A 185,324-nucleotide genomic window follows, 5' to 3' on the forward strand; every position below is an offset into this window, starting at 1 on the left:
TCTACACCGGCCGTGTGCCGCGCAACTGGACGCGATGCATCAGGCGCCGCTGGCCGGGATAATCGTCGAGCGCGAGATGCTGGCAACAGCGGTTGTCCCAGAACGCAATCGAACCGGGAGCCCAGCGGAAGCGGCAGGTGAATTCGGGTCGCGTCGAGTGTTCGAACAGGAAGCGCAGCAACGGTGCGCTTTCGGCCACCGTCATATCCTCAAAACGTTCCGTATGCAGCGAATTGACAAACAGCGCTTTCTTGCCGGTCTCTGGGTGCGTCCTGATGACCGGATGCACCGCGGACAGCGTCGTATGGCTGCCGTAACCCTGGCCCTGCGCGAGTACGTCTTCGGCTTCGAGCGACGCGAGAATGTGGCCGTTCGCATGCACGGCGCGCAGACCGGCCAGCATAGTCTTCATGCCGTCGGAGAGGGTGTCGTACGCCATGTACTGATTCGCGAACAACGTGTCGCCGCCAACTGGCGGCAGGATCCGCGCGGCAAGCACCGAACCGAGCGGCGGAATCTCCAGGTGCGTGGTGTCGGAATGCCATTCCCAGCCGAACACGAGCGCGTCTTCCGGCTTCTTGTCGATGATCAGCAGTTCCGGCAGCGAGCCCGGATGCTGCCGGTGTGGCGGCAACACCGCAAGCTCACCGAAATAGCGGGCAAAGTGAGCAAGATCGTTATCCGATGCATCTTGCTCGCGGAAAAAGATCACGAGGTACTCATGAAACGCGCGCCGGATCTGTGCGACCGTTGAAGGATCCAGTTCGCCGGACAGATTGACGCCGAACACTTCGGCGCCCAGAGAACCGGCCAGCGGTCTGACGATGATGCTCGATGCCATGCGAGTCTCCTCCGCGATACACGTGACGAGCGCCTGTCAGCATGGCCGAGGCGCAGTCTCCCACGCTCGGCGCCGCCCGTTCAGAAAATTCCTTGCGTTCATGTATGTGAACGTCTATGCTTATTCATGAACTCAGAATAGGCGATGTGCAAACGCTGCGCAAGCGCGTTTGCCTTCCGTCCATGCGTGAATTCGGGTTTTCCTTAGGCTTTTTCGGGGGCGCAATGACGGTCGCGAACGATTCGGATGTCAAAAGCGCACGGCGCGTAGTCGAGATTTTTCAATTGTTCGCGGAACTCAAGCAGGCGGTGCCGCTCGCGTTGATCAGCAAGCGTCTCGAGTTCCCCAAGTCGAGCTGCCTCGCGTTGCTCAAGACGCTCGAATCGAACGGCTATCTGTATCGCGTGCACGATTCGGCGGACTACTATCCCACGCGCCGTATCTTCGACGAGGCGCGCGTCATCATCGACAACGATCCGCTGCTATCGCACGTGCGGCCGGTGTTGCAGGAGCTCTGCAACGAAACCGGCGAGACAGTGTTCCTCGCCACGCGCACCGGCCATCAGTCGCACTACCTCGAAGTCGTGCAGTCGGGTCAAACGCTGCGCTACGCGGCAACGGTCGGAGAAAAGCGGCCGCTGCATATCGGCGCCGCCGGGCAGGCGCTGCTCGGCGCGATGACCGACGACGCGCGCAACGCGTTGATCGAGGAACTCGAGTTCGAGCAATACGCGCCGAATACCGTGACCAGCAAGACGCGCTACAAGCGTCTGATCGAGCAGGGCAAGGAGCGCGGCTGGTTCGTGTCGATCGGCGGATATCAGTCGGAGATCGCCTCGATCGGGCATTACGTGTGGATCAATGGCGAGGCGTATGCGATCGTCGTCGGCGCGCCGACGCAGCGGGTCAAGGGCAACGAGATATCCATCGGCCGGGCGGTCGCCAAGTACTGCAAGAAGATTTCGAGCCGGACGTAGCGGACCGCGAGATCCGTCGAGCGCGCGATAGGAGCACTTGCGGCACCGGGTTCAGCCGCCGCGAAGCACGGCCCATACCTCGCTGCTCTGCAATTCATCGAGTGCGAGCACCGCATCGCGAACCTGTTCGGCGCGTGCGTGACTGACGGCCCAACACGCGTTCTCGAAGTACTTTGCGACGATCGCCTCATTGGAGAGCGCGCGCTCGCCGGCGCCTTTGTTGATGCGGTAATAGCGGCGATGTTGCCGGCCGTCGTCCGTATCGACGATCATGCCGCCCGAGTAGTAGGCGGGGAACGCGCTATCGGGGTCCGCGACGCATTCCACTCGCGCGGACAGCGCGAGGATGCGCTCATCGGCAAGCGCATCGGGTTCCAGTTCGGCCAGTCCGAAGCGTCCACGCACGAGCGAAGCCGCCGCCACATACTGCGCGCTGAACTTCGCTTCATAGTTCGTGGTGGGCCGCCTTTTCGCCTCGAGCGGCTCGGTAACGATCGGCATGACCCGTTCGGGCAGCAGTGCGCGAATGCGGCTGATCCGGTTCAGATCGATCTCGCCGCTGTGCGCCAGATCGGCGCCGGCCTCCGCGATCGAATGCAGAAAATGGCATACAGGGTAGGGTTTGATCGCCATTTGCTCCGTTTCCCAGATTTCGCCGAGACCCGTGCTCGCCATGACGTAATCGACTTCGCCCGCGTGTTGCTGCAGGTGCGAATCGAATAGCCCGTAACGCCCTTCATACGGGCGCGACGGCGCAACAAAACCGGCCTGCGCAAGTCGCGCGGCTGTGATGCCGCCAACGCAGCCCCAGCCCGGATGCAAGCGCTTGGACCACGTGCCTTCTTCGAGAAACACTTGCACGCCCGAAGCGGTGCTCGCGGCAATGCCTTGCGCCGCGGCCAGTTGCGCGGTATCCAGTCCATAGAGGCGGCCGGCGATCAACGCGGCCGAGAAGTGCGACAGCACACCGGTCGGGTGATAGCCGGCATGATGAAAGCCGCCTTTCGCCGCCGCGCCCAGACGCGTGGCGACTTCCATACCCACCAGATACGCGGCGAGCGCAGCGCGCCCGCTGGCGCCGGTTTCGTTGCCGACGGATAGCGCCGCCGGCGCGCAGAAGGCGGTTGCATGCACGATGCCTTTCATATGCGTGTCGTCGTAATCGAGTCCATGCATCAGCGCCGCGTTGAGCAGCACCGCATTGCGCACGGTATGCGTTTCGCTGCTGCCGATCACCGGACTGACTCCGCTTTCGCCGAGCGCCCTGATGCCGCGCAAGATCACGTCGGCGAATTCGTTGCGATGGGACGCGAACGCAATGCCGAGCGCGTCGAGGATCAGATGCTTGGCGCGCGTGCGTACGTGGCGCGGCACTTCGTCGAGGTTCAGCGAGTGAGCAAACGCGGCGAACGTTTGCGAAAGCGTGCGGTTGCTGGCCGGTGTGCTTGCCATCGTGAGCTCCATCGCATGTCGAAATTCGAGGCCTGAAATCGCGGGCCAACAGGATTCACGTTATAGATCGACCTGCGTGACAAGCAAGCTGTTTCGCGAAAAACACCGTGCACATCCGCGATAACCCGGATCTTCGTCCACGCTTAAATCGACGTTCAGCATATCGAAATTCCGTATGCGGCGATTATCGGCGATGCTCGGTAAAGCCCGCGACGCAGCGCGTCCGTGAGCGGCACGGGAAATACCATAAGACGATTGGAGACACACATGCTACGAGCCCCGCTGCGAACCTGGATCGGCGTCTTGGCGGTGCTGCTTGCACTCTTGGCAATGGTCTCGCGCACGGCCTTCGCGAGCGATCCCGCGCTGATCGAGCAGGCGAAGAAAGAGGGCGGCCTCGTGGTCTACGGATGCGACCCGCCGCAAACGCCGGTGTATCTCGACGCATTCAAGAAGCGCTATCCGGAGATCAAGGTCAGTTCTTACGTCGCGGGCTGCTGGCAGATTTACAACCGCCATATCGCCGAGCGCAATGCAGGCAAGCAGGCCGCGGACGCGTTTTTCTCGCTGGAAGACGTCTTCACGCGGATGCAGAACGAGCAACTGCTCGACCCGTATCACTCGCCGGAGTTGAAGAACTTTCCCGCCGATGCCGCGCCCGCCGGAAAGGACTTCGAACGTGTGAAGACGTTGATTCTCGGCGTCGGTGCAAACAAACAGTATCTGAACGGCATGCAACCGCCGCAAGACTGGATGGATTTCGCCAACCCGAAGAAGGAGTGGCAAAACCAGATCACGTTTTACGACCCGCGTACGTCGTCGGCGGCTTTCTCGTTGCTTGCGACGCTGTACCAGAACTTCGGCGAACAGCGCACGGTGGCGATCTACCAGGGGCTCATCAAGTCTGGGGCTGAATTGACACCGACCACGCCGGCCGGCTTGTCGAAGATGCTGTCCGGCGAAAAGCCGCTGATGTTCTACGTGGTCAACAACCACTATAGCGGTGCGGTCGCCAAGGGCGCGCCGCTCGAATTCATCGTGCCGAAATCCGGCACCGTGTCGACTCCGTTTTCGGTCGCGGCGCTCAAGGGCGCGCCGCATCCCGCGGCGGCGAAGCTGTTCGTCGACTTCATGATGAGCGACGCGCAGACGATCATCCAGAAAGCGAACGAGTACGCATTGCGCAACGGCTCGGCGCCGCCGCAGGGCATGCCGAAGCTCGCGACGGTGAAGGTGCTGCCGCTCGACATCGACGCCGCGCTCAGGCAGCAGGCGCAGTTGATCGAGCTCTGGCAGAAAGCAACCGGAATCAGGTGAGGCCACGCATGTCGATCATCATTCGCCGCCTGCAAAAATCCTATGGCGCGCAACCGGTGCTGAAGTCGGTCAGCGAGAGTTTCGCCGAGGCGCAGATTTCGGTGCTGCTCGGCGCGAGCGGTTGCGGCAAGACCACGACGTTGCGCTGTATCGCGGGACTGGAGCGGCCTTCGGATGGCGAGATCGTGATCGCCGGACGTACCGTGTATCAGGCTACGCCCGCGCTGTGGGTGCCGCCCGAACGCCGTCATGTGTCGATGGTGTTCCAGTCGTACGCAATCTGGCCGCATATGAGCGTATTCGAAAACGTCGGCCTGCCGCTGCGGGCGGCAGGAGTGAGCGGCGCCAAGGCACGCGACGCGGTGATGGCGACGCTGCGGCTCGTCGGGCTCGATACGTTCGCCGAGCGCAGCGCGACGCAGTTATCAGGCGGTCAGCAGCAGCGCGTGGCGCTCGCGCGCGCCATCGTATCCGAGGCGCCCGTCATTCTGATGGACGAGCCGCTCAGCAATCTCGACGCGAAACTGCGCGTGGAGATGCGCATCGAAATTCGTGAATTGCAGCGGCGTCTCGGCCGCACCATTCTGTTCGTCACGCATGATCAGGAAGAAGCGATGTCGATAGCGGACACCGTCTACCTGTATCACGCCGGCACGGTGATCCAGAAAGGCGCGCCGAAGGATCTCTACGATCGTCCCGCCACGCGTCACGCAGCGGAGTTTCTGGGGCGGGCGAACATCATCGCGGACTACGAATGGCAAATGGGCGCGAACGGCGCGGTGTTCGCGATGCCGGGCGGCCTGACGTTGCCCGCCGCGCTCGCGCAACCGCCGCGGCCCGGCGAGCTGTTGTGCATTCGTCCGGAGAAGTGGCGCGTGCGTCAGGCGGGTACACCCGGCTCGATCGCCGGGCGCGTCGCCGAGGCGAGTTTCGTCGGCAATCGCACCGAGTACCGGATCGACACCGCGTTCGGCCAGATGAGCGTCGTGCAGCTCGACGCCGGTCCGCGCCGGCCGGGCGACGCGGTCAGTATCGAAGTGGCGGCGGACGATATACGCGTGATAGGAGCGTGACCTTGGCCGATCTGCCTCTTTCGGAGCGTCACGCCGTGCAGCGCCACCGGTTCATGCAGCAGTTGCCGGCGATCATGGCGGTCGTGCTGATCTGCTGCGCCGTCGCCGTCCTCGTGATCGCGCCGCTATGCGCCGTGCTATATCGCGCCGTATTCGACGCGGACGCGGGCACGCCGTCGGTGACGGGCCGTTACTTTGCCGAAGTGCTGGGCAAGCGGATTTACTGGGACGCGTTGGGCAACACGCTGTTCGTGTCGGGCGGCGCTGCGATGATCGCCACGCTGCTCGGCGTGTCGTTCGCGTGGATTTTCGAGCGCACCGACACGTGGATGCGTGGCGTATTGCAATGGATCACCCAGTTGCCGATCTTCATTCCGCCGTTCGTCGGCGCGGTCGCGTGGGCGCTGCTCGCCGCGCCCCGCAGCGGCATCATGAACCGGCTCCTCGCGATGCTCGGTTTGCCAGGCGTGCTGGACGTCTACAGCCGCTGGGGCATGCTGATCGTGATCGGCCTGTATCTCGCGCCGTACGTGATGATGATCGTCGCGGCGGCGCTGCGCAGCATGGACCCGAGCCTCGAGGAAGCGGCGCAGGTGTGCGGCCTCACGCCTTTGCAGACCATGCGCCGCATCACCATTCCGCTACTCACGCCGGCCGTGCTGTCCGGCGCTGTCCTTGCATTCACGATAGCGATCGGCCTGTTCGGCACGCCGGTGGTACTCGGCTGGTCGCGACAGATTCTCATGCTGACCTCGCGCATCTGGATCGGCTCGCAGGAAGTGCCGCCCAACTATGGCGTGATGGCCGTCCTGTCGATCTATCTGCTTGCGTTGTCGAGCTTCACGACGTGGCTGCAACGCGTGCTGATCGGCAAGCGGGTTTATACGACCATCAGCGGCAAGGGGTTCCGGCCGCGGCTCGTCGAACTCGGCGCATGGCGCTGGGCCACCGGCGCGCTTGCGGCGCTCTATGTCGTGTCCACGATCCTCGCGCCGATCGCAATCCTGATCGCCGCGGCGCTGTCGCGCTACACCTGGTCCGGCGAGTACTCGTTCACCACGGCGATCGGCTATCTGCAATCGGACGACGTGTGGTTCACGCTGCAAAACAGCGTGCTCATCTCGGTGGTTTCCGCGACCACGGCGACGCTCGCGGGCATCGTGATCGCGTGGATCGTCGTGCGCACCCGGCTGCGCGGCAAGGGCCTGCTCGAATACGTGATCCTGCTGCCCATTTCGATGCCGGGCATCGCGTTCGGCGTCGGCATGCTGCTGTTCTGGATCAACGTGCCGCTCTCTGTCTACGGCACTACGTGGATCATCGTCTTTGCGTTCGTCGGCCGGTTTACCGCCTATGCGGTGCGGTCGGTGTCGGCCAGCCTGATCCAGGTGCATCCCGAGCTCGAAGAGAGCGCGCGCGTGTGCGGCTATGGACCGTTGCGCACGTTCACGCACATCACGTTGCCGCTCATTCGCGCCAGCGTGATCGCAGCGTGGCTGCTGCTCTTCAGCTTCTTCATGACCGAGCTCTCGATGGTCGTGATTCTCTACACCGCGGCGGACCGCACGTTCTCCGTGCTCGCATTCGAAGCGTGGAATGTCGGCGATTTCTCGCGGCTCGCGAGTTACTCGCTGTTGCAGATGGCGGTCGGCATCGTCTTCATGGCGATTTTGAAGACCTGCTTTCGCAGCTGGAGCGCGCCGCGTTCCATGCAACCGGTCACACCGAACTGAAGCAGACGGCCGTCTGCGTAATCTGCCCGTTGCCGGGCGTCTGGAGGAGCAGGGTATGAAACCGAAGAACATGCTGATGGACACGATGAAGTCGGGCCGCACCGCACTCGGCGTGTGGGCGAACGATCCCGAAACCGCGGAACTGTGCGCGCATCTCGGCTTCGACTGGATCATGATCGACATGATGTTTACCGGCATGGACTTCCATGACGTGCAGAACATGATCCGCACCTGCGAGGCGGCCGGCATTACGCCGGTCGTGCGCATGCAGACCAATCCGTGGCATGGCTACGATGCGCGCATTGGCGTCGATCTGTCGCGCTTGCAAGGCCTCGGCGCGGAATACGTGCTGATCTCGCATTCGGGCCTGCAGGAAATCGACGAAGCGCTCGAAATTGCGCGCGACTGGCACCGGCGCGCGCTCTGGATTCATCCGTTCAATAATCGCGAATGGGAGCAGCGCACCGACGAGATGGCGCAGGCCACGTACATCATTCCGCACGTGGAGAGCCAGGGCGGCATCGACGACTTCGACAAGGTACTCGATCATCCCGATCTGAAGATGTTCTTCTTCGCGATGACCGATCTGTCGAAAGTGCTGGGCGGCAATGCGAAGAAACCGGACTTCAATAGCCCGGATCTGTGGAAGCTGGTGGACCGTGGTGTGAAGAAAGCGCAACAGCGCGGCATCATGGTCGGCGCTAATACGAGCTACGCCTATACGTTGGAGGAAATGCGCCAGCGGGTCAAACGGCTGCACGACGCCGGTATGAACTTCATCATGATTCAGGGCGCGCAGTTCCTGTTTCAGGTCGCGATGATGGAGTTTTTGCCGAACGTGCGCAAAGACCTGGGCCTGGTCTGAATGCGCGGTTGCGAACATCGCCATGATGATGCGGCACGCCGGAGGAGGTAACATAAGCCACGCGCGAGGTCACGGGCAAAGCGTGACACCCGTGCCCCGGTTTGCCGCTGAGGAGACAATCCACGTTATGGCGACGCATTTCGATCTGACCGACATGCAGTTGATGGTGAACATCGGCGAATCATTGAGTCTCACGCGGGCGGCCGAGAAATCGCACCTGTCGGCGCCCGCGGCCAGCATGCGGATCAAGAACCTCGAAGACTATTTCCGCACACCTTTGCTGTACCGCACCAATCAGGGCGTGACGCTCACGCGTTCCGGCGAGGAACTGATGCGGCATGCGCGCATTCTGATCGCGCAGGTCGAGCAGTTGCACGGCGATATGCAGGAATTCGCGCGAGGCGTCAAAGGGCGGCTGCGCGTGCTCGGCAATACCACGGCGATGATGGAGGTGATGCCGAACATCCTGAGCCGTTTTCTCGCCTCGCATCCGGATGTCGACCTCGAACTGCGCGAGAGCGGCAGTCAGGCGATTGCAAGGGCGGTAGCCGACGGTGCCGCCGATCTCGGCATTGTCGCGGGCTGTCCGCCTGCGGAAAACCTGCACTATCTGCCTTGCCGCGACGACCGTCTGGTGCTGATCGTGCCGAGCGGCCACGTGCTAGAGGGACGTGAAGCGGTCGCGTTCGCCGAGACGCTCGCGTTCGATTACGTCGGCTTGTCGGAATGGAGTGCGATTCACGCGTTCCTCGTGCGGGCGGCTGCCGAGGCCGGGCGGCCGTTCCGCTTTCGCGCGGAGATGGGCAATTTCGATGCGGTGTGCCGGATGATCGAGGCAACGGTCGGCATTGGCGTGATTCCCGACTCCGTGGCGCGCAGGCTCGTGCCGACCATGCGCATCACCGCGATCGCGTTGACCGATAGTTGGGCGTTGCGCCGGCTGCATGTCTGCGTGCGCGACTTCGACGCGCTGCCGCTGTTCGCCCGTGAACTGGTCGATATGTTCGCGGCCGAGGCGCATACCGGAAAAGATCACGCGCTGACGGCCGGCACGGCGACGCCTTAGCGAACCTCGAAGATAGCCTCCACCTCCACGGACGCGGCGGCGGGCAGGGTGGCGACGCCGACCGCCGTCCGTGCATGCCGGCCGCGCTCGCCGAACACCTCGAAGAAAAGATCGGACGCCCCGTTGATCACTTTCGGCACGTCCGGATAACCCGGCGTCGCGTACACGAAGCCACCGACGCGGTGGCAACTGAGCACGCGGTCCAGGTCGCCGTCCAGCGCGAGGTGCAACGCCGCCAACAGGTTCAGCGCGCAGATCTGCGCGGCTTGCTGTCCGGCTTGAAGGTCATGGACCTCGCCGACCGGACCACTGAATCGCACTTCGCCTTCCCATTCACAGATTTGTCCGGAGAGGAAGATCAACTGGCCCGAGCGTGAAAACGGTTTGAACGCGCCGCGCGGTGCGGGCACGTTCGGCAAGGCGAGGCCAAGGGCGTTCAGACGGGCGAGGGCCGTACCAGGGGAAGCATTCGATGTGGGCGTGGTCATGGCGGTGTTGAAGGTTTCCATTGAGGTGAAAGCCGGCGGGCGATCGGAGCTGGTCAGGCGTTGGTCGATGCGAAGCGATCCGGTAGGCAAATCATGACACGACCGGGCGCTGGTGAGAAACGTGTGAGCATGCTCGACGCTTCCATGCGAGCTAACGGCAACGATATACACCCGCGCGGGCGTATGATTTCGCAACCTCTGCCAAACAGGAGCCGCCCCATGCAACCGCGTGTCCATCTTCTCTTCATTACCGTATTGGCCGGTGCATTGAGTGCCTGCGCGCAGACCGGCCCCGTCGAATTCTCCGCCTCGGGCGCCGACGCGCCGATGCTCAATCAGGCAAGCGATATGGACTTCGGTCCGATGGACAGGACGATCGCGCAATGCAAAACGGTGTCGCGCAACGCGGGGCCGGGCCAATGCACGAAAGTTCGCGCCTACGAATCGTGCATGAAGAGCAAAGGCTACATTACCGTGCTCGGGCCGGAAAACCCGCAAGGCTGCGGCGACCCGGAATGGGAGAAGGATGTGCGGAAGTGGCTTCAGTGAGGGGTTCATTGCGCAAGCCCTGTCAGCACGCATGAGATCCCGGCTGCTAACATGACGCTCCCCCTGCTTGCGCGAGAGAACGACATGCGACTGAAAGACCGGGTTGCCTTGATTACGGGTGCTCAACGGGGCATCGGACACGCGATAGCGGCAAGATTCGTCGCCGAGGGAGCAAAGGTGGTGCTCGCCGATGTAACGGACGCGACCGCGGAAGCAGATGCGCTTTGCGCCTCAGGTGGCGAAGCCTGCTACGTCCGCGCGGACGTGTCGCTCGAATCCGACGTCAGCGAGATGTTTCGCCAGGCTGAAGCCCGTTTCGGACAGGTAGACATTCTGGTCAATAACGCAGGCATCGAATTCGCGAAGACCGTTCTCGACACGACCGTTGCGGAATGGGACCGTCTGATGGCGGTCAACCTGAAAGGCGTTTTCCTATGTTCGAGAGCGGTCATCCCGTCGATGCAAATGCGCGGTGAGGGCGTCATCATTAACATTGCGTCCGAGTTGGGACTGGTGGGCGAGGCCAATGTCGCCGCCTACTGTGCGTCGAAAGGCGGAGTCGTCATGTTGACCAAGGCGATGGCGGTCGATCATGGCCGCAGCGGTATTCGTGTGAATTGCCTGTGTCCCGGCCCCGTCGCGACGCAATTGCTGGAGGATGTGTTTACCAGCAGCGTCGATCCGGCCGGTTTGCGACGCTCATTCGAAGCCGCGACGGTGTTGGGCCGAATCGGTACGCCTGGCGAAGTCGCCAGCGCCGCCGCTTTTCTGGCGAGCGACGACTCGGCCTTCATGTCGGGCGCGAATCTGGTCGTTGACGGAGGATGGACGGCGCGTTGAATCACACTGGTGATCGAAGTGGCGCGACCGGCCAACCGGAGCGTGTGCGGATCAGCAACGAGCTGGGCGCGCCCGAAGCAGATGCCGAAGCGCACACGCGCCAAGGCTAACTAACTCGCGCAAAGCGCCACGATCTCCGCCGCTGACGCCTCTTCACGCGCCAAGGTTCGTCGGTCCATCCACTCGAAGCGGCCCGACGCGAGTGCTTTGCCGCTGACCACCACGCGTTGCCGGCATGCGATCAACTCGGCGTCGGCGAGCTTTTTTCCGGCTTGCGCCAGACGATCGTCGACCAGCACGCTCAATCCTTTTGCTTGCAGTTCGCGTTGCAGCGCCTGGGCGGCCTCCTGCCGTTCCTGACGCTCCCAGTCGATGACGGTGAGCACGACGTCGAAGGTGTTCAACGACTCGCTGCCCCAAAAGCCGCGCTCGTCGCGCTGCCGGCTGAGCAGCAGCATGGCGAGGCGCGAAACGCCCACGCCGAAGCAGCCCATTCTGACGAATTCGCCTTTGGTGTTCACCAGGCCCATAGCCTTGGAGTAACGATCGCCCAGGTCGAAAATGTGCGCACATTCGAGTGATTTCTGACCTTCCGTCTCGTCCTCGCCGAGTTCGCTGAGAACATGAAACTCCTCCGAGCTTTGGCCGCCGATTTCCCCGTTGTCGCTGGACTTGACGATGGCGGCGAGCCCCAGTCGCCTGAAGATGCGCTGATAGGCTTCGCGAACGGCCTCATACGCTGCGCGCGCACCGTCCTCCGTGGCATTGAAGGCGTAGCCGTCTTTCATGATGAACTCCTTGGCACGCGCGAGGCCGCCGCGTGTCCTCAGTTCGTCGCGGTATTTGTTGCCGAACTGATAGAGGCCCAGACTCATGTCCGTCCTGTCGTAGTGCGTCTTGACCATGTTGGTGGCCAGTTCCTCGCACGTGGCGCCGAGGCAAAAGAGCCGGCCGGAGCGGCTCGTGAGCCGCATCAGCTCGTCGCCATACACGTCCAGCCGCCCGGTTTGCCGCCACAGATCGGCGTCCTGCAGCAGGCTCATCTGGATTTCGCAAAAGCCGGCGCGCTCCATCTCCTCGCGCACGACGCTCTCGACGCGCCGCTGCGCTCTCAGGCCGAGCGACATCCAGGAGTAAAGTCCCGCGGCGTCCTGATGGACGAGGCATGCCTTGCGGGCGAGGTCGGTCAGTTCCAGCCGGGTGTTGTCCTGCTCGAAGAAACTGTTGGCGAAAAATTGCTGTGAGAATTTCATGATGTGCTCCGGATTCAGAATTCAGCGTAAAAACAGGCCTGAAATGAAAAAACGCCCGCAGGGGGCGTCCGGATCATCGATTCTCACGCGAGGCGCAGGCGCTTAGCCTCCCTGTCGCGCATATTGAGTTCTCGAGCAGACTCCGGCCGCCATAGCGGGCACCGGAGGTCGTTGCGGGAGAATGCTCAAAAAGTCCATGATGTTCTGCTGCTCGTGCCGTACTCGTTTCTATTCAATAGCGGGGGATGCTGCGCCGACATGATCGAGCGGATCGCGGGTTGGCTTCGCTTCCTCGTCTTTCATTAGTTGCTACTCTGCACGAAACATGGCGCGGCTGCAACCCCGCCTCGCCAATGTCCGGGGCATAGGGGCACTGTCTGTGCTATTACCCAGGTTCGCCCAGCGTGCGTCTCAATGCCGTGAAGAACAGTTCCGACTGCGCGCGCTCGCTTTGCACCTGATTTGCCACGCGAGCCGCAAGGGCAGGGTCCACCGGCTTCAGGGCCCGCCCCGTGGAAAGCGCCAACACTTGGCTTTGGCAAGCCCGCTCCAAATAGTAAAGATCATCGTACGCGTAGTCGATGCGCTCGCCGCACACCACCACGCCGTGGTTGCCGAGGAATACGATGTCGCTGCCATTCATCGCATGCGCGATCCGTTCGCCTTCTCCGGCGTCCAGTGCCAGGCCGTTGTACTCGCGGTCCAGCGCGATGCGGCCGTGAAAGCGCATTGCGTTTTGCGACAGCGTGGTATCGAGGCCGCAGTCTTCGGTCAGCGTCAACGCCGTCGCGTAGGGCATATGCGTGTGCAGCACGCAATGCTTGCCCGCGATGTTATGGACCGCCGCGTGGATGAACATGGCGGTGGGCTCGACCTCGTGCCGACCGGCGACGCGATTGCCGAGACCATCCACGATGAGGATGTCGTCCGCCGTAATTTCGCTCCACATCAGGCCGCGCGGATTCAGCAGGAAGAGCCCGCGGTTGCCGGGCAGTGCGATGCTGAAGTGATTGCATACCCCTTCGCCGAGACCGTGATGCGCGGCCGCACGCAGTGCCAACGCAAGATTCTGCCGCAGGGCGACGACTTCCGGGGCGTGAAAAATGGCGTCTTCAACAACCGGGGTAGCTTTCATGGCGGTGTCCGCGTTCGTAATGATGTGGAGGAGGCGGCCCTTATCGCCCGACTCTCGACAAACATTGACGAGCTTATCAGCGGCTTCAGGCGAGAGGTAGTGCGAGCCTCGCTATTTCCGCGAAGTATCGCGCACCGGTTAGCAAAATATCATCATTGAAGTCATAGGTTGAATTATGCAACGGCACGCCGCCCGTCTTGCCCGTATCCCCGTTGCCGATGAAAGCAAAGTTGCCCGGCACGACCTGCAGGAAGGCGCCGAAGTCCTCGGAGATCATCATGGGCTGCACGTTGGCTTCGACGTTTTCAGCGCCGACGATATGACGGGCCGCCGAGACGGCAAGCTCCACATAATCCCCCGAGTTCACGGTCGGTGCAAATTCGTGCGTGTATTCGAACGAGCACTGCGCCCCGTGCGCGTGGCAGATCCCTTCGCTGATTTCTCGCATGCGGGTGGCGAGCATGTGCTGCACCTCCGGCGCGTAGCTGCGCGTGTCGCCTTTGATCGTCACATTCGAGGGGATGACGTTGCGAATGCCGTCCGTGATGAACTCGGTGCAGGAAATCACCGCCTGTAAGCCCGGATCCAGGTTGCGCGAAACGATGGTCTGAAGCGCCAGCACGATTTGCGACGCGATCACGATGGGATCCACGCCCATGTGCGGCCGCGCCGCGTGCGTGCCGCGCGCCTTGATATGGATGACGAAGTTATCCTCGCTCGCCATGATTCCGCCGGCTCGGGTCGCGAATGTGCCGGCCCGCTGGCCCGGCATATTGTGCGCACCGAAAATTGCGTCGACAGGGAAGCGCTCGAAGAGTCCGTCGCTCATCATCGCTTTTGCGCCGCGGCCGTGTTCCTCCGCCGGCTGGAAGATAAACCGCACCGTACCGTTGAAGTCTCGCCGCTCGCAAAGCAGGCGCGCCGCGCCGAGGATCATGGACACATGGCCGTCGTGACCACACGCGTGCATCTTGCCGTGCGTACCCGACGCGTGCGAACGGTCAGGCGCGTTTTCGAGGATATTGAGCGCATCCATATCGGCACGCAGTCCGATCACGCCTTTTCCCGACCCAACGGTGAGATTGGCGACGAGTCCGGTACCGCCGATTCCACGGTGTACCTCGAGGCCGAGCGTTTGCAGAATGTTCGCCACGTAATCGGCGGTCGCGACTTCCTCGAAGCCGGTTTCCGGATGCTGGTGCAGATGTTGACGCCAGCTTTTCAACTGCGATTGCAGGGACGTTTCCATGGTTTCAGATCCTGTTCGAATTCAATGCATGTCGACGAGTCATGCCATATCCGCCGATGAGTGAGCGAGATGGCCGAGCCAATCGGCCTGGCGCTCCAGCACCGACGCAGCGGTTTCGCCCACGCATTGCGCGTAGACGGAGGGCGCGGTCGCACCTTCCGTGCTGATGACGAGCACGCGCGAATCCGCATTCAGGCCGACTGCTCGCGCCAGGTTCGCGTCGCTCATTAAAGCGGTCAGGCCTGCGAAACCCGCAGCGCCCGACTCGCCAACCACCAGCGGCACATCGCGCGCGGAGCCGGCGGCCAATGCGCGCATGGCAGTGATCGCGTCGTCGTCCTGGATGGTCATGAAGTGATCGATGCAAGGCTGCAGGATTTTCCACGCGAGCGGCGATGTCTCGCCGCAAGCCAGCCCGGCCATAAGAGAATCGATCGCTCCGCTAGCTCTCGTCGCGCGGCCCTCGAGCGCGCTTTGATACAGGCAATCGGCCTGCTGCGGCTCGACCACCACGAAGTGCGGCCGATCCGCGCCATAGGTCTCCCACAGAAAGCTCGCGATACCCGCGGCAAGGCCGCCCACGCCGCCTTGCAGAAAGACGTGAGTGAATGCCGGGACGTGCTGATCGCTGGCGCTTTGCTCGATGATTTCGGCGACCACGGTTCCGTAGCCCTGCATCACGTCGCGAGGAATGTCCTCGTAGCCTTCGTACGAGGTATCCGACACGACATGCCAGCCGTTTGCAGCAGCAAGGCGGGCTGCCTCTTCGACCGACTCGTCGTAGTTGCCCGCGATGCGGATGATCTTCGCGCCGTATGCAGCAATCGCCTGCTCGCGTTCGACGCTCACATTGGCATGCAACACGATCACGCATTCACAGCCGACCGTTTGCGCGGCTGCCGCCAACGCCTTGCCGTGGTTACCGTCCGTCGCGCTGATCACCGTCAGATGGGTGAGCATGTCCTTGCAGCGTCCCTCGATCACGGCAACCGCGTCGAGGTCGTGCATCGGCCAAAGGCGCAGGATCAGCCGGACCAGTGCGATGGGCGCGCCCAGCGCCTTGAAGCTGCCGAGTGGGGAACGCACGGACTCGTCTTTCACGCATAGCTTCGTGACGCCGAGTCGCGCCGCGGCATCGGGTAAATCCCGGAGCGGCGTTGCCTTTGGATTGAGGTGATCCCAATGTGACAGCCATGCACGGCTTTGCTGGGCCGCCGCAACGTTCAGGATCTGCGTCAGGTCATTGGGGTAGCAGGTACGCGACGCATGCTTGTTGGAGATGAGCATTGCAATTCGACTCCGGAAAGGCGGTTGGACTAAGTGATTTCAGTCGGGAAAAGGGCGGGACGCCGTCCTCGACATGTCACTTTCCACCAAAATAATATTGCTTGATCCGCGCCGATATGACGCAAAATGCAGGCTCTTTATGAAAAAAAATCTCATTTAACCGGGTTGAAGCACGACTATGGCCACGACTCTCGATACCTTCGACAGAAAGCTGCTGCGCGAAGTACAGGAAGACGCGCAGATCCCGCAGAACGAGCTTGGGTCACGCGTCAGTCTGTCCACTGCCGCCGTGAACCGGCGCCTGCGCCGTCTTGCCGACGAGGGCGTGATCGAACGGTATGCCGCAATCGTCTCGCCGGAGAAGGTGGGTTCGCCTCTCACGATTATCACGTCCATCGAGGTCGAGAGCGAACAGATCGACCTGTTGGACGCGATGAAGCGGACATTCTCACTGTGTCCGCAAGTTCAGCAGTGCTATTACGTCGCCGGCGAGTGGGACTTCGTGCTCGTCATGACGGTGCGGCATATGGAGCAGTACAACGAGTTGACCCGGCAACTCTTCTTCGCGAATAACAACGTCAAGCGCTTCAAAACGCTGGTCAGCATGAGCCGCGTCAAGGTCGGCTTGACGGTGCCGGTCGATCTCGACGAATAGCCCGCTCGCTACCTGACGACGCTGCGATCGTGCCAGTCGCCTTGCCCGAACTGGCGAACGGTGATCGCGCCATTGCGGATGTCGCCATTGGCATCGAACTGGATGGGGCCGGTCACGCCATCTATTTTCAAAGTCTGGAGCTTGGCGAGGTAGACCTTCGGGTCGGTGGAGTCGGCTGCCTGCATCGCGCCCGCCATGGCCATCACGGCGTCGTATGCATACGGCGCGTAGAGCTGCACAGGCGTGCCGAAGCGCTGCTGGAAGCGTTTGAAGAAGGCGTCGCCCTGCGGCATCTTCGCAGGCGGCACGCCTGCGAGCGTGCAGTACATGTTGTCCGTCATGGCCGATCCGGCCAGCTTGATGAACTGCGGCGTGCACGCTTCATCGCCTGCAATCAGTTTCGCCTTCAGGCCGAGTTTCTGCGCCTGTTGCGCGAACGAGGCTGCCTGCGTATCGCCACCCGTGAACACGATGCCGGTCGGAACATGACTCTTGATCGTGGTCAGCACGGCCATCCAGTTGGTCGTTTTGTCCGTTCCGTATTCTCGAACCACGACGGTGCCACCCGCCGCCTTGACGGCCTTCTCGACCTCGTCGGCGAGGCCCTGGCCGTATGCCGTGCGGTCATCGACGATGGCGACCCTTGACGCCTTCAGATCCTTGACGAGGTAGGTGCCGATAACCGTTCCCTGTCTGACGTCATTGGCAACCATGCGAAACACTGACTTGTAGCCTTGCGCCGTCAGCTTCGGGTTGGTCGCGGACTCCGTGATCATCGGAATACCGGCGTCGGAATAGATCTTGGATGCGGGAATGGACGTGCCGGAATTCGCATGTCCCACGACGCCCGCCACCTTGTCATCGATGAGTTTTTGCGCCACGGTCACTGCCGTCTTGGGATCGGCGGCGTCATCCTGGGAGTCGAGCGCGAACGTCACGGTCTGTCCGCCGATCCGCAGTTTCTTGCTGTTCAGATCCTCGATTGCGAGCCTGACGCCGTTCTCGTCATCTTTGCCGATGTGCGAGAGTTCGCCGGTTAGCGGCGACACCTGGCCGATTTTCACGGTGACGTCCGCGCGAGCCGACAACGGCGACGTCGCTAATGCCAGAGCAAACATGGCGGTGGTGCACTTCAGTGTTTTCACGATCGGGTACTCGCAGAAATGGAGACGGGGCTGATGCATCGGAGGCACGACTCGGGGCCTTTTGCTTGTCGCGAAGGCTGATGGAAATCGTACGGTGCCCGCGTGGTAGCCAAAATCGCGTGAGGTGTCGCTCGTGAAATTGCTGATCGAAAACAGCCTGCGGATCGATAATTTTTCTCGGCGGTGTTGGCGCACCGGCGAGGCGTCGGGTCGACGTGACAACGGCCGTTCGCTATTTCCGACAAAAGGAGCGCTTCCGCTTAAGCCACTCAATAGGTGTAAGAGGCGATCACGCGTTTAATCTTTTCCAACGACTCCCGGAGCGTGGTCAATTCGACGGATCCAAGCGCCACGCGAATCGCATGCGGTACATGTTCCGAAGTCGAGAAAGGCTCGGCAGTCGAGACTGAAATTCCCTCGCGCACGAGCGCCATCGCAACCACGTCCGCGCGAACCTCCTCTGCGAGAGGAAGCCAGAGGAAGTAGGACACGGGATGACAAATGCGTCGCAGTCCGGCGAGGACCTCGGCGGCCATCGATTGCCGGACCCTCGCATCCTCGCGCTTCTCTATCTCCAGACGTGTGACGGTGCCATCGTCGAGCCAGCCGCAGGCAATGGCGGTCATCACCGCGGCCGTGTTCCAGGTGGTGGCCCGGATCGCACGCTCGATCGGCGCGACCCAGCGATCGGGGGCGGCAACGAAACCGACTCGCAAGCCGGTGGCGATGCTTTTCGACAACCCCGAGACGTACACCGTCGTCTCAGGTGCGAGCGCTGCCAACGGGGGCGGCGGGTCTTCCGCGAGGAAGGCATACGCGGCGTCCTCGATGATGAGCAATCCGTGCTTTCGGGCAAGCGCCACCAACTCGTGCCGACAATGCGCGTTCATGACCCCGCCTAGCGGGTTATGGAGTGTCGGCATCGTGTAGATGGCACGCACTTTTCTGCTTCGGCACAAGCGTTCGAGCGCGTTCAGGTCGGGGCCCTGGTCGGAAACCGGAATCGGCGCCAGTTCGAGCCGGATCGTTTCGGCTAGCACCTTGAACCCCGGATAGGTCAACGCGTCGACCGCGACCACATCGCCGGGCTTCAGGAGCGCTAGAACGGTTGCTGTCAAACCATGCTGCGCGCCGTTCACGATCACGACGTGATCGCCTTGGACAGCCAGCCCCCGACACGCCAGATGACGCGCGACGATCTCCCGTTCATGCGTCCGGCCGCCGTGCGGCTGATAGCGCAATAGCGCATCCAGGTCGCCGGAGGACGCGAGCTGGCGCAGGGCGCTTCTGAGAAGTTCGGCCTGACCGGGGAGGGACGGATTGTTGAAATTGAGGTCCGTCAAACCCGCGTCGCCGGCATGCTGGTCGACGCCCAGGCGCGGAGGCAGGGATATTTCTCTGACGAAGGTGCCGCGGCCGGTTTCGCCGCTGACCAATCCCATCGCCCCAAGTTCGGCATAAACCCGCGACGCGGTGACCAGCGCAAGCCCCTCCTTGGCGGCGAGCTGCCGGTGAGTCGGCAAGCGCGTGCCGGGCGCGAGGCGTCCCGTCCGAATCTCGGTCGCCATTCTGTCGACCAGCAATTTGTACCGCGAGGTGGGCATGCGCAAATGTATCCATGACAATTATTTGATTGTATTAATTCTCGGCCATACGATGTCACATCGCAACTCTGTTTGCGCAGTCGTGGGACTCGCCGGCTTTGGTTGGCGTGGCCTGTTGAATCGGCGGCCAACAGTCAGCGCCCCTTGGGCTCATGGACGACAACATCATGCACATCGCCATCCTTACCTTCGAAGGCTTCAACGAACTCGACTCGCTTATCGCGCTCGGCGTCCTCAATCGCGTCAAGAAGCCAGGCTGGCGGGTGTCGATCGCTTGTCCCACTGCGCGGGTCAAGTCGATGAATGGCGTGGTCATCGAAGCCCAGGCTTCACTGCAAGAGGCCTGTACTGCCGATGCGGTGATCGTGGGCAGCGGCAGACAGACGCGTGAAGTCGTCGCCGATAGTGCGTTGATGGCGCAGTTGCAACTCGACCCGTCAAAACAGCTGCTGGCCGCGCAGTGTTCCGGCACGCTTGTTCTCGCCAGGTTGGGCCTGCTCGATGGCGTGCCGGCATGTACCGATCTCACCACCAGGCCGTGGGTTCAGGAAGCGGGTATCGACGTGTTGAATCAGCCCATTTTCGCCAGCGGCAACGTGGCGACCGCCGGGGGCTGTCTGGCTTCGGCTTACCTCGCCGCCTGGATCATCGCCCGTCTGGAGGGGATCGACGCGGCGCAGAGCGCACTGCATTACGTCGCTCCCGTCGGAGAGAAAGAGGCCTACGTGTCCCGCGCGATGGCCAATATCATGCCGTTCCTGGAAGCGAACCTGACGACGGTGTAAGCGAACAAACTAAAACGCCAGCGCGGCCTATTGACTATTCCTCTTAGAAAATCGGTCATTTGAGTGAGGTCGCCTGGCACATCGCGGCGGTCCGATCCGCCGCAATACGACCGGCTTCGATCGGTCGAAACCGCAGTCGCTACCACGGCAAAAACTGAAGGCATCGCCGATGCCTTCAACCCACGCTAAACGTCATTCCCAGTCAAGCGCTTTCTGCGTTCTCTCCTTTTCCCCGCCGCTTCAACTGCGCAAAAACCAACACTTACCCGGCGACAACGTTTGCGCCGATTCAATCCGTCGGGGTCGGTGAGTTTGGCTATTTACAAAATGGGAGGCTAGCCAAATACTCCCGCCACAACTTGAAAGTCGAGTGTCAACGAGAAGTCATGCCAGTCCGTTTAACACGGACGTCAGCCGTCATCGGCTGACGCAACTTCACATTCGCTTCCCCCCATGAACACTGCGTTTGCCCTAAGGTCGCAGCGGTCCGGGGTAAATATTACCAACGATTACAAACCGGGTCGTCGTACACAGGAAGGGTCCGGGGAGACTGTCAGCGCATGAAAGCATTAAGTGTTCTCCATAGTGAGTCGTCACGGGGATGGGGAGGCCAGGAGGTTCGCACGCTCAAGGAAATGATCGCGTTGCGAGCGCTGGGTCATAACGTCGAACTGGTTTGTCCGGAAGACGCGCGCCTTGGGATTCGCGCGCACGCTGAAGGCTTTCAGGTGCATTACGCGCGCATGCGGGCGGGCGCGGATCTGCGCTCCATGCTCACGATCCGGTCGCTGCTCGAGCGTCGTCGCTTCAATGTGCTGAATACGCACAGCGGCCATGACAGCCTCGTCGCCGGCATGGCGGGGCGGCTCGCGCGGACGCCGTTCATCGTGCGCACGCGGCATCTGGCGTTGCCGATCACATCGCTTGCCACGTACAACTGGATTCCTCATCGCGTCGTCGCGGTCAGCCATCATGTGCGGAAGTACCTGATCTCCGCGGGCGTGCAGGAACACCGCGTCGAGACGATTTACGACGGCATCCTGAAGCCGGAAGCGGGGACCTGCTCCACGTTGCGCGATGAACTCGGACTGGACGCCGACACGGTTGTCGCCGGCATGGTGGCGATCGTCCGCGAGAAGAAAGGCCACGAAGACCTGATCGCGGCGGTCAGGCCGATGCTGGCCGAGCGTCCCAATCTGCATGTCGTGATGGCGGGCGACGGCGTGTGGTTCGAGAAGATCAAGACGATTGTCGATAACATGGGCTTGTCCCAGCGTATCCATCTGCTCGGCTTTCGCACGGACATTACCAACGTGCTGCGCGGCTGCGATCTGTTCGTTTTGCCGACGCATCAGGAAGCGCTCGGACAATCGTTTATCGAAGCGATGGCGGTGGGTTTGCCGGTGATCGGCACGCGCGTCGACGGCGTGCCCGAGTTGATCGACGACGGCGTGAATGGCCTGCTCGTGCCGGCGCACGACATCGATGCATTGAGGAGCGCGCTGGCGCGTCTGATCGACGATGCGCCGCTGCGCGAGCGCCTGGGGCTTGCCGCGCGTCTGAAGACCGATAACCGCTTCACGGTGGACGCCATGGCGAACGAGACCATCGACTGTTATATGCGTGGCATCTATGCCCGGCGGGCTTACTACGGCGAACGGCGGGCGGCGGCATGACGAAGTTCGCACGCGCGGTGCCCGTGCTGATGTATCACCACATCAGCACCTCGCCAGGCATGATCACGGTGTCGCCGGAACACTTTGCCGCGCAAATGGCGTATCTGGCCGAGGCGGGGTACACGACCGTCGGCAGCGCGCAACTGTCGACCTATCTGGCGGGCGAGCCATTGCCGAAGAAGTCCGTCGTGCTGACTTTCGACGACGGCTACCTCGACAACTGGGTGCATGCGCACCCGGTCCTACAGGCACATGGATTGACCGCGTTGTGCTTTCTGGTGACGAGCTGGATCGGCGAAGGACCGGTGCGTGCGCACGCGCGTTCGGGCGACGCGCTGCCTGCATTGCTCAATCACCGCGATGGCGAGGTGGCGATCGAAAACGGTGAAGCCGATCGCGCCATTCTTCGATGGTCGGAGATCGACGCGATGCGTGAAGCCGGCACGTTCGAATTTCACAGTCATACGCATAGCCATGTGCGGTGGGATCGAGTCTCCGCCAACGCAGAGGAGAAGTGCGCCGGGCTGACACGCGATCTCGCCAGCGCGCGCGCCATGCTGGAGCAAAGACTGGGCGCCGTATCGGATCATCTGTGCTGGCCACAGGGATACCACGACGACGACTATCGGCGCATTGCGGCTCAGGCCGGCTTCCGTCACTTTTACACGTGCGAGACGGGTTCGAACTATGCTGGACGTCATGACGGCGCGGCTCGCTCGATCACTCGCCTGGAAGTGCGTGACCGGCCGGCCTCGTGGCTCGCCTCGCGGTTATGGGTGCATACGCGGCCCGCGATCAGCCGGGCGTATTTGAGGATCAAACGGTAGTACGGCGGCCCCTGATTTTTCGCGGGCGCAACCTTCCCACCTCTGCGCCGTTGCTATGGCGCCCACAGCCGGGCCGCTTCATCACAACTGCGACTCGATCGGCAACAAACCGAGGAACCAGATGCCGACACGCTTCATGCTGGACACGCCGGGTTCGTCGAGTTCGCTGACCTTGCCATCCGGCGCGGTGTCGATCCATACGATCCGGCTCGTGCCATTCGCATCCGTGCGGGTTTCGAGCCGCCACGCGATCTGATCGAGCTTCGGCTCGACTCCATCCGCGACTTGTGCGGCGAGTGGGGCACTTTCGCAGTACACGCCGATTTCCGTATTGAGCGTGATCGAACGAGGATCGAGATTCATCGAGCCGATGAAGATGCTGGTTCTGTCGAACACATAGGTCTTCGCATGCAGCGAGGCCTTTGAAGAGCCCAGGATCGATTTCTTTTTCTGGCCGGCGTCTTCGCCGGCGTTCTTGTCGACAACGGGCTTCAATTCATACAGATGCACGCCGGCGTCGAGCAGATCCTTGCGATAGCGTTGATATCCCGCGTGAACCGCCGCGACGTCGGTCGCGGCGAGCGAGTTCGTCAGCACGGTCACGCGCACGCCGCGCCGCGTTTGCGCGCGCATCCATTCCACGCCCTTTTTGCCGGGGACGAAGTACGGCGAGATGATCAGCACTTCTTTCGCGGGCTCGATACTCAACGCATTGAACTGCGACAGCAGATGTCCCTGTGGATCGTCGGGCGAGCGTGTGATTTTGGCGGGATCGTCGTACAGGAGGGTCGCCTTGCCCCAGGAGAAGTCGGTGTCGCGCGCGTTCAGCGTTTCGCCAAGGCGTGCCTTGACCTGCGTGACGTACGGCGAATCGCGCTCGGAGGCAATGAACGCCGTGAGCTTGGCACGATAAGCCGGCAGCGAGTCCGGCTCGGCTGGATGTCCGGTCAGGCTGGCGATCGGATAGGCGGCATCCGAGTTCCAGAATTCGTCGAAAGCATTGGAGACCTTGTGGACGACGGGCCCGAAAGTCAGCACGTCGAGGTCGCCAAAGTCGACCTCGCTGGATGCGCCGAAGTACTCGTCGCCGATATTGCGGCCGCCGAGAATGGCGGCCTGATTGTCCGCGATCAATGCCTTGTTGTGCATGCGCCGATTGATCCGTCTGAACTCGAGCGCCATGCCCAGCTTCTTGAAGGACCGATTGGCGATCGGATTGAAGAGCCGTATTTCGATGTTGGGGTGCGAGCTGAGCGCGAGCAGAACCTTGTCGTCGCCGGCCGTGCCCAGATCGTCCAGCAGAACGCGAACCCTGACGCCGCGATCGGCGGCTTTGAGCACCGCGCCGGCCAAATGACGGCCCGTCAGATCGTCGTGCCAGATGTAGTACTGCAGGTCGAGCGTGCGCTCGGCGGCCTCAGTCAGCACAATGCGGGCGAGCAGGGCATCGACGCCGTTGGACAGCAGATGGAACGCGCTGTTGTCGGGATGCTTGCGCTCCTGCGGGATGAAGGCGACGGCGAGGCGCGTGCTGTCCGTGTCCGTCAATGCGTGCGTCGCGGTACGGCCGGTCTGCGGCGGCAGGCTCGCGCAGGCGGACAGCAGCGTGATCAGCAAGACTGCAACGAGACCGCGGAACGTCGCCATGGTTGTACCCTTCGAACGTGCGTGTCCGTAAGATAGCGGCAAGCGTGGGGCGCGTCGAGTGCGGCGTCGTTTGCGCCGCCATCCGGAACGCGTCCATCCCGGGTTGCATCCGGCTTCGCGCCGTTCAGACGGGGCGCCGCGACAAATGAACGCCCCCCAGCATGCAGCGGACCGAGCCCCCGGCCATTTCGATGGTGGGCACGCGCAGTGGCAGCAGTCGGGCAGAGCGTTCGATCAGCGCCTTCTGCCTGGCCGTCAGGCATGACGCGGCCCGCTCCGAAAGCGCGAGCACGCGTCCGCCGCTGCCGGATAGTTCAAGCGCGTTCGCGGCAAAGTTGCCGATCTGCGAGGCGTCGAGATCGATCACGACGCGTCCGCTTTCCATCAGACGCGCCCTCACTTCGGCGCGCCGACGTTCATCGGCGATCAGGTCGAGCCCGATCAACGCGAACTCTGTTGCGACGCTCATCATGACGTTGGTGTGATACACCGCAAGACCTGCTGAGTCGACGGCGTCGAAGCATACCGGCTCGAAGTTGAAGTTCGTGCAGAACCGTTCGAGCGCCACCGGATCCGCGCGGCGCGAGCGCACGGCATACGCGATGCGCGCGATGTGGTCCAGCACCATGGCTCCCGTGCCTTCGAGAAACACGTCGTCGTATTCGAGTCCTGAATAGTCGATGACGTCCTGCACGCGATACTGTGCCTTGAACATCTCGATCACATCGCTTCTGCGCTCACGCCGGCGGTTGACGCAGTGCATCGGATACAACGCGATGTGCCCGCCAGGATGCGTCGAGAACCAGTTGTTCGGGAACACGGAATCGGGCGTGCCCCGTGTTCCGTGGTCCTCGAAGAGATGAACGCGCACGCCCGCGGCTTCCAACGCCGCCGCAGCGGCCGTCACTTCGTCATAGGCGGCGGCCGCTAGCGATCCCGCTTCATTGGGATCTGTGAAGCCGCCGGTGCGCTGAAACGCGTTGTCGCTTGCCGTCTCGGGGTTGGGATAAAAACAGTGCGGGCGGATCACGACGACAGCGGACGGCGCCTGAATCGACAGAAGGCTCATGGATAGGGATCGCGGGAGTAAGAGAACGTGCGCGTCGATAGCGGGCTGCGCGTCAGACCGGCGCCAATACCTGGTCGGCACCTGCCCGCTCGATGGCGGCCAGTGCGAGTTCGCCGAACAGATCCTTCGGATCCGCGGCAGGCGGAATCAGCGCGACTTCGATTCCGACTTTGTGTGTCCGCGCGAGCTCATGCAAAAAGCGCAGTGCCGAATAGTCTTCGAGCGCGAAGCCGACGGAGTCGAATACGGTGACCTGCTCTGCATTTTCGCGTCCGGCGATTTCGCCACGCAACACGCGCCACAGTTCGATCACGGGCGAGTCGGCGGCCAATTGCTGAATCTCGCCTTCAATACGGGTCTGCGGTTCGTACTCCACGATCACGCGGCTCATGTTCAGCACATCCGCATGCAGTTCGGTCTTGCCCGGACAGTCGCCGCCCACGGCGTTCAGATGCATGCCCGGTTCGATCATGTCCGGCGTGATGATCGTCGCGTAGGCCTTGTCGGCGGTCACGGTTGTGACGATATCGGCGCCGCGCACGGCCTGCGCAACCGACGTCGCGCGGACGATGCGCAATTGCGGCCACGCCGCGAGATTGCGAATGAGTTTGTCCGTGGCGCGGTTGTCGACGTCGAACACGCGAAGCTCGTCGATGCCCACAAGTGTATGGAACGCAATGGCCTGAAACTCGCTTTGCGCGCCATTGCCGATCAAAGCCATGCGTCGCGAATCGGGCCGAGCCAGTGCTTTCGCCGCCAGCGCGGAAGTCGCCGCGGTACGCAGCGCCGTGGTCAAGGTGAGTTCGGAAAGAAACAGCGGGTAACCGGTATCCACCGAGGCCAGTGCGCCAAACGCCATGACGGTTTGCATGCCGCGCTCGGCATTGATGGGATGACCGTTCACGTATTTGAAGGCAAACAGCTCCGCGTCGGCCACAGGCATCAACTCGATGACGCCGAGTCGCGAATGGCAGGCGACGCGCGGCGACTTGTCGAACTCGCTCCAGCGCAGATAGTCGGCACGGATGATCTGGGCAAGTTCGTCGAGAAAGCGCGGTACGCCGATATCGGCGACGAGCCGGTACGTTGCGGGTACGTCGAGGAAGCGGGTCATGGTGATGTCTCCGTTGTTGTTGCAGGCTCCGAAGCGGAGCGATAGCGAAATTATTCCGTGCCTCCGCGCCAACAAAAAGACAACAAACATTGCAGTTTGGTGCTCGGAAGTGTCAAGATGCGCACTCCGAATGCGCGTTTTGTACTGTCCGCGCTTCTATCTGACCCAGGTTTGCTCGACGCAGCCTGAACGGAACCCGGCCGGAAACCGGTGTAGGCACAAAAAATGATCGATCTCGACGACATCGACAGGCAGTTGATTGCCTTACTGCGCGATGACGCGCGCATGTCCGTTGTGACACTGGCGAAGCACTTGCGGGTTGCTCGCGCCACGGTGCAGAACCGGCTGACGCGGCTGGAAAAGAGCGGCGTGATCGTGGGCTATACCGTGCGCCTGAAACCCGCGGCAGAGGCGCACCGGATCCGGGCGTTGATGTCGATTGCGGTTGAAGGCAACCGCGCGGCCGATGTGCTCAAAGTGCTTCGTGGCCACCCCAACGTCGCGACGATCCACAGTACCAACGGGCGTTGGGACCTGATCGCGGAGCTGCGGGCGGATTCACTGGAAAACTTCGATCGGGTGCTTGGCGCGATCCGTCTGATCGACGGCATCGCGAGCACTGAAACGAGTATTCTGCTGTCGACTCACAAGATATAAGGGCGTTTTATTGCGGCCACTCAATTCCATGAGCCCGCACGTCCGCCAAGGGAAAGCCGCTCACATCCGCACCATGACCGACCTCTTTGCCACTCAACCTCGCGCGCCGCTCGCCGAGCAGCTCCGGCCCGAATCGCTCGACGATGTCGTCGGGCAGTCTCATCTGCTGGGCCCGGGTAAGCCGCTGCGGCTCGCACTCGACTCCCAACGACTGCACTCGTTCATTCTGTGGGGGCCGCCCGGCGTCGGCAAGACGACGATTGCGCGGCTTGCCGCGCGGGCTTTCGACTACGAGTTCATCGCCGAGTCGGCCGTCGCCGCCGGCGTCAAGGAACTGAGGGAGGCCGCCGCGCGTGCCCAGCAGATGCTCGACCACCGGGGCCGCTCGACCGTCCTGTTCCTCGATGAAATTCACCGGCTCAACAAGAGTCAGCAAGACGCCTTGCTGCCGCACGTGGAAACGGGCCGGCTGACGCTCATCGGCGCGACCACGGAGAATCCCAGCTTCGAGGTCAACAGCGCGCTGCTGTCGCGGGCGCAGGTGTACGTGCTTAAGCCGCTATCCGACGAGGAATTGCGGCAGCTCTTCCGGCGAGCGCAGGCGGTGTTGGGCGAACTCGAGTTCGAGCCATCCGCGCTCGATGCCGTCATCGGCTTTGCCGACGGCGACGGCCGCAAGTTTCTGAACCTCGTCGAGCAGCTCGCCAATGCCGCTACCGCAGCCGGGCTCACACGCATCGACGCGAGCTTCGTCAGCACCGCGTCCGCGACAACGACGCGGCGTTTCGACAAAGGGGGCGAGGAGTTCTACGACCAGATTTCCGCGCTGATCAAATCCGCCCGCGGCTCCGATCCGGATGCGGCGTTGTACTGGATGGCGCGAATGATCGACGGCGGTGTCGACGTGCGTTATCTCGCGCGCCGCATCATCATCCTGGCGAGCGAGGAGGTGGGTAATGCGGATCCGCGAGCGTTGCAGGTCGCAGTGAACGCGGCCGAGGCCTATGAACGGCTCGGTTCGCCCGAAGGCGAACTGGCGCTCGCCCAGGCCCTCGTGTATATCGCCGTCGCGCCGAAGTCGAATGCGCTCAGCATGGCGTGGCATCAGGCGCTGTCATTCGTGCGCGGTGACCGCACGCGGGCGGTGCCGCTGCATCTTCGGAATGCGCCGACGCAACTCATGAAGGATCTCGGCTACAAAAAGGACTACCGCTACGCGCATGACGAACCGGATGCGTACGCGGCGGGCGAACACTACTTTCCAGAAGACGTCGCCGAACAACGCTGGTATCAGCCGGTGCCGCGCGGACTGGAATCAAAAATCGGCGACAAGCTCGCTCATCTGCGCGAACTCGACGCGCAGGCACGCGGGAAACTGAAGCGGTAGGCGCTGTCGATCTGATCGACAGCGCGGGTCAGGGTGGCGATATCTTTTTGCTGCGCCCGCTGCCGGTTTTCCGCTCGCGGAGCCTTCGTCCTCAGTTCAACGCAACCGCCGCCGCGGCGCTCACCGGCGAGCCTTCTATCGCCACCGACTGCGTGCCGTCCGGGCCAACGGGCACGTCGCCGACGAGTGTCGTGCGATACAGTTGGCGGTCGAAGTCGAGATCGAAAATGTCCGTGGGCGCGAGGTGGGCCGTCGCCCGGTTGTCCCAGAACGCGATGCTGCCGGCCTCCCATTTGAAGCGCACGGTGAACTCCGGCCGCGTCACATGTTCCCAGAGCAGTTCGAGCAACACCTGGCTTTCACGCGGGCCCACGCCGACGATCGACTTCAGGAAGCTCGGGCTGACATAGAGCGCCCGCTCGCCCGTTTCCGGATGAACTCTGACAAGCGGATGTTCGGTGACGAGCGTGCGTTGCTCGACGGCTTTGTTGAACGCCTCCGTGCCGCTCGCGCCGGCCGGCGGCGTGAATCGGTGCAGCCCGCGCAGACCATCGACGAACGCACGCAGCGGTGCGGACAGCTTCTGATAGGCGGCCACCAGGTTGGTCCACTGCGTGTCGCCGCCGTAAGGCGGAATCGTCACCCCACGCAGGATCGACGCCCAGGGCGGATTGAGCGCGGCCGTCACGTCCGTATGCCAGCCGGTCCACGGGCGTTGCAGCGTTTGCCCCTCGAAACGCGTCGCTTTGCGGTACTTCGAAATCGAGTAGATCTCCGGATGACCGTCCACGTGGCCGAACACCGGATGCCCCAAGGTCAGTTCGCCGAACTGCGCCGAGAACGCGACGTGCTGCTCGTGCGTGAGAAACTGCTCGCGAAAGAAGACGACCCGCCACTTCAGAAGCGCGGCGCGAATCTCCGCGATCTGGCGCGTATCCAGCTTTTGCGTGAGATCGACACCATGAATTTCCGCGCCGATATGCGCGGAAAGCGGCGTGACCTGAATCGACTGTACGTCCTGCACTGCGGCTGCACTCATGAAAAGCTCCTGATGTCCTGATGAAGAGAACGTGTCCGGCGGCGCGAAAGCCGCCGCTTGATCAGCTTGCCAGGGCGGCGACTTGCTGCGTCGCTGACGCATGGCGATTCACGGGGCGCGGCAGCCCGAGGTTGTCGCGCAGCGTGCTGCCCTCGTATTCCGTGCGGAACAGTCCACGCCGTTGCAACTCCGGCACGACCTGGTCGGCGAATTCCGTCAAGCCGCCCGGCAACCACGGCGACATGATGTTGAACCCATCCGCGCCTTCTTCTTCGAACCACTGTTGCAACTGGTCCGCAATGCTCGTCGGCGTGCCGACCACCTGCTGATGGCCGCGCGCGCCCGCGATGCGCAGATACAGATCGCGGATCGTCAGGTTCTCGCGCCGCGCGAGATCGAACAGCAGCCGTTGACGGCTCTTGCCGCCATTGGTTTCCGGCAATTCGGGTAGCGGCCCGTCGACGGGATACTGGGAGAGGTCCACGCCGCCCGACATGTTCGACAGCAGCGAGAGGCCGACGGTCGGATGAATCAGGTCCTGCAGCGTGGCGAATTTCTCCTCGGCTTCCTCCTGCGTGCGGCCGACAATCGGGAAAATGCCCGGCATGATCTTCAGATGATCCGGCGCGCGCCCGTATTTCGCCAGACGCCCTTTGACGTCGCGATAGAACGACTGCGCTTCGTCGAGCGTCTGATGCGCGACGAAGATCACCTCCGCGGTCTGCGCGGCGAGCTCGCGCCCGGCCTCGGACGCGCCGGCCTGCACGACGACCGGCCAGCCTTGCGGCGAACGCGCGACGTTCAGCGGCCCGCGTACCTTGAAATGCTTGCCCGCATGGCCGAGCACGTGCAGCTTGTCCGGGTCGAAGTAGACGCCGCTCTCCTTGTCGCGGATAAACGCATCGTCTTCCCAGCTATCCCACAGCCCTGCCACCACGTCGTAGAACTCGCGAGCGCGCTCGTAGCGGACCGCGTGATCCGGATGCCGATCGAAACTGAAATTGAGCGCCTCGGATTCCGTGCTCGACGTGACGAGATTCCAACCCGAGCGGCCGCCGCTCAGATGATCGAGCGATGCGAATTTGCGCGCTAGGTTATATGGTTCGTTGAATGTCGTGGAGACCGTCGCGATCAGGCCGACGTGTTTCGTGACAACCGAGAGTGCCGAAAGCAAGGTCAGCGGTTCGAAATGATCCGCGCGCGCGGTGCGGGATAGGGAAGGCAGATTCGTGTCGCGCACGCTCACGCTGTCGGCGAAAAAAATCGCGTCGAATTTGGCGCGCTCGGCGATCTGCGCGAGTTCCGCGTAGTGCGCGAAGTCGAGTCCACCCGTCGCATGCGCATCGGGGTGTCGCCATGCGGCAATGTGATGGCCCGTCTCCATCAGGAAGGCCCCCAGTTTGATCTGCCGCTTCCGCTGTGTTTCGCCGCTCATCGTCTGCTCCATGAAGGTTTGTTGTTTGGGGAGAACGCGTGCGTCACCATGCAAGCCGCCATTCCGTGATCGGCGGGCTTGCTACTGGAACGCGCGTGCCTCCGTTCGGCCTGTCATCATCGCGGTCCTCTTGCGGTTCGCGTCGCGTACCATCCTGCTCGGCGAAGTCGGCCAGCACTTCGTCGCGCAAACGGGTGAAGCGTGGATCGTTGCGCTCGCGTGGCCGCGGCAATGCGACGTCGACGATCCGCTTGATGCGGCCCGGCCGCGGCGCCATCGTGACGACGCGCTCGCCGAGGTAAAGCGCTTCGTCGACATCGTGCGTGACGAGGATCATCGTGATGCGCTCGTGTTCCCAGATGCGCTGCAACTCGTTCTGCAAACGGCCGCGCGTGAGCGCGTCGAGTGCGCCGAACGGCTCGTCGAGCAGCAGCACGCGCGGACGATTGACGAGGCCGCGCGCGATCGCCACGCGCTGCGCCATGCCGCCCGACAATTGATGCGGGTAAGCATTTTCAAAACCCTTGAGTCCGACCAGCGCGATATGTTCGGCCACGGCTTCGCGTTTCTCGCGTGCGGAAAGCGGCGCGTTACGCAGCGCGGCGAGAATGTTTTGCGACGCCGTGAGCCACGGAAAGAGCCGGTGGTCCTGGAACACGATGCCGCGTTCGAGCGACGTATCGCGGACCTTGTCGCCGGCGACGACGATGTCGCCGCTATAGTCGGTGTCGAGTCCCGCGATCAGCCGCAGCAACGTTGATTTGCCGCAGCCGCTCGAGCCGAGCACGCTGACGAACTCGCCCGCGCGCACGCGCAGGCTGATGTCGTCGAGCACCGCGAGCGGCGCGCCGCCTTGCTGCGCGTAGCGCTTGCTGACGTGAAGAATGTCGATGCTGTCGGAGAGCGTGGAAACAGTCATGGGCGGTCCAGTGTGTGAGAGTTCAGGTGCGGGGTCAGCGCGTGGCCGACTGGAACCGGCGCGCAAAGATCGCCCGCTCGACGGCCCGCGCCAGCGCATTCAACGCCCAGCCCGTCACCCCGACCACGATCACGCCGAACAGCACCAGGTCCATACGGAATTGCTCGCTGCCGTCGATCAAGGTGTTGCCGATGCCGCTGCCGGCCACCAGCAGATACTCGGCGCCGAGCGTGGCGAGCGACGAATAGATCAGCGCGAGGTAGATGCCGGTAAAGATCGACGGCAGCGCGGCCGGCAGAATCACCGCGCGGATGAGTTGCCATCGCGAGTAGCGGAACGCGCGCGCGACTTCGATATAGGCGCGCGGCACGGCGTGGATGCCGTCGCAGGTATGCGCGGTGACGGGCAGGAGCGCGGCGAGCGAGAGGAACACGACTTTCGCGGCATCGCCGAGACCGAACCACACGGAGATCAACGGGATCCATGCAAACAGCGAGATCTGTTTGAAGGTGTCGAAGCTCGGTCCGACCATGCGTGTGGCGAGCCGCGAAAAGCCGAGCGCGCTGCCGAGCAGCAAACCGCCCAGCGTGCCGATCACGAAGCCGCTCGCTTCGCGCGCGAGCGATGCCGAGAGCGCCTTCAGCAGCGCGCCGCTCTCGATCTGCTGCCATGCGGTCGCGAGGACTTGCGCGGGACTCACGAGCAATCCGCTTTTGACCACGTGCGCTTCCGAGACGGCCCACCAGATCACGATTGCGATGACGGGCAAGACGGCGCCGCGCCAGTCGACGCGTGTCAGCAGCGGGCGGCGCGGTTGGGCGGCGCGCCGGAAGGAAGCGGGCGCGCCGCAATCGCAGGACGCGTCGGCGGACTGTTGCGACTGACTGGAACGCTTGAAGAGGGCGAGACTCATCGTAGTTACCTCACGTGTAGCGCCATGGGTGCGATTGATGCGATCACTCGCGAAACGCCGACGGCTGTCCGCGCCGCAAACGCGCTTCGAGCGCACGGTTCACCGCATAGCCAATCGCGCCGACCACGACCACCGACGCCATCACCAGATCGAGCTGAAAAAGTTGCCGCCCGTAGACGATCAGATAGCCGAGCCCTTCGGAAGACGCCACCAGTTCGACGACCACCAGCGCGAGCCAGGCTTTGGTGAACGCGAGCCGCACGCCCGTGGCGAGCGTCGGTACAGCCGCGGGCAGTATGAGATAGACAATCCGCTGCCAGCCGCTGTATTCGAATACGCGCGCGACTTCATCGAGCGCGGCGGGTGTCTGGCGGAATCCCTGCAGCGTGCTCAACGTGACAGGCACGAGCGCCGCATGCGCGATCAGGATGTATTTGAGCGGCTCGCCCACGCCCACGAGCAACAGCAGGAACGGCAGCCAGCCGAGCACCGGAATCTGCACCAGCGCATTGAAGCTCGGCAGCACGTAAGCCTCGAGCGTGCGCGACAACCCCAGCGCCGCGCCGAGCGCGAAGCCGAGCAGCGTGCCCGCGCCGAAACCGAGCAGCACGCGTTGCAGGCTGACCAGCGTATTGCGCGCGAGGTCGCCGCTCTTTGCCAGTTCGAGCAGCGTCCCGAACACGCGCTCGGGTGGCGGCAGAATCTGCGGCGCGATCCAGCCGCGTTCGCAACCCACGGCCCACAGCGCGAACAGCAGCGCGGGCAAGACCCACGGCGCGAGCCGCCACGCGAGCGCGCGCAGGCGCGGCTCGCGAAACAGCGGAACGTGAGGCGCGTGCGGCGTGGTGGACGACGCGAGCCGTTCGCGTTCGACCTGGATTGCGGTGTCGCTCATCGTGATCGCTCCGGTGGATTAGCTGAGCGGTTTGCCCGCAGCGTCGTAACGCGTCCAGTAGTGGTCGAGCTTTTGCGTGCGCAGCGCATTGTCGAGATATTTCGTTTCGAACCAGCCATCGACCTCGACCGGCTGGCGGATCAGTTTGAGGTTCAGCGCATCCGTCGCGACGGCTTTGTAGCGACCCACGATGAACGGATCGATCAACGGTGAGTTGCGATCCTTCAGCTTCTGATTGGCGAACTCGGCCTGCCACGACGAATAGGGCACGCCGCTTTTGGCCCATAGCTTGAAGAGGGCATCGCGGTTCGCTTCGTCGGAGGACCATTGCGCGCCTTGCACGAACACGTTGACGACACGCTGCACGATGTCCGGATGCGCATGATCGAAGTCATCGACCACAAGCAGGTGCGACTGCCGCGTGAATTGCGGACCGTCGTTCTGCGATTCGTAGACCACCTTCGCAAGGCCCTGATCGCGCAGCTTGTAGACGTGGTAATCGTTGACCGACGCGTCGATGCCCTTGGAGGCGAGCGCCGCGAGCGAACTGGCGGTGTCGAGATTGATCACGCGCAGGTCGCGCTCGTTTAGCTGATTCGCGGCGAGCGCGTTGTCGGCGACGAGCTGCAGATTGGTGCCGCGAAAGATCGACACGCGCCGGCCCTTCAGGTCCTTGATCGAACGCACATCCGAATCGGCAGGCACCGCGACCTTGATGCCGGTGCGCACGCCCGAGGCGAGCAGCAAGTGCGTTTTCAGGCCATTGGCGCGGGCGAGCACCGCCGGGAGATCGCCCTGGAAAGCGAAGTCGAGCGATTTGTCGGCGATCGCTTCATTGACCGCCGGGCCCGCGCCCTTGAAGAACAGCCACTCGACCTTGATGCCGTCGGCGGCGAATTCCTTTTCGAGTGACTGCTGCAATTGCACGGTCGCCGCCGGCGAGCCGCCGAAGGAGGGCGGATCGCCCGTGCCTTGCTGCGCGACGCCGATGCGGATCACCGCGGGCTTGTCGGCATAGGCGTGAGCCGCGGCAAGCGAGAGGGTCGCCACGGCGACGAAAGACTTCAGCAGACGGAAATAGCGCATGCGCAAATACCAATCGAGGAGTGGGAGCGGGTGTAAAAGCTCGGGTTGGCGGATAACCGGCGCGCCGGTCGCCGGAACTACACGTTAGATTCGCGTGCGCTCGAATCCAACCAATCATTGCAGATAAGAAAATCTGCAGAAGTGCGAACCGTGCGACGGGCAGCGCCACTGCGTGGCGCGCCATGAAGCCAGCGCGGAAATCCCGATTTGCATAGTTGAATTCGTCGTTTTGCCGGCGTGAATCGCATGGCTACCATGCAACGCTTCAGCCATTCATGTGAAGCCCGGATCATGTCCACTGTTGCTTTTCCGTCGACCGCCGTCGACGCTCAAACGCCCGCCGACAGCGCGGCGCGGCCCGCTATCATCCGTAGCGCGCAAGACGTTTCGCGCATCGTCAATGCCGGCGCCGCGAAGGGCAGCAATGCGCGCATCGTGATTGCGATCGCGCTCGGCGGTGTCTTTCTGGATGCTTACGATCTGACCTCGCTTGCTTATGGCATCAAGGACATCGCGCGTCAGTTCTCGCTGTCGCCGGTGCAGATGGGTTTCGTTTCATCGGCCATTACCTTCGGCGCGATTCTCGGCGCGCTGTTCGGCGGTTATCTGACGGATCGCATCGGCCGCTATCGTGTGTTCATGGCCGACATGCTGTTCTTCGTGGTCGCCGCGATCGCGGCCGGTCTCGCGCCGAATGCGTGGGTGCTCGGCGGCGCGCGGTTTCTGATGGGTTTCGGCGTCGGTCTCGATCTGCCGGTGGCGATGGCGTTTCTCGCGGAGTTCTCGCGCGTGGCGGGCAAGGGCAACAAGGCGGCCAGCGTCGCCGCGTGGTGCCCGGCGTGGTATGCGGCCACGAGTACCTGCTATCTGCTGATCCTCGGCCTCTACGCGATTTTGCCCGAGCATCAGCTTGGCTGGCTGTGGCGTCTGACGCTGGCCTTTGGCGCCGTGCCCGCCATCGCGATCATTCTCGTGCGCAGCCGTTATATCAGCGAATCGCCGGTGTGGGCCGCGAATCAGGGCAATCTCGACGAAGCCGCCCGCATCCTGAAACGCTCGTATGGCGTGGATGCTGTGGTCGAGAAAAGCGACACGCCGGTTAAAACGCCGCGTGCCGCTTCATGGCGCAACTACGGTGTGCTCTTCAACGCAACGTATCGCCGCCGCACGATTCTCGCCGCGGTGATCGGCAGCGCTTCCTCGTTCGGCTACAACGCGATTATCTTCGGCTTGCCGGTGATCATCACCAGCTTCTTCCAGCAGGGGCCGCTCACGACGATCATCGCCGCGCTGGCGCTGAACCTCGCATTTGCATTCGTCGGCGGACTGATCGGCGTGCGCACCGCGCCGACGGTCGGCGCATGGAAAATGACGGTGCTCGGACACGCGCTGCAGTTCGCCTCGCTGATCGGCCTCGCGCTGATCGGCCTCGCGCTGATCGGCAAACCGGGCAGTGGTGCGCTCGTCGTGGTGGCGATCCTGCTGCTCGGCGGCTATCTGTTCGGGCAAGGTTTCGGACCGGGCTCTCATTCGATGACGTATGCGTCGCTGAGCTATCCCACCTCATTGCGCGGGATCGGCGTGGGTTTCAACCAGACGCTGGTGCGTTCCGCCTCGACGGTCTCGCTGTTTCTCTTTCCGGTCCTGGCCGCCGCGCTCGGCACGAAGGTGTTCTGGCTGATCGCGATCGCGCCGCTGAGTTCGCTGCTCACGTTGCTGGTAATTCGGTGGGAGCCGTCGGGCTATGACATCGACGGCGAGGATTACGCGGAGCCAGCCGTGACGGGAACGCGATAATGCCTGCGCGTATCGCTCAGCCGGATACGCCGCCGTCGCACGGTCGCCGTCGCGTGCTTGGCCGTTTGGCACTCGGCAGCCTCGTTGCTTCGCAAGCCGCGGCAGCGAGCGAATTGCTCAAGCCGCTCGAGGTCGCGCCGTCGAGCCGCGTGCCCGGCGCGCCCATACTCGAGCATCCGTACGGCGTGCCGTCGCCGCATGAGGCGGATGTCGTGCGGCGCAGCGCACGCGCATGGCCGCTGCCCGGCGCGGCTTCGTCGATGACCCCGCTCGCGGATTTGCACGGCACGCTCACGCCCAACGGTCTCGTCTACGAACGTCATCACGGCGGCGTGCCCGATATCGATCCCGATCAGCACAGGCTCGCGATTCACGGACTCGTGCGGACGCCGAAACTGTTCACGATGGACGACCTGCTGCGCATGCCATCCGAATCGCGGATTCATTTTCTCGAATGTTCCGGGAATACCGGCAATGAATGGAACGGGCCTAGCGGCATGCCCGTGCAACTCACACATGGTCTGCTGTCGTGTTGCGAATGGACCGGCGTGCGCCTTTCCACCTTGCTGGAAGAGGTCGGCGGTGTATCGGTGTCCGGCAACGGAACACAGGGCGGCTGGTTACTGGCGGAAGGCGCCGACGCCTCTGCAATGACCCGCAGTTTGCCGCTCGAACGGATACTCGATCGCGCGCTCGTGGTGTACGCGCAAAACGGCGAACGCTTGCGTCCGGAGAATGGTTATCCGTTGCGTCTGATCGTCCCCGGCTTCGAGGGCAATACCAACGTCAAGTGGCTGCGTCGGCTGAAGGTGGTCGACGCGCCGCTGCAAACGCGCGAGGAAACCTCGAAGTACACCAGCCTGCTCGCGAACGGCACCGCGCGTCAGTTCGCCTTCGAGATGGACGCGAAGTCGGTGATCACGCGGCCGTCACCGGGGCATCGGCTCAGCACGCACGGTTATTACCCGATCACCGGTCTGGCTTGGTCCGGGCGCGGCACGGTCCGCAAGGTCGAGGTCTCGACCGATGGCGGGACGACGTGGCGCGCCGCGCGTCTCGTCGGCGCGATCCATGATCGCGCGTTGACGCGCTTCGAGGCGGACTGGCGGTGGGACGGCGGCGCCGCCGCGATTCTGTCGCGCGCCACGGATTCGACCGGTTATGTGCAGCCGACGCGCGCCGAACTCGTCGCCGCGCGCGGGCTGAATTCGCAGTACCACTACAACGCGATTCAGCAGTGGCGCGTGGACGCAAGCGGCGAGGTGCGTAATGCGTGAGAAGCTTTCGCGATACACGCTTGCGCGTGCGGCGCTGGCCGTGCTGCTGGCCCTGACGGCGCTGACGTCGTGTTCATCGGTGACGCCGGGCGCGCGCAGGGCTGATGCGAGTCACGACATCGGCACGCCGCTTACCGAGCGAGACCTCGCCGCATGGAACATCGACATCGCGCCGAATGGCCGCGGCCTGCCGGCGGGCAGCGGCGACGTCGCCACGGGCGCGCACATCTTTGCCGCGAAATGCGCGGCCTGTCACGGCGCGCAGGGCCAAGGCAGTCTCGGCGATCAGCTCATAGGCGGGCAGGGCACGTTGACGAGCGCAAAGCCGAAGCGCACGGTGGGCAGCTATTGGCCGTACGCGACCACGCTGTTCGACTATATCCGCCGCGCGATGCCCTACAACGCGCCCGAATCGCTTTCCGCCGACGAGGTGTACGCGGTGAGCGCATTCCTGCTCAACCAGAACGGCATCGTGCCGGCAAATACGCGGCTCGACGCGGCGTCGCTGCCGCGCGTGGTCATGCCTAATCGCGATGGTTTCGTTGCCGATCCACGTCCTGGGCGACTTTAAAGGCTCCATGCATGGATGCATCCAGAGGCGATCAACTGCCCGGAACGCGTTAAAGCATCGGGTTTATCACTCCAGCAGATAACAGTATCGGATTTGCTTCGTTGTCGGCGCGCGCCCGCGCCGGTAAATTCGTCTGACTGCGCCCTAGCCGGCGTTTCCGAACAGATTCGACGAAGAGTTTCCTGTGACGACTGCCTTTGCACCTACCGCCGCCAGCGAGACTGGCCGCGTTCATCAAGCCCAGCCCATCGAAATTCGCGCTTTCGACGTCCCCGTCGGCGCGGAAGTGCTGGGCCTCGATCTCGGCCAGCCGCTGAGCGACGACGATTTCCGCCGCATTCACCGCGCGCATCTGGATCATCACGTGCTGGTGTTTCGCGATCAACGCATCACGCCGGATCAGCAGATCGCCTTCAGCCGCCGCTTCGGTCCGCTGCAGATTCATGTGCTGCATCAGTTCCAGTTGATTGGCTATCCGGAGGTGCTGGTCGTCTCGAACATCGTCGAGAACGGCCAGCCGATCGGTCTCGGCGATGCCGGTCACTACTGGCATTCCGATCTGTCGTACAAGGAGAAGCCGAGCCTCGGCTCGCTGCTGCACGCGCAGGAACTGCCGGCAGAAGGCGGCGACACGCTGTTCGCCAACATGCACCTGGCGTACGACACGTTGCCCGCGCATTTGCGCGCCGCGGTGGAAGGGCGTTCGGCGGAGCACACGTATCTCGCGAAATACGCCGAGCTGCAAAAGCGCAGCCCGTGGCGCCCGAATCTCTCCGCCGAGCAGATCGCGCAGGTGAAGCCGGTCGTGCATCCGATCGTGCGCACGCATCCGGAGACCGGACGCAAGGCGCTCTTTGTCGGCGAGCATTTCACGACCCGCGTGATCGGCTTGCCCGAAGACGAGAGCAAGCAGTTGCTCGACGAAGTATTCGCGCATAGCGTGCGCCCCGAACATCTGTACCGCCATCAGTGGGCCGAACACGACATGGTGTTCTGGGACAACCGCTCATTGATGCATCTCGCGGCCGGCACGCCGGATCATCTGCGCCGCAAACTGTATCGCACGACGATTGAAGGCGACGTGCCGTTCTGACGGCAACGTGGCCCGCTTTGACCACTGCTTTTACCAAAACTACACGCTCACACGCTGACCGGAGTTCCGATGCTCGCCATGTTTCGCCCGACCGCCGCGCGGTCGTCTTTCGCTCGCCGTTTGACCGCGACGCTGCTGACTCTGTCGACGGCTGCGGCCGGTCTCGGCGCAGCCACGCCCGCGCATGCCGAAGGGCAGATTCGCGTGGCCGAGCAGTTCGGCATCGTCTATCTGCTGCTGAACGTGGCGCGAGATCAGCAGTTCGTCGAGAAGGAAGGGCGTAAGCAGGGGCTCGATATCAAGGTCGACTGGGTGAAGCTCTCGGGCGGCGCCGCCGTCAACGACGCGCTGCTCTCCGGCGCGGTGGATATCGCCGGCGCGGGCGTGGGCCCGTTGCTCACGATCTGGGATCGTACGCATGGCAAGCAGAACGTGAAGGGCGTGGCGTCGCTCGGCAATCTGCCGTATTACCTCATCAGCAACAATCCCGACGTCAAGACGATTGCCGACTTCAGCGAGAAGGACCGCATCGCGGTGCCGGCCGTCAACGTGTCGGTGCAATCGCGCGTGCTGCAATATGCGGCGGCGAAACGTTGGGGCGACAAGGATTACAACCGCCTCGACAAGTTCACGCAGGCTTTGCCGCATCCCGACGCGGCCGCGGCGATCATCGCGGGCGGCACGGAAATCACCGGACACTTCGGCAATCCGCCGTTTCAGGAGCAGGAACTGGCGGGCAATCCGAAGGCGCACATCGTGCTGAATTCATACGACGTGCTGGGCGGCCCGAGTTCGGCGACCGTCCTGTACGCAACGGAAAAATTCCGCGACAACAATCCGAAGACGTACCGCGCATTCGTCGACGCGCTCGCCGACGCGGCGCGCTTCATCACGGCGAATCCCGATGCCGCGGCCGATATCTATATCCGCACGAATCAGTCGAAGATCGACCGCAATCTGCTGCTGAAAGTCATCAAGGATCCGGCAGTGCAGTTCAAGGTCGCACCGCAGAACACGTTCGGACTCGCGCAGTTCATGCATCGCGTCGGCGTGATCAGGAACGAACCGAAGTCCTGGAAGGATTACTTCTTCGACGACCCGGCGACCGCCACCGGAAGCTGAACATGAGTGCATACGCGAGCATCGCTGGATATCTATCGGCCCGAGTGGTCGGCTTACAGGGAGCGATCTGATGGTGGCCAATCCTACTGTGCTGTTTCCGAACCGCGCTGAAGCAACCGCGCCGGCGACCAGCGAAAAATTGCTTGCGGTCGAAAACGTCAACCTCGAATACCGCACGCGAGAGCGGACCGTGCGCGCGACCCATGACCTGAGTTTCGACGTCTACGGCGGCGACCGTTTCGTGCTGCTGGGACCGTCCGGTTGCGGCAAATCGACTCTGCTCAAGGCGGTGGCCGGCTTTATCGAGCCGACATCCGGCAGCATCTCGCTCGACGGTCAGACTATCCGAGGCCCCGGCGCCGATCGCATTGTCGTGTTTCAGGAATTCGACCAGTTGCCGCCGTGGAAGACCGTATTGCAGAACGTGGCCTTTCCGCTGCGTGTCGCGAAGAAGCTCTCGCGCGCGGAGGCCAACGAGCGGGCGCTGCATTATCTGGAGAAGGTGGGGCTTGCGTCGTTTGCCAATGCTTATCCGCATACGTTGTCGGGCGGCATGAAGCAGCGCGTTGCGATTGCCCGCGCGTTGGCGATGCAGCCGCGCGTGCTGCTGATGGACGAGCCCTTCGCCGCGCTCGACGCGCTGACTCGCCGCAAGATGCAGGAAGAGCTATTGCGTCTGTGGGAAGAGGTGAACTTCACACTGCTGTTCGTCACGCATTCGATCGAAGAAGCGCTGGTGGTGGGCAACCGCATTCTGCTGTTGTCGCCCCATCCGGGCCGCGTGCGTGCGGAGCTCAACAGCCATCAATTTTCGCAGGACAGTTTTGGGCGCAGCGATTTTCAGCGCAGCGTCGCGCGTATTCATCACCTGTTGTTCGAAGAGGCGGAGGCCGTGCAATGAGTTCTCCCGCCACCTTGCTGCCGCCGGTTCGCGAGGAGTACGAGCGTCCGCTCGAACCGCTCGGCGAGCTCGTGCTCGAAGCCCCGCTGCCGCTCGGCAAGCGCCTCTTCGCGCAGAGCTGGTTGCGCAAGACGCTGATTGCGCTGGTGTTGATCGGTATCTGGGAAATCGCCGCGCGCGCGATCGACAACGATCTGCTGTTGCCGACGTTCGGCGCGACGTTCAGTGCGTTCGTACAAGGCGTGTGGTCGGGCGAACTGCTGCAAAAAACGGCGGTGTCGATGTCCGTGCTGCTGCGCGGCTATCTGCTGGGCGCGGCGCTCGCCTTCGTGCTGACGTCGCTCGCCGTGTCGACGCGTCTGGGCCGCGATGTCCTGTCGATGCTGACCGCGATGTTCAACCCGCTGCCGTCTATCGCGCTGTTGCCGCTCGCGTTGCTCTGGTTCGGCCTCGGTACCGGGAGCCTGTTGTTCGTGCTGGTCCATTCGGTGCTTTGGCCGCTGGCGCTGAACACCTATTCCGGTTTTCAGTCGGTGCCGGCGACGCTGCGCATGACCGGCCGCAACTACGGGCTCACCGGCATGCGCCATGTGCTGTTGATTCTGGTGCCGGCGGCGTTGCCGGCGATTCTGGCGGGCTTGCGGGTAGGTTGGGCGTTTGCCTGGCGTACGCTGATTGCGGCCGAACTCGTGTTCGGCGCGAGTTCCGGCAGCGGCGGTCTCGGCTGGTACATCTTCCAGAATCGCAACGAACTGTACACCGACCGCGTTTTCGCGGGCCTCGCCGCGGTAATCGTAATCGGCCTGCTGATCGAGCATCTGGTGTTCGATACGCTCGAACGCGTGACCGTACGGCGCTGGGGCGTGCAGCACTGACGGCCGCAATCATGGCGCCACCTGCGCGCGCCGCAAGAACTGAACGGTTGCGCAACGATCCTGTCGAACTATCTGGTGCTGGCGACTACTCTAGTGTAGAAGGCGCCTAAGTATGACGAAAGGTGCGCTGCACAAAACCTGACGAAACTCCCGGTTGCTGTCGCTGCCGCCGTGAACTACAAATCTAAGGGTGCGCCACGGTTCGCCACCATCGGGCCGTGCTTCTCATTGACACACGATGTTTCGTAACAAGGCAAGCGGGCCGTCCGTGACGGTGAATACGCAAAAGCCCTGGCCCCGAATCAGATAGACAAGGAGACTCCCGCCATGGGTATGCGCCCAGATCCCACGTTCCATGCATCACCGAAACTCGCGATGGATGCGCCCGCGGAGGAGTACGCCTACACCGTGCTTCTCAGCCCCGATTTCTCGCAGCCCGACGCGCTCGCCGTCATCGACGTGAAGCCCGGTTCGCCCACTTACAGCCAGGTGGTTCACACCGTGCCGGTGCCGTACAAGGGGGACGAATTCCATCATTTCGGCTGGAATGCCTGTTCGTCGTCGCTCTCGCCGCTGACCGGCCACGCATTCCTCGAGCGACGCTATCTGATCATTCCGGGCATGCGTTCTTCACGCATTTACATCGTCGACACCCATCCGCATCCGACCCAGGCGAAGATTCACAAGATCATCGAGCCCGAGGAGATTTTCCGCAAAACGGGCTACTCGCGCCCGCACACGGTTCACTGCGGGCCGGAAGGGATTTACGTCAGCACGCTCGGCGGCGCAGGGAAAGATGGCACCGACGGGCCGCCGGGCATCTTCATCATGGACTGCGAAACGTTCGAGGTCCTGGGCCGCTGGGAGATCGACCGCGGGATGCAGGAGAAGCACTACGATTTCTGGTGGAACCTGCCGCGCGACTATATGGTGTCGAGCGAATGGGCGTTGCCGCCGCAATTCGAGAACGGCATCGTCCCCGAGGATCTGCTGTCGAACAAATACGGGCACCGCATCCACTTCTGGGACTTGCGGGGCCGGCGCAACGTGCAGACGCTTGACCTCGGCGCGAACCATCAGATGGCGCTAGAAGTGCGGCCCGCGCACGATCCAAGCCGGGAGTACGGCTTCATCGGCGTCGTGGTCGATACGACGAACCTGGAAGGGTCGATCTGGACGTGGTGGCGCGAAGGGGGCGAGTTTCACATCGAGAAGACCGCCACCATTCCGCCCGAACCCGCGGCCACCGAACAGTTGCCGCCGCTGCTGCAGGGTTTCGGCGCGGTGCCGCCGCTCGTCACCGACATCGATCTCTCCATCGACGACAAATTCCTCTATGTCGCCTGTTGGGGCACCGGTGAGATGCGCCAGTACGACGTGACGGAACCGCGCAAGCCGAAGCTCACGGGATCGGTTCACATCGGCGGGATCGTGCGGCGCACGCCGCATCCGAACGGCAAGACCTTCGCGGGTGGTCCGCAGATGGTCGAGATCAGCCGCGACGGCAAGCGGGTCTACTGGACCAACTCGCTCTATTCGACGTGGGACAACCAGTTCTATCCGGACGGCGTGCCGGGTGCGCAGGTCATGGCGCGGGCCGAGCCCGGTGGGGGGCTCGCGTTGGCCGATGACTATTGGGTGTCGTTTCCAGACGGATACCGGGCCCACCAGATCCGGCTCGAAGGCGGAGACTGCTCGACCGATTCGTTCTGTTACCCGTCGGTGGGCGTTTGATCGGGGGAGGCTGGTCGCAGACCGGCCTGTGGTTGGCCATTCTGGCGAGCGGTCTCTATCACGGGATCAACCCGGCGATGGGATGGCCGCTCGCCGTGTCGAGCGGCTTGATGGAGCGGCGCGCGCGGGCGCTGTTCAGCGCGCTCATCTATCTTGCGGTTGGACACGTGCTGGCGGTGTTATTGGTGATGCTGCCGTTCGCCATGCTGGCCATCCTGCTTGCCTGGCAGCGCGAGATCCAGATCGGCGCCAGCGTGCTCGTGATCGGCTTTGGCGTTGTCCTGCTGATCCGGCGACGTCATCCGCGTGTCCTCGTGCGGATTCCGCCGTCACGGCTCGCGCTGTGGTCGTTCGCCGTTGCCATTGCGCACGGTGCGGGACTGATGCTCGTACCGATCTACCTCGGACTGTGCAGCGCTTACGACATGGATCGAGGACATCGGGCCGCGCAGACCCTGATCGAAGCGAATCTGGGGATGGCGCTGCTTGTCTCGGGTGTGCATGCGTGCGCGATGATGGTTGCCGGTGGGCTTCTGGCCTGGCTGGTCTACCGCTACCTGGGGTTGAAGTTCGTGTCGCGGAGCTGGTTCAATCTGGATGCGGTCTGGGCGTTGAGTCTTGTCCTGGTTGGCGCGCTCTCGTTGGCGCTTAATGCCGCGGTGGTCAGCGGCGAGGTGTGATCGGGCGCGTGTGCGTTTCGCCAGGCCGGCTCTTGCCGCCGGTTGCCGCCGTGCATTCGCGTGCGGCGGCAACCGGCGGGACATCATTGATATTGCCGCAGCGGTCTGAACGCCGCGCGAAGCTCCTCGGTGAAGAGTTGCGGCTGTTCCCATGCAGCGAAGTGACCGCCCTTGTTCACCTCATGGAAATAAGTGAGCTTGGGATAGGCGCGCTCGGTCCAGCTTCGCGGCGCCCGATAGATCTCGCCGGGAAAAACCGTGACGGCAACCGGAACCGATATCTCAGCGGTACGCTGTTCCAGCGCGTTGAAGTTGTTATTGTTGTTCTCCCAGTAAAGCCGCGCCGATGAGGTCGACGTGTTCGTGACCCAGTACAGCGTGATGTCGTCGAGCATCTCGTCCTTGGTGAGCGAGCGCTCGGGATCGCCGCCGCTATAGGTCCACGCCGCGAATTTGTCGTACATCCAGGCGGCCTGGCCCGCGGGCGAATCAGCCAGGCCGTAGCCCTCGGTTTGCGGGCGCGTGACCATCATGGCGGCATACCCGCCACCCTTTTTGTACAAGTTGGCGAGCGATTGGTACGCCGCCTTCTCCCCATTCGACAGCCCGGCCGGCGCCAGCTCGCCGCTGTTGAGCGCCTTCGCGACATCCGGCGGCACCGTCGCGGGCATGTTGACGTGAATGCCGAGCAGGCCCGCGGGAGCCTGACGCCCCATCGCATCCGCGATCACGGAACCCCAGTCGCCGCCTTGAGACACGTACTGCTTGTAGCCGAGGCGCTTCATCAGGACGTCCCACGCCCGCGCGATGTGATCCGGACCCCAGCCGACGCCCGTGGGTTTGCCGGAAAAGCCGTAGCCCGGCATTGAGGGAATGACGACATCGAAGGCGTCCTCCGCACGGCCGCCGTGAGCGGTTGGATCGGTCAGCGGACCGATGGCCTTTTCGATCTCTAGCGGCGAGCCTGGCCAGCCGTGGGTGATGATCAACGGCAGCGCGTGCGGATTGCGCGATTTCACGTGGATGAACTGGATATCCACGCCGTCGATCGTGGTCACGAACATCGGCAAGGCATTCAGCCTGGCCTCCGCCTTGCGCCAGTCGTAGTTCGTCCCCCAGTGCTGCACCAGCGCCTGAATTCTGGCTTCCTGCACGCCTTGCGATTGATCGACAACCGTCTCCTTGTCGGGCCACCGCGTCGCCGCAATGCGGTGGCGGAGGTCGACGAGCGTGTCGTCCGGGACATGGATGTGGAACGGGCGGATCGAGTCGTCTTCAGCCGCGACGCGCGGGCTCGCGGAAGGCTGATCCGCGGCCGAAGCCGGCTCGGTGAAGCTGAAGGCTGCGGCCACGGAAAGCGCGAGGGCGGCGGCTGAAGTGGCGAACGAGCCGCGCCGGATTGGCGCCGTCGAAACCATGGGCATGGGGATGTCTCCTTGAATAAAAGTGCGCAATTTGCAACTGTGCACAATGTGCGTAAGACCATTGTGGTACGGATTGACGGTGGCTCAAATGACGGATAGGGTCATGATTAAGGACATCGAATTCATCGGATGTTTGACTTGACGAAGCGCGGAGGCCGCCATGCACCGGATCGGATATTTGCTGGGCGATCGTTTTCAGGTGATGGCGCTCGCATCGCAGTCGGTTTTCGAGTACGCGAACATTGCGGCGGGCGAAACCTTCTACAGCATCGAGAACTTTTCGGTAGCGGGTGGCGAGGTGCGTTCGTCGCTCGGCATGGCGGTGGGCACGCGGCCGCTTGGCGGGCGCATGGCGATCGACACGTGGATCGCCGCGGGCGTCAACAACCCGCTCACCGCGCCGCCGTCTGCCGAAGTGCTCAAGTTCCTGCGCAAGGCGGCGATGCGCGCGCGGCGCATCGCGGGCATCTGCACAGGTGGTTTCGTACTGGCCGAAGCAGGGCTGCTCGCGAACCGGCGCGCGACCACGCATTGGGCGTATGCCCGCGAGATGATGGGCCGGTTTCCGGACATCCAGCTCGACGAAGATCGCATCTACGTGGTCGATGGCCCGATCTGGACCTCGGCCGGCATGACTGCTGGACTCGATCTCGCACTCGGGATGGTCGAGAAGGACCTCGGCGCCGATATCGCGCGTTCAGTCGCGCACAAGCTGGTGATGCATCAGCGGCGCTCGGGTGGCCAGTCGCAGCATTCGGAAATGCTCGATCTCGCACCCAGGTCCGACCGCATCCAGGACGCGCTCAACTATGCGCGCAAGCATCTCAGCCGGCCGCTCACCGTCGAGGAACTCGCGAGTCAGGCGCACCTAAGCCCGCGGCAGTTCAGCCGGGTGTTCACCCTGGAGACGGGACAGTCGCCTGCCAAGGCGATCGAGGGGCTGCGGCTCGAAGCCGCGCGGTTGATGATCGAAAAGAGCCGGCACTCGCTGGAGGTGATCGCGAAAGAGACGGGGTTTCGCGATCGCCGGCATATGCGCGAAGTGTTCATGCGCGGGTTTGGCGTGCCGCCGCGAGAGATGCGGCGTGAGGCCCGGCCGGGTGAGCGATAAGACGACCACTCTGTAGACGGTGCCGAGCATGTCGGCTTACTGCGACGCTTCCAGCTGCACCCGTTCAAGCTCCGCATGCGCCTCATCGACCTTGCGTTGCCGCTCGGCGATTTTCTTCGCGCTCTTGCCGTTGGCCTTCGCTTCCTGCAGGTCGTGCTCGCGTTCAGCCAGTTTCTTTTGCGACGCGGCCACCTTGCGTTGCGCCTCGCTGCGCAGCACGGCATCCGTGCAGTTCGCATTCATTTGGGCGAGGGCGGTTTCCAGACCATCGACGCGCTTCGCATTGCCGTGCGTTTGCGCGTAGGCGATTTCTTTTTCGATCGAACTGCGCTTCGCATCGCAGCCGTTTGCTTGAGCAGAACAGACCATCGGATAGACAACCATGCCGAGCAGGAATACCTTGACCGCCGTTTTCATGAGAGACCTCACAATCGTGGTTTGTTGTTCTTCCATCGTGCGTTTTGCAGCGATGCTGGAGCCGACGTTTCAGCCTGAGCAGTGACTTTTCGGCCGACCAGTTTATCCTTCTTGCACGGCTCATGGGTTTGCTTGTTGCCGGTGGCAGACTTTAGCTGGTTGATCGGACTTTGATTGCATTATGGCGCAGTCAATCGAAGCAAAGGTCAACGTCGTCGCGTTGAATGACTGCGCCGCAAACTCAAGGTTGACATTCACGGTCGACGCCCGTTATCGGCACACGGCGACGTCGAGAGATACCGGCAGCGCCGCGTCTTCGATCACACTGGCTTGATGAGTCCGAGTTGCTGCAGGGCGGTGACGCCATCGTCCAGGCCGATTTCTTCGACGATCATGCCGTCCTTGAGCCGCAACACGGTCGTGCCGGTGAAGCGCATGGTCCGGCCGGTCGCCGCAGGCAACGAGCCGACGAGGAAATCGCGGAATGCCGGACCGGTATGCGTGCCGCCACCCTCCCAACGGCCCACGACATAGTCCCCTTCGGCAATGAGATCGGCCGCGCCCCAGAAGTTGAGGTCCGGGAACGCTTCGCGGAACCCGGTCATGAAGGCCTTGATGTCTTCGCGGCCACGGCGCGGCTCGTGCAGCGAGTATTGAAGAAGCATGTCAGGAGCGGCGAGTTCGTCGACGATGCCGAGGTTGCAGGTCTTGCCCCAGAAATCGGTAAACCAGCGGCCTACGACGGCCTTGTTGTCATCTTCTTTGGACATGGTGAATTCCTCATTGACTGTGGTTGAACGAGGAAAACGCAATCGCTTCCCTCTGCCTGAACAATATGGGCGCAAGCAGTCGGCCGCCTTCCGTTTCTTGCTGCAATACTCGCGTTGCGCGCAATTCCAGTTGAGCATTGGACAGGGGATAACGGATGCGCCCATCCATCGACACGCGTGCCGGCCGCAGTCGAAACGGGCGCCCTCCGACCGTCGTAATTTTTTCGTAGGGAATCGACCATTTTTCAATGGTCATTCTCGCTTTCATCGCATCTCCGGCTGGCGGTTTCTTCACGTGCAAGGAATAGTCAGGTAACGACTGTTATCCCGCCGGCAGCCGCGCGCGGAGATTTCAAAGCGGCGTGGAATAGATCGCAATGACGAGGTGTTGTGTCAGCAGACCGGGTGAACTGGTCGCCCACACAACAACAGGCTCAAACATGCTCAACTCCTTCATTTCCCGGCGGCGTCTGATGGCGGCGGGGTCCATGGCCTCATTCGGCGTGCTGTTCTCGAAGCTTGCGTCCGGCGCGACCACTCCCGACGCCGAGCCCGCCGCAAGCATGGCGACGAGTGTCGTTCCGGCATTTCTCGGCTCGTCGCCGCAAACGCTGCCGGCCCTGCCATGGGCCGACAATGCGCTCGAACCGACCATTTCGGCGCGCACCATCGGCATTCATCACGGCAAGCACCACCGGGCGTATTTCGACAATCTGCACAAGCTCCTTGCCGGCACGCCGCTCGAACAGGCATCGCTCGAGCAGGTCATCATGCAGTCGCATGACCAGCCCGCGCTCGCCGACGTCTTCAACAACGCCGCGCAAGCATGGAACCACAACTTCTACTGGAACTCGCTGAGCCCGGCGCCGAGCGCGCCGAGCGCGAAGCTTCAGGCGGCGATCGTGCGCAAGTTCGGTTCCGTCGATGCGCTCGGCAAGACGCTCGTTGCGACTTCGGCCTCGCAGTTCGGCAGTGGCTGGGGATGGCTCGTGCTCGATCGCGGAGAACTCGCGGTCGTCAAGACGAGCAACGCGGAGACGCCGTTCACGCGCGGACTCGTGCCGCTGCTCACCGTCGATGTATGGGAGCACGCGTACTACCTGGACTACCAGAACCGCCGGCCGGACTATCTCGTTGCAACGGTCTCGCGCCACCTGAACTGGGCGTTCGCCTCGGCCAATCTCGACCGCGTCTGACGAGGGGCGGTTGCAGGCTTTCATCATATCGGGTCAACAAGGAGCATCGCCATGATTCGCTTGTCACGCAGAACGCGCCATTCGATCAGCGCCGTATGGTTGTTGGCGGTAGTCGGCACGTCAGCCGGCGCCGCGCCGATCGACCCACCCGATGCGCGAGCGCTCCTGAGCGCGACCGCATCCGGCGTGCAGATTTACTCGTGTGAATACGATGCGAAGCACACGCTCGGCTGGGTGTTCCGCAGTCCGCGCGCCACGTTGTTTGACTCCAGCGGGGCCGCGGTGATCGAGCATTCGGCGGGACCGTCCTGGGAAGCCCGCGACGGCAGCCGGATCGTGGGCCATGTTCTCGCGCAGATGCCGAGCGACACGCCGAATGGCGTGCCGCAGCTCCTGCTGGAAACACGTTCGACGGGCGCGAAGGGCATGTTGAGCGAGGTGCGCTACGTGCAACGCACGATGACCGCAGGCGGCGCGGCGCCAACAGCGCCTTGCACCGTCGAACACGCGGCGGGCAACTCGCCGTACATCGCCACTTATACTTTTTTCAAGTAGCAAGCGGCGGAAGACGTTGGCCCCTCGCGCATGGTGACCGGTCAAATTAATTCGGATTACTACAGTTTAAAAGTCGATGGAATAGAGGGGCCGTTCGCGTGTTTTCTGAAGCAAGAGGCAAATGAACGGACCGCCTGGGTTCAACGCACAACGCAGACCATGAAAACTGAATTCATCGCTCATCAGGATTGGACGGAATGGCTGGACAGGCTGTCGGATGAAGCGCCGTGCGGCCCTGATCTCGAATACGACCCGCGATTCCGCGAACTCGAGGAAGCCGTCGGCGGACGTCCTGAAGCGGAATATGGCGCCACGCTCGTCGCCGCCGTACCGCCCGACTGGGTGGCGGCGGACGCCTTGTGCGTCGAGTTGATGGCGCGCACGCGAGACCTGCGCGTGGTCGCGTGGCTTGCGCGAGCGCGGCTTGCTCACGAGGGTATTGCCGGGCTCGCGGATGGCCTCACGCTTGCCGCGGCGCTTCTCGATCGCAACTGGGATCACGTCCATCCGCAACTCGACGCGAGCGACGGCAACGATCCCACCGTGCGGATCAACGCACTCGCCGCATTCGTGGATGCAGCCGGTCTGCTCGCCGAGCTCATGGATTGCCGGCTCGTGCCGCATGACGTGCCTGTCACCTTGCGCGAGTGGTCGTATGCGAATGGCGAGACCGTTGCCCCCGACGGCCGTGGGGTCATGAGCCTTGCGGAGATCGAAGCCGCCACGGCCTCGTCGCCGGAAGCGGCGCTGCGCGCGAAGACCGCATCCGACATGGCGCTCGCCAACGCCGAGGCGCTCGAACGCGTGTTGACGGAGCGCGTGGGCGTGACGCAGGCGCTCGAACTGCACGCGCTCAAGACCTTGCTTCGCCGGGCGGGAGCACTGCTGGGCGGATGCCTGAAGGAGCAGGGCATTGCGGCGGAGCCAGCCGCGCCGGCGGACGATCGCGCAACCGAAACGAGGTCCGCGGCGGTCGGTGACGTTATCTCGAGCCGCGCCGACGTCGCGGCGACGCTGGATCGCCTGTGCACGTATTACGCCAGGCACGAGCCCGCGAGCCCGGTGCCGCTCCTGCTCGCACGTGCGCGCGGCCTGATCGACAAGTCGTTCGTCGATCTGCTCAAGGAACTCGCGCCGGAAGGGCTCGCGCAATTGACTCAGGTGATTGGAACGGCGGCCGCCGATTTGCCGGCCACCTGATTCGAATCGCGTCGCATCACATTGTTTTCACTGAGGAGGATCACAGGATGGCCAAGGAAAGCAGTCAGAAGTTCATTGCGCGCAATCGTGCGCCGCGCGTGCAGATCGAATACGACGTCGAAGTCTATGGCTCGGAGAAGAAGGTCAATCTGCCTTTCGTGATGGGCGTGCTGTCGGACCTGTCGGGTCAGACGCAAGAGCCGCTGCCGCCGGTTACCGAGCGCAAGTTCGTCGAGATCGATATCGATAACTTCGACGAGCGACTGCGCTCGATGAAGCCGCGCGTCGCGATGCACGTCGACAACACGCTGACGGGCGAAGGAAAGATCGGCGTGGACATGACCTTCGAGAGCATGGACGACTTCTCGCCGGCTGCGATCGCCCGCAAGGTCGAGCCGCTCGCGAAGCTGCTCGAGGCGCGCAGCCAGCTGCAGAACCTGCTCACCTACATGGATGGCAAGACCGACGCCGAAAAACTCGTCGGCCAGTTGCTCGAAGACCCGGCGCTGTTGAGCGCGCTCGCCGCCGCGCCCAAGCCGCAAACGAGCCAAACCGACGATTCGGAATAAAGGAGCCACCATGGCAGATACCAACCTGGAGCAATCCACGAGCACGCAGCAGCCGGCCGAGCAGCAGGTCGACGACACCAGTTCATCCGGCGAGTTTCAGAAGCTGCTGCAAAAGGCGTTTCGCCCGCGCACCGACAAGGCCCGCGAGGCCGTCGAGAACGCGGTGCGCACGCTGGCGGAACAGGCATTGCTCGACACCCAGCGCGTGTCGGACGATGCGCTTGCGAGCATCGAATCGTTGATTGCGAAAATCGATGAAAAGCTCAGCGCGCAGATCAACGTGATCCTGCACACCGATCAATTCCAGAAGCTGGAGAGCGCATGGCGCGGTCTGCACTATCTGGTCACGAATACGGAAAGCGACGAAAGCCTGAAGCTGCGGGTAATGAACATCTCGAAGTCCGATCTGCATCGCTCGTTGCGCAAATACAAAGGCGTCGCGTGGGATCAGAGCCCGCTCTTCAAGAAGCTCTACGAAGAGGAGTACGGCCAGTTCGGCGGCGAGCCATACGGCGCGCTGGTGGCGGACTACTACTTCGACAATAGCAGCCCCGATGTCGATTTTCTGACCCAGATGGGCAAGATTTCCGCGGCGGCGCATGCACCGTTCATCGCGGGCGCTGACCCTGCGGTGATGCTGATGGATTCCTGGCAGGAGCTGGCGAATCCGCGCGATCTGACGAAGATATTCCAGACGCCCGAGCACGCCGCATGGCGCTCGCTGCGCGACTCCGAAGATTCGCGCTATATCGGCCTCGCCATGCCGCGCTTTCTTGCGCGCCTGCCGTATGGGGCCAAGACGAGCCCGGTCGAGGAATTCGACTTCGAGGAAGACACCGCCGGCACCGATGCGTCCCGGTACGCGTGGTCGAACGCCGCGTATGCAATGGCGGTCAACATCAATCGCTCTTTCAAGACCTATGGCTGGTGCTCGCGCATTCGCGGCATCGAGTCGGGCGGCGCGGTGGAGAACTTGCCGGTGCATGCGTTCCCCACCGATGACGGCGGCGTCGACATGAAATGCCCGACCGAAATAGCGATCAGCGACCGGCGCGAAGCGGAGTTGGCGAAGAACGGCTTCATGCCGCTGGTTCACAAGAAGAACTCGGATTTTGCGGCCTTTATCGGCGCGCAGTCGCTGAACAAACCGATCGAATATGAAGATCCGGATGCGACCGCCAACGCGAATCTGGCCGCGCGGCTGCCTTACCTGTTCGCATGCAGCCGTTTCGCGCATTACCTCAAGTGCATCGCGCGCGACAAGGTCGGCAGCTTCAAGGAAAAGGACGATATGCAGCGCTGGCTGCAGGACTGGATTCTTCAGTACGTCGATGGCGACCCCGCGAACTCGTCCGAAGAGACCAAGGCCCGTCGTCCGCTCGCGGCGGCGGAAGTCGTGGTCGAGGAAGTCGAGGGCAATCCGGGTTATTACACGTCGAAATTCTTTCTGCGTCCGCACTATCAGCTCGAAGGGCTGACCGTGTCGCTGCGGCTCGTCTCGAAGCTGCCGTCGGCCAAGGCCGCGTGACGCACACGAGCACACGATTCTTTTCACCGCAGTCATCTACATAGGGATACACCATGGCAGTCGATATTTTTCTGGATCTGGGCACCGTCAAGGGCGAATCGCTCGATTCCACGCATAAGGACGAAATCGATGTGCTCTCGTGGAGCTGGGGTCTCTCCCAGTCCGGCACGATGCACCTCGGCACGGGCGGCGGAGGCGGCAAGGTGGCGGTCCACGATCTGTCGGTCACCAAGTACACCGACCGGGCCACGCCGTCGATCATCACGGCCTGTTCGACCGGCAAGCATTTCCCCACCGGCAAGCTCACCGTGCGCAAGGCCGGCGGCACGAAGCCGCTCGAGTACTACACGATCGAAATGGAGAAGGTGCTGGTGACGAACTACTCGACCGGCGGCTCGGATGGCGAGGACCGCTTCACCGAAACCGTGACGCTCAACTTCGAGAAGTTCCACGTGACCTATCAGCAGCAGGACCCGACCTCGGGCTCGGCGCTCGGCGGGGTCGTCGAGAGCAAGTGGAACATCCCGGCGAACGCGACGGCGTAAGCGGCTATGCGCCTGAAAAACGCCGAACGTGTGCAGCCTTCGCTGCTGGAGAGGCTGACCGATCACGAGCCCGATGCGACGCGCGAAGTGCGTGAGCATCGGTCGAGTTCGGCGCGCTCGCTGCGCCGCAGCGTCATGCGCGACCTCGGTTGGCTGCTCAATGCGCAGGGTATCGCGTCGTCGCAGGACGTCGCCCGCTATCCGGGCGTCGCGGAGTCGGTGCTGAATTTCGGCTTTTCCGACCTCGCGGGCAAGAGCGCGTCGAATGTCGATGTCGCGCGGATCGAACGCCTGATGGCCGATGCGATCCGCGCATTCGAGCCACGCATTCTGCCGGGCACGCTGCGCGTTCGCGCGATCCAGACGGGCGAAACGAGTGGCCAGCACAACGCGATTGCGTTCATCGTCGAAGGCGATCTTCACGCGCATCCCGTGCCGGAGCGCCTCTATCTGCGCACGGAACTCGACCTCGAAGCGGGCAAGGTCGACGTCTCGGAAGGGACGCGCGCGTGACCCCGCCGGCGCGTCGTTGCATCGAAGCCATACCAGGAAATCCCACGCCATGAACCCGGACCTGATTCAGTACTACAGCGAGGAGCTTCAGCACGTCCGCGAGATGGGCGGCGAGTTCGCGAAGGCGTTTCCGAAGATCGCGAGCCGGCTCGGGCTGGAAGGCTTCGAGTGCGCCGATCCCTACGTGGAGCGGCTGCTGGAAGGCTTCGGCTTTCTCGCCGCGCGCGTGCAGATGAAGATCGCCGCCGAGTTCCCGCGTTTCACGGAGCATCTGGCCGAGCTGGTCTACCCGCATTACCTCGCGCCCACGCCGGCAATGACGATCGTCGAAATGCAGCCCGACATGACGCATCCCGCGCTTGCCGACGGCGTGGTGATTCCGCGCGGCACGGCGCTGTTCGGCAGGCTCGACGGCGAGCGCTCCACGCGTTGCGAATTCCGCACCGCGCACGCGCTCACGCTGTCTCCAATCCAACTCGTCGAGGCGCGTCTCTTTACGCACAGCGGCACGCTGCCCGGTGTCGACGCAAGGCTGCCGCAGGGCGTGAAGGCCGGCCTGCGCCTCAAGCTGCGCGCGCTGAACAAGCTGAAATTCAGCGACCTTGCATTCGATCATCTGCCGATCCATCTGCGCGGCGGCGACGGTCTGGCCGCGCGGCTATATGAATTGCTGCTGGGCTCGGCGCTCGGCGTGGCGCTGCCCGATGCGGTATTGCCGCCCTCGGCCCTGCGCCCCCTCGGATTCTCCGACGACGAAGCCTTGTTGCCCGTGAGCGAGCAGTCGTTTCCCGGCTATCGCTTGCTGCAGGAGTATTTTGCGTTCGCGCAACGCTTCATGTTCATCGGCATCGACGGCTTGCGCCTGCATTTCCAGCGCTGCGAGCGTGATGAAATCGAGTTGATCGTGCTGCTGTCGAAGATCGACCCGGCGCTCGAACAGATCGTCGACGAGGCCAATTTCGCGCTGCATTGCACGCCCGCGATCAATCTGTTCGCGCGTCGCACCGATCGCATTCCGGTCACGGGTGAACAATTCGAGCACCACGTCGTGGTGGATCGCACGCGCCCGCGGGACTTCGAGGTGTACCGGGTGGAAAGCGTCACCGGCTATCGGTCGGGCGGCGGCGGGCCGATCGAGTTTCAGCCGTTCTATCGTGCACGCGATCTGGGAAGCGACGAGCCGGGACACGCCTTCTATCAGGTACGGCGCGAAAAGCGGCTGCTTCCCGCGCAGCGGGACGAGCGTGGCGCCCGCTCGTCCTATACCGGCAGCGAAACCTGGCTCGCGCTGGTCGATACGCGCGGGGCGCCGTATCCGGCGGACCTTCAGCAACTGGGTTTGAGCGTGCTGTGCACGAATCGCGACCTGACGCTGAGCATGCCGCGCGGGCAGGGCGAGACGGACTTCACGCTCGAACTCGAGGCGCCCGTGTCGAGCGTGCGATGCATCGGCGGTCCCAGCCGTCCGCTGCCGTCGTATGCGGAAGGGCCGGTTGCCTGGCGTCTGCTGAGCCATCTGTCGCTCAACTATGCGTCGCTCGTGGACGATGCCGACGGCAGCGGCGCGCGCGCCATGCGCGATCTCCTCGGGCTGTACGCGCCCACCGGCGACAGCGCCGCGGCGCGGCAGATCGACGGCTTGCGCTCCATCCGTTCGGCGCCGGTCACGCGGCGCTTGCCTTCGCGAGGGCCGATCGTGTTCGGCCGCGGCCTCGCGATCGAGGTGCTGCTCGACGAAAGCGGCTTTGAAGGCGCGGGCGCATTCCTGTTCGGCGCGGTGCTCGCGCAGTTTTTCACGCAGTACGTGTCGATGAACTCGTTCACCGAAACGATCGTGTCCAGTGTGACGCGCGGTGAACTCATGCGCTGGGCGCCAGGGAGCGGGCAATGCCGGACGCTCTGACCTTGCTCGATCGTTTCTCAGCCGATGCGAACCGCTTCGACTTCTTTCAGGCGGTACGTCTCGTCGAATGTGCGTATCCGGGCTTGCCGCGCGTCGGTTCGTCGCTGCGTCCGCGCGAAGATGCCGTGCGCTTCGGACAGGAGCCCGAACTGATATTCTTCCCGACTACGCTGCGCCATTTCGCGACCGCGGGCGAGGCTGCGCCGAAACTCGTCGTGAATTTCCTGGGCTTGCTTGGACCGAATGGCCCGATGCCGACGCACCTGACCGAATACGTGCGTGACCGTGCGCGCAATGCCGGCGATCCTACGTTCGCGCGCTTTCTCGACGTGTTTCATCATCGGATGGCGTCGTTGTTCTATCGCGCGTGGGCGGTGGCGCAGCCGGTCGTGAGCCTCGATCGCGACAACGGCGACCGTTTTTCCGCTTATGTGGGCACGACCTTCGGTCTCGGCGAGCCCGCGCTGCGCAAGCGCGACAGCGTGCCCGATTTCGCCAAGCTGCACTTCGCGGGACTGCTTGCCGGCGGCACGCGGCACGCCGCGGGTTTGCGGCTCGTCCTGGCGCGTTTCTTCGGTCTGCCGGTCGACGTGCTCGAAAACGTCGGCCACTGGATGAATTTGCCCGCGCATTCGATGAGCCGTCTGGGCACGCGCGACGAAAGCGCACGACTGGGTGTCGGCACGATGCTCGGCGCGCGCATCTTCGACCGGCAACACAAGTTTCGCGTGGTGCTCGGGCCGCTCTCCATGCGCGACTATCAGCGCTTCCTTCCGGGTGGCGCGAGCCTCGTGCGCCTGACCGACTGGTTGCGTCTCTACGTGCGCGATCCGCTCGACTGGGACGTCAATCTCCAGTTGCGTCAATCCGAAGTGCCGCGCCTCGCGCTCGGCCGCCGTCAGCGTCTGGGCTACACCACCTGGCTGCATGCTCGCGCGGCGACCGCCGACGCAAGGCAGCTGATGCTCAAACCACCCACCTCACACTCCACTTCACATCGCGCAAAGGACTAGTTCAATGGCAGACATCAGCCGCGCCGTCATGTTCGGCAAACTCGACACGCTCAGCTTTCGCGCGATGGAAAGCGCGACCACGTTCTGCCGGCTGCGCGGCAATCCGTATGTGGAGTTCGTGCATTGGCTGCATCAGTTGTTGCAGTTGCCGGATTCGGACCTGCATCGCGTGATCCGGCATTTCGACGTCGAGACCGCCGTGCTCGCGCGCGATTTGACCGATGCGCTCGATCGTCTGCCGCGCGGCTCGACGTCGATCACGGATATCTCGTCGCAGATGGAGGAGGCCGTCGAGCGCGGCTGGGTCTACGGCTCGCTGCTGTTCGATGCGCAAAAGGTCCGCAGCGCGCATGTGCTGATCGGGGCCTTGCAGACGCCCGCATTGCGTAATGCGCTGCGCGGCATCTCGCGCGAATTCGATCGTGTGAAGGTCGACGAACTCGCCGACGATTTCGCCAGCGTGCTCGACGGTTCGCCCGAAGCGGCACTGGAGGAGCCCGCCGTGACGCGCACGTTGGACACGCCACCCGGCACGCAGGACGCCTTGCGGCGCTTCACACTCGACCTGACGGAACAGGCGCGCGCGGGCAAGCTCGATCCGATCGTCGGCCGCGACGACGAGATTCGTCAGGTGATCGACATTCTCATGCGCCGCCGGCAGAACAATCCGCTGCTGGCGGGCGAGGCCGGTGTGGGCAAGACGGCGGTGGTGGAAGGTCTCGCGCATCGCATCGTGGCGGGCGACGTGCCGCCCGCGCTGCGCGACGTGACGCTGCGCACGCTCGATGTCGCGCTGCTCCAGGCCGGCGCGGGCATGAAGGGCGAGTTCGAGGCGCGCTTGCGCCAGGTGCTGGAGGAAGTGCAATCGGCCGAGCGAGCGGTGATTCTCTTCATCGACGAAGCCCACACGTTGATCGGCGCGGGCGGCGCGGCCGGCACGGGCGACGCCGCGAACCTGCTGAAGCCGGCGCTCGCGCGCGGCAGCGTGCGCACGATCGCGGCGACGACATGGTCGGAGTATCGGCGGCACATCGAAAAGGATCCGGCGCTCACGCGGCGCTTCCAGGTCGTGCAGGTCCGCGAGCCCGACGAGGCGCGCGCGGTCACGATGATGCGCGGCATCGCGCTTGCGCTGGAGGCGCATCACGGCGTGCAGATTCTCGACGAGGCCGTCGAGGCGGCCGTGCGGCTTTCGCATCGGTATCTTCCGGCGCGGCAGTTGCCCGACAAGTCCGTGAGCCTGCTCGATACAGCATGCGCCCGCGTCGCGGTCAGCCAGCACGCCACGCCGCCGGAAGTGGACGACGCCCGCAAGCGCATCGACGCGCTGAACACGGAACTCGAAGTGATCGCGCGCGAAAGTGCGATTGGTATCGACACGACGGCGCGTCATGAGGCGGCATCGGCTGCGTTGCAGCGCGAAACGGAGCGCCTCGCCGAACTTGACGCGCGCTGGCGCATCGAGCGCGAGATGGTGAAGGACATTCTCGCGCGCCGCGCCCAGCTTCGCGATGGCGCGCCCGAGGCCGATCTCGCCGCGCTGCGGGAGCAGCAGGCGCGCCTCGCGCAGCATCAAGGCGACGCGCCGCTGATTCTGCCGGGCGTCGATCGTCACGCGGTCGCGGCGGTCGTGCAGGACTGGACGGGCGTGCCCGTGCTGAACATGCTGAAGAACGAAATAGGCAACGTGTTGCGGCTGAACGAACTGCTCGACGGCCGCATCATCGGCCAGCAGCATGCGACGCAGATGATCGCCCGGCGCGTGCAGACCTCCCGCGCGGGGTTGGACAATCCGGACAAGCCCGTGGGCGTATTCCTGCTCGCCGGCACGTCCGGCGTCGGCAAGACCGAGACCGCGCTGGCGCTGGCCGAGGTGTTGTACGGCGGCGAGCAGAATCTGATCACGATCAACATGAGCGAGTACCAGGAGGCGCACACGGTCTCGCTGTTGAAGGGCGCGCCGCCCGGCTATGTCGGTTTCGGCGAGGGCGGCGTGCTCACCGAAGCCGTGCGCCGCCGCCCGCATAGCGTCGTGTTGCTCGATGAAGTCGAGAAGGCGCATCCCGACGTCCACGAACTGTTCTTTCAGGTCTTCGACAAAGGCCGGATGGAGGACAGCGAAGGCCGTTCCATCGACTTTCGCAACACGCTGATCCTGTTGACCACGAATGCGGGCACCGACTGCATTGCCGAACTGTGCCGTGATCCGAACGATTGGCCGCCGCTGGACGTCATCGAACAGGAACTGCACGCGCAATTGCTGCGCACGTTCCCGCCCGCGTTGCTCGGGCGCATGGTGACGATCCCGTATTACCCGCTCTCCGACGACATGCTGCGCGCGATCATCCGCCTGCAACTCGGGCGCGTGGCCGACCGCGTAACGCGCACGCACCACGTGCCGTTCACCTACGACGAAGCGGTCGTCGCCCAGATTGCGCTGCGGTGCACGCGCCTCGAAAGCGGCGGCCGCATGATCGACGCGATTCTCACCAACAGTGTGCTGCCGCGCATCAGCACAGAGTTCCTGACACGCGTGATGGACGGCCGCACGCTCGCGCGCGTGCACGTCGGCGTCGAGCAAGAGGAGTTCACCTATGCCTTCGACTAGCACGCGCCACGTGCGCATGCAGTGCGCGCCGCTCGGCGACGAGGCCATCTTCCTGCGGATGTCCGCGAGCGAAGCCCTGGGCCGCCTGAGCCGTTTCGAGCTGGTGTTCCTGAGCACGCGCAACGATATCGACCCCGGCACGGTGCTGGGCGAGAACCTGTCCGTCACGCTCGACTATCCGGCCGGCGGCGAGCGCCAGTTCAACGGCATCGTGACGACGCTGCGTCTGATCGCGCCAGGCGACACCACCCGCAACCGCATGGCGCGCTACGACGCCGTCGTGCACCCGCGGCTCTGGCTGCTCACGCAGGCGTCGCACCGGCGGTTCTTCTATCAGCGCACGGTCCCGCAGATCGTCACGCAGGTGCTGGAGTCGTTCGACATCGACTTTCGCAATGCCTGCACGGCGAGCTATCCGGCGCTCGAGCATTGCGTGCAGCACCGGGAGACCGATTTCGATTTCGTCAGCCGGCTTCTGGAGCGCGAAGGCATCCACTATTTCTTCGAGCATGCGGGCGGCAAGCACACACTCGTACTCACGGATTCGAGCGCCGAGCATCGGCCGATCGCGCACTACGAGTCGATTCCGTTTCAGGCCTGGGATACGCCCGAGCAGGATGAAGAATGCGTGTACCGCTGGATGTCGGGCGCGACGCTGCAGACCGGCCGCTACGAAGTGAACGACTACGACTTCGAGAAGGCCTCGGTCAGCAACAGCGAAGGGATGGTCGCGCGCGCAACGCGCAGCGCGCCCTTCGATCCGCCGCGCTATCTGATGCAGGAGCACCTGACGGGGCACGTCAAGGCGGGCGACGGAGAACGGCTTGCCCGCGTCAACGTCGAGATTCATCAGGCGCAGAACGATGCCATCGAAGGGCGCTCCACGTCGCGCGGCATGGCGGCGGGCGGACTGTTCCGGCTGCGGGATCATCCGGGCGGCGCGCAGAACCGGCAGTACCTCGTGATCGAGAATCGCGCGGAAATCGTCTCCGACGCGTATGTGTCGACAAGCGATTCCACGCTGCCCATTTTCGATTGCAGCTTCCGCGCGATTCGCAGCGACAACACGTTCCGCACGGCGAAGACCACGACGGTTCCGCGCGTGGGCGGCCCGCAGACGGCTGTCGTGATCGGTCCGCCGGGCGAGGAGATTCTCACCGACCAGTACGGCCGTGTGAAGGTGCAGTTTCACTGGGAGCAGCTCACGCAGCCGGACGGCGCGAACCGGCTCGACCGGTGCTGGGTGCGCGTCGCGCAAAGCTGGGCGAACCGGCGCTGGGGCGCGATGTTCCTGCCGCGCGTCGGGCAGGAGGTGCTGGTCGAGTTTATCGAGGGCGATCCGGACCGGCCGGTCATCACGGGCGCGGTTTACAACTCGACGAACATGCCGCCCTACGAGTTGCCGGCCGGGAGCGCGGTATCGACGATGAAGAGCCAGTCCACCAAGGGCGGCAATGGCTACAACGAGGTGCGCTTCGACGACCGCAAGGGCGACGAACAGTTGTTCTTCCACGCCGAGCGCGATCACGAGACCTGGGTCCGGCACGACGCGCTGATGAATGTATCCGGCGAGCGCCACGTGCGCATCGATGGCAACGAATTCCGCGAGACGCGCGGCACGCGCAACGACACGGTGCGCGGCAGCAGCAAGTCCAGCGTGCTCGGCAGCGTGTCGGCCGCGACCATGACCACGCACAACCAGTTCGTCGGCGAAGCCTATGCGCTCAACGCGGGCGTGGCGGTGCAGATCAAGGCGGGCGTGGCGGTCGAGATCGAGTCGAGCGCGACCATCGCGCTGCGAGCCGGGGCGTCGTACATCCTCATCGGTCCCGAAACGATCGAGATGTCGAGCTTCCCGATTCCGCTCGGCCCCGGCGTGCCCCCCGTGCCGTTGACGACACCGCCGCCGCCGCCCACGCCGCCGCGCGACGCTGACGACGGCACGCGCAAGGTCCGCAAATAGGAGAACCCAATGAGAATGACATTGACGGTGCAAAGCGGCGAAGGCGCGTCGCCACGCGCGATCGAGATCGAAGGCGAGGGCGCCACGATCGGCCGCGCGCCGGATTGCACGATGGTGCTGAGCGACGGGCAACGCGGCATCTCGCGCATCCAGGCGCGCATCGAGCGGCGTGAGAACGCGTATGTGCTCATCGATGCGGGCAGCAATCCGACGCTGCTCAACGATCGCGCGCTGGACGGCACGCACGAGGCGCCGCTGAAGGAGGGCGATTGCCTGAGGATCGGCGCGTACACGCTCGTTGTCTCGGCAACCGGCGACACAACCGGCGAAGCAGGCAGCGGCTTCGTGGTCGACCAGACCATCATGACGCAGTCGTGGCCCGACGCACTGCCGTCGTCGAGCGTGCAGGGCATGCCGGGTACGCCGGAGTTCGAAGCGCCGCCGCCCGCCCCCCTGATCCCCGACGACTGGAACGGGCCGCACGATGCGGCACCGGTTGATGGCGCGCACGCGCTGTTCCTGCCCGACCCGCTGGCCGCGACGCCGCTTCTGCGCGAGCCCGGCCACTTCCGCGGCGACGCCGATCAGGCGCTGATCGACGCGCTCAGTCCCGGCGATCCGCTGCGCGATATCGGCGCGCGTGCGGTGGCGAAGCCCGTGCCGTTGTCGCGCAGCTTCGAGCATGTGTCGCCGGAACAGGCTTTCTCGGTGATGCCCGCGGTGCCGGAGCCGCCTTCGCTGGCGCGAGATGACGATATGCCCGGCCTGCCTCTGCCGAATCCCGAATTCACGTCGATGCCAACGCGCTTGCCGGTTCATGAAGCGCGCGAGCGCCGCGAGCCGCATGTCAACCAGCACGCCAACCCGCACGCCAACCCGCACGCCAAACCGCACGCCGACCCGCGCGCCGATCACGCCTCGTTGCTCGATGCGCTGATCGAAGGACTCGGCATCGAGCCCGCCGCCGTGAGCCACGTCGAGGCCGCGGAGCTTGCGCGCCTCGCGGGCACGATGCTGCGCGAAGCGACGCAAGGCGCCATGACGGCCTTGCGCTCGCGCGCCATGACCAAGCGCGAGACACGCATGGCGATGACGATGATCGAAGAGCGCGACAACAACCCGCTCAAGTTCTTCCCCGATGCGGACCGGGCCCTCGCGCAAATGCTCGGCGCGCGCGGCAACGGCTATCTGCCGCCGCAGGAAGCCATGCGTGCGGCGTTCCGCGATATCCAGGCGCACGAGCTCGCGATGGTCGCGGGCATGCGCGCCGCGCTCGCTCACGCGATGGAGCGCATCGATCCGAGCGCCATCGAACGTTCGCTCGACGCGCCGAGCGGTCTCGACGCGCTCATCGGCAACCGCCGCGCGCGGCTTTGGCAACGCTTCGTCGAGACCTGGGAGCACGTGGCGCGCGACGCGGGCGACGACCTCCAGCGCAGCTTCGGCGAACCGTTCGGCCGTGCCTATCAGGCGCAGCTCGACGCACTGAAATCCTCAAAAAACTGACGCCATGTACTGGAACAACAAGGTTATCTGGTCGGAAGGCATGTTCCTTCAGCCGCAGCATCTGCAGCAGCACGACCGGCACATCGAGACGCAACTCGAAGGCCGCGCGGGCGGTCTGCGCGCGTATGGTTGGGGCTTCACGAAGCTGGAGCTCGACGAGGCGCTCCTGAAGCTCGGCAAGCTCGCGCTGCGCTCGGCTGCCGGCGTGTTGCCCGACGGCACGCCGTTCAACCTGCCTGCCGACGGCGATCTGCCGGTGCCGCTCGATATTCCGGAAGGCACCTCGAACCAGCTGGTCGTGCTGGCGTTGCCGGTGCGCCAGCCGGGCGCGCCGGAGTCCGGCGGCGCCGACAGCGCGGAGAATCTGGCCCGCTACGGCGCCGGCGATTTCGAGGTTCACGACAGCAACGACCCGGACGCGCTCGCCACGCTGTTGCAGATCGGCAAGCTGCGCCTGCGTCTCGCGCTCGAACCCGACGTGGCGCACGCGCACGCATATGCGGGCGTCGCGCGGGTGACCGAACGCCTGAGCGACTCGCGCATTCTCCTCGACGGCGACTATTGCCCGCCGTGCCTCGACTATCGCGTCGCGGACGGGCTCGGGCGCTTCGCGGCGGAACTGAGCGGGCTTTTGCAGCAACGCGGCGAAGCGCTCGCGGGCAGGCTTGCGCAGCCCGACGGCGCGGGCATGGCGGAGATTTCGGATTTTCTGCTGCTGCAGATCGTCAACCGCGCGCAACCGCTCGTCGCGCATTTCGGCGCGATGACCGGCTTGCATCCCGAAACGCTGTATCAGGCGTGCGTGGCGCTCGCCGGCGAGCTCGCGACCTTCAGCCAGCGCGAGCGGCGGCCGCCGCTGTTTCCGGCGTATCGTCACGAGCGCCTGAAGGAGACCTTCGCGCCGGTGATCGACGCGTTGCGGCTTGCGTTGAGCCGCGTGGCGGACCCCCAGGTCGTGTCGATCCCGCTCGAGGAGCGCAAATACGGTTTGCGGGTGGCACAGGTCGCGGATCGGTCGCTCTTCACGAGCGCGACGTTCGTGCTCGCCGTGCGCGCGCAAGTGCCCACCGAGACGCTGCTCTCGGCGTTCGGCAGCCAGGTGAAGATCGGCAGCATCGAGAAGATCCGCGATCTCGTCAACCTGCAGTTGCCCGGCATTGGCTTGCGCGCGCTGCCTGTAGCGCCGCGTCAGTTGCCGTTTCACGCGGGCTACACCTATTTCGAGCTCGACGACAAGAGCGATGCGTGGGCTTCGCTCGGCTCATCGGCCGGCATGGCGCTGCACGTGGCGGGGGAATTCCCCGGACTCGCAATGGAATGCTGGGCCATCCGCCGCTGACCATGCCGACGACGCCACGCCCATGACGCCACGCCAATCGAAGGCGCCGAAACAAGGACTCTTCCATGACCGACAACACCGATCCGACGCTTGACGACGCGGAGTTTCTCGACGCCGCGCGCACCATCAGAATGCCGACGCCGGGCCGCGGGCGCGAGTCCGCCAGGCCAGAGGCGCAACCTCAGGGAAGGCCGGACGCGCTCGCACCGCTCGATGCCTCGCTCGCCGGGCGCAATCCGCTCTTGCGGGCGGCCAATCCGCTCCTTGAACTGGCGCTGCCGCTGCGGAGGCTCGCGAGTCATCCGGACCTCGACGCCTTGCGCACGCAACTGATTCAGATGATGCGCCGCTTCGAAGCCGACGGCCGTTCCTTCGGCGTGCCGGATGCGCAACTCGGTCCCGCGCGCTATTGCCTGTGCACGTTCATCGACGAGGCGATCGCGGCGACGCCCTGGGGTGCGGGCGTGTGGGGCCGGCGCAGCCTGCTCGTGACGTTTCATAACGAAGCGTCGGGCGGCGAACGGCTCTTCGTGATCTTGCAGCGCCTCGTGCAGACCCCGGCGGTCGACATCGACATGCTCGAGCTGATCTACGTGATGCTCGCGCTCGGCTTCGACGGACGCTACCGGCTGATCGAAGGCGGCAAGACGCAACTCGACGTGATCCGCGAACGGCTCGAGCAGATGATTCGCACGCAGCGCGGCACGATCGAACGGGCGCTCTCGCCGCACTGGCAGCCCGCCGCGCGCGAGCGCAAGCGGCTGCTGCAGTTTGTGCCGCTGTGGGTCGCGCTGGCGCTCGCCGGGCTGGTTCTGATGGCGACGAGCCTCGTGCTCGCCATTCGCATCAACGACTTCTCCGACCCGGTGTTCGCCTCCATGCGCGCGATCCGCGTCGCGCCGGCGCCGGTGCTGGCGGCGAAGACGAGTGCCGCGCCGAGGCTCTCGGCGGCGCTCGCCGGATTCCTCGCGCCGGAGATCGCGCAAGGCCTCGTCTCGGTCGGCGAGTCCGCCGACCGGACCACCGTGACGATCAACAACGCCGCCGAAGGCACGCAGCTGTTCGCCTCGGGCAGCGCGGAGCTCGACGCGCATTTCGCGCCGTTGATGCTGCGCATCGCGCTGGCCTTGCGGGACAAGCCCGGCAACATCGTCGTGATCGGGCACACGGACAAGCAGCGCATCGTGTCGGCGCAGTTCCCCTCCAACGTCGCGCTGTCGCAGGCGCGTGCGGACACGGTGCGGGCCATCATCGCCGCGAAGCTCGACACGCCTTCGCGCGTCACCGCCGAAGGCCGCGGCGACACCGAGCCGGTCGCATCGAACGACACGCCGGCCGGACGCGCGCGGAACCGGCGCGTGACCATCGACATTCTTTCGCCAGGAGCGGCGCCATGAAGTGGTTGAACGGATTGAGGAGACCGGCAGCCGTATCGTTTGCCGGCGTGCTGGCGCTGTCGGCGCTCGTGTGGTTCGAAGGCCCGTTGTTCGCATTCGACGGCCACGCGCCGCTCGAAAGCGAGTCGCGCCGCTGGCTGGCCGTCGCGTTCATCTTCGCGTGCTGGGCGCTCTGGTGGGGAGTCCGCTTCGTGAAGACGCGCATCGCGAGCTCGAATTTCGTGCGCGGGATCGTCGCGGATGCGCTCGATCCGGCGAATCGCGAACCGAGTCCGGCGCGCAAGGCCGCGGCTGCCGACCTCGCGGTCTTGCGCACACGTTTCGAAGAGGCCATCAAAACGCTGCGGCATGTGCAGGGCCCGTCGGAAGGCAAGGGCCCAGACCAGGGCAAAACGCGCGGCGTTCTTGCATGGCTGAACCTGCGCCGCCGCACGCTCTACGACTTGCCCTGGTACATGTTCGTCGGCGCGCCGGGCGCGGGCAAGACGACCGCGCTCGTGCACTCGGGGCTGCGCTTTCCGCTCGCGGACCGGCTCGGCGCGCAGGCGATCGGCGGCGTGGGCGGCACGCGCCACTGCGACTGGTGGTTCGCCGACGACGCCGTGCTGCTCGACACCGCGGGCCGCTTCACGACCCAGGACAGTCACGAGGAGGCCGATCGCGGCGCATGGCTCGGCTTTCTCGCCTTGCTGCGCAAGTACCGGCCGCGCCGTCCGCTGAACGGTGTGATGGCCGTCGTGTCGGCCACCGATCTGCTGCAGCAGACCGATGCGGCGCGCGCGAAGCATGCCGCGTCCGTGCGCGAACGCCTCGCCGAATTGAACCGGCAACTGGGCGTGCAATTGCCGGTCTATGTCGTCGTCACGAAAAGCGATCTGCTCGCCGGCTTCGCCGAATTCTTCGACGACTTGGGCCGCGACGAGCGCGAGCAGGTCTGGGGCGTGACGTTCCCGCTCGCGGAGCGCGACGACGCGGCAAACGCTGACTCTCCGCTGCAGCGTTTTCCCGATGAATTCCATTTGCTGCACCGGCAGTTGCAGGATCGCGTGCTGCAGCGCATGCAGCAGGAGACCGACGTTCGGCGGCGCGCGCTGATCTATGCCTTTCCGCAGCAGTTCGCGGGCATCGAAGGCGCGTTGCAGCGCTTCCTCGACGACGCGTTCGGCGAGTCGCGTTTCGCTCGTGCCGCGATGCTCCGCGGCGTCTACTTCACGAGCGGGACGCAGACCGGCAGGCCGCTCGACCGGATGATGAGTTCAATGGCGGCGTCGCTCGGACTTCAGCGCGAGGTGTTGCTGACGGATTCATCGAGCGGGCGCGCTTACTTCGTCAAGCGCCTGCTTCGTGATGTGATCTTCGAGGAAGCGGGCATTGCCGGCAGCAATCCGCGTGTGGAGCGCCGCCGTGCGCGTTTTCAGCGGGTCGCAATCGGTGTGATAGGCGTGTTGCTGGCGGCGGGGCTGATCGGCCTTTTCGCGGCCGACCGGGCGAACCGCCGCTTCGTCGACGAAAGCCGCCAGCAGATCGCCGCGCTGACCCAGCGCGCGCAGCAGACGACGGCCGGCGACGATCCGCTGGCGGTATTGCCGCTGCTCGACGCCGCGCGCAATCTGCCCGGCGGCGAGGCCGAGCGCGCGGCGGGCCATGACGCGTGGTGGGAGAAACTCGGCCTCGACCAGCGGCAGAAGCTCGGGCTGGAAGCGCAGCGCGTGTATCAGCGCCTGTTGCGCCAGACGTTGCTGCCGATCGTCGTGCAGCGCATGGAGGAGCAACTGCGCCGCGGCGACGCCGACAACGCCGCCACGCAATACGAAGCGCTGCGGGCGTATCTGATGCTCGGCGATCCGACGCACTTCGATCCGGCCGCGCTGCGCGTCTGGGCGATGCACGCCTGGCAGCGCGGCGCGCTCCAGAACGCGACGGATGCGCAACGCGCCAGCATCGACGGACATCTGGAAGCCTTGTTCCGCCGTGGGCAATTCGATGCGAACCTGCCGCTCGACCAGAACCTGATCGCGCAGGCGCGGGCCACGCTGAATCGCGTGCCGCTCGCGCAGCGTCTGGATGGACGCATCGAGCAACAACTGGCGCAGCTTCGCCTGCCGGACTTCACGATCGCGAAAGCGGCCGGACCGAGCGGTCTGTTGGTGTTCGTGAGGAAGAGCGGAGCGCCGCTCACGCAAGGCATCGATGGAGCGTACACGCGCGCAGGCTTCGATGCGTTCGTGCGTCTGCGTGAAGCCGCGCTCGCCGACTTGTCGAAGGACGACTGGGTGCTCGGCCGCGGGGAGGCGCGTCCCGATCCCGCCGGCACGGATGCGCTGCGCGCCGCGCTGACGCGGCTCTACTGCGAGGCGACGATTCGCCAATGGGACGGCCTGCTCGCCGATGTGGGCGTCGTGCCGTTTGCCGCGCCGGATCAGGGCGCGCGCATCGCGAATCTGCTGGGGTCGCCCGCCTCGCCGTTGCGTGGCCTGATTCAGGCCGCCGCGCGCGAAACGACGTTTACCCCGGCGCCCGCGCCGCCGGGCAAGCTGGACGCGCTCAAGCAGAACCTCGGCAAGGCGTTGGTGACGGGAGCGGGAGCAGGGGAAGCGCCGGCGCCCACGCTCGTCGATACGCATTTTCAGCCGCTGCACGACCTGGCCGGTCCGGCGCTCGATGAATCCATTGGCGCGTTCAAGGATGCCGCCGCCACGCTGCAGGCCGACGACACCGCGCGCAAGCAGTCGTTGCCGCTGCCCGCGACCGGCCCGCTCGATCGCCTGAAGCTGCTTTCACAGAACGCGCCCGCGCCGCTCGCGGCGGTGCTGCAAGGCGTGGCCGGCAATGCCGACACCGTGCAGCTGCAGAGCCAGCGCGCGCAACTGAGTGCGCTGTGGGCGGCGAGCGTGGCTCCCGCTTGCAGGCAGGCGCTCGACGGGCGCTATCCGCTCGTGAAGACATCGACGCGCGACGCCGCGCCGGACGACTTCGCGCGCATCCTGGCGCCGGGCGGTCTCATCGACGACTTCTTCCAGAAGAATTTGCAGAATCGCGTGGATACCTCGGGCGCCGTGTGGAAATGGCGGCCGGAAGCAAAATCGCTTGGCATTCCGGACGATGTGCCGGTTCAATTCCAGAACGCGGCCATGCTGCGCGACGCATTGTTCCGCGACGGCGGCCGGGATGTCTCGGTGCGTTTCACGGTGAAAGTCGCGTCGCTCGATCCGTCGCTCAAGCGTTTCGTGCTCGATATCGACGGACAGCAACTCACCGCGACCAGCGACGCGCCGAACGCCACCGCCGCGTTCCAGTGGCCGAGCGGAAAAGGCACGGCGCAGGCGCATGTCGAACTCGACCCGGCGCAAGGCACGCCGCCGCACGCGGACGGACCGTGGGCGCTGTTTCATCTCTTCGATGCCGCGCGCGTCCAGCAGTCCGGTCAGGCCGATCACTTCAACGTGTCCTTCGATGGAGGCCGCGTGTCGCTCGCACTCGTTGCGAACAGCGCGGACAATCCGTTTCGCGCGGGCGTGCTCGACCGCTTTCGTTGCCCCGCCTCGCTATGAAACCTGACGATCGGATGAACGCGGGCTTCTACGGCAAAGTCCGCACGCACGGCGATTTCGTCAGGCGGGGCTTGTCGGCCGGATTCGTCGCGCAATGGGATGCATGGCTGCAGCGCGGCCTCGTGGCCGCGCGCGCGCGCTATGCCGACAACTGGCTGTGCCGGTATCTCGCCATGCCCGTGTGGTGCTTCGCGGTGCGGCGCGGCGTGATCGCCGAGGACGCGCACACCGGCGTGCTGATGCCGGGCATCGATGCGGTGGGACGCTACTTCCCGTTCGTGATCGCGCGGCCGGTCGACGGCGACGCATGCGTGTCGGCTTCATCGTGGCATACCGATGCCGCGGCACTCGCGCTCTCCACCCTCAAGCCGGCCTTTTCGCTGACCGAGTTGGAGGCGTCATTGACCGGATTGCGGGCGCAGTTATCCGGCACCGCGTCGCGCGCGGCAGACAGCGTCTGGTGGTCGGATGTGGGTGAGGTCGTGCATCATGACGGGCCGTTCGATGCCGCTTTGTTCCTGCGCCTGCTCGATGCCGATTAATCGCGTACCGTATCCCACTCGCGACGTAGCGCGTCGCGGTCTTTCTGTTGCGGCACGGCGTCGAGCAGACGCGCATGGAACGTTTGCAGATCGGGCGCGCTCGCAGCCGCACGGCGCGCGATGACGCGTGCGATCGGGCCCAGATAGGTCGTGAGATGACGCGCGGCGTCGCTCACCTGCTCGACACTGATTTTTTGCGCCGGTAGCGCGCGTGATGAGCCGGCCTCCAGTTGCGACAAAAGCGAGTCGAACTCGCGGCGCGCGGCGCCGTCGGGCAGGTACGTGACGAGCCGCTCGCGTAGCGCGTCGACGTCGGCGGCCCTCGCCGACGCACGCCGCAGCAGCAACGTCGCCACCGGGCCCACGTGACTGGCGAGCCGTTCCTCCAGTTGCGCGATCAATTCGGGCGGCCAATTCCTCGCTGCCTTCGACGCCTTCGACGTCTCTGACGCGGGCGCCATATCGAGCGTGGCGGCGGGACTCGCGTAGGCGAGCACGGTACGCTCTGGGTCCTCGGCGTTCTCGTTATAGGTGGCGAGTTCGGCAAGCAGCGTGTCGCGCCATTCGCGCGCGGAAGCGAAACGGTCTTGCGGACGCTTCGACAATGCTTTCATCAGCATGGCGTCGATATAGCCGGGCAATTCCGGCGCGATGGTGCTCGGAGCAGGCGGCGTGTCGTTGAGGACCTTTTGCATGACCACGCTCGGCGTTCCTGTGAACGGGCACACGCAGGTCAGCATTTCGTACAGCACGACGGCGGCGGAATACAGGTCGGCGCGCGCGTCGATGGGTTCCCCGGTGAATTGCTCCGGCGACATATAGCTCGGCGTGCCGAGCATCGTGCCGGATTGCGTCAGGTACGAGGTGTCGAGATGCGCAATGCCGAAGTCCGCGATCTTGCATTCGCCACGTTGCGCGATGAGCAGATTGGCCGGCTTGATGTCGCGATGAACGATGCCCGCGCCGTGCGCGTAGTCGAGCGCATCGAGCAGTTGCACGAACCATCGCAACGCACGCGGCGCCCCCATGCGCGAACCGGCGCGCACGTGCTGCGCGAGACGCGCCGCGAGGCTCTCGCCGCGCACGTATTCCATCGTGATGAAGGCGGTGTCGTCGGCTTCGCCGTAGTCGTACACCGCCACGATGTTCGGATGAACGAGACGGCCCGCCGCCCGCGCTTCGTTCAGGAAACGGGCGGTGAGATCGTGGGTGGAGTCGTCGTCCGGCGTTTCACCCGGCGTCAGCTCCCGCCGGATGGTTTTCAGCGCCACCTCGCGCTCGATATGCGGATCGAAGGCCAGATACACCACGCCCATCGCACCGCGTCCGAGTATCCGTTCGATGACGTAGCGGCCAAGCCGGGCGGGGAAGTCGGCCGGGGAGGGCATGGCTTAGGCCTCTTCTTCGTCGAGGATCCTGAACGCCTCGACGAGACTCGTCTGCATGCGTCCGAACGATACGGCAAGCGAGGCGATCTCGTCCGATCCGCTCGTCGTCAAGGGCGTCGCGCCGAGTTTGCCGAGGCTCATTTCATCGGCGGCGCGCGAGAGCGACTGGATCGGCCGCGTGATCAGCAGATGCATCATCACGTTCATCACGATCAGGACGACTGCGAACACGCCACCGAGCGACAGCATGAACGCGCGCCAGATCGCGCGGCCGCGTTCGATCGGCTGCGCCATCGGAACCGACACGAATTCCGCGCCGATCACTTCGTTCATCGGCCAGTTGAAGCCGTTCGCGGAACCGTACTTGTCCAGCATGGTGGCGGGCGCCGCGCTCGGGGTGCTGTGGCATTGCATGCAGGCGGAATCCGTGATGCGGCTCGGGCGCGCGAGAAAGAGGGTGCGGCCGCCGGGCGAATCGCGCTGGCCGGTAAGCTCCTTGAGTTCGGGCCGGTCATGCAGATGGCTGATCACATCGGCTTCCCAATCGGTGGGCCGGTCGCGCGGATTGGTCGGATTGACCATCGTCGACCTGTACGAGAAGTTCGGGAAATCCTTCTGCAGCAGATTGAGCATTTCGATCGCCGAGAAGGCGGGGATGGATTCCGGCACGAAGCGATATTTGATCTGCGTGGCGAGGAGCGGCGTGATGTGCGCGGCCGTATAGTTCTGCATCGACCCCGCCGCGCTGATGAGTACGTTGGCGTCGTGGACGGTTTCTTCGAGCGCCTGCTTTTGCAGAAGGCGATCCGCCACGATACCGGCCGCGACGAGCCCGATCGAAAAGATGAGCAGGAACACGAGGTTGAATTTGACGCTGAGCGAAAGCTTGAGTTTCATGGCGTGCTGTAAGCGGTTTTGGCGCGACGTTTCATGGATAGCGGACTTTGCAGCGAGCGGCGTGCGCGGGCGGGTAGAGGAACACGCGCCAGTCGGGTAGCGCGTTCAGATGACTCTCGATCGATGCGCGAAACGCGCTGTCGGCGAGCCGCGTATGAAAGCGCGCGGCGAAGCGTTTGCGCGCGGGCAGCGTGCTCGTGAGCCACGGCGCTAGGTCGTCGTAGGTCGCCGTGCGCAACGGCTTCGGGGCGGCGTCGCTGGCAGGCGTGGCGTTGATGGCGAGCGGCTGCAACGCGTCGCGAAACGCGACCGGCATGGCTGCAAGGAACGCGCTCGATGGACGCGGCAAAACGTGGGCGGGCGCGTTCCCGGAAATCTCGGCGAAGCTCCCGGCGTCGATCGTCAGTGGCGGTTTGAGGGCGAGCGTTTGCACGCCGCTTTCGCTGAACACGGCGATCTCGCCTGCGTCGCCGGGCGTGGCGACGATTGCCGCCGCGCTCGCACTCGTGCTCAGGCGAATGGCACCGCGCTCCGTCTCCACGATCCGCTGGGGACACGGTGCAGCCTTGCAGGCAGGGGCGATCTTCATCCAGCCGCCCAGCATGTCGATGCGTTCATCTGACTGCAGCATCACGCGCGACTGCGCACCGAGTGCGACGAGCGTGCCGTTGTCGTCCTGAATCTGCACGACGCCTTGTCGCGGCGACAGAATCAGATCGTCGGCACGCAAGGACTCGCCCGCGCCCAATTCGAACACGTTGGCCGCGCGCACCACGGTGACGGGAGAATCCGCGCTGACAAGCGTCCAGGCCGCGCGTGCCGGCGAGGACAGCGCGGCCAGCAAGACGATACCCAGGGTCCATGCCCGCAGTCGATAAACCATGTGCTTTGCTCACAAGTTGACGAGGCCGGACAGACAACGCCGGTCTCTTCAACACAACAGCGAAGCGGGCGAATTATTCCGTGGCGGGAAGAAGCGGCGTGTCGAGGGCGGCCAGCGGAATGGGCACGGGCAGCGAACCGAACAGCGGCGCGGCGCGGTGGCTGGAAATGCTATTGCTCAGCGCATTCATATCGATGCCTTCGCGCGGGCCGATCAATGCGTAACCGAGTTCGGACTGACGCCACGTGACGACCGTCATCGACGCAACCTGTTGCGTTGCCGTGCGCGCGTCGGGCTTGGCCTCCTTCATCACGCACAACGCGACAGGCGCACCCCGTTCGGGCAGATAGACGATCTGAACCAGCGGCTTGTTGTTGAAGCGCAGGCGCTGCACGCGCTTGAAGGTGAGGCCGTAGGCGCTCAGATCCGGAATGCGAACGGCGAGGCCATCGTCGTCGTGAATCTGCGCGGTGGTTTTCTCCACCAGCGCGGGATCGGCTTCGATGTTGGCGAGCGTGTCGCGAGAATAGAGCTGCTGATAGCTGGCGGCGGCCGCGACCCAGGGCGACACCCCCGTTCCCACCGACGCCAACGATGCGCCTGCCGTCGACGCGGGCCCCACGCCGCTGCCGAGGCGCAGCACGAAGCCGCAGGCGAACGCCCCCGCGACGAATGCGACGGCAAGCCACGCGGGCGCGATACGCAAGCGCGAGCGGATCGGCGCTGACGCCGCGGCGCCGTCAGGATGCGGCATGACGGCGTCGTTGGCACTCGCATCGCGCCCGACCGGCGCGGCCGCGCCTTGCGGGCTCGGCGGCTCGCGCCACGCGAAATCCTGCGCAGGCTTTTTCGCCGCGCGCGCCATGTCGCCGATCCGCACGCTAAGGCTTTCGGGCACCGGCGGCAGAGTCTGCTGCGCGAACGCTTGCGCGTACGGCAGGCGCGACCTCATGAGCCACGCGACGCGTCGCGTGGCCTCGGGAGAGCCACTCAGCGCGCGCTCCACGGCTACGCACTCGCGGGCCGGCAGTGTGCCGTCCACGTAGCCCATCAATTCGATGTCGTCCAGATTCATAAGGCCTGTCTTCGCTCTTGGCGGGAATGGGACGCCCCTCCCAAACCTGCATGACGCCATAAGGGCTAATGACATAACACCCGTGGCTCGACATTATTCCGTCGCGTCCTGAAGATTTTTTCGGGCCGACGCGAGCGCGTTCGCCGTTGAGCGGCGGGGTGCGCGGCTGTGTATTGGCGGCGCTTGAGGATGCCGTCTAACGCGTGGCGATGCGCGGTAAAGGCTTACCGCGAATCGCCACGCCACGGCCCGATGCGTCACTGTCGCGTGACGCGCTCGGGCATGCCGTTATCCGGACACGGGACGCGCGATCGGCGAGGCATCGCTGAAAAGCGGCGCCATGTCGAGATTGGAGATGCGCTTGCCGAGCGCGGCGAGATTGACGTTGCCCGACTGCCCGATGAGTGCATAGCTCAACTCCGCTTGCCGCCACGTTGCGACGTCCATGGCATCGACCGTCTTCGTCGCGACCGGCTGGTCCGGCTTCGAGTCTTTCATCACGCACAGCGCAATCGGCGGGCCATTTTGCGGCAGATAGACGATCTGCACGAGCGGCTTGTTGTTAAAGCGCAGCCGTTGCACCGACTTGAACGTCAGCCCGGCGCTCGTCAGGTCCGGCACGCGCAGGGCGAGCTTGTCGTCGCTGCGGATGTCCCTGACGATCTTCGCCGCGGCCGCCGGATCTTCCTCCGTGTACGCGAGGGTGTCGCGCGTGTACAGCTTCTGATACCCGACCGCCGCCGCCACCCACGGCGATACGTCGGCGTTGGCGGCCATCTGCATGCCGCCGCCCGCAAGCGGGCCGACCCGCACGAACAGGCCGCAGGCGAAAGCGCCGGCGACGCAGGCCGCCGCAAGCCAGACCGGCATGCCGCGCAGGCGCGAGCGCACGGGTTCGGAGGGTGCTTTTTCGCTGGCGGGCAGGACCGGGTCGTTCGATTCCCGGGCGCGCTGCGCGCGGACCATCTCGTCGATCTTGAGCTTCAATGAATCGGGCACTGGCGGGAGGCTCTGTTGCGCGAAGGCGTCCGCGAAATCGAGCCGCGAAGCGCGCAACAGTGCGACCTTTTGCCTTGCTTCGGCGGACTCGCGCAGTCGCGCTTCGACCGCGCTGCGATCCTCGGGCGACAGGCCGCCATCCACGTAAGCGAGCAGTTGAGCGTCGTCAGCCATCATGCGATTGAATCCTTTTGTGTCTTCGCGGGCCGGGCTTTCGGCGTCTCGCCGCCAAGCAGCGCGCCGACCGCCTGGCGGGCGCGCGACAGGCGGCTCATGACCGTGCCGATGGGCACCTCGAGCACGTCGGCGGCCTGCTGATAGCTCAGGCCTTCCACGGCGACGAGCAGCATCACGACGCGCTGCGCCTCCGGCAAGCGTTCGACTGCGTCGATGATCTGCCCGTGCATCAATTGCGTTTCGGGACCCCGGTCGACGGGGTCGGGAAGATTTTCGAGGAAGTCGTCATCCCAATCGAAACTGGACCGTCTTCGCACGCTGCGGGCGCGCAGCTCGTTGATCCAGGTCGAATGGACAATCGAGAACATCCAGCTCAAAGGAGCCGTGTCGGGCTGAAGCTGATGGGCGCGTTCGAGCCCGCGCAGGCAGGCGCGTTGCACAAGATCCTCGGCGTCATGCTGGTCCCCCGACAGGCGAAGCGCGAACGCCCACAGGCGCGGCAGCATTTCGGGAAGCATGCCAGGTAAATCTACACCGTTCATTGAACGAAAATCTCCCATGTTCCCCGAGACGGGTTCGACAGCATTGCGAACCCGTCGACCTCGCACAAAAAATTGCACTGTCGTTCGCCACCGTTTTTTTTTCGCTACGAAGTTCGAACGGTGTAGTTTAACTTGAGACCGCACAACGTGTGAAAGCCGTCTTTATTCCATCGAGGAGATCTCGATGCCGCCCTTTCTAGCGGCGGTGCGTGCCAATTCCCGCCTCTTCGCGCGTGCGCCGGTTGAACGAAACCGCGTAGACCGCCGAGCGCGCGGCGAGTAGCGGATCGTCCGAGGGCGCGATGCCATAGGGAAGGATCAACGGATCGAAATTGATGTCCCGGCAGGCGCCGTCGATCTGGCTTTCGGCGCGCTCGATCACGATCGTGCCGGCGTCCACCCGATGCAATTCGCGCTCGGGCGGCCATGCGCGCGTCGCGTCGTCGACCGGATCCCCCGGGCCTGCCGGCGTGAGCATGAGGTGCCAGGAGACGGGGCCGCCCTGCAAGCGCAGATAGAGATCGTGTGCCAGAAAGTCGGGATCGCGCGCCGGGTTCGTGCGTTCGTTCGACGGCGCATAGGGCGTGTCGGGAACCACGCTCCAGCGGACGAAACGTGTGTTGCCATCGGCATCGACGAAACGGAACGCGTCGATGCTGAAGTAGCTCGCGTTATAGAAAGCCGTGGAAGGCGGATGGGTGTCGACCCACTGGTGAAAGGCCATTGTTTCGGGGTGCTGCGCAAGAAACGCGTTCAGTTTCGCGGGATCCGGCCGGCCGGTCCGCGCATCCGGGCGCAGCGCCACCAGTTGTTCGTACAACGCCTGTGGCGTGGCGACCTGGAAGATCGGCACGGAGTTCATTGCGGTGCGCCATTGCTCTGCGTTGCGCACCGAGAACAGCAATGCAAAGCTGCGCACGGATGCGTCGGCGTCGTCCTGGGCGGGATTGCCGCCCGGTGCGGAGAGGCGGCCGATCACAGGGGTGCGGCCGCGCTCGAACACGCTCGCGCGCGAAAGCGCGGCGCCGTTTCCGTTGCTGTCGAAATAGCCGCGCACGCACACGCCCTTGGCATGATTGCGGCGAAAGCCGGGATGCCTGCCCATGCTGTTCTCGAAGGCGTCGATCATCCGGGCGGGCGTCAGTGCGGGCTCGCTGCCCGGCCAGCGAATCCAGCCGGCGACCCACGCGAACGCTCCCGCGACAGCCGCAATGACGATCACGATGAAGGCGTAGCGAAGCAGAAGCGCTGATGGCTGGGGTCGGGACATGATGCAGCGTGAAAGCGAACGCGCCGATCCAAAAAGCTGACGAGTATAGAGCAGGGTACGTTTCGGTGCAGGGCCGCGCAATGAAATCCATTCGCGGCGAAACGCGTGTTTCGCTATCTCGCGGCGGAATAAAAAGGCTTATGGGGTGTTATGCGAAGACGCACAGACGGACGTTCTTGCCGTGCAACTGACCGGGCAACGGCAACAGGCGCTGGACTATGAGGCGGGAAAAACGCCGGCGCACTCGACTACCACCCGCACCAGAATTTGCTTCAGCCCGATCGCGCGGCCGACGCGCGGACTCTCGCGTCGTTCGTAGTGGAGGGGCTGTTCATCGGGCATGGGTGGCACCGGGTTTGGCTTGCGTGGTCAGAGTCGGCGTCCGCGGCGCATGCGGATCCTGAGAGCGTCCTGGGTAGGCGCCGCTCGCGCCGCGTCCGCCGGCTCGTTACTGGGCGACGTCGAGCCGGCCGTAGACGCCGGTCGTCGGTGTCGGGCCGGCGGCGAAGAACAGGGTATTGAGCGGTTGATTGGCAGCGTTGTTGCCGAACGAGATGCCCCAGATACCCGGCTGTTTGAAAGTCGATCCGTCGGCTTGTGTCACTGCACCGATGAACGCCCCGGAATTGGGATCGAACGCGTCGAGCGTGCCGTCGCCGAAATTTCCGACCAGCAGATCATTGCTAAGTGCACCGAAATTCGCCGGCGCCACCGCAAGACCCCAAGGCGAATTCAGCGATCCGCCCACGGCAATGCGCTTCGTGAGGTGCCCCGCTGTATCGAACGCGTCGACCGCGCCGTTGCCCGGGCCGTTCACCTGTGTGTGTCCATCGGGACCGAGCTTCGCAAACGTCACATAGACGGTCGTACCGACTACACGGATGCCGAAAGGGGACAAGCCGGCAGGCAAGTTGGGATCCTTGAATTGCCCGTCGAGTTGGACCTTGTTAAACGATTTGTCGAACACATCGACCTTGCCGTTATGAAAGTCCGCCGCGTAGAGCAGGTTCTGACCGGCGTTCGTGCCGATGGCAAGGCCCTTGTAAACGGCGCCGCCGGTGCCGTCGTCGTGCGCGTTGACCGCTTGCGTCGGCAGTACTTTCGGTGACCAGCCGGCGATCGTGCCGGCGTCGGTGGCCCAGAGGAAGACCGCGTTGCTCGTGAGGCCGTTTGCGCTAATGCCGAAGTCGGTGCTGGTATTGAACACGATGCCCGTCGGCCCGGCAGCCTGTCCACTCGCCGCGGGCGGGATCGTCACGACGAGCGACTGCACCACGCCATTGCCGTCATAAAGCGTCGACTTTTTCGTATTGTTGTCGGACACCCACATGACGCCGGTCGGGTTGAAGGCGATACCCCAGCCGTTCTTGAGATTGGCGTCCGTGTTCGGTGCGCTTACGCTGCCATCGGAAACCAGCACGGTGGCTTTGAAAGGACCGGTGGCCGGGGCCGGTGGTGTGGAATTGTCGCTGCCGCCGCCACACGCGGTGAGCGTTGCCGTGCAAGCGGCGAATGACCAGGCAAGCACTGCCTTTTGACGCAGTTTCATTTCGCGATTCCTTTTATGTTCGGAGTAGCGCCCGCCGCAATCGTCTTGTATCTGCGATGCACGCGAACGAACGATCCCTGAGTGCGCAAAGGAATGGGCATGCAATCAGCGAACAGTGAGTCCGCGGATTGAACTGCCCGATCTCTTTGGCGCTGAATCGTCCTCCTCCGAACGCCTGGTGTTTCGGTTTTATTCCGTGACGGCAAAGAGCCGCGAGCGAAAAGAAGCGTTGCGCTTTTCTGGAATACCTCGTCGGCCACGGGTGTTATGGGGATGACGCAACCGCCGCCACTCCCTTCGTCGCACGATTCGAGGATCCCATGCCTGACCACTACAACCTGCTCGTCTACTACGATGGATCGCCTGAATCCAGATCGGCATTACTGCGCGCGACCCGTTTGGGATATGCGTTGACCGCTACTGTTCATGTACTGTCGGTAGTGGATATCGGCTCGGCTGTGGGCAGCAGTCTTGGATACTTATCGGACGTCGCGTGTTCACAGATGGAAGGCACGGCGAAGCAGACCTTGAAGGAAGCGCTGGATCATTTGAGAGAGAGCGGAACGGTTGCACGCGGCTATGTCGCAGTGGGGAACGTGGTCGATAGCATGGCTAACTATGCAGGCTTGCTCAACGCGGATCTGCTCGTGCTGGGTCACCGGAATCCGCGTGGACTGGCCAGATGGTTAGGCCAGCCATCCAATCACGCGGAGCTGGTGAAACGCGCGGCAGGGCGTGCTGTTATTACCGTGCCGCTGGACTAGATGACGGCGCCATGGATCGACTTGTCGTTGTCATTGACACGGGAAGAGGAGTTGGTTCAACACAGGTGCCGGAATAATCTGCGAGCGTTGTCTGTTGTGAGGGCAGACCTGTCATTGACAGCCAATCGACCCTTGGAGCAACCGCCATGTCTTGTCCCGGAACACGCCCGCAACCCATACGAGAACCGCAACTCATTACGCTGCACGAACGCCTGTTCGGCTCTGCGGCAGCCCGCCCGCATGCCATTGCGCTGATCGCCGGAGATGACACATGGACCTACGATCGCCTGACACGGTATATCAGAAGGCTTTCGCAAGGCCTGCTCGCTCACGGTCTGAGACCTGGCGATCGCGTTGCGCTGCACATGACGAACAAACCAGAAGCCGTCGCCGCGTATTACGCGTGCATGCTGACAGGCATGATTGCGGTGCCGCTGAACAACCGGCTCACACGCGCGGAACTCGGGCCGCAACTGCGACGGTTGCAGGTTTCGTTGTATCTGGGCCAGCTGGATCTATACGGTGCGATTGCCGGCATGGATGCTTCGATTCTCGTTGCGGACAAGCGCTTTCTTGTCGACGGCTCGGCGCAACGCGCGGGCGGCAGAGCATGGAGTGAGTTGATCGAGCACGAGGCAGACGAGATGCGGCTCGAGCCGGTGCGCGTCGATGAACCGGCGCTTCTGCTGTCGACGTCCGGCACCACGGGAGAACCGAAGTTCGTCACGCACACCCCGCGCACTGCGTTCGCGATGATGCAAGCTTGCCAGGCCATTGCGTCGAGGCCATACGACGTCACGCTGATTGCCACGCCCATGATGCATGCTGCAGGGCTCTTCACTGCGCTCGCGACGCTCGCCACAGACGGCACCTGCGTCCTGATGGACCGATTCGAACCCGCGGCCGCGCTTGACCTGATAGAACGGCACCGTTGCACGATGATGATGTGGTTGCCGTTCATGTATTCGGCGGCGATCGTCGAGCAGATCGCGCAGCCACGCAACGTCGCGTCACTGGGCACCTGCCTCGTCGGAGGCGACGCGACGCCGCCGAGTCTGCAGGAGGAGTTTTTGCGGGTGTTCGGCGTCAGGATGCGCAATTTCCTCGGCATGAGCGAAAGCGCGGGCACCTTCACCTATGGATTCGATAGCGGGCCCGTGTGCCGCGCGGTTGACGTGGACCGCGTTCGTCTCGCCGACACAGAAGGCAACACGGTCAGGCGCGGCGAAGCGGGCGAACTGATGCTGCGCGGACCGAACCTGTTCGTCGGCTATTGGCTCGGCCCCGGGCGCATCGACGACGCACGCAAGGATGGTTGGTGGGCCACCGGCGACGTGATGCGCCAGGACGAGGCCGGCGACTTCTGGTACGTCGCCAGAAAGAAAAACCTGATCATTCGCGGCGGGTCGAACATCTCGCCGACCGAAATCGAGCATGCGCTCACGGTCCATCGCGGCGTGCGCGAGGCGGCGATAGTCGGCGTGCGGGACGCCGTCCTCGGTCAGCGCGTGATCGGTTTCGTTGAACTGACCGAAACCGCGACGCAGGTCGAGGACGTGTTGCGTGATCTGTCCACCAGGGTTGCGAACTACAAGATGCCGGAGCGGCTCATCGTGGTTGACCAGTTGCCGCGCAATTCGTTAGGCAAACTGGACCGGGCCAAGCTGGAAGCAATCGGCGAGCGACTGGACGATTGGCGCGCGGCGTGAGCGGGCAATATACGTGCGCCGGCTGTAGAACACATATCTGCGCGATACGGGTCGTGGACATTCAGATGGCCATCGCACCGGTTGCTCGTCTTTGGTGTGTCCAGCGCGTTACCTCTGACTCACGAGCGCATTGCTTTCGAACGACGTGCCCTCTCAGGAGGGATCAGCCGCCAGGTCAGCAACACCACCAGACCGAAAGCGACGTACAGAAGCGTGAAGACCCAGCCCGGCAAATCGTAGTAGAGCAGGCGGCTCACCCAGCGCTGGATGAAGCCTTGCGTGAATCCTTGCGTATCCAGCGAACCCGTACGCAGCCAGTCCTCCAGCGTCGTCAACGGGCACGCGATACCCAGCAGCGACAACGTGGCCACGATAACGATCGCTGACAGATGAACGAGCCGGAAGAAACGCTGGCGTATCCACTTCCAGCGGAGGCCGGCGCCCACCCAGATCGCGACGAATCCGCACACGATGAACAACGCAAGCAGCGCGTGCGCGACAAGCACCGCATTGGCTAGCCAGTTCATGATCGGCTTTCTCGTGACCTGCTCGCTGCGGGTCCGATTGAATCAAACAGGTCCGAAAGACTGCGCGCGAAATGCGCATAAGCCACTTGATGCCGTGACTATCGACGCATCCGGCAGCGCGCCTTCAGCGCCTGTGGCGCATCACTTCCCAGCAATCGTGATGGTTCATTCGTCTGAGCTGCCGACGCCTGATCATCTCGAGCCAATAATGTCCGGCGACCAACAGCATGGCGACACTCAGACCACACAGACCCACGACGATTCCCGCCCCCGATTCGGCCATGCAACACTCCTTGACTGTGCAACTGATCAAGCGATACGTGTCATTCGTCGTTCAGGATACGAGCGGCGGCCTTCAGAAAAATCTGTCCGTCCTCGGTAATGAGAGGGCGTTGTTGCCCGGAAGCGAGCTCTTCCAGCGTGACGAGTTGGCGCTCCAGAAGCGCTTCCAGATCGGCACCGTCCAGACTCGGTAGATCCGGTGCATCCTTGAGCAACATGAGGGTCGCAAATTCGTGTGGACTGAGCATCGTCGTCTCCTGGCTGAGCTTGCTGCCTGGCTGGGAACCTGATCCATTGGCCTCGCTTCGCGAGCAGGATCAATTCGGTGTGGTGGCCGCTGCGGGATGTCACCTTGCGTTTGGGTGGCATGTCGCGCGCCGAGGTGCCCATCTTAATGCGGACAGCTGCAATAGATCAACATGTGGGAAAAGCTTTTTTTGGATCCGCTTTGCGGCATGTGTTGGTCAGCGCCATACTTGATACATGCGGGATTTATCCTGATGAATATCCTGGCAGCGCTTCCATACGCCAGCCTCCATACTCGAAGCGAGGCCCGTATGCCCGGCGCTGCGGTCGAAACCTGAAGGAGATAACACTTGACCAGCTTTCTCTTACGTAACGGCGCGCTTCTCGATCCCACCCGTCCTGATCTGCTGGAAGGCTTCGAAATTCTCATCGAGGACGGCTTCGTCCGCGAAGTGTCCGATAAGCCGATCAAGAGCAGCAACGCGCACGTGATCGACGTCAAAGGCAAAACGATCATGCCGGGGCTGATCGATCTGCATGTGCATGTCGTTGCAATCGAGTTCAATCTGCCGCGCGTGGCGACGCTCCCCAACGTGCTCGTCACGCTGCGCGCCGTGCCGATCATGCGCGCGATGCTGCGCCGCGGCTTCACCACCGTGCGCGACGCGGGCGGGGCAGGGTATCCATTCAAGCAGGCGGTCGAATCGGGACTCATCGAAGGTCCGCGCCTCTTTGTATCCGGCCGCGCGTTGAGCCAGACGGGCGGTCATGCCGATCCGCGCGCCCGCTCCGACTACATGCCGCCCGATTCACCGTGCGGATGCTGCGTGCGCGTGGGCGCGCTCGGCCGCGTGGCGGACGGCGTCGATGAAGTGCGCCGGGCCGTGCGCGAGGAACTGCAAATGGGCGCCGACCAGATCAAGATCATGGCTTCGGGCGGCGTCGCTTCGCCCACCGATCCGGTCGGCGCATTCGGTTACTCCGAAGACGAGATCCGCGCCATCGTCGCCGAAGCTCAGGGGCGTGGCACGTATGTACTGGCGCATGCCTATACGCCCGCGGCGATCGCGCGCGCCGTGCGTTGCGGCGTGCGCACGATCGAGCACGGCAATCTGATCGACGAGGAGACCGCACGTCTCGTGGCGGAACACGGCGCGTATGTCGTGCCGACCCTCGTCACTTACGACGCCCTTGCAAGCGAAGGCGAGAAATATGGACTGCCGCCGGCCAGCATCGCCAAGGTCGCGGACGTGCATGGCGCGGGGCTGCACTCGATTGAAATCATGAAGCGCGCCGGCGTGAAGATGGGCTTCGGCACGGACCTGCTCGGCGAGGCACAGCGGCTGCAAAGCGATGAGTTCCGGATTCTGGCCGACGTCATGTCGCCGGCCGAGGTGATCGCGAGCGCGACCATCGTTGGCGCGGAAGTGCTCGGTATGCAGGACAAGCTCGGCAGAATCATGGCGGGCGCGCATGCCGATGTACTGGTGGTCGATGGCAATCCGTTGAAGTCCGTCGATTGCCTGTTAGGCCAGGGCGAGCATATTCCGCTCGTAATGAAGGATGGCCGGATCTTCGTCAACGAACTCGAAAGCGCTTGACCTTATGAGCCCGCCCGCGTTCGCGGCGCCCCAATGTCCCAATCGGAGCTTGTCCATGTCGATGATTGCCGCTCGCATCGAGCGATTGCCGTTTTCAGGTTTTCACCGCCGTCTGTTGTTGATGGGCGGCCTCGGCTACACCTTCGATGCGATGGACGCCGCCGTGCTCGCATTCCTGCTGCCGGTGCTGCGCACGCAATGGGGTTTGACGAGCGTGCAGACCGGCGTGCTGGGAAGCGGTACGTTCATGGGCTATTTCGTCGGCGCGATGCTCGCGGGCATGCTCGGCGACATCATCGGCCGACGCAAGGTCATGATGTATGCGCTCGTGATTTACTGCGTCGCCTCCCTTGCCAGCGCGCTCGCGAACGACTGGGGATTTTTTCTGGCGACGCGCATTGTCGCCGGCCTGGGGACGGGTGCGGAAAGCGCCATCGTCGCGCCGTTTCTCTCCGAGTTCGTGGCACGGCGATATCGCGGCAGTTTCACCGGCAGCCTCGCGGGATTTTTCTCCTTTGGATTCGTGGCGGCCGCACTGCTGGGCTATCTGGTGATTCCGCTCGCCCCCAATGCATGGCGTGCGGTCATGGTGATCACGGCGCTGCCCATTGTGATGCTGCTCTGGTGGCGCCGCGCGTTGCCCGAGTCGCCGCGCTGGCTCGAGGCACGCAACCGGCACGCGGAAGCCGATGTGATCGTGTCGCGAATGGAAGCGGAGGTGATGAAAGCCGGCGTACAGTTGGAGCCGCTGTCTCCCGCGCGCGAGGGATCCGTTCCGCTCGCGGCCGGGCGGGCCTCGATCATCGCCAACGTCAAGGCGCTGTGGGCGGCGAAGCTCGCGCGCATCACGGCCATGACGTGGCTGATGTGGCTATCCATCACGTTCAGCTACTACGCGTTTTTCACGTGGATTCCCGGCTTGCTGGTTCAGAACGGGATGACGATCACGCGGAGCTTTTCGTATTCGCTCGTGATTTACATCGCGCAGATTCCCGGATACTTTTCGGGCGCGTGGCTCAACGAGAAGATCGGCCGCCAGGCGACGATTGCGTCGTACATGATATTGGGCGGCATCTCGGCGCTCGGGCTTGCGTTGACGGGTACGGATACCGGCATCATGGTGTCGGGCATCCTGCTTTCGTTCTTCATGAACGGCACCTATGCCGGCGTTTATGCCTACACCCCGGAGGTTTTTCCCACCGACGTGCGCGCGACGGGCACCGGGCTCGCTTCGTCGATTGGCCGGCTGGGCGCGATTGCCGCGCCTATCCTCGTCGGGTACGTCTATCCGCTGCTGGGCTTTGCCGGCGTGTTCGGGGCGACGACGCTTGTGCTGCTGATCGGCGCGTTGGCGGTGTTGCTCATGGGCGTGCCGACGCGCGGAAGATCGCTAGAGGACATTGCGGCAGGGCAGATCAACCAGTGAGAAAGGCAAACCCGGCTATCGCGACGAACCGTCCGCCTGCGGGATGCAGCGCGCGCTAATGCTTGACTCTGCCTCAAGGAGCTGGACGCGGGTCACCGCATCCATCTCCTTAACGAAGCCTTAAGCGCGGGTCGTCGCAATGGCCGTACGTGGCCGCAGCGTCGCCATGATCAGATAGGTGCCGCCACCGATCAGCACGCCAAAGAACCAGCCATAGGTGTTCCACCAGACCGGAAGCAGGTTGGTGAAGTTCGGTAGAAAGGTCGAAAACACGCTGCCGATCGCCGCCGCGATCAACGCGTTGACGTTCCAGCCGCCTTCGTAACGGTACTCGCCATGCTCCTGATAGAGCGCCGCGACGTTGATGTTGCCCTTGGCCACCAGATAGTAGTCCACCAGAATGATCCCCAACAACGGGCCCATCGTCGCGCCGATGGCGTTGACGAAGTGCGCGGCGTTGCCTTCCCACGGCGCGAACGGGTAGAGCACCAGCGCGATGGCCGCGGCAATATAGCCGCCTTTCTTGAAGCTGATCTGCTTGGGGAACACATTGGAGATGTCGAACGCCGCCGAGACGAAATTGGCGACCACGTTGATGCCGAGCGTGGCGACCGCGAAGGTCAGCGCAGCGATGAGCGCCAGTACCCAGCTGTCGAACTTGGCTGAGATCTGCTCGGGGTGCAGCAGGACTTCGCCATACACCTTGAAGGCGGCGATGGTGGTGATGCCCGCGACCAGCGAGAACGCGATCAGGTTGACCGGCAGGCCCCACAGATTGCCTTTCTTCACGGCTTCGCGATTCTTTGCGTAGCGCGAGAAGTCGCAAAAGTTCAGGTACAGCGCCGCGAAGTAGGTGATCCAGGTCGCGCCCACTGCCATCAGCGCCCAGAATGATCCCGGCTCGCCGCTGACACCGGCGTCTTTGGTTTTGTCGAGCAGCACGTCCATCGGAATGCCGTGCGAGAACGAGAAGCCGCCGGCCTTCACGCACAGGCCGATCGCGAGTATCAGCATCGCGACCCACACCGCCGGGCCGGCCCAGTCCTGAAACTTGCGCACCGTCTCCATGCCCTTCTGGATGATGAGCAACTGCAGCGCCCAGATCACCACGTAGCAGATCACCTCCAACCCCGAGTGGCCGAGGAAGTGCGTGCCCTTGTAGAACGTCATCATGCTGTCGTTGCGGATAAGCAGAGCGACCAGCGCGCCCGCTGCCGCGGCCGTCTGCGCGCCGTACCAGAAGCAGGCCACCACGGCGCGCACCAGCGCCGCGAGGTTGGCGCCCCACACGCCGAAGGAGGCGCGCGCCAGCACCGGGTAGGGCACGCCGGTCTTCTCGCCGGCGTAGCCGATCAGGTTCATCAGCGCGAAGATCACCAGCGAGCCGATTCCGATCGCCAGCACGAAGTTCGTAAACGTGCCGCACAGCAGGAACAGGCTGGCTGCGAGGTAGTAGCCCCAGAGGCTGTGCACGTCCGAAGTCCAGACATTGAAGATGCTGAAGGCACCCCAGTTGCGTACCCTTGAAGGGGCGAGATCTTCGTTGTAGAGGCCGGGGGAAGGGTTGCGGATTTCCATCTGTCTTCTCCTTTGAGTTCGTGGAACTGAGGAAACACCGCCGGAAGTCCTGGGCGGCAATCCCCCCGCGTCTGAAGCAAGCTCGTATGCAAGAACTGTATGCACTTTGATGCGCAGTTCTGAATGGGTTAACCCTTAATCGAACGGCGCGGCGACACAAACAGGCTGCCAATCAAGTGTCTCGTGGCGATATGCGCGGAAGCGCACAGAGTCACCCAGGGGCGCGGCGCTAGTCTGATCGATGCCGTAGAAAAGTCTCCCCGGCTTCCCAGGAGCCGTATTTCTGCAAGTCTTTCGCAAGCCCCAGCTCTGCGAGCGGTCAGGCAATGATTGCTCACACACCAGGTCGACATCAGGGAGCCGCGCTGTCCCGCGGAATGCAGCGTTTACGCCATCAGGTGACACCGATGCGTCTCCAAGCCGCCCAATATGCGTTGCTTCTAGCCTGCGGATGCATGGCTGTCACGGATGCACTTGCCGACGATGCTGCCGGCGTCGTCAAGACCGTCAAGGGCACGGTGCAGATCGAGCGGTCCGGAGCAAGTTCGGGCGCGGCCATCGGCAGCGAGGTGTATGGCAAGGATCGTATCGTGACCGGCCCGCAGTCCTCCGTCGGCATCACGCTGCGTGACACCACCCAGCTCTCGGCCGGCGCCGATACCATCCTCGACCTCAACAAATTCGCATTCAATACCACGACCCATGACGGCGTGCTCGACGCCTCCGTCAAACGCGGCTCACTGGCCGTGATTTCTGGAAAACTGGCGAAGGCGAATCCGGATGCCGTCCGTTTCAGCACACCGACTACCACGCTCGGCGTGCGCGGCACTGAGTTCATCATCGAAGTCGGGGATAAAGGGGAGGGCGCACATTGAAGGCTGCAATCCGACGTCGCGGGCTGGCATGGGCAGCGGCATTCGTCGTGCTGGCCTTGCTGGCCGCGTGCAGCACTCCGGACAAAATCATTCTATTGCCGGATCCCGACGGCAAGGTCGGCGCGGTCGTTGTCCACAGTGCGACCGGAGAGCAGACCATAGACAAGGCCTATGCCGGAGTCGACGTCACGAAGAGCGGCGCCATCGAAAAAACGCTGGATAGCCAGTCCACTGTGCAGGCACGATATGGTGAACTGCTCGCGGCCCGGCCGCCGCGCCCCATGACCTTCACGATCTTTTTTCTCTTCGACTCCGCCACCGAATTGGCCCCGGAGTCGGCCGCCACGGTTAAGAAACTGAAGGCCGTCCTCGCGACCTGGCCTGCGCCCCAACTCGTAGTGGTGGGTCACACTGATCTCGCCGGCTCGCAGGACTTCAATGACAAACTGTCCATGCAGCGGGCGCAGACGGTGGCGACGTTCCTGATCAAGCAAGGCATTCCTGCCCAACAGATTGAGATCGCCGCCCGGGGCAAGCGCGAACCACTGATCCCCACGGCGGATGGCGTTCCCCATCGCATGAACCGGCGCGCGGTCATCACCGTCCAATGACCCGCGCCAGTCATCGGCGCTGAGTGGCCTTCCGTCGATGAAACGCTATTTCGACCCATGGATTACCCGGACCAGGCATCTGCTGAAGGCGGCCCAGGGGCGTCCGGTGGCGCTGGCGTTGTTGTTCGGCCTGAGCCTGCTCAATCTGACCAGCGAATGGCCGAGCGACATACCGCGTCCGGCTTTCGTCGACGCGCTCGACGCGGCGCTGCCTGATTCCTTCAAAACCGCCCGGCAAATTCTGTTCGATCAGTATCAACGTCACTTTCCGCGGGTTCCGACCGCGCAGCCCGTGACCATCGTGGAGATCGACGAGGAGACGCTGGCGACCGTCGGTCAATGGCCGTGGCCGCGAAATCGACTCGCGAGCCTGGTGGATGCCATCGACGCACTGAAACCGCTGGCCATCGGTCTCGACATCTACATGCCCGAACCGGATCAGACCTCGCCCGACAAGGTGGCCGCCAATCTGCCGAAATCGGCTGCGGCTCTGGCGGCCGGCTTGCGGGCGCTGCCCAGTCACGAGGCCATTCTCGAGCGATCGTTGCGCGCCGCGCCGACCATCCTGGGGGCCGCGCCGCTCGATCACGCAACCTCCGCCGCGAGCACCGATCTGCGCAGTGCGCCGATCCTCGTGCATGGCGCCGACCCACTCGACTCTGTGCAACGGTTCGACTATGTGCTCGCCAGCTTGCCCGAATTGCAGGCGGCGGCTCACGGTCAGGCGATGCTGAGCGTGGCACTCGAACAAGGCGTGGTCCGGCATATTCCGTTGATCATGGGTTTGCGGGAGAAGCTGGTCCCCAGTCTGCCGATGGAAATGCTCCGCCTCGCCACCGGATCTTCGGCGATCGACGTGTTTGCCGACACATCGGGCGTGCAGGCGGTGGGCGTCGCGGATGTGCAGGTGCCCACGCAACCCGGCGGCGACATCTGGTTGCATTTCGCATCCATTCGCTCGACGCTGAGCCGCTACGTGTCGGCGCGCGACGTTCTGCAGGGCACAGTCGACCCCGACCGGATCCGCAACAAACTGGTGCTGGTCGGCCTGACCGGCGCGGGCGTCACCGACATGCGCACGACCGCGCTGGGGGAACTGGTGCCAGGTATCGAGATTCAGGCGCAAGTGATCGAGACGATCGTCGAAGGGCGTTTCCTGCGTCGGCCAACCTGGCTGAAATGGGCGGAAAGCGCCTTCATCATGACGTTCGGGCTGCTGATCATCTGGTATGTGCCGCGCCGGCAATCGCGGCTTGCGGTCTTCATACGCGCCGTCCCAAAGGGTTCCACCGTTCTGGGCTTACTCCTGCATCTACTGAATGTTTTGTGCTGCTTCCTGATTTTTATTCGTTTCGGGCTGCTGGTCGATGCGGCCTCGATTTTTATTATCCTGTCCGCCGTGATGGGCTGCTTTCTTACGCCCGCATTGCTTCATGCCGACGAATCAGGCAGAACAGAAACCACGCACGCGCAGGGGCGTGAAGAAGCCGACGGTCGCACCGGCAAGGCGCGAGGACCCTGAGGGAAACGCTGATCATGGGTGCGTCGGTCACCGACGAAAGCTCGATGCAGGTGAAGCGCGCCCGCCTGAATGATGTCGGCTTGCAGCGCATCCGGCTGCAATTCTACGAGTCATCCAGGCGAGCACGAAACGTCATTATTCCATCGAATCATGGCGCCTGGGTGACCGCGCACGTTAAAGAGCTGCGGATGAATTTCACACTGAGGGCGCATGGCAAACGCGGCTGTTACTAGTTGCCGGGACGACTCGAACTGCAGATTTGCTGCGCTGCGTAAACGCCGGTAATCGGCACATCCTCCAGGTCCGCGACTCATGCCGCCAAATAACCGTATATACTGTTTATACCGTTAATTTTTGCATGGAGATCCTGATGAGTGAGCCGAGCCTCAAGAAAGCAACGAAGAAGACTTTTCATTTCCCGAAGGGTGCCGGCGCCGCCCCCGAAACTGAGAGCGACGTTGCCGAGCCAACCGCGAGCGTCGCGGTAAAAAAGAAGAGCGCAAGCGCGAAGAAAGTGCCGAAGGAAAAGACGGTTGCCGCTGACAAGGCCGCGCCTGTCAAAGCAACTGTGGCGGTCAAAGACAAGCGCGCGAAGAAAGAGAAAGTCGTGCGTGACAGCTTCACAATGCCGAAGTCCGACTACGACAAAATTGCTGCGCTGAAACAGAAATGCCTGGAGGCTGGCGTGTCCGTCAAGAAGAGCGAAATTCTGCGCGCTGGATTGGTTCTGCTCGAATCCGCGGCGCTGAAGCGTCTCCTTGCAGCCGTGTCCGCTGTGGAGCAGGTCAAGACGGGGCGCCCGGCAAAGTCGTAGGCTTCGACGAGCTTTGATTCGCTGTAGATGCCGCCCATTCAGGTCGTGATGGCTATGCTGGCCGGGGCGGTTTCATCAGCGAGAGAACTGGGCTCCGATATCGGCTGCCTGGTCATAGTCGCTGGGCAGTCTTGACGCGCCGTTGGAGGCCATGGCCAGCACTTCAACGATTCCCTTCGTAGAAGTACTGACCGGCAGATTGGCAACCTCCGTGACCTTCGCCCAGGTACAACGCGTAATTTCGTTGCTGGGCACGGGCTGCTCGCCATCGGCAATCGTCGCAACGAATACATGATGACAGGTGTGGATGCCGGTGAAGCCGAACATGTACCGCATGTCCATTGCATGAAGACGCGTTTCCTCCATCAATTCGCGCATCGCGGTTTCACGAAGATCTTCCCCTGTCACGGGCTTGCCGCCAGGTAGCGACCAACGGGTGCCTTCCCGGCTGACCAGGAGGATTCGCCTGCCAAGCTGGCAGACAACAGTCGCTCGTTGCTTCACGGTGTCTCTCATGTTTTTCGCCGCGTTGTGTAGAGCACGTCGCATGCCTGGGATCTGGCGAAGCGGTGCGACACTGCGGTCACTATCGTCGGGACAGCGACAGAATTTCTGCGCCGTGCCGCCCGTCCGGGCCAAGGACGGTGCAACCACCGATCGTCGTTTCAAAGTGTGACAATAGTGTGGCGACGGCGCAGCGGCGAATTTCATATGCGGCGTGGCGCGGGCGATCGAGGCTCGTCCGATGCTCGTCTTTTCCCCGCAAGCCTTCCTGGTCGCCGACGCGACCATCGATCTCAAGGTGATTCAAGGAAGTGCCGCGCGGCGCGGCTCAGGCTCGATCGTCGCCGCGGGCGATTGAACTCACGCGACGTCGGTAGTGAGCCGGTCGCGCGCACCGCTATCTGCCAGGCTTTCTAACGCCTGGCTTCCGTCCGTGCGAGCGGCGTCCTCGACCGCGAACGTTCTTTCGCTGAAGGCGATCAGTTTGAATCCGCTTCCCTTCGCGCGCGGGACCGTGATGCCCCAATGCCAGCCTCCGGCTTGCTCGAAGACATGCAATACAGGGACGGTTGGAGTGTGTGAAGACTGAGAAGTCGTCATGGCGCATTCTCCCGTCATATTGCGACCGTGGGTGCCCAATTGCAGTTGCCCCGTCCTCAGTCTACAGGTATTTGCTGCGCTGCAATATGGCGACCGTGGTAAAAATGTCAAATGACGACCCGTCACAATTTTGAAAAGATTCACCGCCCGCTGAGATGTGCGACCATGAATTGACGAATTTTCGATCGACATGATCTACGGGGGCTCCATGGGTAGCCATTCGCTCATTTGGGCAGCGGTGCCGCACAACAGTGACGGCGTCGTCTTTCAGATTCGCATCGTCCACGGACTTCAACGTTTCTACGTCTCGCGACGCGTGCTCGAAGATGTGTTCGACCTCGAAGCACGAGCTTCGGACGCGAAACAACTGCAGCACTTCTATTCGCATCTCACGCGGATCCTGGCCCGAGCCAGCGCGAAGCGGTCGTTCTCCGGTCCCGATACGGTTCCACTTCAGGCCGCCGATTTCATCTCGACGAGCAGAGAGCAGTTCACATCGAGTCGGCATGCAGTGGCATGAAGCGCGGCTTGAGCGACGGCATTGACGAGGCTGCGTCTACAACCAGCGCCAGATGCCCGCCGCCCAGCCGGTGAGCGGGATATGAGCCCAGGTCGCCGCAAGCCAGACGACCAGCCCGCCCAGCAGCGCGTGCATGCCGAACCCGCTCAGCCGCGCGCGGCCGGCGGCGATCGCCGCGAACGGCAGGTAGCTGGTCTTCGCTTCCCATGCGGGCCAGAGATCGGGTTGGAGTTGCTGCTTCTTGCGGTCCTGCAGCGCGGCGCCGACGAGTGCGAGGATCACCATGGCCGCTGCAAGAATAATGTTCTTGGCCACGGGGAACACGGCGATGTGGCACAGCCCCCAAAGCGCGAACGACCACATCATCGGGTGACGCGTGATCGCGAATACGCCGCGGGCCGCGTCGGGAAACGAGCCGGGCCGGCCGCCGGTGGGCAGCGCCGGATTGCGGATCAGGGAACCCATCAGCAGGATCGACGCAATCAGCATGATCACGGTCGCAATCGCCCAGAGCCCGTCGCCTACCGGCCATAGCGGTGCGGAGAGGGGCGCCTTTCCGTAAGCCACGATCAGCCAGCCGAGCGTCAGGAACGCAACCAGCGAATAGACGCCCTGGAACGCCGTTTCGCCAATTGCGCGAACCAACGGTCCGCGCAGTGGATGGGATAAGAGAAAGTGGCTGCCCAGGAAGGCGACTGCCGCTGCCGCAACTGCACTGGTGCTTCCCATTGATCCGGCTCCTCATGTCGTTGACCGTATCGCCCTCATTGTCGATGACGCGGTGCGCGGGCTCTTGACCTTGAAACAGGGTTTCGCCCATCCGCCACTCTCGCACACTCCCACATCGTTTCGCGCAAAAACAAACGGTGCGGCTCCGATACAGCGGGGCTCGCACCGTTGGTTTAACCTGGCAGTTTATCTTTCGCCCGGCGGGGCAACGTTCCGTCAGGGCGGCAACCCTGACGGAACCGCGGCGCCCCGCTCAGGCGAGATCGAACCGGTCGAGGTTCATCACCTTGACCCACGCGGCAACGAAGTCGCTGATGAATTTCTCCTTCCCGTCCTCGCTTGCATAGACTTCGGACAGCGCCCGCAACTGCGCGTGCGAACCGAACACCAGATCGACGCGGCTGCCGGTCCACTTCAACTCGCCGGTTTTGCGGTCACGTCCCTCGAACACGTCCTGGGCCGACGAGGCCGGCTTCCATTCCGTGCCCATGTCGAGCAGGTTGCGGAAGAAGTCGTTGGTCAGGGTTTCCGGCTTGCTGGTAAAGGTGCCTTGCGGATTCTGCCCGGTCCCTACCTTCAGGGCGCGCAAGCCGCCGATCAGCACCGTCATTTCCGGTGCGGTCAACGTCAGCAATTGCGCCTTGTCGATCAGTAGAGCCTCAGCCGGAACGCCGACTTTGCCCTTCAGATAGTTGCGGAAACCATCGGCGAATGGTTCGAGCGCGCCGACGGACTCGACGTCGGTCTGCTCCTGCGAGGCGTCCATGCGTCCCGGTGCGAACGGCACCGTCACCTGATGGCCGGCGCTCTTTGCCGCCTGTTCGATGCCGGCGTTACCCGCCAGCACGATCAGGTCCGCCAGCGAGATTTTCTTGCCGCCGGACTGCGCGCCGTTGAACTCGCTCTGGATGCCTTCGAGGACCTTCAGTACCTTAGCCAGTTGCTCGGGCTGGTTGACGGCCCAGTCTTTCTGCGGCGCGAGGCGAATGCGCGCGCCGTTGGCGCCGCCACGCTTGTCCGAGCCGCGGAAGGTCGACGCCGACGCCCACGCCGTCGACACCAGTTGCGAGACGGGCAGCCCCGACGCCAGGATCTTCTGCTTGAGCGAGGCGACGTCCTGCTCATTGACGAGCGGGTGGTCGACTGCCGGAATGGGGTCCTGCCAGATCAGTTCTTCAGCAGGCACTTCCGGCCCGAGGTAGCGGGCACGCGGTCCCATGTCGCGGTGAGTCAGCTTGAACCATGCACGGGCGAAGGCATCGGCGAGCTGGTCGGGATTGTCCAGAAAGCGTCGCGAAATCTTCTCGTAGACGGGGTCCATGCGCAGCGAGATGTCGGTGGTGAGCATCGTCGGCCGGCGCTTTTTCGACGGATCGTAAGCGTGCGGGATCGTCTCGTCGGCGCCCTTGGCGACCCATTGGTTGGCGCCGGCCGGGCTCTTGGTCAGTTCCCATTCGTACTTGAACAGGTTCTCGAAGAAACCGTTGCCCCATTTCGTCGGCGTGGTGGTCCAGGTGACTTCCAGACCGCTGGTGATGGCGTCGGCGCCCTTGCCGGTGCCGAAGCTGTTCTTCCAGCCGAGTCCCTGGTTCGCGAGATCGGCGGACTCGGGTTCGGGACCGACGTTGTCGGCCGGACCTGCGCCATGCGTCTTGCCGAAGGTGTGGCCGCCGGCGATCAGCGCGACCGTTTCCTCGTCGTTCATGGCCATGCGAGCAAAAGTTTCGCGGATGTCGTGTGCGGCGGCGATTGGGTCCGGATTACCGTCGGGACCTTCCGGGTTGACATAGATCAGGCCCATCTGCACGGCGCCCAGCGGATTTTCCAGGTTGCGTCCGTTGTCGTCGCGGCTGACCTCTTCGCCGTGCTTCTGTTCGTCCGCGACGATCACGCCGCCGTCGTCGTTATCGCCCGCGGCTCCCTTGCCATAACGGACGTCGCCGCCCAGCCACGTCTTTTCGTTGCCCCAGTAGACGTCCAGATCCGGCTCCCAGGTGTCGGGGCGACCACCGCCGAAGCCGAAGGTCTTGAAGCCCATGGTTTCGAGCGCGACGTTGCCGGTGAGGATCAGCAGATCGGCCCAGGAAATTTTCTGGCCGTACTTTTGCTTGATCGGCCAGAGCAGGCGGCGCGCCTTGTCGAGGCTGACGTTGTCCGGCCAGCTGTTGAGCGGCGCGAAACGCTGCTGGCCGCGCCCGGCGCCGCCGCGGCCGTCGCCGATGCGGTACGTGCCGGCACTGTGCCAGGCCATGCGGATGAAGAGCGGACCGTAGTGGCCGAAGTCCGCCGGCCACCAATCCTGCGAATCGGTCATCAGCGCGGCGAGGTCCTTTTTCACCGCCGCCAGATCGAGGCTCTTGAAAGCCTCTGCATAATTGAAGCCGCCGTCCAGCGGGTCCGACCTGCTGGAGTGCTGGCTTAGCAGGTCCAGCCGCAGCTGCTTCGGCCACCAGTCACGGTTCGTCGTGCCGCCGCCGGCAGTATGGTTGAACGGGCACTTTGCTTCGGTTGACATGCGCTATCTCCTTGAGAGGACGTACCCACTATTTGTTCTGTTACGGTGTTTGTCTTCTGTGGCGCATTGCACGATCCCGCGCCGAGGGGGCTGCCGGAACATTACCTGGTGGGCTCTTGTGGGGGTACTGGGTGTACCACTGCGATTACCCGACGCACATGCTCTCCATCCGATACGGATTTCGTGGCATGCATTGGACGAGCATAGCTCGCGTCGGCAGGCCTGCTGCTGCAACTCAAAATATAGGTGAGAGTCACCATCAATAGAATGAGATTAAGGCAATGCCGTCGATAGTACACGCCTATGAAATGCCGCGGGTTTTCGGTGTCATAGGCGGCAATGGCCGGCGCCATTGCCGGGGCGGCCGAAGGCGGCGATGTTGCGGCAAGTGCCTAAACCAGTGCCGGCGTTCGGGCGAACACCGGCGGAAGAAGGGGATACAACCGGCGGAACCCAGCCGATTCGTTTGACTGAAAGCGTTGTGTTTGCTCGTTGCCGGGCGGTCCGCCAAACAAGGCCAACCGGCTACCGACGCGTGTCGGCTAACCGTTCAGTTCGGCAACGAGCCGGGACAGACGGGCAATGCGATAGCCGAACAGAGGCGCGTGTGGACAATTTTTCAGATGCTCGACGCGGTCGCGCCAATAGGTGGGCGGAAAGGGCTCTCGCGACGCGCAGGCGATTACGCGTTCCAGATGAACGAGTTCTCTCTCGAAAATGTGGTGATGCATTGTTTGAAACCCCGTAAATGGCCAGTGTGGTCGACTCGCGAGGTCTAACAGTCTGACGCCGCGTAGGGTTGCCAGTAGCAGATTCTGTTCCACGCCTGGTGCCGCGTTTTCACCGCGGTCGGCGCAGACTGATTAGAAAGAACGAGCCGCCGCTGCTTGTCTCCGGAAGGGAGGGCAACGACGGCCGAACCCCGTAGCAGCTCGCCTGGTGCATAGCCAGACGGTTTCCGCCATTTCGCAGTCGCGCATCGCAACGAACTTCTCTATGGAAGCATTCGGTCGCGATGCGCTGACACACGACAGTCACAACTACAACAACTGCACAGCCCTCTCTCGGTCTGTTGCCAACGACTCGACATCGTTGGACTCGATCGGCGCGTCAACTATTGTTCGGATCACTAACCGAATGGCCTCGCTGAATAGCGGCGTCCCGGGTGTCGGCGGCGCCGGCGATTCGGCAGCAATCTGCACGTCGCCGGACGTCGGTGTGTCGAACGCTTTGCAGCGCGTGATCTTGTTGGTCTCTCAGGTTCCCCCGGCTTGTCGGACGGATTTGCTGCGTGTTCCGGAAACCGCCTGTCCAGGGTGTTTTTAAGGCGGCATCTCGTCTCACTATTTAAGCAATGACTGTGCCAGGCATCGAAACTGCGTCGGAGCGGGCGTGCCGGAAAATTTCACGCGCGAAATTGGTCAGTCTCGTCCATGCATACCCAAAATATTGGACGATTTCGTCCAATTGACCGTATCCGGCAGGGCGAGAGGGCGCTTTCGTCCACATGGGGACGAAAGGCGATTGCGAGGCAGGCGAAAAAGGCGGAACTGGAAGGCGAGAGCATCCGGCGCGGCAAGCGCGCCGCGCCGGACGAGCACGGAGAGAAGTGTCCCGCTTACGACTGGAGACTGACCTTGCTGTAAGTCAACCGGCTCGGGCGTACCTTCATCCGCACCAGCGAGACAAGGAAGCTGAAGCCGGCCTGATTCGGATCGATCACCGGCACATACGCGCCGAGCGCCTCGCCGAGCAGCGTGGAGACGCGGCTCGCGACGTCGACGAAACCCGTGCAGCCGAGCAGAATGGCTTGCGCGCCGTCGTCCTTGATGGCCTTCAGCGCCGCCTCGAAGGTGCGAACGACCACCACGTCGACGTTATCGAGCTGCGCGACCGGGCAATCGATCGCGCGGATCGACGCGAACGTGTCCTGGATGCCATACGTCTGCGGATGACCGCGCTGCATCGCCAGCGTGCTTTGCAGGATCGTGATGATCGAGAACCGCTGGCTGAGCATCAAAGCCGCGAAGGCCGAAGCGGGAAAACCGCCGATGATCGGAATGTCGATGACTTCGCGCGCGGCCTCGACGCCGCACATATCGAAGTCGGTCAGCCAGATGCCGTCGAAACCGTCGTTGGCAATGGACTGCGCGAGTTCGACCACCGGCATGCCGTTCTGCAGCCAGTTCGTGCGGCTCTCGATATCCGGATGCCCCTCGGTGATATTGCGAATTTCGACCTGCACGTCCGGCGGCACGACCGGCGCGATGGCTTTCATGATGCGGTCGTTGTAGGCCGATGTGGCGACGGGCACGAGCACGCAGATGCGCAGAGGTGAGTTCGAAGGCGAGGTCATGATGCGTCTGCCTTGCGCGCGGACTGCAGCGACTCAAGCGGCATATACGGCCCGAGATAGCCGAGCGAGTTCAGCAACTGCATGAAGCTGTCGAGAATCAGGCCGGGCTTGCGCAATTCGGCTTCGGCACGCCAGGCGATCAGCGTCACGGGGCGCTTGCCGATCACCGGGTTCAACGAACCGTCATCCTTGAGCAGGTCGCCGTTGCTGAAGATCGCCTGACCTTCGCCGCCAACGAAATACGCGACGCTGTCCGGCGCCAGCACGATCGGCTGCGGACATGCGCTGTCCCACGCGAGCAGCGACTCGTTCTGGTACATCACCGTATAGGTGCGCTGTCCGGCCTGAATATGAACCTTGCCGACGTCGAAACCGCCGCTCGTATCGACTTCGGCGGAGACCAACTCGCCGGGCTCCGAAATGGCGCGCGCGGCGAGCCCGCAATGTTCGGCGAGATAGCCGATCATCTGCTGGGCGCTGCCGATTCGCCCGGCCTGCACCGCGCGCCCGAGCTCCAGCGCGCGCGTCAAGGTGCCATGAATCGGCGTCGCGCGACGGATATCGGCCGGCTTCATCACCCACATCGCGAGGCCGCCGAACTGGCCGAACTCGGGATCGGCGACGACCGGACGCATCATCTGCTCGACGATCGCCGACACATCGCGTTGATGGGTCGGACCGCCCTGGTTGCTGGCGCGCGGCGTCACGTCGAGTTCGACACACAGGCCGCCCTGACTCACGAGGAACGCCGGGCGCGGATCGATCTCGGCGGCCGCGAAGGTGAGCATCGGCAGCGAGGGCACGGCGCGGCCGGCGCCGTCGGCGTCGATCACCGCGAGGCCGAGTTTCGCCGCCACGAGCGCCGCCACCGTGAAGCCCAGCGCGCCGCTTTCCGGCGGCATCACGTAGGCGAGCTTCGTCGCTTGCGAGGCGAGCCGGGCCTGGACATTCTGCACGGCGGTCACGGGTCCGATCGGATAGATGGCGGAATTGATCGCTTCAGGCGCGCCGAGATAGGCGACCATGACGGCCGCGCCTTCGGTGGCCTCGTCGACCGACACCACCTTGACCGTGTCGGACGGGTAATAGTCGCCGGTGACGAAATGCTCGGCGAGATGCCGCGCGGATTCGATCGTGCCACCGCCGCCGCTTCCGAAGAACGCTGCTCCCAATAGCAGCGGTTCCAGATCTTCCCGGCGTAATTCATATGCCATTTGCGATTCCTTTACTGTCGAGGTTGAAAGAAGCGTCCTGCTGAAGTTCGGCAAGCAAATTCGCGGCACTGGTGACGCGCGTGGTCGGATCCGTCGTCAGCGAGCGCAGACCGCGCTCGAGTGTGTCGATGGCTTCGGCGCCGCGGCCGATGGAGCGCAGCAGATCGGCGAGGTAGCGCGCGGCGTCCACGCGCGCCGGCACCGAACCGAAGGCGAGCGCGGTGGACAGCGCGGTGCGCAGACCGAGTTCGGCGGCGTTCACATCGCCGAGGGCCCACTGCGCGCGCGCCCGGGTGACCAGCAGTTCGCCCAGGTAGACACGTTCCTGACGGGCGAGGGTCTCGTCGATCGCGGTGGCGAGAATCGCCTCGCAGGTCTTCGCACGGCCGGCGCGCAGCAGCAGTTCGCCGTGCTGCCACGTCTTGAAGGAATAGAACAGCGCGCCGCCATTGCAAACGACGTGGTTGTCGTAGCCGTCGAGCATCACGGTTTCCGCTTCGTCGGAATGGCCGAGCGCGCTGAGGTGGCAGGCGCGGAGCACCTGGCCGACGCCGCGATAGAACGCGAAGCCGTTCGCGATCGACACCGATTCGAGTTCGCTCGCGAGACTGCCGAGCCGGTCGACGTCATCGAACAGGCAGGCGAGCCAGGCGGCGCCCTGCAGGTTGACGGCGTGAGCGAGCGCGTGCGCGCCCGGTTCGGACGCGCGCAGGATCAACATTTCCATGGCGCGCCGCGCCTGCCCGAATGCGCCGATCTGATAGGCGGCCAGCCCTTCGAAAGTCAACGCGAGGCTGGCCAGATCGATCCCTTGCGAGCCGGTACGGGTGTCGTTGCGCCCCACGCTGAGCAGGTTGCCGCGCGCGAGACAGGCCAGCGCTTCCTCGCTGTCGCCAAGCCAGAAAAGCGTGTTGGTCATCGCGACGTGAGCTTCGTCGAGTGATACCCGGTCGCCACCATTCTGTGCGCGCTCCAGCATGTTCTGCGCGGTCGCGCGCGCCTGCTTGAGCTGAAGCGTCGTCAACTGCGTGGTCCAGATGCCGAACTGGATCGCGGCGATTTCGGCGGGCTCGCAAACGCCTTCGCCGATCGTCAGCGCGGCGGCGTAGCAGGCGGTGGCCTCCGCATACAGCCAGCCGTGCACGCTGCGCAAGCTCATGCCGAGCAGCCGGTACGCGTCGAACTGCAGACGGCGCACCGCCTCCTGTTCGTGGGGCGTCTGCAACAAGTCGAGGCAGCGGCGCAACAGCGGAATGGCTTCGGCGAACTTCGACTCCTCGATCAGCGCGCTCGCATGTTCGAGACACTTGCGCGCTTCCCGGTGATGTTCCTCGCGTGACTTCAGACGCCGCTCGATGGTCTTGCGGCCCACGCCGAGCATGGTTGCGGCCGCGCTCTTGTTGCCGCTGGTCCGTTCGAGCGCGCGGTCGATCAACAGATCCTCGGCGGCGGCAAGCTTGTCGCGGCCTTCGAGTTGCAGCAGCATGTCGGCGAGGCTCGCGCGCGACACCGGTCCGCTGGTTTCGTTGGCGAGAAACGGTTCGAGCGAGTCGACATCGATGAGCGTGTTTTCGGCGAGCACGCTCAACTGGCTGATCAGATTGCGCAATTGCCGGATATGCCCCGGCCACGAATGCTGGCAAAGCCGCCGGATGGCAGCCGGCGAGAACTCGAGACGGCGCGCGTGCTGTGATGCGAAATGGGTAACCAGCGCCGGGATATCTTCGATGCGCTGCTCGAGTCCAGGTACTGCCAGCACGAAAACCGCGAGCCGATAGAACAGGTCCTCGCGGAATAACCCTTCACGCGCGAGTTCACGCAGGTCGCGGTGGGTCGCGGCGACGACGCGCCCGGCGAAATGCAGACTGGTAGACGAACCGATCGGACGGAAGGTGCGCGTTTCAAGCACGCGCAACAGTTTGGGTTGCAACGCAAGCGGCAGTTCGCCGATTTCGTCGAGCAGCAGCGTACCCTTGCCGACCTGCTGGAAAAGTCCCTGGCGGTTTTCGCCCGCGCCGGTGAACGCGCCTTTGACATGCCCGAATAGTTCGGCTTCGACGAGGTTTTCTGGAATCGCGCCGCAGTTGACGTCGACGAACGGTTGGTCTTGGCGCTGGCTGTGGGCATGCACGCGGCGAGCGACCAGTTCCTTACCCGAACCGGTCGGGCCGAAGATGAGCAAAGGATGTTCGGTCGGGGCGACCCGATCGATCATGCGGACCAGTTGGCGAAATGCCGGGGCGCCGCCCACGAAGGCGCCCGAATCTGCCTTGTCGTGGGCGAACGGAACGACAGGGGTGTAACTCATTGCAAAGCACGCTCCACTTGAACCGCGCGTGGCGCTACGCGGAAATTGCCGTCGAAAGGACGGGACGGACGGTCATGCATCGAGCGCGTTTCCGGCGAAATCTTCCGGTTACGTTGTCGGGACCGTCCGCCGCAAGAAGAGACAGAGTATGACGGCTTGTTGCCGATCTTGTCCTTGTCGAAATTAATCCTGGCCGGAGGTTGATGAAAGCTTGCGGCGCTGCCGCCGATTCGGCGACAGGCATGGTATAGGGCGTGTAAGGGCAAGGCACGAATGGGTATTGGCCGCGACGGCGAAAGCGCGCCTGGCCGATTGACGATGCGTTACCCTGATAACGGCGTTTCAGCGATGATTCTTTAATGGAAGTCGGACTTCCTATTAAGCCCTATCAGGCTGCCGCGCCTCGCAGATCCCTGATATGTTGATAGACCGTGGCACGGCCCATCCCGAGTACGTTCGCCACATAATTCGCCGCGCTTTTCCCCTTGAATGCGCCCTCGGCCCACAGCGCTTCGACCAGTTCGCGGCGGTGGTCGCGAGTCAGGGAGTTCAATGCCAATTGGCGCTCCTGAAGCCATGTGTGGAGAAACGTGTTGATGCGCTCCTGCCAGTCGTCCTTGAACAGTTCCTCGGGCTGCTTTACCAGGCCGGCGCCGGAGATCACGCGGTCGATGACATGCTTCACGTCCTCGAATACCGCAATGTTGTAGTTCACGCACATCACGCCGATGGCGGCCTCGGCGTCGTCGAAGAGCACGGTGCTGACGCAGCGCATGCGCCTGCCATCCCAGTTGATCTTTTCATACGGGCCGATGGTGCCGGACTCGGCTGAATGGTCCATTTCTTCCAGCGCCGACTCGTCGCCCAGCTCGCGCTTGGACAGGTTGTTGGCTATGTAGGCCACGGTCTGGCTTTGCAAGTCATGGATGACAATTTCGACGTACGGGAAGAACAGCAGCGCGATGCCGTCGGCGACCCGGCTGTAGCGATCCAGAAGAAGCCGGCGTGCGGCTGTGGTCTTGGTCTTGCGCATAGGGATGGGTGAAGTTCCAGTTTTCGGAAAGTCCGCAGCGTGTTGCGTCATGGTGCTGCAAGTCCGTGTGTTGTCCGCCATTTTGCCATGAGCGGGATCTCGATCCAGTTGCTCTCCCGGCGCTCGTCGCGCCGTGCTGGACCTGCTCATCGCACGCCCTGTGTCACCGCAATGTCACGCATCCCGCTGCGTCAAATACCTGAAGAGTTCGAACGCGATGGCCACGTCTTCCAGGCCAAGTCCGATCGAGCGAAAAAACGCGTGTTTGTGATAGGACGGCTTTTGCGCGACGCCCGAAACGAGTTCGGGCAAATCAGCCACGACCTTGTCGGCGGACCATCCGTGTCGCTGCGCGGCCAACTTCATTTCGCCCGCGCTGGCCGGCGTGGTTTGCCGGTAGTCGCAATAGACATCCATGGTGGGAATCCATGAGGGCGGAATTTCGTGGGCGTTCACGGCGTTGGTGCTGATCGACGTAATGAGCGCCGGTTTGCCGAGCATGCCTTCGTGCAGCACGGGCGTACCCGATGAGGTGCACAAGACCACCACATCGGCTTCGCGCACGCAATCTTCAATCGTGTTGGACACGACGACGCGCTCGTCGAGGGCCGCGACCGCCGCGCGCTTCGCCGCGTTGTCCTTGAGATCGGGCGAGAACACCTGAATCGAGCGCCACTGACGCACCGACGCCAGGTGGCGCAGATGCGCCTGGCCCACCGCGCCCGAGCCGATGATCGCGAGTTTTCCCGCATCGGGCGCGGCGAGGTGCTCGACGGCAAGCGCCGTTGCACCGGCGGTGCGCTCGATCGTGAGCAAGCCGGCATCGCACCACATCAACGGCTGTCCCGTTTCCATCGACATCAGCGCGGTCCACGCGGTAATGACCGGCTTCGTTGGCGTGACGATGTACGGCGACAGTTTCGCGCCGAATACCTTGGCGCTCGCCATCACGCCGAGGTACGTAATGAAGTCTCCCGCGCCGCCTGGGAACAGCGTCAGCGTTTGGGGCGGCTGCACCGCGGCGTCGTTGCCGAGCGAGCGAAACATCTGCGTCAACGCATCGCGCACGTCGAGATGAGGTAGGGCTTCGCGAACGGTTTCCTGATCGACGATCAACGGAACGGCTTTTTCTATCTTGCTCATTGGATTGCTCTCCACAACGTTGCCGGCCTCCGGCGTGGAAGCAATTCTAAAGTCAAAAAGTCCAGTCTGGACTTTTATTTTGAAAATTGCTTGCTTTTACCGGAGTCCAGAATAGACTGTTGATCCAGAGAGAGTGTGAGGCCGGCTTCGCGCAGCGCCCCATGCGCCGTCTCGAGGCTTTGCGGTCAGCCGTTGTCCGTGCCCTCAATTCGCGATGCCCAACTACCCAGGGAGCCACCATGCTTCAGAAGCTGTCACTTTCAATTTTCGTCGCTGCTGCGTTGCTCGGTTCGGTCGGCACCGTCAGCGCGGAGACTCAAAACACCTTGCGCTTCGGCATCGAGGCAGCGTATCCGCCGTTCGAAAGCAAATCGCCGACGGGGCAACTGGAGGGCTTCGACGTCGACGTCGGCAACGCTGTTTGCGCCAAGATGGGCGTGAAATGCGAGTGGGTGGAGAATGCATTCGACGGGCTGATTCCCGCCTTGCAGGCCCGCAAATTCGATGTGATCAATTCGGCCATGAACATCACCGCAAAGCGCAAGCAGACGATCGATTTCACGCGGCCGATCTATGTCGTGCCGATCGTGATGGTGGCCAAGCGCGGTTCGGGCTTGATGCCTGACGTGAAGAGTTTGCAAGGCAAACGCGTGGGCGTGCTGCAGGCGTCGTCGCAGGAAGATTTCCTGAAACGCCACTGGGCGAATGCGGGCGTGTCGATCGTCTCTTACGCCGACCAGGATCAGGTGTACACCGACCTCGTGGCGGGGCGGCTCGATGCGGCCGTTCAGGAAGCGCAGACTGTTCAGGACGGTTTCCTGAACAAGCCCGCAGGCCATGACTATGCGATTGCCGGCCAACCGCTCAGCGATCCGGCGACGCTCGGCGAAGGGACCGGTTTCGGTTTGCGCAAGGGCGACAAGGCGCTGGCTGGGAAGATCGATGCCGCGCTCGACGCGCTGAAAAAAGACGGCACGCTCAGCGCGCTTTCGCAGAAGTACTTCAAACGCGACATCATTGCGAAGTAAGGCGTTGTCGAACCGGTGCGAACCGGTGCGAACGGATTCGCGCCGGACCCGCGTGCGAGTTGTCGCATGCGCGCTTCCGGTCCCGTCAGTGAAAGCAGAGCGAGCGTATGGATTTCGATGTAATCGTGCTGGGCGCCGGGATCGTCGGCGTGTCGTCCGCGCTGCACTTGCAGGATCGCGGCCAACGGGTGGCGCTGGTCGATCGGCGCGGTCCGGGTGAAGAAACCAGTTTCGGCAACGCCGGCCTGATCGAGAGTTCGTCGGTCGTTCCGTACGCTTTTCCGCGCAATCTCGGCACACTGCTGCGCTATGCGCGCAATCGCTCGACCGATCTTTACTGGGACTATCGTGCGCTGCCGTCTTTTGCCGGCTGGCTCGCCCGTTTCTGGTGGGAGTCGTCCCCCGAGCGGCTGATGGCCGCGGCGCACGACATGCTGCCGCTGATCCGGCAAAGCGTTGCGGAGCACGATGCGCTGATCGAGCGTGCCGGCCTCGAGCAACTATCGAGTGACAAAGGCTGGATCGAGGCGTTTCGCACGCCGGCGGAATTCTCGCGGCAGGCGGCCGCCGCCGAAGTAACGGCAAGTACCTATGGACTGCATGTAGCGGCGCTCGATGCCGCGGCGTTGGCCGCGCGCGAACCCGGCGTCGCGACGGGATTCTGCGGAGCGCTGCATTGGCAGGATCCGAAAAGCATCGTCAACCCCGGCGCGTTGACGAAGGGCTACGCACGTCTGTTCGAGCAGGGCGGCGGCGCGCTGTTGATCGGCGAAGCGACGACGTTGAAGGCGGAAGGCGGCGCGTGGACCGTTGAAACCTCATCGGGCAGGATCAGCGCGCGGGACGTCGTCGTGGCGCTGGGCCCGTGGTCGGATCAGGTGTTCGCGCCGCTCGGATATCGCATTCCACTGCGGGCGAAACGCGGCTATCACATGCACTACCAACCCACGAAGCCGATCCTCTCGATGCCGCTCGTCGACTCGCAGCAGGGTTACGTGGTGGCGCCGATGGAAGGGCGTCTTCGGCTGACCACGGGCGTCGAAATAGCCCGGCGCGATGCAAAGCCGACAGGGATCCAGCTGGAGCGCGCCGAGCGCACTGCCAGACCGACATTCGGTCTCGGTGCGCGGCTCGACGAGCGTCCGTGGCTCGGCTTGCGTCCGTGCACGCCCGACATGCGGCCGGTCATTGGGCCTGCGGCTCGCCATAAAGGGCTCTGGTTTGCGTTCGGCCACAACCACCACGGATTGACGCTCGGCCCCGTGACAGGCCGTTTGCTGGCGGAGATGATGACCGGCGCTCAGCCATTTATCGATGCGCGTCCATTCCGTCCCGAGCGGTTCGGCTAGCTGTTCATCAACGGATCGCCTGATTGAATAACAAAGGAGAGTGACATGAAGATCAAGGACTTCGGCGTCGAGCGGTGGATGGATCTGTACGAAACCAGGTGTACGTACAACCTGGCGGAAACCTGCGTGGAATCGCTGACCGTCGATCAGTTGCTGACGCTCGCCAACAAACAGGACAGCATTCTCGACGAGCTACGCGCGCTCAAGCTCACATACGGTGCAATCGAAGGTTCGACCCGGCTGCGGGAAGCGATCTCGGCAATGTACGCGCGCCAGTCGCCGGAGAATCTGATCGTCACGCACGGCGCTATCGGCGGCAACGCGCTGGTGTATGAAACCCTGGTCGAGCCTGGCGACACGGTGATTTCCGTTCTGCCGACCTACCAGCAGCACTATTCGATTCCCGAGAGCTACGGCGCCGACGTGCGAATCCTGAAGCTGCGCGAGGAGAACCGGTTTCTTCCCGATCTCGCCGAACTGCGCAGTCTCGTCAACGATAAAACCCGACTCATCGCGATCAATAACCCGAACAATCCGACCGGCTCGCTGATGGACGAGGCGTTTCTCGCCGAGATCAGCGAGATTGCGCGTTCGTGCGGTGCGTATGTGCTATGCGACGAGGTATATCGCGGCACCGATCAGGAGGGCAGCGGCTATACCGCTTCGATTGCGGACGTGTACGAGCGCGGCATCGGTACCGGCAGCATGTCCAAAACATACTCGCTCGCGGGACTTCGGCTCGGCTGGATCGCCGGTCCGAAGGATCTGATCCGCGCCGTCGCGATTCATCGCGACTACAACACGATCAGCGTTGGCATGATCGACGATCATTTCGCCTCCATCGCGCTGGAGAACCGCAAGGCGATTCTAGCCCGCAATCACGACATCGTGCGGACCAACCTGGCGATCGTGGACGCGTGGATTGCCAAAGAACCGGCTATGTCTTATATCAAGCCGAAGTCGGGAACCACAGCATTGTTGAAATTCGACCTGCCGATGTCGTCGCTTGAATTCTGCGTGGAGCTGATCGAACAGACCGGCGCGATGCTGACGCCGGGCAGTGCGCTCGACATGGAAGGTTACGTGCGCCTTGGGTACGCCAACAACCGCGACGTACTCGAAACAGGGCTTGCGAAAGTTTCAGAATTTCTCGCGAAGCATCGAGCCTGATTCATCGTCGACCGGGACGTGAGGGCATTCACTCCTCGCACTTCACGTCCTGTCTTCGCACGACGATGATCACCGGATAGGTCCCGTGTTCGAGTTCCACGCGCGCGACGACGGACATCGTCTCATTGTCGACATCGTCGTACACGCTGACCTTTTCATTCCGCAAGCTCGTGAGGCCGGTACAACCGGACGCGCGGCCCTCGTCGGAAACCTTGCATTGAATCGGGTTGTCCGCAAGGAAGCGATATCGGTCCCGGTTGGGGGTCGCCAGGTATTCACGAAAACTCTGCGCCGATCCGCCGATGCCGGTGACATACCCAATCGCGCACTGCAGCTTGGGTGTGTCGCTGCTTCCGGCTGTCTGGGCTGTCGCGGCCGTGCTTGCGGCCGCGATGAGCGCCGCGAATGTCGATGCAAGAAGGTATTTCATGGCGCGAATCACGATGGTCGGACGAAGTGCTGGATTGTAATGGCATCTTCGCAAGCATGCTCCGCTAGACGTTGAACAGCTCGCTACGCGCCGCGTCCAGAATCATCGCGACAGCCGGATGACTGATGCGGCGCTCGATCGAGATCGCAAAGAATTCTTCGACGATGGAATTGATCTGGCCGACCGTCGTCAGCTTGTGTTCGGCCTGTAGCTGGCTTTCCAGCACGGTGGGCGCGAACAGCAAGCCGCGGCCTTCACGGGCGAACGCCATGGTCATGGCCCCGTCGTCGAACTCGCCGACGATGCGCGGCGAAATGGCATGGGACGCCAGCCAATGATCCAGCTTGCGGCGCACCGCCGATTCCGTACCGGGCAGCAACACCGGCAACTGACCGAGCGACAACGGGAAGCGCTTTCTGCCGCTCTGGATCAGCGCTTCCGCGCCGAAGCAACTGAGCGTCGAGCGGCCGAGCCGGTGATTGAACGCCTTGATGTTGACGTCGGCGGGAATGGGGGCGTCCGCGATGATCAGGTCGAGGCGGTGGAGGGCCAGTTGCGCGAGCAGCGCATGCAGCTTGCCCTCGTGGCAGATCATGCGCAGCGACACGGACGCGCTCAGCGCGGGTTCCAGCAGCCGGTACGCGATCGCCTTCGGCACCGAATCCGCGATTCCGACGCGAAACCGCGTTTGCGGGCCCGCTTCGTTCTCGCGCCGCACGGCGCTTTCGAGCTCAGAGCCTAGCGAGAATATTTCGTCGGCGTAATCGAGCGCCAGGCGGCCCGCGTCGGTGAGTTCGAGGGTGCGGCCGCTTTTCCTGAACAGCTTTTTATCCAGCGCCTCTTCGAGCAGCTTGATCTGCCCGCTGAGCGTTTGCGGCGAGATGTGCAACTGCTCGCCCGCCCGAACGATGCCGCCCGCGTGCGCCGCGACCCAGAAGTAATGCAGATGCTTGAAGTTCACGATCTCTCCGTCGATTACGCAATGCTACGGTTTTATCGAAGTGTCAGCATTGAAAATACGCATTTTACGTTATCTCGCGTTCAGGTAGATTGAGGTCTCGCCCATGAGTTCATGCGGGGCGGTTAACGGTACCTGACGGAGGTGGCAGATGGCATCGGTTGCGCAATTCCTGCGTTCAAAGGCATCCCAGACAGTATGGTCGACCCAGGCATCCGCCGCGGTTTACGACGCGATCGCGATCATGGCTCACCGGCAGGTGGGCGCGCTCATCGTCGTCCATGAAGGGCGCGTGGCCGGCATCGTCACGGAGCGCGATTACGCGCGAAAAATCGTGCTGATGGACCGCTCGTCAAGGAATACGCCGGTGCGCGACATCATGTCGACGGCCGTGCGCTATGTCACCCCGGAGCAGACCACCGAGGAATGCATGGCGCTCATGACGGAGCACCGGATCCGCTATCTGCCTGTGATTACCGCGGGGCAGGTGGTCGGCATGGTGTCAATCGGCGACCTGATCAAGAATCAGATTGCCGAGCAGGAAGACACGATCCGGCAGTTGGAGCACTACATTCACGGCAACAGTCTTCAGGTTGCTCAACATGGCTTTCAGGCGCAATCACCAGCAAGTTTGACCACTCAATAATATTACTGTTCGTAATGTTTTCCGCGCGATGAAGAAAGGCGCGCGAAGCGGGCAGTCCCCTGACTCACCAAAGAGGTTTTTATGTACACGCAGATCATCAATCAAGTTCGACGGGTTGCCGGCTCGGTGACGCGCGGGACGGCGGCGCTCGGACTGGCGGGGCTCCTTGCTCTCGGCGCCGTGGCTTCGAACGATGCCGAAGCGAAGCGCGTGGGCGGGAGCCAAAGCATCGGGCGTCAGTCGCAAACGGCGTCGCCGTCCGGGCAAACACAACGGAGCCAGCAAGCTCAACCGGCGCAGGCCGCGCAGACGCCGGCCGCCGCCGCGGGTAACCGCTGGATGGGTCCGCTCGCGGGGCTCGCCGCCGGGCTTGGCATTGCAGCGCTGCTGTCGTCGTTTGGTCTTGGCGAGGGGCTCGCGCAAATGCTGTCGAATGCGCTGCTGATCGGAGCGGTGATTCTCGCGGGCGTGCTGCTGTTCCGCTTTATCGCCAACCGGCGCCGTCCGGATCTTGCTTATGGACACGGTGCCGCGAACCGGCAGCAAACGGGCGGTTCAACATTCCTGAACCAGATGGGGCAATCGCGGCCTGAGGCGACTTTTCGGGGCTGGCCGCGCGCAGCGATGGGTTCGACCGGAGCAGCGAACGGCATGAAGGCGCCTGAGCTGTCGCTCGGGCCAGATCAGGCGGCATTTCTCGTATCGGCGAAGGCGATGTTCATGCGTCTCCAGGGTGCGTGGGACAGGAACGAACAGGGCGACCTGTTCGAGTTGACGACGCCGGAGATGTTCGCGCGGCTCAAGCAGGATCTGGAAGCGCGGGGTCGCGAGCCGAGCCATACGGACGTGCCGCAACTCGATGCCGAGGTACTGGGCACCGAAAGCAATGCGGATGAAACGCTCGTCAGCGTTCGCTTTTACGGTCAGATCCGGGAAGACGATGCACAGACCGCGCAGCCGTTCCAGGAAATCTGGAACCTGGTCAAACAGACGCAGGGTGACCAGGCGTGGCGGCTGGCCGGTATCCAGCAGATCGACTGATAGACCGACCGATAGCGGCACGGTTGAGGCCGGCGCGAAGCAGCGCCGGCCTTCGGCCGCTCATGCATTTGATGTCAAAGAACGGCAACGAGTCGCCCTGCGACCGTCATCATCTGGACACTGAGATGCGGCTGCTGTCGATCGCCGCGACGCAATCGATCTCGATGTCGAAGTGTCCTGGCCACGCCGGCACATTGATGAAAATCCTCGCCGGCGGGTTCGGTCCAAAGAAGCGCGCATAGATCGCGTTGACGGCCGGAAACGCTTCAACCGATGTGCAATACACGTTGCACTTGAGCACCTGATCGAGCGATGAACCCGCCGTCTCGACGCACAGTTTCAGTTGTTCCAATACCCGTTCCGTCTGTAGCTCGATCGGTGCGTCCATTACTTCGCCGGTGCTCGGATCGAACGGCGGAAACCCGGACACATAGATCGTGTCGCCGTGGCGGGTGACAGCGGAAGTCGGCGCTTTCCAGCGCTCGAGCCAGCTCGAAAGCGGTTCGACACGAATGATTTCACGGCTCATGGTTCGCTCCATGTAGAAGGGGTTATTCGATGAAGAAGACGCTACGCCACATCCTGAAACATATTGTTCAACCACGCGCCCGACGGCTCCTTCGGCAAGCGATCGAAGCGGCCGTCCGCAAGCGACTGAACGCTAGTCACCAGCCCGCCCCATGCCGCGCGTGCGAGTGCGCCGCCCACGCTCACGCGCCGCACGCCGAGCCTCGCCAGTTCGTTGAGCGTAAACGCGGAAGGTCCGCCGATCAACAGATTGACGGGCTTCGGGCTGACCGCGGCGAGCACCGCTTCGATCTGCTCGCGCGTCTGGATGCCCGGCGCGTACAGACAGTCGGCGCCGGCTTGCGCATAGGCTCGTAAGCGCGCAACCACGTCGTCGAGATCGGCCACACCGACAAAGAAATTCTCCGCACGGCCGACGAGCAACGTGTCACCGCCTGTCTCGTCGATCGCGCGTCTTGCCGCGGCAAGGCGTTTGACGGCGACATCGAGCGGAAACAGCGGCGACTTCGGATCACCCGTCGAGTCTTCGATCGACAGCCCGGCGATGCCGGTATCGACCGCCATCCGGACGCTATGCGCCACCTCGGTGGGATCGTCACCGAAGCCGTTCTCGAAGTCGGCGTTGACCGGCAGATCTGTCGCGCCGACCATCTCGCGAAGGTGCGCGAGGATCGCATCGCGTGACACGCCGTTGTCCGGCCGGCCAGTCGACCACGCGAAGCCGGAGCTGGTCGTGGCAATCGCCTTGAAGCCGGCCGACGCCAGATAACGCGCGCTGCCCACGTCCCACGGATTCGGCAACACGAAGCATCCGTCTTTGTGCAACGCGCGAAACGCCGAGCGTTTTTCAGCAGTATGGCGAGACATGATCGATCTCCTTGTTTGAGGACGTGGCAGCGCGCAGTCGTTACACGACTTCGGTTTCGACGACCGGAAAATCGACCTCGGTATCGAAGGCGTTGTTGACGAAATTCGTCAGCATGAATTGCGCGGCGAGCGCGATGATTTCGACGATGTTCGCTTCGCTGAAGCCGGCTTCGCGCACGGCGTGCAGATCGTCTTCTGTGATTTTGCCGCGGGTTTCCATCAGCGCCTTCGCGAACGCGACGGCCGCGGCGGTTTTGGGCGTATGCGATTTGCCGAGCCGGTTCAGGCGAATCTCTTCGTCGTCGATATGCGCCATGTTGCTCGCGACATAGCTATGCGCAGACAGACAGTACTGGCAGCCGTTGACCTGGGACACGGCGAGCGCGATGCCGTCGCGCAGTTTCGCATCGAGCGTCTTTGCAAGCGCGCCTTGCAGGGCGGCCCAACCGTTCAGCGCATTGGGGCTGAGCGCCATGATGCGAAAGAGGTTGGGCGTCATCTTCAGTTGCTTCGTCATTGCATCGATGACCGGCTGCGAAGCGGCCGGGATAGCGTCGTTGGCAGGGAGGGCGATGCGGGTCATGGTCGTGCTCCTGTTTCGGATGATCGGGAGAAGGATGCGTCTGCATCGAAATATCGGCGTGCGTTCTCGGCTGCATTGATGAAAATTCTAGGCGTGCAGGTCAAACAAAAAATCCTGAGAACAGACGCAAAAGTCCGTGGATGCACGTGAAGGCGCGATCGCTTTAAAAACGAAACCGGCGCCTTGCCTCGGCGTTGACATGCCGGTGCAAGGCGCCGGTCAGGGCGCAAGAGCGTGCGAGTCAGGAATGCCGGGTCCGGCAAACAACGCAAGAAATCCTGGCGATCAACCCTTTACGGATCCCTCACGGTATTCGGCGGGGCCCGTATCGAACACCTCGCGAAACGCGCGCACGAACGCGCCGCGGCTCGCATACCCGGCGTGCCGTGCCACCTGATCCAGCGACAGGTCGCCGGCGCGCAACTGGGCGGCCGCCTGGCGCATGCGGATGTCGCGCAGCACCTGCATCGGTGACTGGCCGAGCGCGGCCGAAAAGCGCGCCATGAACGCCGAGCGGCTGAGGATCGCTGCATCCGCAAGACTGGCGACGGTGTGCTGCGCACCGGGGCGGGCCACCATGTCGGCGAAGGCGCGCGCGATTTGCGGATCGCCGAGCAGCGCGAATCGCTCCATCCACAGTGCGTTGGATTTCAGCGACCGGCGCACGAGCGCGACGATCACCTGTTTGAGCAACGCGCCCGACATCGCGCCGGCGCCGATCTCCTGCGCGACGAGCTCATCGAACGCCGTGCGCAGATAAACGTCGAGCCGGTCGGAAGCTTCGAACTGCTCGACGATCGGCGTCGACAACGTCCCGAACAGATTGATCGACGCGCCGAAAGACGCCTTGAAATAGCCGCAGATCATGACGGTCATCGGTTCGGCATTCCCCGCGCGGAAGCGACTGATCGAATCGACGACCTGTTTGTGCTCGCGTCCAGGCACCACGGTCGGCGCGATACCCGCCTGGTTTGCCGGGACCTCGAGCTTCAGTGAATGACGCGGCGGCACGATCAGCAGCGTGTGAGGTTTGAGCGGCACGGTCTCGGCGCCTGCGATGTGCAGGCGCCCCACGCCCGACAGGATGTAGTGGATGCCGGGCGCGTCGTGGCCATCCAGTTCCAGCATGAATCCCTGGCTGACCAGGCATTCGGAAAGCCCCAATACCTGAATGTCGAGCAGGGTGATCAGCTCGTTCAGATTGCTGGGTGATAGACGTGGCGACGAAATTGCTTGTGAAACAGGCATGGGTCATCCGCGGGAAGTGAGGCAATCAACAGATGTTTGAGCGTGGACGATGATTGTCGCAGGTTTCCGCTGAACGCAATCGTGTGCAGCAGGCGGCAGAGCCGCGCCTGGACTCGCCAGACGGCGCGTGTAGTGAACGCACGGACGTCGGATTGAACCATACGGACACCCTCCAAGCGTGGCGTGAGAGGCTTTTCTAGAAGCCTGACTACACCCTGATTTACGTGTCTTTCTTGCTGAAGTGGGTGCCCGCTGCCTTCACACGGTGAAGAGGAGCGCAAATGGAAAACAAACTTCATACCACAGAGAGCCGGTTATCCGGCCCACGTCTCGAAGCTGAACTGATGCGTGCGAAAACGCGGCGGATGCCTCGCGCGTCGCTATGCAAGGCTCGAGCGTTTCTGTTCGTGGTCTTGTCGTGCTTCCTGAGCACGGCGCTTCCAGCGCAAAAGTCGGTATCCGCCGATGCCAGTCCAGCGAGCACGCCGAGCGCCAAGGCAGCTCAACACAGCCATCTCGATCGCTCCGGCAAGTCCCGCAAGGGCAAGGCCTCGTATTACGGGCGGGAGTTCTATAAGAAGGAGATGGCCGACGGTACGCCGATGAATCCGCAATCCAATGCTGCCGCAAGCAAGACGCTACCGCTTGGCACCAAGGCCCGGGTCACGAATCTGAAAAACGGTAACAGCGAGGTGGTCGAAATCAGGGATCGCGGTCCCTATGTCAAGGGTCGAATCGTCGACCTGTCGCCCAAGACTGCGGATAAGCTCGGGTTGAAAAAAGATGGCGTCGCCCCGGTCGAGGTCAAGCCGGTGGAAGTTCCGCAGGCCGACGGTAGCGTGAAGCCGGGCGCAGGTGTACAGGAAAGCGAACGCGGCAGGGCGTCGGCAGAGTTGCAGGATAGCCATTCCTTGCGTTGAATGGATAGCGCGATGACAACGGACGCTTCCCATCGTTCGGCTTGTCAGAAGGCTTCGTGAGCGGACGTTTGCCCGCATCGACGGAATGCCGGGAGATGGCGCGCGGTTGGTGCCGCCTTATGCGGGTGGGCAACTCATCGACTTAACATGCAAGCTTTGGCAGGGATACGATTGAGGCAGCTGCGGGCTCCCCGCTGCACTCAGATTCGAATCGCCACCAGTCGCGGCGCAGCCGGCAAGCATCATCGCCAGACTCGATATGACCGCGACGTGACTCCACACAGTAGATCGCATAGGTGCTCGACACAACAGGAACGGGTTGCGGTAGGGGATTTGCTTCGCGAACGCTACAGGCCTGCTGTCGATCTTCAAGGTCTGGTCACCGAAAGGTAAGCCGCGGCCTCTTCGATCTGCGAGTCGTTCAACGTCGCCGCGACGGCTGTCATTGTTCCCGGCGCCGGCGGCTTCCCCTTCGCGCGGGCCTGAAATTCGTGGAGCCGCGCAACGACAAATGCCGCCGGTTCACCCGCGATGCCCGGAAAGCGCGCGCCATTACCTTTACCGCCGGCCCCGTGACAGCTGAAACAGGCGGGAACGTTGGATCCCGCACCCATCTCGGCGAGCTGCTTTCCGGCGATTACCAGACTCTGCTGCGGCGGCGTGCCTTCGGCAAGGGGCGGGTTCTGCCTGGAAAAAAAGTTGGCGAGTTCGTGTATTTCGCTATCGGAAAGATTGAGTGCGACCGTCTGCATGACAGAACTTGCACGGGTGCCCGCCTTGAACATTGACAACGCATGCGCGAGATAATCCGCATCCTTGCCGGCAAGCCGCGGCCCACCGGTGACGGTGCCGGCGCCCAAGGCGCCGTGGCACGCCACACACGTTGCGATGGAGGGCGCCGTCGCCCCCGCGGCCATACCTTGCGCATTCACTGCGGACTGTGCATGACAGGTGCCGGCGAAACCGAAGAGCGCGGCAATCGAAAGCGAACGCAAGCCGTCGCGCAGCATGTTGGTAGAACGTGAACTGATCATCATGGTCTTCCCGATATCCTCCGGACAAGCGTCCGGTGAACGACGCTGTGAGGCGATTCTGCGGGAATGATTCTGACCAGCGAGCGACGAAAGAATTACGGATTTGTTATCTAAGGCGACGGGCCTGTCTGCCGCCCTCACGCGTCGCTCGACTGCCCATAAAGCCAAACAGCCAGTGGCGCGCGATTCCATTGCATAGAATCAGGTTACGCGCAGAACGCTTTCGGGCAACACGATCGCAGTCGCGTTCGCGGTCGAGCTTGCGCGTGTACAACGCGATTCGTACTAATCGTAAGGAGAATCGTCATGGCGACCTATGTGGTTCTTGCGCAATTCACCGATCAGGGCATACGCAACATCAAAAACAGCCCGCAACGGGCCGGTCAGGCGGCGGAGTTGGCCAAGACCTTTGGCTGTGAAATGAAAGAGATCTACTGGACGGTAGGCAAATACGACATCGTCACGGTCATCGACGCACCGGATGAGCAAAGCTTCGCGGCATTCGGCTACGCGTTGGGGTCGGCAGGCAATGTCCGCACGCAAACGCTGCGTGCGTTCACGAAGGACGAATGCAGCGCGATTATCGGCAAACTTCCATAAAACAAGCAGTCATCTGATACGTGAGCCGTTCTCTTTCCGCGACTCTTTCTCAGGAGATCACAATGAACGCAAAAGCAAACGACAGCGAAGACGTCCGTGCATTCGTTCAAACGGCCGAGCAGGCCGGCGAGTTTGTCTGGGTCATTACGCTGGTCGACTTCGGGGCACAAAAGGTCAAACGGTCGATGGTTTCGGACGACACATTCGCCATGCGCGCTGCGGCTCAGGACGCCGGCGAAGCCTATCTGAAGGGGCTGACGGAAGACCGGTAGCGAGGCGGGCAGGCGCCTTGTCTTCGCTCGCGGACAGACTAAAGTTGGACCAAAGGCAGAGGGCCGCGAGAGGAGGAAGCCAATGTCCACCACGCCACAAGCTGCGGCATCGCCTCCCACGGTGTCTGTCGAAGCAGGTCGCTTCCACGTCGATCGGCCAGCAAGCGCGAACGATGTGATCGACCTGGTGCGGCAAAAGAATATCCAGATCGTCGATCTGAAGTTCACCGACTTACCCGGACTCTGGCAGCACTTCTCGATCACGCTGCCTGAGGTTCACCCGGACCTGTTCGACGCCGGCATCGGCTTTGACGGCTCGTCGATCCGCGGCTTTCAGGAGATCCACGAATCGGACATGCTGCTCAGACCCGATCCGGCGACCGCTTTTGTCGATCCGGTTTATGACACGCCGACTCTGTCGATCATCTGCGACGTCGTCGACCCGATTTTGCAGCAGCCCTATTCACGCGATCCGCGCTTTGTGGCGAAAAAGGCGGAAAACTATCTACGCCAAACCGGCATTGCGACCACTTGCTATGTCGGACCCGAACTCGAGTTCTTCATCTTCGACTCGATCCGCTTCGGTCAGGACCAGCATTGCGGCTTTTACTATGTCGAGTCGTCCGAGGGCGACTGGAATACAGGTTGTGACGAGGGTGCGTATGGTGGCGGCAATCTCGGCTATAAACAGCGCTACAAGGAGGGCTATTTCCCGGTTCCGCCTCACGACACGCTGCAGGAAATCCGCTCGGAGATCGCGTTGACACTGCAGCAGGTCGGCGTGCAGATCGAAGTGCACCACCATGAGGTAGCCACCGCCGGCCAGAACGAAATCGACATGCGGTTTGCCACGCTCACGCGCATGGCCGACAACGTGATGATCTACAAGTACGTTTGCAAGAACGTCGCGCGCCGGCACGGAAAAGTGGCAACTTTCATGCCGAAGCCGCTGTTTGCCGACAACGCGAGCGGTATGCATTGCCACCAAAGCCTGTGGAAAGACGACGAGAATCTCTTTTACGACGCGAACGGCTGGGCGCTGACTTCCGACCTGTGCCGCTGGTACATTGGCGGCTTGCTGCAACATGCACCTGCGCTGATGGCTTTTTGCGCCCCGACCACCAATTCATACAAGCGTCTGGTGCCGGGCTACGAGGCGCCGGTCAATCTCGCGATGTCGCAGCGCAACCGTTCGGCAGCGGCGCGCATCCCGATGTATTCGGATTCGCCGAATGCGCGGCGCGTCGAGTTTCGCTGTCCGGACCCGTCGGCCAATGCGTACCTTGCCTTCGCGGCGATGCTGATGGCCGGTCTCGACGGGATTGAGAACAAGACTGATCCGGGCGACCCGCTCGACCGCAACATCTACGACCTTTCGCCCGAAGAAGCCCGCAACATACGCCAGGTTCCGGGCTCGCTCGACGCGGCGCTCGCAGCGCTGGAGGACGACACTGCGTTCCTGCGCAAAGGCGATGTTTTCACCGACGACGTGCTGCAGACCTGGATCGACTACAAGCGCAGACACGAGATCGAGCCGATCAAATTGCGTCCGCATCCCTGGGAGTTTTACCTCTATTTCGATATTTAAACTGAACATTCGGACCGGACATAACGAGGCGGGCAGGCTTCGTTTTGACGATACGCAGTGCCTGTGAGGCGAGGGTGACTATACTCAAAGAGGCCGCCTCTGATTCAGGTTCACCGGGTTCAGGTGGTAGAGGCGCCGCGCAGGATTTCAACGCGAGCCGGCCGGGTCGCGCGGGAGAAACGTATGTTCAAGCATCTGCTGGTGCCGACCGACGGCTCGACGCTTTCCGAGGCCGCCATTCAGATGACGGTCACGCTCGCCGTGGAAAGCGGAGCCAAAGTCACGGGCCTCCATGTCATTCCGGAGTTTCATGTCCTCGCTTATGGCACGGAGATGATCGCGGACAACGAGGATCGAATCATTCAGGCCGCGCGACAGCGTGCGGACGACTACCTGGAAGTTATCAAAAAAGCCGCTGCGCAAGCTGGTGTCGAGTGCAATATAGTTGCCACGAGCCGCGCCCATCCTTATGAGGCGATTATCAGCGTTGCAGCAGAGCAGAACTGCGATCTCATTGTCATGGCGTCGCACGGTCGAAGTGGCATGCGGGCATTTTTGCTCGGCAGCGAGACCCAGAAGGTCCTGACGCACAGTCAGATCCCGGTTCTCGTCGTCCGGCAGTCGACGCCAGCCGGCGCGCATCCAGGGCGGTAGTCCGGCTCGTAGCCGAACGGGTGCGTCGGCCCGGAAGTGTACGAATGAATTGAATCGGAATCCTTTTATAGGATCCGGCATTCGCGCCACGGGGGCGGTTCTTAACTCGTGTGGCACCGTACCGTCACCCCTTGCGGGCGGCGACTCGTTGTTGCCGCAAAATCCTCACAAAGTTCAGTACAGTCGGGGACTTTTCGCGTTGCCGATGAATCAACGCGATACCCGTCGACAGCGGATTGCCCCGCAGCGCGTGATACGACACGCTTTCGACCTGGATCTGCCGGATCGATGCGGGAACCACCGCAACGCCGAATCCAGCCGCCACGAGATTGGCCGCCGATGAGATCTGCGGCGACTCCATGCCAATCGAAGGCGCGAAGCCGGCTTCGCGGCAGGCGCCGATGATCGAGTCATACAAATCCGGGCCAATGGGACGTGGAAAAAGGATGAACGGATCGTTTGCAAGATCCGCCAGATCGATGCGCCGTCGCCGGTTCAAGCGATGATTCGCCGGCAACACCGCCAACATGTCTTCGTCGACGAGCGGTTCGACAATCAGCTCCCGGCAGTTCAGCGGCATGCGCACCAGGGCGGCATCGATCTGCCGCTCGGCGACTTTATCCAGCAGCAGCGAACTGTTGCTCTCCTCGCAACTGATCGACACGCGCTCATACGCATGCCGGTAGCGCTGCATGGTCATCGCGACCGCTGGATGAAACACCGTCGAACCCGCGAAACCGAGCGAAAGCCGCCCGGTCTCTCCGCGTCCGGCGTTCTGCACCTCGACGAACGCCTGCTGCGCGTCCTCGACGATGCGTCGCGCGCGTTCGCGAAAGAGTCGTCCTGCCTCAGTCAATTCGACGCGACGCGGATGACGGATAAACAGCGGCGTGCCGATTTCCCGTTCGAGCTTCAGGATCTGCTGGCTCAACGGTGGCTGGGCGATGCCCAGATGAGTCGCGGCATCGGTGAAATGCAGGTGTTCGGCGACCGCGAGGAAGTAACGCAATTGGCGAAATTCCATATGTTTTTCGTCTCCAAATAGCGACTTCAAGATATTGGACTAATGACTGGACTGATTTTAACCTTCGTGTCAATCCGATGCGCTCAAAGGTCGCAGCCGAATTCGCTGGACCCAGGCGACGCGCATCGCGCCCAACGCCTCACGAGGAGAAATCGATGTCAGCAGCGCACACACCATGGGTAGCCGCCCGGCCCGACGTGGCTCACACGTTGATCGCGGAGTTACGCAGCATCGTCGGCAAGAAACATACGTTGACCGATGACGCCGCAACCCGCCGCTTCCGGACCGGCTTTCGTTTTGGCAGGGGCACGGCGCTCGCGGTGGTCCGGCCAGGCACGATCGTCGAGCAATGGAAAGTACTGCAGGCATGTGTAGCGGCGAACATGATCGTGATCACGCAGGCGTCGAATACGGGCCTCACTGGCGGCTCGACGCCCGATGGCGACGACTATGATCGCGACATCGTGATCGTTAGCACGAGCCGTATGAAAAAGGTGTTTGTGATCGACGGTGGCAAGCAGGTCGTCTGCCTGCCCGGCGCTACGCTCGACCAGCTGGAAAAAACGCTGAAGCCTCTTGGCCGGGAGCCGCACTCGGTGATTGGCTCGAGTTGCATCGGAGCGTCCGTATTTGGTGGTGTCTGCAACAACTCGGGCGGTGCACTGGTGCAGCGTGGCCCGGCGTATACGGAAATGGCGGCATTTGCGCAGGTCGATGAAACGGGCAAGCTGCACTTCGTCAACCATCTCGGGATTCAGCTCGGTGAGACGCCCGAGGATATGCTTGGCCGGCTCGAGCACGGCGAGTTCTCGGATTCCGATGTCCGGCACAACGTGGGCGCCGGGTCGGATCACGGTTACGCGAGCCATGTGCGTGAGGTCGATGCCGACACGCCGGCGCGCTTCAATGCCGACCCGCAGCGTCTTTATGAAGCGTCAGGCTCGGCTGGCAAGCTGATGGTGTTCGCAGTGAGGCTCGACACGTTTCCGATCGAACAGAACGCCAAGGTGTTCTATATCGGCACGAACCATCCCGACGAACTCACCGAGATCCGCCGCCACGCGCTGCACGACTTCAAATTCTTGCCGATCTCGGGCGAATATCTCCATCGCGACGCTTTCGACGTCGCTGAAGAATACGGTAAGGATACTTTTCTGGCGATCAACTATCTCGGCACGTCGCGGCTCCCCGCGCTGTTCGGACTAAAGAGCCGTTTCGACGCGCTGTTCGATCGTCTCGGCTTTCTCCCTTCGCATTTCACCGATCGCGTCATGCAGGCCGCGAGCCGGCTGTTCCCGAGCCATTTGCCGCCGCGAATGAAACAGTACCGCGACAAGTACGAGCATCACCTGATGCTGAAGGTCGCCGCTGAGAGCGTCGACGAAACCCGCGCGTTCCTCTCCGGCTACTTTGCGAAGGCGACGGGTGGTTATTTCGAATGCACCGATGAGGAGGGCAGGAAAGCGTTCCTGCATCGCTTCGCCGCCGCCGGCGCCGCGGTTCGCTATCGTGCCGTGCACACCCGCGAGGTGGAAGACATCGTTGCGCTCGATATCGCACTGCGCCGCAACGATCGCGACTGGATCGAGACGCTGCCGCCCGACATCGAGGAATCGATCTCCATCAAGTTGTACTACGGCCACTTTCTGTGCCACGTGTTCCATCAGGATTACATCGTCAAGAAGGGCAACGACTGCGTCGACGTCGAACACAAGATGTGGACGCTGCTGGACCGCCGCGGCGCCGAATATCCGGCGGAACATAACGTCGGCCATCTTTACCGCGCGAAGCCCCAGCTTGCGGCGTTCTATCAGCAACTCGATCCTTGCAACTGCTTTAACCCAGGAATCGGACAGATGTCGAAGTTCCGGAACTATCGGGAAGCGGCGGTCTAGCGGAACACTGCCATTGCGGAGTGCCCGCGCGCTTCATTGCACGGCACGCTGATTTCGCAGTAGATCGTGGAAAGGCTGAAATTCTCGACGGAGCGCGCCATAGAGCGCGCGCCTCGCCGCGCCATATCAAACGTGGTAATAGCCGTCGCCAACGGAATTCTGCAGCACGCCGTCGACGTAAACGCCCACGGGATCCCCGTCGGCCGATGTCAATATTGCGCCGTTGGCATGTTGGCCGATGAGCTTCATGCGGCCTCCGTGAATTTCGGCCATCGCCTCGCGGTCCAGGTCAATGGACGTGGAAAGGTCCATGATCGTTAGTGCTTTCATGATGCGCTCCTTAGGTGAGTAGAGGATGAGGACTGGACGAGCGGCCGGACGCTTGCAAGAACAATGCATATGTCGTGCCATCGCGCGGGTTTGCGCTGGCTTGTCCATCCAACGGCATCGGAGTGAGGCGCGGTGGGCTAACGGCCGCCACCTGAAGTGATTTCAGTTGCCCGCACGCCAACACTGCAGTAGCGACGAGAGTCGAAACGTCGCGTGCGAGCGTTGGCAGGGGCGGCCCGCGGCCAGTACAACAGCGCGAGCAGGATGTAATGAACCTTTGGGTGTCTACTTCTTGACCGCCGGCTCCACGGATATCGCGAGGGCCTCGGTGTACAGGGCCTCCACCTGATCACCCTTTTTGATGTTGGCGAACTGTTCGGGGTCTTGCACTATCAGGTCTAGTGTGTTGCCCTTTGGACCTTTCAACGTGACGGTCTTGTTCTTTGGATTGACGGCGACGACATTAGCCACGATTTTCACTTCCCGGCCTACGGTGCCGCCGGGCTTGCCGCCAGCGGGTGCGCGCTCCATCGACGGGCGCTCTTCGACCGAACTAATGCCGTCGCCTCCTTTCTTCAGGTTCAGGCTAAGTGCTTCACGGTAAACGACTGTGACGATGTCGCCAACCTTGAGCTGGTCAAAGTTGCGTGCCTCGTCCCCGACTTCCACCTCGACGACCTTGCCGTTTTTGCCCTTTAGCAGGACAGTTCTTGTCTCGCGATCAATGTCCTGCACAGTGGCCGTCACGCTCCTCGTTCCCTTGATGGTGACCGAGCCAGGCGCTCTCGTCACTTGCGTGTCGGCTTCCTGCTGTGCCCATGCCGCGGGCGCCACGGCCACCAAGGCGGCGATGACGAGAAATTTTGCGTTCGTCATGAACTGCTCCTTTGAGACGCTAAGGCTTCGTTGGTAGCGGACCGGCCGTGCGCGGATCGCGTTGCGTGTGTGGATTACGCGCCCCCCGGGGAAGGCGCTCGCCTACACACGTGAATCGTCCTTGCGGCACAAATCATGTCCTGTGAGCTGGCATTGCATGTTGCGCGGCCTGTAGGATCGCTCATTCATCAACTATCGTCGCGAGGCAGGCGCCTGGCAATAGGACCTTAGGCCAATGGTTTCTGCCCGGAAGATCTCGGCGGGACATCTCTCACGCGGCTCATGGTTGCTTTGAGCGATGGCCGGCAAGGCCTCAAAAGCGCAAGCCTACTCCGGCTTCGATCAGATCCGTGTCGCGGTCGTAGCGCGTGACGATGCGGTTCCATGTGATACGTGTGAGCCAGTGCTGGCCGAGCCGGTAACTCGCTGATACGGCTACGAGCGCCGAGACGCGGCCGTCGCCGGTGCGGTTTTGCGGAAGGTCATCGTTCTGTGTGATGGAGACATAGGGCCCAACGCCGATCGACAGCGCGAGTTCATCGTCGAAGAAAGCGCGGGTCGCCCAAAATTGCGCGGCAATACCGTCGCGGCGCGACTGGATTTTCCCTCCTTCGTGGATGTATGAGGCCGTCACATCCACATAGCGCCACAACCCGCGCCGGTATTCGAGACTTCCGGCATTGGCCGACTCGGAGTTGTCGCTGTTCAGGATCGTCTTGCCGAACATCGCGGTGACTTCGTTATTCGTCACCTTCGTTGTCCGTGGTATCGGGCGCTGTCGTGGACCGGGCTCGCCCTTGGCTTCGAGTTGATAGCCGATGCCGAACAGCAGCGCGGTCGTGTCTGGACCGCCAAACACCTGGACGTGATTCAACTGCGCCTGCGCAATCCACCGGCGATCGAAATAATATGCGGCGCGTACGCTCCACAAGAGACCCCAGCCGTGCGTGTTCGAATAGTCACCGCCGGATTGAGCCGCGGTTGTGTCGAAGTATCGGTACGGCCCGGTGCCGGCCGATAGCTCGAACCGGTCGTTCCACAACGGCAGACGCCCCCAGGCTTGCACGGTCTGGCCGTCACGATGGTGCTGCGGAATGTGACCTTCGTTGATCCAGGAAAAGCTCCACGCGGCGTAGCGGCCGAGGCCTTCGCGATAAGTGGCGTCCCACGAATAGGTGTTTGCACTGTCACTCACGAGAGGGCCGGCCAGCAGCGAGAATTCCTGTGCACTTACGGGTGAAGACAAGATGAGGAGGGTGCCGATCAGAAGCGTCGACAGGGCAGTAATGCGGTCCTTATCGCTTTGGATTGTGGACACTATCCTGCCCTTGGCAGACTGGGTATAGGAAAGATAGCTTCTCGGGACGGGTTACGCTACCCGAAGCGATATCCGCAGAAAGGAATGCAGTGAACAAGACGCACGACACGCGGAAATTACCGCACCGACATGCTCCAGTATGTGTGTTAGCGAACGTACCTGATCTACGTTGTGGCGCAGACGCGTTGCGTGCAAATGTATCCGTTATGCCTTGTAGCGAAACACCGTCACGTTGCCGCGAGGTCGGATTCAACCGGTGGATACAATAGTTTGCTGGAATCGACGGTTGTACATGTTCATCAACCCTATCGCGATAGTGAGCGCTGACGCAACTTGGGTGTAGTCGAGACGTTGCATGTCACTGTCCATGTTGTTTAACAGGTGTGGTCAAGACGTGATCTTCGGTATCGACGACGATCGCGGCGAATCAGACGGTCTCGGTCTCGCGACGATGGGTCGTCGCGCGGTGCTGTATGCACGGCGGTTTCATGCAACGATGCGCGGCTTCGGCGAACAGGAAAGCGATCGCAATCAGCGCGGCCGCAACCAGACTCAGGTACTGCCCGCCGATCGACTCGAGCACTGCACCGCCAAGCACGCCGGAGCAGGCAAGCCCGATGTATGTCGCGGTATTGTTGAGGGCCAGCAGCAGGGGTGCCACGCCCGGCGAGAGCTGAACGAGCCGATGTTGTTGCGGGACGATGAGCCCCCAGCCGCATATGCCCCAGATCGTGAGCGCAACTGCAGTGCTGAATGCATGCGCGGATGTCCACGGCAACGCACAAAAATTGATGATGGCAAGCCACAGCATCACATTGATGATGTTGCGGCTCTTGAATCGGTCCACAAGGCGGCCGGATAAGAGGTTCCCGGCCGTCGCCGCCACGCCCCAGAGCAAAAACATCCCGGCGAGAATGCGTCCGTCGCCGTGCGTGACACGCTGCAGCACCACGCCCGCATACGTGTACACCATGAGGAACCCGCCAAAGGCGAATAGCGAAGTGAGCAAGGTGAGCGCGATCCGCACATCGCGGACCGGCGCAAGCCGTTCTCGCAACCTGACAGATGCAGGCCGGGGAACGGATGGCAGCATCGTCCAGACGCCGATCATCGCCACGACCCCGAGCAGGGTGACGAACCAGAGAGTCGTTCTCCAGCTTCCGAAACCGCCGATAAACGTGCCGATCGGCGAGCCGAGAGCTGTCGCTCCCGTCAAGCCGGCTGTGACCGCAGCCAACGCTCGGCCGCGTTTTTCGGGCGGGGCAAGCGCAGAAGCAACGCCCAATGCAGTAGGCGAGAACAAAGCTGCGCCGAATCCCGACAGAGCCCGGCTAAATAAAACCCAGTGCAAGTCCGTAGCGACCGCGCTGAGCATGTTGCCGGCGACGAAGATACCGAGCGCGGAAACCAGCAGAAGCTTGCGCGGCCAGCCGCCCGCCAAAGCCGCCATGACCGGGGCAGCCAACGCGTAAGTCAAGGCGTAAAAGGTGACCATCAGCCCGGCGAGGCTGACGGATGTATTCAGCGATGCAGCGACGCCTGGAAGAATACCGGCGACCACGAAGTTGTCGGTACCCATTGCGAACATGCCCACGGCCAGTATCAGTAGTCGACGGTCCATACGAAAGCTCTTGCAATAAGCGGTTTGAGGTTGAGTTGGAAGACGCGCGTCGCGCTTGGACTGGCACGCGATCACGGGGTCCATCCGGCCGGCTTTTTGCGCCGGAGCGGTATGGGTAGAGAATAAGCGTCGTTGACCATGTCTCAAATGTCATATATACAAGCGATTCAGGACATGACCTCGGCACGCTATGCACACGATCGGCTTCGTTGTATTCCCGAATTTCTATCTAATGGGCTTCGCGGCGGTCACCGCCTTTGAACTGGCGAACGTCGTGCTCGCAGAGCAGGCATACCAGGTGACGGTTCTGTCTGAAGAGGGCGGCCTTGTATTGTCCTCGGCAGGTATCCGTGTAGAAACGCAGCCATTCAGCGACGCCGCGTTCGACACCGTCATGTTTGGCTCCGGCGTCGAGATCGACATCGTCTCTGCCGCATTGACAGCCTTCGTCAGGCGCGCGCTGAGTACGTCGCGGCGCATCGCGGCACCCTGCACGGGCGCTTTTATCCTGGCTGAAGCAGGGGTGCTGGACGGTCGACGAGCGACGACACATTGGCGCTTCGCGCACGATCTGCAGTGCCGTTTTCCCGAGATAGCCGTCGAAGAGGACCAGATTTTCATCGTCGACGGACCGATCTGGACGTCGGCAGGCATGACAGCCACGATCGACATGGCGCTCGCCATGATCGAGAAGGATCATGGTCAGGACGTATCACGCGCCGTCGCCCGCAAGCTCGTCGTTTATCATCGCCGCGCCGGCGGGCAATCGCAGTTCTCCACGTTGCTCGACCTGGAGCCTAAATCCGACCGGATCCAGAAAGCGATCGACCATGCGAACGCCAATCTGCGCAATGCCTTGACCGTCGAGGAATTAGCCGACGTCGCAGGCCTCAGCCCACGCCAGTTCAGTCGGGCGTTCAGTGCTGAAACGGGCCAATCTCCCGCCAAAGCCGTTGAACATTTGCGAGTGGAAGCCGCGAGGCTATTGCTGGAAAAAGGGCGTTTATCACTGGATGTGATCGCAGACGAAGTCGGCTTCTCGGATCGGGAGCGAATGAGGCGCGCGTTCCTGCGGACCATTGGGCAACCGCCCCAAGCGGTCCGTCGCTCCGGCAGGGACACCCGTGGGCCGACTGCGCGCGACCACCAATAACCGTGCGCTCGTTGCCGTCAACCTCGCGTTTGGTCGAGGCCGCACGGTATCCGGTCGCAGCTTCTTGCGAAACGGCAAGCGATGCCTGTCCACGACGCTCTGATCTGTTTGCGCGTCGCAGCGATTATTTACAGCAAGTTAACGGCGATTTGGTTAACCTGATGACAGACAATGCACAGGAGCCGCCATGAGTCGCGCGCTGGTTGGTCTACGGACTCTTCTTGGACTCGGCAAAACTCAGCCCCATGACCGCTCGCGGTCCGCGCCAGGCCGCAATGTGATGATGCGGGTCACCCTGGACGCCCAGCACGCCACGCCATTGCGCCAGGCGCTGATCCGAGACTGCGGCGATCAGCAATGGACCATTCGTGTCGCGCCGCTGCACGGAACGGGCCGCGTGCGGTTATCGCTCTATCTACCCAAGGACGCAGTCAACGGAGCGATTCAACGGCTCGCGCATCTGGCGCCGGCCGCCGAGGTGGGGCGGCTGCTTGAAATCCCCGAGGCGCCGACGGACGCCTGGCGGGATTTGATGGATGGCGAGCCGCGCGCCGACTCGCCATCCAACGGCATCGAAGCGGTTGAAAAAGGGGACACCCTTGCGCAACTGCTTACACCGCATCATGTTCTGCTCGGCCTGGACGTGGCTGACCGGGAGACACTTTTCGCGCAGTTCGGCCGTTTCTTCGAACGGCACTATGGGTTACCGGCAACGGGCGTGGCTGCAGGGCTCACGGCACGTGAGGCGCTAGGCTCGACAGGCCTCGGCCAGGGCGTAGCCGTGCCGCACGGTCAAATACGATTGCTGCGCCAGGCCATGGCTTTTTACGTTCGTCCCGCGACGCCGATTCCGTTCGATGCCCCCGATGGCAAACCGGTGAGCGACGTGGTCGTCCTGCTCGTCCCGGAATGGGCAAACAGCACGCACCTGCGGCTGCTGGCCGATGTCGCGCAGCGCTTCTGTGACCATCGGTTCCGCGAACTGCTGCATGGCTGTCTCGATGCGGGAGCCGTGTGCCAGTTGTTCGCAAGCTACGAGGAGGCGGATCGTGCGGAGCGCGGCATTTCGCACGGCGATCCCGCCCGTCACGACGGTGCGGCGGGCAAACGGGTCCGCGCGCACGGCTAGCATCGTTCCCGGGTCTCTTCCGGGTTGCCGAACACCCGGTTGATTCCGGCGCGGTTTATGCCGTCGCCGTGTCCTGAACCGCGCCTTCGTCCTCGGACTGCAATCCATCAGATCAGGCCGGCGTATTGCGCCAGGCGATCCTCGTCTCGAAGGTCCTTTCCGGCTTGTCATGCGGTAGCGCGCCGACGCGATGTCTCTGATCACGCGAGCGGCGTCGATCTCCTTGTATTCGTTCACCAGCCGATAACACAGCGAATCTGATTGAGGTTGCAACGACCTCGGGGCATCGGACGCTAAAATAAAACGTAGCGCCGGTCTTTTGCGTGAAACCGATTGTCCGATCCCGATCTATCAATGGCAGGCAACCATGAACACTCACTATGCGTGTTTCGTTCGCCCGGCAGTGGCTGCAATTTGCGTGGCTTCGCTTGCAACGCTCGTCGCGTGCGGCGGAAATACCTGCATTAGCCTCGGCGGGTGTGTCAGCGGAAATAGCGTGCCCGACGTCACGCTATCCGGGACGGCCGCCACCGGCAAGGCGCTCGCCAGCGCGGCGGTCAGCGTCAGTTGTGCTCAGGGTTCGGGCTCCGCCCTGTCGGACGGCGGTGGGCACTACACCCTCACGTTCAACGCCGCGCTGCCCTGCATCCTTACCGTGACCTCCGGCGGCACGAGCCTGCATTCGCTCGCATTTGCCGGCGGCACCTTCAATACGACGCCAGAGACCGAGTTGATGCTGGTCTATCTCGCTTCTCAACTTGGCACCACCGAGAGCGCTCTGATTGCGGGCTTCCCGAGTAACGCACAGTTCCAGCAAGTGCTGGCGAATCAGGCCGATGTGCTTGCCGCGCAATCGGCGGTCGTCACCAATCTGCAACAGCGCTACGCGCTCACGCTGACGGCGCCGGCGTTTCTGACGACGCCGTTTAATGTTGGGCAAGCCGGCGTCGACAGCGATCTCGACGCGCTGGCGGCAGCGGGCGCGATCGACACCAACGGCATGCCCGATCAGGCCGCCGTCGCGCTCCTATCAGCGGCGGGGCTCGCCCATCCGCTCACAGCGGCGTCCTCATCTTCGTCCGGCGCCGGCAGCACAAGTACTGCCGCCGGCGGCATGATGTGACGTTTGGCAAGCCGCAGGCCATGGAATCAGCCTCAGTAAGAGCCATGCTTTCCACGATCCGTAGATAGCGGACAGGGAAGGTATCGAAGCCAAACCGGGTAAATTGTGCAGCCCGTTGCTGCACATGGATTCGACAGATGAAAGATGAAAGATTGCTCGAGATGCGCGTCTTCAAGGCGGTCGTGGAGGCCGGCGGCTTCACCGCGGCGGCGAATCTTCTGGGGGTCAGCCAGCCCTTTGTCAGTCAAAGCGTCAACAGTCTCGAGCGCAGGCTCGGCGTGCAACTGCTGCATCGTTCGACGCGCACGCAGCGGCTGACCCATGAGGGCGAGCGTTTTCTTTCGTCCTGCAACGACATTCTCGATAGCCTGGAGGAAGCGGAAGCGCAGGTCCGCTCCAGCGAGCCGACCGGCAACTTGCGCATCAGCGTGCCTCAAGCGTTTGGCATGGATCAACTGGTGCCCGCGTTGCCCGGTTTCCTGTCGTCCTACCCGAAGTTGTGCGTGCATTTTTCCCTGTCGGACTCCAACGTCAACCTGATCGAGGACAACTTCGATGTCGCGGTCCGCATGGGCCGGCTGCAGGATTCCTCTTTGCGCAGTCGAAAGCTCTGCGACCTGCAACGAATCGTCGTCGCTTCGCCGGACTATCTCGCCGCGCACGGCACGCCCGTGACGCCGCTCGGCCTGTCCAGGCACGCCTGCCTGACCTGGGAGTCGCCACGCGAGCATCTGAACCAGTGGCCGTTCATGATCAACGGCAGGCTCGAACGCGTCGTGGTGCAGGGTAGTTTCCGCAGCACCGACGGCACGACCCTGTTCCAGCTGTGCGTGGCCGGCGTGGGCATCATGCGACTCGCCGCCCACCTTGCCTTGCCCGCGATCCGCCGAGGCGATCTGGTGCCGCTCCTCTCGGAGTACCAGGCCAAGGACGACACCGCGATCCATGTCGTCTATCTGCCCGAGCGCCAACTGGTGCCGCGCATCCGCGCCTTCATCGACTACTTCGTCGAAGTCTTCCGCGAGCCGCCCTGGCAGAAGCCCTAGGCGCCCGGCATTTATATATCGGCGTAATAAATCCTATTGTCCGGCGCGCCTAGATCGGCGCCGGGTGTTTCCTTATCGTTAGCGGCATGTGATCACCGTCAACACAGGAGACACCATGAGCACCGGCACTGGAAAAATCGATAGCAGCGCGCAGCAGGCCGAACTGCGCCGCACGATTTCGCATCCTTCGAACAATTCCATCTATCGGCCGAAGCAGGCAGGGCTGAAGTTCCCCGAGCTGCCCGACTTTTCGTCCTTCGCGCAGGAGCGCCAGCACCGCAAGGAACGCCTCGTAGCCGCATGCCGCGCCTTTGCGCTGCACCATCTCGATTACGGTTTCGCCGGCCACCTGACCGTGCGTGATCCCGAGTTCCCGGAGCTGTACTGGACCAATCCGATGGCCGTGCATTTCTCCCAGGTGAAGCTCTCCAACCTGATCCTGGCCGACCATACCGGCAAAGTCGTCGAAGGCAAGTACGCGCTCAACCGCGCCGGCTTCGTCCTGCATGCCGCGGTGCATGAAGCCAATCCCGACATCGTGGCGATGTGCCATGCGCACTCCGTCTACGGCACCGCGTTCGCGGCGCTCGGACGTCCGCTGGACCCGATCACCCAGGATGCCGCGGCCTTCTATGAAGACCATATCGTGATCAAGGACGAGGCCGGCGCAGTCGCGGTCGAGGAAGAGGCCGGGCTGTCGGTTGCCGACTACTTCAAAAACGTCAAGGCGGCGATTCACCAGAATCACGGGCTGCTGACGGTGAGCCGCCACAGCATCGAAGCCGCCGCGTTCTGGTTCATCGCGCTGGAGCGCTGCTGCCAGCAGCAGTTGCTGGTCGAGGCCACCGGCATCAAACCCGTCATGGTGCCGGAGCACAGCTCGCGCTATAGCCGCGAACATGTCGGCAGCGAATACATCGGCTGGCTGCATTTCCAGCCCATCTATGACCAGCTCGTGCAGACCAGCCCGGACATGTTCGACTGAACGGCCAGCATAGGCCGTCGCATACACAACAAGCTGCACTGGCGCGACAGTCAAGCGCGCCGGCGGCGATTCAAGGAGACAACGATGTTGAAATCCGCTTACGGCGATGTCGTCACGCCAGCCAACGCCGAGGACCGGACCTACGCCAAGGTGACGTGGCGGCTGATTCCTTTCCTCTTTATCTGTTACGTCTTCGCTTATCTGGACCGGGTCAACGTAGGCTTTGCCAAGCTGCAGATGCTGACCGACCTCAAGTTCAGCGAAACCATCTACGGCCTGGGCGCGGGTATTTTCTTTATCGGCTATTTCATCTTTGAAGTGCCGAGCAACATCGCGCTGCATCGTTTCGGCGCGCGCAAATGGATCGCCCGAATCATGCTCAGCTGGGGCGTGATTTCCGCCGCGATGATTTTCGTGAAGACGCCTACCGCCTTCTACGTGCTGCGCTTCCTGCTCGGCGTCGCTGAGGCCGGATTCTTTCCGGGCATCATCCTCTATCTGACCTACTGGTTTCCGTCCTCCCGCCGCGCAAAGATCACCGCGATGTTCATGACGGGGATTCCAATTGCCGGCGTCATTGGCGGTCCGCTGTCGGGCTGGATACTGAACACCTTCAACGGCACGGGCGGCATGGTGGGCTGGCGCTGGCTGTTCCTGCTCGAAGCGCTGCCTTCCATTATCGGCGGCATTGCCGTGCTGTTTTACCTCGACGACAAGATCAGCGCGGCGAAATGGCTGAGCGCTGAAGAAAAGTCGCAGCTCGAGAAGGGGCTCGCGAACGAGTCAGGGCACATCGAGGTGCATAGCGCAAGCGGCGCATTCACCAACAGGCGAGTGTGGGTGCTGTGCCTGTGCTACTTCGGCATCATCATGGGCCTGTACGGCATCAGCTTCTGGCTGCCCACGCTCATCAAGGCCTCGGGCGTGAACGACGCTTTCAATGTCGGCCTGCTGACGATGATCCCCTACGGCGCCGCGGCCATCGCGATGGTGCTGCTGGGACGCAGTTCGGACCGGAGCAAGGAGCGGCGCTGGCATGTGGCGCTGCCCGCCGTGATCGGCGCAATCGGCCTGGTGGCGAGCACGCTGGTGCCCCACAGCGTCGCGCTGGCTGTCGTGTCCCTCACGTTCGCCACGATCGGCATCCTTGGTGCACTGTGCCAGTTCTGGGCGATCCCGCCTGCATTCATGGGTGGCGTGGCGGCGGCCGCGGGCATTGCGCTGATCAATTCGGTCGGCAATCTGGCGGGCTTTGTCAGTCCCTATCTGGTCGGCTGGATCAAGGATATGACGCACAGCACCGACATGGGTCTGTATTGCGTGGCAGCCTCGTTGCTCGTGGCGGCGGCCATTGTGCTGACGATGCCGAGGAGCGTGGTCAACCGTTAAGGACAAGTTTGCGCGGCAGCAATGCCCGAGATGTCGAATGCAGCGGCGGCCACCAGCTTTCGTTCCGGCTGGTGGCCGCCGATTCCAGCGGCCCAAACGCTACCGGCCCATGGCCGGTGCGGTGTCTTCCACCACTGGCGCCTCCACCGACGCAACATCAGCCGCAACATGGGACAGCTTCATCATGCGCGGCTGCAAGAGCAGCGCCACGAGCCCGCTCCAGCCGGTCTGATGCGAAGCGCCGACGCCGCGTCCGTTGTCGCCGTGAAAGTACTCATGGAACAGGATGAGATCCTGCGACCGCGGGTCGGCTTGCAGCATCGGATAGGCCGCCATCGCCGGCCGCACGCCTTGTGCATCTTTGAGAAAGAGCGTGGTGACGCGCCGTGCGAGGTCGTCGGCAATCTCACTCAGCGAAAAACGCTTGCCCGATCCGGTCGGGTACTCGACGCGAAACTCATTGCCGTAGTAGCGATGGAACTCATATAGCGATTCGATCAGCAGGTAGTTGACCGGTATCCAGACCGGCCCACGCCAGTTCGAATTGCCGCCGAATACGCGCGAGTCCGATTCGGCCGGCTGGTATTGAATGCAGACGTTCACGCCATCATGGTCGAAGACATAAGGTGCGTCGCGATGCACACGGGACAGCGCCCGCACGCCGTGCCCGGAGAGAAACTCGGCTTCATCGAGTGCGCGGCGCAGCAGCGCGGTCATCCGCTGTCCGCGCAACAACGACAGCAGCGTGGTGTTACCCGTGCCGGGTTCGGTCCAGCGCGACACCAGCCTGGCGAGATTCGGCCGATGATCGAGAAACCACGCCAGCCGTTCGCGCAATCCCGGCAGATGGCCGTACACGCGATCCTCGAGCACGTGTACGGCGAATAGCGGAATCAGCCCGACGATCGAACGAATGCGCATCGGCACACGGGTGCCGTCCGGCAGGTGGAGTACGTCGTAGAAGAATTCGTCTTGTGCGTCCCATAACCCTGTTCTGCACCCTTCGCCGCAACTGACCGCTTCCGCGATGTACAGAAAGTGCTCGAAGAACTTCACCGCGATTTCGACGTACGCGCTGTTCGTCATCGCCAGTTCGAGTCCGATCTGCATCAGGTCGAGCGCGTAGGAGGCCATCCATGCCGTGCCATCGGCCTGATCGATGCGGCCGCCGGTGGGCAGCGGCGAAGACCGGTCGAAGATGCCCACGTTGTCGAGCCCGAGAAAGCCGCCCTGAAAGATGTTGTGGTCCTCGGCGTCCTTGCGGTTGACCCACCACGAGAAGTTGAGCAGCAACTTGTGGAACATGACTTCGAGAAATTCGTGATCGCCGACGCCGGTCACCTCGCGGTCGAGTTCGTACACACGCCATGTGGCCCATGCATGAACTGGCGGATTCGCATCGCCGAACGCCCACTCGTAGGCCGGCAATTGCCCGTTCGGATGCATATAGCGTTCCTTCACGAGCAGCAGCAATTGCTTCTTCGCGAAGTCGGGATCGATCACGGCGAACGCGACCGCATGAAATGCAAGATCCCACGATGCGTACCACGGGTATTCCCACTTGTCGGGCATCGACACGATGTCGCCATTGCACATGTGCCGCCAGTCCGCGTTGCGGCCGTGCCTGCGTGCTCCCGGTGGATTCGGTTGCCCGGGGTCGCCGTCGTGCCAGCGCGTCACGTCGAACTGGTAGTACTGCTTCGTCCACAGCATGCCGGCGAGCGCCTGGCGCTGCACGAGCCGCGCATCCGCGTCGGGGATGTCGTGCTGAAGCGCAGCATAGAATTCGTCGGCTTCCGCCTGCCGGCGCGCGAAGAGCGCTTCCATGTCGAGCGGCACGGCATCCGCAGCCGATTCGGGACGCCAGCGCAGGTACAGCACCGAGCGCTCATGAGGCGCGAAGCGCAGGCACACATGCGCGGCGGCGCGGGTGCCCTTGTCGCGCCGGATTGCCAGCTCGTCGCCGTCGACGAGGTAGTCATTGAAGCCGTCCTTGAACGGCCCCGCGCCTTCGGCGCCGAAAATACGGCGCACATTTGTTTCGTTTTCGCAGAAGATCCACTCGAGCGGCTGTTGCGCCGACGCCGTCACGATCATCGTTCCGTGCGCGGGGCTGTGCGCGACGACGCGAGCGCCTTCCTTGGTGTTCGACTCAAGCGTGAGCGACGGCTTGCCGGGCTTGCCCGACCACGCCCATCTGTTGCGCGCCCAGAATTGCGGCAACACATGAAGCGCCGCGCACTGATCCGCGCGGTTTTCGACGCTGACGCGCATCACGATGTCGTCGGGTGTGTGCTTCGCATACTCGACGCAGACGTCGAAGTAGCGGTTATCGTCGAACACGCCCGTATCGAGGATTTCATATTCGGGCTGATCGGCGCCGCGCCGCATGTTTTCGTCGATCAGATCCTGGTACGGGTACGCATCGTGAGGATACTTGTACAGCATCTTCATGTACGAATGCGTCGGTGTGCCGTCGAGATAGAAGTAAAGCTCCTTGACGTCCTCGCCGTGATTGCCCTGCTCATTCGTCAGCCCGAAGAGCCGTTCCTTGATGATCGGATCGCGCCCGTTCCAGAGCGCGAGCGACACGCACCAGTCGAGCGGGTCGTTGCCGAATCCGGCAATGCCGTCCTCACCCCAGCGGTACATTCGGCTGCGCGCATGATCGTGCGGAAAGTAGTCCCAGGCAGTGCCATATTCGCTGTAGTCTTCGCGAACAGTGCCCCATTGCCGCTCGCTCAGATAAGGCCCCCAACGGCGCCAGCGGTCGCGCTCCGGACCATGGAGCCGGACACCTTCCGTCGACTGGAGAAGATTGATTGCGCGTAGCGGTGGCATGGAACCTCCCGACCCGACATCGACCATCCGACATGTTCAGTACCGTAATGATAGGCGCCATCGCGCTGTAACGCGTGAACCGCGGACCAGCCCTGTGTTGCATACTTAAGCGAATCACACACTGCCGGAAACATCGACATGGTTGCGAACCTTGCACGCTCCTGGCTAACCTGCAGCGCACCCGTGGCCGCGGCACAGGCCGCTGGCCGCCCGCTCGTGGCGCTTGAATCGACCATCATCGCTCACGGCATGCCTTACCCGGAGAATGTCCGCACGGCACGCGAAGTGGAGGCCTCGATCCGTGACCTGGGCGCCGAGCCCGCCACGATCGCGCTGATCGATGGGCGAATCCGCATCGGCCTGTCGGACGACGAACTGGAACTGCTCGGCCGCGCGGACCACGTGCACAAAGTCAGCCGCCGCGACCTGCCGGCTGTGCTGGCCGGCGGCGGGCTCGGCGCCACGACAGTGGCCGGCACGATGATATGTGCCGCGCTGGCGGGCATCGAGGTCTTCGTCACCGGAGGCATTGGCGGCGTGCATCGGGGCGCGCCGGAAACCTTCGACATCTCGGCCGACCTGCAGGAACTGGCGAAGACCTCCGTGGCGGTGGTCTGTGCCGGTGCGAAGTCCATCCTGGACATCGGCCTCACATTGGAATACCTGGAGACGCACGGCGTGCCGGTGCTCAGTTGCGAGCAAGACAATTTTGCTGCGTTTTACACGCGGGACAGCGGCTTCCGCTCGGACTTCCGACTGGACGACCCGGCGCAGCAGGCACGCTTCATCCGCACCAAGTGGGACTTGGGCCTCGTGGGCGGCGTGATATTGAGCACGCCGGTGCCGGAAGCGGCAGCGATGAGGTTCGAAGAGATCGACGCGCTGACCCAGCAGGCGCTCGCCGAGGCCGCGGCGCAAGGAATCACCGGTAAGGCCGTGACACCGTTCCTGCTGGCTCGCATCAAGGCGCTGACGGGCGGGCGCAGTCTGGCGACAAACATCGCGCTCGTGAAACACAATGCCGAGGTGGGGGCAAGGCTGGCGCTGGCGTTGGCACACGCAGGGCGCGGGGCGGACGCGGCGTAGCCGCCTGAGCGTTTCGACCATCGAACTTCCGCATCCGGCGAGCAACGGACCTGGGTCGTGGCCTCAACGCGCATCACTGAACGGGCCGCCCGTCGCTTATCGCCGAATGCCGAGGCAACTGCAGCGAACGCTCGATCGCCTGCCCGAGCAGTGCCAGGCCCAGGTCGATCTCATCCTCGTGGACGGTCAACGGAGGCGCGATCCGGAAGACACCGCCCATACCCGGCAACTGCACGATGTTCATGCTGAGCCCCAGGTTCATGCATTCGCGCGTGATCTTCGCGCCGAGCCCATCCGCCGGCTCCTTCGTGCGGCGGTCCTTGACGATCTCCATACCCAGAAGCAGCCCCCGGCCGCGAATGTCGCCGATGCACTCGAAGCGTTCCATCAGATCCAGCAGGCCGCGTTTGAGTCGCTCGCCCATCAGGTTCGCACGCGCGACCAGCCCCTCGCGCTCGACCACATCCAGCACCCGCAGACCGACGGCGGCGGGGAGGGGATCGGATACATGAGTCGTATAGAACAGGTAGCCCAATTCGTGGGCCCGCTCCTCTATCTGCGCGGAAGTCACGACGGCCGCGAGCGGCAGACCGGCGCCTAGCGTCTTCGACAGAGTAAGAATGTCGGGCGTGACGCCATCGCGCTGGCACGCGAACATCGTGCCCGTGCGGCCGACCCCGGTTTGCGCTTCATCGAGAATCAGCAGCATGCCGCGCTCCTCGCATTTGCGCTTCAACGCGGCCATATAGCCTTCCGGCAGTTCGATGATGCCGCCGGAACTGAGGATCGGCTCGGCAATGAAGGCGGCGAGATTGCCACTGGACTGACGATCGATGAGATCGAACGCATAGTCCAATTCCGCCAGGTAATCGTACTCACCGTGGCGTTCGAAACGCGGCCGGTACAGGAAGGGCGCGGGGATCGCAAAGGAGCCGACCGCTGCCGGACCGACGCCTTTGCGACCGGCGCTGTAGGTGGCGGAGGCTGCCGCTCCCGTCATGCCATGCCAGGACTGCGCAAAACCGACGATTTCATATTTGCCGGTGACCAGCTTCGCCATGCGAATCGCGGCCTCGTTCGATTCCGCGCCCGTGCTGAGCAACAGCGCCCGATCGAGTCCGTCAGGCGTGATGTCGGCGAGGCGGGTCGCGAGGTCGACCACCGGCCGCGAAAGCATCCCGCTGAAAAGATGGTCGAGCTTGCCGGCGTATTCGTTGATGACCGCGACGATTTCCGGATGGCTGTGCCCAAGCACCGCGCTCATCTGCCCGGAGGTGAAATCCAGAATTGCGCGGCCGTCCGCGTCATAGACGAAGCTGCCCTGGGCGCGCTCGATGATCATCGGCTCGAAGGTGCCGCCATAGCGGATCAGGTGCTGCCTGGCGTTACGCCAGAAAACTGCATCATTGTTCAGGGACACCTTGCTTCTCCTTGGCGGGTAGCGGGAATAACTTGCAGTCTAGATGGCTCTCTGGTTTCATAGAATCGAATAGTTCTTATCGAAGCTAGAAGCGGACCTAATACCTTGAGTCTTTCACTTGAAATCGATCTGCTGCGATCGTTTACTGTCGTCGCCGAAGTTCGGGCGCTCAGCCGGGCGGCGAACCGGATCGGCCGAACCCAGTCGGCGCTGAGTCAACAGATGAAGCGCCTCGAAGAAATCGTCGACCAGCCGTTGTTCCAGCGCACGGGTCGTGGGGTGGTGCTGACCAATCCCGGCGAACGTCTGTTGATCCACGCCCAACGCATTCTGCGACTGCACGACGAGGCGATGGCCGATCTGTCCGGCAAAGGGCTGTCGGGGACGATCCGCTTCGGCTGCCCGGACGATTACGCCGCTGTTTTTCTGCCGCATTTACTGCGTCAGTTCTCGAGCCAGCATCCGCATGCGCTGGTCGAAGTGATCTGCGCTCCCACGCCGCGATTGCTCGAACAACTGGAGATGCATGCGCTGGACCTTGCCATGATCTCGTTGCCGGAAGACGCCTCGAACGACGACATCATTCGCCGCGAGCCGCTGGTCTGGGTTGGCTATCCGGGACTCGACTCCGCACACTTCGACCCGTTGCCGCTGGCGCTTTCCGATCCGGACACGCTCGACCACGTGGCGGCCTGCGAAGCGCTGCGACGTGCCGGCAGGGCCTACCGCATCGCCTATGCGAGCAGCAGTCTTGCCGGCCTCACGGCCCTGGTCCGCTCGGGGCAGGCCGTTGCCGTCCTCACACAGACTGCCGTCGCCCCGGATCTCTACATACTCAATGGCGATCCTGCACTTCCGCCTTTGCCGACCATAGGCATTACGCTGAAGTTCGAGCGAGAGCGGCCGGCTCATCTGGTCACGGTATTCGCGGAGCACATCAGACTGACGCTGCCGTTGCTGTGATCGAACGGGTTCAACGAGGTCGACGATCGTCGACTCGCAGTTGCTACGCTCTCGCAGTTGGCAAGCAGGGCGGCACTGGCTTTCGACGACGATCCGCGAAAAATCACGCCCCTGGCGTCGGAACGATCGGCGCCCGCGACCGCCGTAGCGCTCATGGTTTCATGCGCTCCTGCCAGTACACTACCGGTCTAAGCAAAATCCGGCTTGTCCGGTCCGCGCACATGCGCCGAAGTCTCGCGGGCAGAGCGTTGCGCGGGTCCGGTTTTGAAGTTCCCTGTAGAACGCTCGATTCGCCTCAGACATGCCATGGATTATTTTGCCGCGGTACGCGCCTTCGTTTGCGCAGCGGAACTGCAGAGCTTCAGCAAGACGGCCCATGAAATGGCAGTCAAGACCTCGACCATCTCGCGCTACGTGAGCGAACTGGAAAAGGATCTGGGCATTGCCCTGTTCAACCGGTCGACGCGGGGGCTCGTCCTGACCGAAGGCGGCAGACTATTTCGTGAGCACGCCATGCTTGCCCTGCAGGCACTCGATGACGCGCGCCAGGTGACCTCGTCATTGAACCGCACACCGCAAGGCGTGCTGCGCGTCACGATGCCGCCGGCATTTGGGCGCCGGCATATCGTGCCGCATCTGCCGGCGTTCATGACGCGCTACCCTGACATCGGCCTCGATATCGTGTCGACCGACGAAACGCTCAATATGATCGAAGCCGGCATCGACGTGGCGATCCGTATCGGCGTGCTGCCCGATTCGTCATTGATGGCCAAACGCATGGCGCCGCATCGCCGTATCGTCTGCGGCAGCCCGGCGTATTTCGAGCGGAGCGGGATGCCTCGCGTCCCTGAAGATCTGGCCACGCACGATGTGCTTCGCTTGTCCCTGCTGCCGGACGACAAATGGTCGTTCACACGCATCGCGGATGCACAGGCATCGCCCGAGCAGGTGCTGGTGGCATTGCGAGGGCGCCTGCGCGCGGACGACTCCGAAGCCGTGCTGGAACTCGCCGTGGCCGGCTGCGGGCTTGCTCTCCTGCCGACGTGGCTCGCCTCTACGGCCCTACGCGACGGGCGCCTGCAGCACGCGCTGCCTGAATGGGAAGCGCGCACGGGGCGCGCCGAACCAGCGGTCTGGGCAGTCTACCCGCCAAAGAAAATCGTATCGTCGAAGGTGCGCGCGTTCGTGGACTTCTACGCCGAGGCGATTGGCGAGCCGCCGTACTGGGACGACGGACTCGCACCGGCGCTTCGGGCTTAACGGGCGAAGCGAATGTCGAGCGTGCGCAGCCAGGTCTGCAAGCCGGCATCCTGGATCGGAATCACATAAGCGTTCTCGTCCGTTTCATTGAAGTGCGCATGCCAGTATCCCGGCGGCGTCACGAACGCCATCCCGGCTTCCCAATCGACGCGGGTGGGATGCGCGATATTGCCGCTCTCATCCAGTTCGGTGCCGACCAGCGTATACACGCCCGGCTTGCCCCCGGCGATGAAGTCGAGTGCAATCGACTGATGGCGGTGCGGCTTTTGCATCGAGTTGGGCGGCACGATGCCGAACATGGCCCACAACACATGCGTGACCGTTCGCGTCTGCGGAAAGTTGGCGTTGCCCATCAGCACACTGATGCGGTTGCGGCGGCCCGCATTGGCTTCTTCTGAAACCCTGCGCAATTCCGCCTGCGCCTGAGCGGCCGGGTAGAGCGTCGGCGCAAAGCGCGCCGTGACGCCGGTCGTGCCGAGATAGGTGAGCAGCGGCGCGTCGTTGACGTAATAGAGCGTGGCCGTCGTGCCGGCGGATAGCACAGCGGCATCGCCGCCGGGCAAGGTGAAGAAATCGCCCTGCGCGAACGGGAAGTGGGTGTCGGCCTGCGTCACGCTGCCGGTCCCGCTGATGACGTAGCAAACCTGCGAGGTCGCGTTCGGGGCGAGCGTCAATGCGTCCCCCGCGTTGATGCGCAGAAAATTGGCGCTCAGGCCGGGACCGGTCGCGGGGCTAGGGCAACCCAACTCCGCGGAGAGGTCGAGCGGCACGATCCGGGTCACTCCGTCCGCGTATAGCGAAGGCGGGAAATTGCGGAAGGGCACCCGCGAGATGAGCTTCGCGCCGATCGGATTGGCGGACGACGTGTATTCGAAGTATTGCGCATCGAGGGTCGCGTCGGCGGGTTCGGCGAGAGGCGCCAGAGACGTACGGGTCAACATGGTCTGCTCCTTTGGATTGGGAAAACTTCGTGCGGATCCGTCACGAAGTTGGATTGGCGTCCGAAAGCTGAGCTGACTATAGGCGCGGGTAGCTGGCCTCAGAAGTACCGGATGTCGAAATCACCTTTGCGCAAATGGGCACGCCGCTCATTCATTGCCGTTATTCCGCGCAATGATAAGGTTTAGTTAAGGTGGTTTATAAAATAATTGAATGCTGATCAGATATTACAGATAAAAACATATTGCTCATAAGGGTATGTGCTGAAAGACTAAATTCAATTGTAATGGCTCTCATTACAGATAAAGCATGCAGCGACTGACCACCTGCAATCGTTCTGTGTTGAGGCACTGCGCCCATCTCCTCCTTGCGTCCCGCCATTGTTATCTTTGAAAGTAATTCGGCCTCTATTGAGATGATAGGAAAAAGAGATTGGCTAATCTAATAGCTGAGCAATAGGATTCCTCCGGCTTCTAACTGAACCCAGGAATACAACGTGAAAATACTGAAGACACAGATTGCAGCAAGCATTTTCTCAATCATCTCGGCAATCTCGATCGCTCAACCGGCGCATGCCGCGGATATGACCCAGGATAGCGGGTCGCCGGTCGGCGACAACCAGAATTCGCAGACGGCGGGCCCTGAAGGTCCAGTTCTTTTGCAGGACTCTCATCTCATTGAGAAGCTGCAACGCTTCGATCGCGAGCGCATACCCGAGCGCGTCGTTCATGCGCGCGGCACAGGTCTCTTCGGCGAGTTCGTGCCGACGACAGACCTTAGTTCGCTGACCACTGCCCAGGTGTTCACGCCGGGAACGAAGACTCCGGTCTTCGTTCGATTCTCGACGGTGATGGGCTATCGCGGGTCGCCCGAGCAGGCACGAGATCCGCGCGGTTTCGCTATCAAGTTCTACACGCAGCAAGGCAACTGGGACATGGTCGGCATCAATTGGCCGATCTTCTTCATTCGCGACGCCATCAAGTTTCCTGACTTCGTGCATGCGAACAAACCGTCGGCGGTGACGGGTGTGCAGGATCCGAATCTGGCGTTCGACTTTTTTGCTCACTCGCCCGAAGCGACGAACATGCTGACGCATCTCTACACGGACGAGGGCATGCCGGATTCGTATCGTCACATGGACGGTTTCGGTGTGCACGCATTCAAGTTCGTGAACGCGAAAGGGGAAGTTCACTACGTGAAGTTCCACTGGAAGAGCCGTCAGGGCGTCGCAGGCATTCGTCCCCAGGATATCCCGCATTCGATCGGCGCCGACTGGAACATGATGACCAACGACCTGTACAACTCGGTCAAGGCGCATTCCTATCCGCAATGGGATCTTTATATCCAGGTGCTCTCGCCGAAGGATCTGGACAAGTTCGATTTCGACCCGCTCGATGACACGAAGGTGTGGCCGTCCTCCATCCCGGAGCAGAAGGTGGGCACGATGACGCTCAACCGCATTCCGGATAACTATTTCGAGTCCACGGAAGAATCGGCATTCGCGCCTTCACGGCTCGTGCCGGGCATCGAGCCGTCCGAAGACCGGATGTTGCAGGGCCGCCTGTTCGCTTATGCCGACACGCAGATGTATCGCCTCGGCCCGAACTACAACCAGTTGCCGATCAATCGTCCGATCGTCCCGGTCTACAACAACAACCAGGACGGCTTGATGAACGAGGACGATCGAAAGGGCGAAGTGAACTACGAGCCATCCGGAGTCGCTGAAATCGCACAGCACGATAAGTACAAGTCCGTGCAGACACCGCTGAAGGGGACAACCCAGCAGAGAGCGATTCACAAGACGCTCGACTTCCGTCAAGCCGGCGAGTACTACCGGACGCTGTCCGCGACCGACAAGACAGATCTGATTACGGCGCTGTCGGGCGACCTTGGCCGCGTGACCAACGACGCGAACAAGTACGCGATGCTCTCGTACTTCTATAAGGCGGATGCCGACTACGGCACCCGCCTCGCGCAGGCGACCCATGCGGATGTCACCCGTGTGAAGGATGCGGCAGCACACCTGAGCGATAACTGAAGCTTGCACGGGAGGCCTGCGCAAGCAGGCTTCCCGAATGATTAGGCAGGCTTTCACACGGAGGACGTAGTAATGCAATGCTCTTTCACCGCCCGGCGCCTTGTTCGGACCGTGGCGGCCGCCGCCCTGGCCGCACTGTTGACGGCCAGTTGTGCGCAACACGTGTATCAGCCGGGAACGTATTCGGCCGCGACGGACACGCCGCGTTACACCGAAGACTGGTTTGCCGCGGCGCGCGCGGGACGCACGGATATTGTTCAGGCGTTGATCGATGCCCATTTCCCGCTCGAGACGACGACGCCCGAAGGCTATACCGCGCTGATCCTTAGCGCGTATGACAATCATCCGGAGACATTGAAGGCTTTACTTTCCGCAGGCGCCAACGCCTGCGCCGCCGACCGGCATGGCAACACGGCGCTGATGGGCGCGCTCTTCAAAGGCGAGACGCATATTGCAATGACGCTGCTCGACACGCATTGCGCCATCGATCAAATCAACAACGCTGGCGAAACGGCATTGTCGTTCGCCGCGTTATTCGGCCGGCTCGATATGATTCCCGTGCTTGTCGCGCACGGCGCCGACGCGAATCATGTCGATGCGCGCGGCGGGACCGCGTTGCAAATGGCGATCGCACAACACAACCCGGCCGCGGAAGATGCATTGCGGCACGCCGGCGCGACACAGTGAGACGTGGCCGATGGAACGTCTCTTATGCCGTGTCGCCCGTCGGTAAATCAAGTGATCGCGAGACTCGCACAAGCTGCTGCTTCCGGCACTCAACCATTCGCCGATCACGTCCGCTTCAATAGCGCGGTATCCACCGGCAACGCCCGGATTCGCTTGCCCGTCGCATTGAAGATCGCGTTGCAGATCGCAGCCGATGTCGGCGGCACGCCCGGTTCGCCCACACCGCCGGGCGGGGCGGCGCTCGGCACGATGTACACGTGCGTGTCCGGCACGGAGTCGATACGGGCGACCCGATAGTCCGTGAAGTTCGACTGATCGGCGGCCCCGCTGCTGAAGGTCAGTTCGCTGTACAGCGTGTTGCCGAGCGCCATCACCACCGCGCCTTCGAACTGCGCGATCACACGATCGGGATTGACGATGCGTCCGCAGTCGACCGCTAGATCGACACGCGTTACACGCACCGAGCCATCGTCGGCAACCTGCACTTGCGCGACCGCCGCGACGTACGTCAGAAAGCTGCGATGAACGGCGATGCCGCGTCCATGGCGGGCGGGCAATGCGGCGGACCAGTTCGAACGCACCGCCGCCGCGCGGACCACGGCGGCATAGCGCGCGGTATCGATCGGATACTCGTCGATTGACGCGCCGTAGTTCGGATAGTCGACCCCCAGCGCATGCAGATCGACATGGCGCGGACTGCCCAGCAGCGCGAGCAGATGCCGCACGGGGTCCTGGCGCGCGGCAGCGGCGAGTTCGTCGACGAATGAACCCAGCGCGAAGCCGTGCGGAATGTTGTACACCGAGCGATACCAGCCGATGCGTGTATGCGCCGGCGCCGCGCCGTTTTCGCATTGCACATTGGCGACTTCATAAGGCATGTCGGTCACGCCCTGACCGAGTTCGCCCGCCGAGCCGTACACCACGTTCGGCGTGAACGTCGAACCGATCGACGGAAACACGCTGCGATGCAACCACGCAATCGTCGCGCCCTGGGCGTCGAGTCCGCCTTCCATGTGCTGCGCGCACACGGCGTGGAAATAGTCGTTACGTATGTCGTCTTCGCGTGTCCACGTCAGCTTGACGGGCGCGCCGGCTTCACGCGCCAGGAATGCGGCCTCGGCCACATAGTCCGGCTTCGACTTGCGGCCGAAGCCACCGCCGAGCAACGTGACATTGATCGTCACGGCCTGCTCCTGCACGCCGAGCATCTGTGCGACGGTGGTACGCGCCTGCTGCGGGTTTTGCGTCGCGGTCCAGACCTCGACCGCGCCGTTCGCAAACGATGCCGTCGCGGCCAGCGGCTCCATCGCCGCGTGCGCGAGGTGCGGCACGTAATAGTCGGCCGATACGTGTTGCGTGGCGTTCTTCAGCGCGCCCGATGTATCGCCGTTGTTGCGCACCACCTTCCCAGGCTGTTGCGCAGCGTCTTCAAGCGTCTTGCGATACGCGTGGCTATCGTACGTGCCGTTCGGCCCGAGGTCCCATTCGAGCTTCAGTTGCCGGCGTCCTTGCAGTGCGGCCCACGTGCTGGTCGCAATTACCGCGACGCCGCCCAGCGGCCGGAAGCCGGCGGGCAGCGGGGCGGCTGGAATACGCACCACGCGCAGCACGCCGGGCACCTTCAGCGCCTGACTCGAGTCGACGCTCTTGAGCGTTGCGCCATAAACGGGGGCACGTTCGACCGATGCGTACTTCATCCCCGGCAATACGACATCGATGCCGTACGTCGCCCGGCCATGAACGATGTCGTCGAGATCGACGATTGGCAGCGACTTGCCGATATAGCGCCACGTGTCCTCGCTTTTCAGGCGCAGCGTGGCGACGCCGGGCACCGGCTGACGTGCCGCGGCGACCGCCAACGCACCGTATGAAAGCCGCCGTCCGCTCGCCGCATGCACGACATGGCCGGGTTCAGTCCGACAGCTCGCCAGGCTCACGCGCCACTGCGCAGCGGCGGCTGCCACCAGCATCTGCCGCGCGGCGCCGCCTGCTTCACGCAGTGGCTGGAAGAACTGGCGAATGCTGCGCGAGCCATCGGTATTCTGGTCGCCGTACTTCGCATCGCCTTGCGCCTGCACGACTTCGACGGTGTTCCAGTCCGCATCGAGTTCGTCGGCGAGGATCATGGCGAGGCTGGTGCGGATGCCGGTGCCCATCTCGGAGCGATGCACGACCAGCACGATTTCGCCGGACGGCGCGACCGACACATAGACGTTCGGCGCAAATACGGTTTTGGCGCCGCTCGCCGAAGCGAGCGGGCTCGCTGCAAACGCCATGCGCGCGCCGCCGACATGCAGGCCCAGCACCATCCCGCCCGCCAACGTACCCTTCAGCGCCCGGCGCCGGCTCAGATTGACGATTTCACTCATGACGCCTGCTCCGCTGCTGCCTTGATGGCAATCTTGATGCGTTGATAGGTGCCGCAGCGGCAGACATTGCCGGACATCGCTTCGACGATCTGCTCGTCGCTCGGCTTCGGCGTCTGTTTCAGCAGCGACGCTGCCTGCATCATCTGGCCAGGCTGGCAGTAGCCGCACTGCGGCACATTGGCGGCTTTCCACGCTCGCTGCACGGGATGCTCGCCGCCTTTGCCCAAGCCTTCTATCGTCGTCACGGGCTTGCCCTGGACATCTGCCAGCGAGGTCACGCACGAACGCACCGCCACGCCATCCAGATGCACGGTGCATGCGCCGCATGCGCCCACGCCGCAGCCGAACTTGGTGCCATGCAATCCCAACAGGTCCCGCACCGCCCATAGCAGCGGCATATTCGCGTCGGCGTCGAGGTTGTGACGCACGCCATTCACAATCAGTTCCATCCGTCCACTCCTTGTTGTCGACGCACGCACCTGTCGACGCTGCATGGCATCGCCTTACCGGCGCGCACCGTTCATGTTCTTGCCTGATAGGCGTTGCACCATCCCGCGCCGTTCACCTGCTTCGGGCCGAACAGCGCACACAGCGCGCTGGCGTCGGCTGGCTTGCCCTGGAAGAACTGGCAGTTCGAGCAGCGCTGGTTGTCGCTGTAATGGGGGTATTTCGAGCGATCGACGTGAGTGGCGTCGGTCTTGTACCCGAGCGCCTGCGCAGCGGGATCGCTCTCCTGAAGTTGCGCGGGCGCGGCCCAGACAGCGCGTCCGGTGATCGCGAGCGCTGCGGCACCGATTGAACGGAGCATGAAGGTGCGTCGATGAGTTCGCATGATCGATGGCTCCTTCACGCAACGAGTACGCGTTCCGGCGGCGCCATGAATTCCGGCCCCACGGGATCCTTGACGAACTGCGCGAGAATCGCGTCGATCTGCGCGAACGCCTTCTCGTCGAGATGCCAGCCGAACACATCGTCGATCCCGTCCAGTTGCGCAGGACGGCGTGCACCCCACAGCGCGATCGTCGGACCGCGGTCGAGCACCCAGCGCACGGCCAGCGCGAGCACCGACTTGTCGAAGTTATCGCGCGCGAACACGTTCAGTGCTTTCACCGCCGCGACATACTGCTCGCGACGCGGCTCGCGAAACTTCGGATCGCGCTGGCGCAGATCGTCGCCCTCGAAACGCGTCTCGACGCCGATGCGCCCCGCCAGCAGTCCGCGGCACAATGCCCCATAGGCCAGCGCGACGAGCCCATGCTGTTTCGCATACGGCAGCACGTCACGCTCGATATCGCGCTCGAACAGGTTGTACGGCGGCTGCGTGGCCGATAGCGGCGCCACACGGCGGAACGCATCCATTTGCGCCGGCGAGAAGTTGCTCACGCCCAGCGCGCGCACCTTGCCTTCCTTGCGCAGAGCGTCGAGCACCGCGGCGGTCTCTTCGATCGGCACCAGCGGATCGGGCCAGTGGACCTGATACAGGTCGATGTAATCTGTCCGCAAGCGCCGAAGCGTATCCTCTACTTCCTGACGAATGCGCTCTGGCGACGAATTGCGAAACACTGCGCCGTCGTGCCATTCCAATGCGACCTTGGTCGCGATGACCGCCTTGTGCCGATACCCGTCGGCCAGCGCCTTGCCGACAATCTCCTCCGAAGCGCCGAAGCCATACACCGGTGCCGTGTCGATCAGATTGACACCGCTGTCGAGCGCCCGGCGGATCACCGCGATCGAGTCTTTCTCGTCGGTGCCGCCCCACATCCATCCGCCGATCGCCCAGGTGCCAAGGCCGATGCGTGAGACGGGGGTCGTTAAACCTTCAATTGCGATTGTTTCAATAGTCATGTGAAGCTCTTTAATCAAAGCACTGCGTAAAGCACCGCATACGGGTCGAATGCAATCTGACTAACGGCGACGTGCCCATCGAACGGGCAGGCGAGCCGATTATTTCAGCGGCATCCGGCGATCACAAGAAGGCACCTGACGGTTTCATACTTTCCCCATGGAAACTAATTGCTACGACGGCGCTTGCGCGCACGACAACCCGCAAAAAAAAACCGATGACCTCGCGCGCAACATCATCGAGCAGATCGCGGACAAGTGGACGATCCTCGTCATCGACGCGCTCGGCACGCACGGCGAGATGCGCTTTTCGCGGCTGCGCGAAGTGGTGGAGGGCGTGAGCCAGAAAATGCTCACCAAGACATTGCGGCAGCTGGAGCGTGACGGCCTCGTTACGCGCTACGTGCATCCGGTGATTCCGCCGCGAGTCGACTATCAGCTGACGCCATTGGGACGCAGCCTGCTCGACAAGATCTGCGGGATATGGGATTGGGTCGAAGCCCACATGAGTGAAATGGAATTGGCGCGCCGCGAGTTCGACCACGGCGAAAAGCGGAGCGATCATCTACGTCCGCGTGATGTGCCCATCGCTTAGCGTAGTCGTAGCAAGAGGAGCTCGACGCTCAGCATGAGCGTCGAGCTGTCAGCAAGGTCGTGAGAAATTGCCCATAATTGCGCGCACTGTTCGAGCAACCGTTGGGACGTTTCATGAAAGCCGCTTCTGCCGCACCGCAATCCCCGATCGCATTTCTGGCTGTCGCGTTGGCGTTCGCGATCAACATGATGGGCACTACGCTACCAACGGCGATCTATCGGTACTACGAGCTGCAATATGGTTTTACCCCGACCATCATCACGGTAATCTATGCGTCGTATGCAATCGGGGTGCTGGGTGCGCTGCTGCTGGTCGGCAACTGGTCCGATCAGCTAGGCCGTCGTCGCATGCTGCTGGCGGGACTGTGTGCGTCGGCCGCGTCGGCGCTGACATTTCTGCTCAGCGACGGGCTGGCGCTTCTGATGCTCGGCCGCCTGCTGTCGGGTATCTCCGCCGGCATCTTCACAGGAACCGCCACCGTCGCCGTGATCGAACTCGCGCCGCCTGCGTGGCGCAGCAAAGCGATGCTCGCGGCTACCGCCTCCAATATGCTGGGGCTGGGTTGCGGCCCGTTGCTAAGCGGCATCGTCGTCGAACTGTTTCCCTTGCCGATGCGCTTGCCTTATGCGGCGCATCTCGTGCTGGTCGGTGTTGCCGCACTGATCGTCCTTGGCGTGCCGGAGACCGCTGCGATTCCTTCGCGCGTGAAGCTCGGCGTCCAGAAAATTTCGCTTCCCGCCGAAGTACGCCCTGCGTTTATTCCTGCCGCGCTGGCAGGCTTTGCAGGCTTCGTCGTGGTGGGCTTCTTTGCGGCGGTCGCCCCTCAACTGATTCGCGGTGTACTCGGCTTTCACAGCGGCATCGTGACCGGCGCGATCGTGTTCCTGCTGTTCGCGTGCTCCGCCCTCGGGCAGATCGTGCAGACGTTCATTACTGCCCGATGGAGGCAAGCGGCCGGCTGCGTGGGACTCGTCGTGGGGCTGATGTGTGTCGGCCTGTGCGTGCCGGCGCAATCGCTCGGCGCGCTTTTGCTCGGCACGGCCCTGGCAGGCATCGGGCAGGGCATCAGCTTCCGCGCCGGGTTGGGCGAGATCGCGGCGGCGGCGCCTGCGCAACGGCGAGCGGAAGTCACGTCCAGCTTTTTCGTCGTGCTTTATGTGGCGATCTCGCTACCTGTGATCGGCCTTGGTATCGCCGTGCAGATGTCCGACATTCAACGCGCGACGCTGCTCTTCGTCGGCTTGACGATAGTCCTCGTGCTTATCGCGTTGCTCCTGCTGATGCGTAAGCAAGCGGATACGGAGCAAGATGCCAGAGCGATCGGTGATTGATAGGCCATTCGCTCCGCTCATCGAGACGAGCTCTGCCTACGGCGATTATTTTGTCGATCTCACCGGTGACGGCTTCGATTGCTCAATTCGCCCGGCTTGTCTTCCGGACGGAATTGCTGGCCGTCACCCGGCGCTCGTCTATCTGATCGCGTCAATTATCAATCGTTGAAGTCAGTCGATGCCGACAGGGCCTTCCAGGTTTCGGTTTCCTGCGCGACATAGGCATTCTTGTCAGCGATGGCCTTCAGCGTATCGGTGCCAAGCGGCAGACGCAGCGGAGGCGTTTGCGCATCGACCAGTTCGATCATCGCCGCTGCGAGCTTGGCGGGATTCCCCGGTTGGTTGTGGTTCAGGTTGGCAGCGATCCGACGCACGTTGCCCGATGTCGCGTCATAGTCCGCAATGACCTCGCGTGCGACGACGAGCGAAGACGTGTCGAGGAAGTCAGTCCGGAAATAACCTGGCTCGACGACCGTCGCGTGAATGCCGAGCGGCTTCAGTTCGGCGTGCAATGCTTCGGTCAAGCCTTCGACCGCGAACTTCGTCGAACTGTACGCGCCGAATCCCGCCGCGGCCCGATAGCCGCCGATCGACGACATATTGATGACGTGACCGGCGCGCTGCGAGCGCATCGCCGGCAGAACGGCGCGCGTGACGGTCAGCAGCCCGAACACGTTGGTGTCGTACATGCGGCGCACGTCCGCGTCGGTGGACTCCTCGATGGCGCCGAGCAAACCGAATCCCGCGTTGTTGATCAGAACGTCGATACGGCCGAATTTTTCGAGCGCGGCTTGAACGGCGGCTTTCGCCTGCGCTTCGTCCGTGACGTCCAGCGCCACGGGCAGCAATGCCGGCGAGTCGCCGAGGCGCTCGACGATCGCCGCAACATTGCGGCCGGCGGCGACCACCGCATTGCCGTCAGCCAGGGCCGCCTCGGCGATCAGCGCGCCCAGGCCGCGCGACGCGCCCGTGATGAACCAGACACGCTTGAAGCCGTTCTTCGTGAGTTCAACCATGATGCTTCTCCTACGTTTGGGGTGGGTGTGAACGGATCATAGGAGTATTGATTCGCACGAACTAGGCGTAGATTGCTAGACTGATAATCAACTTTTATTTGCTAATGGGGGTGGCGGTGAACGAAGTTCGTGCGATCACCATATTCGTCCGGGCGGCGGAACTCGGAAGCCTGCGCAAGGCGGCCGTGGATCAGGGCATTTCGCCGCAGGCCGCGAGCCACGCGGTGATGCAACTGGAGAAGGAGCTGGGCGTGCGGCTCTTCCATCGAACCACGCGCAAGCTGAGTTTGACCGAGGAGGGGCAGGGCCTGCTCGACAGCGTGAAGCCTGCTTTGGCCGTCCTGTCGTCCGCGCTCGACGACGTGCGCCGATCGAAAGCCGAGATTGCGGGCCCGCTCCGGGTGAGCGCGCCAAGGGCGATAGGGCATCTGGTGCTGTGGCCTTACTTTCTGGAATTCGCCGAATTGCATCCGAATGTGCAGCTCGATGTGCAACTCGACGACCACTTCACCGACCTGATCAACGATCGCGCCGATGTGGGCTTTCGCGGCGGGTCTCCGCCGTCGGGCGGCACCATCGCGCGGCGGCTTTTGCCGATCCAGTTGATCGTCTGCGCGTCGCCCGCCTATATCGAGCGTCATGGCGCGCCGCGCACAATCGACGAACTCGACGCTCACCGCTGCACGGGATACCGGCGCGCGAACACGGGCAAGCAGGCCCCGTGGGAATTCCTGATCGGGGATGAAATCGTCTACCGCGACGTTGCGACGGCCCTATGCGTCAACGACACCGACGCCGAGACGGCGGCCGTGATCGCCGGACTCGGCATTGGTCAACTCGGCAGCTTTTCAGCCATCGCGCCGATCAGGAGCGGCCAACTGGTTCCGTTGCTGGTTCAGCATGTCACCCAGCGCGAGGCGGTCTATATCTACTATCGTCATCGAACCGAGCAGCCGCTGCGGGTGAGGACATTTATCGACTTCATGGTCGCGCGCCTGGCGGGGAACAGGAGTTTTTATTTCGAGCCGTCCGAACTTCGTGCGGCCCGTTGAATCTGCGAGGTTGCCGGCGTGCGCATGCTCCGAGAACGGATGGTCAACAACGGCTCTGAAGCTGGGCGATGTCCGGGTCGCGGGTACGTGAGCGGAAAGCAATCGCGGAAAGAATGACCGGAAGCTGGGCCGGTTTGGCGAAATGGTGATCGAAACCGGACCTGAGCGATACGGCCCTCTCGGTCTGCGACGACAACCCGGACACCGCGACAAGCAATGGTATGGGCTTGCCCCTGAGACCCCTGATTTTCCTGGCCACCTCTCGACCGTCGAGTCGAGGCATCTGGACGTCAAGAATAACCACTGCGGGAAACCACCGGCAGTACTCGGATAACGCATCGGCTCCGTCTCGTGTGGCTCGAATCTCGTAGCCGTGAAGCTCGAAATACTGGACGTATGCGGCGAGCAGAGCAGGGTCGTCGTCTGCAATGAGTAAATGGTGAGAGCGGACAGGCTTCATCGCCGTTTCTCCGGATCGTGTAGCGAATGAACGCAATTGGCGGACCCGGACCGATCACACGGCGGATTTCCGCGTAACATGGACGTGGCATCACCCCGCAGTTCAAGGTTTTGCCACTATTCGAGGCGCACATGCGACTGGCTGACTTCATCCTGCGGAACATGGAAGCGATCCTGGCGCAATGGGAGGCGTTCGCCGGCACCCTGTTGCCAGCCGCGGGGAATATGCAATCCCCGGCTTTACGCGACCACGCGCAACAGATTCTCGAGGCAGTGGCGAAGGATCTGTCGACCGCCCAGACGAAGGAAGCACAACTTGAAAAATCACAGGGGCGCGCGCCCCGAATGATCGATGCCCCGGAGACGGCGGCACAAACACATGCCATTCTTCGAGCACGAAGCGGTTTCGACATCCGGCAACTGACGGCCGAATACCGCGCTCTGCGCGCCAGCGTCCTGCGGCTATGGATGGACCAATGCCCGCGCGAGGAACTGGTCATGGACGACGTCATCCGCTTCAACGAAGCAATCGATCAGGCGCTCGCCGAATCGGTCAGCTTTTTCAGCGCGCAAGTGGAGCAGGCTCGCAACCTGTTGCTTGGAATGCTCGGGCACGACATGCGCAGCCCGCTTCAGACCATCCAGATGACAGCGTCGTATCTCGCCGCGTTGAATGCCGGGGAGAGGGTGGCGAGTGCTGCGAGCCGCCTGATCCGAAGCGGCTCGCGCATGCAGGCTCTGCTGGACGATCTGTGTGATTTCAACCGGACGAAGCTCGGTCTGGGTATTAACATCGTTCCGACCCACATTGATCTCGCGACCGTCTTTCGCGACGAACTGGACCAGCTTCGCACAATACATCCTGATCGCCAGTTCGATCTGGAGATGCGGGGCAAATCCGAGGGCGATTGGGACGGCAAACGTCTGCAACAATTGCTCGGCAATCTCGTTCTGAACGCAGTCAAGTACGGCGCGCCGAATACACCGGTGCATGTCATTGTGACCGGTGAGGCGGAGGATGTTCGTATCGTTGTCGCAAATAGCGGAACTTCAATTGAGCCGCTAGCCATGGAACAGATTTTTGAGCCTCTGAGGCGCGGCGTGGGTCCTGAGGAAGGCTACGAGGAGGACAGCCACCTCGGTCTCGGACTGTATATCGTGCGCGAAATTGCGAAGGCTCACGGGGGCGAGATCGAAGTGCATTCCGGACAAGGCGAAACTGCGTTCGCCGTACGACTGCCGCGCACGAGGTAGCGATTCACTGTGCCGTTACCCAAATGCCTGGCGGCGAGCACGTAAATAACTCTTCTGTACTTGCGGGCGCGCCTGTCAATTGAACTCACGAGGTGTCGGCGTCACCTCGCTGATTTTTTCCGCAGAGCCATGGTGCTGGCCCCGCATGGCCAGTTGAGGAACGGTATTTGCACGATGGGCACAGCGCATGCTGAACAACGATCGGCAATGCGTTGCCATGCACGGCATTTCCGCCGTGCATCCGCCAGAGCGTCCGCTCTGAGAGCCGGACGCCCACCGTTGGGTGCGGGCAGCCATCTGGTTGCACCGCTGTCCGGGTTGATCCATGGTCGCATGCGATTCTGGACAGGTACAGGGACATAACAGGTCCACGTCTGCACCCGTACGGAGTTGCTTGGGCCAGTTACCGGAGAAACCTCATGTTCATCCATAACAAACGCCTCCAGTACACCGTGCGCGTCGCCGCGCCGAATCCGGGTCTTGCGAATCTGCTGCTGGAGCAATTCGGTGGGCCGCAGGGCGAACTCGGTGCCGCCTGCCGGTACTTCACCCAGGCGGTCGGCGAAGATGATCCTGGCCGTAAGGATCTGTTGTTCGATATCGCAACCGAAGAGCTGAGCCATCTGGAAATCGTTGGCTCGATCGTCGCGATGTTGAACAAAAGTGCCAAGGGCCAACTGGCCGAAGCCGTGGAAGCGGAGGCGGAGCTCTATCGTTCGATGACGGGGGGAGGAAACGACTCCCACACGACGGCGCTGCTGTACGGTGGTGGCCCGGCCCTGACCAATTCGGCCGGCGTGCCCTGGTGCGCCTCCTATGTCGATACGATCGGCGATCCGACGGCCGATCTGCGCTCGAACATCGCGGCAGAAGCTCGCGCGAAGATCGTCTATGAACGCCTGATCAATGTCACCGACGATCCGGGCATCAAGGAAACACTCGGCTTTCTGATGACACGAGAAATCGCCCACCAGAAATCGTTCGAGAAGGCGTTGCATTCGATCCAGCCAAACTTTCCGCAGGGCAAGCTCCCTGGCGTGCCGCAATACACGAGTGTGTACTACAACATGTCGCGAGGCGACGATGCGCCGCGTGGGCCATGGAACGAAGGCCCGGATTGGGAGTTCGTCGAGTCTCCGGAGCCGGCCGTGGATGGCGGTGACGGCATGGCCACCGTCAACGTATCGCAACGCGACGTGAAGGTGTTGCAGGCCATGGCATCGAGAACGGCGTCGGATGTAGCCTCGGATCCGACGACAGGTGCGGACCTCGGCGCGGGTCAGACTGTCTGACGTTGTCGGCGAAGGCGCAGCCGTCCCGACGGCTGCGCCTTTCATTCCTTGGGCCTTGCCTCAGTCCGACGCCCGCTCATCTCGTCATGGAATGAAAAAGGTGCGTCAGGAACTCGGACGCCGGCCGGCGGCGTGTTGACATGCACCGCACGCATGAGTTGATTTTTTTAATGAATTGGTAAGACCGGACGAATTACGGTCGAATGGCGGGCGCTGCGCGCCGGACGTGGCTCCGACAACGGGGCCCGCCGCTCATTCGTTTAAAAAATCATGAAAGGAGAAACATGAAATACCTGCTTGCAAGCCTGACCATTGCGCTGCTGGCCATATCTTCCGGCAACGCGATCGCGAAGGAATGGTCGACCGTGCGGTTCGGTGTCGACGCGAGCTATCCGCCGTTCGAATCGAAATCCGCCGACGGCAAGCTCGTTGGCTTCGACATCGACCTGGGCAATGAGATCTGCCGTCGTCTGAACGCAAAATGCGTGTGGGTCGAAAACGCGTTCGACGGGATGATTCCGGCACTGAAGGGGCGCAAGTTCGACGGCGTGCTGTCGACAATGTCGATGACGCCGGCGCGTCAGGCGCAGATCGCGTTTTCGTCGAAGGTGTTCCGTATCCCGACACGCCTCGTCGCGAAGAAGGGCTCGGCGATCACGCCGACGCCGGAAACGCTGAAGGGCAAGCGAATTGGCGTCGAGCAGGGCTCGATCCAGGAAACCTATGCGAAGACTTACTGGGAGCCGGTCGGCGCGGTGATCGTCTCTTACCAGGATCAGGATCTGGTTTACTCCGACCTGATCGCTGACCGCATCGACGCATCGCTGCAGAACGCCGTGCAGGCTGACGTCGGTTTCCTGCGCACGGCGCGAGGCAAGGATTTTGCGTTTGCCGGCAATGCGCTTTACGATGCAAAGACGCTCGGAAGCGGCACCGCGATCGGTTTGCGCAAGGAAGACACCGACCTGAAGGCGAAGATCGACAAGGCGATCGCCGACACACGCGCGGACGGCACATACGACAGGATCGCGAAAAAATATTTCGACTTTGACGTCTATGGCCAGTGAACGCAGCCACAACGCGTGGACGCGGCGGATGAGCGCGTTCAATGTCCGCTTAGGGACAATGTCACCCTAGTTCCCGCAAAGCCCTCATCTGGCCGGGTTGCTGCGATCCCGGACATTTCGCTCCGGGTGCGCGGCAACCTTCGGCGAAGAACCTCCACTTCTGCCGCCACGCTGTCCCCACTTAAGCGCGCACCTGTCACGAAGTGTTGTCAACCGGTGCGGCACCGTACCGATGCCTCCTACGAATTCCGGCATGCTGAAGGTCTTGCACGCTGCGCGATACGACTGATCGGCAGCGAAACGTTCGGATCGGCGCTACGTTGCTGTAGAAAGAAGGCCAACTTGTTCAGTACTTCGCTCGCATTCCTCTCGGACGGCCTGCTTGCCTTTTCCGGGTGGCAGATCCTGCTGGCTACGCTGATATCGACGCACGTCACGATTGTCAGTGTGACGGTCTACCTGCACCGGTGCCAGGCTCACCGCGCACTCGACCTGCATCCTCTCGTCAGCCATTTTTTCCGGTTCTGGCTGTGGATGACGACCGGCATGGTGACAGGCAAGTGGGCTGCGGTGCACCGCAAGCACCACGCGAAGTGCGAGACACAAGAAGATCCTCACAGCCCACAAATCAAGGGCATCTGGAAAGTACTGCTTGGCGGTGCCGAACTCTATCGCACTGAAGTGAATAACGAGGAAACACTGCGCAGATTCGGCCACAGCACGCCGGTCGACTGGATTGAGCGGAACGTCTATGCGAAGTATCCGAATCTCGGCATCAGCCTGCTGATCGTGATCGATGTCGCGTTGTTTGGAGTCGTTGGTGTGTCGGTGTGGGCCATCCAGATGATATGGATTCCTTTCTGGGCTGGCGGCGTGGTCAACGGACTGGGGCATTTCTGGGGTTACCGCAACTTCGGCACTCCTGATGCGAGCACGAACGTGATTCCCATCGGCGTCCTGATCGGCGGCGAAGAACTGCACAACAATCACCACGCCTATGCGACATCCGCAAAGTTGTCGAACCGATGGTACGAGTTCGACATCGGTTGGATGTACATTTGCGTCCTTTCCGCGCTTGGGCTGGCCACGGTCAGGAAAGTGGCGCTGCGGCCGCATCTGGTCAAAGGCAAAGCGGAGATCGACGACGACACGCTGCAAGCTGTCCTTCGAAACCGTTTCGAGGTGATGGCAAGCTATGCCCGAACGGCTGAGCGTGCCTTCCGGCAGGAACTGGTGCATGTGAAATACACGAGCCGCCGCGAGAAAGCCCTGCTTATGCGTGGCGTCAGACACTGGTTTCGCGACGACGGGCAGGCAGGGCAAGCCAAGGCGTGTCAACCGGTGCCCAAAGGGGTATACGACCATGCCCCGACGCTTCGTGTCTACGTCGAATTGCGCGAGGATCTGTCGGCAATCTGGACGCGCTCGAATCTCTCTCGTGAACAGCTACTCTGCCAGTTGCAGGACTGGTGCCATCGTGCGGAACAAAGTCGCATCGACGCCCTGAGGCAATTTTCGCTACGTCTTCGTCTTTACGGTTGATACCTGGGTTTAGATCGATCGCGGCCTGGCCGGCGATCTCCGTAGCGAAGCGGATTTCCCAGACTGGTACGCCACCGTACCGACTTCCGGTCACTGCGCGTGCACCGTCATTGCAAGGTCCTGGCGTCGCGCAGCCACCGGAAACGAAGCAATCTCTCGTGTCACGATCTCCCTCACCGATTTCTATTGCCATGCCCGGTCATTGCGCCACGGCGGCGCGACGGCTTGCCGGAAAGCATTTTTCAAGCACGCGCAAAAGCGTGCGAGGAACACATGATGTCAACTACCCATTCGACTCTGGAGGAGCCACAGGCATTCCTCCCACACCCCAGTGTCGCGGCTTACGCCGAGATATCCGGCATGGATGCCTATCGCGCGCTGGTTGCCGAGGCGGAGCGCGATTACACCGGATTCTGGGCCCGTCTCGCACGCGAAACGCTGCAATGGAAAACGCCGTTTTCCTCGATTCTTGATGAATCCCGCGCGCCGTTCTATGAATGGTTTAAAGACGGGACCCTGAATGCCTCGTACAACTGCCTCGACCGCCATGTCGAAGCGGGTAACGGGGACCATGTCGCCGTGATTTTCGAAGCCGACGACGGTACTGTCACGCATGTCACCTATCGCGCGTTGCTCGAACGGGTGAGCCGCTTTGCCAACGCGCTGCGAACCCGCGGTGTGAAAAAAGGCGACCGCGTGGTGATCTATATGCCGATGTCGATCGAAGGCGTCGTGGCCATGCAGGCCTGCGCCCGGATCGGCGCGACGCATTCAGTCGTGTTCGGCGGCTTTTCGTCGAAGTCGCTCAATGAACGGATTGTCAATGTGGGGGCGATTGCGCTCGTCACTTGCGATGAGCAGATGCGCGGCGGCAAGGCGTTGCCTCTGAAGAACATTGCAGATGAAGCCCTCGCGATGGGCGGCTGCGACGCGGTGAAGAGCGTGATCGTCTATCGGCGCACGGGCGGCAAGGTCGCGTGGCACGAAGGGCGCGACCTGTGGATGCATGATCTCACGCAAGCCGAGGCAGACGTTTGCGAGCCGGAATGGGTGGGCGCGGAGCATCCGCTCTTCATCCTTTATACCTCCGGTTCGACCGGCGTGCCGAAGGGCGTGCAGCACTCTACGGGTGGCTTCCTGATGTGGGCCGCGCAGACCATGAAGTGGACTTTCGACGCAAAACGTAGCGACGTGTTCTGGTGCACCGCCGACATTGGCTGGATCACCGGTCATAGCTATATTGCGTATGGTCCGATGGCAATCGGCGCAACCCAGGTCGTGTTCGAGGGCGTGCCGACGTGGCCGAACGCCGGCCGCTTCTGGGAGATGATCGCGAAACACCGGGTGACCGTGTTTTACACCGCACCGACCGCCATCCGCTCGCTGATCAAGCTGGCCGATTCCGATCCGAAGGTTCATCCGGACCGCTTCGACCTGTCGACGCTGCGTCTGCTCGGCACGGTCGGCGAGCCGATCAACCCGGCTGCGTGGACATGGTTCTATGAGCACGTCGGTCACGGCCATTGCCCCGTTATCGACACCTGGTGGCAAACCGAAACGGGTGGTCACATGATCGCGCCGATGCCGGGCGCCACGCCGCTCGTGCCGGGCTCATGCACGCTGCCGTTGCCGGGCATCATGGCCGCGGTGGTCGATGAGACCGGGCGCGATGTGCCGAACGGGCAGGGCGGCATCCTTGTCGTCAAACGTCCATGGCCTTCGATGCTGCGCAACGTATGGGGCGATCCGGACCGCTACACGAAGAGCTACTTTCCCGAAGAACTCGGCGGCAAGCTGTATCTCGCGGGTGACGGGGCGGTCCGTGACGAAGACACGGGCTACTTCACGATTACCGGTCGGATCGACGACGTGCTCAACGTATCGGGCCACCGGCTCGGCACCATGGAGATCGAATCGGCATTGGTCGCCAATCCGCTGGTTGCGGAGGCCGCTGTTGTCGGGCGCGCTGACGAGACTACCGGCGAAGTCGTCGTCGCGTTCGTGGTGTTGAAGGGCGAGCGGCCAACCGGTGACGTGGCGATCAGAATCGCGAATGAGTTGCGCAACTGGGTCGGCAAGGAGATCGGGCCGATTGCAAAGCCCAAGGAAATCCGCTTCGGCGAGAATCTGCCGAAAACCCGTTCAGGGAAGATCATGCGCCGTTTGCTGCGTTCGCTTGCGGCCGGCGAAGAAATCACCCAAGACATATCTACGCTGGAAAATCCGGCGATTCTCGATCAACTCGGGTGATTCGTCGCGCAGGCCGCGGGATCGCCGGATTGAATTTTATCTTCAGGAGCAGGCCATGGCCAGCGCACCGAACCAAACACCACTCGCGAACCCCGCGCCACTGGGTCTCGCCGGCTTTGCATTGACGACGTGGCTGCTGAGCATGATCAACGCCGGCTGGTTCTCGGGCGAGTCGATGGGTCTCGTGCTCGCCTGCGCGCTTGCCTACGGCGGGACGGCGCAGGCGATTGCCGGCGTGATGGAGTTGCCGCGCGGCAACACCTTCGGCGCGACGGCCTTTCTAAGCTACGGGGCTTTCTGGTGGTCATTCGCGCTCTTCGTGCTGTTTCTGCACGATAAAGTGCCGGCCGCTTTCGTTGGCTGGTATCTGTTTCTGTGGGGCGTGTTTACGTTTTATATGTGGCTGGCCACGTTTCGTTCGCCCCGCGCGCTGCAGGCTATCTTTCTGGCGCTGTGGATCACGTTCGGCTTGCTGGCGGGTGGCGAGTGGACGGGTTCGGCTCTCTTGCGAATGGCCGGTGGTTACATGGGACTTGTCACGGCGGCGCTCGCGTTCTATCTGTCCGCAGCCGATGTGATCAACGAGGTGCACGGCCGGATAGTCATGCCGATTGGCGAGCCACGAGTCTTCAGCCGGCACGCCGTCGCGCTCTGACCGCTCGAACCGATGCTGAATCCGCAAGAGGCGAGAGTCAGCACCTCGCGCATGCAACCGGAGTTACCGAAAATGAAGGCACTGGTCTATCTCGGCCCAGGCAAGAAAGCGGTTGAAGACCGTCCCAAACCGGTCATCGACGCGGCCACCGACGCCATCGTCAGGATCAGCAAGACGACGATCTGCGGAACAGACCTGCACATTCTCAAGGGTGACGTCGCGACCTGCCAGCCGGGCCGGGTGCTCGGGCATGAAGGTACGGGCGTCATCGACGAGGTGGGGCCGGGCGTGACCACGTTCAAGCCGGGTGAGCGCGTTCTCATCTCATGCATTAGTGCTTGCGGCAAATGCGAGTATTGCCGCAAACAGATGTACTCCCATTGCGTGAGCGGCGGCTGGATTCTCGGCAACAAGATCGACGGCACGCAGGCCGAATTCGTCCGGATCCCGCATGCGGATACCAGTCTTTACCGCATTCCCGACAACGCCGACGAAGAAGCGCTCGTGATGCTGAGCGATATCCTGCCGACGGGATTCGAATGCGGCGTGCTCAATGGCAAGGTTGAACCGGGCAGTACGGTAGCCATCGTCGGTAGCGGGCCGATCGGACTCGCGGCGTTGCTCACGGCGCGCTTCTATTCGCCTGCCGAGATCATCATGGTCGATCTGGACGACAACCGGCTGGAGACCGCGAAGCGTTTCGGTGCAACCGTAGTGATCAACAGCGCGGACGGCAACGCAGTGAATGCGATCATGAAGCTCACGTCCGGGCGTGGCGTCGATACTGCCATCGAAGCGGTGGGCATACCCGCCACCTTCGAATTGTGCGAGGAGATCGTCGCGCCGGGCGGCACGATTGCGAACGTCGGGGTGCATGGCGTGAAGGTGGACCTTCACATGGAGCACCTATGGGACCGGAATATCACCATCACCACGCGGCTGGTCGATACCGTGAGCACGCCGATGCTGCTGGAGACGTTGCGCTCCCGCAGGCTCGATCCCAAACTTCTGATCACCCATCGCTTCACATTCGAGCAGATCCTCGATGCGTATGAAACCTTTGCGCACGCGGCCGAAACCCGCGCGCTCAAGGTGATCATCGCCGCCTAGCGCGCCGCGATGCATCGGCCGCCATTAGCGCGGCAGTTCATACATTGCCGCAGCGACGTCGGTGTGTGCGGGACCGGCGGTCTGCGCGACCGTGGTTTGCGTTTGCCGGCTCGGGACCAGCAACACGGGCAGGCTTGCACTGCGCACGACGCGTTCGGCCACGCTGCCCAGGAACAGTCGCTTGAAACCTCGTCGCCCATGCGTGCCGAGCACCAGCAGGTCCGCATTGAATTCGTTGGCGGAAATGCGGATCCGTTCCGAAATGTCCTCGCCGATCGGCGCGACGTCGACGATCCGCGGTGTGCCGGCTACGTTCTCGTGCTTCATTCGCGCCAGTGCGTCGGCCAGCAGTTGCTCGCCCTCTTTAACAAAGGCATCGCGCAGGATTGTCGGGTCATAGCCGGAGGCGTCGTATGCCATCAATGGGTTGTCGACCACATAGAGTGGCTGCAACTGCGCGTCATTGGCGCGTGCGAGTTGCAGCGCGCTGTCGAACGCGTGTTCAGACGTCTCACTACCGTCGATCGCTACCAGAATGCGTTTATACATGTCGGCCTCGAAGAATTCGTTCGTGTCCGTCGTATGTCGCGGTAGGGATAATCATTGTGGTGGGCTCCTTGACGAACGGTGTATTTCGCTGGGCTCGACTCGGATATCGACGGCGTGCCAGTCGACCGTAAACAGCACAGTGAATAGCCCACCTTGCGCTCAATAGCGGTGTAATGCAATGAACAGATCACCTGAATTGTCGCGATGCGGTACGGCAGCGTACCGACTTCGGTCGGTCCTGCGCGCACCGTGAAATGGAAGGGTTCGCATTGCCTCGACGGTGCCATTTCATCGGCTCCTTCGTCCCGCTGTGGTACCGCTGAAGTCAGCGCGCGCGGATTTTCTCAAAGGTCTTCGGTATGAAATACAAAGACTACTACGAAGTGCTGGGATTGCCGCGCAGTGCGACGCAGGACGACATCAAGCGTACGTATCGCAAGCTCGCCCGCAAGTATCATCCGGACTTGAGCAAACTCGACGATGCGGAGCCGCGCTTCAAGGAGGTAGGCGAGGCGTATGGCGTGCTCAAAGATACGGAGAAGCGCGCGGCCTACGACCGGCTGGGGGACCAGTGGCGCAACGGTCAGGACTTCGAGCCGCCGCCACGATGGGACGAAGGGTTCGAATTCAGCGGCGCGGACAACAGCGGTGCGGAGGATGCACGCTTCAGTGAATTTTTCGACGCGCTTTTTCGTGGCCAGGATGCCGGTGGTGATCGTAGGTCGACCAGGCAGGCGCGACATACTGCCGGCGCCGGTCACGCACGCGCGACGGACCAGGAGTTGGAAGATGCTTATGCCGGTGTCGGTTTCTCGGTTCCGGGTCAGGATCACCACGCCAAAGTGGTGATCGATCTGGAGGATACCTATCGTGGAGCGCAGCGCACGATTTCGCTGGAGACGCCGGTGCTCGAAGCAAGCGGACATGTCGTGCTGAAATCGCGCACGCTCGATGTCTCCATTCCGAAGGGCGTGCACGGTGGGCAGCATCTGCGGCTGGCCGGCCAAGGGGGCGCCGGTTTCGGAGAGGGGCGTGCCGGAGACCTGTACCTGGAAATCACGTTGCGCCAGCATGCACATTTCCGTGTCGACGGCCGCGATGTGACGATCATCGTGCCGGTTGCGCCCTGGGAAGCGGCACTGGGCGCACGCGTTACCGTGCCGACGCCTGACGGAGCCGTCGAAATAACCGTGCCCAAAGATTCTGGCGGCGGCCAACGCTTGCGCCTGAAAGGCAAGGGAATCCCCGCGAGCGGTCCGGCCGGTACATCGGGTGATCTCTATGCGCAATTGAACATCGTCCTGCCGTCGGCTGACAGTGAGCCGGCACGCGCGGCTTACGAGGCACTACGACAGGCCTGCGAATTCGACCCGCGCGCGCATTTCTCAGGTGATCCATCATGAACGAATCGCGCACGGCCTGGCTCGAATGCCTGATCGTCGAGGAAGAGATCGAGTTCACGCTACACGAATTGTGCCGGGTGTCCGGCGCTTCTGAGAATGAGATATTCGATTGGATCGAGCAAGGCGCGATCGAGCCGAAACGCGTCAGCGAGGACGACGGCCCGCACTTCGACGGCGCCTCGTTGCGACGTGCCCGCAAGGCCCGTCATCTTGCGCGGGATCTCGAGATCAACGCTGCGGGTATCGCGCTCGCACTCGATCTGCTGGATGAAATCGAAGCCTTGCGAGCGCAGTATACGAGGCGATAGAACGGCTCCCTCATGTGAACCAGGCGAGCCCCATCGCCACGACCGTAGCCGCCATCACGCCTGTCGCCACCCAGCCGAGGATGCGTAGAGCTGGCGGAAGCGTGAAGCCGGACATGATGCGGGTACGCATCGAGAGATGCATCATGACGATCATCACGGGCACCGCGACAACACCGTTGAGGACGGCGCTCCAATAGAGCGCTTTGACCGGATCGATCGACGTGAAGTTCAGACCGGCGCCGACTGCCGTCGCGGCGGCAATCACGCCGTAGAACGCCTTCGCCTGCGAGGGCAGCCGCGCGAGGCCCACCCGCCACGCGAACAATTCTCCCACCGCATAGGCACCCGAGCCGGCCAGCACAGGCAGCGTCAACAAACCGGTGCCGATGATGCCGGCGGCGAACACAAAGAACGTGAATGGACCTGCTATGCCACGCAGCGCCTCAGCCGCCTGCGCCGAAGTCTGAATATCGAAGAGTCCGTGCGCGTGCAAGGTCGTCGCCGTCGTCACGACGATGAAGAACGCGATCACATTCGAAAGCGCCATGCCGAGGTACGTGTCGACGCGGATCCGCGCGAACTCGGCAGGCGCTTCCCACGGTGCGTGGGTCAACGGATGCGCGCCGGGTCGCTCCTTTTCGTCTTCGACTTCCTGCTCTGCCTGCCAGAAAAACAGATAGGGGCTGATCGTCGTACCCATGACAGCGACGATGGCGACGAGATAATCCGGTTTGATGGATAGCGACGGCAATAGTACGGCCCAGCCGACCTGATCCCACGGCACTTTAACGACAAAGGCGCAGATCACGTAGCTGAACAACGACAGGCACAGCCATTTCAGAACCGACACATAGCGTGCATAGCGCGTGAATACTTCCAGCACGACCGACAGCAGCCCGAAACCGCAAACGTAGAGCAGGACAGGACCGGAGATCAGCAGCTTGAGCGCAGCGCCCATCGCGCCCAGGTCCGCACCCAGGTTGATGGTGTTCGCGACGAGCAGCAATCCGACCAGGCTGGTCGACAACCAGCGCGGATAGTGCTCGCGCAGATTGCCGGCGATGCCGCTTCCGGTGATGCACCCGATGCGCGCGCTGATCTCCTGGATCGCGGCCATCAACGGATAGCTGAACAGGAGTGTCCAGGCGAGGCCATAGCCGAATTGCGCACCGACCTGGGAATACGTTGCGATACCGCTCGGATCCGTCGTCCGATGCGCCGGTGATGAGGCCCGGGCCCATCACCTGTAGCAGCTTTGGACGAGTCGGCTGTTTGACCGGATCGTGGGTGAGCGTGTCCATGAGCGGGGCGCTCCTCGTGGCGGGCGAGTCGGTATGGGACTCTCAGGCAGTATCGGGTGCGGTGGACCCGGCGTTACGGTGGTCGTCGAAGACCGCGATTCCGACGTCATAGGGAGCCATGCGAGTCGTCCTTGAAAAGGTGAGAGGTATGCAAGCTGGCGCGCCGTGTGCAACGAGCTTTGGAAGTGCGGCCCGTGCTATTTCAGATTATTGAGTTCGGCACGCGCGAGCGTCTCGACCGATTCCCATGCGACATCTTCACGTTCGAAGAAAGTGTCGAGTTTGATCAGTTCCTTGCCCTTTGCCGCGCCTTTCCGAACGATACACACACTCGCCACCCAGCCATCGGCGACATGATCCTTGACCGTCATGTAGGCGTCGTGTGTCCTGCTTGAAATGATTCTGTCTGCCATGGTGCCGCCTGTCTGATTGAACGACAGCCACGCTGGTCGCCGTCGCTGCCGGGTTAAGCTTGAGGTTCGTCGATAACTGTCGGCACTGCTACATCCCGAACTTGTGTTCCGCAATGTATCTGTCGCCATATGCGAGTGCAGCCGCATAGCCTTCCTCGCTGGTTGCAAAGACGCCGACGTCATAGTGCTTGTCGGCGGAAGGAAGGCAACCTTCCACAGCATGCCGAAGATGAAAATTGAAGGTGCCGTCCTGCAGTTCCATGCATTCGGGGGTGAATGTATGAATACGGGCCTGATACAACTTCTGGATGTTTTGCCTCATGACCTGCTCCTGCCTTATATGCCTTTGAATACAACGGACTAGCGACTCCTCGGTCATCGCTGGGCGACGATAGTAGACACGCTACGCGCACGCGCGGGAGAAAGCGGTACGACAACGTACAGACGCCCGTCCATGTTCAAACGCACAATCCGCGCCGGTCTCGCGAGATTCTTTGGATGTCGGCGGGCACTGATCCACCAAGGCTTGCGGCAATCATCAGACGTGGGCTAAACCTTCATTTCGTTGAATTCCGGCTCAATACGCGTCCGGCAGCGCCTTTTTTGGCAACGTACAAGTGGAACCAACGATTGCCGTTCAGCCGAGCGTTAGGTCGAGAAGGCCGAGCATGGCAATCGTTTCGAAGGTCGTGCAATCCGCATGCACGGCGTCTCGCACCGCGAATTCATGCCAGGACACGGATCGGCGCGTAACTTCGACGCGACTTATAATCTTTTTTGCGTATTAGCCAGATCTCGAGTAACGCGAAGATTACCGCATCGTGACGCGCTGCGGCACAAGCCGCAAAGGTGTTGGAGCATTCCTCCTTCTATCCATATTCACCCGTCAGGAAATCGTCGGCGAAAGCGGCGCGGTTCCGGGCGAGCTGCGGAGAGTGTGAAATGTCTCAAGATCACCGTCAAAACGAAAATCATCTGATGGCCGTGTTGCCTGACCTGGAGTGGGAGCGTCTGGCGCCGCATCTGTCGCTCGTGGAGATGCCGCTTGGCAACGTCGTCTATGAATCCGGCGATCGCCTCAGTTACGTTTATTTCCCAACCACCTGCATTGTGTCGCTGCTGTATGTGATGGAGGACGGGGCGTCCGCCGAAATCGCGATCGTCGGCAACGAAGGGCTCATCGGCATCGCGCTTTTCATGGGTGGCGAGACCACGCCGAGCCGCGCGGTCGTACAAAGCGCAGGGCAGGCATATCGCTTGGACGCTCAAATCCTGAAAGAGGAGTTTCATCGTGCAGGGCCTGTCCAGCGCCTTTTGCTGCGCTATACCCAGGCGTTGATCACGCAGATGGCGCAGACCGCCGTATGTAATCGTCACCATTCGATCGACCAGCAGTTGTGCAGGTGGCTGCTGCTCAGCATCGACCGCCTCTCGTCGAACGAACTGAAGATGACGCAGGAGCTGATCGCCAATATGCTGGGCGTGCGCCGCTCCGGCGTAACCGAGGCCGCACTGAAACTGCAGGATGCAGGTTTGATTCGGTACAGCCATGGACACATCGAGGTATTGGATCGGCCGGGGCTAGAAAAGCGTGTGTGCGAATGTTACGGCGTAGTGAAGCGCGAATTCGACCGGTTGCTGCCCGCCTTGAAAGCGCTATAAAAAACGGCGTGAGCGCGTGCTGGCGCGAATTCAATTCAGTGTGAACGGAGAGCGAATTGGACGATCCTTTCAACCTTCAGCGCTTTGTCGACGCTCAGGATCCGCTGTACGCGCAGGTCTGTGACGAACTGCGCAACGGGCGTAAGCGCAGCCATTGGATGTGGTTCGTGTTTCCGCAGATCCAGGGGCTTGGAACGAGTGCGATGGCGCAGCGGTTCGCGATTTCGTCGTTGGCCGAGGCCGATGCTTATCTGCGCCACCCGATTCTGGGCGAACGGCTGAGGCAATCGACGCGACTGGTCAACGTTGTCGATGGTCGTTCAATCGAGGAAATTTTCGGGTATCCGGATTACCTGAAGTTTCACTCGTCGATGACGCTATTCGAGCGCGCGGCGATCGACAAAGAGCCCTTTGCGCAAGCGCTCAGCAAGTATTTCCATGGTCAAGGCGATCCTCTAACGTTTGAGCGCCTCTAGCGCTCACTTGCCGGGGCAGCGCAATTGCTGCGCCCCGCATTGATTCAACTTACCCTCCATCGACCACCTTTCAGGCGAACAGTAAGCCTTGTCCAGGACGCTTCGCGAGCGTACAAAGTAGCGAACGCATCTGCGAGCGGCCCGTCATCGATTGCCGGTGCTGTAAGCGATGTAATGTCAATAACGCTTTGGACAATCATGAACGAGAAAGACATTCACTCAGCCAGCACAACTCGCAACGCGCGCCGCCGGAACGTCGTCGCGGGTCTCGTCTACGTGTTCGAGCAGGTCATGCCGGACCCATTCGTCCTTGCAATTGGCTTGACGCTCGTGGTGGTCCTGCTGGCCATGGCCTTCGCACCGCATGCGTCGCTCGCCGTCATCCTGAGCGCGTGGTACGGCGGCACGTTCAACATTCTCGGCTTCGCGCTGCAGATGATCCTGATTCTCGCGACCGGCTATGCAATCGCCGACGCGCCGCTCGTCCAGCGCGGACTGCGGGCGATGGCTGCGGGCGTGCGCACGCCGACGCGCGCCGCGCTGTTGGTCTTTCCGATCGTCGCGGTGGCCGCGTGGCTCAACTGGGGGCTTGGCCTGGTTGTCGGCGCGCTCCTGTCGCGCGAAATTGCGAGGCGCGTAAAGGTGGATTTCGCATGGCTCGTCGCGGGTAGCTACTCCGCTTGGTCGGTCTGCAATAGCGGCTTGTCCAGTTCGATCGCGTTGTCACAGGCATCGCACGGCAATGCATTGAACCTGGTCGAAAAAGCCACCGGACAAGTGATTCCGTTGAGTGAGACCGTGTTTGCGCCTTTCGTCTTCATCCCGACCGTCCTCGTCGTTGTCGTCATGACGGCGATCTTCATCTGGATGCACCCGAAGCAGGAGAATGTGGTCGCTTTCAATGAAACGCAGCCTGCGCCTGAAGCACAGACAGAGGCCGATCCGCATGCGAGGGACGCGAAGACATCATCGTTCGCTGCCCGCGCCGAGCGGTCCATGCTCGGCACGCTGCTCCTGCTGGCGCTGGGCGTGGGCTATCTCGCGCTGACGTGGTCCAGCAAAGGCTTCGAGTTGGACATCAACACGACGATCCTGATCTTCCTGCTGGCAGGGCTGGCGCTGCAGCGCACACCGATCGCCTATGCCGATGCAATTCGCCGCGCCGCGCGGCAGACCGGCTCGATGTTGCTCCAATATCCGATGTACGGCGGCATCATGGGCATCATGACGGGGACCGGATTGGCGTCGACGATCGCCAAGACGTTTGTGGCCATCGCCACGCCGATGACGCTTCCCGTCCTGAGCTACTTCAGCTCGCTGATCATCACGCTGCTCATTCCCAGCGCCGGCGGACACTGGGCCGTTCAGGGGCCTTTCGTTCTGCCGGCCGCATTGAGCCTGCATGCTTCGGTTCCACGCACGGCGATGGGCGTCGCCATGGCCGAGAACGTCTCGAACATGCTGCAACCTTTCTGGGCGGTGCCCGTTGTTGCGATCGCTGGCATTCGCATCCAGCGGGTCATGGGCTACACGGCGATCACTTTTGTAGTATCGCTCGTGATCTATGCAGCGGCGCTTTGGCTGATTCCGTGATTCGATTACACATGCGCCGGGCAGAAGAAGCTGCTGGCGCGCCGCTGCGTTTTTTGATGAACTGGTTCACGCGCGTCGCTCGGAAGCGGGTGGGCATGGTCTGATGAATCGCACGCTCCATCGAGCTCGACACGCCGCACGCGACCAGAGTCAGCGACGCGTTCGCCTTTTCTTTTTGGGTTTCGGCGGCGCGAGCGCAGCGGTCCAGAAAGCGGTGGTCCCGCGCTTTGCCGCCGCCGTCGCGTGACCGCGCGCTGAACCCGCCACTGCATTTGCGCCGCTCAACCACATGCTGAGGAAGGGATTCTTTTTCATCCACGGATTTTTCATGTCAGGCCCGATCGAATAAGGGTTGTCCAGTTCATGCCGAACGAAGATCGCAACGGGCATACCTATCGGACCGCGATCGGCGCGCCGGTGCAAATCGAGCGCGGAATCGATCCTGCCGAACGTAAATCGGCAGATCGCGCGCGCGAGACGGCAACTACCGGCGGAAATCGCTTCTCCGACCGACGGCGAATTGAACACACCAGTTGTACATTCGCGCAGTCGGGCTGACGCGAACACGTCCGGCCGATCACTTCGGCAGAACTCACCGTGACTGGGCATGACGCTTGCGCGATTAAGCGTTCAACCGTTAAACCCGATCACCGAGGAGAGCAGCATGGAAGCGACAAAGCAGGACAACAAGGCGACTGTATCCGGCGCGCACGATGCCTTAGCCTTTCTCGAGGCGGAACATCGCGCGGTCGAAAGATTATTCACGGCGTTCGAGAAAGCCGCGGACGATGATCTTGAAGCGAAGTCGGCGCTCGCGCAGCGCGCCTGCGAAGAGCTATCCATTCATGCGATGCTCGAAGAGGAACTGCTTTATCCGGCGGCGCAGGAAGCTCTGCCTGACAGCGACAAGGTCGACGTCGAAGAAGCGTACGTCGAGCACTTCCTCGTCAAGACGCTGATCGCGAAGTTTGAAACGATGAAAGCGGGCGACAAAGGCTTCGATGCGACCTTCAAGGTGATGAGCGAGATGGTGGGGCATCACGTCGAGGAAGAGGAGGAGGAACTCTTTCCGGAACTGCGCAAGTCGAATTGTAATCTGCGCTCGCTGGGCGAGAAGATGGCGAAACGCAAGGCGGAACTGCAGAGCAAGCTCGATGCGGTGGGGAGCAGATCGGTGGGCGATAAGACGGCGGCGCTTTAAGCGTAGCAAAGCGATAGTGGATCGCGAACGCGCGGCAAAAAACCGAAAATATATAACGCTGGAGCAGCCCGCTGCGAGAAAGGCACGCTGTATGCTGCCGTCGTTCTACCCGGCAGCCGCTTCGTTGAGCGGTTGCCTCTTCAAGACTCTTTGCTCTTGATAGGACACGATCAGCACCGCTGCAGAAAGGAACGTCGAAGGGCACTGTGTCGCACAGTAGCAAGGCCAAAACGAAACAGGGTAAGCCGCACAAACAGGCTGCAGCGATTGCGTCGAGCCGGGGGCGCAAGTCGGCGCGAAGATTTCGAAGAAGAGCGACAAGTAAAGGCTGGTGCGCAGACCTCGGAGTCCGCGAAGGAGGGCGTGGTGATGGCGACGAGTGAATCAGTCGAAGAAACCGGCGGATGTGCGTGCGGCGCGGTGCGATTCCGCGTCAGCGCCCGGCCCCGGCGAGTGTCGATATGTCACTGCATGACGTGTCGGCGAATACATGGCAACGTGTTCGGCGGTTATGCCATGTTCGAGCGTGGCGCTGTGGAATTTTCCGGCGCTACGCAGGCGTGGCAGAGTTCGCCTGAGGCGCGAAGACATTTTTGCCCGAGATGTGGATCGGTCGCGTTCATGGAATACCTCGGCAGCGACGAACTGGATCTCCCGCTGGGAGCCTTCGACCGCGTCGGCCTGTATGAGCCGAGCTACGAGCTTTGGTGCTGCCATAAAGAGCCGTGGCTGCCCGGCGGAGTGCGCGCCGAATATAATGAGAACGGACCATGACGCTTGTTCGATGAAAGCAGGGGAAGTGTGATGGCGTGGATGCTACGGTCGCCTTCCAGTGCCGAACGCGGTTTGCTTGCTGGATCTGGAAGTCGCTCTCACCAGGCAAGAAGTACAAAGCCGGTATCAGTTGCCATAGCGCAATCCACGCGGACGCCGCTGTGAGCGATCAATCGACGTCAGCGGCGGCTCTATCCTTGCAGAACGATTCCAACCGGCCGCGGCATGAAGTTTGCAGAAGAGGAGACGCGCAACCTTCTGGAGCCGGTCATGACCACCCAACCTGTCGCCCCTTCGCCAACTGACGAACTCGACACCGTTCCAGACACATCGAGTCCTGCCTACGCCGGCCGTCACCCGCTAACGCGTCTATTCGACCGGTTTGCAAGCCTCGTCACGCGATGGGCCGGCTCACCCGCTGCGTTCTCTCTCGCGGTGCTGACAGTCGTTGCCTGGGTGGTTACGGGGCCTATCTTTCACTACTCGGACGGATGGCAACTTGTCATCAACACCGGGACCACCATCGTTACGTTTCTGATGGTCTTTCTGATCCAGCAGAGCCAGAACAAAGACAGCGTCGCGTTGCATCTCAAGCTGAATGAACTGCTTTCCTCACATCGAGCCGCAAACAACAATCTGATCGGCATCGAGGACGCGTCTGAGGAAGAACTCCGAAGACTGGCGGCAGCTTACCTACGTTTGTCCACTCAGTGTGATGCTCAAGGTGCGCCCGGAAAGGGCGGCGTGGTCAAGGGACCCGTGGGGCATCCCGTCGAAAGTTGACTTCAGCGCTGGCGAACAAGTGTCGCGCGAAGCGTTGCATCAACGTTTCATGGCCCGCTTTTCTATGAGCGGGCGTTCAGGGTGGAAGACGAGTCGCTCGCCCGGCTTAGGCGATTGCTTGGGGCTGTGCCGGGCTCGCGCGCCGTTCCGCTGGCAGCGTTGACGGGCGTGGCAAGGGCCATTCGATCATGGCGGCGTGAAAGCCGGCCAGTACCTGTTGATCAACAACTGCCTACATCGCTCCTTTACAGGCGGCTAATTCCACTGTCTATCTGGTCAAACATGAATCGCAGGCGAGTCACCCGCCTGGCACTGCCGGGATGCAATGTCTGCGCTGTTTCGAGCGCTGTAATACGCTGACGCCAATAGACAAGTCCAAGAACATTGTTGGTGACGAGTTGCGGGAGTATGTGTTCGAGGTGAGCGAGATCTTTTTCAAGCTGATGATGCGACATATTGATCCTTTTGCCGAGATTGAAGCTCCGGAAACCTGACGCTCCAGTCGATATGGCGGCCAGTCCCTCCACCATTTATCGGCAGAGCCTTGTATACGGTTCACTTGGCTACGCCGACCGACTAGTCCTCGAAGGCAACCAGGAGCCTCGGAAAGGAGGGTGCGGAGATCACCGGCGAAGCGGCCGAAGCGCACAGGCAACGAATTACCGCTTGGTGTTCGAAGATCACTCACCGTTTTCGGCGTTGGCCATTGCCGCGCATAGCCATGCCGAGCGCGTCACGGACTGTGCTCAAGCCTCTATACGCATGCGCTGTCGGCCATCAACATCTGGATGTGGACATGCGACAGCGAAATTTTCGTTTCGCCCATATCGACACTATCCAAATAGAAATCATCACATGGACGCTTTAACGGCCATATGTGCGGTTCGCGGTGCATCACTGCAGCATTGCAATTGTCGTTTCCACTCTATCTGGCATGCGGGAGCATGTCCGTACGGTGCCGTACCGCGAAGGCCTTGTTTCTCGCGTGGGAATGGATAACGACGCTGCGCGGCATTCATACGTGGCGAATCAAGATCGAGTTCCGCCGCAGGCCCGTGAATATCCAGTTCCTACGGGCATTTCCCGTGTGCCTGATCCATCGTTTGGTCGTTACGGATTGAGCCGACTCCGTGTCGCGTTCCTTTTCTTCCACAACCACTGGCATGCCATCATCCGTCGCATTTTCCGCGGCTTCTCTTCGCCTTCTGTTTTCTTCCAATTCCTCTGTATTGACCTGATCATCATTCATGATTCTCTCCTACCAAAAGAAAACGGCTTCACCAACGGGATGTCGGCATCCGTCCCGTAGCGTCGGCGACGGGGCACATTCGTAGTTCGGGGCACGGTCTTCTTTGCGCGTCAGCGCGTACGATCTTTTTCGTACACGAAGTGCCGCCGGCATCGACATCCGGAATAGTTGCGTTGCAGCGACCGCAGCAACGAGTGAAAGCGGCAAGACACGATTCGGACAGGACGATACAGAAACGCGTTCGCTGAGCCAGTGGCAAGTGCCGCCGTTGACTCTTCAGGCCTTGCAGTCAGTGTGCAATCCGGAACGGCCGCGTGCCGCAATGCCAGTAGGCTTGCCGGTCAATCAAGTGGATGTGGTCAGAGACCTCGGCGTCAACGCTCTGCCGACGGCGCTGAATAGCGCCACTTGCTTGCGTTTGAATCGATGCGGGCGTCATTGACGCGTCGTTTTTCCGCCCGTGCACGATCCGCCTGTTCGAGGGAGAGTGCTTGTGCCTGACGCGACAGAGCATATTCGCTCACGTTGCCAGACGTACGTGCTGCAATTTTGATTTGTGATCGCATGATGATTCCAGAACAAGGGACACTAAGTGCGACCCATGTACTGACTGTATACCCATCGCCCGATGCAAGCACGCTTTCCTTTACAAAGGTGAAAACCGGAACGGTAGGGCTGCTTCTTTCTCGAACGCGCAACGGCACGCCGGAAATCTTCGGCAACGCATCCTTTCGCGCGTTTTTGCAAAAGGTGTTCATCAAACAGTGCCCGCGAGGCAGTGCGGGCACTTTGACTCTTTAGCGTTCGTCAGAGCGTGTTTATCACCCGTGCTGAAGTAACAGGCCCAACATCGTAGGCAACAGATGTCGGGGCCGGCTCTGTGATCTTCGAGGGCATCTCAGGCGACCGCGGACGGCACGCGCCTCGATCATACAAAAGCAACCCTTCGACCTAGAACAGCGGGTGCTCGTGCGGATACAGCGCCGTCCTGAGGGCAAAGCCACCGAGGACAACGAAGATGACGGCGGCCAGAATGTGGACCGCCTTGGTTGGCAGACGGTCGGCGAACTTGTGCCCCAGGTAGATGACGGGCACGTTTGCCAGCATCATGCCGAGCGTGGTGCCGGCGACCACCCCGAAGAACTCGTGAAATCGCGCAGCCAGAGCGATCGTTACGATCTGCGTCTTGTCACCCATTTCGGCCAGAAAGAACGTTAGAGCCGTGGTGCCGAACACACCCATCGGATGCCTGGTCGACACCGCCTCGGCACCGTCGAGCTTGTCGGGAATCAGAATCCAGACGGCCATGACGGCAAATGATGCGACGACCGCCCAGTTCAGGATCGTGGGGCTCAGAACGCTCGCAAGCCATGCCCCCAACGCGCCGGACGCCGCATGATTGACGAGCGTTGCGACAAAGACGCCGAGAATAATCGGAATGGGCTTGCGATATCTGGCAGCCAGCACCAAGGACAGCAGTTGGGTCTTGTCGCCGATTTCGGCTAGGCCGACCACGCTGGTCGAAACGAGGAACGATTGCATAGGTTGTGGGCCGGGCCGCGCAATAAGTACGCGATGACGCGCATTCCGGCGACCCGGTCAGGTCGGAATGCGAGTCATCGGTCTTGCCAGGCATAGTGCTGTGCACGCCATGGCGGTCTGTCGACCACCAAGTATGTTGACGGGCACCCTCGAACATTGCGCTCGAGGCGGCTACTCCCCAATGAGAGGGGCGATTCTACAGTGTCCTGGCCCGGTAACGCAAATCGTCAGCTTTCCGAAAGCGGGTGCGTCGAGATGGAACGGCGTGAGGTTACGAATGCGGAATCTGGCAGACGGAGGCAAGGGCGCCAGGTAAGGGCGAGCATCGGGGCCGTTGTAACCGACTGTAATGGCTGGCGCTCGTCCAGCGGGAATAAAAATTCGACCGATACCGTTCACAGGGAGCCGTCATGGTTCCCTTTCGCTTTGTCAGCCAGATGCGGGCAAGAGCGGGCGACGAGTTGCAACGGCACGAAGTGGACTTCCACGGCAGATTCCGACGACGGGGGTCTCAGCCTTGAATAACCGGAAGAAAAATCAGATTTTTTATGAATATAAATCGTAATGATTTGCATTCTGAAGAGGGCTTTCTATGCGGACGCGCTTGCGTTGGCAGCCGGTACGTAGAGGCGCAAGCAGGGTCGCGAACCGGCAACAGACAAATGAGACAGGAGAATGAAACGTGAAGAAAGTGGATGTCCGAAGGTTTGGGAAAAGGGCGAGCGTGGGACTGACCAGTTCACTTATTGCACTGACGCTGGCGCATTCTGCTGCGGCACAGGACTCACTGCCATCGGGCGGCGAACAGGACGGTGTCGCCGACGCGCCGACACTGCCGCCCGTACAGGTTCGCGCGGCAACACCCGGGCAAGTCGTTCAGGACGATAACGTGAACGACCCCGACCAGGTTGCCGCCGTAAGCAAGACAGGAACCGCGCTCAAGGATTTGCCGGCAAGCGTGCAGGTGATCCCGCGCGCGCTGATGACCGAGCAGGGCGCGACGATGCTTCGGCAAGGCGTCAGCAACGCCAGCGGTGTGAATGTCGGTGGTCAGGATACGAAGGGCTATTACGACCATTTTCTGATTCGCGGCCTGAACGCGCAGATCTACAACGACGGATTCTCCGACGGAGACCTTTTGGGCGGCATCTCGCATTCGTTGAACGGCGTCGAGCGCATCGAGATTCTGGAAGGCCCGGGGTCGGCGCTGTTCGGCAGTGGCCCGCCGGGAGGCACGATCAATATCGTCCACTACACGCCATCTTCCGACTTCCACTACGGCGGCAATATACAGTCGGGCTCGTTTGGCACGATCTCCGGTAGCGGCTACGTGACGGGACCAACAGGAATATCTGGGTTGAACTATCGGGTCGATGCAACCGTATCGCGTTCCGATGGATTCCGCGACCTGGCGAGCCGTGACGAGGAAATCAGACCCGCCTTCGAATGGAAGCTCGACAATCACAAGATCAATTTCTCACTCGATGCGCGCGACATTCACGAAACGCCTGACTCGTATGGTCTGATCTATTTTCATGGCTCACCCATCACGAACGTATCAATCGATTCGAAGTATTCGACGCCCTTTGCGTTCGCACGCGGCAACTACGTCCGCCCGACGCTCACCGACGAGTGGAAGGTCAATGACTTTCTGACCATCAATAACCGCTTCTCGTATTTGCACCGAAGCCTCGATGTGCTCGGCAATGGCGATAGCACGAGTACGAAGGTGAGCGGCAGTGAAGTGGTCGGCCGGCAGCTACGGCAGCAGGATGATTCGGATAACAGTTTCGACTATCAGCTGGAGCCGGTGTGGCGGTTTGGGACCGGCAGCGTCAAACACACGCTGCTCACGGGATTCGAATATCAGCATCAGACGATCGATACTGAGCGTACCACGGCGGATCTGCCGAACATACCGAACGCATTCGCTCCTGTGCCACCAGAGACGTCGCTCGCCGGGCTGGCGTTTCTTTGCGACGCGAAGCATTCGTGTGATAACGATCACCTGGTTGCAAATTACTACAGCGTTTATGCAACCGATCAGATCGACGTGACCGACAAGCTGAAAGTTCGCGCGGGCGTGCGCAAGGACTGGTGGGACACGTCGCTCACGCCGAATATCACGGTGCCTGGCCGCTTCGACACAGAAGGGCAGCCGCTGGTTGCCGGGGTGACCGACTCACGCAACGATGCGCCGGTGAGCTGGAACATTGGCGTGCTGTACAAGGCACTGCCGTGGATGTCGCCGTACTTTGGCGTGTCGAAGAGTCATCTCGCCAACTTCAACTCCGAAAACACGCAAAATGGAATCGGCGCTCCGGAATCTGCCTTGCAATACGAGGCGGGCATCAAGTTCTCGTTTCTCGACGACCGGTATGTTCTGAATACGGCGTTGTTCGACGTGGAGCGCGATAACGTGGCTGCGCTGACCACGATCAACAATGTGGAAAGCGTCGTCTTCGACAGTCAGAGGACGAAGGGCGCCGAGGCGTCTCTTGACGCAAGCATTACCTCGCAGTGGCACGTCGTCGCCAATTTCACGGCGCAAGACGCGAAGATCACCGACAATCCGCAAGGGGTGGCGTCGGTGGGCAATCATCCGCAAGGCGCGCCTGCATACATTGCGAACCTCTGGACCACATACGACTTTTCCATCGCGGGCCTGCCGGGGTTTCATGTCGGCGCCGGTGTCAACTATGTCAGCAAGACCTATAGCGACATCACGAACGTCAATTCCATTCCGTCGTATGTGATTGCGAATGCCGCGCTTGGCTATGAAACGCGCCGGTGGGGCGTCGACCTCAACATTCACAATCTCACGGATCGGCGCTACTTCATTGCTGCAAATGCTGCCGGAGCGTATGTCGGCGAATCGTTGAGTGCGTTTGTGAACCTTCACGCCAATTTTTGAGCCTTGTGAGTTGTCGGCCGGTGAAGTCGCGGGCGCTCAACTGGATTCATGAATAGACGTTGAGACAGTGACGCGGTTTGCGTCACCAGTCACGTTCGCGGTCGCGAGCGGTCACCCGGATTAGCTCACGGGTGACCGCCGCAAGGACTGGAGAAAGCCTTCCTCGCGCCGAGTAGTCAGTCGGAACCTGGGGCGGCACTGATCCTTGCGACCGCCACGACCTTTATCATCCCTGGAGTTACATCCGCCGCGCGAGCGTATCGGACGGTGATTCGCCGAATCGTTTCCTGTACTCGATCGAAAATCGCCCTAAGTGCATGAAGCCGCAATCCAGAGCGACGTCTGAGACATAGACGCCGGCTGTCGCTTCACGAAGAATCTTGTGCGCCTTGTCGAGACGTATTTGTCGTAGATACTGCGTGGGACTGATGCCCCGGAACTGTTGGAAGCCATCACGCAGTGTCCGCTCGGCCAACCCTAGCGCCATTGCCATATCCGGCAGTCTCAAGACCTCTCCGCAATGTTCGCGCATGTAATCCTCGGCCCGCTTGACGAAGCCTGGCGACGCCGTCCGACGATTCGGCTCAGGCGCCGCGGTTGTGTGACCTGGCGTCAGCAACTCCAGCAGTAGTCGACCCATTTGCCTGCCAACGCCATCATTTTTTCGAGCCAGATCGAGCAGAGCCGAGGAATTGGCAATCAGATTGAGTTGCTGCATCCAGCCTCCAAGTGCCGGGCTGTCGACGTGAATGTGCGAGCCGAGGCCGAGGCGCGCGGACCACGCTTGAGTGCCTGGCAGATCAGTGTCAATGCGCAGAATGAACTGCTCGCAATCCGGCGAAAGAACGGCGTCGAACGGCTCGCCCGCCGCACATAGCACCGCGTTCGACTGATCCACGCAGACAGTTCGCCCTCTTGTCCGTACTTTCGCCTGACCGGTGACGCAAAACATCAACAGGTGATAGCCGTCAACCGCTTCGACATCAACGCGCATCGCGGTTCCGAACGCAATGGTGCCGATCCCGACGCCGCCGAGCCTAACAAAGTCCATATGCGAGAGGCCAGCCTTTGCGCCAGAGGGCACGAGAAGGTGGGGCTGCATCACACGGGAGATGCGCTCACGCGTTTCATCGAGATCAGCGGATTCGAAGAGTCTGAATTCGCGCAAGGCCGGCGCGCTAAACGGAGACGTGAGCATGACTAACCGATAGGTAAGTGCTGCAATGATTCAACTGTGGAAGTGTGGCTTAAAAATGGCCACGGCGAAACACGATTCACCCTTCCCGACGAAACGTGCCGAAAATGGATAGCGCATCCAGTTCCCACCGGAAACGGATAGCGAATGCTTTTTGGCAGCGTCAGCATACCTCCATGGCGATATTCCAAACATGGAGAAGCATGATGCAAACGACTGAGATACCCCTGCGGCCGGCCGCCGAGCTGGACGATGATTTCGTCAGATTTCCGCACACTGACGGCTCGCGTGTCCCGTACAAGGTGTTCAGCTCTCAAGCGGTATTCGAACGGGAGCAGGCACGGATTTTCCGCGGCCCGACATGGAACTTTGTGGCCCTCGATGCTGAGATTCCGAATATCGGCGACTTCAAGAGCACGTTCGTCGGCGATACGCCGGTTGTCGTTACCCGCATGGAAGACGGCGTGGTTGCTGCGTGGGTCAATCGCTGCGCGCATCGAGGTGCGATGGTTTGCCGAAAGGCGCGCGGCAACGCGACGTCGCACACCTGCGTCTATCACCAGTGGAGTTTCGACAACGGCGGCAATCTGCTCGGCGTTCCATTTCGCCGCGGGCAAAAAGGCATGTCCGGGATGCCCGCGGACTTCGATCCGAAGGCGCACAGTCTGAAGCAACTGCGTGTCGAGACCTATCGCGGCCTCGTATTCGCCACGTTCAGCGACGAAGTGGCTCCGTTGCCGGAATACCTTGGCAATGAAATGCGCCCGTGGATCGACCGCATCTTCCACAAGCCCATCGAATATCTCGGTTGCACGCGCCAGTTCTCCAGATCGAACTGGAAGCTCTACATGGAGAACGTGAAGGATCCGTACCACGCGAGCATGCTGCATCTCTTTCACACCACCTTCAACATCTTCCGCGTGGGCATGAAGGCGCGCTCGATCCCGGATGCGAATCATGGCCTGCACAGCATCATTACGGTGACGAAAACAGAGGACGACACGTCGAGCGCGTACAAGCAGCAAAACATCCGCTCGTTCGACGAGGGCTTCGCGTTGGAAGATGATTCGATTCTTGCGCTCGTTTCCGAATTCGAAGAAGACACAACCAATCACATCCAGCCGATTTTCCCGCAACTGGTGATCCAGCAGATTCATAACACGCTGGTTGCACGTCAATTGCTGGCGAAGGGGCCGGACAGCTTCGAGCTGATTTTCCACTTCTTCGGCTATACGGACGACACCCCGGAAATGCGTGCGCTGCGCATCAAGCAGGCCAACCTCGTCGGACCGGCGGGGTACATCTCGATGGAGGATACGGAGGCCACCGAACTCGTGCAGCAAGGTACGGTGCGCGACGCCGACGCGACCTCGGTCATCGAGATGTCGCGTGGAAATCCCGATCAGCAGGACACGGTCATTACGGAAAGCCTGATCCGCAAATTCTGGGTCGGCTATCAGAAGCTCATGGGTTATTGAATCAAGGGGTGTCGAGAGATGGAACAGGAAACACAACTTTGGATTGACCTCCATATGCTGCAAAGCCGCTACGTCAACGCGCTGGACAATGATCGGCTCGAAGCCTGGCCCGACTTCTTCGTCGAGGACTGCCTGTACGAGATCGTTCCGCGCGAGAATGACGATGCCGGCTTGCCAATCGGCATCATTCACTGCACGAATCAGCGCATGTTGCGCGATCGGGTCGTGTCGCTGCGTAACGCAAACATCTTCGAAGAACACTCCTACCGTCATATGACGTCCGGTTTGACGGTCCTCGAACAATCCGCAGATGAAGTACGCACGGAGAGCAGTTACGTCGTCGTTCAAACGCTGACAAACGGTGAGTCGTTCGTCTACCAGGCGGGTCGTTATCTTGACCGCGTGGTTCGGACGCCCGACGGCTGGCGCTACGCTGAAAAGCGTGTGATCTACGACACGTCGCGGGTACGGACGCTGCTCGCAACGCCGATCTGAATGGGGGTTTGAATGTCGGAAATTATGCAGTGGGTTGACGTGGGCGCGACGAGTGACTTTGCGGAGGACGAGCCGGCTCAGGTTGCCGTCGGCGCCCATCCGGTAGCGGTGTTCCGCGCCGATGGCGAATGGTTTGCCCTGCACGACCTGTGCTCTCATGGTCATGCGCGCCTGTCGGAGGGATTCGTCGAGAACGGCTGCGTCGAATGCCCGCTTCACCAGGGGCTGATTGACCTGCGTACGGGTGCACCGTGCTCTGCTCCGATTACCGAACCGGTTCGCACGTATCCGATTCGGGTGGTCAATGGTCGAGTGGAAATCGGCAGTAGCGGAACAGAGTGACGGTCGGGCAACTGCGGGAGCTGAGCTATGCAAAATCAAAATCTTGTTATTGTCGGTGGCGGTCAAGCCGGCCGCAGGGCGGCGGAAGTGTTGCGCGAGCGCGCGCCCGACGCACGCATCTGCATTATTGGTGATGAAACCCATCTGCCGTATGACCGACCGTCGCTTTCGAAAGATGCGCTGCTCGACGCAGAGCGGGAGCGGCACGCGTTTATTCGAAACGTCGACTACTACCGCAGCCAGCGTATTGAAGTGCGGCTGGGACTGACAGTCACGGCGATCAATCGCGCGGACCGTTTGCTCACCTTGAGCGATGGTTCGGAGATCGCTTACGACCGTCTTCTGCTGGCGACCGGATCGCGTGTCCGCAAATTGCAAGGTGGTCCCGTGCATTACCTGCGCACGCTCGACGACGCCCGGAATCTGAGAATGCGGCTCGCACAAGGGGCGCGAGTCGTGATCGTGGGAGGCGGATTCATTGGACTGGAGGTCGCGGCAACCGCCATCGGCCGAGGATGCGCAGTGACGCTCGTCGAACCGGCTGACCGGTTGCTCAAGCGCTCGATGCCGCCGGAAGTCAGCGAGTTCATGCGACAACTCCACGTTAGTCGCGGCGTGGAATTTCGCCTTGGAGCGCAGGTCACGGATATCCGGCAGGCGCTCGACGGTTCGGTGCGCGTTGCAACCAGCGAAGATGAACTGTTCGCGGACGTAGTCGTGGCCGGCATTGGTGTAGTGCCGAACACGGAGCTGGCTCAGCAGGCCGGACTCGAGGTTAGAGATGGCATCGTGGTCAACGACGAATGCCGCACATCCGACCCGGACATTTTCGCTGCCGGCGAGGTCACGCAGCACTTCGTCACCTCGATCGGACGTCACTTGCGTGTCGAATCCTGGCAGGTTGCGGAGAAGCAGCCGGCAGTGGCGGCCGCCAACATGCTCGGTGCGACCGAGCGCTATGATGAAACGCCGTGGCTTTGGTCGGATCAATACGACTGTAATGTGCAATCGCTTGGCACTTTCGAAGGTGCTCATACGGTGGTCCTGCGCGGTGCGATTTCCGATGGCACTTTCAGCATGATCGGCCTCAATGACGCCGGCAACGTACGGGCCGCGGTAACGGTCAACAATGGCAAGGACATGGCCATATTCGTAAGAATGGTCGCTGGTGGTCCGGTAGACGCGAATCAGTTGGCCGATATGTCCGTCTCGCTTCGCTCGCTGCTCAAGCGATAGCTGCCTGCGGTGTTTCTCGAGAGGCCGATCTTGCGGAATGCAAGGTTGGCCTCTTTTCGCTCTCATTGTCCGCGAACGAAATTATTGTGTGTAGTCTGGGGGAATGCGGATCGTGTGCGGTAGGCGGCCAGTGCTGCGACTGGCTCTCCACTTGATGCAGGCTCGGTCATTTCGAGCGTGGCCGCCGCAGACGGCGATAGCGAGTTCAAAGCTCGAGGCAGAATCTAGTCCACCGGATCGCCGTCAGTAAGTTCGAGAACGCCTAGGTTCAGCCAGGGTTCGATTCACCCACATGCTCGTTCGGAGCAGGCGGACTGGTTTCCATTAGAACAGGTGCGGCGGCCGCGGCGCATCCCGACCACCGTTGCGCCCGATGCGCACCATCGCAATAGGGCTTGCTCTCCGAGTGCCCGCATCGACAGAGACTGAAGATGCCACTGTTTGGAAAGCGATTGCCCAACGCGTCGACGATTTCAAACTCGCCGACCAGATGAAGCGGGCCGGCGTCCATGATTTGACCTTTGACGATAGACATAGCAGTGCCAAGTGGAACCTGATTATTGCGGAGCGACGCTGGTATTCGACGCCGGAGCGGAGCCGGCTTCGTTTTGCGGTGCTCTCGGAGAGCTCGCGAAGCCGGCAGTCTCGTGCGATGCATCACAGAACGGTAGCCGCGTTGACAGGCCGCATCGACACAACGTGTAGACCTTGCGAGCGCGTACGATCTGCCCGTTGTCGTCCACGAGTTCGAAGTCGCCCGTCAGTTGCATGGGACCGTTGTCAACTATTTGTACCCTGTTCGTCATGGAGAATGCCCGCTGTGTCGTAGTAAGTGAAGTCGCTTGCCGCTATCAATCGGATTTACCGACGGCTTGCAGGTCCGGATGGACGGCTTCCACCGGCTGACCCAGCGAATAGAAAGCCCCGCGATTGCAAACTAGCGGTCGATCATCCGTGCGGTGAATCTGCAATGCTTCGCCAACCAGAATGGTGTGGTCACCGCCTTCGTATGCGGCCCAGCGGCGGCATAGAAACCAGCCCATCGTCCCGCTGAGAATAGGCGTGTCCGCGATCCATTCATGCGGAGGATCCCAGCGCTCGGGTATCCGGTTAGCGAAGTAGTGGCCGTGAAAGCCCTGATTTTCAGCCAGAATGTTGATTGCGTAATAGTTGTCGCTCGACAGAAACGCATGCGACTTCGCAGTCTTCGCGATACTGACTGCTACCAGCTGGGGGTCGATTGAAACGGCTGCAAATGAACTCGCGGTCATAGCGTGCATGCCGCCCTGGCCGTCAGGCATGGAAACGACGGTGACGCCCGTCGTAAAGGCTCGGAGTCCTTTGCGGAACTCTTCGGGATCGATCTTCAACACTAGCCTCGTAGGTGGGGTTTGTGGGAACGCGCGCCTGCATACGCTGGTCAAGTCCTATCGTTGCACTCGCCGGTCGCGATATCAAGACGAAGCCGTGAAACGTCACGTTCCATGCGGGGAACAAGGTGGCGAGCGAATGCAGATGCGAACGGTTGAGCAGCGCTCTCAAAGAGTGCTGGAAATCCCGGTTTGACAGATATTTTTGTCACCGCTACAAGTCGATAGGTAAGGAATGAACTGCAGTTTGCCGAGTGGAAAGCATTTTGTTGCAATCGGGAACGGCGTCAGCATCAACGGTTCGGCATCCAGAAACCTATGATTGAACTCATCGACATTCGCGTATTTTCGAAACTCTCCGAGTTGATGAGCTTCAGTGCGGTAGCCCGGGTGCTGGCGATGCCGAAATCTTCAGTCAGCCGGTCTCTGTCGCGGCTTGAGGAGCATCTGGGCGTGGCGCTGATTATCCGGTCCAATCGCAAGGTGGCGTTAACGGATACCGGTCTGCTGTTCGCCGAGTCCGCAAAGAAGATACTAGACGACGTAGAAGAGGCGGAGGAGAAGGTCGGGCAAGTGCGGCTGACCCCACGAGGACTTCTGCGGGTCAGCTCGCCAGTGACGCCCGGGCAATTCATGATCGCGCCGCTGGTCCCAGCCTATCTCGCGGCCTATCCGGATGTCCAGGTGTCCCTGGAGCTCACCAGCAATAAGATGGAGCCGCTAACGGACGAAATGGATGTCGTCATTCGGACCGGCACACTGGAAGACTCCAGACTGATTGCAAGAAGACTGGGGAGTGCCCGGCTGGTCCTGGTTTCAACTCCTGCTTATT

Annotated in this window: 172 protein-coding genes and 1 riboswitch; of the genes, 96 read left to right on the forward strand and 76 right to left on the reverse strand. The window is 62.3% G+C overall.

The window, feature by feature from the left end; genetic code table 11:
* Position 1 precedes the first annotated feature (1 nt).
* Complete coding sequence (locus P0D80_RS06575; RefSeq protein ID WP_132374419.1) at positions 2–841, reverse strand: TauD/TfdA dioxygenase family protein; 840 nt, start codon at positions 839–841, stop codon at positions 2–4.
* A gap of 224 nt (positions 842–1,065) precedes the next feature.
* Between P0D80_RS06575 and P0D80_RS06580 the strand changes: the two genes are divergently transcribed.
* Positions 1,066–1,818: an IclR family transcriptional regulator gene (locus P0D80_RS06580; RefSeq protein WP_165923839.1), complete on the forward strand. Its 753-nt coding sequence runs from the start codon at positions 1,066–1,068 to the stop codon at positions 1,816–1,818.
* A gap of 51 nt (positions 1,819–1,869) precedes the next feature.
* Here the strand turns inward: P0D80_RS06580 and P0D80_RS06585 are convergent, their stop codons facing one another.
* Complete coding sequence (locus P0D80_RS06585) at positions 1,870–3,270, reverse strand: MmgE/PrpD family protein (protein ID WP_408282222.1); 1,401 nt, start codon at positions 3,268–3,270, stop codon at positions 1,870–1,872.
* A 267-nt stretch (positions 3,271–3,537) separates the two neighbouring features.
* Between P0D80_RS06585 and P0D80_RS06590 the strand changes: the two genes are divergently transcribed.
* The 5 genes from P0D80_RS06590 to P0D80_RS06610 all read left to right on the forward strand — a co-directional run bounded on the left by P0D80_RS06590 (position 3,538) and on the right by P0D80_RS06610 (position 9,324).
* Positions 3,538–4,587 carry an ABC transporter substrate-binding protein gene (locus P0D80_RS06590; RefSeq protein ID WP_408282225.1) on the forward strand — a complete coding sequence of 350 codons (1,050 nt, stop codon included), beginning with the start codon at positions 3,538–3,540 and terminating at the stop codon, positions 4,585–4,587.
* Between the two features lie 8 nt (positions 4,588–4,595).
* Positions 4,596–5,660, forward strand: a complete 1,065-nt coding sequence (locus P0D80_RS06595; RefSeq protein ID WP_132374423.1) for an ABC transporter ATP-binding protein — start codon at positions 4,596–4,598, stop codon at positions 5,658–5,660.
* Positions 5,661–5,662: 2 nt separating this feature from the next.
* On the forward strand, positions 5,663–7,393 hold the full coding sequence (locus P0D80_RS06600; protein WP_408282228.1) for an ABC transporter permease: 1,731 nt from the start codon (positions 5,663–5,665) through the stop codon (positions 7,391–7,393).
* A 55-nt stretch (positions 7,394–7,448) separates the two neighbouring features.
* Positions 7,449–8,258 carry an aldolase/citrate lyase family protein gene (locus P0D80_RS06605; RefSeq protein WP_132374425.1) on the forward strand — a complete coding sequence of 270 codons (810 nt, stop codon included), beginning with the start codon at positions 7,449–7,451 and terminating at the stop codon, positions 8,256–8,258.
* A 127-nt stretch (positions 8,259–8,385) separates the two neighbouring features.
* Positions 8,386–9,324, forward strand: a complete 939-nt coding sequence (locus tag P0D80_RS06610; RefSeq protein ID WP_408282231.1) for a LysR family transcriptional regulator — start codon at positions 8,386–8,388, stop codon at positions 9,322–9,324.
* On the opposite strand, the gene P0D80_RS06615 is transcribed toward P0D80_RS06610, so the two are convergent.
* On the reverse strand, positions 9,321–9,833 hold the full coding sequence (locus P0D80_RS06615; protein ID WP_408282234.1) for a RidA family protein: 513 nt from the start codon (positions 9,831–9,833) through the stop codon (positions 9,321–9,323). The two genes, P0D80_RS06610 and P0D80_RS06615, sit on opposite strands and share 4 nt — an antisense overlap.
* 198 nt (positions 9,834–10,031) lie before the next feature.
* Here P0D80_RS06615 and P0D80_RS06620 point away from each other — a divergent pair, with 198 nt between their 5' ends.
* Both P0D80_RS06620 and P0D80_RS06625 read left to right on the forward strand, forming a co-directional pair.
* A complete protein-coding gene (locus P0D80_RS06620; RefSeq protein WP_408176672.1) occupies positions 10,032–10,361 on the forward strand; it encodes a hypothetical protein in 330 nt (109 codons plus the stop codon).
* A gap of 51 nt (positions 10,362–10,412) precedes the next feature.
* The gene (locus P0D80_RS06625; RefSeq protein ID WP_408282237.1) at positions 10,413–11,201 is read left to right on the forward strand and encodes an SDR family NAD(P)-dependent oxidoreductase; all 789 of its coding nucleotides are present in this window, start codon (positions 10,413–10,415) and stop codon (positions 11,199–11,201) included.
* A 110-nt stretch (positions 11,202–11,311) separates the two neighbouring features.
* Here P0D80_RS06625 and P0D80_RS06630 read toward each other — a convergent pair whose 3' ends face one another.
* The 4 genes from P0D80_RS06630 to P0D80_RS06645 form a co-directional block, all read right to left on the reverse strand.
* Complete coding sequence (locus P0D80_RS06630; RefSeq protein ID WP_408282239.1) at positions 11,312–12,454, reverse strand: aminoacyl--tRNA ligase-related protein; 1,143 nt, start codon at positions 12,452–12,454, stop codon at positions 11,312–11,314.
* Between the two features lie 385 nt (positions 12,455–12,839).
* A complete protein-coding gene (locus P0D80_RS06635; RefSeq protein WP_408176676.1) occupies positions 12,840–13,589 on the reverse strand; it encodes an aldolase in 750 nt (249 codons plus the stop codon).
* An 85-nt stretch (positions 13,590–13,674) separates the two neighbouring features.
* Positions 13,675–14,838 (reverse strand): M20 aminoacylase family protein, encoded by a 1,164-nt coding sequence (locus P0D80_RS06640; protein WP_408282242.1) that lies wholly within the window; start codon positions 14,836–14,838, stop codon positions 13,675–13,677.
* Between the two features lie 39 nt (positions 14,839–14,877).
* On the reverse strand, positions 14,878–16,125 hold the full coding sequence (locus P0D80_RS06645; protein WP_408282245.1) for a diaminopropionate ammonia-lyase: 1,248 nt from the start codon (positions 16,123–16,125) through the stop codon (positions 14,878–14,880).
* 178 nt (positions 16,126–16,303) lie between these two features.
* Between P0D80_RS06645 and P0D80_RS06650 the strand changes: the two genes are divergently transcribed.
* A complete protein-coding gene (locus P0D80_RS06650) occupies positions 16,304–16,780 on the forward strand; it encodes an Lrp/AsnC family transcriptional regulator (RefSeq protein WP_408282247.1) in 477 nt (158 codons plus the stop codon).
* 8 nt (positions 16,781–16,788) lie between these two features.
* Here P0D80_RS06650 and P0D80_RS06655 read toward each other — a convergent pair whose 3' ends face one another.
* Together P0D80_RS06655 and P0D80_RS06660 are read right to left on the reverse strand one after the other, a co-directional pair.
* On the reverse strand, positions 16,789–17,898 hold the full coding sequence (locus P0D80_RS06655) for a branched-chain amino acid ABC transporter substrate-binding protein (protein WP_408282491.1): 1,110 nt from the start codon (positions 17,896–17,898) through the stop codon (positions 16,789–16,791).
* Positions 17,899–18,194: 296 nt separating this feature from the next.
* Positions 18,195–19,529 carry an aminotransferase-like domain-containing protein gene (locus P0D80_RS06660; protein WP_408282250.1) on the reverse strand — a complete coding sequence of 445 codons (1,335 nt, stop codon included), beginning with the start codon at positions 19,527–19,529 and terminating at the stop codon, positions 18,195–18,197.
* Between the two features lie 167 nt (positions 19,530–19,696).
* On the opposite strand from P0D80_RS06660, the gene P0D80_RS06665 reads away from it, so the two are divergent.
* The 3 genes from P0D80_RS06665 (at position 19,697) to P0D80_RS06675 (ending at position 22,817) form a co-directional block, all read left to right on the forward strand.
* Positions 19,697–20,314 carry a DJ-1/PfpI family protein gene (locus P0D80_RS06665; protein ID WP_408282492.1) on the forward strand — a complete coding sequence of 206 codons (618 nt, stop codon included), beginning with the start codon at positions 19,697–19,699 and terminating at the stop codon, positions 20,312–20,314.
* Positions 20,315–20,874: 560 nt separating this feature from the next.
* The gene (locus tag P0D80_RS06670; protein WP_408282252.1) at positions 20,875–21,990 is read left to right on the forward strand and encodes a glycosyltransferase family 4 protein; all 1,116 of its coding nucleotides are present in this window, start codon (positions 20,875–20,877) and stop codon (positions 21,988–21,990) included.
* Positions 21,987–22,817 carry a polysaccharide deacetylase family protein gene (locus P0D80_RS06675; protein ID WP_408176680.1) on the forward strand — a complete coding sequence of 277 codons (831 nt, stop codon included), beginning with the start codon at positions 21,987–21,989 and terminating at the stop codon, positions 22,815–22,817. Before P0D80_RS06670 ends, P0D80_RS06675 begins: the two co-directional genes overlap by 4 nt.
* A gap of 81 nt (positions 22,818–22,898) precedes the next feature.
* Here P0D80_RS06675 and P0D80_RS06680 read toward each other — a convergent pair whose 3' ends face one another.
* From P0D80_RS06680 to ocd, 3 genes are all read right to left on the reverse strand, one after another.
* Complete coding sequence (locus P0D80_RS06680; RefSeq protein WP_408282256.1) at positions 22,899–24,464, reverse strand: phospholipase D family protein; 1,566 nt, start codon at positions 24,462–24,464, stop codon at positions 22,899–22,901.
* 124 nt (positions 24,465–24,588) lie between these two features.
* Entirely contained in the window at positions 24,589–25,533 is a 945-nt protein-coding gene (ctlX, locus tag P0D80_RS06685) for a citrulline utilization hydrolase CtlX (RefSeq protein ID WP_408282258.1), read from the reverse strand.
* Between the two features lie 52 nt (positions 25,534–25,585).
* Positions 25,586–26,647 carry an ornithine cyclodeaminase gene (gene ocd / locus P0D80_RS06690; RefSeq protein WP_408282260.1) on the reverse strand — a complete coding sequence of 354 codons (1,062 nt, stop codon included), beginning with the start codon at positions 26,645–26,647 and terminating at the stop codon, positions 25,586–25,588.
* 225 nt (positions 26,648–26,872) lie between these two features.
* On the opposite strand from ocd, the gene P0D80_RS06695 reads away from it, so the two are divergent.
* Together P0D80_RS06695 and P0D80_RS06700 are read left to right on the forward strand one after the other, a co-directional pair.
* Entirely contained in the window at positions 26,873–27,304 is a 432-nt protein-coding gene (locus P0D80_RS06695; RefSeq protein ID WP_132374439.1) for an Lrp/AsnC family transcriptional regulator, read from the forward strand.
* A gap of 73 nt (positions 27,305–27,377) precedes the next feature.
* Positions 27,378–28,691: a replication-associated recombination protein A gene (locus P0D80_RS06700; RefSeq protein WP_132374440.1), complete on the forward strand. Its 1,314-nt coding sequence runs from the start codon at positions 27,378–27,380 to the stop codon at positions 28,689–28,691.
* A 91-nt stretch (positions 28,692–28,782) separates the two neighbouring features.
* On the opposite strand, the gene P0D80_RS06705 is transcribed toward P0D80_RS06700, so the two are convergent.
* From P0D80_RS06705 to P0D80_RS06730, 6 genes are all read right to left on the reverse strand, one after another.
* Positions 28,783–29,730 carry a TauD/TfdA dioxygenase family protein gene (locus P0D80_RS06705; protein WP_408282262.1) on the reverse strand — a complete coding sequence of 316 codons (948 nt, stop codon included), beginning with the start codon at positions 29,728–29,730 and terminating at the stop codon, positions 28,783–28,785.
* 61 nt (positions 29,731–29,791) lie between these two features.
* A complete protein-coding gene (locus tag P0D80_RS06710) occupies positions 29,792–31,165 on the reverse strand; it encodes an LLM class flavin-dependent oxidoreductase (RefSeq protein WP_408282264.1) in 1,374 nt (457 codons plus the stop codon).
* Between the two features lie 43 nt (positions 31,166–31,208).
* The gene (locus tag P0D80_RS06715; RefSeq protein ID WP_408282267.1) at positions 31,209–32,084 is read right to left on the reverse strand and encodes an ABC transporter ATP-binding protein; all 876 of its coding nucleotides are present in this window, start codon (positions 32,082–32,084) and stop codon (positions 31,209–31,211) included.
* A 34-nt stretch (positions 32,085–32,118) separates the two neighbouring features.
* Positions 32,119–32,997 (reverse strand): ABC transporter permease, encoded by an 879-nt coding sequence (locus tag P0D80_RS06720; RefSeq protein ID WP_408282270.1) that lies wholly within the window; start codon positions 32,995–32,997, stop codon positions 32,119–32,121.
* 43 nt (positions 32,998–33,040) lie between these two features.
* Positions 33,041–33,892, reverse strand: a complete 852-nt coding sequence (locus P0D80_RS06725) for an ABC transporter permease (protein ID WP_408282273.1) — start codon at positions 33,890–33,892, stop codon at positions 33,041–33,043.
* An 18-nt stretch (positions 33,893–33,910) separates the two neighbouring features.
* Entirely contained in the window at positions 33,911–34,978 is a 1,068-nt protein-coding gene (locus P0D80_RS06730; protein ID WP_132374446.1) for an ABC transporter substrate-binding protein, read from the reverse strand.
* 291 nt (positions 34,979–35,269) lie between these two features.
* Here P0D80_RS06730 and P0D80_RS06735 point away from each other — a divergent pair, with 291 nt between their 5' ends.
* The 9 genes from P0D80_RS06735 (at position 35,270) to P0D80_RS06775 (ending at position 45,028) form a co-directional block, all read left to right on the forward strand.
* A complete protein-coding gene (locus P0D80_RS06735) occupies positions 35,270–36,775 on the forward strand; it encodes an MFS transporter (protein ID WP_408282277.1) in 1,506 nt (501 codons plus the stop codon).
* Positions 36,775–38,052 carry a sulfite dehydrogenase gene (gene soxC, locus P0D80_RS06740; protein WP_408282278.1) on the forward strand — a complete coding sequence of 426 codons (1,278 nt, stop codon included), beginning with the start codon at positions 36,775–36,777 and terminating at the stop codon, positions 38,050–38,052. The genes P0D80_RS06735 and soxC overlap by 1 nt, the downstream gene beginning before the upstream one ends.
* On the forward strand, positions 38,045–38,623 hold the full coding sequence (locus P0D80_RS06745; protein ID WP_408282280.1) for a c-type cytochrome: 579 nt from the start codon (positions 38,045–38,047) through the stop codon (positions 38,621–38,623). Before soxC ends, P0D80_RS06745 begins: the two co-directional genes overlap by 8 nt.
* 184 nt (positions 38,624–38,807) lie before the next feature.
* A complete protein-coding gene (locus P0D80_RS06750) occupies positions 38,808–39,716 on the forward strand; it encodes a TauD/TfdA dioxygenase family protein (RefSeq protein ID WP_408282282.1) in 909 nt (302 codons plus the stop codon).
* Between the two features lie 69 nt (positions 39,717–39,785).
* Positions 39,786–40,838, forward strand: coding sequence for an ABC transporter substrate-binding protein (locus P0D80_RS06755; RefSeq protein ID WP_408282284.1), 1,053 nt, complete (start codon positions 39,786–39,788; stop codon positions 40,836–40,838).
* Positions 40,839–40,908: 70 nt separating this feature from the next.
* Positions 40,909–41,739, forward strand: a complete 831-nt coding sequence (locus tag P0D80_RS06760) for an ABC transporter ATP-binding protein (protein ID WP_408282287.1) — start codon at positions 40,909–40,911, stop codon at positions 41,737–41,739.
* The gene (locus P0D80_RS06765) at positions 41,736–42,614 is read left to right on the forward strand and encodes an ABC transporter permease (protein WP_408176700.1); all 879 of its coding nucleotides are present in this window, start codon (positions 41,736–41,738) and stop codon (positions 42,612–42,614) included. Before P0D80_RS06760 ends, P0D80_RS06765 begins: the two co-directional genes overlap by 4 nt.
* 327 nt (positions 42,615–42,941) lie before the next feature.
* Entirely contained in the window at positions 42,942–44,348 is a 1,407-nt protein-coding gene (locus P0D80_RS06770) for a selenium-binding protein SBP56-related protein (RefSeq protein ID WP_408282290.1), read from the forward strand.
* Entirely contained in the window at positions 44,345–45,028 is a 684-nt protein-coding gene (locus P0D80_RS06775; RefSeq protein ID WP_408176703.1) for a hypothetical protein, read from the forward strand. The genes P0D80_RS06770 and P0D80_RS06775 overlap by 4 nt, the downstream gene beginning before the upstream one ends.
* A gap of 83 nt (positions 45,029–45,111) precedes the next feature.
* Here P0D80_RS06775 and P0D80_RS06780 read toward each other — a convergent pair whose 3' ends face one another.
* Positions 45,112–46,452 (reverse strand): epoxide hydrolase family protein, encoded by a 1,341-nt coding sequence (locus tag P0D80_RS06780; RefSeq protein WP_408282293.1) that lies wholly within the window; start codon positions 46,450–46,452, stop codon positions 45,112–45,114.
* 160 nt (positions 46,453–46,612) lie between these two features.
* On the opposite strand from P0D80_RS06780, the gene P0D80_RS06785 reads away from it, so the two are divergent.
* A complete protein-coding gene (locus P0D80_RS06785) occupies positions 46,613–47,563 on the forward strand; it encodes a GlxA family transcriptional regulator (RefSeq protein WP_408282297.1) in 951 nt (316 codons plus the stop codon).
* 36 nt (positions 47,564–47,599) lie between these two features.
* Here P0D80_RS06785 and P0D80_RS06790 read toward each other — a convergent pair whose 3' ends face one another.
* The 3 genes from P0D80_RS06790 to P0D80_RS06800 all read right to left on the reverse strand — a co-directional run bounded on the left by P0D80_RS06790 (position 47,600) and on the right by P0D80_RS06800 (position 49,018).
* Positions 47,600–47,980 carry a DUF1090 domain-containing protein gene (locus P0D80_RS06790; protein ID WP_408282301.1) on the reverse strand — a complete coding sequence of 127 codons (381 nt, stop codon included), beginning with the start codon at positions 47,978–47,980 and terminating at the stop codon, positions 47,600–47,602.
* Positions 47,981–48,300: 320 nt separating this feature from the next.
* Positions 48,301–48,750, reverse strand: coding sequence for an ester cyclase (locus P0D80_RS06795; protein WP_408282303.1), 450 nt, complete (start codon positions 48,748–48,750; stop codon positions 48,301–48,303).
* Positions 48,751–48,760: 10 nt separating this feature from the next.
* Positions 48,761–49,018, reverse strand: coding sequence for a hypothetical protein (locus tag P0D80_RS06800; RefSeq protein WP_408282305.1), 258 nt, complete (start codon positions 49,016–49,018; stop codon positions 48,761–48,763).
* A 172-nt stretch (positions 49,019–49,190) separates the two neighbouring features.
* On the opposite strand from P0D80_RS06800, the gene P0D80_RS06805 reads away from it, so the two are divergent.
* From P0D80_RS06805 to tagF, 16 genes are all read left to right on the forward strand, one after another.
* On the forward strand, positions 49,191–49,946 hold the full coding sequence (locus P0D80_RS06805; protein ID WP_408176710.1) for a superoxide dismutase: 756 nt from the start codon (positions 49,191–49,193) through the stop codon (positions 49,944–49,946).
* Positions 49,947–49,997: 51 nt separating this feature from the next.
* Entirely contained in the window at positions 49,998–50,501 is a 504-nt protein-coding gene (locus tag P0D80_RS06810; RefSeq protein WP_408282308.1) for a DUF3455 domain-containing protein, read from the forward strand.
* Positions 50,502–50,660: 159 nt separating this feature from the next.
* Positions 50,661–51,701, forward strand: a complete 1,041-nt coding sequence (gene tssA, locus P0D80_RS06815; RefSeq protein ID WP_408282311.1) for a type VI secretion system protein TssA — start codon at positions 50,661–50,663, stop codon at positions 51,699–51,701.
* 47 nt (positions 51,702–51,748) lie between these two features.
* The gene (gene tssB / locus P0D80_RS06820) at positions 51,749–52,270 is read left to right on the forward strand and encodes a type VI secretion system contractile sheath small subunit (protein ID WP_408176714.1); all 522 of its coding nucleotides are present in this window, start codon (positions 51,749–51,751) and stop codon (positions 52,268–52,270) included.
* Positions 52,271–52,280: 10 nt separating this feature from the next.
* Positions 52,281–53,798, forward strand: a complete 1,518-nt coding sequence (gene tssC, locus P0D80_RS06825) for a type VI secretion system contractile sheath large subunit (protein ID WP_132374463.1) — start codon at positions 52,281–52,283, stop codon at positions 53,796–53,798.
* Between the two features lie 53 nt (positions 53,799–53,851).
* The gene (locus tag P0D80_RS06830) at positions 53,852–54,343 is read left to right on the forward strand and encodes an Hcp family type VI secretion system effector (RefSeq protein WP_132374464.1); all 492 of its coding nucleotides are present in this window, start codon (positions 53,852–53,854) and stop codon (positions 54,341–54,343) included.
* Positions 54,344–54,349: 6 nt separating this feature from the next.
* Positions 54,350–54,856 carry a type VI secretion system baseplate subunit TssE gene (gene tssE, locus P0D80_RS06835; RefSeq protein WP_408176715.1) on the forward strand — a complete coding sequence of 169 codons (507 nt, stop codon included), beginning with the start codon at positions 54,350–54,352 and terminating at the stop codon, positions 54,854–54,856.
* Between the two features lie 49 nt (positions 54,857–54,905).
* Positions 54,906–56,759 (forward strand): type VI secretion system baseplate subunit TssF, encoded by a 1,854-nt coding sequence (tssF, locus tag P0D80_RS06840; protein WP_408282317.1) that lies wholly within the window; start codon positions 54,906–54,908, stop codon positions 56,757–56,759.
* The gene (gene tssG, locus P0D80_RS06845) at positions 56,744–57,772 is read left to right on the forward strand and encodes a type VI secretion system baseplate subunit TssG (protein WP_408282320.1); all 1,029 of its coding nucleotides are present in this window, start codon (positions 56,744–56,746) and stop codon (positions 57,770–57,772) included. The genes tssF and tssG overlap by 16 nt, the downstream gene beginning before the upstream one ends.
* 4 nt (positions 57,773–57,776) lie before the next feature.
* The gene (tssH, locus tag P0D80_RS06850) at positions 57,777–60,380 is read left to right on the forward strand and encodes a type VI secretion system ATPase TssH (RefSeq protein ID WP_408282323.1); all 2,604 of its coding nucleotides are present in this window, start codon (positions 57,777–57,779) and stop codon (positions 60,378–60,380) included.
* Positions 60,367–62,343: a type VI secretion system Vgr family protein gene (locus tag P0D80_RS06855; RefSeq protein WP_408282327.1), complete on the forward strand. Its 1,977-nt coding sequence runs from the start codon at positions 60,367–60,369 to the stop codon at positions 62,341–62,343. Before tssH ends, P0D80_RS06855 begins: the two co-directional genes overlap by 14 nt.
* Positions 62,344–62,352: 9 nt before the next feature.
* The gene (gene tagH, locus P0D80_RS06860) at positions 62,353–63,849 is read left to right on the forward strand and encodes a type VI secretion system-associated FHA domain protein TagH (protein WP_408282330.1); all 1,497 of its coding nucleotides are present in this window, start codon (positions 62,353–62,355) and stop codon (positions 63,847–63,849) included.
* Between the two features lie 4 nt (positions 63,850–63,853).
* Complete coding sequence (gene tssK / locus P0D80_RS06865; RefSeq protein ID WP_408282332.1) at positions 63,854–65,188, forward strand: type VI secretion system baseplate subunit TssK; 1,335 nt, start codon at positions 63,854–63,856, stop codon at positions 65,186–65,188.
* 65 nt (positions 65,189–65,253) lie between these two features.
* On the forward strand, positions 65,254–66,585 hold the full coding sequence (gene tssL / locus P0D80_RS06870) for a type VI secretion system protein TssL, long form (RefSeq protein WP_408282333.1): 1,332 nt from the start codon (positions 65,254–65,256) through the stop codon (positions 66,583–66,585).
* Positions 66,582–70,136 carry a type VI secretion system membrane subunit TssM gene (tssM, locus tag P0D80_RS06875; RefSeq protein ID WP_408282335.1) on the forward strand — a complete coding sequence of 1,185 codons (3,555 nt, stop codon included), beginning with the start codon at positions 66,582–66,584 and terminating at the stop codon, positions 70,134–70,136. Before tssL ends, tssM begins: the two co-directional genes overlap by 4 nt.
* Positions 70,133–70,678, forward strand: a complete 546-nt coding sequence (tagF, locus tag P0D80_RS06880; protein ID WP_408176727.1) for a type VI secretion system-associated protein TagF — start codon at positions 70,133–70,135, stop codon at positions 70,676–70,678. The genes tssM and tagF overlap by 4 nt, the downstream gene beginning before the upstream one ends.
* Here the strand turns inward: tagF and P0D80_RS06885 are convergent.
* The 8 genes from P0D80_RS06885 to P0D80_RS06920 form a co-directional block, all read right to left on the reverse strand.
* Positions 70,675–72,066: a serine/threonine-protein kinase gene (locus P0D80_RS06885; protein ID WP_408282339.1), complete on the reverse strand. Its 1,392-nt coding sequence runs from the start codon at positions 72,064–72,066 to the stop codon at positions 70,675–70,677. The two genes, tagF and P0D80_RS06885, sit on opposite strands and share 4 nt — an antisense overlap.
* Before the next feature lie 3 nt (positions 72,067–72,069).
* Positions 72,070–72,963 (reverse strand): c-type heme family protein, encoded by an 894-nt coding sequence (locus P0D80_RS06890; RefSeq protein WP_408282342.1) that lies wholly within the window; start codon positions 72,961–72,963, stop codon positions 72,070–72,072.
* 31 nt (positions 72,964–72,994) lie between these two features.
* Positions 72,995–73,846: a hypothetical protein gene (locus P0D80_RS06895; protein WP_408176731.1), complete on the reverse strand. Its 852-nt coding sequence runs from the start codon at positions 73,844–73,846 to the stop codon at positions 72,995–72,997.
* 73 nt (positions 73,847–73,919) lie between these two features.
* Positions 73,920–74,921 (reverse strand): anti-sigma factor family protein, encoded by a 1,002-nt coding sequence (locus P0D80_RS06900; RefSeq protein ID WP_408176733.1) that lies wholly within the window; start codon positions 74,919–74,921, stop codon positions 73,920–73,922.
* Between the two features lie 288 nt (positions 74,922–75,209).
* Positions 75,210–76,097 carry an anti-sigma factor family protein gene (locus P0D80_RS06905; RefSeq protein WP_408176734.1) on the reverse strand — a complete coding sequence of 296 codons (888 nt, stop codon included), beginning with the start codon at positions 76,095–76,097 and terminating at the stop codon, positions 75,210–75,212.
* Positions 76,094–76,639, reverse strand: a complete 546-nt coding sequence (locus P0D80_RS06910) for an RNA polymerase sigma factor (RefSeq protein ID WP_132374479.1) — start codon at positions 76,637–76,639, stop codon at positions 76,094–76,096. Before P0D80_RS06910 ends, P0D80_RS06905 begins: the two co-directional genes overlap by 4 nt.
* 196 nt (positions 76,640–76,835) lie before the next feature.
* On the reverse strand, positions 76,836–77,909 hold the full coding sequence (locus P0D80_RS06915) for a catalase family peroxidase (protein ID WP_408176735.1): 1,074 nt from the start codon (positions 77,907–77,909) through the stop codon (positions 76,836–76,838).
* 448 nt (positions 77,910–78,357) lie between these two features.
* Complete coding sequence (locus P0D80_RS06920) at positions 78,358–79,458, reverse strand: TIGR03118 family protein (protein ID WP_408176737.1); 1,101 nt, start codon at positions 79,456–79,458, stop codon at positions 78,358–78,360.
* 320 nt (positions 79,459–79,778) lie between these two features.
* On the opposite strand from P0D80_RS06920, the gene P0D80_RS06925 reads away from it, so the two are divergent.
* Positions 79,779–80,222, forward strand: coding sequence for a universal stress protein (locus tag P0D80_RS06925; RefSeq protein ID WP_408176738.1), 444 nt, complete (start codon positions 79,779–79,781; stop codon positions 80,220–80,222).
* Positions 80,223–80,368: 146 nt separating this feature from the next.
* Positions 80,369–81,931, forward strand: a complete 1,563-nt coding sequence (locus tag P0D80_RS06930; RefSeq protein ID WP_408282345.1) for a class I adenylate-forming enzyme family protein — start codon at positions 80,369–80,371, stop codon at positions 81,929–81,931.
* Positions 81,932–82,050: 119 nt separating this feature from the next.
* Here P0D80_RS06930 and P0D80_RS06935 read toward each other — a convergent pair whose 3' ends face one another.
* Both P0D80_RS06935 and P0D80_RS06940 read right to left on the reverse strand, forming a co-directional pair.
* Entirely contained in the window at positions 82,051–82,458 is a 408-nt protein-coding gene (locus P0D80_RS06935; RefSeq protein ID WP_408282347.1) for a DUF2784 domain-containing protein, read from the reverse strand.
* A gap of 323 nt (positions 82,459–82,781) precedes the next feature.
* A complete protein-coding gene (locus P0D80_RS06940; protein ID WP_408282350.1) occupies positions 82,782–82,988 on the reverse strand; it encodes a hypothetical protein in 207 nt (68 codons plus the stop codon).
* A 348-nt stretch (positions 82,989–83,336) separates the two neighbouring features.
* Here P0D80_RS06940 and P0D80_RS06945 point away from each other — a divergent pair, with 348 nt between their 5' ends.
* Both P0D80_RS06945 and P0D80_RS06950 read left to right on the forward strand, forming a co-directional pair.
* Positions 83,337–84,587, forward strand: a complete 1,251-nt coding sequence (locus P0D80_RS06945) for a metal-dependent hydrolase family protein (RefSeq protein ID WP_408282353.1) — start codon at positions 83,337–83,339, stop codon at positions 84,585–84,587.
* Positions 84,588–84,642: 55 nt separating this feature from the next.
* Positions 84,643–86,013, forward strand: a complete 1,371-nt coding sequence (locus P0D80_RS06950; RefSeq protein ID WP_408282355.1) for an MFS transporter — start codon at positions 84,643–84,645, stop codon at positions 86,011–86,013.
* 120 nt (positions 86,014–86,133) lie between these two features.
* On the opposite strand, the gene P0D80_RS06955 is transcribed toward P0D80_RS06950, so the two are convergent.
* Positions 86,134–87,591, reverse strand: a complete 1,458-nt coding sequence (locus P0D80_RS06955; protein ID WP_132374489.1) for an NCS1 family nucleobase:cation symporter-1 — start codon at positions 87,589–87,591, stop codon at positions 86,134–86,136.
* 455 nt (positions 87,592–88,046) lie between these two features.
* On the opposite strand from P0D80_RS06955, the gene P0D80_RS06960 reads away from it, so the two are divergent.
* The 5 genes from P0D80_RS06960 (at position 88,047) to P0D80_RS06980 (ending at position 91,413) form a co-directional block, all read left to right on the forward strand.
* On the forward strand, positions 88,047–88,466 hold the full coding sequence (locus tag P0D80_RS06960; protein ID WP_408282359.1) for a FecR family protein: 420 nt from the start codon (positions 88,047–88,049) through the stop codon (positions 88,464–88,466).
* Complete coding sequence (locus tag P0D80_RS06965; protein WP_408282362.1) at positions 88,463–89,077, forward strand: OmpA family protein; 615 nt, start codon at positions 88,463–88,465, stop codon at positions 89,075–89,077. The genes P0D80_RS06960 and P0D80_RS06965 overlap by 4 nt, the downstream gene beginning before the upstream one ends.
* A gap of 37 nt (positions 89,078–89,114) precedes the next feature.
* Complete coding sequence (locus P0D80_RS06970; RefSeq protein ID WP_408282364.1) at positions 89,115–90,599, forward strand: CHASE2 domain-containing protein; 1,485 nt, start codon at positions 89,115–89,117, stop codon at positions 90,597–90,599.
* A gap of 14 nt (positions 90,600–90,613) precedes the next feature.
* On the forward strand, positions 90,614–90,832 hold the full coding sequence (locus P0D80_RS06975) for a hypothetical protein (protein ID WP_408282366.1): 219 nt from the start codon (positions 90,614–90,616) through the stop codon (positions 90,830–90,832).
* 137 nt (positions 90,833–90,969) lie between these two features.
* The gene (locus tag P0D80_RS06980) at positions 90,970–91,413 is read left to right on the forward strand and encodes a hypothetical protein (RefSeq protein ID WP_132374494.1); all 444 of its coding nucleotides are present in this window, start codon (positions 90,970–90,972) and stop codon (positions 91,411–91,413) included.
* Between the two features lie 75 nt (positions 91,414–91,488).
* Here P0D80_RS06980 and P0D80_RS06985 read toward each other — a convergent pair whose 3' ends face one another.
* Both P0D80_RS06985 and P0D80_RS06990 read right to left on the reverse strand, forming a co-directional pair.
* Entirely contained in the window at positions 91,489–91,929 is a 441-nt protein-coding gene (locus tag P0D80_RS06985; RefSeq protein ID WP_408282373.1) for an NUDIX hydrolase, read from the reverse strand.
* A 348-nt stretch (positions 91,930–92,277) separates the two neighbouring features.
* The gene (locus P0D80_RS06990; protein ID WP_408176754.1) at positions 92,278–92,517 is read right to left on the reverse strand and encodes a hypothetical protein; all 240 of its coding nucleotides are present in this window, start codon (positions 92,515–92,517) and stop codon (positions 92,278–92,280) included.
* A gap of 208 nt (positions 92,518–92,725) precedes the next feature.
* Here P0D80_RS06990 and P0D80_RS06995 point away from each other — a divergent pair, with 208 nt between their 5' ends.
* Positions 92,726–93,037 carry a hypothetical protein gene (locus tag P0D80_RS06995; protein WP_408282375.1) on the forward strand — a complete coding sequence of 104 codons (312 nt, stop codon included), beginning with the start codon at positions 92,726–92,728 and terminating at the stop codon, positions 93,035–93,037.
* A 36-nt stretch (positions 93,038–93,073) separates the two neighbouring features.
* On the opposite strand, the gene P0D80_RS07000 is transcribed toward P0D80_RS06995, so the two are convergent.
* The 7 genes from P0D80_RS07000 to P0D80_RS07030 form a co-directional block, all read right to left on the reverse strand.
* A complete protein-coding gene (locus P0D80_RS07000; protein WP_132374497.1) occupies positions 93,074–93,766 on the reverse strand; it encodes an NnrU family protein in 693 nt (230 codons plus the stop codon).
* 253 nt (positions 93,767–94,019) lie between these two features.
* Complete coding sequence (gene katG / locus P0D80_RS07005) at positions 94,020–96,281, reverse strand: catalase/peroxidase HPI (protein WP_408282378.1); 2,262 nt, start codon at positions 96,279–96,281, stop codon at positions 94,020–94,022.
* Positions 96,282–97,899: 1,618 nt separating this feature from the next.
* On the reverse strand, positions 97,900–98,637 hold the full coding sequence (locus P0D80_RS07010; RefSeq protein ID WP_408176759.1) for an aspartate/glutamate racemase family protein: 738 nt from the start codon (positions 98,635–98,637) through the stop codon (positions 97,900–97,902).
* Positions 98,634–99,851 (reverse strand): S-methyl thiohydantoin desulfurase domain-containing protein, encoded by a 1,218-nt coding sequence (locus P0D80_RS07015; protein ID WP_408282381.1) that lies wholly within the window; start codon positions 99,849–99,851, stop codon positions 98,634–98,636. Before P0D80_RS07015 ends, P0D80_RS07010 begins: the two co-directional genes overlap by 4 nt.
* The gene (locus tag P0D80_RS07020) at positions 99,841–102,159 is read right to left on the reverse strand and encodes a sigma-54 interaction domain-containing protein (RefSeq protein WP_408282384.1); all 2,319 of its coding nucleotides are present in this window, start codon (positions 102,157–102,159) and stop codon (positions 99,841–99,843) included. Before P0D80_RS07020 ends, P0D80_RS07015 begins: the two co-directional genes overlap by 11 nt.
* Before the next feature lie 388 nt (positions 102,160–102,547).
* Positions 102,548–103,192 carry a helix-turn-helix transcriptional regulator gene (locus tag P0D80_RS07025; protein WP_168794008.1) on the reverse strand — a complete coding sequence of 215 codons (645 nt, stop codon included), beginning with the start codon at positions 103,190–103,192 and terminating at the stop codon, positions 102,548–102,550.
* Positions 103,193–103,366: 174 nt separating this feature from the next.
* Positions 103,367–104,335 carry an ornithine cyclodeaminase family protein gene (locus P0D80_RS07030; RefSeq protein ID WP_408282387.1) on the reverse strand — a complete coding sequence of 323 codons (969 nt, stop codon included), beginning with the start codon at positions 104,333–104,335 and terminating at the stop codon, positions 103,367–103,369.
* Positions 104,336–104,574: 239 nt separating this feature from the next.
* Here P0D80_RS07030 and P0D80_RS07035 point away from each other — a divergent pair, with 239 nt between their 5' ends.
* The 3 genes from P0D80_RS07035 (at position 104,575) to P0D80_RS07045 (ending at position 107,882) form a co-directional block, all read left to right on the forward strand.
* Positions 104,575–105,363, forward strand: a complete 789-nt coding sequence (locus P0D80_RS07035; RefSeq protein WP_132374506.1) for an ABC transporter substrate-binding protein — start codon at positions 104,575–104,577, stop codon at positions 105,361–105,363.
* A gap of 107 nt (positions 105,364–105,470) precedes the next feature.
* Positions 105,471–106,712 carry an NAD(P)/FAD-dependent oxidoreductase gene (locus P0D80_RS07040; protein ID WP_132374507.1) on the forward strand — a complete coding sequence of 414 codons (1,242 nt, stop codon included), beginning with the start codon at positions 105,471–105,473 and terminating at the stop codon, positions 106,710–106,712.
* 45 nt (positions 106,713–106,757) lie between these two features.
* Positions 106,758–107,882: an aminotransferase gene (locus P0D80_RS07045; protein WP_408282390.1), complete on the forward strand. Its 1,125-nt coding sequence runs from the start codon at positions 106,758–106,760 to the stop codon at positions 107,880–107,882.
* 28 nt (positions 107,883–107,910) lie between these two features.
* On the opposite strand, the gene P0D80_RS07050 is transcribed toward P0D80_RS07045, so the two are convergent.
* Positions 107,911–108,312: a hypothetical protein gene (locus P0D80_RS07050; RefSeq protein WP_132376896.1), complete on the reverse strand. Its 402-nt coding sequence runs from the start codon at positions 108,310–108,312 to the stop codon at positions 107,911–107,913.
* A gap of 64 nt (positions 108,313–108,376) precedes the next feature.
* On the reverse strand, positions 108,377–109,273 hold the full coding sequence (gene nhaR / locus P0D80_RS07055) for a transcriptional activator NhaR (RefSeq protein ID WP_408176769.1): 897 nt from the start codon (positions 109,271–109,273) through the stop codon (positions 108,377–108,379).
* A gap of 148 nt (positions 109,274–109,421) precedes the next feature.
* Between nhaR and P0D80_RS07060 the strand changes: the two genes are divergently transcribed.
* Entirely contained in the window at positions 109,422–109,916 is a 495-nt protein-coding gene (locus P0D80_RS07060) for a CBS domain-containing protein (protein ID WP_408282392.1), read from the forward strand.
* Positions 109,917–109,997: 81 nt separating this feature from the next.
* Positions 109,998–110,957 (forward strand): Tim44 domain-containing protein, encoded by a 960-nt coding sequence (locus tag P0D80_RS07065; protein ID WP_408282394.1) that lies wholly within the window; start codon positions 109,998–110,000, stop codon positions 110,955–110,957.
* A gap of 109 nt (positions 110,958–111,066) precedes the next feature.
* On the opposite strand, the gene P0D80_RS07070 is transcribed toward P0D80_RS07065, so the two are convergent.
* The 4 genes from P0D80_RS07070 to P0D80_RS07085 form a co-directional block, all read right to left on the reverse strand.
* Positions 111,067–111,486, reverse strand: a complete 420-nt coding sequence (locus tag P0D80_RS07070; protein WP_408282397.1) for a RidA family protein — start codon at positions 111,484–111,486, stop codon at positions 111,067–111,069.
* Between the two features lie 41 nt (positions 111,487–111,527).
* Positions 111,528–112,352 (reverse strand): isocitrate lyase/PEP mutase family protein, encoded by an 825-nt coding sequence (locus P0D80_RS07075; RefSeq protein WP_408176774.1) that lies wholly within the window; start codon positions 112,350–112,352, stop codon positions 111,528–111,530.
* A 40-nt stretch (positions 112,353–112,392) separates the two neighbouring features.
* On the reverse strand, positions 112,393–112,935 hold the full coding sequence (locus P0D80_RS07080) for a carboxymuconolactone decarboxylase family protein (protein ID WP_408176775.1): 543 nt from the start codon (positions 112,933–112,935) through the stop codon (positions 112,393–112,395).
* Between the two features lie 285 nt (positions 112,936–113,220).
* Positions 113,221–114,183 carry an AraC family transcriptional regulator gene (locus tag P0D80_RS07085; protein ID WP_408176777.1) on the reverse strand — a complete coding sequence of 321 codons (963 nt, stop codon included), beginning with the start codon at positions 114,181–114,183 and terminating at the stop codon, positions 113,221–113,223.
* A gap of 281 nt (positions 114,184–114,464) precedes the next feature.
* Here P0D80_RS07085 and P0D80_RS07090 point away from each other — a divergent pair, with 281 nt between their 5' ends.
* The gene (locus P0D80_RS07090; protein WP_408282402.1) at positions 114,465–115,103 is read left to right on the forward strand and encodes a septal ring lytic transglycosylase RlpA family protein; all 639 of its coding nucleotides are present in this window, start codon (positions 114,465–114,467) and stop codon (positions 115,101–115,103) included.
* Between the two features lie 368 nt (positions 115,104–115,471).
* Here P0D80_RS07090 and P0D80_RS07095 read toward each other — a convergent pair whose 3' ends face one another.
* Positions 115,472–116,113: a c-type cytochrome gene (locus P0D80_RS07095; RefSeq protein ID WP_408176779.1), complete on the reverse strand. Its 642-nt coding sequence runs from the start codon at positions 116,111–116,113 to the stop codon at positions 115,472–115,474.
* A 330-nt stretch (positions 116,114–116,443) separates the two neighbouring features.
* Here P0D80_RS07095 and P0D80_RS07100 point away from each other — a divergent pair, with 330 nt between their 5' ends.
* The 4 genes from P0D80_RS07100 (at position 116,444) to P0D80_RS07115 (ending at position 119,251) form a co-directional block, all read left to right on the forward strand.
* Positions 116,444–116,737 (forward strand): GYD domain-containing protein, encoded by a 294-nt coding sequence (locus P0D80_RS07100; protein WP_168793996.1) that lies wholly within the window; start codon positions 116,444–116,446, stop codon positions 116,735–116,737.
* Between the two features lie 62 nt (positions 116,738–116,799).
* A complete protein-coding gene (locus P0D80_RS07105; RefSeq protein WP_132374516.1) occupies positions 116,800–117,009 on the forward strand; it encodes a hypothetical protein in 210 nt (69 codons plus the stop codon).
* A gap of 82 nt (positions 117,010–117,091) precedes the next feature.
* Positions 117,092–118,597: a type I glutamate--ammonia ligase gene (gene glnA, locus P0D80_RS07110; protein WP_408282406.1), complete on the forward strand. Its 1,506-nt coding sequence runs from the start codon at positions 117,092–117,094 to the stop codon at positions 118,595–118,597.
* A gap of 183 nt (positions 118,598–118,780) precedes the next feature.
* The gene (locus tag P0D80_RS07115) at positions 118,781–119,251 is read left to right on the forward strand and encodes a universal stress protein (RefSeq protein ID WP_132374518.1); all 471 of its coding nucleotides are present in this window, start codon (positions 118,781–118,783) and stop codon (positions 119,249–119,251) included.
* A 124-nt stretch (positions 119,252–119,375) separates the two neighbouring features.
* On the opposite strand, the gene P0D80_RS07120 is transcribed toward P0D80_RS07115, so the two are convergent.
* Positions 119,376–120,275: a LysR family transcriptional regulator gene (locus P0D80_RS07120; RefSeq protein ID WP_408176784.1), complete on the reverse strand. Its 900-nt coding sequence runs from the start codon at positions 120,273–120,275 to the stop codon at positions 119,376–119,378.
* A 155-nt stretch (positions 120,276–120,430) separates the two neighbouring features.
* Here P0D80_RS07120 and dld point away from each other — a divergent pair, with 155 nt between their 5' ends.
* Entirely contained in the window at positions 120,431–122,170 is a 1,740-nt protein-coding gene (gene dld / locus P0D80_RS07125) for a D-lactate dehydrogenase (protein WP_408176785.1), read from the forward strand.
* Positions 122,171–122,296: 126 nt separating this feature from the next.
* Here the strand turns inward: dld and P0D80_RS07130 are convergent, their stop codons facing one another.
* The 4 genes from P0D80_RS07130 to P0D80_RS07145 form a co-directional block, all read right to left on the reverse strand.
* The gene (locus P0D80_RS07130) at positions 122,297–122,500 is read right to left on the reverse strand and encodes a hypothetical protein (protein ID WP_408176786.1); all 204 of its coding nucleotides are present in this window, start codon (positions 122,498–122,500) and stop codon (positions 122,297–122,299) included.
* A 285-nt stretch (positions 122,501–122,785) separates the two neighbouring features.
* Positions 122,786–123,376: a hypothetical protein gene (locus P0D80_RS07135; protein WP_408176787.1), complete on the reverse strand. Its 591-nt coding sequence runs from the start codon at positions 123,374–123,376 to the stop codon at positions 122,786–122,788.
* 313 nt (positions 123,377–123,689) lie between these two features.
* Positions 123,690–124,685 carry a hypothetical protein gene (locus P0D80_RS07140; protein ID WP_408282495.1) on the reverse strand — a complete coding sequence of 332 codons (996 nt, stop codon included), beginning with the start codon at positions 124,683–124,685 and terminating at the stop codon, positions 123,690–123,692.
* A gap of 436 nt (positions 124,686–125,121) precedes the next feature.
* Positions 125,122–126,315 (reverse strand): MFS transporter, encoded by a 1,194-nt coding sequence (locus P0D80_RS07145; RefSeq protein ID WP_408282412.1) that lies wholly within the window; start codon positions 126,313–126,315, stop codon positions 125,122–125,124.
* Positions 126,316–126,505: 190 nt separating this feature from the next.
* Between P0D80_RS07145 and P0D80_RS07150 the strand changes: the two genes are divergently transcribed.
* The 6 genes from P0D80_RS07150 (at position 126,506) to P0D80_RS07175 (ending at position 133,140) form a co-directional block, all read left to right on the forward strand.
* Positions 126,506–127,468 carry a GlxA family transcriptional regulator gene (locus tag P0D80_RS07150; protein ID WP_132374524.1) on the forward strand — a complete coding sequence of 321 codons (963 nt, stop codon included), beginning with the start codon at positions 126,506–126,508 and terminating at the stop codon, positions 127,466–127,468.
* 187 nt (positions 127,469–127,655) lie between these two features.
* Positions 127,656–128,597: a PTS sugar transporter subunit IIA gene (locus P0D80_RS07155; protein ID WP_408282415.1), complete on the forward strand. Its 942-nt coding sequence runs from the start codon at positions 127,656–127,658 to the stop codon at positions 128,595–128,597.
* Positions 128,598–128,964: 367 nt separating this feature from the next.
* Entirely contained in the window at positions 128,965–129,720 is a 756-nt protein-coding gene (locus P0D80_RS07160; RefSeq protein WP_408282417.1) for a hypothetical protein, read from the forward strand.
* Positions 129,721–129,857: 137 nt separating this feature from the next.
* Positions 129,858–130,766 (forward strand): LysR family transcriptional regulator, encoded by a 909-nt coding sequence (locus P0D80_RS07165; RefSeq protein ID WP_132374527.1) that lies wholly within the window; start codon positions 129,858–129,860, stop codon positions 130,764–130,766.
* 115 nt (positions 130,767–130,881) lie between these two features.
* Complete coding sequence (locus tag P0D80_RS07170; protein WP_408176794.1) at positions 130,882–131,751, forward strand: class II aldolase/adducin family protein; 870 nt, start codon at positions 130,882–130,884, stop codon at positions 131,749–131,751.
* A gap of 84 nt (positions 131,752–131,835) precedes the next feature.
* Positions 131,836–133,140: an MFS transporter gene (locus tag P0D80_RS07175; protein WP_408176795.1), complete on the forward strand. Its 1,305-nt coding sequence runs from the start codon at positions 131,836–131,838 to the stop codon at positions 133,138–133,140.
* Positions 133,141–133,239: 99 nt separating this feature from the next.
* Here the strand turns inward: P0D80_RS07175 and P0D80_RS07180 are convergent, their stop codons facing one another.
* Entirely contained in the window at positions 133,240–135,981 is a 2,742-nt protein-coding gene (locus P0D80_RS07180; RefSeq protein WP_408176797.1) for an MGH1-like glycoside hydrolase domain-containing protein, read from the reverse strand.
* A 138-nt stretch (positions 135,982–136,119) separates the two neighbouring features.
* On the opposite strand from P0D80_RS07180, the gene P0D80_RS07185 reads away from it, so the two are divergent.
* On the forward strand, positions 136,120–137,067 hold the full coding sequence (locus P0D80_RS07185) for a pseudouridine-5'-phosphate glycosidase (protein WP_408176798.1): 948 nt from the start codon (positions 136,120–136,122) through the stop codon (positions 137,065–137,067).
* Between the two features lie 73 nt (positions 137,068–137,140).
* On the opposite strand, the gene P0D80_RS07190 is transcribed toward P0D80_RS07185, so the two are convergent.
* Complete coding sequence (locus P0D80_RS07190; RefSeq protein ID WP_408282423.1) at positions 137,141–138,487, reverse strand: aspartate aminotransferase family protein; 1,347 nt, start codon at positions 138,485–138,487, stop codon at positions 137,141–137,143.
* A 105-nt stretch (positions 138,488–138,592) separates the two neighbouring features.
* Between P0D80_RS07190 and P0D80_RS07195 the strand changes: the two genes are divergently transcribed.
* Positions 138,593–139,450, forward strand: a complete 858-nt coding sequence (locus P0D80_RS07195; protein ID WP_408282425.1) for a LysR family transcriptional regulator — start codon at positions 138,593–138,595, stop codon at positions 139,448–139,450.
* Between the two features lie 306 nt (positions 139,451–139,756).
* Positions 139,757–140,710 (forward strand): LysR family transcriptional regulator, encoded by a 954-nt coding sequence (locus P0D80_RS07200; protein WP_408282428.1) that lies wholly within the window; start codon positions 139,757–139,759, stop codon positions 140,708–140,710.
* Here the strand turns inward: P0D80_RS07200 and P0D80_RS07205 are convergent.
* Positions 140,707–141,651: a cupin domain-containing protein gene (locus tag P0D80_RS07205; RefSeq protein ID WP_408282431.1), complete on the reverse strand. Its 945-nt coding sequence runs from the start codon at positions 141,649–141,651 to the stop codon at positions 140,707–140,709. The two genes, P0D80_RS07200 and P0D80_RS07205, sit on opposite strands and share 4 nt — an antisense overlap.
* A gap of 581 nt (positions 141,652–142,232) precedes the next feature.
* On the opposite strand from P0D80_RS07205, the gene P0D80_RS07210 reads away from it, so the two are divergent.
* Together P0D80_RS07210 and P0D80_RS07215 are read left to right on the forward strand one after the other, a co-directional pair.
* Positions 142,233–143,687: a catalase gene (locus tag P0D80_RS07210; protein WP_408282497.1), complete on the forward strand. Its 1,455-nt coding sequence runs from the start codon at positions 142,233–142,235 to the stop codon at positions 143,685–143,687.
* 72 nt (positions 143,688–143,759) lie between these two features.
* Entirely contained in the window at positions 143,760–144,374 is a 615-nt protein-coding gene (locus tag P0D80_RS07215) for an ankyrin repeat domain-containing protein (RefSeq protein WP_408282433.1), read from the forward strand.
* Between the two features lie 104 nt (positions 144,375–144,478).
* Here the strand turns inward: P0D80_RS07215 and P0D80_RS07220 are convergent, their stop codons facing one another.
* The 4 genes from P0D80_RS07220 to P0D80_RS07235 form a co-directional block, all read right to left on the reverse strand.
* A complete protein-coding gene (locus P0D80_RS07220; protein ID WP_408282436.1) occupies positions 144,479–146,743 on the reverse strand; it encodes a xanthine dehydrogenase family protein molybdopterin-binding subunit in 2,265 nt (754 codons plus the stop codon).
* Entirely contained in the window at positions 146,740–147,192 is a 453-nt protein-coding gene (locus tag P0D80_RS07225) for a (2Fe-2S)-binding protein (protein WP_132374537.1), read from the reverse strand. Before P0D80_RS07225 ends, P0D80_RS07220 begins: the two co-directional genes overlap by 4 nt.
* A gap of 71 nt (positions 147,193–147,263) precedes the next feature.
* Positions 147,264–147,575 (reverse strand): high-potential iron-sulfur protein, encoded by a 312-nt coding sequence (locus tag P0D80_RS07230; protein ID WP_408176807.1) that lies wholly within the window; start codon positions 147,573–147,575, stop codon positions 147,264–147,266.
* 14 nt (positions 147,576–147,589) lie between these two features.
* Entirely contained in the window at positions 147,590–148,588 is a 999-nt protein-coding gene (locus P0D80_RS07235; protein WP_408176808.1) for an aldo/keto reductase, read from the reverse strand.
* Between the two features lie 157 nt (positions 148,589–148,745).
* Between P0D80_RS07235 and P0D80_RS07240 the strand changes: the two genes are divergently transcribed.
* Together P0D80_RS07240 and P0D80_RS07245 are read left to right on the forward strand one after the other, a co-directional pair.
* Entirely contained in the window at positions 148,746–149,180 is a 435-nt protein-coding gene (locus P0D80_RS07240; RefSeq protein ID WP_408176810.1) for a winged helix-turn-helix transcriptional regulator, read from the forward strand.
* Positions 149,181–149,293: 113 nt separating this feature from the next.
* Positions 149,294–150,511, forward strand: coding sequence for an MFS transporter (locus P0D80_RS07245; protein WP_408282439.1), 1,218 nt, complete (start codon positions 149,294–149,296; stop codon positions 150,509–150,511).
* Positions 150,512–150,669: 158 nt separating this feature from the next.
* On the opposite strand, the gene P0D80_RS07250 is transcribed toward P0D80_RS07245, so the two are convergent.
* A complete protein-coding gene (locus tag P0D80_RS07250) occupies positions 150,670–151,527 on the reverse strand; it encodes an oxidoreductase (protein WP_408176812.1) in 858 nt (285 codons plus the stop codon).
* A 116-nt stretch (positions 151,528–151,643) separates the two neighbouring features.
* Here P0D80_RS07250 and P0D80_RS07255 point away from each other — a divergent pair, with 116 nt between their 5' ends.
* Positions 151,644–152,579, forward strand: a complete 936-nt coding sequence (locus P0D80_RS07255) for a LysR family transcriptional regulator (protein ID WP_408176814.1) — start codon at positions 151,644–151,646, stop codon at positions 152,577–152,579.
* Positions 152,580–152,622: 43 nt separating this feature from the next.
* On the opposite strand, the gene P0D80_RS07260 is transcribed toward P0D80_RS07255, so the two are convergent.
* Complete coding sequence (locus P0D80_RS07260) at positions 152,623–153,039, reverse strand: response regulator (RefSeq protein ID WP_408176815.1); 417 nt, start codon at positions 153,037–153,039, stop codon at positions 152,623–152,625.
* Between the two features lie 131 nt (positions 153,040–153,170).
* Here P0D80_RS07260 and P0D80_RS07265 point away from each other — a divergent pair, with 131 nt between their 5' ends.
* From P0D80_RS07265 to P0D80_RS07295, 7 genes are all read left to right on the forward strand, one after another.
* Complete coding sequence (locus P0D80_RS07265; protein WP_408176816.1) at positions 153,171–154,292, forward strand: ATP-binding protein; 1,122 nt, start codon at positions 153,171–153,173, stop codon at positions 154,290–154,292.
* 419 nt (positions 154,293–154,711) lie between these two features.
* Positions 154,712–155,584: a manganese catalase family protein gene (locus tag P0D80_RS07270; protein ID WP_132374546.1), complete on the forward strand. Its 873-nt coding sequence runs from the start codon at positions 154,712–154,714 to the stop codon at positions 155,582–155,584.
* A gap of 284 nt (positions 155,585–155,868) precedes the next feature.
* A complete protein-coding gene (locus tag P0D80_RS07275) occupies positions 155,869–156,651 on the forward strand; it encodes an ABC transporter substrate-binding protein (RefSeq protein ID WP_408282444.1) in 783 nt (260 codons plus the stop codon).
* A gap of 378 nt (positions 156,652–157,029) precedes the next feature.
* On the forward strand, positions 157,030–158,193 hold the full coding sequence (locus tag P0D80_RS07280) for a DesA family fatty acid desaturase (RefSeq protein ID WP_459252756.1): 1,164 nt from the start codon (positions 157,030–157,032) through the stop codon (positions 158,191–158,193).
* Positions 158,194–158,469: 276 nt separating this feature from the next.
* The gene (acs, locus tag P0D80_RS07285) at positions 158,470–160,443 is read left to right on the forward strand and encodes an acetate--CoA ligase (RefSeq protein ID WP_408282446.1); all 1,974 of its coding nucleotides are present in this window, start codon (positions 158,470–158,472) and stop codon (positions 160,441–160,443) included.
* Positions 160,444–160,498: 55 nt separating this feature from the next.
* Positions 160,499–161,098, forward strand: a complete 600-nt coding sequence (locus P0D80_RS07290; RefSeq protein WP_323048661.1) for an acetate uptake transporter — start codon at positions 160,499–160,501, stop codon at positions 161,096–161,098.
* Between the two features lie 72 nt (positions 161,099–161,170).
* Positions 161,171–162,208, forward strand: coding sequence for a zinc-dependent alcohol dehydrogenase family protein (locus tag P0D80_RS07295; protein ID WP_408282450.1), 1,038 nt, complete (start codon positions 161,171–161,173; stop codon positions 162,206–162,208).
* Positions 162,209–162,232: 24 nt separating this feature from the next.
* Here P0D80_RS07295 and P0D80_RS07300 read toward each other — a convergent pair whose 3' ends face one another.
* On the reverse strand, positions 162,233–162,757 hold the full coding sequence (locus P0D80_RS07300) for a universal stress protein (protein ID WP_408176822.1): 525 nt from the start codon (positions 162,755–162,757) through the stop codon (positions 162,233–162,235).
* A 359-nt stretch (positions 162,758–163,116) separates the two neighbouring features.
* Here P0D80_RS07300 and P0D80_RS07305 point away from each other — a divergent pair, with 359 nt between their 5' ends.
* Complete coding sequence (locus P0D80_RS07305) at positions 163,117–164,160, forward strand: DnaJ C-terminal domain-containing protein (protein WP_408176824.1); 1,044 nt, start codon at positions 163,117–163,119, stop codon at positions 164,158–164,160.
* Positions 164,157–164,468 carry a chaperone modulator CbpM gene (locus P0D80_RS07310; protein WP_323047375.1) on the forward strand — a complete coding sequence of 104 codons (312 nt, stop codon included), beginning with the start codon at positions 164,157–164,159 and terminating at the stop codon, positions 164,466–164,468. The genes P0D80_RS07305 and P0D80_RS07310 overlap by 4 nt, the downstream gene beginning before the upstream one ends.
* Positions 164,469–164,478: 10 nt before the next feature.
* On the opposite strand, the gene P0D80_RS07315 is transcribed toward P0D80_RS07310, so the two are convergent.
* The 3 genes from P0D80_RS07315 to P0D80_RS07325 form a co-directional block, all read right to left on the reverse strand.
* A complete protein-coding gene (locus tag P0D80_RS07315) occupies positions 164,479–165,660 on the reverse strand; it encodes an NRAMP family divalent metal transporter (RefSeq protein ID WP_408282501.1) in 1,182 nt (393 codons plus the stop codon).
* Positions 165,661–165,966: 306 nt separating this feature from the next.
* Positions 165,967–166,182 (reverse strand): hypothetical protein, encoded by a 216-nt coding sequence (locus P0D80_RS07320; protein WP_132374555.1) that lies wholly within the window; start codon positions 166,180–166,182, stop codon positions 165,967–165,969.
* Positions 166,183–166,270: 88 nt separating this feature from the next.
* Positions 166,271–166,504 (reverse strand): hypothetical protein, encoded by a 234-nt coding sequence (locus P0D80_RS07325; RefSeq protein WP_408176826.1) that lies wholly within the window; start codon positions 166,502–166,504, stop codon positions 166,271–166,273.
* Between the two features lie 620 nt (positions 166,505–167,124).
* On the opposite strand from P0D80_RS07325, the gene P0D80_RS07330 reads away from it, so the two are divergent.
* From P0D80_RS07330 to P0D80_RS07340, 3 genes are all read left to right on the forward strand, one after another.
* Positions 167,125–167,844, forward strand: coding sequence for a Crp/Fnr family transcriptional regulator (locus tag P0D80_RS07330; protein ID WP_408176918.1), 720 nt, complete (start codon positions 167,125–167,127; stop codon positions 167,842–167,844).
* 56 nt (positions 167,845–167,900) lie between these two features.
* Positions 167,901–168,320: a DUF1810 domain-containing protein gene (locus P0D80_RS07335; protein WP_408282456.1), complete on the forward strand. Its 420-nt coding sequence runs from the start codon at positions 167,901–167,903 to the stop codon at positions 168,318–168,320.
* A 198-nt stretch (positions 168,321–168,518) separates the two neighbouring features.
* The gene (locus tag P0D80_RS07340) at positions 168,519–169,913 is read left to right on the forward strand and encodes a short-chain fatty acid transporter (protein ID WP_408282458.1); all 1,395 of its coding nucleotides are present in this window, start codon (positions 168,519–168,521) and stop codon (positions 169,911–169,913) included.
* Here the strand turns inward: P0D80_RS07340 and P0D80_RS07345 are convergent.
* On the reverse strand, positions 169,858–170,232 hold the full coding sequence (locus P0D80_RS07345) for a hypothetical protein (protein WP_408282461.1): 375 nt from the start codon (positions 170,230–170,232) through the stop codon (positions 169,858–169,860). The genes P0D80_RS07340 and P0D80_RS07345 overlap by 56 nt on opposite strands.
* A gap of 345 nt (positions 170,233–170,577) precedes the next feature.
* Between P0D80_RS07345 and P0D80_RS07350 the strand changes: the two genes are divergently transcribed.
* From P0D80_RS07350 to P0D80_RS07360, 3 genes are all read left to right on the forward strand, one after another.
* Positions 170,578–171,114, forward strand: a complete 537-nt coding sequence (locus P0D80_RS07350) for a hemerythrin domain-containing protein (RefSeq protein WP_408282464.1) — start codon at positions 170,578–170,580, stop codon at positions 171,112–171,114.
* Between the two features lie 369 nt (positions 171,115–171,483).
* Complete coding sequence (locus P0D80_RS07355; RefSeq protein WP_408282465.1) at positions 171,484–171,888, forward strand: GFA family protein; 405 nt, start codon at positions 171,484–171,486, stop codon at positions 171,886–171,888.
* Between the two features lie 270 nt (positions 171,889–172,158).
* Positions 172,159–172,671, forward strand: coding sequence for a low affinity iron permease family protein (locus tag P0D80_RS07360; RefSeq protein ID WP_408282503.1), 513 nt, complete (start codon positions 172,159–172,161; stop codon positions 172,669–172,671).
* 245 nt (positions 172,672–172,916) lie between these two features.
* Here the strand turns inward: P0D80_RS07360 and P0D80_RS07365 are convergent, their stop codons facing one another.
* The 4 genes from P0D80_RS07365 to P0D80_RS07380 all read right to left on the reverse strand — a co-directional run bounded on the left by P0D80_RS07365 (position 172,917) and on the right by P0D80_RS07380 (position 175,462).
* Entirely contained in the window at positions 172,917–173,201 is a 285-nt protein-coding gene (locus P0D80_RS07365) for a hypothetical protein (RefSeq protein WP_408282467.1), read from the reverse strand.
* Positions 173,202–173,686: 485 nt separating this feature from the next.
* Entirely contained in the window at positions 173,687–173,920 is a 234-nt protein-coding gene (locus P0D80_RS07370; protein WP_408176834.1) for a hypothetical protein, read from the reverse strand.
* Between the two features lie 374 nt (positions 173,921–174,294).
* On the reverse strand, positions 174,295–174,678 hold the full coding sequence (locus P0D80_RS07375) for a hypothetical protein (protein WP_408282469.1): 384 nt from the start codon (positions 174,676–174,678) through the stop codon (positions 174,295–174,297).
* A gap of 193 nt (positions 174,679–174,871) precedes the next feature.
* The gene (locus P0D80_RS07380; protein ID WP_132374566.1) at positions 174,872–175,462 is read right to left on the reverse strand and encodes a TMEM165/GDT1 family protein; all 591 of its coding nucleotides are present in this window, start codon (positions 175,460–175,462) and stop codon (positions 174,872–174,874) included.
* 9 nt (positions 175,463–175,471) lie between these two features.
* Positions 175,472–175,654, reverse strand: a riboswitch (yybP-ykoY riboswitch).
* Positions 175,655–176,144: 490 nt separating this feature from the next.
* Between P0D80_RS07380 and P0D80_RS07385 the strand changes: the two genes are divergently transcribed.
* Positions 176,145–178,376, forward strand: coding sequence for a TonB-dependent receptor (locus P0D80_RS07385; RefSeq protein ID WP_408282470.1), 2,232 nt, complete (start codon positions 176,145–176,147; stop codon positions 178,374–178,376).
* A gap of 238 nt (positions 178,377–178,614) precedes the next feature.
* On the opposite strand, the gene andR is transcribed toward P0D80_RS07385, so the two are convergent.
* On the reverse strand, positions 178,615–179,574 hold the full coding sequence (andR, locus tag P0D80_RS07390; protein ID WP_408176838.1) for an anthranilate 1,2-dioxygenase regulatory protein AndR: 960 nt from the start codon (positions 179,572–179,574) through the stop codon (positions 178,615–178,617).
* 203 nt (positions 179,575–179,777) lie between these two features.
* Here andR and andAc point away from each other — a divergent pair, with 203 nt between their 5' ends.
* From andAc to P0D80_RS07410, 4 genes are read left to right on the forward strand one after another with little or no spacing between them, the layout of a single operon-like run.
* Complete coding sequence (gene andAc / locus P0D80_RS07395) at positions 179,778–181,049, forward strand: anthranilate 1,2-dioxygenase large subunit AndAc (RefSeq protein WP_408282505.1); 1,272 nt, start codon at positions 179,778–179,780, stop codon at positions 181,047–181,049.
* Between the two features lie 18 nt (positions 181,050–181,067).
* On the forward strand, positions 181,068–181,544 hold the full coding sequence (gene andAd, locus P0D80_RS07400; RefSeq protein ID WP_408246760.1) for an anthranilate 1,2-dioxygenase small subunit AndAd: 477 nt from the start codon (positions 181,068–181,070) through the stop codon (positions 181,542–181,544).
* Positions 181,545–181,556: 12 nt separating this feature from the next.
* Positions 181,557–181,886 (forward strand): anthranilate 1,2-dioxygenase ferredoxin subunit AndAb, encoded by a 330-nt coding sequence (gene andAb, locus P0D80_RS07405; protein WP_408282472.1) that lies wholly within the window; start codon positions 181,557–181,559, stop codon positions 181,884–181,886.
* Positions 181,887–181,913: 27 nt separating this feature from the next.
* A complete protein-coding gene (locus tag P0D80_RS07410) occupies positions 181,914–183,122 on the forward strand; it encodes an NAD(P)/FAD-dependent oxidoreductase (RefSeq protein ID WP_408282474.1) in 1,209 nt (402 codons plus the stop codon).
* 268 nt (positions 183,123–183,390) lie between these two features.
* Here the strand turns inward: P0D80_RS07410 and P0D80_RS07415 are convergent, their stop codons facing one another.
* From P0D80_RS07415 to P0D80_RS07425, 3 genes are read right to left on the reverse strand one after another with little or no spacing between them, the layout of a single operon-like run.
* On the reverse strand, positions 183,391–183,780 hold the full coding sequence (locus tag P0D80_RS07415; RefSeq protein ID WP_408282508.1) for a CDGSH iron-sulfur domain-containing protein: 390 nt from the start codon (positions 183,778–183,780) through the stop codon (positions 183,391–183,393).
* On the reverse strand, positions 183,680–183,928 hold the full coding sequence (locus P0D80_RS07420) for a CDGSH iron-sulfur domain-containing protein (RefSeq protein WP_408282476.1): 249 nt from the start codon (positions 183,926–183,928) through the stop codon (positions 183,680–183,682). The genes P0D80_RS07415 and P0D80_RS07420 overlap by 101 nt, the downstream gene beginning before the upstream one ends.
* Positions 183,929–183,973: 45 nt before the next feature.
* The gene (locus P0D80_RS07425; protein ID WP_408176844.1) at positions 183,974–184,492 is read right to left on the reverse strand and encodes a flavin reductase family protein; all 519 of its coding nucleotides are present in this window, start codon (positions 184,490–184,492) and stop codon (positions 183,974–183,976) included.
* 318 nt (positions 184,493–184,810) lie between these two features.
* Here P0D80_RS07425 and P0D80_RS07430 point away from each other — a divergent pair.
* Positions 184,811–185,324: LysR family transcriptional regulator (locus P0D80_RS07430; protein WP_408282480.1), on the forward strand; the 514-nt coding region annotated here is incomplete at its 3' end.

The organism is Paraburkholderia sp. RL17-373-BIF-A, assembly GCF_046030175.1.
Classification (GTDB): domain Bacteria; phylum Pseudomonadota; class Gammaproteobacteria; order Burkholderiales; family Burkholderiaceae; genus Paraburkholderia.

Bases quoted from the DNA above. Each gene is read 5' to 3' on its own strand.
- P0D80_RS06575 (WP_132374419.1), bottom strand. From the start codon at position 841: ATGGCATCGAGCATCATCGTCAGACCGCTGGCCGGTTCTCTGGGCGCC.
- P0D80_RS06580 (WP_165923839.1), top strand. From the start codon at position 1,066: ATGACGGTCGCGAACGATTCGGATGTCAAAAGCGCACGGCGCGTAGTC.
- P0D80_RS06585 (WP_408282222.1), bottom strand. From the start codon at position 3,270: ATGGCAAGCACACCGGCCAGCAACCGCACGCTTTCGCAAACGTTCGCC.
- P0D80_RS06590 (WP_408282225.1), top strand. From the start codon at position 3,538: ATGCTACGAGCCCCGCTGCGAACCTGGATCGGCGTCTTGGCGGTGCTG.
- P0D80_RS06595 (WP_132374423.1), top strand. From the start codon at position 4,596: ATGTCGATCATCATTCGCCGCCTGCAAAAATCCTATGGCGCGCAACCG.
- P0D80_RS06605 (WP_132374425.1), top strand. From the start codon at position 7,449: ATGAAACCGAAGAACATGCTGATGGACACGATGAAGTCGGGCCGCACC.
- P0D80_RS06610 (WP_408282231.1), top strand. From the start codon at position 8,386: ATGGCGACGCATTTCGATCTGACCGACATGCAGTTGATGGTGAACATC.
- P0D80_RS06615 (WP_408282234.1), bottom strand. From the start codon at position 9,833: ATGGAAACCTTCAACACCGCCATGACCACGCCCACATCGAATGCTTCC.
- P0D80_RS06620 (WP_408176672.1), top strand. From the start codon at position 10,032: ATGCAACCGCGTGTCCATCTTCTCTTCATTACCGTATTGGCCGGTGCA.
- P0D80_RS06625 (WP_408282237.1), top strand. From the start codon at position 10,413: ATGACGCTCCCCCTGCTTGCGCGAGAGAACGACATGCGACTGAAAGAC.
- P0D80_RS06630 (WP_408282239.1), bottom strand. From the start codon at position 12,454: ATGAAATTCTCACAGCAATTTTTCGCCAACAGTTTCTTCGAGCAGGAC.
- P0D80_RS06635 (WP_408176676.1), bottom strand. From the start codon at position 13,589: ATGAAAGCTACCCCGGTTGTTGAAGACGCCATTTTTCACGCCCCGGAA.
- P0D80_RS06640 (WP_408282242.1), bottom strand. From the start codon at position 14,838: ATGGAAACGTCCCTGCAATCGCAGTTGAAAAGCTGGCGTCAACATCTG.
- P0D80_RS06645 (WP_408282245.1), bottom strand. From the start codon at position 16,125: ATGCTCATCTCCAACAAGCATGCGTCGCGTACCTGCTACCCCAATGAC.
- P0D80_RS06650 (WP_408282247.1), top strand. From the start codon at position 16,304: ATGGCCACGACTCTCGATACCTTCGACAGAAAGCTGCTGCGCGAAGTA.
- P0D80_RS06655 (WP_408282491.1), bottom strand. From the start codon at position 17,898: ATGTTTGCTCTGGCATTAGCGACGTCGCCGTTGTCGGCTCGCGCGGAC.
- P0D80_RS06660 (WP_408282250.1), bottom strand. From the start codon at position 19,529: ATGCCCACCTCGCGGTACAAATTGCTGGTCGACAGAATGGCGACCGAG.
- P0D80_RS06665 (WP_408282492.1), top strand. From the start codon at position 19,697: ATGCACATCGCCATCCTTACCTTCGAAGGCTTCAACGAACTCGACTCG.
- P0D80_RS06670 (WP_408282252.1), top strand. From the start codon at position 20,875: ATGAAAGCATTAAGTGTTCTCCATAGTGAGTCGTCACGGGGATGGGGA.
- P0D80_RS06675 (WP_408176680.1), top strand. From the start codon at position 21,987: ATGACGAAGTTCGCACGCGCGGTGCCCGTGCTGATGTATCACCACATC.
- P0D80_RS06680 (WP_408282256.1), bottom strand. From the start codon at position 24,464: ATGGCGACGTTCCGCGGTCTCGTTGCAGTCTTGCTGATCACGCTGCTG.
- ctlX (WP_408282258.1), bottom strand. From the start codon at position 25,533: ATGAGCCTTCTGTCGATTCAGGCGCCGTCCGCTGTCGTCGTGATCCGC.
- ocd (WP_408282260.1), bottom strand. From the start codon at position 26,647: ATGACCCGCTTCCTCGACGTACCCGCAACGTACCGGCTCGTCGCCGAT.
- P0D80_RS06695 (WP_132374439.1), top strand. From the start codon at position 26,873: ATGATCGATCTCGACGACATCGACAGGCAGTTGATTGCCTTACTGCGC.
- P0D80_RS06700 (WP_132374440.1), top strand. From the start codon at position 27,378: ATGACCGACCTCTTTGCCACTCAACCTCGCGCGCCGCTCGCCGAGCAG.
- P0D80_RS06705 (WP_408282262.1), bottom strand. From the start codon at position 29,730: ATGAGTGCAGCCGCAGTGCAGGACGTACAGTCGATTCAGGTCACGCCG.
- P0D80_RS06710 (WP_408282264.1), bottom strand. From the start codon at position 31,165: ATGAGCGGCGAAACACAGCGGAAGCGGCAGATCAAACTGGGGGCCTTC.
- P0D80_RS06715 (WP_408282267.1), bottom strand. From the start codon at position 32,084: ATGACTGTTTCCACGCTCTCCGACAGCATCGACATTCTTCACGTCAGC.
- P0D80_RS06720 (WP_408282270.1), bottom strand. From the start codon at position 32,997: ATGAGTCTCGCCCTCTTCAAGCGTTCCAGTCAGTCGCAACAGTCCGCC.
- P0D80_RS06725 (WP_408282273.1), bottom strand. From the start codon at position 33,892: ATGAGCGACACCGCAATCCAGGTCGAACGCGAACGGCTCGCGTCGTCC.
- P0D80_RS06730 (WP_132374446.1), bottom strand. From the start codon at position 34,978: ATGCGCTATTTCCGTCTGCTGAAGTCTTTCGTCGCCGTGGCGACCCTC.
- P0D80_RS06735 (WP_408282277.1), top strand. From the start codon at position 35,270: ATGTCCACTGTTGCTTTTCCGTCGACCGCCGTCGACGCTCAAACGCCC.
- soxC (WP_408282278.1), top strand. From the start codon at position 36,775: ATGCCTGCGCGTATCGCTCAGCCGGATACGCCGCCGTCGCACGGTCGC.
- P0D80_RS06745 (WP_408282280.1), top strand. From the start codon at position 38,045: ATGCGTGAGAAGCTTTCGCGATACACGCTTGCGCGTGCGGCGCTGGCC.
- P0D80_RS06755 (WP_408282284.1), top strand. From the start codon at position 39,786: ATGCTCGCCATGTTTCGCCCGACCGCCGCGCGGTCGTCTTTCGCTCGC.
- P0D80_RS06760 (WP_408282287.1), top strand. From the start codon at position 40,909: ATGGTGGCCAATCCTACTGTGCTGTTTCCGAACCGCGCTGAAGCAACC.
- P0D80_RS06765 (WP_408176700.1), top strand. From the start codon at position 41,736: ATGAGTTCTCCCGCCACCTTGCTGCCGCCGGTTCGCGAGGAGTACGAG.
- P0D80_RS06770 (WP_408282290.1), top strand. From the start codon at position 42,942: ATGGGTATGCGCCCAGATCCCACGTTCCATGCATCACCGAAACTCGCG.
- P0D80_RS06780 (WP_408282293.1), bottom strand. From the start codon at position 46,452: ATGCCCATGGTTTCGACGGCGCCAATCCGGCGCGGCTCGTTCGCCACT.
- P0D80_RS06785 (WP_408282297.1), top strand. From the start codon at position 46,613: ATGCACCGGATCGGATATTTGCTGGGCGATCGTTTTCAGGTGATGGCG.
- P0D80_RS06790 (WP_408282301.1), bottom strand. From the start codon at position 47,980: ATGAAAACGGCGGTCAAGGTATTCCTGCTCGGCATGGTTGTCTATCCG.
- P0D80_RS06795 (WP_408282303.1), bottom strand. From the start codon at position 48,750: ATGTCCAAAGAAGATGACAACAAGGCCGTCGTAGGCCGCTGGTTTACC.
- P0D80_RS06800 (WP_408282305.1), bottom strand. From the start codon at position 49,018: ATGAAAGCGAGAATGACCATTGAAAAATGGTCGATTCCCTACGAAAAA.
- P0D80_RS06805 (WP_408176710.1), top strand. From the start codon at position 49,191: ATGCTCAACTCCTTCATTTCCCGGCGGCGTCTGATGGCGGCGGGGTCC.
- P0D80_RS06810 (WP_408282308.1), top strand. From the start codon at position 49,998: ATGATTCGCTTGTCACGCAGAACGCGCCATTCGATCAGCGCCGTATGG.
- tssA (WP_408282311.1), top strand. From the start codon at position 50,661: ATGAAAACTGAATTCATCGCTCATCAGGATTGGACGGAATGGCTGGAC.
- tssB (WP_408176714.1), top strand. From the start codon at position 51,749: ATGGCCAAGGAAAGCAGTCAGAAGTTCATTGCGCGCAATCGTGCGCCG.
- tssC (WP_132374463.1), top strand. From the start codon at position 52,281: ATGGCAGATACCAACCTGGAGCAATCCACGAGCACGCAGCAGCCGGCC.
- P0D80_RS06830 (WP_132374464.1), top strand. From the start codon at position 53,852: ATGGCAGTCGATATTTTTCTGGATCTGGGCACCGTCAAGGGCGAATCG.
- tssE (WP_408176715.1), top strand. From the start codon at position 54,350: ATGCGCCTGAAAAACGCCGAACGTGTGCAGCCTTCGCTGCTGGAGAGG.
- tssF (WP_408282317.1), top strand. From the start codon at position 54,906: ATGAACCCGGACCTGATTCAGTACTACAGCGAGGAGCTTCAGCACGTC.
- tssG (WP_408282320.1), top strand. From the start codon at position 56,744: ATGCCGGACGCTCTGACCTTGCTCGATCGTTTCTCAGCCGATGCGAAC.
- tssH (WP_408282323.1), top strand. From the start codon at position 57,777: ATGGCAGACATCAGCCGCGCCGTCATGTTCGGCAAACTCGACACGCTC.
- P0D80_RS06855 (WP_408282327.1), top strand. From the start codon at position 60,367: ATGCCTTCGACTAGCACGCGCCACGTGCGCATGCAGTGCGCGCCGCTC.
- tagH (WP_408282330.1), top strand. From the start codon at position 62,353: ATGAGAATGACATTGACGGTGCAAAGCGGCGAAGGCGCGTCGCCACGC.
- tssK (WP_408282332.1), top strand. From the start codon at position 63,854: ATGTACTGGAACAACAAGGTTATCTGGTCGGAAGGCATGTTCCTTCAG.
- tssL (WP_408282333.1), top strand. From the start codon at position 65,254: ATGACCGACAACACCGATCCGACGCTTGACGACGCGGAGTTTCTCGAC.
- tssM (WP_408282335.1), top strand. From the start codon at position 66,582: ATGAAGTGGTTGAACGGATTGAGGAGACCGGCAGCCGTATCGTTTGCC.
- tagF (WP_408176727.1), top strand. From the start codon at position 70,133: ATGAAACCTGACGATCGGATGAACGCGGGCTTCTACGGCAAAGTCCGC.
- P0D80_RS06885 (WP_408282339.1), bottom strand. From the start codon at position 72,066: ATGCCCTCCCCGGCCGACTTCCCCGCCCGGCTTGGCCGCTACGTCATC.
- P0D80_RS06890 (WP_408282342.1), bottom strand. From the start codon at position 72,963: ATGAAACTCAAGCTTTCGCTCAGCGTCAAATTCAACCTCGTGTTCCTG.
- P0D80_RS06895 (WP_408176731.1), bottom strand. From the start codon at position 73,846: ATGGTTTATCGACTGCGGGCATGGACCCTGGGTATCGTCTTGCTGGCC.
- P0D80_RS06900 (WP_408176733.1), bottom strand. From the start codon at position 74,921: ATGAATCTGGACGACATCGAATTGATGGGCTACGTGGACGGCACACTG.
- P0D80_RS06905 (WP_408176734.1), bottom strand. From the start codon at position 76,097: ATGATGGCTGACGACGCTCAACTGCTCGCTTACGTGGATGGCGGCCTG.
- P0D80_RS06910 (WP_132374479.1), bottom strand. From the start codon at position 76,639: ATGAACGGTGTAGATTTACCTGGCATGCTTCCCGAAATGCTGCCGCGC.
- P0D80_RS06915 (WP_408176735.1), bottom strand. From the start codon at position 77,909: ATGTCCCGACCCCAGCCATCAGCGCTTCTGCTTCGCTACGCCTTCATC.
- P0D80_RS06920 (WP_408176737.1), bottom strand. From the start codon at position 79,458: ATGAAACTGCGTCAAAAGGCAGTGCTTGCCTGGTCATTCGCCGCTTGC.
- P0D80_RS06925 (WP_408176738.1), top strand. From the start codon at position 79,779: ATGCCTGACCACTACAACCTGCTCGTCTACTACGATGGATCGCCTGAA.
- P0D80_RS06930 (WP_408282345.1), top strand. From the start codon at position 80,369: ATGTCTTGTCCCGGAACACGCCCGCAACCCATACGAGAACCGCAACTC.
- P0D80_RS06935 (WP_408282347.1), bottom strand. From the start codon at position 82,458: ATGAACTGGCTAGCCAATGCGGTGCTTGTCGCGCACGCGCTGCTTGCG.
- P0D80_RS06940 (WP_408282350.1), bottom strand. From the start codon at position 82,988: ATGCTCAGTCCACACGAATTTGCGACCCTCATGTTGCTCAAGGATGCA.
- P0D80_RS06950 (WP_408282355.1), top strand. From the start codon at position 84,643: ATGTCGATGATTGCCGCTCGCATCGAGCGATTGCCGTTTTCAGGTTTT.
- P0D80_RS06955 (WP_132374489.1), bottom strand. From the start codon at position 87,591: ATGGAAATCCGCAACCCTTCCCCCGGCCTCTACAACGAAGATCTCGCC.
- P0D80_RS06960 (WP_408282359.1), top strand. From the start codon at position 88,047: ATGGCTGTCACGGATGCACTTGCCGACGATGCTGCCGGCGTCGTCAAG.
- P0D80_RS06970 (WP_408282364.1), top strand. From the start codon at position 89,115: ATGAAACGCTATTTCGACCCATGGATTACCCGGACCAGGCATCTGCTG.
- P0D80_RS06975 (WP_408282366.1), top strand. From the start codon at position 90,614: ATGGGTGCGTCGGTCACCGACGAAAGCTCGATGCAGGTGAAGCGCGCC.
- P0D80_RS06980 (WP_132374494.1), top strand. From the start codon at position 90,970: ATGAGTGAGCCGAGCCTCAAGAAAGCAACGAAGAAGACTTTTCATTTC.
- P0D80_RS06985 (WP_408282373.1), bottom strand. From the start codon at position 91,929: ATGAGAGACACCGTGAAGCAACGAGCGACTGTTGTCTGCCAGCTTGGC.
- P0D80_RS06990 (WP_408176754.1), bottom strand. From the start codon at position 92,517: ATGACGACTTCTCAGTCTTCACACACTCCAACCGTCCCTGTATTGCAT.
- P0D80_RS06995 (WP_408282375.1), top strand. From the start codon at position 92,726: ATGGGTAGCCATTCGCTCATTTGGGCAGCGGTGCCGCACAACAGTGAC.
- P0D80_RS07000 (WP_132374497.1), bottom strand. From the start codon at position 93,766: ATGGGAAGCACCAGTGCAGTTGCGGCAGCGGCAGTCGCCTTCCTGGGC.
- katG (WP_408282378.1), bottom strand. From the start codon at position 96,281: ATGTCAACCGAAGCAAAGTGCCCGTTCAACCATACTGCCGGCGGCGGC.
- P0D80_RS07010 (WP_408176759.1), bottom strand. From the start codon at position 98,637: ATGACCTCGCCTTCGAACTCACCTCTGCGCATCTGCGTGCTCGTGCCC.
- P0D80_RS07015 (WP_408282381.1), bottom strand. From the start codon at position 99,851: ATGGCATATGAATTACGCCGGGAAGATCTGGAACCGCTGCTATTGGGA.
- P0D80_RS07020 (WP_408282384.1), bottom strand. From the start codon at position 102,159: ATGAGTTACACCCCTGTCGTTCCGTTCGCCCACGACAAGGCAGATTCG.
- P0D80_RS07025 (WP_168794008.1), bottom strand. From the start codon at position 103,192: ATGCGCAAGACCAAGACCACAGCCGCACGCCGGCTTCTTCTGGATCGC.
- P0D80_RS07030 (WP_408282387.1), bottom strand. From the start codon at position 104,335: ATGAGCAAGATAGAAAAAGCCGTTCCGTTGATCGTCGATCAGGAAACC.
- P0D80_RS07035 (WP_132374506.1), top strand. From the start codon at position 104,575: ATGCTTCAGAAGCTGTCACTTTCAATTTTCGTCGCTGCTGCGTTGCTC.
- P0D80_RS07040 (WP_132374507.1), top strand. From the start codon at position 105,471: ATGGATTTCGATGTAATCGTGCTGGGCGCCGGGATCGTCGGCGTGTCG.
- P0D80_RS07045 (WP_408282390.1), top strand. From the start codon at position 106,758: ATGAAGATCAAGGACTTCGGCGTCGAGCGGTGGATGGATCTGTACGAA.
- P0D80_RS07050 (WP_132376896.1), bottom strand. From the start codon at position 108,312: ATGAAATACCTTCTTGCATCGACATTCGCGGCGCTCATCGCGGCCGCA.
- P0D80_RS07060 (WP_408282392.1), top strand. From the start codon at position 109,422: ATGGCATCGGTTGCGCAATTCCTGCGTTCAAAGGCATCCCAGACAGTA.
- P0D80_RS07065 (WP_408282394.1), top strand. From the start codon at position 109,998: ATGTACACGCAGATCATCAATCAAGTTCGACGGGTTGCCGGCTCGGTG.
- P0D80_RS07070 (WP_408282397.1), bottom strand. From the start codon at position 111,486: ATGAGCCGTGAAATCATTCGTGTCGAACCGCTTTCGAGCTGGCTCGAG.
- P0D80_RS07075 (WP_408176774.1), bottom strand. From the start codon at position 112,352: ATGTCTCGCCATACTGCTGAAAAACGCTCGGCGTTTCGCGCGTTGCAC.
- P0D80_RS07080 (WP_408176775.1), bottom strand. From the start codon at position 112,935: ATGACCCGCATCGCCCTCCCTGCCAACGACGCTATCCCGGCCGCTTCG.
- P0D80_RS07085 (WP_408176777.1), bottom strand. From the start codon at position 114,183: ATGCCTGTTTCACAAGCAATTTCGTCGCCACGTCTATCACCCAGCAAT.
- P0D80_RS07090 (WP_408282402.1), top strand. From the start codon at position 114,465: ATGGAAAACAAACTTCATACCACAGAGAGCCGGTTATCCGGCCCACGT.
- P0D80_RS07095 (WP_408176779.1), bottom strand. From the start codon at position 116,113: ATGCTGCGCGACGGCTTGCGTTCGCTTTCGATTGCCGCGCTCTTCGGT.
- P0D80_RS07100 (WP_168793996.1), top strand. From the start codon at position 116,444: ATGGCGACCTATGTGGTTCTTGCGCAATTCACCGATCAGGGCATACGC.
- P0D80_RS07105 (WP_132374516.1), top strand. From the start codon at position 116,800: ATGAACGCAAAAGCAAACGACAGCGAAGACGTCCGTGCATTCGTTCAA.
- glnA (WP_408282406.1), top strand. From the start codon at position 117,092: ATGTCCACCACGCCACAAGCTGCGGCATCGCCTCCCACGGTGTCTGTC.
- P0D80_RS07115 (WP_132374518.1), top strand. From the start codon at position 118,781: ATGTTCAAGCATCTGCTGGTGCCGACCGACGGCTCGACGCTTTCCGAG.
- P0D80_RS07120 (WP_408176784.1), bottom strand. From the start codon at position 120,275: ATGGAATTTCGCCAATTGCGTTACTTCCTCGCGGTCGCCGAACACCTG.
- dld (WP_408176785.1), top strand. From the start codon at position 120,431: ATGTCAGCAGCGCACACACCATGGGTAGCCGCCCGGCCCGACGTGGCT.
- P0D80_RS07130 (WP_408176786.1), bottom strand. From the start codon at position 122,500: ATGAAAGCACTAACGATCATGGACCTTTCCACGTCCATTGACCTGGAC.
- P0D80_RS07135 (WP_408176787.1), bottom strand. From the start codon at position 123,376: ATGACGAACGCAAAATTTCTCGTCATCGCCGCCTTGGTGGCCGTGGCG.
- P0D80_RS07145 (WP_408282412.1), bottom strand. From the start codon at position 126,315: ATGGACCGTCGACTACTGATACTGGCCGTGGGCATGTTCGCAATGGGT.
- P0D80_RS07150 (WP_132374524.1), top strand. From the start codon at position 126,506: ATGCACACGATCGGCTTCGTTGTATTCCCGAATTTCTATCTAATGGGC.
- P0D80_RS07155 (WP_408282415.1), top strand. From the start codon at position 127,656: ATGAGTCGCGCGCTGGTTGGTCTACGGACTCTTCTTGGACTCGGCAAA.
- P0D80_RS07160 (WP_408282417.1), top strand. From the start codon at position 128,965: ATGAACACTCACTATGCGTGTTTCGTTCGCCCGGCAGTGGCTGCAATT.
- P0D80_RS07165 (WP_132374527.1), top strand. From the start codon at position 129,858: ATGAAAGATGAAAGATTGCTCGAGATGCGCGTCTTCAAGGCGGTCGTG.
- P0D80_RS07170 (WP_408176794.1), top strand. From the start codon at position 130,882: ATGAGCACCGGCACTGGAAAAATCGATAGCAGCGCGCAGCAGGCCGAA.
- P0D80_RS07175 (WP_408176795.1), top strand. From the start codon at position 131,836: ATGTTGAAATCCGCTTACGGCGATGTCGTCACGCCAGCCAACGCCGAG.
- P0D80_RS07180 (WP_408176797.1), bottom strand. From the start codon at position 135,981: ATGCCACCGCTACGCGCAATCAATCTTCTCCAGTCGACGGAAGGTGTC.
- P0D80_RS07185 (WP_408176798.1), top strand. From the start codon at position 136,120: ATGGTTGCGAACCTTGCACGCTCCTGGCTAACCTGCAGCGCACCCGTG.
- P0D80_RS07200 (WP_408282428.1), top strand. From the start codon at position 139,757: ATGGATTATTTTGCCGCGGTACGCGCCTTCGTTTGCGCAGCGGAACTG.
- P0D80_RS07205 (WP_408282431.1), bottom strand. From the start codon at position 141,651: ATGTTGACCCGTACGTCTCTGGCGCCTCTCGCCGAACCCGCCGACGCG.
- P0D80_RS07210 (WP_408282497.1), top strand. From the start codon at position 142,233: ATGACCCAGGATAGCGGGTCGCCGGTCGGCGACAACCAGAATTCGCAG.
- P0D80_RS07215 (WP_408282433.1), top strand. From the start codon at position 143,760: ATGCAATGCTCTTTCACCGCCCGGCGCCTTGTTCGGACCGTGGCGGCC.
- P0D80_RS07220 (WP_408282436.1), bottom strand. From the start codon at position 146,743: ATGAGTGAAATCGTCAATCTGAGCCGGCGCCGGGCGCTGAAGGGTACG.
- P0D80_RS07225 (WP_132374537.1), bottom strand. From the start codon at position 147,192: ATGGAACTGATTGTGAATGGCGTGCGTCACAACCTCGACGCCGACGCG.
- P0D80_RS07230 (WP_408176807.1), bottom strand. From the start codon at position 147,575: ATGCGAACTCATCGACGCACCTTCATGCTCCGTTCAATCGGTGCCGCA.
- P0D80_RS07235 (WP_408176808.1), bottom strand. From the start codon at position 148,588: ATGACTATTGAAACAATCGCAATTGAAGGTTTAACGACCCCCGTCTCA.
- P0D80_RS07240 (WP_408176810.1), top strand. From the start codon at position 148,746: ATGGAAACTAATTGCTACGACGGCGCTTGCGCGCACGACAACCCGCAA.
- P0D80_RS07245 (WP_408282439.1), top strand. From the start codon at position 149,294: ATGAAAGCCGCTTCTGCCGCACCGCAATCCCCGATCGCATTTCTGGCT.
- P0D80_RS07250 (WP_408176812.1), bottom strand. From the start codon at position 151,527: ATGGTTGAACTCACGAAGAACGGCTTCAAGCGTGTCTGGTTCATCACG.
- P0D80_RS07260 (WP_408176815.1), bottom strand. From the start codon at position 153,039: ATGAAGCCTGTCCGCTCTCACCATTTACTCATTGCAGACGACGACCCT.
- P0D80_RS07265 (WP_408176816.1), top strand. From the start codon at position 153,171: ATGCGACTGGCTGACTTCATCCTGCGGAACATGGAAGCGATCCTGGCG.
- P0D80_RS07270 (WP_132374546.1), top strand. From the start codon at position 154,712: ATGTTCATCCATAACAAACGCCTCCAGTACACCGTGCGCGTCGCCGCG.
- P0D80_RS07275 (WP_408282444.1), top strand. From the start codon at position 155,869: ATGAAATACCTGCTTGCAAGCCTGACCATTGCGCTGCTGGCCATATCT.
- acs (WP_408282446.1), top strand. From the start codon at position 158,470: ATGTCAACTACCCATTCGACTCTGGAGGAGCCACAGGCATTCCTCCCA.
- P0D80_RS07290 (WP_323048661.1), top strand. From the start codon at position 160,499: ATGGCCAGCGCACCGAACCAAACACCACTCGCGAACCCCGCGCCACTG.
- P0D80_RS07295 (WP_408282450.1), top strand. From the start codon at position 161,171: ATGAAGGCACTGGTCTATCTCGGCCCAGGCAAGAAAGCGGTTGAAGAC.
- P0D80_RS07300 (WP_408176822.1), bottom strand. From the start codon at position 162,757: ATGTATAAACGCATTCTGGTAGCGATCGACGGTAGTGAGACGTCTGAA.
- P0D80_RS07305 (WP_408176824.1), top strand. From the start codon at position 163,117: ATGAAATACAAAGACTACTACGAAGTGCTGGGATTGCCGCGCAGTGCG.
- P0D80_RS07310 (WP_323047375.1), top strand. From the start codon at position 164,157: ATGAACGAATCGCGCACGGCCTGGCTCGAATGCCTGATCGTCGAGGAA.
- P0D80_RS07320 (WP_132374555.1), bottom strand. From the start codon at position 166,182: ATGGCAGACAGAATCATTTCAAGCAGGACACACGACGCCTACATGACG.
- P0D80_RS07325 (WP_408176826.1), bottom strand. From the start codon at position 166,504: ATGAGGCAAAACATCCAGAAGTTGTATCAGGCCCGTATTCATACATTC.
- P0D80_RS07330 (WP_408176918.1), top strand. From the start codon at position 167,125: ATGTCTCAAGATCACCGTCAAAACGAAAATCATCTGATGGCCGTGTTG.
- P0D80_RS07340 (WP_408282458.1), top strand. From the start codon at position 168,519: ATGAACGAGAAAGACATTCACTCAGCCAGCACAACTCGCAACGCGCGC.
- P0D80_RS07350 (WP_408282464.1), top strand. From the start codon at position 170,578: ATGGAAGCGACAAAGCAGGACAACAAGGCGACTGTATCCGGCGCGCAC.
- P0D80_RS07355 (WP_408282465.1), top strand. From the start codon at position 171,484: ATGGCGACGAGTGAATCAGTCGAAGAAACCGGCGGATGTGCGTGCGGC.
- P0D80_RS07360 (WP_408282503.1), top strand. From the start codon at position 172,159: ATGACCACCCAACCTGTCGCCCCTTCGCCAACTGACGAACTCGACACC.
- P0D80_RS07365 (WP_408282467.1), bottom strand. From the start codon at position 173,201: ATGGTGGAGGGACTGGCCGCCATATCGACTGGAGCGTCAGGTTTCCGG.
- P0D80_RS07370 (WP_408176834.1), bottom strand. From the start codon at position 173,920: ATGAATGATGATCAGGTCAATACAGAGGAATTGGAAGAAAACAGAAGG.
- P0D80_RS07375 (WP_408282469.1), bottom strand. From the start codon at position 174,678: ATGAACACCTTTTGCAAAAACGCGCGAAAGGATGCGTTGCCGAAGATT.
- P0D80_RS07380 (WP_132374566.1), bottom strand. From the start codon at position 175,462: ATGCAATCGTTCCTCGTTTCGACCAGCGTGGTCGGCCTAGCCGAAATC.
- andR (WP_408176838.1), bottom strand. From the start codon at position 179,574: ATGCTCACGTCTCCGTTTAGCGCGCCGGCCTTGCGCGAATTCAGACTC.
- andAc (WP_408282505.1), top strand. From the start codon at position 179,778: ATGCAAACGACTGAGATACCCCTGCGGCCGGCCGCCGAGCTGGACGAT.
- andAd (WP_408246760.1), top strand. From the start codon at position 181,068: ATGGAACAGGAAACACAACTTTGGATTGACCTCCATATGCTGCAAAGC.
- andAb (WP_408282472.1), top strand. From the start codon at position 181,557: ATGTCGGAAATTATGCAGTGGGTTGACGTGGGCGCGACGAGTGACTTT.
- P0D80_RS07410 (WP_408282474.1), top strand. From the start codon at position 181,914: ATGCAAAATCAAAATCTTGTTATTGTCGGTGGCGGTCAAGCCGGCCGC.
- P0D80_RS07415 (WP_408282508.1), bottom strand. From the start codon at position 183,780: ATGCATCGCACGAGACTGCCGGCTTCGCGAGCTCTCCGAGAGCACCGC.
- P0D80_RS07420 (WP_408282476.1), bottom strand. From the start codon at position 183,928: ATGACGAACAGGGTACAAATAGTTGACAACGGTCCCATGCAACTGACG.